Source organism: Pseudorhizobium flavum, assembly GCF_044142885.1.
Classification (GTDB): domain Bacteria; phylum Pseudomonadota; class Alphaproteobacteria; order Rhizobiales; family Rhizobiaceae; genus Neorhizobium; species Neorhizobium flavum.
The window spans coordinates 452,807-676,516 of the sequence record NZ_JBIOKZ010000001.1; the positions used below are offsets into that span (position 1 = coordinate 452,807).

Here is a 223,710-nt window from a genome sequence, read left to right on the forward strand (position 1 = left end):
AGGCCGCCCGGTAGAGCAGCATCTGCGCCGCCTCCAGCTTGACGGCCATTTCGGAGAACTTCCATTGCAGCCCCTGGAATTCGCAGAGAGGACGGCCGAACTGGTTTCGGTCAAGGGCATACTGGCGCGCCACCTGGAACGCATACTGGCCGAGCGCCAGCGCCCGCGATGCGTTGCCGATGCGCTCGACATTGAAGCCCGAGATCTGCTTCTTGAAGCCACCGGGACCGAGCAGGATATTGGCTTTAGGGATACGGCAGTTCTCGAAATAGAGGGGGCACCACTCCTCACCACTCATGAAACTGGAACGTTCTCCGATCGTGAAGCCGGGCGTGTCGCGCTCGATAAGCACCGAGCCGATGCCGCCGGTGCCGGGTCCGAAGCGCACGTAGATGAGGAACAGCTTGGCCTCGGGGCTATGGGTCGAGAAGACCTTCGAGCCATTGATGACGACATGGTCGCCATCCTCGACGGCCTTCGTCTTCAGCTCGGTGACGGCCGACCCGGCATCCGGTTCTGACATGCCGAGCGAAATCAGTGCCTTGCCTTCCAGAAGATCCGCCAGGTAGCGCTTCTTCTGGTCCTCCGTCGCGTATTCGACAAACGTCCGTATAGGTCCGAAATTGCCCGCCTGGACGATGTCCGCACTCTTCGGACAGACCTTGGCGATCTCCTGGATGGCGATCACGGCATCCATCAAGGTGCCACCGACGCCGCCGTCCTCCTCCTTCATCGTGATGCCGAGGAGGCCCATGCCGGCAAGCTTATGCGCGACGTCCCATGGATATTCCCGCGCATGAGCGCGCTTGAGCGCGCCTTCAGCCAGTTCCTTTTCGGCGAACCGGCGGACGGTGCTGGCCAGTTCGGCCTGTTCCGAGGTGAGATGTGAATACAATGCGGCCTCCTGATCCAAACTCCTGCCGTTTTGACATGAGGCGGGGCGATGACAACTTCGCAGACCTCAGGCCGGCATGACCTAAGCTCATATCGCCCCGACGGATTGGCGGTGGAAGCCGTCACCGCCGTGTTTCATGGTGGCAATCGTTCGAACAGCTGCCGGAACCGTCAATGCCGAAAATGCCGCCCCTCAACCCCCTGCATGTCTTCCATGTCGCCGCCCGTTCGGGCAGCTTCAGTCGCGCCGCCCAGGAGATGGGGGTGACGCAGTCCGCCGTAAGCCGGCAGGTATCCACATTGGAGGAATACCTCGGAACTAAGCTCTTCCTCCGCGAAAGTCGCGGCATAGAGCTGACCCAGGATGGCCGGGACTACGCGGAGCGGATCGGCCCGGCCATGGACAATATTGCCACCGCGACGGATCTGCTTCTGGCGCGAAACAGGTCGACGGCTGTTCGCGTCGCGGCCTATCCCACCTTCGCGGGCAAGTGGCTTATCCCACGGCTCAAGGCGTTCGGTGAGGTTCACCGCAACACGCAGATCAAGATCAAGACCTGCATTTCGCCCGTCGATCCAGAGACCAGCGCGTTCGACGTCGCGATACAACTCAGGCCCATGTCGGAAGTCGATCCCGAGTTCTCCCTCCTCCTCTACCGGGACGTATTGCAGCCCTTTTGCAGCCCCGCCTATCTGAGGCAGAAGAGGCTGACATCCCCCGAGGACCTTCTCTCGGTAGCGCTGCTCACCTCCCACTACCGCAGGCTCGACTGGCATCACTGGTTCGAGGGAGCAGGCCTTTCTTCGCAATCCATTGAGGGGGACGAGTTTCCGAGTTCTATCCTCACCTATCGCGCTGCCCAGGAGGGTCTGGGCGTTGCAATCGGCCAGCCATTTCTCGTTGCGGAGGAAATCGCCGCCGGGCAGCTTGTGCCCATCTTCCAGCCGATCGAGCGCGACCTCGGGCTCTTCGTGATCTGGACGCGCTACGCCAACGCCCGCGTCCGCGGTTTCATCAAATGGCTCGCAGCAGAAGTGGAGCGCACCGATGGCGGCCGTCCCGCCAACGTGACGGAACCGCTCATCGAGCAAGCCTAACGGATATAGGTCGGGCCATCCATGAGCAGGCGAGCCGTCCGCCCAATCAGGGCCTTGCGTACCATGATCCCCTCTTCGCCTGCATGCACTTCGGCAGCCACTTCCAGCACGCCGCCCGGATGTCCCACGCGCAGGTCGTAGGGTCCGGCAGACTGGTCGAGATCACCAGCCGCCTGATGGACGAGCGTACCGGGTATGCCTGCAGCCACCGCCGTCCCAGCGGCGCCCGAACCGGGATAGGCCTTGGAGAATTCGAAGCGAGCGAGGGAGCGGGAGAAGAGGTGATAGTCGGACGCCTCAATACCGATCCGGTTGGTCGCCTGGTAATCCACCGCTGGGGCAACCGCGAAGATCAGCGGGTTCGTGCTGATGCGCAGCCGTTCGTCCGCGTCCGGCCCGGTGATGAAGCCAATCTCGGCCGATACTGCCTTGCGAACCGCTTCCAGCCGCCTCACCAGTCCCTCGTCGGCCTGCATGTCGTAGATGGAAGCATTCACGTCCATGCCGATGTCGCCTGCTCGCACGAAGAACAGCAAGTTGGCCATGTCCACGACGCTGACATCGATATCCCCGACGCCCGGGATGGCGAACCTGTCGACGGGCCTGCCGGTCGGCAGCACATGCCCGCCGAGTGCGGAGCCTGCAAAATCGCCGAAATCCAGATCGATCCGTGCGCCCGTGCCCGGCACGCCGCCGATGGCGAAGTCGCCTTCCACCGCCGGCGCCCCATCTTCGAGCGGTACATGTGCCACAAGCTTGCGGCCCGTGTTGACCTGGTGAATGTCGATCCGCGCGACGCCCTCGTCGACTTCGCATGCTCCTACCAGTGCTCCATAGAGTGCCGCGCCAGCGGAGAGGTTACCGCAGTTTGCTGCCCAGTCGACACGGGGGAGCTCCGTGTTGACCTGACCGAAGAGGTAGTCAATGTGACAGTCTGGCCGCGTCGGCTTGCCCATGACAGCGACTTTGCTGGTCAGCTTGTCGGCGCCTCCCAGCCCATCGATCTGGCGCCTGTCCGGTGAACCGAAGATCTTGAGGACGATCTCATCGAGGCCGGATTTCTCGCTCGGAAGATCATCGCGGTTGAGATAAATGCCCTTGGACGATCCACCACGTATGATCTTCGCCGATATGGTCCGCATGTTGTAAGCGTGAGAAATCGCCACTTCACCCTCCCCGGATGTAACATTGTCAGCAGGGCAAGGGGTAATGCGCTCGCGCTGCAAGGCACACTGACGATTGGTCGCGACGGACAGAGCGGAGGTTTAGCCCGTACTGAAAGGTCGGTCATCCAGAAAAAAACGCGCGGAACGAGGTCGTTCCGCGCATTCAGATGGTCTTTGCCGTGACGGGTCCCGGCAGCGATCTGAAGGTCAGCCGCCGAAGCCGAAGCCGACCGGCATGTCTTCGAGGGTGATGTCGAAGGTCTCGAGGCTCTTCAGGATCCATGTCTGGTTGTTGCCGATGCGGCGATTGTATTCGGCCCAGGCGGAGACAAAGCTCTTGAAGGTCTCGTCGCCACCATAGTTGAGAGCGATGACCGAAGGCGTGGAGAGAACCGGCGTCGGGACCTGCACCGCGCCGATGGTCGGAGCCTTCTTGGCAATGACCAGGCCGTTCAGCATGGTGTTGACCAGCGCATCGGCCTTGCCGGTGGTCACTGCAACGATTGCCTCGTCACGCGTCTTGAAGCGCAGCACGTTGGCCTTGGGCAGGTATTGCTGGGTGATCAGGTCCTGAGCCGAGCCGAGATCGACGGCAAAGGTGTACTGCGGATCGTTGAGTTCCTTCCAGGTCTTCCCGGCGATCTCTTCCTTGGCGGAGACGAGCACGAAGCTGTTGTAGTAGGTCGGGTCGGAGAAGGAGACCGACATGGCGCGGACCGGCGTCGCCGTCACGGCGAATGCCATGTCGACCTTGCCGCTCTGGACGTCGAGGATCGCGTTTGCCCAGCTGGACTCGACCACTTCAAGCTTGACGTCCAGCGTCTTGGCGATGTCGTTCGCCATGTCGATGACGAAGCCCTGCCATTCGCCGGTGCGCGGATCCTTGTTGAAATAGGGCGTTTCGTTGAGGATCGCCGGAATGCGAAGCACGCCGCGCGAGCGGATGTCGTCAATGGTGCCGGCCGAGGCCGCCGTGCCACCCAACAGCGACAGCGCCATCGCCGCTACCCCACAGATCTTGGAAATAATGTTCATGCTTCTTCTCCTAGTTCCCCGGAATCTTGTTGATGTCCGTCCCCCCACTCGGTTCAGATGCCTTGCGGGCTTGCCGGTGAAGATCAGCCTAGCGGCGAATTGGCCGGGAACAATGCTAGAGACGCCGAGGGACTTAGCGGGTTTTTTATATGTCCCGATCACAGCGGCGGGACTGAAATCTCGCTGCTGCGCGGGGGATCGAGCACCGGGCCGACCAGTTCGCGCCGGCAATCTTCCAGCAGTTGCTGGACCATCGGATGTTTCTGCAGGAAGCCTGCACTGCCGAAATAGACCCGCACCTCGGGCAGGTTCGTCAACTTCGTGCTGCGGATCGCGCCATCTTCCGGCCCGACGCACCAGGAGGGTATGATCGAGAAGCCCAGACCTTCTTCCACGCACCGCTTGACGCTGGAACTTCCGGAGGTTGAAATAGCAGGCTGGACGATCGCACCATCACGGCTCAGAAAGTCGACCGCAAGGTTCCTCAGGGTCTGCCCGGGCTCGTAGGTCACGAAGGGGCGCCCCTCGGCCCAGCCAGGAATATCCTCCTGCTTTGGCGGCTCCCCCCACACATGCGGATAGACCAGGCTCAGCCGATAGCTGCCTAGCAGGCGCTGCGGGACGACCGGGTCGCCGAAGTAGCGCTCCGAAATACAAACATCAAGGCTGCCGTTCTTGACGAGTTCCGCCAGCACCGTGTCTCGCTCGTAGACCGCGAACTCCATCTCCGGGAAGGCTTCGCGAAACCGCGACAGTACCCGGGGGAACAGGTAGAAGAAGATCGCCTGGGGCATCCCGACCCGCAGCGACGATCGCTGGTTCTCGATCAGCTTCGTCAGCCGCTCGAGCATGATGTCGAGCTCCGGATGAAGGAGGCTGTATAGCGCCCGTCCGCGCGGCGTGAGCGATATCCGCTTGGCGCCCTGCTCGGAGTCGATCAGCTTTCCCTGGAGGATCTGCTCCAGTCGCCGGACGTGGTTGGCGGCCGACTGGTAACTCAGATTGAGTTCCCGCGCCGCGCCGGAAAACGAGCCGTGACGAGCCACCTGGTAGAAGGTCTGGATGAGTGTGAGGCTGATCTTTGCCATGGGGTACCCGTTTCCTCCCACCTTGATAAGGCGCCCGCCCGTCGTACCGGATACAAATTTCGTGAACAAGCACGGGCGTCATCTTGTATCGACGCTGGCGCATCACCGCCCCCAATATTGGCCGACAACCAACAAGGCTCGGCCATTCGCACATGCAACCTCGTCCTCCGTCCAGCGCCATCGTCGTCGGCTCCGGCATCATCGGAGCGGCATGCGCCTATTTCCTGGCCAAGCGAGGCATCTCGGTCAGGCTTCTCGACGCCTCGGCTCCCGCCGCCGAAGCGACAGGGGCTGCGGACGGCGCCGTTTCCGTGGCGAGCAAACGCCCCGGACCAATGATGTCGGCAGCGCTCGAAGGCGTGCGCCTCTACGGTCAACTTGCCGATGAAGGACTTCTGGCCGGTGCGTTCAAGCGGCGTTCCACTTTCATCATAGCCGCTTCCGACGACGAGTGCACCGTTCTCGCCAGCCATTCGGCAGCTCTGGAGAGTGCGGGGGTCAAGGTTGAGACGCTTTCGGGAGACAGGCTCCGCCAGGCATTTCCGGTTCTTTCGAACCAGGCCAGGATGGCTGTCGAGGTGCATGGCGAGGGCCACGCCATCGGCTACCAGATCGTCCACAGGCTGTTGACGGCCTCGGGCATTACCGTCGACCGCGACACGCGGGTGGAGGGCCTCCGGCTCGATCGGAGCGGACAGCGCGTCACCGGCATCGACACCAACCGCGGGCGCCTCGCCGCAGACGTATTCTTGGTCGCGGCGGGCAGCGGCTCAGCCTCGCTTCTGGGCCTGTCCCAGGTCCTCACTCCGCGCAAGGGACAATTGCTGGTGACCGAACGGGCGCCTGCACTCAACGCCGCCATGCCCGGTGCCATCATGTCTGGCCGCTACCTGCTCAGCAAGGGAAGCCAGAAAGCTGGCTACAGCCCGCCGCCGCGGGGCCTCGGCCTCGTGATCGACCCGCTCGTTACCGGCCAGTTCCTGATTGGCGGCACTCGTGAGGACTTCGGCGACCGGCGTACAAACGATATCGAAGCGGTCTCGCGTATCCTTTGTGATGCTGTCGAACTGGTGCCGGGACTTGCCTCGGTCAGGCTGCTGCGCAGCTTCGCCGGCGTGCGCACCGCGGTCATCGACGGGTTGCCGCTGGTCGGCCGCGTGCCGGGTCTGGAAAACGCCTTCGTCGCGACGGGGTTCGAGGGCGATGGCATCTGTCTCGGCCCGATTACCGGCCAATCGATCGTTCAGCTGATCTGCGGCGAGAAGCCCTCGATCGACCTTTCCTTCTTCGATCCCGCCCGCTTCGGCAGCTACGGGGCTGCGGCATGAGCGACCGAACCTTCGACTGGATGGGACACAAAGTCAGCTTCCGCGAGGGCGAGAGCTTTGCGGCGGCACTCGATGCCGCGGGAATCCGCACCTTCGGGTCCGACACGGTCGGCAACCTGGGGCGCTACTTCTGTGGGATCGGCGCCTGCCAGTCCTGCCTGATCCGGGTGGACGGCGTGATCCGGGAAGCGTGCATCACTCCGGCCAGAACAGGAGCCCAGGTCGGCACCGTGGGAAAGATCGATGGTTGAGCCGGACGTCATCGTCGTTGGCGGCGGTCCTGCGGGTCTCGCCGCAGCAACGGAGGTCGCGGCCTCGGGATATCTCGTCGAGCTCGTCGAACAACGCAACAGCGTCGGCGGGGCTGTGCATCGGCAGCCTGTTGATGGGGTTGCGCACGTCCCCCAGGCCCGCGGCACCCGCGCGAGCTGGGAGCGAGTTTCCAGGGCATTCTCGGAGGCACAGATTCCTGTCCGCTATCAATCGGTGTTTTTCGGTGTCGATGGCGACGGCTTCACGCTAATAGAGAACCGCCAGACCGGGCAGGTCGAGTTGTTGCGCCCGAAGGCAATCATCATCGCGACCGGCGCCGTCGAAAAGGTCCTCCCAAGACCGGGCTGGCAGCTGCCGGGGGTTTCCACGGCCGGTGGACTGCAGGTGATGATGAAGGAAACCGGACAGGCGCCGCAAGGCCGCGTCCTGCTCGCCGGTACAGGTCCACTGCTGGTGGCCGTCGCCGCCCAGATGGCAAAGCTCGGAAATCCGCCCGTGGCGATCGTCGAAGCCGGCGATCCTCTGCGGCGGTTCAGAGCGGGTCTCAAGCTGCTTTCCGACCCGACGATCCTCGTGGAGGCTGCCGGCTATCTGGCCAGCGTCGCGCGCAGGCGGATAACCTGGCTGAGAGGCGCACGCATCGTCGCGATCGAAGACAGTGGCACACTCCTGGAAGTACGGGTCCGTGACAGTGGTGGTTCGGAGCGGTCCTTCACGGTAGATCGCATTGGCCTGCACGACGGCATCCGTCCCAATGACTTCGGCTTACCGGAGGACTCGACCGGGCCGCGAACCGGGCCCTTCATCTTCAGGGCGGGGGATTGTCGCGAAGCGCTTGGAGCCTATGCGGCGGAGACGGATGGTCGCCGCGTTGGACGCATGGTCTCCGAACTCCTTCTGGGCAATCTCGGCGCTGGCGATCTCACGAAGGAACTTGAGCGGTCACGGCGGACGCAGGCGAACCTCGCAGCGCTTTTTGCCCCCGTCCACCCCGCTTCGCCTTTCTGCGATCTGCCGGATGAAACCATCCTGTGCCGGTGCGAAAGCAAGACTGTCGGTGACCTGCGCAGCCTCTGCAGCCAGCCCGACCGGCTGACAGGCCGGGAGGTGAAGCACAATGGCCGCTTCGCCATGGGAGCGTGCCAGGGCCGCTTCTGCGCCGAAAACACGGCATCGCTGATGGCGCAACTTAATCCGGGAGAGCCCCAGCCACTCGCCGAGGACCTTACGGGCCGCCGCTGGCCGGTGCGCCCGGTCTCCATTGCGGCGCTGACCCGCGCCAATCCCACAAGAACTGAAAGCCAATGACGAGGTATCCGCACATGACGCAAGCACAGCGCCTGACGATCGAGACAACGAATGCGATCCTGGTCCGCAATCCTTTCGACGGCTCCCCGGTGGGAGAGGTGCCGACCAGCAGCGCAGGCGAGATCGCGGCGGTCGTCGCACGCGCCAAGGTGGCGCAATGGGATTTCAGGCGGTCAACGCCGGCCGTTCGCCGCGCCATGCTGAATGCGCTTGCAGCAGAAATTGCCGCCGATGCCGAAAACATCGCACGGATCATTTCGTCCGAGATGGGCAAGACCATCCGCGAGGCGCGAAACGAGGTGCGCCGCGCGCAGAACACGTTGAGGCTCTCGGGAGATGCCGCAACCTTTCTCGACGGCGAGGCACTGCACTGCGCCATCGTTGAAGGCGGGGCTGACAGGCTGGCCACGATCACCTACGAACCTGTTGGTGTCGTAGGCGCCATCACGCCGTTCAACTACCCGCTCAACCTGCTCTGCCACAAGCTCGGTCCCGCGATTGCTGCCGGCAATGCCCTGGTCGCGAAGCCCTCGCCCAAGGCGCCCCTCGCCGCCGCGCGGTTGCGCGAACTGGCGCTGAAGGCGGGCTGGCCGAAGGACCTGTTCCAGGTCGTGCACGGCGGAGCCGATGAGGCACTGGCGCTTGTCCGCGCTCCGATCGACCTCCTGTCGTTCACCGGCGGCCCGTCCGCAGGCCTTGCGCTCAAGAATGCGTCGGGCCTCGTGCGCTGCCTCATGGAGCTCGGCGGCAACGACCCGCTTTTCGTGCTGCCCGACGCCGATCTGGACAAGGCCGTCGCAACCACGATCGGACACCGTTTCGAGATTGCCGGCCAGAGCTGTGCCGCCGTGAAGAAGCTCTACCTGCACAAGGACATAGAGAAGACCTTCACCGAGAAGCTGCTCGCTGCCGTCGATGCGGTCGAGTTCGGCGACCCCTCAAGGGACGACACCGACATGGGAACGGTCATCGACATGGCCGCGGCGAGAACGGTGGCCGACCGTGTCGAAGCCACGATCGCCAACGGTAACGGAAAGCTGCTGACCGGCGGCACCCATGACGGAACCGTCTACGCACCGACCGTTATCTCCGAAGTCTCCGTGAATGCACCCGTCATTGCCGATGAGACCTTCGGCCCGATCATCGCGATCCGCTCGTTCTGGGATGCGCGCGAGGCAATCACCGAGGTCAATGCCGGCTCCTACGGACTGCAGGCGGGCGTCTTCACCAACGACCACGCGCTGATCAAGACCTTCTCCCGAGACCTGCAGGTCGGCGGCGTGATGATCAATGAAGGCCCCGACTTCCGGGCCGAGCATGTGCCGTTCGGCGGAATCAAGCGCTCGGGCCTCGGCCGCGAAGGTGTGCGGATCGCCCTGCGGGAGATGTCGGAGCCCAAGGTGGTCATCGACTAAGGAGGGTGGAATGCGCGTCGGTATCCTTGGAGCATCGGGGCGGGTTGGCGCCCGTCTCGTCGAACAGATCCTCACCAATCCGGGGCTGGAGCTTGCCGCGGCGCTGGTTTCGCCGCAGTCCCGGCTCATCGGGAGCCCCGTCGCCGGCGGCAGCCTCGAGTATCGTCCCGCGGACGCGGCAATGAAGAGCCATTGCGACGTGATGATCGACTTCTCGACACCGGCCGCAAGCCTCGCGTTCCAGGAAACCCTCGGGACGAAGACGATCCCGATGGTGATCGGAACGACCGGGTTTACCGGAGAGGAGGAAGAGCGCCTGACGGGTTTCGCCCGGCACCGGGCAATGCTGATCAGCGCCAATTTCGCCCACGGGTTCGAGGCATTCCGGTTGGCGGTCGTCGGCTTCTCCCAGCACATGCCCGAAGCGGAAGCCGCGGTGAGCGAGACATATCATGCCCGCAAGAAGGCTGAAGCGTCGGGAACCTCCCGGCTGCTGGCCTCGCAGCTGTTTCAGGCCCGCAGCGCTGCCATGGGCTTCGCCGCGCCGGAGCCCTCGATCACTGTCAACCGCGAAGGCGATACCGTCGGCATCAATGAAGTGCGCTTCGAGATGGGATCGGCCGAAGCGGTCTTCACCTACCGCGTCCATACGCTAGCGGCATACGCGGAAGGGGCGATTGCAGCCGCACAGTGGCTGGCTTCCAAGCCGAGGGCGGCCGGCCGCTATCAGCTTGCGGACAGTCTGAACGGAAACGATTGAGAGGAACAAGAACATGACCATGGATGAACTGGCCAGCCGCTTCGGGGGCGTCTTCACCGCCCTGATCACCCCCTTCAAGGATGGAGAAGTCGACACCGTCGCCTACGACGCACTCGTCGAACGCCAGCTCGAAGCCGGCGTCGCCGGACTTGTGCCGGTCGGCACGACCGGCGAGGCAGCGACCCTTGCCGACGACGAGGCCGATGCGCTGATTGCCCGCACCGCCCGGCTTGCCGGCGGCCGTGCATTGGTCATGGCAGGTGCTGGCGCCAACGACACGAAGAAGACGGTCGAGAAGGTCAAGCGGGCAGAAGCGGCAGGTGCGGATGCAGTCCTGATCGTCACGCCCTATTACAACAAGCCGACCCAAGCGGGGCTGATTGCCCATTACAGCATGGCCGCGGCGGCGACCTCACTGCCGGTCATGCTCTATTCGGTGCCGGGTCGCTGCGGGGTCGAGATCGCACCCGAGACCTGCGCGGTTCTGATGGAGAAGCATGCCAACATCATCGGCATCAAGGAAGCCGGTGGATCGGCGAGCAGGGTCACGCAGCTGCGCGCTGCCTGCGGCGACCAGTTCATCATTCACTCCGGTGATGATGGTCTGACGCTTCCCTTCCTGTCGCTCGGGGCGGTTGGCGTGACGAGCGTCGTCGCAAACGTCGCTCCGCGCGAAATGGTGCAGCTGGTCGAGGCCTGGAAGCGCGGGGACACGGCACGGGCGCTCAAGCTGCACGAGCTGATTTCCGAGCTGACGGACAGCATGTTCATCGAATCCAATCCGGGACCGGTCAAGGCGGCGCTGGCGCTCGCAAACCTGGCGGGGCCCGAGATGCGGCTGCCCATGGTGCCGGTGTCGGCGGACAACCGCGAGCGTCTTTCCGCGGTCCTTGGTCGGTTCACATCCGCCTCGGCCGCCTTCCAAGAAATGCGCTAAGCCGCGCCTGCAGCTTTGCATTGCCCGGTGCTGCCGAGCATAGGAGTATCGACCATGGCCGTCCGCGTCAGCGGACGTGCCGTCAAAGACAAGGGGAACGTGAATGAGGAACGGGACTGAGCCCAACGGCTGCCTGAGGGTGAGACATCACCTTCCTGGCCGGATCAAGACCGTCAGGAGCTGCCGATGAACTACACCTGGGATTTCCACTCCGTCTGGCAGTACTGGGACCTGTTCCTCTGGGGACTGTGGATCACAGTCGTCTACACCTTCGGATCGATCCTCTTCGGCATCGTCATAGGTTTCGCAACCTGCGCAGCGCGGCTTTCCGGCTCCAGGTTGCTTGGCGGCATCGCCCGCGTCTACCAGGAGATCTTCCGCTGCACGCCGCTGCTCGTCCAGCTACTGTGGTTCTATTATGCCTTCCCGCTCCTCATCGGCGGGTCGATCGACAACCGGGTCGCAGCAATGCTGACGCTGTCGCTCTATGTCGGCGCCTTCTATGCCGAAATCTTTCGCGGCGCGATCGTATCGATCGACCGGGGGCAGCGGGAGGCCGCGGCAGCGATCGGAATGAGCTCGTGGCAGTCGATGAACCGGATCATCCTTCCGCAGGCGATGAAGCGGGCCCTGCCGTCCTTCATCAACCAGTCGGTCATCCAGTTCAAGAACACGTCTCTGGTCTCGGTCATCTCGGTCGCCGACCTCGCCTATATGGCCGCGGTCGTGAACGGTCAGACCTACCGGCCGCTGGAATCCTACACGCTGATGGCCGGACTCTACATCGCGATGCTGCTGCCGCTCACGCAGGCCGCAGACTGGGTCGAGCGTCGTCTGAGAGTCAGCGACTGATGGAGCGGATGGAACAGATGAGCAAGAATACGAAGGCAGATTCGGCTGTGATCGAGGCCGTGGGACTGCGCAAGAGCTACGGGACGCTCGAAGTGCTCAAGGGGCTGGACCTCAGCCTGGATCGCGGCGAAGTCGTCGCCCTGATTGGACCCTCCGGGTCCGGCAAGTCGACGTTCATTCGCTGCCTCAACATGATGGAGGTTCCGACCGGCGGGACCATCCGCTTTCGCCAGAAGCCCGTGGGCAAGCAGTTCCGCGACAAGGGCGAGGAGATCGGAATCGGCACGCTGCGGCGCCATGTCGGCATGGTGTTCCAGCACTTCAACCTCTTCCCCCACAAGACGGTTCTGCAGAACGTCACCGAGGGACCTATCGTCGTGTGCAACCGCCCGAAGCGAGAGGCGGAGGAACTGGCAATGGACCTGCTTGCGCAGGTGGGGCTCGCGGAAAAACACGCCGCCTATCCAAATCACCTCTCGGGTGGTCAGAAGCAGCGCGTCGCCATTGCGCGAGCGCTCGCGATGCAGCCGGAAGTCCTGCTCCTCGACGAAGTGACGAGCGCACTCGATCCGGAACTGGTCGGCGAAGTGCTTGCGGTTATCCGGAAGCTGGCAGAGGAAGGAATGACGATGGCGATCGTGACGCACGAGATGGCTTTCGCCGCCGACGTGGCGAGCCGCGTGCTGTTCCTGGACCAAGGTGTCATCGCCGAGACGGGAAGTGCCGAGGAGGTCATCCTCAATCCGCAGAACCCCAGGCTGCAGGGCTTCGTTGCCCGCTTCAAAGGGTAAAGCGGCATGGCGAAGCTGAACGTTTGCATCTTCGGCGCAGGGGAGATCGGCACAGCGCTCGCGTCAACACTCAGCAGGAGCGATGGCTTCGCGGTAAAAGTCGTCGACCCGTCGGAAGATGCGCTCGATCGCATCCGCAAGCGAAACCTTGACGTGAAGCTTCAGCTCGTCAGTGGAGCAGACGGCGCGCGCGCGACGCTGAGCGCTCAGGATATTGCAGTCGCAGCCGTTCCCGAAGCGGCGGTCAAGGATGTGGCCCTGGCAGCACTTGCTGCCAACGTGCACTACCTCGACTTCACATGTCCCACGGACGCAGTCAGGGCAGCACTGGCGCAGCTGGCGGAGCGACGAGCCGTCTTCAGCGGCTGCGGCGTCTCGCCAGGCCTAGTGGGAAACATCGCCTGCAGCTTGCTGTCTGCCTTCTCACCGATCACCGACCTGACGATACGAGTCGGCGCCAATCCGATCGTACCGACCAATCGCCTGGGCTATGGCCAGATCTGGAACCTGGACGGCCTGATCAGCGAGTATACCAAGCCAAGTGCGGCAATACGGGACGGGCAGGTTACGTGGATCGAGTCGCTTGAGGGGCTGGAGCGACTCACGATCGACGGCGTGACCTACGAAGGTTTCACAACGGCCGGAGGCCTTGGCGACCTTTCCATTTTCGGGGAAGAGCTGCCCCGAAACGTGACGTTCAAGACGATACGCTATCCCGGTCATCTCGATTATATGCGGTTCCTGCTCGATGACCTCGGGCTCCGGCACCGGCGTGATATGCTCCGATCCTTGCTGGCCAATGGTCTACCGGTCATCGAAGACGATACGCTTCTTCTGGTCCTGACCGCGCGAGGTCTTCGCGGTCGACAACCGATCGAAAAGACGGTCCATCACCGATTTTCGGCGAGTTCCACCTTCGGTGCCTTCAACGCCCTGACATCGGTCGCCGTGGGCTACGCAGCCACCCTCATGTCGCTGCTTCTAAATGATCGCGTTCAAAGCACGGGCCTGATCGCACACCACCACCTCGACACAAGCGCGCTGATCAACAGCCCCTATCTCGGACCGCTCATGAGAACTTGAAGCCGCGTGCGCTGAGCTGAGGGGCCTCAGTCCAGTAGCTCGCGCAGCCGCTCGGCCAGTTCCCGGGCAGTATAGGGCTTCTTCAGCCAGCTTCCAGATGCAGCCAGCTCCCGCCCCGCGATCTCCGGCTCTGCATAGCCGGAGGTGAACAGGACCTTGATCTCCGGGCGTTCCCGGCGGACGATCTCGGCGAGTTCGTCCCCCGTCATTCCCCCCGGCATGACCACGTCGGTGAAGAGCAAGGCTATGTCGGAATGCTGCTTCAGGCGTTCGAGCGCAGCGGCGCCGTTTTCCGCCTCGATGACCTCGTATCCCAGATCGATCAGGCGCGACACTGCCACGCGCCGCACCCGCGCATCGTCCTCCACGGCCAGTATCTTTTCCGAACCGCCGGGCAGCGCCCTCTTGACCGCCACCTGCTCGGCCGGCGAGGCCATATCCGTCGCATACTGCACCGCTGGCAGGAAGACGCGGACACTGGTTCCCTGTCCTTCCTCGCTGTAGAGCTGGATGTGTCCACCGGACTGCTTGGCAAAGCCGTAAACCATGCTGAGACCTAGACCGGTCCCAGCTCCGACGCTCTTCGTGGTGAAGAAGGGCTCGAATGCCCGCTGCTTCACTTCCTGCGACATGCCGGCGCCATTGTCGGTCACGCTGACGAGAACATAATCCCCGGTGCGGACATGCGGATACATCTGTGCATAGTCGACATCGAGCTTCACGCGCGAAATCTCGATCGACAGGCGCCCGCCCCGCGGCATCGCATCGCGGGCGTTCAGGGTGAGGTTGAGGATCGCATTCTGCAGCTGGGACGCATCCACCAGCGCCTCGTTGCTGCCGCCGCTGATGATTGTCCGCAACTCGATCGTCTCGCCGACAGAGCGGCGAAGCAGATCGGAGAAGCCAGACACGAGCTGCCCGACATCGACGATCTTCGGATTGAGGGGCTGCTTGCGTCCGAAGGCCAGCAACTGGCCGGTCAGCTTTGCGCCGTCTTCCGCCGCTCCCTGCGCCTCCCGCAGCATCGTCAGCAGCTTTTCGTCGTTCAGCCGGCTTTCGATCATCTCGAGATTACCGCTGATCACCGTCAGCAGGTTGTTGAAGTCGTGGGCAAGGCCGCCGGTGAGTTGCCCGATCGCTTCCATCTTCTGGGCCTGCCGCAACTCCTCCTCGATCTTGTGCCGGCTCGTCAGGTCCCGCACGAAGCCTGTAAAGATGCGCTTGCCGTTGACGCGGGTTTCTCCGACCGCCAGTTCCATCGGAAAAAGGGTTCCGTCCTTGCGCTGCCCCGTCACCACCCGGCCATAACCGATGATCCTGCGCTCGCCGGTCGTGATGTAGCGATTGAGATAGCCATCATGCTTCTCGCGGTCGGGGGATGGCATCAGCATTTTGACGTTGCGGCCGCGAACCTCACCGGCCGAATAGCCGAAGAGACGCTCGGCCGCGGCGCTGAACGAAGTTATCGTGCCGTTCTCCTCGATGACGATCATGGAGTCGGGAACGGTATCGAGGATCGAGCGCAGATGCGCCTCTCTCTCAGCCAAGTTGATTTCGGTCGACTTCATGTTCGTCACGTCGTTGTTCGTCTGGATGATGATCGGTTCGGGCTCATCGGGAATGCGCAGCGCTACCCAGCGCGTTGCACTGACGACCGTATGACCCTCTTTGTGCTTGTGGAGGATTTCCCCTTCCCAGACACCGGCCGAAAGTACCTCGGCACAAATCTCTTCGCGCGGCTTTGGAAAGCGCGTCGAGAGCAGCTGGTGAATGACCTTTCCGACTGCTTCCTGCCTCGTCCATCCATACAGCGCTTCGCATCCGGCGGACCATCCAAAGATGGTTCCCTCCAGGCGGTGGACGATAAGGTTGGCATGGTTCAACAGTCGAAGTGCGGCGTCGAGATCTTCCCGACTTGTCCATTGGGGGGAGACTGCCAAATCCATGTCCTAATCAAGCCTTGGAGCTAGTGGCGGATCCGCTCCGGCTGTGGGGTCGCGGGACGCCAATCATCTTCGTATTCATCGCCGTCTCCAGCCATCTGCGCAAGCTTTCCGCGCTTCAGTATCTTCACCGAATGGCGGCCGGCGGTTTCAATCACGCCCTTGCTGCTCAGCTTGGTCAATGTCCGGGAGACGGTTTCGATAGTTAGCCCAAGGTAATCGGCAATGTCGAGACGGGTCATCGGCAGCTGGACTGCCGTCTGAAGAGCACCGGCGTTCAGAGTGCGCTGCAACTCCTTCAGCAGGAAGCTGCAAAGCCGCTCTTCGGCATTCTTGGTGGAAAGCAGCACCATCTGATCCTGCGCTGCCGCCATTTCGTCGGACATCTGGTGGAAGACGGCGGGGCCAAGGTCGGGGGAAACCGCGATCTCGTTTTCGAAGCTCTTGCGGGATAGGCGGCGAATGGTCACCGGCGTGATCGCCTCGGCCGTGTAGATATAGTGGCTCTTGAAGGACATGCCGAGAATGTCGCCGGCATGAAGGAAGCCGGTGATGACGCGGCGTCCGTCGCCAAGAATGCGGAATATCCGCAGCGAACCCGTAACCACATGGAAGACGGACGTGGCGACGTCGCCCTCGAGGATCAGGGTCTGGCCTGCCGAAAGGCTTTCGGCAGGAAGCTTGGAGAAAAGTGCCTGCAGGCTCGTAGGCTGCACGGCAAAGCTTCCGGGAATTGTTCTCAGGGAATTGCCTGCGCTTTCGATGAACATCGGCATCGCCTCCATTTGTTGATGATGCCAATAGACGCGATTAAAGTAACACGCTGATGCCCTGGGTGTGACAATCGGCGCTATCGTGTAACACTGTGTAACAATGCAGAATCGGCGGCGCATGAAACCGGACGTGAACAGCCCTCCCCACCTCCTCGTGATCGACGACGATCCGCGTATCCGCAACCTCCTCGCCCGATATTTCGAGGAGGAGGAATACTCGGTCACCTGCGTCGCCGACGGCATCGAAATGCGCGTGGAGATGCGGCAGAAGACGTTCGACGCCATCCTGCTGGATCTCTCCCTTCCCGGTGGGCAGGACGGACTGGATCTCGCCCGCGAAATTCGGAGCCAGTCCGACGTCCCGATCGTCATGCTGACCGGTCGCGACGACGTCGTCGATCGCATCGTTGGCCTTGAGATCGGAGCCGATGATTACATAGCTAAGCCCTTCCACCTCCGCGAGGTACACGCGAGATTGAAGTCGATCCTGCGGCGGCGGGTCACATCCACTCCCGCCAAGGTCAGCGCCGCGCCGGAAGAGGAAGTCTTCTCCTTTGATGGCTGGTCCCTCAATGTAAGCCGTCGAATGCTGTACGATCCGGAGGGCCGCGAGATCGGCCTGACGACCGGAGAGTTCGACATGCTCGTCTCGCTCGTGAAGAATTCGGGCCGGGTTCTGTCGCGCGACCAGCTGATGGACATGACCCGCGGGCGGCCAATGGAGGCCTTCGATCGGGCGGTCGATGCGCAGATCGTGCGCCTTCGACGAAAGATCGAGCGCGACCCCAAACGCCCTGAACTAGTTAAGTCGGTGCGCGGTATTGGTTACGTCTTCACTGGGCGGGTGTCGTAGGGCTCTGGCCACTGCCGATCTGTCCGAAGATCATAGAAAAGGCTGACGGGGGGATCGGTGGCTTCCGGCAATTCCAGCTGTTCCGGTGTCTCCGGCGCCGAGTTCCAGAACCGGATCGCCTCGCACCCCTCTTCCCAGGCGCATTTCTTGGCGAAGTCGAGGAGTTGACGGGAAATACCGTCGTGATCCAGAAGCGAGACGGTTGCGAAGATCGGCACGTCGAGGATTCGCGCCACCTGCCCCTGGCTCGTGGGCTGGATTCGAACCAGACCTCGAATGTAGCCCCTCCTATCCCGTGCAACAGCCCATTGACGTCGCAGTGAATCCGTCGCCAACAGGCGTTTCCACGTCTCGAAGGATAGCGACGGCATGACGACCTGCATCACCGCAAAAGCGCGTGCAACATCGTCCGCCTCCAGAAACCCGATCTCGCAATCTTTGGGCATTTATGCTGGCTCCACGGTCCGTCGTCTCTCGCAGCACTACGCAACTGTCTCAGCATGGGCCTTGCCCCCGATCCATGCATTGACGCGAGTCAAAGCACGGCATCGGCTAGATCGTTCCGGACCAGTCCGCATCTGGCGTTCCCGGATCCTGGCGCCTCTGAATTAATTTCGTCGCAATTGATCGTTAGGATCAGCTGGTGGAGGAAAAGCCATGGCAACCGATCTCACAGTAGCAGAAGTTCTCTCCGACCCGCTGATCGGCCTCATGCTCGAAGCCGACGGCATGGACAAGGCGGCGTTCGCAGATCTTCTCGACAGGGTGGCGCGGGAGCAGCTGCATCAAAAAATGTCCGGCCTGCAGGAAAGACGCGCGGACATGTTCTACACGCGCCTCGCGGCATCCGAGACCCGAGTCTCGTGCAGCGGGATCTGCTGAACGGTATCAGGCCGGCTGCCGCTTGCGGTCAGGCTGTCAAACCCACAGGCGGCTTGGCTTGGTCCAAGAGCGCGAGCAACTGCGACGCCGGGCCCGGCCGGCCAAAGTGATAGCCCTGCCCAAACTGGCAGCCCATCACCGACAGTAGCTGACGTTCCGTCTCTCCCTCGATACCTTCGCAAAGAACCTTCCTGCCCAGTTGCGCGGCAATGCCAGTGACAGCATGCACGATGGCCCTGGACGCGGCATCTTCCGCTAGCCTTCGTATGAACGACTGGTCGATCTTGATCAGGTCGAACGGGAAATCGGAAATATAGGACAGCGACGAATAGCCGGTCCCGAAATCGTCGAGAGCAATCGTCACTCCCAGCGCCTTCAGCCGCTTCATGTCTTCCAGAAGCTTCTTGGCATCGAGCGCGAATGTCGATTCCGTGATCTCGACATGGAGACGGCCCGGCGGGAGCCCTGTTACCTGCAATGCCCTCAAAACGTCTTCACGCACATCCGATCCGGCAAACTGGACCGCCGACACGTTGACCGCGACCGTCAGATCCGACGGCCAGTGGACGGCCTCTCTGCAGGCTTCTTCCAGCGCCCAGCGCCCAAGGTCGCAGATGAAGCCGTTCGCCTCGGCGATCCCGATGAAATCCATCGGTGAGACCAGGCCCAGTTCCGCGTGCTGCCAGCGGATGAGCGCTTCTGCCCCAACGATAGCGCCGGTCTTGAGATCTACCTGCGGCTGGTAGACGAGGAAGAACTCTCCTCTCTTGAGCGCCGGCCGCATGTCCTTTTCCAGTCGCCGTGTACGGGCTTCGGCTGCGGCCTCGACCGGCGTGTGGACAGCCCAGCCGGCGCCGCCGACCTTCTTTGCCTGATCGAGCGCAGCCTCGGCGGCGTCGATCCAGGAAGCTGGACCTCCAGCGACGTCGCTTGCCAGGGCGGCGCCGACGCGTACGGAGACGTCGATCCTGGAGGAGCCACAATTGATGCCCTTGGAGAACACGCCGACGATCTTGTCCGCGTAGAAGGAAAGGGGATTGTCGGCCGACACGGCCAGCACAACGCAGAACACATCCCCACCAAGCCTGCCGACAAGACCGACATCGGGAACTTCCGAGATCTTCCTCGCTGCCGCCATCAGGCGACGGGAGACCGCTTGCAGAACCTGATCGCCGGTATATCTGCCGAGCGTGGCGTTTACCGTGCTGAACCGATGCAGATCGATCGCGAAGACCGCCAGCGTCTTCTCTTCCTCGGCGCTTTCCCTGATGCGGTTGATCAGCTCACGGCGGTTCAAGGCACCGGTGAGATCGTCGAGTTGCGACAGACGACGGAGTTTCGCCTCGTAGACCTTTCTCGCGGTGATGTCTCTCATCGTGATGCAGGCTGCATAGGATCGGCCGTGGCCTTCATCGCTGCCACTGCCAGACTGCTCGAGCGAGGACAGCGTCAGGACTGCCTCGACGTGCTTCTTCTGGCCATCGCAAACAAGGTCGAATTCTTCCTGAATGGCCGGCGCGTTGCGAGTGCCTTCCGTGAAGGCTGCGATGCTCCGTCGAAGCGCCGCGACGAGTACGGCGGGTGCTCCGTCACAGAAATCGCTTCCACGTCTGGGCTCCCAGGAAGAACAGGAAAGCGAGCCTGCAGTGCGGCTGAGGTCGATGATCGTGCCCTGATCGTTGACGATGAAGACGGCATCAACACTGTCCTGAATGATACGCTTGAGTATCCGCCGAGAGTTCCGTTTCTCTGCGCTCGCCAATTCGGCAAGCAAGGTGGTGAGATCCAGCTTGGCGGCCAGCAGTGCCGTGAATCCGAGAGCCAGTATCAGGTGGATGGTCGCTGTTGGAAGGATGAACGACCATTGCTTCTGAAGGACGTAGGCAGCCAGTTCGGAGGCCACCGAAATCACCACGGCAATCGCAGCCACGACCGGGATCGATGTCAGCCGTCGCCAGATTGTCGCGGCGATAACGAGCAGCCCCGTTATCAGGTATATCGGCCAGCTTACGAGCGGCTGCGGGACACGATCCTGCAGCAGCGTCTCGGCTGCGAGAATGTGCAGCATTGGCCCGCTGAGTATACCGTAGATCGGGACAGGGAACTGATCCTTCAGTTCCGTCGAGTAGGCGCCCACGACGACCGAACGGCCGGCCAGCATGTCTGCGGGAACCTTGTTGCGCAACAGGTCCGCCACCGAGATAACCCGCACCGTATCAGGCCGTATCGAAAAATCGATTCCAATCTGTTCCGGTAGGCCCGCCTCCGGCAGTGCGGAGAGCACCACCGCAACCGACGTGAAGTTTTCACCGTCCATCCCTCTGAACGTGTCAAACGCCCGGAATTGCCCCGCCTCCGTCAGCGACGCATCCGCGGCAGCCAGCCAAGCATTCTCCGCAAACTCTGGGATCGGTCTCGTTATTGTCGCCGAGGAGGGATCATCAACGTTCTGGCGCTGCAGAAAGACCGGCAGGATCACTCCGCCGCCGGCCCGTACCAGGGCCTCAGACAGGGCCTGGTCTTCCGCCGGACGTGAGGGAGTACTGAAATCGATATCGAGGAGGATGTCGCCAGCGCCTGCTGCAACCAGCCTGTCGATGATCTCGGCATGGATCGAGCGGGGCCATGGCCACGTCCCGACGTGATCCAGACTCTCCTTGTCAATTGCCAGATAGACAAACCGGTTCGACGCAGTCCGCGGCGCGTTGGCGGCCCGGAAATCAATCAGTTGCGAATCGAGACGCTCCACTGTGCCAACGCCCGGCAGCCAGAGAGACAGTAACAACAGCAGGCTGACCGAGATTACTCGCGTCAGCCTGCCCAGTCGCATTCCCTGTTTCAGCGGTGAGAGCCGGTCCAGCATCGTGGAGGACAATCCTTGTTACCTTGCCTCAGCGTTCGACCCCGTCAGTCATCCGTTTCCGTTATTGCCGTTCCCGTTTCCGTTGCCGCCACCGTTTCCGTTGCCGTTCCCGTTGTTGCCGTTGCCGCCACCGTTCCCGTTGCCGTTCCCGTTGTTGCCGTTGCCGCCACCGTTCCCGTTGCCGTTCCCGTTGTTGCCGTTGCCGTTGCCGCCACCGTTGCCGTTGCCGTTGTTGCCGTTCCCGTTGTTGCCGTTGCCGCCACCGTTTCCGTTGCCGTTCCCGTTGTTGCCGTTGCCGTTGCCGACCGCAAACATCTTGCCGCTGTTTCCGCTGCCGGAACCACCAGAGCTTTCAAAGCCTCCGGAGGGTCCACCGTTGTCGCCACCCCGGCCATTGCCGCGCGATTGATCGGCACCGATGGGGGTAGGCGCGCCAACGGCCGGTACGCTTGCAGCACTCGGCGATGCCGCGGTCACCGAAGGAGCGCCGGAGACACCGGCGACGCTCATCGACTGCGATTGGTCGACACGCGCGCTTTGGCCGGGACCGAGGTCGGTGGTCTGCCCGCCGGTGAACGAGGACACCTGGACCAGGCCACGCTCGACGCTAACAGAGGCGTCCTTCTCCGTGACCGTGACATCGAAGCTCGTTCCCTTCACCACAGCGGCGAGGAACGGCGTATGGACGTAGGTGTGCGGGCTGCTGCGCTTTTCGATATCGAGCGCCAGCTTGCCGTGCTGCTGCACGACCTCCGTCTTGCGGTTGAAAAGGCTCTCCGTCGTGATGATGGCCGCCAGGGTCTGCGGCTGCACCGCGATGGTTTCAACACCGCGGGTCAGCACCGCCCGGCCTCGCGGGCCCGTGGAGATCCATGCCTTGTTGGGGATGTTCATCCCCGCCTTGACGGGCTGCCACGTCTGCTTGTCGGTCGTGTACTGAACCTGCTGGTTCGCTTTCTCGACAAGCCACTCCTCGGCGAGTGCCGACGTAACGCCGGTAAAGAAGATGGCCGCGAGGATGAGAAGGTTACGTATCAAGGTCGGCATATGGAAATCCCCCATTCGCCAACACCACAGCACCGCCTAATTAAGAAATCCTTCAACTAGCAGCTACATTTGGAGACAAGCAGCGTATTTTCGCCATTTCCGAGCGAATTCCACATCAAAAGGCGGCGGTAGCCAGACGCTGCCGCAGTTCCCGAAGATCACCGATCTTCCGCTCCATCAGGTGTCGTTCCCAGGCCAGTGCCGTCTGGACGATTACGTCCAGATCGTCGTGGCGAGGGGTCCAGTCGAGAAGACGTCGCGCCAGCGTGGCATTAGCGACCACGCTCGCCGCATCTCCGGGCCGCCGCGGCCCGTATCTGACGTCGAAGCTCTCGCCGCTCACCCGCATGACCGTTTGCAGCACTTCGAGCACGGAATAGCCCCGGCCGTAGCCGCAGTTGGCGATCAGCGCTTCTCCGCCGCGACGCAGATAGCTCAACGCCCGCAGATGCGCCTCCACCAGATCGCTGACGTGGATGTAGTCGCGGATACCGGTCCCGTCGGGAGTCGGGTAGTCGGTGCCGAAGATATCGACGCCGGACCTCTGGGCAAGAGCCGCCTCGACGGCGATCTTGATCAGGTGCGTGGCGCCTACCGTCGAAAGTCCGGTCCGGCCCTGGAGATCGGCGCCGGCGACGTTGAAGTAGCGCAACGCCACGAAACGGAAGTCATGGGCTGAGGCAGCGTCGCGCAGCATGATTTCCGCCATCAGCTTCGACTGCCCGTAGGGGTTCTTGGGCTGGAGAGGGGCGCTTTCCAGAACCGGCGTGTCGTCCGGCTGGTCGCCATAGACGGCAGCGGTTGACGAGAACACGAAATGCTTGATCCCCGCAGCAATGGTCGCTTCGGCCAGAAGCCGGGTCTTGCTGGTGTTGTTGTCGTAGTACTCCAGAGGATGTGCGACCGATTGCGGGACAACGATCGAGCCGGCGAAATGCATCACGGCATCGATTCGGTTTTCGGCGAACACCTGCGCCAGCAGATCCATGTTGCCGACATCGCCGAGGTAAAAGCGCGCGGCGGGAGGAACGGCCCAGCGGAAGCCGGTGGACAGGCGATCGAGAACCACGACCTCCTCCCCTGCATCCAGCAACGCCCACGCCATGTGGCTGCCAATATAGCCGGCACCACCAGTCACCAGAACGGCCATTTCGACGCTCCCTGCCTTTGTTGTTGGCGGGAAGCGAAACACCGTCCGTCTTCAATATTGCTTACTTGTGGAGCGCTGCGCCGGGTTTATCTCCGCCCATGGCTAAGCCTGTGCTGATCGTTTTCCTCAAACTTTATCGATCGCCCCTTACGGCATCAAAGCCCAAGGATGTAGTCCGCCAGCCGATCGGCCGCGACGCGCACCTTTTTCGGGTCCCGTAGGAAACAGGCTCTGAGGAATTCCGCGCCACCCGGCCCGAAGGCGGAGCCGGGGGCGAGCGCGACCTTGACCCGGTCGACAATGTCGAGGGCGGCTTGCCGGCTATCGGTGATACCGTCGACCTTCAGAAAGGCATAGAGAGCCCCCTGCGGCTTCAAGGTCTCCACCCTGTTCGTTGCAATCAGCGTATCGCACAGGATATCGCGCGATTGCCTCGCCCGGGCGAAGTTCTCCCTGACGAAGTCGTCCCCGTGGTCGAGAGCCGCCACGCAGCCGCGCTGCAGAAATTGCGCGACGCCCGAGTTGGAATACTGGACGAGGTTCTCAATAACCTGGCCCATTTCCGGTGGAGCCACCAGCCAGCCCACGCGCCAGCCGGTCATCGACCAGTTCTTGGAGAAGGAGTTGGCGAAGATCACACGCTCACCCGGCTCCATGACATCCAGGAAGGACGGTGCGCGTACTCCTTCCCCGTAGTGGTAGAGTGCATAGATCTCGTCGGCAATGATCCAGATGCCGTGCCTGCGGGCAATGGCCAGGATTGCTGCCAGTTCCTCCCGGCTTGCGGTCCAGCCTGTCGGGTTAGACGGCGTATTCACGAAGATTGCCCGGGTCTTGGGCGATACCAGCGATTCAAGCTTCTGGAGATCCAGCGACCAGGCGCCGTTCGCGAAGTCCAGTGGAAGAGCAACGGCCTTCGCCCCGCCAAGCTCGGTGGCGGCCACGATGTTCGGCCAGGCAGGAGAAAGATAAACAAGTTCGTCGCCCGGGGAGGTCAGCGCCTGCGCCGCCAGCATGATGGCATGCATCCCCGACCCGGTGACGTAGAAATGGTCGCTGGAAAGCGAAACCGAGAAATGCCTTGCGTAGTAGCGCGACAACGCTTCGCGCAGTTCCGGTATCCCCCGCTGCCAAGTGTAGAAGGTCTCGCCGGCGAGGAGCGCGTCGCTGGCCGCCCTGTTGATGAAATCCGGCGACGGCAGGTCGCCCTCCCCCGCCCAGAGCGGAATAAGCCCCTCCTGGCCCCGCGCATACGTGATGACTTCGACGATGCCGCTTTCCGGTGCGGCAAGTGCGCGGGGGCTGAGACTTTCCAAGACCGACATACGATCCCTCTCCGTTTGTCAGTCCCTCATAGCGCAGCCGGCCGAAGGAATCCCATGACAATCGGTGAGGCCGAGATCGATTTGCGTGATGATTATCAGCGGGCCTTGAGCAGGTCGCGGATCTCCGCCAGCAGCAGCACATCCGCCGGCGGCGGGGCTGGAGCCTCTTCCACCGGTTTCTTTTCCTCGGCAAGGCGGATGCGATTCACGACCCTAACCATCAGGAAGATGATCCAGGCGAGGATCAGGAAATTCAAGATGACCGTAACGAAGCTGCCATAGGCGAAGACTGCCCCCTGCTCCCGTGCTGCCGCCAGCGTCGGAGCAGTTACGGTGGAGGAGAGTGGAATGAAGTAGTCGGAGAAGTCGATACCGCCGATGATTGCGCCGACGATGGGCATGATGATGTCGTTGACGAGCGAATTGACGATCCCCGTGAAGGCACCGCCGATAATGATCCCGACGGCGAGATCGATGACATTCCCCTTGGCGATGAAAGAACGAAACTCGGAGACCACGGACATGACGACCCCTTCCTGTACTAATCAGGGCGAACCGCGGCACGATGCCCGGCATCAACCCTTGTGGAGGTGTTGTGTCGGCGAGAGCCGAACAAGTAGGACTTTATGCCAAGACCCGCGCGATTTCCAAGCATCCTGTTTTCACCTATCCTGCCCGACTTGAGCAAGCGTCCCGAGCGGAGGAGACATGCTTCCAGCCTGGCTGATCTTCCTGTCGGCATTCGTCTATATCCTGCTGCTTTTCGCGGTCGCGAGCTATGGTGATCGCCGGAGCCGGTTGATCGGCGTGCCCGATCGCGGCCGTCCGGTGGTCTATGCGCTCAGCCTCGCCATCTACTGCACGTCCTGGACCTATTTTGGCGGCGTCGGGCTCGCCTCCCAGCGGGGTCTGGAATTCACCGGCATCTACATCGGCCCGATCCTCGCCTTCACGATTGGCATGCCGATCATCCGACGGATCGTCGAACTGGCGAAGGCGGAGAAACTCACCTCAGTCGCCGACTTCATCGCCGCCCGCTACGGCAAGAACCCCGCGGTCGCCATGATCGTCGCTTTCATCTCGCTGATCGGAGCGATTCCCTATATTGCCCTTCAGCTAAAGGCTGTCTCAAGCTCCGTTGCCGCCATGGTGGACGCCTCTGCCTACGGCATTGGCAGCGGCAACCTCTATTTCATCGACCTCGCGCTGATCGTCACGATCCTGATGGCGTGTTTCGCCGTGGTGTTCGGGACCCGCCACACGGATGCCACGGAACACCAGGACGGCCTGATCCTTGCAGTGGCGATGGAGTCCGTCGTCAAGCTGCTGGCCTTCGCAACGGTCGGTATTGCCGTTGTATTCTTCCTCTTCGACGGGCCGGCGGATCTGTGGCAGCGCTCCACGGAGAACCTGCTCGTCGCCTCGGCCATGTCCTATGAGACGCCCGTCAGCCGCTGGATTCTGCTGATCGTGCTATCGGCCTTCGCCATCATCATGCTGCCGCGGCAATTCCACGTCACGGTCGTCGAGAATCGTACCGAGCGGGAACTGAAGACAGCGGGCTACTTCCTGCCGCTCTACCTCGTGGCGATCAACCTCTTCGTGCTGCCGATCGCAATGGCAGGCCTAATCCAGTTCGGCGGCACCGGCAATGCCGACCTCTACGTGCTGCTCCTGCCGCTCGCGAACGAAATGCCGGTCGTCTCGCTGATCGCCTTCATCGGTGGCTTCTCGGCCGCGACGGCGATGGTCATCGTCGCTTCGGTCGCGCTGTCGATCATGGTGTCGAACGACATCGTCATGCCGGTCCTTCTCCGCCGCAAGCTCATGCGGCGTTCGGTGCATCGGGCCGATTTCACCAAGACCCTGCTGCGGGTCCGGCGGACCTCGATCATCGCCGTCCTCATGCTCGGCTATGCCTATTATCGCGGCGCCGACAGCGAATCGGGGCTGGCCTCCATCGGCCTTCTCGCCTTCGCCGCCATTGCCCAGATGGCCCCGAGCCTTTTCGGGGGGCTCATCTGGCGGCGTGCGAACGCCCGCGGCGCCATCCTCGGAATGACCCTGGGCTTCCTCGTCTGGGCCTACCTGCTCTTCGTGCCAAGCCTCGGCGGTCCGAACAATTCCCATGTGGCTACAGCCATCCTCGATTTCCTGCTGCCGGGTACAGGGCTCTTTTCCGGCGCCGAGACCGATGCGCTGGTGACGGTGACACTGTTCAGCCTGATCATCAACACGGTCGCCTTCGTGCTCGGGTCGCTGTCGCGCAATCCGAGCCCCGTCGAACGCATCCAGTCCGGCATCTTCGTCCGCAGGCATCGCCGTACCCAGTTTGCGACCCGGGGCTGGAAGACGCGCGTCAGTGTCGGAGACCTGAAGACGACGATTGCCCGCTATCTCGGCGAGGAGCGGATGGAGCGCTCCTTTGCCAACTATGCGAATGCCGGCGGGCGTCGGCTCGAGGACAGCCAGCCTGCGGATATGGCGCTGATCCACTTCTCCGAACAATTGCTCGGAAGCGCGATCGGTTCATCATCGGCGCGCCTTGTTCTCTCCCTCATTCTGCAGAAGGCTGAGGACACCAATTCGGATACGGCCTGGCTGCTCGACCAGGCAAGCGAGGCGCTTCAATACAATCAGGACATGCTGCAGACCGCGCTCTCGCAGATGGACGAGGGCATTGCGGTCTTCGACAGCTCCTACTGCCTGACGATCTGGAACCGCCGCTTCAGGAACCTCCTCGACCTGCCGGAACAGGCCGGTCAGGTCGGATATCCGCTCACCGACATCATCGCCTACCTGTCCAATCGGGGCGATATCAAGCCCGAGAACCGGGCGGAGGTGATCCGCCAGTTCCAGACCCTCGATGCGCCCTTCTCTCTCGTGGTGGCGGGCGGCACACGGATCATCGAAGTGCGGTCGAATGCCATGCCCGACAAGGGCATCGTCGCGACGCTGACAGACATTACCGAGCGGGTCGCCGCTGACCGCGCCCTCAAGCTCGCCAACGAGACGCTCGAGCAGCGGGTCGAGGAGCGGACTGCGGAGCTCACGAGGGTGAACCGGGAGCTTGCGGAAGCGCGTGCCGCGGCCGAGGAGGCCAATATCGGCAAGACGCGCTTCTTCGCAGCCGCGGGCCACGACATCCTTCAGCCGTTGAATGCCGCGCGCCTCTATTCCTCGGCGCTCGTCGAGCGGCTGGGAAAGTCGGAGAACAGCGCACTCGTCCGCAATATCGATTCGGCGCTGGAGTCAGTCGAGGCAATCCTGGGAGCCGTTCTGGACATATCCCGTCTCGATACGGGTGCCATGAAGCCACGCGTTGCATCCGTGGCCCTCGACGAGCTCCTGAGGCGCATCGAGACCGATTTCGCGCCCATGGCCCGGGAAAAGAACCTGCGCTTCGTCGTGGTTCCGAGCTCGATCCGTGTCCGCTCGGACCCGAACCTCTTGCGACGCCTGGTCCAGAACCTCGTTTCGAACGCCATCAAATACACGATTGACGGGAAGATCCTGGTCGGTGCGCGCCGGCGCGGGAACGAGGTGGTAATCGAGGTGCTCGATTCAGGCATCGGCATTCCATCCGCCAAGTTCCGGACCGTCTTCAAGGAATTCGCCCGGCTGGACGAGGGAGCACGAACCGCATCGGGGCTTGGTCTCGGCCTTTCGATCGTCGATCGCATTTCGCGTGTCCTGAATCATCCGGTCGAGCTTTCCTCCGTGCCCGGCAAGGGCACCGTCTTCCGCGTCAGCATGCCGCGTGACCTGACGGTATCGCAATCAATGCGCAGCAGCGAACGTCCGGAGCGGCGCCGGCGAACGCAGCCACTGACAGACCTCAGGGTTCTGTGCATCGACAACGACCCGAAGATCCTCGAGGGCATGGCGCTGCTGATTTCCGGCTGGGGATGCACGGTCGGCCAGGCCGCCTCGCTCGCAGACGTCGAGGGTTTGATAGCAGGCCGTGAGCCACCTCCCGAGCTCATTGTCGCAGATTATCATCTTGGCGACGGAAACGGCGTCGAGGCAATTCTCCGTCTTAGGCAGGCGTACAAAGCCGATATTCCGGCACTGCTCGTGACGGCCGACCGTTCCCTCGAGGTGCGGGCGGAGGCGGAACGTCACGATATCGCGCTGCAACACAAGCCGGTGCGTCCGGCGGCCCTTCGGGCCTACCTGACACAGGTGGCCGGTATCAAGCGGATCGCCGCGGAATAGCACCGCTGTTCATCCGGCAGTCATCCACCCTCTCCTAGGAAGACGAGTGACTCGACTCGGCCGCGCGGAACTGACTGCGTGATTGCCGCGTTTGGGGCGCAGAAGATCCTGGCCCGCAGAGGCCTTACGGACCGGACGACCCAAGCGTCTTGGACCGGTAGAACGGAGACCGCGGCCGATGAAACGGTTCGATATTATTGATGGTATGCGAGGCTACTTCCTCGTCTTCATGCTGATCAACCACCTGATCTTCGCCGGCGGTTACTGGCTCGTGAAGGTGAACCACAACCAATTGGCCTTTGTCGAGGATGCACAGGGCTTCGTATTCCTCTCCGGCCTTCTCATCGGCATGGTTTACGCCCGCAAGATGCTGAAGAACGGCTATGCCGCTGGTCGCCAGGCGATCTATTCACGCGCGTTCGAACTCTACCGCTACGCCATGGGGATCGTGATCGCCGTGCTCGCCGCGCAGATGATCCTGCCGGAAGCCTACACGGTCTGGTACAACTGGCTTGGCTACACGACCTTCGACGATCCGCTTCGTCTCGCAGCGATTGCCACCTTCCTGTTCCAGCCGACATTCATGGACATCCTGCCGCAGTACATCGTCTACATGCTCTTTGCGCCGATGCTCGTGAAGCTCGTGCTCGAAGACAAGTGGCACTATGTGCTCGCCGCCTCCCTCGTCATGTGGATGGCCGCGCAGCTCGGCCTCCAGCGTATCGTTACGGAGCCCGTACATCAGCTGGTGATGGGCCCGGATGACCAGGGCATTCGCGCAAGCTTCAACATGCTCGGTTGGCAGATCGTCTTCTATTCAGGCCTGGTTCTGGGCGCCATGACTTCGGCCGGGAAGATCGACTGGGGCCGGATCCTGACGCCGGAGAACACGTTCATTCCGAAGATGGCGCTGATCGTCGTCCTGTTTTTCCTGCCGCTGAGGATCATGACCGCAAACGGCCTGATGCCGGACTTCATGATCGGCAAGTTCGCCGCCATGGAAGTGCGCGCCGATTTCGGGCCGGTCTACCTCCTGAACTTCATCGCCGTCGCGGCGCTCGTCACGTGGCTGCTCGTCGCTGGCCCGAGGCATCCCTCACCCTTCGTCCAGAAGGCAGCCGGCGTGCTGACCTGGGTCTTCTCGCTGAAGTTCCTGCAGCTGATCGGTCGCCATTCGCTCTACGTCTACGTATGGCACGTCGCAATCGTCTACGCGGTCTACTACTTCGACGGCCGCTCGCCGGAGCTCAGCCAGCTGACCAAGACTGCGATCGCCTTCGTAGGTATCGCGCTTCTGGCTCTGCCGGCGGTCTGGCGCGAACGCGAGAAGTTCTTCGGCAGCGCCACGGCACCAGTTATGAAGCCGCAGACGAAGTCGGTTCGGTAAGATGAGGTTGGGGCGGTGACCGTCAGGTCACTGCCCCGATCTGCCAAGGAACGAATTCGTTGTCGCCGTAGTCGTAGATCTCGCTCAGGGTCTTCTTGCCGGACGCAACGGCGATGATGTCTTCGAAAATCCGCTGGCCGGACTGCTCGATCGTTTCCTTACCCGTGACGATGCCGCCGCAGTTGATGTCCATGTCTTCCTTCATGTGCTCGTACATTTCGGAGTTCGTGGCGATCTTGATGCAGGGGGACGGCTTGAAACCGGAGACGGAGCCGCGGCCGGTGGTGAAACAGATGACATTGCATCCGCCGGCCACCTGTCCCGTCACCGCCACGGGATCATATCCGGGCGTGTCCATGAAGACGAAGCCCGGTTCCGTGACCGTTTCGGCGAACTCGTAGACGGCTTTCAGCGGCATGGACCCACCCTTGGCGACGGCGCCCAGGGATTTTTCGAGGATGGTCGTCAATCCTCCAAGCTTGTTGCCGTGCGAGGGGTTGTTGTTCAGCTCGTCGCCGTTGCGGGCGGTATAGTCCCGCCACCAGTCGATCCGTTGCAGGAGTTTTTCCGCCACTTCCGGCCTCACGGCACGCCGCGTCAGCAGATGCTCCGCACCGTAGATCTCCGGCGTTTCCGACAGCACCGTGGTGCCGCCGTTGCGAACGATGAGATCGGAGGCGTGACCAAGCGCCGGGTTTGCGGAGATGCCGGAATAGCCGTCCGAGCCGCCGCATTCCAAGGCAACCTTCAGCTTCGACAACGGCTGTGGCGTCCGCACTGCCGCGTTCACGCCCGGCAGCATCTCCTTGATGATCTCGATTGCAGCATCGATGGTCTTTTTCGTGCCACCATGCTGCTGGATCGTCATCGTTCGCAGCCGGTCGCCCTCTTCCATCTTGTAGTGCTCGAGGATCGGGCCGATCTGGTTCGTTTCACAGCCGAGGCCAATCATCAGGATGCCGCCGAAATTGGGGTGCTTGGCATAACCCTGGATCGTGCGAATGAGGACGCGATAGCCTTCGGATTTGTTGTTGAGGGCACAGCCACCGCCATGGGTCAGCGCCACGACGCCATCGACGTTGTCGAAACCGTCGAGCCCGCCCATGCGGTTGAAGTAGTCGGCGATGTAGCGGGAGACGGTGGCGGAACAGTTCACCGAGGAGATGATGCCGATATAGTTGCGGGTGCCGGCACCGCCGATGCCGCGGTCATAACCCATGAAGGTCCGCCGCTCGTTCTCCGGCAGCATGCCCTTCTCCTCTACATCGATGCTGAACTGGTGCTCGTGCTCGGAGGGCAGCATGGCGAGGTTGTGCAGATGGACGTGGCTGCCCGGCTCGATATCCTGCGTCGCAACGCCGATGACCTGACCATATTTTTTCACCTCGGCGCCCTTGGGAATAGGCCGGATCGCCACCTTGTGGCCGCGACCGATGAGTTCACGGGCGACGAGATCGCCATGGCCGACCGGATTTCCCGCCTGAACGGAACGGCGTACGACACCGACATCGTCGGCCGGATTGAGAATGATGATGGGGGTTACGATGGCATCCATGGCTGCTTCCTCCTCCCGGGAGGTCTTCCTGTTTTTCTGATTGGGTTGTTCAGCGGGGTTCGTTTTCCATCCACCGGCGTTTGGACTGCTCCAGATGCGCATGCATCATCGCCTGGACGAGCAGCGGGTCGCGCGCCTGCAAAGCCGTGAGGATCGCCTCATGCTCGCGAAGCGCGAGATGCCAGGTCTCCGGCGTCTCGAAGCGCGTCCGCAACTGGGCCGAGATCGGACTATGGCGCTCATCGAACAGATCGCCGACGATCTGAGCCAGCACCGAATTGCCACCCTCCGCCGCGATGGTCAGGTGGAAAAGCCGATCCTGGTCGAGCGGCTTCCTGCCGGCTTCGATCTCGGCACGCATTGCGTCGAGCGTCTGGCGAAGCAGCGTCAGCCCTTCCTGGGAAATTCGTGCGGCAGCGGCAAGCGCCACCGTTCCCTCGACAGCGGCCCGCGCTTCCATGAGCTCGATCGGGCTCTCGCCCATCGAGCCCGTCTGCAGCGGACGGCGCTCTGTTTCCGCGGTGATATAGATCCCGGACCCCATGCGGATTTCCACACTGCCCTCGATCTCCAGCGCAATCAAAGCCTCACGAAGGGAAGGCCGGGAGACGCCGAGTTGCTGCGCAAGGTCCCGCTCCGCCGGCAGCCGATCGCCCGCGGCGAAATGACCGCCCTGGATCAGGCCGCGAATCTGGTCCGCAATCTGCTGATAGAGGCGCCTTGGTTCCGTCGCCTTGATGGGTGCGTTCATGTTGCTGCCGCTGCTCTAATCTGGCCTTACCATAGGAGTGCTTTGCGTCGGTAGCAAGGCTGGTCAGGCCACTGCCACCGCCACTCCCCGTTCATTTCGTTGATCCTGCCAGTCGCTCCCTGCAATTGGCTTGACCAATTCCCGGAAACATCGTTAGCTTCATCGTCGTTCCGACCCGCTTCGGATCCGAAGAAGATCACACATCCATCGTCGGCTGCAATAGCGGCTTACAGGCAAGGCTTTCATGCTTACGATTACCTGCGATTCCCCCGGCACTCTCTCCCGTTCGGAGCGCGCGAAGCCCTTTCCGGGCGAGGGCGAGGTGCTCGTGAAGATCCGGCGCGTCGGGGTCTGCGGGACCGACCTGCATATCTTCACGGGAAACCAGCCCTACCTCTCCTATCCGCGCGTCATGGGACATGAGCTCGCGGCAACGGTCGAGGAGGCACCGGCCAGAAGCTCTCTCCAGGCCGGCGACACCGTCTCCATCATCCCCTACATCTCCTGCGGCCATTGCAATGCCTGCCGAAAGGGCAAGACCAATTGCTGCCGCAACATTGGCGTGCTTGGCGTTCATCGGGACGGCGGCATGACGGAATATCTCAGCCTGCCGGAGCAGTTCGTCCTCAAGGCGGAAGGCCTGACCCTCGACCAGGCGGCCATGGTTGAATTCCTGGCGATCGGCGCCCATGCCGTCGCACGCGCCACTGTTCAGCCTGGCCAGAAGGTGCTGGTGGTCGGCGCCGGTCCGATCGGCATGGCAGTGGCGATCTTCGCCCGGCTTGATGGCGCCGAGGTGACGTTCCTCGACGCCCGCGCCGATCGGCTGGCCTTCGCTGCCAAGCATCTCGGCGCCTCCCATACGGTCCAGCTTGGCGAAGCCGATCACGAAGCACTGTCGGACATCACCGGCGGCGACTTCTTCGACGTCGTGTTCGATGCCACGGGCAATCCGAAGGCAATGGAACGCGGCTTCGGCTTCGTCGGCCACGGCGGCGCCTATGTGCTGGTGTCGATCGTCGCCAGCGACATCACCTTCTCCGATCCGGAATTCCACAAGCGTGAGACCTCGCTGCTCGGCAGCCGCAACGCAACGGTGGCAGACTTCGAACGGGTCATGGAGGCGATGCGGGTCGGCGAAGTGCCGGAGGCGCTGATCACGCACCGGATGACCCTTTCCGAGGTGCCGGAGCGTTTCGCGGCCCTTACAGATCCTGCCGCCGGCGTCGTGAAGGCGATGATCGAGGTGTGAGGACGGAGCGGCTACCCAAGGGACTGCACAGGCCGTAGAAGAGAATTGAGGGCGGGGGAAGAGCCGTCTATCGCCTTCACTGCCGCGACATTTGAGGAATGACATGACGAAGACGCTTCAAGGAAAGACCGTTCTCATCACCGCCGCCGGCCAGGGCATTGGCCGGGCCTCCGCAATTGCCTTTGCCGAGGCCGGAGCAGTGGTGCACGCCACAGACATCAACGAACAGGCCCTTGCCGAACTGCCAAAGCTTGAGAACCTGAAGGCATCCCGGCTCGACGTCCTCGACGAGGCCGCCGTGAAGGCCGCCGTGGAGCAGATCGGCAAGGTCGACATTCTCTTCAATTGCGCCGGTGTCGTCCATGGCGGATCCATCCTGGAGATGAAGGACAGCGATCTCGACTTCGCCTTCGACCTCAACGTCAAGGCGATGATCCGCACGATCCGCGCCGTGCTGCCTGGCATGCTGGAGCGCAAGGACGGGGCGATCATCAACATGTCGTCCGTCGCCTCCAGCATCAAGGGCGTGCCCAACCGCTTTGCCTACGGCACGACGAAGGCAGCCGTGATCGGCCTGACGAAGCATGTGGCCGCCGACTATGTGACACAGGGCATCCGCTGCAACTGCATCTGCCCGGGCACCGTTGAAAGCCCGTCGCTGCAGGAGCGCATGCGCGCGCAGGGCGACTACGAGACTGCTCGCGCGGCCTTCATCGCACGCCAGCCGATGGGCCGCCTCGGCTCGCCCGAAGAGATCGGGGACCTCGCCGTCTATATCGCCGGCGCCACCTACACGTCCGGCCAGGCCTTCTGCATCGACGGCGGCTGGACCATCTGACCCTTCACCGACGACAGAGACTGCCATGACCCGCATTACCGATCTTCGCGTCTTCGACCTGCGCTTCCCGACATCCCAGAGCCTCGACGGCTCCGACGCTATGAACCCGGATCCAGATTACTCGGCAGCCTATGTCATCCTCGATACCGACAGCGAAGGGCTGGCCGGCCATGGCCTGACCTTCACCATCGGCCGCGGCAACGACATCTGCTGCACTGCAATCAAGGCCATGCGGCATCTCGTGGTGGGGCAGGAGCTCGACGCCTTCCGCCAGAACCCGGGCAAGTTCTGGCGACACCTGACCAGCGATAGCCAGCTGCGCTGGATCGGGCCCGACAAGGGCGCCATGCACCTTGCCACCGGGGCAGTCGTCAACGCCTTCTGGGATCTGCTTGCCAAGCAGCAGGGCAAGCCGGTCTGGCAGCTGGTGTCCGAGCTCTCGGCGGAAGAGATCGCCGACATCGTGGATTTCCGCTATCTCACCGACGTGCTGACGCGCGACGAGGCCGTCGCCATCCTGAAAAAGGCCGAGGGCGGCAAGGCGGAACGCATCGCCACCCTCAAGCAGGAAGGTTATGCCTGTTACACGACCTCGGCCGGCTGGCTCGGCTATCCCGAGGAAAAGCTCCGCCGCCTCTGCCAGGAGGCTGTCGATGCCGGCTTCAACCATGTCAAGATGAAGGTCGGCCGCGATCTCGAGGACGACATCCGCCGCCTCACCATCGCCCGCGAGGTGATCGGTCCCGACCGTTACCTGATGATCGACGCCAACCAGGTCTGGGAAGTCGACCAGGCGATCGACTGGGTGAAGAAACTCGCCTTTGCCAATCCCTTCTTCATCGAGGAGCCCACAAGCCCGGACGACGTCGCCGGACACCGCAAGATCCGCCAGGCCATCGGCCCCGTGAAGGTCGCCACCGGCGAGATGTGCCAGAACCGCATCATGTTCAAGCAGTTCATCGCCGAAGGCGCGATCGACATCGTGCAGATCGATTCCTGCCGCATGGGCGGCCTGAACGAGGTGCTGGCGGTGCTGCTGATCGCCGCCAAGTACAACCTGCCCGTCTGGCCGCATGCCGGCGGCGTGGGCCTGTGCGAATACGTCCAGCACCTGTCGATGATCGACTACATCGCCGTCTCGGGCACGAAGGAAGGCCGGGTGATCGAATATGTCGACCACCTGCACGAGCACTTCGTCGATCCCTGCGTCGTCGAGGACGCCGCCTACATGCCTCCCTCACGGCCGGGCTTCTCGATCGAGATGAAGCCGGAGTCGATCGCGGAGTATACGTTCAGGGGGTGACAAGCCTCCGCCAACGAAAAAGCCCCTCGGTCCGATTGGAGCGAGGGGCTTTTGTTGGTCGTCCGGCGATGGATTTAGATACGCCCCGCCTCGATCTCCGCCAGCTTCGCATTCACCAGGTTCCGCCAGCCACGATTGTCGATCAGCACCTGCGGGAAGAGCCCCGGCAGCGCGAAGAACGGCGCCGAGGCATCATCGCCCGCGGGTTCAGCTGCCGCACGGCGAAGTTCCTCCCGCCGCGGATCGTCGATGTCCGGCGTCAGCTTGGCATAGGCGATCCAGAGTGCCGTCGCGAGTGCCGCCGTGTCGGCGTCGTCGCCTTCGGCAAGGGCCTCGGCCGTACCCGCGAACAGCCGCTGCGGCAGCTTCTGGCTGCCGTCCATGGCGATCTGCTTCGTCCGGTGGGCGATCGTCGGGTTCTCGAAGCGCTCGATCAGCTGGTCGATGTATTTGTCGAGATCAATACCCGGCACCGGGTCCAGCGTCTTGCGGGCCGCCTGCATGTGCCGGCGTGCGAGGTCGCGATACTCCGGAACGGCCATGACGTCACGCACATACTCCAGCCCCTTCAGCTGACCGAGGTAGGCGATCATGGAGTGGGCCCCGTTGAGGAGCCGCAGCTTCATCTTCTCGTAGGGCTCGACGTCATCGACGAAGAGAGCGCCGGCCTTGTCCCAGGCGGGATGGCCGGAGATGAAGTGATCCTCGATCACCCACTGCATGAAAGGCTCGGTTTCCAGCGACAGCGCATCCTCGGCGCCCAGCATCGCGGCTGCCCGTGCCCGACCCTCGTCAGTCGCGGCCGGAACGATGCGATCGACCATGCTCGACGGGAAAGCGCCATGGCCGGAGATCCAGTTGGCAAGTGCCGGATCGCGGGCACCGGCCATTTCGATCACCAGGCGGCGGACGATCCTGCCGTTGGTCGGCAGGTTATCGCAGCAGAGTACGGTGAAGGGCTCCTGGCCGGCTGCATGACGGCGCGCAAGGCCCTCGACGATATAGCCGATGACGCCGACGGGCGCGGTCGGATTGGCGAGATCAGCCGCCACTGCCGGATGGTTGCGATCCAGACCCCCCGTTCTCGGGTCGAGTCCGTAGGCTTTTTCGGTCACCGTGATCGTGACGATCTTGATCGCGGGATCGACGAGCAGCGCCAGAAGCTCCTCGCGGTCCTCCACCGCCGAAATGCCATGGATGATGGAGCCAACCACCTGCACGCTTTCACCCGCACCGCTGCGGGTCACGACGGAATAGAGATGGTCCTGCGCCTTGAGATCGCGAACGATATCGAGGGACCGTAGGCTGACGCCGACAATGCCCCAATCTCCTGGCTCCTTGGCCAGCGCCAGGTCGTTGTAAACCGCCTGGTGCGCGCGATGAAATGCACCGAGGCCGATATGCAGGATGCCGGGCTTCAGCGTCTTCGGGTCGAAGGCGGGCTTGACGACGGGTCCGGCGAGCGTGGTCGAGGCTGACAGTCTTTCCATGATCAGGACAATCCGTATCTGGAGTGGCTAAGCGCGCGTTCGATACCGCGCAGTTCGGCAAGGCCCTTCAGCCGGCCAATGGCCGGATAGCCGGGCTGGGCGCCGCGGGTGAGGTCGTCCAGAATTTCCTGGCCGTGGTCTGGACGCATCGGAATCTCGTGATCAGCGCGGCCTTCCGCCTGCCGGCGCTTTTCCTCCGCGAGCAGTTCGGCAATCACGGCCACCATATCGGTGTGGCCTTCGAGATGCTCGTCCTCGAAGAAGGAGCAAGGGGTAATCTCCTCGTCCCGGTGAACGTTGCGCAGGTGGACGAAGTGGATACGCGGGGCCAGCCGCTTCACCATCGCTGGCAGGTCGTTGTCGCCACGCGCCCCGAGCGACCCGGTGCAGAAGGTCACGCCGCTCGCGGGGCTGTCGACGGCTCGCAGCATGTGGAGGTAGTCTGACTCGGTGGAGAGGATACGCGGCAGGCCGAGTAGCGCCCATGGAGGATCGTCCGGATGGGCGCAGATGTTGATGCCGACCTTCTCGGCAACGGGCGTCACTTCCGACAGGAAGTCCACCAGATGCTGCTGCAGCCTTTCGCGGCTGATGCCGTCATAGGTCGCGAGATGGTCGCGCAGCTGCGGCAGCGTGTATCCGTCAGCCGAGCCCGGCAAGCCGGCTCCGACATTCTTCGAGAGCGCCTCCCGACGATCTTCCGGCATTTCTGCAAAGCGTCTTGCCGCTTGCTCGCGCAGGCCCTCATCATAATCCTCCGCCGCACCCGGACGCTCCAGCAGGTGGATGTCGAAGGCAACGAAGTCGATCAGGTCGAAACGCATGGCCCGAGCCCCATGGCGCGTCGGCCAGCGAAGGTCGGTGCGGGTCCAGTCAAGCACCGGCATGAAATTGTAGCAGACGGTGCGGATGCCGCTGGATGAAAGGCGGCGGAGCGTCTCCTGCCAGTTGGAAACATGCTCGCGCCAGTCGCCGGTCTGGGTCTTGATGCTTTCGGAAACCGGCACGCTCTCGACCACGTCCCAGAACAGGCCGCCCGCCTTGATCGCCTCATGGCGCTTGGCGATTTCCTCCACCGGCCAGACGTCCCCGGTGGGGATATGATGCAGAGCGCTGACGATGCCCTTGGCACCGGCCTGGGCCGCATCCTCCACGCTCACCTTGTCGACCGGGCCGAACCAACGCCACGTATGCCGCATGAAATATCCTCAGAGAAACGTCAGTTGAACCTTGCAGGCGGTGGCGCGGTCGCCAGCCTGCTCAAACGCCTTTACCGCATCCGTGACGGGAAAGCTGTGGGAGATGATCGGCCGCACGTCGATTTCGCGACGGCCGATGAGATCCACGGCCTGCACGAACTCCTGGTCGAACCGCTGCGTGCCGATCCAGTGCAGCTCCTTGCCGACCAGCGCATTGAGCGGCACCGTCACGTCGCCCGTCACGCCGACCTGGACAATGAGGCCGCGCGGCCGGACAGTCGCAATCGCTGTGCGGATCGCAGGCGCCGCGGCCGAGCACTCGAAGGCGACATCAAACTGCCCCTTGTCGCCTTCGAAGGCAGAAAGGGCACCGGCATCCGTCGCAGCGTTGATCGTCTGGCTGGCGCCCATTGCGGTCGCACGCTCCAGGGCGGCATCCGTCAAATCGGTCGCCACGATCTCGGCAGCACCCGCATGCCGCGCCGCAGCGATCGTCAGGACGCCGATCGGACCCGCACCAGTCACCAGCACCCGTTTGCCCTTGAGGTCACCGGCGCGCGCCACCGCATGCAGGCAGACCGCCAGCGGCTCGGCACAAGCCGCCTCGCCCGCCGTCACCGTCTCGCCGACCGGCACGCACTGCCTCGCCGGTACTACCAACCAGTCACGGAACATGCCTTGCGCATGCGGCAGGCGCATCGCGCTGCCCATGAATTGCATATCGAGGCAATGGATCGGCAGGCCTTCGCGGCAAAAGCGGCAGTGCCCGCAGGGCTGGCTAGGATTGACGGCAACCAGTTGGCCGACCGTCAAACCAGATACTCCCGCGCCCAGTGCCTCCACATAACCCGCCGCTTCGTGCCCTGGAATGATCGGCTCGCGTACCCGCACCGGCCCAAAGCCACCATCCTGGTAGTAATGCAGATCGGAGCCGCAGATGCCGCCGGCGGCCATTTTGAGCAGAACCTGACCTTCGCGAAGGTCAGGCACCAAATCCTCCTCGATCTTAAGATCGCGCTGGCCGTAGAGACGTGCGAACCGGGTCTGCATCGTGGAGGCTCCTTACCGCAGCAGGCCAAGCTGGGTCGGCAGCCAGAGAGTGATAGCCGGTATGAAGGTGATCAGCAGCAGGGCGACGAAGAGCGGGATCATCCACGGCAGGATCGCCATAGTGGTTCTCTCCACTGAAAGCTTCGATATCCGCGATAGCACGAAGAGCACCATGCCGACCGGCGGCGTCAGGAGGCCGATCATCAGGTTCAGCGTGAAGATCAGCCCCATATGCACTGGATCGATGCCGTAACGGGCAGCGATCGGCATCAGGATCGGCACGAGGATACTGATTGCCGCGATGGTATCGAGGAAGGCCCCGACGATCAGCAGCAGGATGTTGACGATGATGAGGAAGGTCCACCAGTTGTTCGTCAGGGAGAACATGAAGTCGGAGAACAGCTGGGCCGCCTGGCTGACCGTCAGAAGCCATGCGAAGATCGAGGCGGTGGTGACGATGAACAGCACGGAGGCCGTTGTCTCGATCGTGTCGAAGCTCGCCTTGGCGAGTGTTCGCAGCGTCATGGTGCGGTAGCGCACAAGGCCGAGGAAGAGCGACCACAGGACGGCGGCAACCGCCGCTTCCGTCGGCGTGAACCAGCCCATGGTCATGCCACCGATCAGGAGAACTGGCGTCAGCAGCGCCATGACGGCCGAGAAATCGAAGTACCAGTCGAGAGCAATGAGCGCGACGAGCGCGATCAGCACGGCGATGTTGATGGATAGACCGGCCAGCACCAGCAGGTAAACGGCGAGTGGGAAGCAGAAGACGATGACGATTTCAAGCGAGGCGGAAGCGAGCTTGCGCAGCTCGAACGGCGTGTCCGACCCCCAGCCCTTGCGGTAGGCAAAGATGAACACGGTCAGCATCATCAGCGCCGTCATCACGATGCCCGGCAGGATGCCCGCCATGAACAGGGCTCCGATGGAGACATTCGCCATCATGCCGTAGATGACGAAGGGCAGCGACGGCGGGAAGATCGGACCGAGGGTTGCGGAGGCGGCAGTCACGCCGACGGCGGCCTCGACCGGGTAGCCGTGATCCTTCATCGCCTTGATTTCGATGGTGCCGATGCCGGCAGCATCCGCGAGCGCTGTACCCGACATGCCGGAGAAGACGACGGAGCCGATGATGTTAACCTGCGCCAGCCCGCCCTTCATCCAGCCGACCAGTGCCAGTGCAAAGGTGTAGATGCGGCCCGTGACGCCGGCGATGTTCATCAGGTTGCCGACGAGGATGAAGAAGGGGACGGCGATCAGCGGGAAGCTCTCGACGCCGGCGATCATCCGCTGGGCGGCGATAATGTCGGGCGCGACACCGTAGATGACAAGGTAAAGGAGAGAGGAGACGCCGAGCGAGACCGCAATCGGCGCGCCGACGATCATGAGGGCGAGAAAGGACCCGATGAGAAGCAGCACTGGTCAGACCCCCTGAATGCCGGTTTCGTTCGCCTTTTCGCGAACCGTCTTGTCGTTGATCATGTCCTTGACGAAGTTCTGGACCGCACGCGCCAGCATCAGCGCGAAGGCGGCGAATACCGTGTAGAAGACATAGCCGCGCGGCAGGTTGACCGTCACCATGCGTTCATTGCCGACAATGGCGATATAGCGCCACATCAGCCAGGTCGTGTAGGCGAAGAAGCCGATGACGATGAGGTCGACCAGGAGCTCCAGCGCGCGGCCGGCCTTTCGCGGCAGGAAGCGGTAGAGAATGTCCACGGAGATGTGCCTGCACATGCGAACGCACATTACCGAGCCCAGAAAAACAAGGACGACGAGGCAGTTGGCAGCGATTTCCTCGGTCCAGGCCAGGCTGTTGTTCAGGGCATAGCGGGTGAAGAACTGCAGGAAGACGGAGGCGGCCATGACCCAGAAGATGGCCATATTGAACCAGTCCTCCAGTGCGTAAGGCGACAGGTCCACCGGACCCACCTCCTCCTCGAAGGCATGGGCCATTTCCTCGACGCTGATGGGAGCGTGCTTTTGTTCGTGCATCGGAGAACTCCGCCAATCTGGGATGCGGCGAGCGCCCGGCAGCGTGGCCGGGCGCTCCAGTTGCGTCGATTACTGGACTGCGCGGATGGCTTCCCAGTCGGCCTTGTCGTAGCCGAACTCCTCGAAGGTCACCTTTTCCATGACCGTCTTCTCGAAGTCGGACTTGTCGACTTCGGTCACCGTGATGCCGTCGGCCTTGAACTTCTCGACCAGCGCATTTTCACGCTCCTCGATGATCTTGGTGCTGCGCTCGGCGGCTTCCTGCATGACTTCGGTGAAGATCTGCTTGTCTTCGTCCGAGAGCTTCGACCACAGCATGCCGGAGACGACCGTGTTCAGGTGGTCGACGATATGGCCGGTGAGGACGATGTTCTTCTGGACTTCGTAGAACTTCTTCGCCTCGATCGTCGTCAGCGGGTTTTCCTGGGCCTCGACCGTGCCGTTCTGGAGAGCCAGGTAGACTTCCGCGAAGGCGATCGGGGTGGTGTTGGCGCCGCAGGCGCGCGGCATGGCGAGATAAGCCGGAACGTCAGGAACGCGGATCTTCAGGCCCTGCATGTCGGCGCACTTCTCGATCGGCTTGTTCGACGTCGTATGGCGTGTGCCGTAATAGGTGACGGCGGTGATGTGGTTGCCGCCGGATGCTTCCTCATACCCCTGAGCCAGCTTCTTGAAGACGTCGCTCTTGGTGTAGGCGATCAGGTGGCTCGGATCGCGGAAGATGTAGGGGAAGTAGGTGACGCCGATCGGCGGGTGCTCGCGCGACGCGAAGCTGGAGCCCGAGATGATGATATCGACGGTGCCGAGCTTGAGGCCCTGGTTGATATCGGCTTCCTTGCCGAGCTGCGAGGCCGGGAAGACGTCAATCTTGTAGCGGCCGTCGGTGCGCTTGGCGATCTCTTCCGCCGCCCAGACCGATTCCGTGTGGAACGGTTCGGAGGTTTCGTAGACATGCGCCCACTTGAGCGCGGTCTGGGCATGGGCTCCAAGCGCCGATACCAGGACCGCGGCAGTGGCGCCGAGGATGGTGGAGAGTTTCAATTTCATTTCATTTCCTCCCGGTTGAAGTCAAAGGTTGCTATTGGCCGCCCGCACGTCTCCATGCGGCGGGTATGACGCTGTCGGCCGGCTCCTCGCCGAAACTTTCCGACAGGCGGATCTGGGACTGGTCGAGATGGGCGCGCATGGCGGAACGCGCGGCTTGCGGGTCGCCGGCTGCGATAGCGTCGCGGATGGCGCGATGCTCTTCCATGGCCGCCTGCCAGGTCTTGGGGTTTTCGAAATAGCTCGCCAGCTTCTCGAAATAGGGCGTCAGGCGCAGGTCGTGGATGCTGCCGACGAAACGGTTGAGGGTGCCGTTGCCAATGATGCCGGCCACGGCGATGTGAAATTCGCGGTCGAGCTTCAGCGCCAGCGGGCGGTCGTCCAGGGCTGCGGCCATGGTGCCGAGGTTTTCGTCGAGAATCTCGATCTGGTCAGGCCGGGCCACGCGCGCCGCCTCCTCGGCAATGGCGCATTCGAGGATGGCGCGGGCGCGCAGCAGCTCGAAAGGACCTTCCGCTTCGCCGGCCGGATGGGGTTCGGCCGCCTGGCGGGGCGTGGCGACATAGACGCCGGAGCCCATGCGGATATGGACGAAACCTTCGACCTCCAGCACGATCAGGGCTTCACGGACGGTGGGGCGGGAGACGGCAAGCAGTTCCGCGAGCTCGCGCTCGGCAGGCAGCTTGGAGCCGGGGGCGAACTTGCCCTGCTCGATCAGGCTGCGCATCTGGTCCGCGACCTGGCGATACAGCCGGCGCGATTCAATGACCGAAAACATCCATCCTCCCGACGCACCCTCCTCGGCGCGTGACTGGTAAGCTGGCCTTACCAGTTCTGGAAGTCATATCTTGATGTCTGACAACCTGTCAATGGTATACCGTGGACGGAGCGGTGCGCAACGCATTTCCGGCTGGACCCGTACCAGGCACCCGCTCTACTCCGGCGCGAGGCGGGTGATTACGATGTGGGTGTCGCGGCGGAACGGGCCGGCGACAAGCCTGGCGTCGAAGGTGATCTCGCGCATCAGCCCCGGCGTCAGGTCGTAGATCGCCACGCCCCCTTCCAGCGCCTCGACACCCTGGGCCAGCGCTTCCGTGATCTGCCTGCCCAGATCCGCCTGCCCGGCACCACTGGCGAGCATCCTTACGATCCCTTGGATCTCCCGGCCAAGGCTTTCCGACGCCGCCTTCGGATCGGAGGTGATCTTCCAGACGAACATCAGGTCTTCGGAACCTTCGAGACGGGCGCCATAGGATTGCAGCACGGCCCCCTTGACCGGATAGAAGGCGGGCAGGTCGAGGCCGGTGGCGGTGGTGGTCGAGCCGTCCCTGGCGAAGGCGCGCAGATAAGCAATGCCGGTGACCCAGAGCGGCCGCATCACCGCGGTGACGCCATCCGGATCGAACATCGGCAGGATCTGCGGCATGGCCGCCGCCGTGCGGCCACCCAGGCCGGCGGAGCGTTCGCCGACGCGCTGCTTGATGCCGGCCCAGTCGACCACCACCGGCGGACCGGCCTCCAGCATCTGCAGATCGAAGCTCTCGCCCTCGATCGCGCTTGCGATCAGGTAATAGGGGTCCTCGCCCGACCCCTGGTGATCGACGACGTTGCGGAGGGTAAAGCGGCCCGCCAGAAGATCCGGCGGCCGCTTGCCGGTGAGGTGGATGACGACGTCGTGCGACCAGCTGCGGCGATCGGTCCGCCCGTCGAACACCTGCTCCTGCGAGAACTCGATGCGGTAGACGAGGTCTTCGCCGAGCGGCGGGAAGAAGCCGAGGCGCAATGTATCCCCTGCCGCCGCCTGCGCGAAAGCTGCGCCGACCGATGCGACGAGAATGAAGAAGGCAATCAGCAATCGGCGCGACATGGGGCCACCTCACCTGCTTCCGCCCCGCAGCCTAGGGGAAGCGCGGGTTTTCGGCAAGCAGGCGGCGGCCGTCACGAGGCCTCCCCATCCCCCGCCGGCCGATTGGAGGCGCGGCCGTTGTATTTCGGGCCGTCATCCTCTTCCGGCGGGTAGCCGAGAGCAGCGGGAAAGGCGGCGAGCACTTCCGGCTGGCGGGCACCGCGCGGGCCGACGCAGGGTGGAAAGGCAGCGTGCCAGCGCGGGTCGCCGCTGTACTGCTTTTCCGACAGGAAGCCGCGGCAGGCGCGGGCCCGGCGGCAGGCGGGGACGTCGCAGGTTTTCCAGTAGCCGAGATAGCTCGTGACGCGCTGGGTGAGCTTCTGCAATTCCCGGGACTTCTTTCGCGGAGGGAGCCTGTTGAACTCGCCGCGGGTATAGCCGGGCAGGTAAGGCTCGTTCTGGTACTCCCGCCAGAGGCGGAGCTTTTCTTCCTTGCTTTCTGCCATGGCTGGTCCCCCTTTCCGGGCACGGGTTCGCGTTCACGCGGGTTGCATGTCTTCTGGATTGACTGGAGAGCCCACACGGATGCGGAACCTCACTTTGGTTTTAGTCTGTGGCTCCGCATCCGCGTGGCCTTCGGCGTTCTTTCGGGGTGTCCAGCCCCTACAGGTGATCGCCTCGTCTCTCTGCGCACCCGGATCTCTCCCGGTGCTTGCACGGCTTTCCCGAACCGGACATGGCTGCCCGGGGGAGACTTGATAGGAGCGCGGCCTCATCAGCCCGCTCCATGGCTTGCACCTCTTCCACCCTCCCTGCACGTTACGGCTTGGATGGAAGCGCCGGCCCCCGCCTGCCCGCGACCGTCTCGCGAAACACTCCGGCGACGGAGGCGGGGGTATTATGGGAGGAGGTTTTGGGTGCGGGGATGATGGCGGTGATATTTTCCCCTCACCTGCAAAATCCAGCACTTAGCCGTTGGCTAAGATGCTGATTTTGCTTCCTCTCCCACAAGGGGCGAGGAAGGGTGCCACGATTTTTGGCTGCGGGACGCTCACGTTTCGGGAGGGCGGCGCATCGGGCGCTTTCTCTCCCCTTTGGGAGAGAAAGCAGTTTCGAAGCTTTAGCGCAGCTAAACCTCAGAAACTGCAAGTGAGGGGGCGGGCCTCTGCTCTCCCTCAGTCACTCCCCGAGCGCACCTCTTCCACACGGAGCGACCCCGCCGGCAAAGGGCGGAGGAGGTCGGCTTCCGGCCTGGTGAGATGGAGCCAGTGGCGCCAGTCTTCAGGTCTCAGCACCACGACCTGACGGTTATGGATGGAGGCCACGTCGGGGCCGGGGGCGGTGGTGAGCATGGTGAAGGCGGGGGGCTGGTTGGTGTTGCCCGCCCCCTCGCCCGCAGCTTCGCGCCCCACATCCCGCCAAAGCCCGGCGATGCACAGGAAGGGCGCGTCCCCCAGCGTGAAGCGGTGCTTGGCCTTGAGGTATTTGGTGCCGGTGAACTCGAAGAAGGCGGAGGCCGGGATGAGGCAGCGGCGGCTTGCCGCAAAGCTCCGGCCTTCCGAGCGGAAGTTGAACACCGGCCCACCCTTTTTGCCGGGTGGTGGCGGGAAACCGAAGCGCATAGGCGACAGCGCCACCCCGCCCTCGCCTTGTGCCAGCATCACCGGGGCGAGATCGCCGACGCGGATGTCATCTGCCTGCGGCAGATCCGCCTCGCTCTCATGCGCGGGCGCGGCAAGGCCCTGCTCCTCCAGCGCGCGCAGATATTCGGCATAGCGGATGTGTTGTTCGTAGTCGTTGCACATGGGGGTGAGGTAGGGCGGGAGGTGGCGACTTCATACCGAGAATGGAAGATTTGCCCGTTCTAGTAATCGCTTAACAAGGGGCGGCTTGATTCCGTAGATGGATTGCTGAGGATTTCCGACTACTACACCGAGACTCCGGAGCTCCTCTAAACCTATTGCGGGGTCGATATACGAGACTAAGAGATAGTTTATCACTTTCACCGGTCGCGAGGACGAGGCCTTCCAATCATTGAGCTGCCTCTCACTGTAGACCGATCTGCCGCCGGTCAGATGCATCAAGTCTCTGGTGGACCGTGCTAGGGTGATGCTTTCCAAGATGCCTAGCGCGGTTATCGCCTGAGAAGGCTGCTCTCTTGACGCACTTTTATAGAAGAATAGCAACGATCCGGGCGCGCCTAGATTAGACGGCGCCCGACAAAGATAGACTTTGCGGATTGTATTGCCGGGCCGGGTTGGCCGCTCTGCTTGCGACCGCCCACTGAATAGATCCCTCTGTCGCGGATTCCACAGATCCGGATAGAGAGTATCATGGTACGATTCTTGGATGGGAATCCCGAATCCTTTGATCTCTGAGTTCACTAGAAACCGGGGATAGTTCATGCGAGCAGCGTCGTACGCCGTCACAGACGGCTCGACTTCCAGTTGCCCCGAGGCGAACCGACGCTCGTATATCAGTTCGCCATCCGGCTTCGTTCCGGCGTGCTGAAAGCCATAGAACTCCAGCAGGTTTATCAACGCGGCTTGGTTCGGATAGGTGGTGAGATATGCTACTGCGTATCCGTTAACCTGTGCATACCAAAGCACCTGCTTTAGCAGCAGTTCTCCCAGCTTTACCCCCCGCTTCTCCGGCGCCACCTTGAATGTACAGATTTTCAGAATTTTCGCCGCCTTCCTTACGGCATCCGTGTCGTCGGCTGTCTCATCTTTTCTGACTATCAGCCCAGCAAGTTCATCGTCATCGTAGACGACCCAGCAAGGCCGATGTTCAGGAACGCATTTTTCTCGCCACCAAGCATCGAACTCCGGGTAACCGTCGCGAAGACTGTTGAAAAACGTAGATTGGTGATTGATCATATGCGCATGTACTTCCGCAACATGGCGGATCGGCACCTGCTTTGGCTCGTAAGTTTGCGTGAGCAGGTCTGCAGCATCACCGACAAACAGGACACGCCGTCCTAGCTCAGGAGAGTTGCGGAGTGCGCGCTCATGCAAACCCTTGTCTTGGGTGACAAGAAAGTCGACCGCATCGCTCTTTAGCGCATGGAGAAGTGTCGCGTCGACAATGTCGTTTGGCTTTCGGAGAGGCCCAAACTCAGCTTCAAGCTGCGCGTCACTTAACCCACGTTGTTTTCTCAGAATACGGTATTTCGCGATTTTGCTCAGCGATATCCGACGCCGTTCGGAGTCCTTATCGCGTGCTATGTCGTCGTGAGCAGCTTCATGAACGAAGATGTCCACCTTGTGGGCCGACGCGAGATTGTAGAATTTGGCATACGCCGTCTCCACGGCGCGATAGTCTTCCAGACCTATCAAGATGTTCGTATCAATGAGATACGACTGCTGCCTCATCTCTTAGCGCCTTTCGCAATTCGCGGCTCGCATATAGATAAGACTGAGGTGGCTCAAAACTGAACCGGTCACGAAGCTCTTGAAGAGGGATCGGGCGCGACAGCGGTCTTACCTCCTCAAAAAGGAGCGCAAATCCGAAATCCAAGCCTTGAAAGTAGTTCTCAAAGTCCACGCGGTCGATCAGCGCACAGTTTTCGAACTCGGACCATATCTGTTCAATAGGCAGCTTAAGGACGTTCTTGATCTCGGCCACGCCGACCATCGCTCTAACTGGAGAGGTAGAATAGATGTATGCTACCGTTCCACCTGGGGCTGATACCGGGAAGCGGCGGCGTAGCTCGACCGTCTTTCGCCCCTCCATTATTTTGCTGGAGTACTGCGGACGAATTGACAATACGACGTCCCTTTGTGGCCGGAACGGTTCATCGCTCAGAAGCGGCAGAACAAGTTGATCATCGCTCCCATACTCGGCTTCGAACGCGTCTTTGAGACGCAACATCAAAGGTGCATCCGCGGGAAAGACAGCGTCAACTCGGAGCGAAGCTCCTAGCGCCTCCACGTACCTTTGAACCGTCGAAAGATGGACTTCTCCACCCTTCTCAATTTTGGAGACTGCTGCCTGCTGAACATTCAGGAGCTTCGCCATTTCGGACTGAGTGAGGCCGGACATTAGGCGAAGCCGACGCAAGTCTAACCCGTTGGCGTGATCCTCGCGGGAGCCGCGGCCCGCTGACGCCTCGATGATTCTACCCGCGAGTTTTCCCACTTTTTGATGCTCCGTTTTCCACTTCGTAACGCAGCACACAATTCCATTCAAGGAATACTATAGCGCCTTATCGGCAGAGTAAGGCGGCCTAAGCCGCCTTCTCCACGTCGCCGTATGGATCAAACCGCCCATAGAAGGTCTCGCCGTTCGCCGCCATCTCCTTCAAGAGCGGCGTCGGCTTGAAGTGGTCGCCGTACTGGGCGGCGAGTTTCTCGGCCAGGTCCACGAAGGTCTTCACGCCCATGCCGTCGATGTAGGAGAGCGTGCCGCCGGTGTAAGGGGCGAAGCCGAAGCCGAGGATGGAGCCGACGTCGGCTTCGCGCGGGTCCGTGACGATGCCTTCTTCCACCGTGCGGGCGGCTTCGAGCGCGATGGTGACCAGGAAGCGCTGCTTCAGGACGTTGACCTCGACTTCCGAGGCCGGCTTCTGCGGATAGAGGTCCTTCAGGCCCGGCCAGAGGAACTTCTTGGCGGGCTTGGCAGGGTACTCGTAGAAGCCCTTGCCGTTCTTGCGGCCGCGGCGGTCGAGCACGTCGACCATCTTGTCGATGAGCGCCATATGCTCCGGCTTGACAGCGTTGGGGCCGAGATCGGCGATCGAGGCCTTCATGATCTTCTGGGAGAGATCGACGGCGACCTCGTCGTTGAGCGACAGCGGGCCGACCGGCATGCCAGCCATCTTGGCGGCATTCTCGATCATTGTCGCCGGCACGCCCTCGGCCAGCATGTCATAGGCCTCGTTGATGTAGCGGAAGACGCAGCGGTTGACGAAGAAGCCGCGGGTGTCGTTGACGACGATCGGCGTCTTCTTGATCTTGCCGACGAAATCCAGCGCTATGGCGAGCGCCTTCCCGCCCGACTTCTCGCCGAGGATGACTTCAGTGAGCATCATTTTCTCGACCGGCGAGAAGAAGTGTACGCCGATGAACTGCTCCGGGCGCTTCGAATTTTCGGCCAGGCCGGTGATCGGCAGCGTCGAGGTGTTGGAGGCGAAGATCGCGGTTTCCGGGATGACGGCTTCGACCTGCTCGATGACGGCCTTCTTGACGGCGCGGTCCTCGAAGACGGCCTCGACCACGAGGTCGACGTCGGAGAGGGTGGAATAGTCAGGGGTCGGGGTGACGAGGGCAAGCAGCTTCTCGCCGTCTTCCTTCGTCATGCGGCCCCTGCCGACCTGGTCGGAGACCAGCTTCTCGGAATGCGCCTTGCCCTTGTCGGCGGCCTCCTGGTCGCGGTCGATAAGGACCACGGGAATGCCGGCGGCGGCCGTGACATAGGCGATCGAGGCGCCCATGAAGCCCGCGCCGACGACGCCGACCTTCCTGATCTCCGTTTTCGGGACGCCGGCGGGGCGGCGGGCGCCCTTGCCGAGTTCCTGCATGGAGACGAAGAGCGAGCGGATCATCGAGAAGGCCTCGGTGGTCTGCAGGATCTGCGTGAAATAGCGCTGCTCGACCTTCAAGGCGGTGTCGAAGGGCAGTTGCAGGCCCTCGTAGACGCATTTGAGGATGGCGAGCGCGCCCGGATAATTGCCGGCGGTCTCGCGGCGCAGGATGGCAGGCGCTGCGGGGAAGAGCTGGGCGGCTGCCGGCGTCCAGACGCCGCCGCCCGGCACCTTGAAGCCCTTCTCGTCCCAGGGGGCAACGGGCTTCAGGCCGTCCTTGATCATCTGCTTGGCCGCCGCGATCAGTTGGTCGGGCTCGACGACCTGGTGGACGAGACCCATGGCCTTGGCGCGCTGGGCGGTCAAGGACTGGCCGGTCGTCATCATCTGCAGGGCGTCCTGGGCGTTCGCCAGGCGCGGCACGCGCTGGGTGCCGCCGGCACCCGGGAAGATGCCGACCTTGACCTCGGGAAGCGCGATCTTGACGGACTTGGAATTGGCGGCGACGCGGCCGTGGCAGGCGAGCGACAGCTCAAAGGCGCCGCCCATGCAGGTGCCGTTGATGGCCGAGACCCAGGGCTTGCCGTTGGTCTCGATCTTGCGCCACAGCCAGGACATGCGGCCGGCGGCATCGAAGAGCTTCTGGACGGCCGACTGCGGATCCTTCGCCTTTTCCTCGGCGAGCATGGAGAACATCGACTTGATCATGGTGAGATCGGCGCCGCCGGAGAAGGAAGACTTGCCGGAGGTGAAGACCACGCCCTTGACGGCCTCGTCGGCCACGGTCGCGTCGACGATCTTCTCGATCTCGTCCATCACCTCGACGGTAAAGACGTTCATGGATTTTTCCGGCATGTCCCAGGTGACGAGGGCGATGCCGTCTGCGTCGGTCTCGACGGTGAAGTTCGTGTAGGTCATCGTCAATCCTCCCTTAGACGCGTTCGATGATGGTGGCGGTGCCCATGCCGGCGCCGATGCAGAGCGTGACCAGGGCGGTGTTCAGGTCACGCCGCTCCAGTTCGTCGAGCACGGTGCCGAGGATCATGGCGCCGGTGGCGCCGAGCGGGTGGCCCATGGCAATCGCGCCGCCGTTGACGTTGATCTTGTCGTGGGGAATGTCGAAGGCCTGCATGTAGCGCAAAACGACGGCGGCGAAGGCCTCGTTGAGTTCGAAGAGGTCGATGTCGGCAAGCGACATGCCGGAGCGCTTCAGGAGCTTTTCCGTGACGTCGACCGGGCCGGTCAGCATCAGCGCCGGATCGGAACCGATATTGGTGAAGGCGCGGATGCGGGCGCGCGGCTTGACGCCGAGCGTTTCGCCGCCGGCCTTGGAGCCGAGGAGGACGGCTGCGGCGCCATCGACGATGCCCGACGAATTGCCGGCATGGTGGACATAGGTGATCTTCTCGACTTCCGGATGGGCCTGAACGCCGACGGCCTCGAAGCCGCCCATCTCGCCCGGCATCTGGAAGGAGGGGTTGAGGGAGGCCAGCGACTGCATGTCGGTCGACGGGCGCATGTGCTCGTCCCGGTCGAGGATGACGAGGCCGTTCTGGTCCTTCACCGGGATGACGGACTTGTTGAAGTAGCCCTTTTCCCAGGCATTCGCCGCGCGCTTCTGGCTCTCGACCGCGTAGCCATCGACGTCGTCGCGGGAGAAGCCGTACTTGGTGGCGATCAGGTCGGCGGAGACGCCCTGCGGCATGAAATAGGCCGGGAAGTTCACCGACGGGTCCATGTACCAGGCACCGCCGGACATGCCCATGCCGACGCGCGACATGCTCTCCACGCCACCTGCGATGACGATGTCGTCGGAGCCTGCGGCGACCTTGCCGGCGGCGAAGTTGACGGCGTCGAGGCCGGAGGCGCAGAAGCGGGAGATCTGCATGCCGGGGGCGGCGAAGGAATAGCCAGCTTCGAAGGCGGCAGCCTTGGGGATGACGGCGCCGGCATCCATGACCGGATCGACGCAGCCCATGATGATGTCGTCGACGGTGGACGTGTCGAGGCCATTCCTGTCGCGGATGGCTTCCAGCGTCTTCGCCGCAAGGCGGACGGAGGGAACCTCGTGCAAGGATCCATCCTTCTTGCCGCGGCCGCGCGGCGTGCGGACGTGGTCGTAAATGAAGACTTCGGTCATGGTGTCATCTCCCTGGGTGGCAACCGGGTTGCCAGAAACGTGGTGCAATGGGGAGGGCTTCACCCCTCCCCCTCTCCCGCATGGGGAGCTTTAGGATCAGAACGCTTCCGCGGCCAGTTCCATCATGGTGTCGGCGCCGGTTTCAATGCGAGCCTTGCGCAGAGCTGTTTCCGGCATGATGCGCTCCATGTAGAATTTCGCGGTGACAAGCTTGTTCTTCAGGTAGTCCTCGCGTGGATCGCCGGCGGCGATACCCGCCTGGGCGGCCTTTGCCATCTTCGCCCACATGTAGCCGAGGGTGACGAGGCCGAAGAGGTGCATGTAGTCGGTCGAGCCGGCGCCGGCATTGTCGGGCTTGGCCATGGCGTTCTGCATGAACCACATGGTGGACGCCTGCAGGTCGTTCAAGCCCTTCTTGAGCGCCTTGGTGAACGGCGCCATAGCCTCGTCTGCACGGTTTTCCTCGCAGAAGTCGCCGATCTCCTTGAACATGGCCATGACCGCGCGACCGCCGTTCAGCGCCAGCTTGCGGCCGACGAGATCGAGCGCCTGGATGCCGTTGGCGCCCTCGTAGATCATCGCGATGCGGGCATCGCGGACATACTGGCTCATGCCCCATTCTTCGATATAGCCGTGGCCGCCGTAAACCTGCTGGGCCATGACCGCATGGTCGAAGCCCTTGTCGGTCAGGACGCCCTTGAGGATCGGCGTCGCGAGGCCGAGCAGGTCGTCGGCGTTCTGGCGTTCGGCAGCATCTTCCGACCGGTGGGCGATGTCGGACTTCAGCGCCGTCCACAGCATGAAGGCGCGTCCGGCTTCGTTGAAGGCCTTGATGGTCATCAGCGTGCGGCGGATATCCGGATGCACGATGATCGGGTCGGCCTTCTTTTCCGGCGCCTTGGGGCCGGAGAGCGAACGGCCCTGGATGCGCTCGCGAGCATAGGCGACGGCATTCTGGTAGGCGGTCTCGGCAATAGAGAGACCCTGAAGGCCGACGCCGAGGCGGGCCTCGTTCATCATGACGAACATGGCCGCGAGGCCCTTGTTCTCGGCGCCGATCAGATAGCCGGTCGCCTCGTCATAGTTCATCACGCAGGTGGAATTGCCGTGGATGCCCATCTTGTGCTCGATGGCGCCGCAGGTGACGGAGTTGCGATCGCCGACAGAACCATCCTCGTTCACCATGAACTTCGGCACGATGAAGAGCGAGATGCCCTTGGTGCCTTCCGGCGCACCCTCGATGCGGGCGAGCACCAGGTGGATGATGTTGTCGGTCATGCCGTGCTCGCCGGCGGAAATGAAGATCTTCTGGCCGGAGATCTTGTAGCTGCCGTCGCCATTCGGCACGGCCTTGGTGCGCAGGAGCCCGAGGTCGGTGCCGCAATGGGGCTCGGTCAGGTTCATGGTGCCAGACCAGGTACCCTCGACCATCTTCGGCAGGTAGGTCTGCTTCTGCTCGTCGGAGCCGTGGACGAGGATCGCCGCAATCGCGCCCTGGGTCAGGCCCGGATACATCATCAGCGACATGTTGGCGGAGGACATGTACTCGCCGACGGCGGCGTGCAGCGTGTAGGGCAGGCCCTGGCCGCCGAACTCTTCCGGCACGGCAAGTCCGATCCACCCACCCTGGCAATATTGGTCATAGGCTTCTTTGAAACCCTTAGGCACAGTGACCGTACCATCGTCATGACGCGTGCAGCCTTCCTGGTCGCCGGAGAGGTTGAGCGGGAAGAGTGCTTCCTCCGCAACCTTCGCAGCTTCACCCAGGATCGCCTCGACCATGTCGGGAGAGGCATCGGCGAAGCCCGGCAGGTTGCCGTAGCGCTCCAGGCCGAGAACGTCGTTCAGTACGAAAAGGGTATCGTTTACCGGAGCCTTGTAGACAGGCATGGTCGAGCTTCCTCCATAAACCTCGCACGGACATGAGGGTCCGCCATCATGTCTCCCACAAATAATTGACGTTTGCGTAAACGTCAAACAGCGCTCATCGGTTTTTTTTGATGCTCCGTCGCGCGGCCCTACACTGCCGGTCTTCCCGCGGCGAAGGCAAACGTAGCGCAAAGGTTAAAAAAGTCTGCCGGATTTAACGGCTTGTTTACCACGTTTGGCGAAATTGCACCTGGAGAAGGCCCGTTGGCAGCACCTGCGGCCGATCCATCAGAATTCCCGTCGCCAAGCCGGACAACCTGGAACGAGCAGCGAAATGAATGGTTCACGATCGACACATCCCCTTCACGGAGACAGATCGTCGCTAGACGCGCTGAACAGGACCATTGAAGGGCTGGAGGCGCGGCTGGAAGGGCTCATGCAGACCCGGGACAAACCGCGTCAGTCGAGCGGCGACAAGGGCCATCCCGCCAGGGCGCCGCAGTTGCCGCAGACAACGGCCCATCGCGATCCCCTGCAGGAAATCCGCGAGCGGCAGCGAAGCCTTGCCGGCACGCGAATCCCGGAAAGTGACCGCCGCCCGGCACCGGAGCGCACATCACCGTCATTTCGCCCTCCGCTCGAGCCGCGCAGGCCCGCGGCGCGACCGGGCGTAGCCGAAGCGGGCGCCACGCCGCGCTCCACCCACATGCCCCAATCCGACGGTCATTCAATGCATGAGGTGGTGGAAGCGATGGCCGCCCTCCGCAAGGAGATCAGGCAGGATGTCGCCCAGGAGATCGCGCGCGAGATCGGCGGGCTGCGATCGGAGATCGGCAGCCTTCGCACGAGTTCGGGCCGGCCCCACATTGACGATGATGTCAGGGCGGACCTTGCGCGCCTCGCGGACGGAATAGATGCGCTGGGTCACCGTGGCGGACCTGCAGCAGATGCGCTTCGCGACGAATACGAGCAGTTGCTGGCGGCGGTCGATGGACTGGCGCGAGAGGAGACGGTGCAGCGGCTGGACAGCCGGTGGGACGGGCTGGAGGAGCGTCTTCTCGACCTCGATACCCATGCTCTGCGCGAAGAGCTTGTGGGCCTCGCCTATCGCATCGACGACATCAAGGGGCAGCTCGGCACCATGAGCGACAGCCCCGCCATCCGGGCGCTGGAGCAGAAGCTCGTCGCCGTTGCGACCGCAATGGAGCAACTCGGTTCGCGGATGCAGCCGAAGGACGAGGCGTTGAACGAGCAGTTCGCCATTCTGGACGAGCGGCTCGACGAAATCAGCCGCGCAATTGCTGCAAGTGGCCGGGCTGCCTCCGCGCCGGCCATGGATCATGCGCTTCTCGAGCGGCTGGAAAACCGGCTCGGCTCGCTGGCACAGCAGATCGATGCCATGGCCGTCGGTGCGAGACCCGATGCGACACGGCTCCTGTCCGAGCGGATCGAGGGATTGTCCGAACGGGTCGAACAACTGGCCGGTGACCAGGTCCTGCGCCTGGAGGAACGGCTGGACCAGCTTTCGCAGATGCTAACCCAGACTTCCAGGGGGCAGGATGCCGACCTGGCCGACTTCCTGGGCGAGATCTCGAGCAAGGTGGACCGTCTGGGGCAAGGGGTAGGAAGCCACGACCTTGTCGAGCGGCTGGACCGCCTGACGCAGCAGATCGAGGAGATCGACTACCACCGGGCACACGCCCAGCAGTCGGGGGACCCGGCGGCATTCGACCGGATCGAGGACAGGTTGAGTGGCATCGCCGCCAGACTGGACGAGGCGACGCTTGCGCCGGCGGGTGACAGCGCCGCGCTGCAAAACCTGGAGGCGCAAATCGCGCATCTGTCGACGCTGATCAGCCAGCCCGGAAGCCACGCGGGTGCGATGCCCGAGATGGACAATCGGGTGACCCAGCTCGAGAACTATCTGGCGACGAACGACGAATATATCCTCGAAGCAGCAAGGCAGGCCGCAGAGGCCGTACTCGATAACTTTTCCCGGCAGGGCCATGGCTCGGCCAATCCCGTCGACATGAGTGCCGTGGCCGCCCTTGCCGAGGATCTTCGCCATCTGGAAGAACTGACCCGCAGCAGCGAGGAGCGCTCCCAGCACACGCTCAACGCACTTCACAGCACCCTGGTGCAGATCGCCGACCGGCTCGATACGATGGAGGATCGCTTCGCGCAGCCTCTTCCGCAACACCCGGCAACAGAGAAATGGCAGCAGGGGCCGAATGCGGCGCCCCGCATGCAATTTGCAGCTCCCGAGGCGACATCCCGTGCAGAGGCGCCGCGCGAAGCGGACCGGTTTCACGCCGACCTGTTGAACTCGCTGACCAGCAGCACGGCCCATGCTGCCCCTGCCGCCTCCCGGCCGCCGGTCCTCGATGAAGACGCAGCGGCAGCCGACGCAATGGTGGATGAGTCGACCATTTCGCCCGAGGCGCCCGTCGCCGTGGGAGAGCCGGGTGAGGAAAAGGGCGGGCTCCTGAACAAGATCACCAAACGGCTGCGGCCCGGCCAGAAAACGGCTGCCGCCACGCCCGGACGAACCGTTGTCGATCCCACACCCCCGCTCGCGCCGGTAGACCTATTGCCGGCCGAACAGCAGAACGAGCCTCTGGAGCCAGGCTCCGGTGCGCCGGACGTCCGCAAGATCCTCGAGCGGGTTCGCGCCAGCCAGGCGGCAGCCGCCGGACGGGGTCCGGTGACGGAGTCGGATCGCGCCGATTTCATTGCTGCGGCCCGCCGTGCCGCCAAGGCTGCAGCCCTGGAGACCGACCCGGCCACGGGCGGCGCCGACAGGGTCTCGTCCTCCGGAAAGAGCGGGGCCGGCAAGGCCTCTGCAAGCGCACTGGCCCGGCATCGCCGGCCGATCATGATGGCGGTGGGCGCGGTCCTGCTGGTGCTGATGACCGTGCCGCTGGTCAGAACGTTGACCGGCGGGGGCGAGGTTCTCCCGCCGCCGCCCGCACCGATGGAAGCACCCGCCACCGACGCTGCGCCCGCAGCGACCGAGGGCGCGGCGGAGACGGCCGCTGTGGCCGAAGCAGAGCCGGAGCTGAACGCCGCCGCTGCCGTTCCGCTTGCTGCTGTTGAGGAACCGCCGGCCGAGGACGCGGCTGCTGACATGGGCACGGCCGCGGACACGACAGAGGAGGTAGCTTCCGATGCGGCCGCGGAACCAGAGGCGACCGCCACTGACCCGGTGGAGATTGTAGCGGCTGAAGAGGCAGCGCCTCGTATCGTGGTACCTGCCTCGATCGGCCCGAAGCCGCTGGCGGAGGCGGCCGAGTCGGGCGATCCGCTCGCCCTTTTCGAAATCGGCGCTCGCTACACCGATGGCCGCGGCGTCGCAACGGATCTCTCCGAGGCTGCGAACTGGTACAAGCTGGCGTCCGACAAGGGCTTTGCTCCGGCACAGTACCGGCTGGCAAACCTCTTCGAAAAAGGGACGGGCGTCACCCGCGACGTCGACAAGGCGATCACCTACTACCGGCAGGCAGCCGAGGCAGGCAATGCCAGCGCCATGCACAATCTTGCTGTTCTCCATGCCTCGGGCGCAACGGGCGAGCCTGACTATGTGAAGGCCGTGGACTGGTTCAAGAAGGCTGCCGACCTCGGCGTTTCCGATAGCCAGTTCAACCTTGCCATTCTTTATGCCCGTGGCAATGGCGCACCGCAGGATCTGGTCCAGTCCTACAAGTGGTTCGCGATAGCCGCGAAGGGCGGCGATCAGGATGCCGCCCAGAAGCGCGACGAGGTGGCCAAGGCGATGCGTCAGGACCAGGTCCAGGCCGCGCGTGCTGCTGCCGACAGCTGGAAGGCGCAGCCCCTGAAGGCGGAGGCCAACGAGGTTACGCTTCCCGACGGCTGGACCAACGGAACGCCGTTGACCACCGGCTCCGTCGATGTGGAAAAGGCGATCCTCAACATCCAGGCCATCCTCAACAAGAGCGGCTTCGACGCCGGGACGCCGGACGGCAAGATGGGGCCGAAGACGACGGAAGCGATCAAGGCATTCCAGACGTCCGTGGGACAGGAGCCGACGGGCAAGGTGAATGACGCGCTGGTGAAGGAACTTCTGAAGCGCAACGCATGAGCTGCCGGCGCTCCCCGCGCCGCCAGTGTTAATCACGATGCCACAAAAAGGCGGGAATGGCGGCATATCCCGCCCGCCTTCCGTTGACTAGGCACGGTATCGGGCGCAAGACAGAAGCTTCCGGAACCTGCCTTCGAGCAGGGCCAATTTCCCGGCACTGGCGCGGAATTGCATCCGTCTGGCGGAACCGCTCCCTTGCCGCGGCGCCATCGTGTTTGAGGTTCGGCCGTGACCGTCTATCTGCCGATCGCAGAGCTTTCTGTGAACATCTTCATCATCCTGGGGATGGGTGCGGCCGTCGGCTTCCTTTCGGGCATGTTCGGCGTCGGCGGCGGCTTCCTCATCACGCCGCTCCTGATCTTCTACAACATCCCTCCCGTGGTCGCGGTCGCGACCGGCGCCAACCAGGTGGTCGCATCCTCGATATCGGGCGCGATCACCCACTTCCGGCGCGGCACGCTGGACGTCAAGCTCGGCACAGTGCTGCTGGTGGGTGGCCTTGCCGGGGCAACGATCGGGATATCCATCTTCTCGTGGCTCAGGCGCCTGGGCCAGCTGGACCTGTTCGTCTCGCTTCTCTACGTGATCCTGCTCGGCACCGTCGGCAGCCTGATGCTCAGCGAGAGCGTGCGCGCGATGCGGCGGACGGCGCGCAACGAGCCACCGCTCGCAAAGCGGCCCGGCCAGCACATCTGGGTGCATCGCCTGCCCTTCAAGATGCGCTTCAAGAAGTCGAAGATCTATCTCAGCGCCATCCCGGTGCTCGCGCTCGGCTTCGCGATCGGCGTACTGACCTCGATCATGGGTGTCGGCGGCGGCTTCATCATGGTGCCGGCGATGATTTACCTCTTGCGCATCCCCACAAACGTGGTTGTCGGGACGTCGCTGTTCCAGATCATCTTCGTCACCGCCTACACGACCATGGTGCAGGCGGCGACCAACTATTCCGTCGACATCGTGCTGGCGACGATCCTGATGGTTGCCGGGGTCATCGGGGCGCAATACGGGGTGCGGGTCGGGCAAAAACTGCGCGGCGAGCAATTGCGCGCCCTGCTTGCGCTCCTCGTGCTCGCCGTCGGCATCCGCCTGGCTGTCGCCCTCGTCGTTCCGCCTGACGATGTCTACTCGGTCGCGGTGGGGAGCTTCGCCTACTGATGCTGACCTTCCTGCGCATGCTTGCCGTCTCCAGCCTGATCCTCGCCGCTGCGCCGGCAGTCGCGCAGGTCCCCTTCGGGGAGGCCTCCGCCGTCAAGGAGGGGCTGGAGATCGGGACGTCGACAAATGAGATCGCCATTACCTCCGACTTCCGGGGTGCGGACCTCACCGTCTTCGGGGCGCTGACCAATGCCGACGAACTGTTCCTGGCGATCGGCCAGTACGACGTGATCGTCACGCTGGAAGGCCCACGGGACTACGCCACGGTGCGGAGGAAGGAGCGCGTGCTCGGGATCTGGATGAACACCGAGTCCATGACCTTCGAGCAGGTGCCGGAATCCTATTCGCTTGCCAGCACGCGCGAGATCGACGCGATCGACGAGGCGCCCTCGCTCAACAGCATCGGCGTGGGGATCAACCACCTGGCGTTGACGCCGACCGGCTATCTGGGAAATGCGGTCAATCTTTCCGAATTTCGCGAGGCCTACCGGCGGCTCAAGCTTTCCAGCGGGCTTTACCAAAGGGACACGAGCGGCGTGCGCTTCGTCAGTTCCAGCCTGTTCCGCGCCTCGCTGCGGCTGCCCGCCAACATTCCGGATGGCGTCCACACTGTCCGGGCCTACCTCTTCAAGGGCGGCGAACTGATCTTTGATCGGGAACTGCCACTAAGGGTCGTCAAGACGGGCATCGAACAGGCGATCACGGACGCGGCGCGCAATCGCCCGATCGCCTACGGCTTCCTCTGCGTGTTGATCGCCGTCATCACCGGCTGGGGCGCCAGCCTGGTGTTCCGGAAGGAGTGAGCGGCTCACGAACCGCGCTTCTGGAGGAAGGCCGGGTGCGAGCTGCCCGGCCTCCCTCGTCGCGTTACATCGCCTGCAGAACGGCAATGTCGCGGATGTCGCCGTCGGCGCCGGTGATGTCGGCGGTCTTCGTCGCCTTGCCGCTTTCCAGATCGACGGTATGAAGCGCGCCGCCGGCAACCAGCCATGCGGTGTTCTTGCCATCAGCCGTGGTCTGCACGTCGAAGGCGTAGGTTGAAGGCATGCCTTCGCCACCGAGCTTGCCGATCGCCTTCAAGGTGCCGTCGTTGGGCTTCGTCTGCTGGATAAGTCCGCCGATGTTGGCATCGATGTTGTACATCGCCGTTTTTTCCGGCTTGCCGTAGGAGTTTATGTAGGCGGCGGCGACGATGTTCGGCTCCTCGCCCTTGTGCATGTCTCCGTCCTCGAAGGCGAGGCTGCCGTCTACCGTCACCTCGCCGGTGTCGGGATGAACGCGGTGGTTGGTGGTGCCGGTCATGTAGCGGAGCCGGTCGGCCATCGGGTTGAAGTCGACGACGACCGGCGCATCGCCGATTGTCAGCGGCTTGTCCATCTTGGCGACCTCGGTCGCAGCACCGGTTTCCATATCGATGGTGACAATGGTGCTGTCAGGGGTGACGCCGACCAGCGTGTTGTTGGACGGGCGAAGGTCGATGCCGACGAGGCGGTCGACGCCAGTAACGTCCATGGTTTCGGAAACGGCCGGGTTGTCGGTATCGAACATCACCAGCGTCTTGTCGCCGACGAGGCCGACGACCGGCGCGGCGGATGCGGCAGCCGAAGTGGCGGCGAGGACGCTGGAGGCGATCAGAACCGTGCGCAGTTTCATCATGTCTTTTCTCCCGTTGAATCTAGCGTTGTGAGGCAATCGGCGCTTGATGACGTCCTGCCTCACAGGGAAGACCCGCCAGCGGGTGCGTTTGGATGCAGTCAGAAAAAATAAAATCGGCGGCGCATCCGGAAGCCGTCACGGCGTGTATTAGTTACGTGACGAAAACAGTGGATGCGGGAGACGTGACTTGAGCCTGGCGGAACTGCCGACCGACGATCTGGCCGTGCTGCTGGTTGCCTGTGGCCGCGGCGAGCGCAGCGCGTTGAAGCGGATCTTCGATACGGAAGCGGGGCGGCTCATTGCCTTGGCCGAACGGATCCTGCGCCGGCGCGAACTGGCCGAGGAGGTTGTGCAGGAAGCCTTCCTTCGCATCTGGACCAGCGCCCGGCAGTTCGATGGGACCCGCGGATCGGCACGCGGCTGGATTTACGCCATCGTCCGCAACCGGGCCCTCAATGTTCTCAGGGACGGGCGCAGGGAAGACACTGTTGAAGAGGATCGGTTGGAGGCGCTGCGCGAGGGTGAGCAGATGGGTCATATCCTGTCCGCCTGGCAGGCGCTTGATCGCAACAGCCGACTTCACGAGTGCCTTGCGGCACTGGACGACAGGAAGCGCCGCGGGATTCTGCTCGCCTATGTCGGCGGTTATACGCATGGCGAGATCGCCGGACGGCTGAAGCTGCCGCTCGGCACGACGAAATCGTGGATCCGCCGGGGGCTCTCCGCGCTGCGGGAGTGCATGGCATGAGGTTCGACAATACCACCATACCCGAGATTGCCGACGAGTATGTGCTTGGTCTGCTCGACCCGGCGGAGCAGCAGGCGGTGGAGCAAGAGGCGGACAAAAATCAGACCTTGCGGACAGCAATCGCCGCAAGCCGGGAGCGCTACCTGCCGCTCGACCTGACCGTTGAACCAGCCGCCGTACCGGCTGGACTCTGGGGACAGATCGAAGCAGGGTTGGCGGATGGCGATACAGCCGTGCCGCTTGGAGGCGCGACGCTTGCACCGGAAGCTGTGCTCATGCCTTCCGCCAATGACAACCGTCGCTTCGGCTGGCGGGCGGCGGCTCTCTCTTCCATGGCTGCATCGCTGGTGCTGGCCGTCACCCTGATCTGGAGCCTCGGGCGCCAGGTGGATCCCGTCGTGATCGCCGTGCTCCTGAACGAGGCGGGCGAAGTGCAGGCGGTGGTCGAGGACTTCGGCAACGACACTGCCCAGATCCGCCTTCTCGCCGACATCAGCGTGCCGGAGAACAAGGCGGTGGAGGTCTGGACGCTGCCGTCCCGCGATATGGGCCCCGTCTCGCTCGGCCTTCTCGAGGATGGTGGCTCATCTCGTCTGAAAGGCCCGCCACTTCCCCTGCCGCAGGCTTCGCAACTCTACGAGATCACGCTCGAGAACGCCGGAGGTTCGCCGACGGGCCGTCCGACCGGACCGGTTCTCGCCAAGGGCTTCGCACAGCCGCCCCGATAGTTTAGCCGAGAAGGTTGGCATAGCGGACGGAATAGATGCGGTCGCGGCCGAGCAGGTGGGCGACGAGCGCCTGGCGGTCGAACAGGCCGTGCATGGCCTTGTGGTTGAGATCGAGGCCACCGGCCAGCACGCCGAAGGCTGGCATCAGCAGCCGCGTTCCGTCGGTGGCGAAACAGGGGCGACGAACGTATTTTTCGCGGCGGCGGACAGTGGCCGACGGGTGCAGGTGACCGGCGATCTCGCCCTTGCCGACCGTGAGGCTCGGTTCGTGGCGGAATACGAGACCGCCGTAGAGCAATTCGTCGACGGAGGTGCCGGGAAGAGCGGTCGTGCCGTCCGGGTCGTGGTTGCCGTTAATCCAGATCCAGTCGCGGCCTCGGGCCATCGCGCTGACCAGCGCCCTGAGGTCATCCGGCAGGTGGGCTGATCCCTTGCGATCGTGGAAATTGTCGCCGAGTGAAATTACCGTTTTCGGATCATAGCGTGCGATAACAGCGGCCAGGATGTTGAGCGTCGCGATCGTGTCGTAAGGCGGCAGCATCATGCCGCGGCGCGCGAAGGCCGCGCCCTTCTCGAGATGGAGGTCCGAAACAACCAGCGCACCGGCGTCCGGGAGGTAAAGCGCGCCCAGCGGATCGCAGACCGCTGCCACGCCGTGGACAGCGGTTTCTTCCGATCCAGCCTGGCGGCCCGTCAAGGTTGCTGTACGGGCGGCAAGCCCGAGGCGGTTCATCAAGCGTCTGTCTTTCCATGGCGCGAAGGGCATCAGGAAAGCGCCTCCGCAATCAACTCCTCGGCGGCTTCCTCCAGCACCGCATCCTGCGCCTCTCCCGGAACCGACTCCCGGCCGATCTCCAGCATGATGGGAACGGCGAGCGGCGAGACGTGGTCGAGATCGCGATGGGTGATGTGCCCCTTGATTCGCGCCAGCATATCGCCAAGCCGGCCGATGTCCAAAAGACCGGATGCCGCATCCCGCCGCGTCGCTTCGAGAAGGATATGATCCGGCTCATGGCTGCGCAGCACGTCGTAGATGAGGTCAGTCGATACCGTCACCTGCCGGCCCGTCTTTTCCTTCCCCGGGTGGCGCCGCTCGATCAATCCGGAAATCACGGCGCAATTGCGGAAGGTGCGCTTGAGCATGTAGCTCTCGTCGAGCCAGGCCTCGAGGTCATCGCCCAGCATGTCCTCGTCGAAGAGGTCGGTGAGGCTGATGCGCCCGTCGTCGATCATGCCGCCGATGTCGTTCAGCGCCCATACGGCGAGCGAATAGTCGGTGGCGACGAAGCCGAGCGGGCGGGCACCGAGACGTTCCAGCCTGCGGGTGAGCAGCATGCCGAGCGTCTGGTGCGCCAGCCGGCCCTCGAAGCAGTAGGCGATCATGAAGAAGCGCTTGCCACGGGGAAAGGTCTCGATCAGCAGTTCGTCCTTGCTCGGCAGCATGGACCTATCCTGCTGGATCTCGAGCCACTCACGCACCTGGTCGGGCAGGACTTTCCAGCGTCCCGGATCGGCCAACATGCCGCGCACCTGATCGGCGAGATAAGTGGAGAGAGGAAACTTCCCGCCAGCATAGGCGGGGATCTTCGGGTCCATGGAGAAGGCGTTGGAGACGAGGCACTCGTTCTCCCGGATGCCTTCGAAGCGCAGCACCTTGCCTGCAAAGAGGAAGGTGTCGCCCTGTACGAGCTGCTCCAGGAAATACTCCTCGACCTTGCCGAGCGACAGGCCGCCGCGGCCGAGCGTGCCCTTGGCGTTGCGCTTGACCAGGCGAACGTTGAGTTCGGTCGCTTCGACGATCGTGCCGAGGTTCAGCCGGTACTGCTGGGCGACCTGCGGGTTGGAGACACGCCAGCGTCCTTCCTGCGTCTTGCGTATCTTGGCGTAGCGTTCGTAGGAGCGGAGTGCATAACCACCGGTCGCAACGAAATCGACGGCACGCTCGAACATTTCCCAGGAAAGTCCGGCGTAAGGCGAGGCCGAGGTGATCTCTGCGTAGAGCTCCAGCGGATCGAAGGGCTCGGCGCAGGCCATGCCGAGGATGTGCTGGGCGAGCACGTCGAGCGCCCCCTCCCCCACCGGCGGCGTATCCTGAGCGCCGAGATAGTTGGCGTCGAGCGCGGCCTGGCATTCCATCACCTCAAAGCGGTTGGCGGGCACCAGGATCGCCTTCGACGGCTCGTCCATCCGGTGATTGGATCGGCCGATGCGCTGGGCAAGGCGGGAGGCCCCCTTCGGCGCACCGACATGGACGACGAGATCGACATCACCCCAGTCCAGGCCGAGATCGAGGGTGGAGGTCGCCACCACGGCGCGCAACTTGTTGGCGGCCATGGCAGCTTCGACCCGACGACGCTGTCCCGCGTCCAGCGAACCGTGATGGAGCGCAATCGGCAGGTTGTCTTCGTTGATCGTCCAGAGCTCCTGGAACAGGAGTTCCGCCTGGAAGCGGGTGTTGACGAAGATCAGCGTCGTCTTGTGGCGCTTGATCTCCTCGTAGACCTCCGGAATGGCGTAGGTGGAGACGTGGCCCGACCAGGGGATGCGCTTGTCGGTGTCCAGGATCGTGATGTCGGGGGCAGCGCCGCCCTGGACATGCACGAGACCGGCCGGTGGCGAAGGGCGTTCCCCCTGCGGTACCAGCCAGCGCTGCAGGTCCATGGGGTCGGCGACGGTCGCCGAGAGGCCAATCGTCTGCATCTGCGGCGCATGCCGGCGGATGCGGGCAAGCCCGAGCGAAAGCAGATGGCCGCGCTTCGACGTCACCAGCGAATGTAGCTCGTCGAGAACCACGTATTTCAGGTCCTTGAAGAAGCGCTCCGCCTCCTTGTTAGCGAGCAGCAGCGCCACCTGTTCCGGTGTTGTCAGCAGGATATCCGGCGGAGTCAGCTTCTGGCGCTGCCGCTTGGCCTGCGGCGTATCTCCGGTGCGGTTCTCGATGCTGACCGGCAGGCCCATCTCCGAGACGGGCTTCATCAGGTTGCGTTCTATATCGACGGCTAGCGCCTTCAACGGCGAGATATAGAGCGTATGGATGCCGGTGAAGGCGGAGCCGGGCGGAATCTCGCCACGGTTCGTCAGATCGGTGAGCGACGGTAGAAAGCCTGCGAGCGTCTTCCCGGCGCCGGTGGGCGCGATCAGCAGCATGTTCTCACCGGCCTGCGCCCTTGCCAGCAGCTCGAGCTGATGCGCACGCGGTGACCAGCCCTTCTCGGCGAACCATTTCAGGAAAGGCCGGGGCAGAGTTACGGCGTCACGGCCGGCGGATGGGGTTTCGACGAGGTCCACGGCGCTAGAAGATAAGCGCTGCCGCCGCGAAAAGAAGCCCCTTGACCACGGTCGGAATATCATGGATTTATTTTATCCACGATTAGGAGCGAGCATGAAACTGAGTGACGGGGTCGAACAGGCAATTCATTGCGCGACGATGCTGTCCGGCCTTTCGGAAGGCGGGGTACTCTCGGCCGCGGCGCTTGCCGAATTCCACGGGGTCTCGGTCAGCTATCTGCTGAAGCACATGCAGGCGCTGTCCGCCGCCGGAATCGTCGCAACCATGCCCGGCCCGAAGGGCGGTTACCGGCTGGCAAGACGACCGGAGGAAGTAACCCTGCTCGACATCGTGCTGGCCGTGGAGGGACCGGCACCGGCTTTCCGCTGTGCCGAAATCCGCCAACGCGGGCCGAACCCGCTGCCGGGGCGCTATTTCCGCAAGCCATGCGGCATAAACGCCGCCATGCTGAAGGCGGAAAAGGCCTATCGCGCCGAACTCGCCAAGGTGTCCATCGCCGACATCATGGCCGATCTTGAGGCAGGAGACGACGGGGGAATCGCCGCCCGTGGCTGTGCCTTTCTTGAACTGCACGAACGCAAACCGGCCCGCTGAATGCGGCCACACCGATGGAGATGACGATGAAGCCTCGCATGAATTTCGCCAAGGCCTCGCAGGAGGCATACAAGGCTGTGCTGGAACTCGAGAACTATGTCCAGAAATCCGGGCTCGAGCGCCGCTTCATCCATCTGATCAAGCTTCGCGCCTCGATCGTCAATCACTGCGCCTATTGCATCGACATGCACGTCAAGGAAAGCCGCCACGACGGGCTTTCCGAACAATGGATCAACCTGATGAGCGCCTGGGAGGAATCGCCGGTCTACGACGAGAAGGAGCGGGCCCTGCTGACCTGGGTGGATGCGGTGACACGAGTGGCCGACACCCATGTTCCGGAAAGCGCCTATAACGCCGTCAGGGACCATTTCACGGATGAGGAAATGATGAAGATCACGGTGGCGATCGGCGCAATCAATGTCTGGAACCGGCTCTGCGTCGGCTTCCGGGCGATGCATCCACTCGATCAGCCAGCCAAGGCTGCATAGGCAGCTCCGCCGACTATCGGCGCGAGAGTGCGGATCCGGCAGGCGCGATGGCGGTCGACTGCGTCTTGTGCCTGTCGGCCTCGTTGTGCCACTTGATGGCTTCCCGCGCCTCGACGCGAGCCTGCCGGCGATACTTGCCCTGTGTCCACCAGGTCGCGAGTGAGCCAATGAGCATGCCGAGGATCAGTGAAAGCATCAAAAAGAGAAAGAAGGGGGCCGTCAGCGACAGAACAGCGTCTTCAGGGCGAAACGGGTTCAGAGCGAGCGTGACGCTCTGACGATTGGCGACGGAAAGGACGATGAGAAGGATGCCGAGCGGCACCAGGATCACCAGCGTGACAATCTTCTTCAGCCTCGTCATGTCGTCCTGCCTCGTCTATGTCTGATAGTTTATGCCTCCGGAGGCAGAATAGGCGCCTTGCGGCGCCTTTCAAGTGCAGTCCCCGGAGCGAAGGCCGCGTCAATCCGCCTCTTCGCCCATGCCCGGGTTGAGGCGCTCACGCAGTTCCTTGCCGGTCTTGAAGAAAGGCACCCACTTCTCCTCGACGAAAACGGATTCGCCGGTGCGCGGATTGCGGCCGGAGCGCGAGGGGCGGTTCTTGACGGAAAAGGCGCCGAAGCCGCGCAGCTCTACGCGGTTTCCGGCGGCCAGCGCGTCGGTGATCTCGTCGAGGACCGCGTTCACGATGTTCTCGACATCGCGATGGTAGAGGTGCGGGTTACGCGCCGCAACGATCTGGACCAGTTCCGACTTGATCACGTTTGCCCCCTGAAAAATCTAGATTTAATCGTGGCCAACCTGCCAAACGGAGACAAGACCGTCAAGGAACAACTTCTCGCCCATCCAGGGCCGCATGCTGTCGAGGCCCAGCATCTTTCCGAGCCCCGTCAGCCGGACGAACTCGCTCATCGCCCGGGCGAACCAGAGGGAGGAACTGCTCCCGTCGTCCTTCCACTCGACCATCGGCAGGTCTTCGCTGACGCCCTTGCCGGCGAGATAGGCGCGGATCTCATCCTCGCCGCCGAGGGTATCGATCAGCTTGGCCTGCAGCGCCTGCCGGCCAGTGAAGATGGAACCGTCCGAAAGCCGCAGCGCCTCGTCGCGCGGAAGGTTGCGGCGCTCCGCAACCAGATCCACGAACCAGTCGTAGCTGTCCATGATCATCGAGCGGATCATCTGCCGCGCTTCCTCGCTCGGAGGATGGAAGGGCGAAGGTTCTGCCTTCAGCGGCGAGGACTTGATCTCCTCCAGCGAGATGCCGAGGTTGTCCATCATCTCGGCAATCTGCGGATACTGGAAGATGACGCCGATCGAGCCGGTGATCGAGCTTTCGCCTGCGACGATCGCGTCGCCAGCAGTGGCGATCATGTAGCCGGCGGAGGCGGCAAGCGTGCGGATGTCGGAGACGACCGGCTTCTTTTCGGCCACCGCGCGGATCGCCTTGAAGATCCGCTCTCCGCCATAGGTCGTTCCGCCCGGCGACGAAATGGAAACCACGAGTGCCTTGACGCTGTCACTTTCGGCGATCCTGTCCAGCCGCTCCAGGAGTTCCGTGTCGTCCTGGATCATGCCGGTGATCTTGACCTGGGCGACGTGCGGCGTGGCACGGCCGCCCTCGCCGGCGCTCATGCGGTAGACCGCGAATCCGAGCCCGATGATGACCAGAAGAGTGAGGACCCGCCAGAAGGTGAGCTTCCGCCTCAGCCGCCGACGATCTGCAATTGCCGATTGATCCATTGGATTTCCCTGCTGCCGATGCACGCTCGATACGTAAGCGCTGCGCCACCGACTATCACGATTTAATGTTGGCTGTTATTGTTTGTTGATCCATAAAAACCATATTGGCGCGAAATACGAAATCCGTGCTGGCCGCAAGCGCGACTCTGAAAACATGCGGAATGTGAGGAACAGACCCAGCCAATGCTGCAGAGAATGCTCAAAGCACCAGGACCGGCCAGCATGGGCCGGGCGGAGGTCGACGCCTACCAGGCGGCAGTCGCCCATTCCGCACGCGTGCGCAAGCTCCGCATCTGGCTTCCGATCGGCGCGGTTGTCATCTCGGCGATCTTCATCTCCGTCTCGGTGATCCGGGCCTACCTTCCCGAGAACCTCTCGGTCGAGAGCGCCCGCATCGAAGACGGCAAGATCGTCATGGAACGGCCGGCGATTGCTGGGCGCAACGACGACGGCATCAGCTATTCGATGACGGCGGTGCGGGCGCTGCAGGATATCGCCAACCCGAACATGATTACGCTCGAGGACGTGAAGGCCGCGGTTCCGTTGAACGTCAATACGATCGCGCGTGTCGTCGCGACGGAAGGCATCTTCGACCGCGGGACCGACCGCATGGAACTGACGGCCCCATTCGACGTCAATCTCAGCAACGGGACCACGGCGAAGTTCCAGTCGGCGCAACTCGACGTTGTCGCGGGGACGCTGAATACCGACGACCCGGTGTCAATCGACACCGAGCAGGCGTCCATTGTTGCACAGTCGCTCAAGATAACGGATAAGGGGCGAACCATCACATTCGCGGGACAGGTTCGGGTCAAGATCGAAGCCGCCGCCATCCGCAACCGAGGCAGTTAGAGCCGGCACCATGACCGTTCGTCGACGTTCCCAGACATCCGTTTCCATGATCGTGGGTGGCTTGCTTGCGCTTGCGGCCGTCTGTCCGGCCTTCGCCCAGGCGACGACCAGCCAGATGGATGGGATGCGGCTTTCCAATGACGAACCCATCCAGATCGAGAGCGACCAGCTCGAGATCAAGGAGCAGGAGAAGAAGGCCTACTTCACCGGCAACGTGAAGGTCGTCCAAGGGGCAACGACGATGCGCGCCGGCAAGATGACCGTGCTCTATACCGGTGATGGCGCCTCCATGACCGGTGGCAATGCGGATATCGAGAAGATCTATCTGGACAACAAGGTCCTGCTCAACTCCGGGACACAGCAGGCGACCGCCGACAAGGGCGAGTTCGACATGCCCTCCCAGACCTTCATCCTGACAGGCGACCAAGTCGTGCTCTCCGAGGGACCGAACGTCTTCAAGGGCTGCAAGCTCACCGTCTACATGGAGACCGGCGAAGCACGGCTGGATGCCTGCGGCGGACGCGTCGAGATCCTGCTCGATCCGAAGTCGCGGCAGCAGCAGTAACGACGGAAGCAGTGTGAAACTTCCCCTCCTATCAAGACTGGCGGCGCGCAGGCCGTCCCCTCGCCAGCCGTTCGCGGTGAAGGACAAGACGCGCTACGAAGGCACGCTGGTCGCCCACGGGCTTTCCAAGACCTATGATACGCGCCGGGTCGTCAACGGAGTATCACTCGTGGTTCGGCGCGGCGAGGCCGTGGGGCTGCTGGGCCCGAACGGTGCCGGCAAGACGACATGCTTCTACATGATCACCGGCCTCGTGCCGGTCGACGAGGGCATGATCGCAATCGATGGCAACGAGGTGACCACGATGCCCATGTATCGGCGCGCGCGCCTGGGCGTCGGCTATCTGCCGCAGGAGGCGTCGATCTTCCGGGGCCTGACGGTCGAGCAGAATATTCGCGCGGTCCTCGAGGTTCACGAGCCGAGCAAGGAGAAGCGCGAGCGAAAGCTGGACGAGTTGCTGGAGGAGTTCCATATCGGCCACCTGCGGAAATCGGCCGCCGTTGCGCTCTCCGGCGGCGAAAGACGGCGCCTCGAGATCGCACGGGCGCTTGCGACCGATCCAGCCTTCATGCTGCTGGACGAACCCTTCGCCGGCGTCGACCCGATTTCCGTCTCCGATATCCAGAACCTCGTTCGCCACCTGACCGCCCGCGGCATCGGGGTCCTGATCACCGACCACAACGTCCGGGAAACACTCGGCCTCATCGACCGTGCCTATATCATCCATGCGGGCGAGGTGCTGACGCACGGCCGGGCCGAGGATATCGTTAACAATCCCGATGTCCGCCGCCTCTACCTGGGCGACAAGTTCACGCTCTGAGGCGCAAACTGTCGCGGTCGATGCGGACCGCTTGACCAAATCATTCAAAAAAGCAATTTTTGGGCCAAGTCGATATCCGGACGCCGGAATGTTGACCGCTAGGGAGTTTGCGTCCGCATGGCCTTGTCCGCCAGCCTTCTTCTGCGCCAGAGCCAGTCACTGGTCATGACGCCGCAATTGCTGCAGTCCATTCAACTGCTGCAGATGACGCATCTGGAACTCAACCAGTTCATCGCGGCTGAAATCGAAAAGAACCCGCTTCTCGATCTCGCTTCTCCGGAGACGGATGACGCCAGCGAACCGCGATCGGCGGAACAGTCGGCGCCGCGCGGCGAGCAGGATGGAGCGGACGACGGCAGGTCGTCAAACTTAGACGCCTCCGATGACTGGTACGAAAGCCGGCCCGAGGTCGCTGCGGCGCGATTGCAGGAAATCGATCAGGGCTTCGAGAACGTCTTCCCGGATGACAGACCTGCGGCGAAGGCCGATGTACCCGAACTGCTCGGCCAGTGGAAATCAATGACGGGAGCGCAGTCCGGCGACGACTACGACCTGGAGGATTTCGCCGCCGCTCCGATGACGCTTGCTGAGCACCTGGGTCAGCAGGTTCCGTTCCTGCTGAAGAGCGCGACCGAGCTCCTGATTGCGGAACATCTCATCGACGCCGTCGATCAGGCGGGATATTTTGCCGGGTCCACCGCGGACATTGCCGAGCGCCTGGGCGTGGACCGGCAACAGGCGGAAGCCGTGCTGACGGCGCTGCAGACGCTCGATCCGCCCGGCGTGATGGCGCGGTCACTGCGCGAATGCTTGGCGATCCAGTTGAAGCAGCGCGATCGTCTCGATCCTGCCATGAAGCTGCTTGTCGACAATCTCGATTTGCTCGCCCGCCGAGATTTCACCTCGCTCCGCCGGCTTTGCGGTGTCAGTGAGGAAGACCTTCTCGACATGCTGGCGGAGATCCGCACGCTGAACCCGAAGCCCGGCGACAGCTTCGAGCGACACGCCGCCGAACCCGTTGCACCCGACGTTGTCGTTCGACCCGGCTCGACCGGAGGCTGGATGGTCGAACTTAATCCGGACACCCTACCCCGCGTACTGGTCAACCGGCAGTACTTCCAGTCGGTCTCGAAATCTTGCGCCAAGCACGGACAAGAGCAGGACTTCCTCGCCGAATGCCTGCAGAGTGCGAACTGGCTGACCCGTAGCCTCGACCAGCGAGCAAAGACCATCCTGAAGGTGGCAACGGAAATCGTGCGGCAGCAGGACGCCTTCCTCGTGCATGGCGTGGACCACCTGCGACCGCTCACCCTCAAGGCGGTCGCAGAGGCGATCAAGATGCACGAGTCCACAGTCAGCCGGGTGACCTCGAACAAATACATGCTGACGCCGAGAGGCATGTTCGAGCTGAAGTATTTCTTCTCCGTATCGATAGGCTCCAGCGAGGATGGCGGTGATGCCCATTCCGCGGAGGCTGTGCGCCACCGCATCCGGGCGCTGATCGATCAGGAGAGCGCCGATGCCATTCTCTCGGACGACGACATCGTGATTTCCCTCAAGAAGGGTGGCGTCGACCTCGCACGGCGCACCGTCGCCAAGTACAGGGAGGCGATGAACATTCCCTCCTCAGTACAGCGGCGGCGCGAAAAGCGGGCAATGGCGAGGCTGGCTGCCGTCTAGGCAGATCACCGGACGATGTAGCGGTCCGTGCGATGGTTGATCGCCAGCGTAAGATTCAGGGTCGCAGCTGCCACGATGGAGCAGACGATCACGAAGGGTGTGGCGACGAAGAAGGAGAGCGCCAGAACCAGAAGGTCGAGCGCCAGTTGCACGAACCCTGCCCTCCACCCGGCACGCTCCTGCAGGTAGAGAGCGAGTATGCCGAAGCCGCCGAGCGACGCCCGATGGCGAAACAGCGCCAGCATCCCCGTCCCGATCAGAAGACCGCCGAACAAGGCCGCGACCACGGGATGCAGGGTCTCGAAGGTGATGAAGGCCGGCAGCACTTCCGTGAGAACCGAGGTGAGGGCAACCGCCGAGAACGTCTTGACCGTGAAGGCGAGGCCCAGCCGACGATAGGCAAGCCAGTAGAAGGGAAGGTTGAGTGCGAAGAAGACGAGGCCGAAGCTCAGGCCCGTGGAATAGCGCATGAGGAAGCCGAGCCCGGCCGTGCCGCCGATCAGCAGTTGCGCCGACGCGAGCATGGTGACGCCGAGGGCCGCCAGCATCGAACCGGCTGCGATCCCCTGAATGTCTTCCGCTATCGAGTGGCGATCGGAGGCCGATGCCCAGAACCCCACCGGTGTCTTCTGCCCGTCAGCATTTGCCATCAGCGCACCACGATATACCGGTCGGAGCGATGGTTGATCGCCAGGAAGACGTTGAGCACCACCGCACCAAGGATCGACCATGCCACGGTTGCAGGGGAAACGACAGCAAAGGCACAGATCATGACGCAGAGATCGAAGGCGAGTTGCACCAGCCCGGCCTGAATGCCGAAACGATCCTGAATGTAGATCGCCAGGATCCCGACCCCACCGAGCGAGGCCCGGTGCCTGTAAAGGGCGAGCAGTCCGTATCCCAGGAGGAGCCCGCCTAGCATGGCTGCCCAGCCGGGATGGAGGTATTCGATCAGCAGGAAGCGATGTTCGATCTCCGTGACCACCGAGGCGAGGCCGATGGCGATGAAGGTCTTCAGCGAGAAGCCGAGGCCGAGACGCCGGAAGGAGAGATAATAGAACGGCAGGTTCACGATGAAGAACAGCAGTCCGAAGGAGATGCCGAACGCATAGTGAAGCAGGAAGGCTACCCCCGCCGTACCTCCCGTCAGCAGGCCGACGTGATTGAGCAGATAGAAGCCGAGGCCGGCGACGAGGGCGCCGGTGGCCAAGCCCTGGCTATCCTCCAGCAGCGTATGCTGCGAAGGGTCTGCGCTGTAGAAGCCGAGGCTTCGCCTCTGTGCCTGCTTCCCCTGAGCCAATCCTGAACCTCTGAACGTATATATACTGCAATGCAATAAATCGTCAGCGCACCTTGTTCAACGGCTGCCGCGGTGAACACCGCAAAACGAAAGAATATGTTGGCTCTTCACTGCTTCTGCGACAGAAACAGCATGCCACCCACCGGCTTGCCGCGGTCGTGACGAAGGTCGATCCGCTGGACGTCAAGCAGGCGGAGATGATGGAGGTCCAGAAGCTGCCGGATGTAGTCTTTCGAATGCGCATAGCGAAGCGAGTCGCGCAGCACGAACCCTTCATCGACGCCGGCATCTTCGATCGAGAAGGCAAAGAGGCCGGCCGGAGCAAGCAGATCCGTCACGAGCGGAAAGACCGTCTGGAGCGAGCCCAGATAGATGAGGACATCGGCCGCCATGACGAGATCGGCGCGGTGACGGGCGAGAACATCCGAAAAGAGTGTCGTCCGGTCCGACGGGAGGCTGATATCCGCCTGGGCGAGGTGGTCGTAAATGTCCTTCTGCCGCGCCTTCTCGATCATGTTGAGGGACAAATCGAAGCCCTCCAGACGCTTGGTCATCGGGCGAGCCTCAAGGCCCATCAGGCCGGTGCCGCAGCCAAGGTCCACGGCCAGCCGATAGGGCGCCGCAGGCATCAACATCTCCGCAAGCCTGGCCGGGACGCTGTAACCGAGCTTTTCCACGAGAGCGGTCTCAAAGCGATCCGCATACCCATCGAACAGGCTTTCGACATAGCGGCTGGGCGGATGTTCAGGAACCTCCTCGGCCCCCAGAAGTGCCAGCTTCAGGCGTGCGCCGAAGATATCCTGCGGCTCGATCGCGAGGACCTTCCGGAAGGCCTCCACCGCATGTTCGACGAGGCTCGCCTTCTCCCGGTACTCACCAAGACGAAACCAGCCAGCAGCCCAGGCAGGTACCAGTTCGACAGCCTGCTCCACCAGTTCGAGCGCTGCCTGCAGATCGCCACCGTCGAATAGCATCCGGGCATAGTCCATGCGCCGATCTGCGATGGCATCACCGGAAGAAAACTGGACGGGGGGCATGGGTGCTCCTGGAGGGGTGCGGGTTATTGGCCGAAGTCACAAAAAAACTCAAGTTCTATTTGAAGGGGCGGCATCGGGCGGTGGAGAACGGGCTTGCGACGGGCGTCAATGCCGCCTATTCCTGCCGCCAAACGGAGACTGAAAGCATGTCGGACGGGGTCAACCGGCTTCTCGGCGATACGCCGGGGCGCACGATCGTTAAACTCATCGTCGTATCGCTCATCGTGGGTTTCGTGATGGCCATATTCGGCGTCGACCCGTGGGATATCGTCTACGGAATCCGCAATTTCGTCCTCGACCTCTGGTATCAGGGCTTCCATGCGCTCGGGCGCGTCGGCGACTATCTGATCCTCGGCGCCACGATCGTCATCCCGGCCTTCATCATCCTGCGGCTCCTCAGCTACAGGCGCTGACATGACACTGGAAAATTCCCTTCCGAGACGGGGCTTCCTAGTGCTGGCGGGCTGCGGCCTCCTCGCAACCGGATGCTCCAGCGTTCTGAAACCCGACTCAGTCGCCGGCGTCGAGGACGAGACGGATGCGGCCCTGCCGCTGGTCAACCGCGTGCGCGGCCAGCAGGGGCTTCCGGCACTGTCGGCCAAGGCGCCTGCGCGCGCCGCCGCCGCCGAGCAGGCCGCGCGAATGGCGAAGGCCGAGCAGATGACGCACCTGATCGGCATGGGCGACAGCTTCGCCACCCGGATGAAGCGCCGCAACGTGCCGCTTCCTGCTGCAGAGAACATCGCGAGCGGCCAGAGGTCGGTGGATGACGCTGTGCAGGCCTGGATCGACTCCCAGCGTCACCTGAAGAACATGCTGGGCTCCTTCAGCGGCGTCGGCGTCGCCGTCGCACAATCCCCCGCATCCCGGCCCTATTGGGCGATGGTGTTGTCGGCCTGATGGAGCCGGCCTCCAAGTCCCAGCATGTCGTGTCTCGGCCCTTCGAAGTCACGCATGGGCTGGTGCTTTCGATCGCAGTGCCGATGACGCTCGGTTTCCTGACCACGCCGCTGCTCGGGCTGACCGATACCGCAGTCGTCGGCCGCCTTGGCCAGGCTGAAGCGCTGGCCGGCCTCGCGATCGGCGCGATCCTCTTCGATCTCATCTATGGCAGCCTCAGCTTCTTCCGGACCGCGACGACGGGACTGGCCGCACAGGCGTTCGGACGCGCCGACGAGCGCGAACTGCAGGCGGTGTTCTGGCGGGCCACACTCAGCGCGCTTGGGCTCGGCGCCCTGATGCTGGCGTTTGCGCCGGTTATCCTCTGGGCAGCGCCCGACCTGATGACGGACGATCGGTCGGTTCAAGCGGTCGTCCGGGACTATTTCGCCATCCGCGTCATCTCCAGCCCGGCGACCTTTCTCAACTACGCCATCCTCGGCTTCGTCTTCGGCCGGGGGCAGCCGAAGTTCGGCCTGGCGCTGCAGATCCTGTTGAACGGTACGAACATCCTGCTTTCGATCATCCTGGGCCTGTGGCTTGGCTGGGGCGTTGCGGGGGTGGCATGGGGAACGGCTGCGGCCGAAGTGCTGGCGGCCGCCGTCGGCCTGGCGCTGGTGGTACCCCGGTTTTCGCCTGGTTCGCGGCCGACCAGGGCAGACCTCCTCGACCGGTACAAGCTGAAGCAGCTCTTCCAGCTCAATGCCGACATCCTGATCCGCTCGCTGGTCCTCAACGGCGCGTTCGCGCTCCTGACGAAGGTCGGTTCAAGCTTCGGGGCGGTGACGCTCGCCGCCAACGCCGTGCTGATGAACATCTTCATGCTCTCGTCATTCTTCCTGGACGGGCTCGCGGGCGCTGCAGAGCAACTGTCCGGGCGGGCCGTCGGCGCTAATTATCGCCCGTCGTTCAACCGTGCCATCAAGCTCACGGCCGTCTGGTCCTTCGCCATGGCAGGCGTCCTTGCTGCCTTCTTCCTGCTGTTCGGCCAGCCGATCATCCAGCTGCTGACGACATCGCCGGAGGTGCGGGAAATCGCAATCGCCTATCTTCCCTGGGCCGCGATGACCGGCCTTGCCGGAGCACTCGCCTTCCAGATGGACGGGGTCTTCATCGGTGCCACCTGGTCGCGGGAGATGCGCAACATGATGCTGATGTCATTCGCCGCCTATTGTGTGGCCCTGCTGACGCTGGTGCCGGCCTATGCCAATCACGGCCTGTGGGCGGCACTCAACCTGTTCCTGCTGATGCGAGGGGTGTTTCTCGCCGCCATGGTGCCGCGCAAGACGGCTCAGAGCTTCATCGCCGCCCAGTGATCCACGCGCCTATCGCGCAGGTCGCGGATGGAGCCGGCCCCGTCACGATCGAGCAGGTCGGACAGGCCGCGCAGGATGCGAGCCGGCAGGGCGGGACCTTCGTAGATCATGCAGGAATAGAGCTGCACAAGGTCCGCACCGGCACGGATTTTCTCCATGGCATCTTCGGCACTTCCGACGCCCCCGACCCCTACCAGCGGGAGTGCTGCTCCGACGCGCTGCCGCATCTTGGCGAGGACCGCCGTGGACAGGCGAAAGAGCGGGGCGCCCGACAGCCCGCCTGATTCCGCAGCATGGCGACGGTCGGTCAGGCCGTCGCGGGAAAGGGTCGTGTTGGAGATGATCAGCCCGTCAAGATCGTGAGCGAGGGCTTCGGCCGCAACATCATCGAGCCCTTCCTCGGTCAGATCGGGAGCGATCTTCAGGAATACGGGCAGCGAGCGACCGACCCTGGATGCTTCTTCCCCGCGGGCCGCAAGCACGGCTTCCAGCAGCGCCTTCAGGCTGTCGCGGGCCTGCAGGTCGCGCAGGCCGGGCGTGTTGGGCGAGGAAATGTTGACCGTGAAATAGCTTGCGACCGGATAGAAGCGCCTGATGCCGGCGACATAGTCCGCCACGCGATCGGCACTGTCCTTGTTGGCGCCGATATTAACGCCGACAATGCCGGCTGAGCCCTTGCGTGCGGACAAGCGCGCAAAGGCCGCCTCATGCCCCTCGTTGTTGAAGCCGAGCCGGTTGATCACCGCCCGGTCGCCAGCGAGGCGGAAGATACGCGGCTTGTCGTTGCCGGCCTGGGGCTTCGGCGTCACGGTCCCGACTTCCGCAAAACCGAAGCCGAGCTTCAACAGCGCGTCCGGCACTTCGGCATTCTTGTCGTAGCCGGCGGCCATGCCAAGCGGATTGGGGAGGCCTATTCCGGCAACCGTCACGGCAAGGCGCGGGTCATCCGGAACGCGACAGGAGGGCACGACACCGCTTTTCAGCGCCGCGATCGACATGCCGTGGGCCGTTTCCGGATCAAGAAGGAAGAGAGCCTGACGCGCCAGGTCGGTAACGGGGCCGAACATCAGGCGACCTCCTCCGGAAAGATATGCAGCCCATCGTCGCCGACCGGCAGGGAGCGTTCCCACAGTACGGCATCCATCGGAAGCCGGGCGTAGAGGTGCGGGAAAAGATCACCACCGCGGGAGGGCTCGAACTTCAGCGCGTCCCCTAGAGCTTCGCCATCGATGGCGACGAGCAGGAGGTCGCTCATGCCGGCAAAATGACGCCGGGCGGTTTCGCGGCATTGCGAGGCCGTGGAGAAATGGATGAAGCCGTCCTGCAGATCGACGGGTGCGCCTTCAAAAACGCCTGTTTGCCTGGCTTGCTGCCAAAGCGCTCGCGGAACGATCTTATAGACGATAGTGTTCATGGGCGGCTTTCGGAAACGCGTCGATTGCTGACCGGCGGTTTGCCGCAAAGAGACCGGCTTGTCCACCGCAGGAAAGGGAAGCGAAATGAAAAGACTATTCTGGATCCTTCTGCCCCTGGCCCTGCCCGCATACACCTATGCCCAGGACGCGGACCCATCGCGCTTCGAGCTGGAGCGAACCGAGAGCGGCTTCATCCGGCTCGACAGGGAAACCGGTGCGGTCTCGCTCTGCCGCGAGGCGGAGGGTAACCTCGTCTGCCGGATGGCGGCGGACGAGCGGGCCGCTTACGAAAAGGAACTCGACCTGCTCGGCGATCGGGTTACCGCGCTGGAGAAGCGGCTTGACGCCCAGCCCTCACAGAACGCCCTGCCGGGAGAGGCCGAGATCGAGCAGAGCCTTTCCATCATGGAGCGCTTCATGCGGCGCTTCATGGAGATCATCGAGGAGTTCACGACGGAGCGGGACAATGCCGAGTCGGCGCCCCAGAGGACCTGAGCCCCGCACCCAGATTCTCCACCACAAGAAGAGGGCTATTGTTTCCGGAGCCCGGCCCGCGTAAACTCTATGCAAATATGCGACTATGCTCTTGGGAGGGGGCGTGGAATGCAGACACTGACGATCCTCATAGCCGACGACCATCCGCTCTTCCGGGGCGCGCTGAAGCAGGCGGTCCACGACCTCGGCGAGGAGCGCCTGATCATCGAGGCCGGGGACTTCGAGGCAGCCCGCAAGGCCGCACGCGACAATCCCGAGGCGGATGTGATGCTTCTCGACCTCGCCATGCCGGGCGTGAGCGGCTTTTCCGGGCTGATGTCGCTGCGGGCAGAGTTTCCGGCACTGCCGATCGTCATCGTATCGGCGACCGACGATGGAAACACGATCCGGCGGGCGCTCGAACTGGGCGCCTCGGGCTTCATCTCCAAGTCCTCCGGCCTCGACGACATTCGTGCCGGCATCAATGCGGTGCTGGAGGGCGACATATGGGCACCCGACGTTCCGCTCCCGGTCTCGGACGAGGATCCGGGCGTGAGCGAACTGCTCGAGCGGTTAAGGACGCTGACCCCGCAGCAGAGCCGCGTGCTGGCCATGCTGGGAGAAGGCCTCCTCAACAAGCAGATCGCCTATGAACTCGGCGTGTCGGAGGCGACGATCAAGGCGCATGTCTCCGCCATTCTCCTGAAGCTCAATGTCGACAGCCGGACCCAGGCAGTGATCAAGCTCAGCAGGATCAACATGCCGATGGTGGCATAGGGCAGGATTTTATTCCTTCCTTCCCTTTACCCGCGACTTCCGTTTCGCTAATCTGTTTCGAGTGGCCGTATGGCTGCCTGCGCCGTGATGTGCTCCGAAAAGGCATCCCGGTGCGCCATGCCTTTGGATGGCGAGACGGTTCGGGGGCGCAAGGCCCACGACGATCCGCCGGAGTATGTATCGTCATGCTGTCACACGACACGATCTGGGGTGCGATCGATGCACTCGCCGCCCGTCACAAGCTGACGCCTTCGGGGCTGGCGCGCCGGGCAGGCCTGGATCCGACATCGTTCAACAAGTCCAAACGACTGGGGCCTGACGGGCGGCTGCGCTGGCCTTCGACCGAGTCGATCGCCAAGGTGCTGGAGGCCACGGGCGCCACGATCGATCAGTTTCTCAGTTCACTGCCGGGCCAGACACGATCCGACGTGCCGACAGGAAGCTTTCCGCCGCAGGCCGGTTCGATCCCTCTGCTCGGCTTCGCGCAGGCTGGCGCCGGCGGCTTCTTCGACGATGGCGGCTTCCCGGCCGGCCAGGGCTGGGACGTGGTGGATTTTCCTGCCTCCCCTTCGCGGAAGGCCGGCGTCTACGCTCTGGAGGTCCAGGGCGATTCCATGGTGCCGCTCTACCGCGACGGGGACGTGCTGATCGTCGAACCCGGCGCGCAGGTTCGCCGCGGAGACCGCGTCGTGGTGAAGACCCGGGATGGCGAGGTGATGGCCAAGGTGCTGCTGCGGCAGACCCCGCGCAGCATCGAGCTTACCTCGCTCAATCCCGACCATCCGAACCGGACCTTCGACATGGCGGAGATCGAATGGGTGGCCAGGATCACTTGGGCAAGCCAGTAGGAATATACTCCGGCAGTCAATAAAGCCCGTGCGGGAAGTAGCGCAGGTAGATGTCCTGCAGGCGGCCGTTGCGGGAGAGCGTTGCCAGCGCGTGATCGAAGGCATCCCGCAGGGTGTCGTCGTCCTTCTTCAGCATCACCGTCACTCCTTCCCCCAGGAAGGTCTCCGAGAAGTAGGGTCCGCCATAGAGGCGGCAGCAGTTTGCGGAGGCCTCGCCGGCAATCCAGAAGGGCAGCCTCAGACCGTCGGAGAAGACGGCGGCGACCTTGTTATCCTTCAAGGCGTCGAGCAGCGCATTCTGGTCGGTGAACAGCACGGGAATAGCGCGCGGGAAGAAGGCCTTGAGCATGGCTTCATGGGCCGATCCGTTCACCACGCCGACGGTCCGCGCGGCCAGCGCGTTCTCGTCCAGTTCCCCCAGATCGCGGTCAGCATGGCGGGCGAAGCGCGCCGGGATCATCAGATAGGGACGCGAGAAGGAGAATGACTCGCGGCGTTCCGCCGTCACCGCCACCCCCGCCATGACCGCATCGCCGTTACCGTTCGCCAACGCCTCTTCCAGTTCCTCGAAGGGCAGCGCCTGAATCTGGCAGCGGCTTTCGATCTTCAGTTCGAGACAGATTTCACGAGCAAGATCGATGTTGAAGCCGGTAAGGCGGCCGGTCTGATCGGCAAAATTGAAGGGCGGAAAATCCGCGGTCGTCAGGATTCTCAGCCGCAGCAGGTTAGAGAGATCCGGGCGCGGCAGGCGTTCGCGCGCATCGAAGAGCACCGGAAGCTCCGTATCCTGCGCCGCCGCCTCGTGCGCGGGGGCAGGGGCGAGGCCACACCCCAGGACAACCCAAAGGAGAAATATCCCCTGCCTTCTGAGGGATGTAAGCAATGCGGGCATGTCTATGATCCATTTCGGGACAGGGCGGCAGGACGGTGTAACAGAGTCATGCGTCTGGGGGAATATTCGCAAGCGCCTTCGCTTCGGGGCGGAGACGCCGGCCATGACGGCCGGGTGCCGGAGACGGCGGCGCAACAGGATCTTGACGCGGCGCCGGCGCCAGCCGGTGAAGCGGCAGCACTGCAGTCCCTCGGGTTCTCCAAGCCACTGGTGGAAGCCATTGCCGCCAAGGCCCGACACCACGGCACCAGCCTTGAGCAGGAACTCCTCCACCATCCGGGCATAGAGGAACACGCCTATTATGGCGCGATGGCGCGGTTCCTGCGTCTCCCCTTCCTCGAGAGGATCGACAGCGCGATCGTCGTCGACAGCGAGCATGCCGACACCCAATTGCGTCGCCCGACGATGATCCGCCTGCAGCATCAACGGCAGGCCCCGCAGATGGCGGTGATCCCCCGAGCGGCACGCCTCGGCGATCTCGCAGCGACCCTCGCGAACCGGCCATCGCTGCGAGATGGGCTGGTCGTGACCACACCAACTGCCCTGCGCACGGCGGTATGGGAGGCGGGAGCGCTCAGGAGGGTTCGTCACACGATCGGAGAGCTGTTCGACCAGCGGCAGGACCTTTCGGCGCGGATCGTCCTGATGGGAGGACAGGGTTTTGTCGCCGGACTGCTGACCGCGACGCTGGTCGCCTGCGCCCTCGCAGTGCCGGGATTGTTCTTCTCGCTCCTCCATCCGGCGCTTTCCTATCTCTACCTCTTGGGGCTCATCCTGAGGATCATGGCGCTTCTGCACCACAGGCAGAGACACGAAACTCAGGTGCACGACGTCACCGGTCCCCTGCCCTGCTACACCATCCTGGTCGCCCTCTACCGGGAGGCGGCCATCGCCCGGCAGTTGGTGGACGGCCTGAAGCGGATCGACTGGCCGTCTCCGCTGCTCGACATCAAGCTCGTCTGTGAGGCCGATGATCGGGAAACGATCGACGCGTTACGAGCCCAGATGCTTCCGGCGAACTTCGAGATCGTTGAGGTTCCACCGGCTGCACCACGCACCAAGCCGAAGGCGCTCACCTATGCTCTGAACGGTGTCCGTGGCGATTACCTGGTGATCTACGACGCTGAGGACCGCCCGCACCCTGGCCAGTTGCGCGAAGCCTATTGTCGCTTCTGCGAGCTTCCCGCAGAAGTCGCCTGCCTGCAGGCACCGCTCGTGATCAGCAATGCGAAAGCGTCGTGGATCAGTGCGCTTTTCGCGCTCGAATACTCGGCCCTCTTTCGCGCCCTCCTGCCATGGCTTGCCAATCACCGCATGCCCATTCCGCTCGGTGGGACTTCCAATCACTTCCGGGTCGCGGCATTGCGAGAGGTCGGCGGATGGGACCCGTTCAATGTGACCGAGGATGCCGATCTCGGGCTGCGGCTGTTTCGCCTGGGCTATCGCGCCGATGTGCTTCAACGACCGACGCAGGAGGATGCGCCGACCACGCGTGCGGTGTGGATGGGGCAGCGGACGCGCTGGTTCAAGGGCTGGGTGCAGACCTGGCTGGTGTTGATGCGCCAGCCGGGCAGGCTCGCTGCACAGATGGGCCTGCGCAACGTCCTCATCTTCCAGCTGCTGATCGGCGGCATGCTCCTGTCATCCCTCCTTCATCCGCTGATCTTCGTCTTCCTGGTCGAGGGAGTGTTTGCCATGCTGGCGGCGCCCGCAGATGCCATCCCCGCCCGGGTGCTGATGCTCTTCGTGGTCGATGCGGTCAACATCTTCGGCAGCTACCTGATCTTCGTCACGCTCGGCATCAAGGCGATGACCGATGACGAGCAGCGACAGATCGGAATGCGCTGGACAGGGGTTCCGCTCTACTGGCTGCTGACCTCCATCGCCTCGTGGAAAGCGGTCATGGAATTGCGGGCGAAACCCTTCTTCTGGCAGAAGACACCACACCAGCCGAGCAGTTGAGACCCTCGGAGAAGCCGCGTCAGTTGCAGATGTCCTACGTCGTGCACGCCACCCCAGGCATTACACAGTCTCCGGCTAACGCCTTGAGACACGCGCCGGTCCTATTGGAAAAGCGTTCGGCAAGCCTCGCCTGCATCCCGTGTGAGGGCGAGAATGGTGAGGAAGTCCCCGGCCAGCGGTGAAGGCGACTTGTCGATGTCCAGCACATCGGCCTGACCTGCCTCCGTGGTGACATAGGCGCCTCGCCGCCCGGCCTTTTCGTTCAGTGCGTAGAAGGTCCCATCGATGTAGGCAAGAAGCGGCCCGGACAGGCCAATGCAAAAGAGCTCGATTTCCTTGACCTCGGGGTAACGCTCCGCCATGCGAAGGGCGGTCGCTTCGCCGATTTCCGCGTCCGTGACGTCCGTGAACCTTTCGAAGCGTCCATTGGCATAGGGAAAGCCAAAGCTTTCAACCACTACGGCTCCAGCGCTGGCAGCGCCACTGGCGAGGAGCAAATAAGCCGCCAGGGTGACGCCGGCACGCGTTCTGTTCATTTGCACTCCTATTCAACCCGGCATGCGGCCACGCTTACACATCAGGGTGGAAGTAGTGGTCATGGCGCCCATTATCAATGGAGCCCAGTCTGCACGTATCCGCAGGACACCAAGCCGACATCGGGCCAACGCCCTTGAACTGCCGGCGCTCTCGCCTTGCCGAGCGCCGCGGGATATCGGCGGTCAATGGACGGTGAAATCCCGCCGCTTGACGGGCGTGAGGCAAAGGGAAAAATGAAAGGTGATCGCGTTCTGCCAAGCGTTGCGACAGGACATCGAATGACCACTGCCTCCCTAGCGAGATCCTCGATCTAGGTTTCTTCGCTGCACGAAAACGAAAAGGTGTGGCAGCAGGAATGGTGGCACGAGGTAATTATAGGCCCTGATAATTCGCGCCAGCGTCATCGACCTTCCGAAATATCCCGGCCCGGGATCGTAGTAGTAGCTGTGGTGAGAGAAGTCAGGTGCGGGAAAATGTCGTTCCAACGCCGCCAGCGTGTTGAGCTTGTAGACTGTTTCAAAGCCATCCTCGGCCTTCTTATGCGGCACCAGCCACCTGAGAAAAGTCCCATGAAGCCGCTCCGGGATCAGCCGGGCACCAACGGAGAAGTAGCCCCACTTGTTGGGCGTCACTGCACAGAGCCACCCACCCGGCTTGAGAACTCGGCCCAGCTCCCTGGCGTAGAAGTCGGGGGCGGTAATGTGCTCCAGGACCATCCAGGCGACGACGATATCGAAACTACCATCTTCGAAAGGCAGGCTCTCGCCCACGGCTGCAACATGTCGATCCTCGCTTGTCGGGTTCTCAAGCACAACGGGATCGACGTCAAATAGTGCGTACCGTGCTGGGATCCGGCTGATGTCCGTAATCCGCTTGATAGGGTCGTTTTCAAGATAATGGAACTTGCCACGACCCGCACCAAATTCAAGAACATGGTGATCGGGCTCCAGCAATGCCCGCACGCGAGAATAGAACTGGATCCTCGGCTCCATGCGAGTAAATCCGCCCGCGCCCACCTCGGGAAACAAGCCTTCCAGGACCGACACTCGCTGTCCTCCAAGTAAAGGACAGAGTATCACGCAGTTTATAGTGCGCAATCCACCCTGCATGCCTGCGCACTGTCATGCTCGTCTGTGCCGGTCCATTTCTGACACCCGCTTTGCCTCGCAATTCTGAAAAGCATCGGCAAAGGTGATGAGGGCTCATCGAGGATTGCATGCGTCGACCGAAGTGAGGCCGGACGATCAACCGGCGTGGTAGACCTTCGCCAAACGTTGCTGAACCGAAGGATGTTCGACGCTCCGCCGGAGCGCGCTGGAGCGGGTGAAGGGAATCGAACCCTCGTCGTCAGCTTGGGAAGCTGCTGCTCTACCATTGAGCTACACCCGCGACGGGGGCAGAGTTCGCCCAGTTCGCGGCGTCTGTCAAGCATGGATCGCGGGCGGATGCGTCAGCCGATCCGGAAGTGCTTCGACAGCTTCAGACCCTGCGCCTGGTAATTGGAGCCAAGGCCGAGGCCATAGAGGGCATCGGGTCGTTCCAGCATGTGCTCGTAGACGAGGCGGCCGACGATCTGGCCGTCTTCGAGAATGAACGGCACCTCGTGGCTGCGCACTTCCAGAACGGCGCGGCTGCCGCGGCCGCCCGCCTCGGCATGCCCGAAGCCGGGGTCGAAGAAGCCGGCATAATGGACGCGGAACTCGCCCACCAGCGGGTCGAAAGGCGTCATCTCCGCCGCGTAAAGCGGCGGCACGTGGACCGCTTCCCGCGACACGAGGATGTAGAATTCGTCGGGATCGAGGATCAGTTCGTTGCGGCCGCGGCTGTAGAGCGGCTCCCAGAAGTCGAAGATGTCGTGCTGGGCCTTCTTGTCGACGTCGACGACAGCCGTGTGGTGCTTGCCGCGATAGCCGATCAGGCCTTCCTTGTCGCCCGTGAGGTCGATCGACAGCGCAATGCCGCCTCCGCTGATATTGGGCTCGCGGGCCGCCACCAGCGTTTCGGCGCCATGCAATTGCAGAAGCTCCGGCTCGTTCAGGAGGGCATTGCCGATGCGGAAGCGGATCTGCGACAGGCGCGAGCCGCGCCGGACGACGATCGGGAAAGTGCGCGGGCTGATCTCCAGATAGAGCGGGCCGGAATAGCCGGCAGGGATCTTGTCGAACTCCTGGGCATAGTCGGTGATGACGCGGGTAAAGATGTCGAGGCGACCGGTGGAACTTTTCGGGTTGGCCGAGGCCGACATTTCTGCCGGCAGGTCCAACCTTTCCATCAGCGGCACGATATAGACGCAGCCGGTTTCGAGGACCGCCCCTTCCGAAAGGTCGACCACGTGCAGCTTCAGCCGGTCGAGCTTGTCGGCGACCCGGCTGTTCGGGCCCGGCATGAAACTCGCGCGGACGCGGAAGGCCTTGGCGCCGAGGCGCAGATCGAGGCTGGCAGGCTGGACCTGGTCGCTGTCCAGCGGCTTTTCGGATGTGAGGCGCCCGCTGTCAAACAGCGCTGCGATGGCCCGATCGGCCAGGATCCCGGTGGTTCTTTTCATCGTCGTTCTTTCCCGTCCTGCCGGACAAAACCAAATGCCTGCCATTGACGCAAGCGAGGACCGGCGCTATGGCAGCTTTATCCCGTGGTGATTTGGCCGGTCGGCTTGCAGCCACGTTAAACAAGTGGCTAAAAAGACCGGGGCGAAACCGGTCTGCTGACGCGACCGGTTTTTTTGTGTCTGAAAGGTGCAAGCGCATGACCACGAAATGGCGCCCCGCAACCCAGCTCGTCCATGGCGGAACGATCCGCTCCCAATATGGCGAGACTTCCGAGGCCATCTACCTGACGCAGGGCTTCGTCTACGAGACGGCGGAGGCGGCCGAGGCACGCTTCAAGGGCGAGAGCGAAGGCTATATCTATGCCCGCTACGGCAGCCCGACCAACGACATGTTCGAGAAGCGCATGTGCTTGCTGGAAGGCGCGGAGGAAGCTCGCGCCATGGCCTCGGGCATGGCCGCGGTCGCGGCAGCGATCCTGTGCCAGGTCAAGGCGGGCGACCATATCGTTGCGGCGCGCGCCCTGTTCGGCTCCTGCCGCTGGGTGGTGGAGACGCTGGCGCCGAAGTACGGCGTGGAATGTACGCTCGTGGACGGGCGCGATCTCGTCAACTGGGAACAGGCGGTCCGGAAGAACACCAAGGTCTTCTTCCTGGAAAGCCCGACCAATCCGACACTCGAGGTAATCGACATCGCCGGCGTCGCGAAGCTCGCAAACCAGATCGGCGCCAAGGTGGTGGTGGACAATGTGTTTGCGACGCCGCTCTTCCAGAAGCCGCTGGAGCTCGGTGCCCATGTCGTCGTTTATTCCGCGACGAAGCACATCGACGGACAGGGCCGCTGCCTCGGCGGCGTCGTCCTTTCCGACAGCGAGTGGATCAAGGAAAGCCTGCAGGATTACTTCCGCCACACTGGTCCTGCCATGTCGCCCTTTAATGCCTGGACGCTCCTGAAGGGGATCGAGACCCTTCCGCTTCGGGTGCGCCAGCAGACGGAAAATGCCGGGCGGATCGCCGATCTCCTGGCGAACCATCCGAAGGTGGCAAGGGTCATCTATCCGGGTCGCGCGGACCATCCGCAGGCCGACATCATCGCCAAGCAGATGACTGGCGGCTCGACGCTCGTCTGCCTCGAACTCAAGGGTGGCAAGGCCGCAGCCTTCGGATTGCAGAATGCGCTGGAGGTGGTGAAAATCTCCAACAATCTGGGCGACGCCAAAAGCCTCATCACCCATCCGGGGACGACGACGCACAAGAACCTGACTGACGAGGCGCGGGCCGAGCTCGGCATCTCACCGGGAACGCTCCGGCTATCGGCGGGTATAGAGGATACTGACGACCTGCTTGAAGATTTCGCAAGGGCTCTGGACAAGCTTCCGGGTTGACCGAGGCTTCCGCCGGGCGCGTTGCAGGTTCCGCCTGTCGGCGCCCCGGTTATCCTTAACCGGCGAAACTTCGCGCGAGAGGCCACGGAGCTCTCCTCCAAACCGCGGGGTTTCTTGACGTTCCCGCGGAGCTGCAGCATATCGGATGGGATGTGGTAGAAGGTGTCGCGCATGTACCGCGCCAGGACATGTGACATAGAGGTCGTCGTCGAGCCCTATTATCTGGAGGAGCAATCCAGTCCGGAGGATAGCCGTTATGTCTGGGCTTACCACATCGTCATCGAGAACCATTCGGACCAGGCGGTGCGACTGACGCATCGCTACTGGCACATCACTGACCAGAACGGCCTTGTCGACGAGGTCGAAGGTCCCGGAGTGGTGGGCGAGCAGCCACGGCTCCTGCCAGGCGATTCCTACGAGTATTCCTCCGGCTGCCCGCTCGACACGCCCTCCGGCATCATGTTCGGTCATTACCGGATGGAGGACGACGAGGGGAAGGCATTCAACGTCGAAATCCCGGCGTTCTCGCTGGATTCACCGGGACTTCTGAGAGTGCTGAACTGAGACGAAGGCTGGCTGTCAGGCCGCGGTGAACTCTTCCGGCGAGAAGCGGTATGTGGTCGAGCAGAACTCACAGGTGACGGCAATCTCGCCGTCCTGCTCGCTCGCCTCGATCTCCTCGGCGCTGAAGCTGTCCAGAATGCCCTTGAGCCTCTCGCGCGAACAGCTGCAGCGATCGAGGACCGACTGGGGCTTGTAGACCCTCACGCCCCGCTCGTGAAACAGACGGAACAGCAGGCGTTCGATCGGCACCTGCGGATCGGTCAGTTCGTCCGTATCGATCGTCTCGACCATGACGCGAGCCTCGGACCATGCATCATCCTCGCTGTGGTCATGCTCGCGCTCGTCGCCATCGCCACCATGGAGATCGGGCTGGCGCATGCGCTCGGGCGCCTGCGGCAGGAACTGCGCCACCAGTCCGCCCGCCCGCCAGTTGTGGCGCGGCTTGCCGGCTTCATCCCGATCCAGCAACTCTGCCACACCCAGCCTCACCTTGGTGGGGATCTGCTCCGACTGGCGGAAATAGACGCCGGCGATCTCCTCGAGCGACGAGCCGTCGAGCGGGACGATGCCCTGGTAGGGCTGCATGCCATGGCCATGGTCTATGGTGAAGGCAAGGACGCCGGCGCCCAGCAGTTCGGGCGGCGACGTCTTGCCGTCTGCAACTGCCGCGGCAAGTGCGTCCTCGTCATACCTTGCGTAGGCGCGCAGGCTGTCGGGCGACGTAAAATCCGCCACCAGAAGATCGACGGGTCCGTCTCCCTTCGTTTGAACGGTAAACTTGCCGTCGAACTTCAGGGATGTGCCCAGAAGCGCCGTCAGCACGATCGCCTCCGCCAGAAGGCGGGCCACAGGCGCGGGATATTCATGGCGCCCGAGGATCGCGTTCAGAAGCGGGCCAAGCTGGACCGCACGACCACGAACGTCCAAGCCTTCCACCTGGAAGGGGACAACCCGGTCATCGCCGGCGAAGTTGAAATCACTCAGTTCAACAGTGGCTTCCGCCATGGTCTGCTCCCTGGCGCCTAACGGGCCAATTTGTGCACGCGCGCCTGGCGACGGAACCGCCGGGGCGTGAAAGTTGTCGGCAATATAATGGAATGCCCTTCCGTCAACGGGAAAAGCTCGATAGCCGACAGGTGGTATCGGGGCCGCCCGAAGTCAAGAACGGCTCAAAGAGCGCCGAGACACCAGGCGAGAATGGACTTCTGGGCGTGCAACCGGTTCTCCGCCTCATCGAACACGACCGATTGCGGTCCGTCGATGACCTCGTCGGTCACTTCCTCACCACGGTGAGCCGGAAGGCAATGCATGAAGAGCGCTTCCGGCTTGGCCTGCTTCATCAGCGCGCCGTTGACCTGGTAAGGCTGGAAGATGTTGTGACCGCGTGCCTTGTGCTCCTGGTTCATGGAAACCCAGGTATCCGTCACGACGCAGTCCGCGCCGGAGACGGCGCGCTCTGCGTCATGGCAGAGCATGATGTCGCCGCCGTTGTTGCGCGCCCAGTTCAGGAACTTGTCCGACGGCTCCGATCCCATCGGCACGGCCATGTTCATGCGGTAACCGAAGCGGGCGGCGCCCTCGACGAAGGAATGGAGGACATTGTTGCCATCACCCGTCCAGGCGATCGTCTTGCCTTTCACCGGTCCGCGATGCTCTTCGAAGGTCATGATGTCCGCCATGATCTGGCAGGGATGCGTGTCATCCGTCAGCGCATTGATGACCGGAACGGTCGCATGCTCGGCAAGTTCCAAGAGGCGCGAATGGTCGGTCGTGCGGATCATGATCGCGTCGACGTAGCGGGAGAGGACCTTTGCGGTGTCGCCAATCGTTTCCGCGCGGCCGAGCTGCATCTCGGTACCCGAGAGAAAGAGCGTCTCCCCGCCGAGCTGGCGCATGCCGACGTCGAAGGACACGCGGGTACGCGTAGAAGGCTTCTCGAAGATCATCGCCAGCATCTTGCCGGCGAGCGGCTTGTCGGCCGTGCCGGCCTTGGTCGCCAGCTTCCGTGTGAGCGCGTCATCGAGGATCACCCGCAGGTCATCGGCGGCGACGGCTGAAAGATCGAGAAAATGCTTGGGTGATGCCATGTCTTCAATGAGGGCTCCGGCGCCCCGCACTCCTTACGCTGATTTCTTCAAGCCCGACTGGTGCAGGCGCTCCGCGGCACGCTCGATACGTGCAAGACCATCGCGAGCCTCCTCGGCGGTGACGATCAGAGGCGGCAGGAGCCGCAGCACGTTATCGCCCGCAGGCACGGCGAGAATACGTTCCTCGCGCATGGCCATCAGCAGCTCGGTATTCGGCACCTTTGCCTTGATGCCGAGCATCAGGCCCTCGCCGCGAATCTCGTCGATGACATCAGGGAACCGATCCTTCAAGCTCTCCAGGCCCTGCCGGAAGACAAGCGCGACATCACGCACGTGGTCGAGGAAGCCCTCGGCCAGCACAACGTCGAGAACGGCATTGCCGACTGCCATGGCCAGCGGGTTGCCGCCATAGGTGGTGCCGTGCGTGCCGGCCTTCATACCGCTTGCCGCCTCTTCCGTCGCAAGACAGGCGCCGAGCGGGAAACCACCGCCGATGCCCTTCGCCACTGCCATGATGTCGGGCGCGATGCCGGACCACTCGTGCGCGAACAACTTGCCGGTCCGACCGACGCCGGACTGTACCTCGTCAAGGATGAGAAGGAGACCGTGCTCATCACAGAGGTCCCGCAGGGACCGCATGAACTCCCGGGAGACCAGGCGCAGGCCGCCCTCGCCCTGCACCGGCTCGATCAGGATGGCAGCGGTGGCGTCGGTGATCGCAGCCTTCAGCGCGTCCAGATCGCCGAAAGGCACCTGATCGAAGCCGCTGACCTTGGGACCAAAACCTTCGAGGTACTTCGCCTGTCCGCCGGCGGCGATCGTTGCCAAGGTTCGACCGTGGAAGGCACCTTCGAAGGTGATGATATGGAAACGCTCCGGATGCCCCTTGCTGAACTGGTAGCGCCGCGCCGTCTTGATCGCGCATTCAAGCGCCTCGGCGCCGGAGTTGGTAAAGAAGACCCTGTCGGCGAAGGTCGCTTCCGTCAGCCGGCGCGCCAGTTGCTCCTGACCAGGGATGTCATAGAGATTCGACAGGTGCCACAGCTTGTCAGCCTGAGCCTTCAAAGCCTCCACCAGATGCGGGTGGGCGTGGCCGAGGGAATTGACTGCGATCCCTGCGGCGAAATCGAGATAGCGCTCACCACTCTCCGTCACCAGCCAGACACCCTCGCCGCGCGCAAAGCGCAGTGGAGCACGGTTATAGGTTTCGAACAGCGCGGCCTCGGCCATGGGGAGCGGCTCCTCTAGGAGATGCAAGGGGCGTGGCCCCGATCAATCAAAAATGCCGCCCTGTCGGGCGGCGCCGGCACTATCGGCATTTCGCCCCGCGATGTCAACAAAAGCCCCCTTTCCTGCAACCTTCGCGGCTGTGACAAAAATGACTCGCTTGAAAAGCAAGTTGGGGAAAACCCGGAAATCGATTCGTGCCGATTCCGCTGACTCTTGCCACGGAGTCACCGGCCCAGTAGTTTACCAATCAACAACTAGACTGCATGCGGCGGAACTAGTCACCTAACAAGCTATATCTAGTAGCTGGCGCGAATTGTCGTTCGCGCCAAGGGCGGGGGATTCTGCATGCCGGACACGTTCAAATGCGGAGAACGGGCATGAACTGGACAGACGAGCGCGTCGAAAAGCTGAAGAGACTGTGGGCGGAGGGCCTGAGCGCCAGCCAGATCGCGGCCCAATTGGGCGGGGTCAGCCGGAATGCGGTCATCGGCAAGGTTCACCGGCTGAACCTTCCCGGACGCGCCAAGGCAGGCGGATCGACCGGTGCTAGCCGCTCGGCCAAACGCCCGGCAGCGCCGGCCCGTCCGGCCAACTACCCGGCACGCGTTGCAACCCGGCCCGTAGCCCGCACGGTCGGCGCGACGGCTTTGAAGGATGACGTTGAGGTTGCCCTGCCCGAGATGTCCTATGTTCCTTCCAACAACGTGGTGGTGCCGATCTCGCGCAAGCTTGCACTGACGGATCTGACCGAACGCACCTGCAAGTGGCCGATGGGAGACCCGCTGAAGGACGACTTCCACTTCTGCGGCGTCGACGCCTCGGAAGCCTCTCCCTATTGCGGCTATCATGCCCGCCTTGCTTATCAGCCAGTGGCGGACCGGCGGAAGGCTGCAGCACGGGCCTGATCCAAAATGCCGATGGTGGAAGCGGGCCTTGAGGGCCCGCTTTTTCGTTGCGCGTGCCAGATCAAGATCTCCCAGCCCAATGGACGAATTCGGGCTCAGAAGCGGACGGTGAACTGGCTGCCCTTGCCCATCTCGGACGTGACCACCAGCCTTGCCCGATGGCGGGTAAGGATGTGCTTCACGATTGCCAGCCCGAGACCGGTTCCCTTCTTGGAGCGGCTATCGGCAACGCTGACGCGGTAGAAGCGCTCCGTCAGGCGAGGGACGTGCTCCGAGGGAATACCGGGGCCGTGATCGACAACGGTGACCTCCACGGGCCCGGCTTCCGGAGACTTCAGGAAGACATCGACGGTCTTGCCGTCCTGGCCGTACTTGCAGGCATTCTCCACCAGGTTCTCGAACACCTGCACCAGTTCGTCGCGGTCACCCGTCACTTCGACCGCACGTTCCGGCAGATGAAGGTTGATCTCCACGCCGAGTTCTTCTGCCAGAGGCGAGAGTGCGTCACGGACGTGGGAAAGCAGGGGCACGAGATCCACCTTGCCCTCCGGCGCCACATTCGACCTCAACTCGAGCCTGGAAAGGGAAAGAAGGTCATCGATCAGCCGGCTCATGCGCGTCGACTGGTCCAGCATGATCGACAGGAACCGCTCCTGGGCCTTCGGATCGGACTTAGCCGCCCCCTGCAGGGTTTCGATGAAACCACGCAGCGACGCAAGCGGTGTGCGCAGTTCGTGACTCGCATTGGCCACGAAATCGCTACGCATTCGGTCGAGCCGATGCAGTTCGGACACATCGCGAAACGAGAGCAGGTACAGCCGGTCCCGCTGGTCCCGCCCGGGCAGGTCAACCGGCGCGATCCGGACGACGTAGACCTGTTGCGAGGGCAGACGCTCGACATGCTCGATCTGGTTCGGCCTGCCGGTGGCCAGTGTCTCCCGGATGATGTCCAGCACCGCGGGGGAGCGCAGCCGTCCAGCGACATGAGCGCCAAGCGGCAGCGAGCCCAAGAGGCGGTCGGCCGCGGCATTTTGGGATAACACGTTGGCCTCCCCGTCGAGCAGGAGGGTGGGTATGTCGAGCGCATTGAGCGAGGCAGAGATTACCTCTGCGACATCGTGTGGCGCCTGCTCCTCTGCGGTCGCCGGTCGCTCTGGCGCTGGCTCGGGTTTATGATCGGCGACGAGGACGAGGCCGGCGAGCACGAACCAGGCAAGGCCTGCCTGCCAGACCGGAACGCCGGCGAAGACGCTCAATGCTCCGGCGAGCGACAGGGCAAGCAGCAGCAGCCAGGAGCCGCCGAACCGCTTGTTCAACCATGTCCCCGACTGCGAACCCATGCGCGACTCACCTCCCCATCCAGATTTTCTGGCTCTTAGACCGCCCTGATGACAGATATACATCGACGCCCGGCGGATGAACGATAAATTACGAGGAAGCGTCCCGTCGTCTTGCCGGCGTTGTCCAACGAGAGGAGAAGAGATTGAGCAGCTCAAAACAGAACCGTTCGGTGGACATCGAGATCGGCGGGCGTCGGCGCGTCTTCGATATTGACGATCCGAAGCTGCCGGACTGGATCGACAAGAACGCGCTCGGTTCAGAGGGCTATCCCTATGACGACAAGATGGACAAGCGGGACTACGCCGATACGCTGGAGCGACTGCAGATCGAACTGGTCAAGCTGCAGTTCTGGCTGAACGCCAGCGGCAAGCGGGTGATCTCCGTATTCGAGGGCCGTGACGCCGCCGGCAAGGGCGGCACGATCTTCTCCATACGCGCCTACCTCAATCCGCGCTCGGCGCGTATCGTGGCGTTGCCGAAGCCGACTGAAACGGAGGCCGGCCAATGGTATTTCCAGCGCTATGTCACTCACTTCCCGACCGCTGGCGAGATCGTGCTCTTCGACCGCTCCTGGTATAACCGCGGCGTGGTGGAGCCGGTCATGGGCTTCTGCACCGCCGAACAATGCAAGAAGTTCCTCGACGAAGTGCCGCGGTTCGAGGAACTCATCGTCGATGAGGGAATCCACTTCTTCAAGTTCTGGCTGAACATCGGCCAGGAGATGCAGTTGAAGCGCTTTCACGACCGGCGCCACGATCCGCTGAAGATTTGGAAGCTCTCGCCAATGGACATTGCGGCACTGACGAAGTGGGACCAGTTCACCGATGCGCGCGACCGTATGCTGAAGAAGACACACACCAAGCATGCACCGTGGACGGTGGTGAAGGCGAACGACAAGCGACGGGCTAGGATCAACGTGATCCGACATATTCTGCTATCGATCGACTACGAGGGTCGAGACGAGAAGGCGATCGGCGAGATCGATCACAACACCCTCAGCGAAGGTCCCGAGTTCCTGGGCTGAGGCTACTGCCCCGGAAGCACCCGAACCGAATGCATAAGGATAGCCGCCTCCGCGCCGTCGAGGCCGGTATTGACCACCAGCCGGCCGGGGGCGTTCGGAGCAATCGAACGTTCGAAGGTCACGCGCAGCAGCACGTCCGCCCGCTCCTGCCGCGCCGTGAAGCGATGGCGGGGACAGGCGCCGAGGCTTCCGAAGTCGCAGCGGACCGAGAATTGCACCGGCGCTTCCCCTGCCGACTGCACGGTCAGGGCGATCGTGGAAGACTTGCCCGCCAGCTCCTGCAGGATTTCCGCACGCACGGGAATGGAAACATCGCCTTCGGAGGTAGACGCGCCGGACATCACGCGCGCCGCAGTCGTGCCTTGGACGGATACCGGCTCCAGCCGAGCGGCAGCACCACCTTCAAGCGTGTTCGCATTGCCGCCGGAGAAAACCTCCGTCCACGCTTCGGAGAAACCGTTTTGTGGTCCTCGGCTTCCGAGGTCGGACGATGGGCTGCCCGCCGTCCGTTCGGCAGCATCAAGCGCCTGCTGCAGCGACTGCTGGACGAGGCCGGACGAATAGGCCCACCAGGCCGCAAGACCGACCAGGATAAAGAAGACGAGCCATGCAAGGAGCACGGACAGGAAACCGCGGCGCCGGCGCGGCTTTGCCGTGCGTTCGGGTCGGGTTTCAAGCAGGGTCTCGTCGCGTGGCCGTCTCGCTTCGCGCGCTTCGCCTACCGGAAGCGGGGCCGCCTGCGGCTCCTGCCCGCCCTCGAAATGAATATCCCGAGCGGCGCGCAGGGAATCGAGGCCGGAAGCACTGGCCACACCTGGCGCGCTGAAGATGTCCCGAGCGGCATCGCGCGTCGCCCCTCCCAGAAGGGGCGCGTCATCCTGCGGGCGAGACGCGGGGGAAGGCGGCGCCTCCCGCGAAACACCCGAAGAGACCGGTGGGGCAATCGGGGAGGCAGCTGGAGACACTGCAGGTGAGGTCGCGGCAGGCGCCACCCCCGGCGCTACCCGAGGCGCAGCGGGTGGTGTCGCGGCAGCGGGGGTCGACGCGGCAGCTGCGATGGCCTTCCGCTCCTCGAACTCGATCTCCCGTATCTTCTGTTCGAGCCGCTGGTGCTGCGCCAGAACCACCTGCTCATCGGAAACGCCCTGCTTCTTCAGCCCGGCATCCAAGGCCTGCCGCGCGGACTGATAGATGCGGGCCCGGACATCGGGATTGGTGCGCTCGGACTTTTCCAACGCGTTCCTGATCGCTGTTTCCAAACCGCTCAATGCCAATCCTGCCCTGTCATCGCCTCGCGTCCGGCGCATGCCTTTACGTTTCGGTAATCTTTCCGCTCACGAACTGCAAGCACCGGCATTCTGTCGAATCTGCGGCCGGCGTTGTTGCCGGCGCTCCCATGACCCTTTTCGAACGCGTCCGCCTCTGCTAGGGAAGCTTACGTTTGCGTAAACGTAAGCCGAGGAGGATTTGATGCTGCCGCCCATCCTGAAGGACAAACTGCGCCTGCCGGTTGTCGCCTCTCCGCTCTTCATAATCTCACATCCGGCGCTGACGCTGGCCCAATGCAAGGCCGGGGTGGTGGGCGCTTTTCCGGCGCTCAATGCGCGGCCGGAGAGCCAGCTCGACGAATGGCTGGCGATGATCACGGAAGAGCTTGCCGCGCATGACGCCGCCAATCCCGATAAACCGGCCGCCCCCTTCGCCGTCAATCAGATCGTGCACACCTCCAACAAGCGGCTGGAGCACGACCTGATGATGTGCGTGAAATACAAGGTGCCGATCGTCATCTCTTCGCTGGGCGCCGTCCCCGAGGTCAATGCCGCCGTTCATTCCTATGGAGGCATCGTGCTGCACGACGTGATAAACAACCGGCACGCCAATTCGGCGATCCGCAAGGGGGCAGACGGGCTGATCGCGGTGGCTGCCGGCGCGGGCGGCCATGCCGGCACACTCTCACCGTTCGCACTGGTGCAGGAGATCCGTGAATGGTTCGATGGCCCGCTGCTGCTTGCCGGCGCCATCGGCACGGGCGGCGGGATCCTGGCCGCTCAGGCCATGGGCGCCGACATGGCCTATATCGGCACGCCCTTCATCGCCACCGAAGAGGCGCGCGCGGCAGACGCCTACAAGCAGATGATCGCCCAGTCCCAGGCTGCCGACATCGTCTACTCGAACTATTTCACCGGGATCCACGGCAACTACCTGAAGGGTTCGATCCTTGCGTCAGGCATGGATCCGGAGAATCTGCCCGTCGCCGATCCCTCTAAAATGGATTTCGACAAGGCGACCACCGGCGCGAAGGCCTGGAAGGACATCTGGGGCGCGGGCCAGGGAGTTGGGTCCGTCAAGGCTGTCGTTCCGGTGGCGGAATTGGTCGACAGGCTGGAACGGGAATATCGCACCACACGCGAGCGGCTCTGCGGTTGAGACCGACAGCGCCCATCCGGTAAAATTCCGGTACGGAAAATTCCCGGCTTGAAATCGGCGTTCTTTGCCTGTATCAGCCGCATCACATCGCAGCCGGCGCGCCGGCCTGTCATGCCGCTTTAGCTCAGTCGGTAGAGCACATCATTCGTAATGATGGGGTCACGTGTTCGAGTCACGTAAGCGGCACCATTTACCACACACTCTTGCCTAAAGCCTTTTCGGGCCGTAGCGTGTCATCATGCGTGGCCGTATTCCCTCCGATGTTCTTCTTCGTCCCGAGGACCTTGCCTTGCTCGAACGGGTGTTCGCACAGGTGATACCCGAGCACGACACCCATCCCGACGAACTGGCGATGCTGCTGGTGCGACTGTTCCAGGACGGCGTGAGGTCCGAGGAGGAGCTTCTCGCGGCGGCGGAGCGGTGGTTTCGTTAGCGACGGGGTTTCGACAGATTAGGTTTAATCGGTGCCAGACCACGGTCGCTGAACGATACGCTTTCGTCCTTATGCGAACAAACCCTACTTTCGCTCGTTCTCATTGAGAACCAGGAGGCAGACGATGAACCATACTGACAAGCAAGAGACCAAGCAGGAAGCCCAGCAGAAGACCGACGAGCAGGCAAAGGTCTCCGCGAATTCGCCGATCTCGCCCGTGGAAGAGTTCGACGTCGGCGCGGCCGATGACGACCGACGGATCTTCCAGAACGGCGATACCGACCGGACGTCGGGCAAGGACTAAGCGTGCGAACCGAAAGCGTCATCCGTTTGCTTGACGCATCTTGTCGGGCAACAGAATATCCGCGACCGTGACGGAACGTTCCGTCGCCCGAGTGCCGAGGAAATTACATGCTTGATCCGAAGATCGTCGAGACGCTGAAGGGTGTCTCCACCGCTACGCTGACCACCGTGCTGCTGAAGAAGGGCCTGCGCAATGTCTGGATGCGGGGCACCAAGCCCCTGAAGGCTGGGCAGGGACGCGTCGTCGGCCCCGCTTTCACGCTTCGTTTCGTGCCGGCGCGGGAAGACCTCGCAACGCCGGAAAGCTGGGCGTCACCGATCTCCACCCGCGCCGCAATCGAGGCGATGCCGGAAGGTTGCGTGGCCGTCGCCGACGCAATGGGCGTGCTCGATGCGGGCATCTTCGGCGACATCCTCTGCTCGCGCATGGTCAAGAAGGGCGTTGCCGGGCTGGTGACGGATGGCGTGGTAAGGGATGCGGAAGGCGTGCTGGGCACCAGCCTCGATGTCTGGTGCAACGGCGTCGCTGCGCCACCGTCCGTTGCAGGCCTTACTTTTGTCGGCTGGCAGGAGCCGATCGCCTGCGGCGGCGTCGCCGTTTACCCGGACGACATCGTCGTCGTGGACGAAGACGGCGCGGTGCTGATCCCAGCGAAACTGCTCGATGCGGTACTGGCCGAGGCGCCGGAGCAGGAGCGCATGGAAGCCTGGATCATGACCGAGGTCGACCGCGGCGTGCCGCTTCCCGGCCTCTATCCGATGAATGCCGAGACCAAGGCGCGCTACCAGGCATGGAAGGACGCCCAGTGAGCTTTTCCGCGCAATCGAAAGGCGTCTACGCCATCGCCACCACGCCGTTCCTGCCGGACGGCTCGCTCGATACGCCGTCGGTCGACCGGCTGACGGATTTCTACCAGGACAGCGGCTGTACCGGGATCACCATCCTCGGCATCATGGGGGAAGCCCCGAAGCTCGAGCCGTCGGAGAGCCGGGCGATCATCCGGCAGGTGGTCGGCCGCTCGCGAGTGCCCGTGATTGTCGGCGTCTCGGCTCCCGGATTTGCTGCGATGCGCTCGCTCGCCCGCGATGCGATGGACATGGGGGCGGCCGGCGTGATGATCGCGCCGACGCCCGCGCTGCGGACAGACGAGCAGATCATCAACTACTTTGGGCAGGCCGTGGAGGCGGTCGGCGACGACGTGCCTTGGGTGTTGCAGGACTACCCGCTGACGCTGAACGTCGTCATGTCAGTGAGCGTGGTGGCGAAGGTCATTTCTAACCATTCCTCCTGCCTGATGCTGAAGCATGAGGACTGGCCGGGGCTGGAAAAGATCTCCAGGCTGCGCGCCCTGCAGAAGGCGGGCGAGCTTCGGCCGTTCTCGATCCTCTGCGGCAATGGCGGCATGTTCCTGGATTTTGAACCGGAACGTGGCGCCGATGGCGCAATGACGGGATATGGCTTCCCGGACATGCTGACAGAGCTGATCGGCTTGTTCGCCGCGGGAAAGCGAGACGAGGCGCACGACCTTTTCGATGCACACCTGCCGCTGATCCGCTACGAGCAGCAGCTCGGCATCGGGCTTGCCGTGCGCAAGCACGTGCTGAAGCGGCGTGGCGTGATCACATCGGATGCGCAGCGCAAGCCGGGGCTTGCCCTTTCGGAGACGGCGCGGGCCGAGGTGGACTATCTGTTGCAGCGGCTCGGCCGCCGCGACAAGCGGGCTGCCCTCTGACCCATTGCCGGCGCGGACCTTCTCATCCGTGCCGGCTCCTCACTCATCCAGAAGTGTAACCCATACCGGCGCGTGGTCGCTGGCATGGTCCCAGCCGCGCACGTGGCGGTCGACGCCGGCCGCGTCCAGACGGCCCGCAACGGACGGGCTGAGCAGCAGGTGGTCGAGGCGGAGGCCGGCATTGCGACCCCAGGCGTTCCGGAAATAGTCCCAGAAGGTGTAGATCCGTTCATCGGGATGAAGCTGGCGCAGGGCGTCCATCCAGCCCTGCGCGATGAGGTTGCGGAAGACCTCGCGCACCTCGGGTCGGAACAGCGCATCGTCCTGCCAGCGCTCCGGCGCATAGACGTCGAGGTCCGTCGGCATGATATTGTAGTCGCCTGCGAGCACCACCGGAGCGCCCGTCTTCAAGAGGTGTTGCGTGTGAGCAAGAAAGCGCTCGTACCAGGAGAGCTTGTAGTCGAACTTGGAGCCCGGCGCCGGATTTCCGTTCGGCGCATAGAGGCAGCCGATCAGCACGCCGTTGACGGCCGCTTCGATATACCGACTGTGGCTGTCGTCCGGATCACCGCCCAGGCCGCGGCGCGTCTCGATCGGCTCAACATCGCGTGCCAGGATGGCCACCCCGTTCCAGCGCTGCTGCCCGTGCCAGACCGCCCCATAACCCGCCTTGTCCAGGGCACGGTGGGGAAACTTCTCCTGCGGCGCCTTCAACTCCTGTAGGCAGACCACGTCAGGACGCGCCTCGTCGAGCCAGCGGAGAAGGGTGTCGATCCGGCCGTTGACACCGTTGACGTTGAAGGTCGCAATCTTCATGCCGGCACAGATTTCATGACCGCGAAGGATGAAGCGTTGTCCGTCGGGCCACTCGATCGCATCGCGCCACCATTGTCGAACATTACAACCTCTGCATGTTTTGCGAAGTCTTTACGATGCCATTTAGCGAAAGATTCAGGTGACGGTGTCATGGTGAATTCTCGTTGAGACATGCCGCAAATCCATACGCGACGGCATTGCAGATAGAGATATACCTCGGAGCGACCAGTCATGAGCCAGAGATTCCGACCCGCGGTGCGCGAGTTCATTGCCGAAAACTTCCTTTTTCGCGCGGATGCGGAGATCGCCGATGACCAGTCTCTGCTGGAAAGCGGCGTAATGGATTCAACCGGAGTCCTCGAGTTGATCGCTTTTCTGGAGACCAGTTACGGCATCAGCATCGCGGATGAAGAGATTATCCCGCAAAACCTCGACAGCGTCGATGCCATGACCAATTACCTGGCGCGCAAGCTGCCGGTTGCCGCCTGAAACCCCGATGCGGCTCGAGGCAAGGCTCCGCGAAAGCGCCCGCCGCTATCCCGACAAGGTCGCTCTTGTCGCCGGTGGATGCCGCCTGAGCTATGCCGAGTTCGATACCCGATCCGATCACCTGGCCGCCGCGCTCCGCAAAGCCGGGGTCCAGCCGGGAGACCGGGTGGCGCTGCTGCTGGAGAACGGGATTGAGGCTCCGCTAAGCTTCTTTGCAGCCTGGAAGGCCGGTGCCGTAGCCTGTCCGCTTTATCCCTCGATGAAATCGGAGAAGCTCGCAGCCATATTTTCAAGCATCCGGCCCGCAGCAGTCGTGACCCAGGCGCGGCAGATCCTGTCCGTCCAGGCGGCGATCGGGGCAAGCGGCTGCCAGCCCATCGTCATCACCACGGAAGGGGCGAATAATGCCGTCGGGGATGCGCTGTCGTTCGCGTCTATGACATTCGGCGGGCCAACGGCTCGGCCCGAGCTGCGCGCGAACGAGTCGGAACTCGCCCTCCTCATTCATACTTCCGGCTCCACGGGACGCCCGAAGGGCGTGATGCTGACGCATGCAAATGTCGATGCCGCCTGCCAGTCGATCGCAGGCTATCTCGGCAATACCGAGGACGACGTCGTCCTGAGCGTTCTGCCGCTTTCCTTCGGCTACGGCATCACGCAGATGGTGACGATGGCCTCGGTTGGTGGAAGGCTGGTGCTGGAGAAGAGCTTTGCCTTTCCTCGCACGATCCTCGACCGGCTTGCCGCGGAGAAGGCGACAGGGTTGCCCCTGGTGCCGGCCATGGCCGCGCTGATTGCCGGCATGAAGGACCTTCCTGACGACCAGTTCGCCTCCCTTCGCTACGTCACGAGCGCCGCAGCGGCGCTGCCGCCCGCCTTGTCCGGACGGCTCAGGGGAATGATGCCGGGCACTCTGATCTTCATCATGTATGGCCAGACCGAGTGTCTGCGGGTGAGCTATCTGGAGCCGACTGAAATCGCACGCCGCCCGACATCCGTCGGCAAGGCCATTCCAGGCACGCGCGCCTATGTCGTGGGGGACGACGGCCAACCCTGCAATCCCGGGGAGGTGGGCGAGTTGGTGGTCGAGGGGCCGCATGTCATGGCCGGCTACTGGGGCGACGAGGCGGGCCCGAGGCAACGCCCGACGGAAATCGAGGGCGGACGACGCCTGCGAACGGGCGACCTTTTCAGAACTGATGCCGACGGTTTTCTCTATTTCGTCAGCCGCAAGGACGACATCATCAAGACGCGCGGCGAGAAGGTGAGCCCGCAGGAGGTCGAGCGGGTGCTCTACGCCCTGCCCGGCATCCGGGAGGCGGCGGTGACGGGAATGGAGGATCCGGTCTTCGGCCAGGTCGTCCGCGCCCATGTGGCGCTGGAACCCGGCTCTACCCTGTCGGAGCGTGACGTCATGCGTCACTGCGCCAGCCAGCTTGAGGATTACATGGTGCCGAAGATTGTTGAGTTCCGCGATATGCTGCCGCGAACGACGACCGGCAAGATCAGGATGAGCGCCGAGGGCGACCTCGTCGAGGGGAAACTGGAGACTGCAATATGAACCAGACGATGAAGATCGCCCGCCAGGATGCGGCCTTTTCCGCCGTCAGCCTCCGTCTCGATGCCGAGGCCGAGATCGCGCGCATCTGCGCCTGGATCCGGGAGACCGTCCTGAAGGACCTGCGCAAGCGCGGCGTCGTGCTCGGCCTGTCCGGCGGCATTGACTCCAGCGTCACGGCAGCCCTTTGCGCCCGGGCCCTCGGCCCTTCCAGGGTGACTGGCATCTTCATGCCCGAGCACGATTCCGACCCGGAAAGCCTGCGGCTGGGACAGGCGCTGGCCGCAGCAACCGGTGTCGAGACGGTATTGGAAGACATCGGCCCGGCCCTCGCCGCGGCGGGCTGCTATACCCGGCGCGACGGCTTCATCCGACAGATCGTACCGGAATTCGGCGAAGGCTGGGGCTGCAAGGTGGTGCTGGAGAATGCCCTCTCGAACCGCGGCTACAATATCTCCTGGCTTGTCGTCGCCTCGCCGGCCGGCGAGCAGAGTAGGCACCGGATGCCGCTCGACGTCTATCTCGGCATGATCGCGGCGGCCAACATGAAGCAGCGCACCCGAAAGCAGATCGAGTACTACCATGGCGACCGCCTGAACTATGCGGTCGCAGGGACGCCGAACCGGCTGGAGTACGACCAGGGCTTCTTCGTGAAGAACGGCGACGGCGCAGCAGACTTCAAGCCGATCGCGCACCTCTACAAGACGCAGGTCTATCAGCTCGCAGAGGCTCTGGGCGTGCCGGAAGAGATCCGTCGCCGACCGCCGACAACCGATACCTGGTCGCTGCCCCAGGGCCAGGACGAATATTACTTCTCGCTTCCCTACGACCGGATGGACATCTGCCTCTTCGGGCTCGACCATGGTGTTTCATCGGATGCCGTCGCCGATGCGGCTGGCCTGACGCCGGAGCAGGTGGATGCGGTGTGGCGCAATATCGCGTCCAAGCGCAAGGTAGCCGAGTATCTGCACGCCGCACCGGCGACCATGCTTTGATGGGGTGGCATCCGGTCAGTCGAAACGGTCGCCGATCAAGCGGGTCCAGTTCTCTCCGGCAAGGCCGCTGATCAGTGCCTGTCCCGACTTGATGGGCTGCAGGAGGCTCTCATCCTTCGAATGGGCAACGAAGAAGGCCCGCCCATAGAAGACTGCCTTCCGGGTGATCAGTTCGTGGGTCAACCACGGGTGCCCACCACCCCGCAGCCCGGCGCAACCGCTTCCGTCCGCATGGGCGAAAAGGTCATCGACGAGATCACCGGCGATCGTCGGCGCGCAGAGCGCCTGCAGCAGCCAGCCGATATGGCCGGCTCCGCCGAAATAGGCATAGCAGGCGGCGATGTCGCCGTTCCTCGATTCCGCTATACGCCAGACGGGTGCCCCTAATGCCCGTTTCTGGCGCGCATGCCCGATAAACCAGTCGAGCATGGCACGATCCCAGAGCGGGCGAAGAGGAAAGCTCTTGCTCAATAAAAGCACCGCTTCGGCGAACTCGTTCTCGCTCGCGTCCCGGAAGCTGATGCGGCGCGCGGTTGCACCTTTCCACACACGCAGCGAGGAGACGCCGGTCTTCTCGACTACCGCATCCGCGGCTCTGCCCAGGGGCCGAAGTATACGCGCACTCGGGAGACGGCGTTCAGCAGCGTTGACTGCGGCGGAAACCGGCCGAAAGACCCGCAGCCAGTTGAGGCTATACGCTGTATCGAGCGGCAATGCGAGCTTCTGCCACATGCCAAGCGCGGTGGCGTTTGCCGTCTCGGTCAAGGAAATATCCTGGGGGCCGGCGAGGAATGCGCGCAGGAGGCGCGCACCGGCTAGCGGATTTCGCTCGGGCTCCTGCACCATCATGGAACCCGCGAACGCGGCTCGAATCGGCCTGCCTTCGAGCTGCAGGCGCGATGGAAAGACGCCGATGAAGCCCGTGAGCTCGCCCTTTTCCCCCACAAAGACCTTCGAGCGCAGATCCTCTTCATCCCAAGGGTGATCGAGGAAGACCTCCCGAATGTACTCTACGAGCGATCCGGGAACATCCTGGCCGTTGCGAAACGTGTTCTGGAACAGGCGGGCGACCGTGGAGATATCGTCGCGCTCAAGATCGCGCACGCTCCCCTGCCCTGCTGACTGAGACATGTTTCCCGCTTGCTCCGGCTCTGCGACGGCTGATCGCATGATTGGCACGCAGCTATTAAGCAAACGGAAAGAGGCCCCGCGTGCGGGGGCGTCTCGTGGTCCTTCGACGCTGGAAATGTCACATCCAGTACGGCGGGACACCGTAGTAGTCGTAAATCGTACGGCCCTTGTCCTGGTACCAGCTGTCGTCCTCCAGATCATTGTAGCGGGGCGCGCCGGTGATTTGGTCCTTTGTCAGGTCGATGCGGTAGCCGTCGAGTTCCTCATCGTAGTTCAGCTTTTCCCACGGCAACGGGTAGTAGTCATCGCCGATGCCGAGGAAGCCGCCGAAGCTGAGGACTGCATAGGCTACGCGGCCGCCACGCTTCTCCAGAAGAACGCGCTCGATCGAGCCGATATGCTGTCCGTCGGCGCCATAGACGCGGGTACCTTCCACCTTGTCGCTTGCGATCAGCGACGGGGTGTCCTTCACATAGGGGTCCTGCCCTGCGCGCGGTTCCTGATGCAACATCACGTGCCTCCTTATGGTTCGGTGAGTGCCTCCTTCGAAACTCATGGTCCAGGCGTTCGTTCCCTGAAGGGCCGCGGCTCGGGCCGTTGACGTTTACGTGCAGGTTATATAGCAATCGGCTTATGGCCCGGTGGGACAGAGCATGGCATAGTGGGAGTCTTGCCGCAGAGTGGAGGACTTTGCGCCATGAAACGCCGCCAAGAGAAAAGGGAAGAGGAGGCCCATATGAACGAAGCGCCTGCGCAGGTAAGTAACAATTCCGAGAAATTCTGGCTTGCCTCCTATCCCTCTTCGGTTCCCCCCGAAATCCCGGCCCTTTCCTATCGTTCGCTCGGCGAACTCTTCGAGAGCTGCTGCGTAGAATATCTGCCGCGCGTGGCCTTCTCGAGCATGGGCCGCGAGATGACCTATCGCGAGCTGGAAGTGGAAACGCGCAAAGTGGGCGCCTGGCTTCAGGCACAGGGGCTGGAGAAGGGCGACCGCGTCGCCGTCATGATGCCGAACGTGCTCCAGAACCCGGTCGTCACCTACGCGATCCTTCGGGCCGGCTTCGTCGTGGTTAACGTCAATCCACTCTATACGCCCCGCGAGCTCGAGCATCAGCTGAAGGATGCGGGTGCGAAGGCGATCTTCGTTCTGGAGAACTTCGCTCACACCGTCCAGCAGGTGGCAGCCGAAGTCGGCTTGCGCCACATCGTCGTGACGGCAATGGGCGACATGCTGGGCATGAAGGGCCATGTCGTCAATCTGGTGGTCCGGAAGGTCAAGAAGCTGGTTCCGGCTTGGTCGATCCCCTCGGCTATTCCGTTCAAGAAGGTCCTTACGGAAGGCTCGCATCTTCCATTGAAGCCGGTCGATATCGACAGCAACGATGTCGCCTTCCTGCAATATACCGGCGGCACGACGGGCGTCTCAAAGGGGGCGGCTCTCACGCATGCCAACCTGATCGCCAACAAGATGCAGATCAGCATGTGGCTGGAGGCGGCATTCGAGAACAGGCCAAGGCCCGAGGTCCTGACCTTTGTCTGCGCACTGCCGCTGTACCATATCTTCGCACTGACGGTGAATTCGCTGATGGGCGTCGCCATGGGCGGGCACAATATCCTCATCGCCAATCCGCGCGACATTCCCGCCTTCGTCAAGGAACTGCAGAAGCACAAGGTGCATGTCTTCCCGGGCCTCAACACGCTCTTCAACGCGATGATGAACAATGCAGACTTCGGAAAGATCGACTTCTCCTCGCTGATCCTGGCGCTTGGCGGCGGCATGGCCGTGCAGCGGCCGGTTGCCGAACGCTGGCAGGCGCTGACCGGCACTGCGATCACCGAGGGCTACGGCCTGTCGGAAACCTCTCCGGTTGCCACCGCCAACCGCTTCGACACGCAGGAATTCACCGGCATGATCGGACTGCCGCTGCCGTCGACAGAGATTTCCATTCGCGACGAAGACGGCAAGCCGCTCCCGCTCGGCGAAGTCGGCGAGATCTGCATCCGCGGACCGCAGGTGATGGCCGGCTATTGGCAGCGGCCGGACGAGACAGCCAAGGTCATGACCGATGACGGTTTCTTCCGCTCCGGGGACATGGGCTACATGGATGAGCGCGGCTACACGAAGATCGTCGACCGCAAGAAGGACATGATCCTAGTCTCCGGCTTCAACGTCTATCCGAACGAGGTGGAGGAAGTCGCGGCCATGCATCCGGGCGTGCTGGAATGCGCGGCGGTCGGTGTGCCGGACCCGCATTCGGGCGAGGCGGTGAAGCTCTTTGTCGTCAAGAAGGATCCGGCGCTGACGGAGCATGACGTGCGGGAGCACTGCGCCGCCAACCTTACCGGCTACAAGCGCCCGCGACTGATCGAATTCCGCAACGAACTGCCGAAGTCCAATGTCGGCAAGATCCTTCGCCGCGAACTGCGCGGCTGAGGACGGCCATCGCAGGCGCAGCCGCTTCAGGCGGCGCTTGATTTGACATGGAAGTCTTATAGGTTCCCGTGCATCCCTCCCCCGGATCACGAGGACATTCCATGCGGGCCATCATCGACGAGCTGAAGACCACCGCCGCCGCCACGGCTGCGACCGACCTGCGGGCGGCATTTTCTGCCGATCCGCAACGCTTTAGGCGGTACAGTGTCTCGTTGGACGACCTGCTGATGGACTTCTCCAAGACGGCCGTCAACGATCGGGTCATCACTCTCCTGGAGACGCTGGCGGAAGAGGCAGGGGTTGCGCAGAAGCGCGATGCGATGTTTTCCGGCGAGGCCATCAACTTCACGGAGGGCCGCGCCGTCCTGCACACGGCGCTTCGCAATCGATCCAACCAGCCTGTCCTGGTGGACGGCAAGGATGTGATGCCGGACGTCAATGGCGTGCTCGCCGCCATGGCTGGCTTCGCGAATGGTATTCGATCCGGGAGCCTCAAGGGTGCAACTGGGCGCAGGATCACCGATGTGGTCAATATCGGCATCGGCGGCTCGGACCTCGGCCCGGCCATGGCGACGCTCGCGCTTTCGCCCTTCCACGACGGCCCCCGCGCGCATTTCGTCTCCAATGTCGACGGTGCCCACATCGCCGACACGCTGAAGGGCCTTGATGCCGAGACGACGCTCTTCATCATCGCCTCCAAGACGTTCACGACCATTGAAACAATGACGAATGCCGCCTCCGCGCGGGCGTTCATCGCCGAGAAGCTCGGCGATGATGCGGTGAAGCATCACTTTGCGGCCGTTTCCACCGCCCTCGACAAGGTGGCTGCCTTCGGGATCGCGAGCGAACGCGTCTTCGGCTTCTGGGACTGGGTCGGCGGGCGCTATTCGATCTGGTCGGCGATCGGCCTGCCGCTGATGATCGCAGTCGGCCCGGAAAACTTCGGCCGCTTCCTGGACGGTGCGCACGCGATGGACCGGCATTTCCGCGAGGCGCCGGTCCGTGAGAACCTGCCGATGCTGCTGGGGCTGATCGGATTCTACCACCGCAATGTGCTGGGCTATCCCTCGCGGGCGATCCTGCCCTATGACCAGCGTCTGGCGCGTTTCCCCGCATACCTGCAGCAGCTCGACATGGAATCGAACGGCAAGGGTGTGACGGTGGACGGGACGCCGGTGGAGGGGGATTCCGGACCCGTGGTCTGGGGCGAGCCCGGCACCAACGGCCAGCATGCCTTCTACCAGCTCATCCATCAGGGCACGAGCATCGTTCCGGCTGAGTTCATGATCGCGACAATCGGGTTCGAGCCGCATCTGCGCCACCAGCACGAGCTGCTGATTGCCAACTGCCTGGCGCAGTCGGAAGCGCTGATGAAGGGCCGGACGCTGGAGGAGGCGAAGGCACAGCTGACGTCGAAGGGGATGGACGAAGGCCAGGCGGACGCGATCGCGCCTCATCGCGTCTTCCCCGGCAATCGTCCCTCGATCACCTTCGTCTATGACCAGCTCACGCCCTTTGCACTCGGCCGCCTCATCGCCCTCTACGAGCATCGCGTCTTCGTCGAGGGCGTGCTGTTCCGGATCAACTCATTCGACCAGTGGGGCGTCGAACTGGGCAAGGAACTAGCGACCGGCCTGCTGCCGATCGTCGAAGGCAAGGAAACCGCCGACGACCACGACAGCTCGACGGCGGGGCTCGTGGCGCGGCTGCTGAAGGCCAGAAGCTGACGCGTCCGGCCTGGACGGGGTTCTCCCTACTGGGCCGCGTATGCGCCGTTTACGAGATGGCAGCTGCCGGTGACGCTCACCAGGACGGTTAGGCGTGAGGGGCCGGCAAACCAATCTCATGCGCATATGGCGGATTAGCACCTGCCCGCGAAACCGTTACCGCTGCCGCCTTCGAACCCAGCGAAAGGGCGTTGCGGATCTCTGCCTCGGTAAGCTTCGCCACATGAGCCTTCGTCAGGAGCCCTTGCAGCTTCAGCGAAGCGAGTACGCCTGCGTCGAAGGTATCTCCGGCACCGACGGTGTCCACCACCGTTACCTTCTCGCTCGGCACCGTAACCCGATGATCTGCTGTGTAGCCTGTCGCGCCTTCTGCTCCGCGCGTGACAACGACTAGCTTGGCGCCATGATGAAGCCAGTGGCGTGCAAGTGCGTCCGTATCGCCGTCCAGGCCGAACCAGGCGAGATCCTCGTCGGAGAACTTCAGGATGTCGGACATGGCGGCCATCCGCCGAATGCGCAGCATGTGCGAAGCCTTGTCCGTGATGAAGCCGGGACGGATATTGGGATCGAGCGAGATCACGCGCCGCTGATGCTCGCGTTTCAAGAGCGCCTCATAGGTCGAGCCGCATGGTTCCGGGATCAGGCTGATCGCGCCGAAGTGGAGCGCCTCGCACTCGTCGGCCAGGTCCGGCAGATGATCTTCCGTGATCATCCTTCCGGCCGTGTTCTCGTCGTAAAACGCGTAGGATGCCTGCCCCTGCACGAGCTTCACGAAGGCGATGGTGGTGGGCCGCGAGAGGGTGGCGCAGTAGCTGAAATCGACATTGCTGGCGCGCAGGGTGTCGCGCAGGATGTCCCCCATCATGTCGTCCGAGAGGCCGGTGAAGAAGCCGGTCGGCTGGCCAAGCCGACCAAGCGCGACCGCCGTATTAAAGACGGCACCGCCGGCATAGGGCGCGAAGCCCTTTTCGCCGAGCGTCGTCTCACGCGGTAGCATGTCGATCAGCGCCTCGCCGCAACACAGGATCATATCGGTCCCTCCCAGAACTGCTGCGTCATTCGATACGTAAGCTTTTGTCACTTGGCTAGAGCGAAAGCTCACTCACGCCGCCGTTGCGGCCTGACCAGGCGAGCGGCGAATCGAGAAAGGCCTCGACTTCCGAAAGTGTCTTGTCGTCGAAGAGCCGCTCGGCCCGTGCCACCGCCAAGACGTTGCGCCAGGTGGCGATGTGGTGAAGCTGCACCTGACCATTGGAGAAGCGCGCCTCGGCCTCCGGAAAGATGCCATAGAAGAAGAGGGCAATACCGTGGTCGACGGTGCCGCCGGCCGCGCGGATGGCATCGATGAACTTGAACATGGAACCACCGGCCGTGGTCAGGTCCTCTATCACCAGCACCCGAGCCCCTTCCGGCATGTGACCCTCTATTTGGGCGTTGCGGCCGTGGCCCTTGGGAGCCTTGCGGACATAGATCATCGGCAGGCCGAGACGCTCTGCAAGAAAGGCTGCAAACGGAATGCCCGCGGTCTCGCCACCCGCAACGCAATCGAATTTCTCGAAGCCGGCGTCGCGCATGACCGTGGCGGCTGCGAAATCCATGATGGTGGAGCGGATGCGGGGATAAGAGATGAGCTTGCGGCAATCGATGTAGACGGGGCTCATCATGCCTGAAGACAGCTTGTAAGGCTTGTCGGCGCTGAAGTGGACGGCACCGATCTCCCACAGCATCTTCGCCATCAGTTCCGCCATGACGCTGCGGTCCGTAAAGGTGGTCTGGATCATGCTGGCGCTCCTTCCTGTCGCTCGGTTCCAAGCGCCATAGCAGCATGCCGCCCGACGCGCCAGATGTCCCGCCGGCGGATCAAAGGCTCAGGGATCCACTCGCCAGTGCAGCGGGAACATCGGATCGAATACGGTGATCGCTCCCGCCTCCGTCTCGCGTTTGGCCGGGTAGACCACCGGCTGCTCCTGCCTGGACAACGTGATCGTCTCGGGGTTCGGCGCGAGCCCGTACCAGGCCGGACCATTGAGGCAGGCAAAGGCCTCAAGCCGGTCAAGGGCATCCTCCTGCTCGAAGACATGCGCAAGGCAGCTCATGGTGTTCGGCGCCGTATAGATGCCGGCGCAGCCGCAGGCGCATTCCTTCAAGGGGTCGACATGCGGCGCGGAGTCAGTGCCTAGGAAAAAGCGTGCGTCGCCGGACGTCGCCGCAGCCCGCAGCGCCAGCCGATGATGCTCGCGCTTTGCAACCGGCAGGCAGTAGTAATGCGGGCGGATGCCGCCGACGAGAATGGCGTTGCGGTTGATGATCAGGTGATGGGTGGTGATCGTGCCGGCAAGATTGCCGGAGGAGCCGCGGATGTAGTCGATGCCGTCCTTGGTGGTGACATGCTCCATCGTCACCTTCAGCTCCGGCAGGCGCTTGCGCAGCGGGTCGAGGACCGTCTCGATGAAGACGGCCTCGCGGTCGAAGATGTCGATCTCGGGCGTCGTCACCTCACCATGGACGCAGAGCGGCAAGCCGATCTCCGCCATCCGCTCCAGAACCGGCATCGCATTCTCGATATCGCGCACCCCGCTGCTGGAGTTGGTGGTGGCGCCGGCAGGATAGAGCTTCACGGCGGTGATGAGGCCGCTCTGCTTGCCGGCTGCGACATCGTCTGGATCGGTCCCCTCCGTCAGATAAAGCGTCATCAGCGGCTCGAAACGATCGCCTTCCGGCAGGGCTGCGACTATCCGCTCCCGGTAGGCTGCCGCGTCGGCCGTTGTTACGACCGGCGGCACGAGGTTCGGCATGATGATGGCGCGGGCGAAATGGCGGGTGGTATCGCCAATGACCCCTTCCAGAACGGCGCCATCGCGCAGGTGGAGATGCCAGTCATCAGGACGGCGGATGGTGAGCGTCTTCATAGGGGAGCCTCGCAGTCATCAGTGAGGCGGCATAGCACCAACGGGTGCTCGGAAACAACGTCCAAGGGCAACCGCAACCCCCTGTCGGGCCAGTTGTCTCGCGAAATGGTGATCAGAAATGCCTGAGGCAGCGCCGCCGGATCCTAGCATTAAAGGAACCGCTCACGGACTTGGGCGTTCGTTAAGCAAAATGAAGAAGAAATGAATCGGAGCGCACAATGAAATCCCCGGTCTCTAAAGTCAACAAGGGATTTGCACTTGCAACAGGAACCGCAGTCGCGCTGCTGGCGCTGTCAGTGTCTCCCGGTGCGCAGGAGAATGGCCTTGCTGCCACTTCGCTCAACCTTCAGAACGAGTGCGACCGGCTTGCCGGCAGCCCCAGCGACAACCAGCGCAACAAGGCGTTCGGCGCCGTCGAGACTTCCGAAATAGCTGCCAGCGCAATCGATTCGTGCCGGCTCGCATTCGAGGCCACCGGCAATCCGCGCTTTGCCTATCAGCTGGGCCGCGCGCTGAACAAGGCCAACGAAATCGATCAGGCGATGTCGGCCTATCAGACTGCCGCGCAGGCAGACTATCCGGCAGCCAAGGTCAACTTCGGCATTCTTCTCGGCCGTCTCGGCGACCACCGCGCGGAGTTTGAGATGTATCGCGAAGCGGCCCAGGGTGGGAGCGTGCTAGCCGCCTACAACCTCGGCGTATCCTATCGCGACGGGATCGGAACCGACGCTGACGTTTCCAAGGCGCTGGCTTGGTTCGAGACTGCTGCCGCGGGCGGCGACGACACGGCAGCTTTCAACATCGCCGTCATCCATGATGAAGGAAACCTTGTTCCCGAGGACGACCAAACGGCTATTGCCTGGTACGATCTCGCCGTTGCACGCGGTAACGTGGATGCCATGGTGAACCTCGGCATTATGCTCGAAACCGGCGAAGGTATCGAGCCGGATGCCGCTCAGGCCGCGGAACTGTATGCCCAGGCCGCGGAGCGCGGTGACATGTTCGCCGCCAACAAGGTTGTCGAACTGCATGCCTCGGGCCGTCTGGCGCCACCGGAGGTCAGCGGGTTCGATGAAGGGGTAACCACCCTCATCCTCAAGGAAGGCGATATGGAGACCCCCTCCATCCTCACGAAGAGCATCTGATAGACGCCGAACCGGATGCTACACGCGTCCTGATCCCGCTCAGGCAAAATCTCAGACGTGACGCGTGAGGCCGCCATCCACCCTAATGTTCTGCCCGGTGATATAGCCCGCGCCATCGGAGAGTAGGAAGGCAGCCGTCTTAGCTATCTCCTCCACAAGCCCGATGCGCTTCATTGGTACCTTGTCGGCAGTCTCGGGCTTGTGGTCCAGGCTGTCGATGTAGCCTGGGAGAATGCAGTTCGGTGTGATTGACCACCGCATCGATCCGGCCATAGGTCGTCATCGCCAGATCGAAAATTGCCTGGATGTCCGCTGCCTCTTCTGCAACGCCGCGGACCGCGACGCCTCCGAGTTCAGCGGCCAGAGCTTCGCAGCTTCTCGAAGGCGACATGAGTGCCAGACGGTAGCCCCGCTCATGCAGCTCCCGCGCGATCGCCGCCCCCATGCCACGTCCACCACCAGTGATCAACGCAACCGGCTTTTCCGAATCGTCCTGCATTGTAGCTCCCTGGCGCTGCACATCCGCCGGATGTGCTCTCGCTGAAGCTATAGCACCACCAACTCGCGCTTGCCTATGGCGGCTTCAGGACCGGAATTTACAGGAACGGAATGACATGGCCTGCGCCTCGACAGGCTGGCCGCAAGACACGCAGAAGAACGGGACATCAAAAGGAAGAATGGCGCACCCGAAGAGATTCGAACTCCTGACCCCCAGATTCGTAGTCTGGTGCTCTATCCAGCTGAGCTACGGGTGCGCACTGCGAAACGACCGTGTCGCTTGCGTGGGCGATCCTCTAAAACGTCCTCCGATGGATTGCAAGCGCTTTTCCGATGTCGATCCGTTTTTTGCCAACCGACGTACCGGGGTCGTCGCTGGTCAGGGAGTTTCAAGCGCCGGCGCGGACGCGGTAGTCGTCGAGGGCGACCGGACGATCGGGGATCTCGATCCTGAACTGCGTGCCCGGCCCGGGCTTCTCCACCAGGGCGATGGTGCCGCCATGGGCAAGCACCAGTTCGCGCGCAATGGCAAGTCCCAGCCCGGTACCACCAGAGCGGGCCGAGCCCCGGAAAGCGGCGAAGAGATTTTCCTTGGCCTTGCGCGGCATTCCCGGCCCCGTATCGTCTATGGTGATGCTGACGACGCTGCCGACGCGCTGCGCCGTGAGGGTTATGCGCCTGATGGTCGCCGGATCGTCAGGATGGAAGATCACCAGGGCCTGTACCGCGTTCCGGCAGATGTTGTGGATCACGCGGAAGAGCTGATCGCTGTCGGCATCGATCTCGAGGTCGACCGGGATCTGATCCTGAAACTCTATGCCTGTCTCGGCATCAAGCGCGAGCATGTCGCGCACGTCCTGGCACAGCTCCGCCAGACGCAGCACGCGTCGTTTCGGCGCGGATTCACTCGCCTGGCCGTAGGACAGCACTTCGCTGGTGTAGCCGACGGCCCGGTCTATGGTGCGCAGCAGCTTTGGCGCGAAGCTGCGCACCATCGGGTCGTCGACGTCCACGAGGCGGTCTGACATGAGCTGCGCAGAGGCAAGAATATTGCGCATGTCGTGGTTGATCTTGGACACCGCCAGCCCGAGGTCGGCGAGGTTCTTCTGCTGCTTGAGGGTTCGCTGCAGCTCGACCTGCATTTCCAGGAGATGACGCCCGGCCACGGCAAGCTCGCCCCTGGCGGCATCGGGGCGGAACAACCGGCCCGGATCCTCGGGACGCTCCGAGAAGATCTGCATGCTGCGCGCGAGGTGACGGATCGGCCGGATCATCATGCGGTTGATGGCGAGGAAGATCAGCACGGCGGTTATCAGCGAGATCACAAGCGACAGAACGAACATCATCTGCGCGTAGTCGAGCATGTCCTTGCGCAGGGCGTCGTCGGTCATCACCACTTCGATGATCATGTCCGTCTCGCCGATCGGTCCCAGAACGCGCATGACCCGCCCACCGCCGAAGAACAGGGTTTGCATGGCGTCGCGGATCGATACGAGAAGCGACACATCCGACAGGTCGTACTGGTCGTCGATCTGGGGTGGGGCATCGACTGCGGCCAGCAAGCTCGAGGTGCCATCCTTTCGCAGCGCCACAACCTTTGCGCCCGTCGCCAGCAGCGTGTCGTCCTGAACGCTTCTGGGCAATTCGGAGGGCCGCAGACCGTCGATGACCACACCGGCCGCCGCCGCCGTATCGAGCCGGTCCCGCAGCCAGTTCATGCGCATTCCCGCCACCGAGGGCGCAAAGATGAGAATTTCGGCGAGCATGACGAAGGCGACGGTCAGCCAGAGCAACCGCCCCGAAAGGCCCTGGAAAAGGGGCGGCATCCGCGCTGGGGCTTCGCGCTCCGGCGATGCGTCAGTCTCTGTCTCGGCGTCTCCGCTCATGCGGATCTCCAGTCGTTGCCGCCAAACCCCCTCTGGCGGCCGCATCCAACTATCGTGCGCCCCGAGTCCTTTTTAACAGGTTTTGCACCCCGCACAAACAGAAGCAGGCCGAGGGGAATCCTCGGCCTGCGCAGGTTTCAGCGATGCATTGATGTTCAGAATTCTTCCCAGTCTGCATCAGGCGCGGCGGCTGCCGCCGTCGCGGCTCCGCCAATACCAAGAGCCTTGGCGATCGCACCCGTCATTGCCCGTGCAGGCGAAGCACGCGGTCGATCGATCTCGGATGCGGCACGTGCCGGTTTCGCGATGCTCCTGGAGGCCGGTGGTTTCGAGGCCGTAGCCGACACTGTTGCTGTGTGGCCCTGGGCGGCGCCTGCCTCTCCCAGGTGGAACTGCGAGACCATCGAGAACAATCCGCCGGCTTCAGAGGACAGCTTCTGCGTTGCTGCCGAAGTCTCCTCGACCATGGCGGCGTTCTGCTGTGTCACCTGATCCATCTGGTTGATGGCTGTATTGACCTCCTGCAGACCGGTCGCCTGCTCCTTCGCGGCGACCGCGATCGAATGGATGTGGTCGTTGATCCGCAGGACGCGCGCCTCGATCTCGGACAGGGCCTCGCCCGTCTTCTGGACCAGACGGACGCCACCGGCAACCTCCTCGCCCGACTTCGTGATGAGGCCCTTGATGTCCTTGGCGGCCGCGGCAGAACGTTGTGCGAGCTCGCGAACCTCCTGGGCGACGACGGCAAAGCCCTTGCCGGCCTCTCCGGCGCGCGCAGCTTCCACACCGGCGTTGAGCGCCAGCAGGTTCGTCTGGAAGGCTATCTCGTCGATCACGTTGGTGATCTGGGCGATCTCGTGCGACGCCTGCTCGATGCGGCCCATGGCTTCCACCGCGCTGCGGACGACGGCGCCGGACTGGACGGCGCTTTCCTTCGCCTCGCCCACCATGACCGTAGCCTCCTGAGCGCGCTCGGTCGAGGTGCGGACTACGGCGGTGATCTCGTCGAGTGCTGCCGAGGTTTCCTCGAGGGCGGCAGCCTGCTGTTCGGTGCGCTTCGAGAGGTCGTTCGTTGCACTGCTCAACTCATTGGAACTGCTGTTGATCGTGCCGGAGCTGACCCGCACGTTCTGCATGGCCTCACGCAGGCTGGCGACAGCCGCATTCACGTTCGCCTGGAGTTCCGCAAAGGCACCGCGGAAATTGCCCGACATCGTCTGGGTAAGATCGCCCTGGGCGAGAGACTTGACCACGCGTCCGGTCTCGGAGACGCCAGCCTCGACAGTGTCCATCAGGCTGTCGACGTTGCGGGCAAAGTTGTCGAGGCTCTCCTCGCCGAAGCGCTTGTCGATCCGTTTGCTGAAGTCGCCCTCGGCAGCGGCACCGACGACCGCTTCCATCCGCGAACGAAGTTCGTCGCTGCGCGCCCGACTTCCGCTTTCCTGCTCGTTCATGCGGGCAACCTGAATGCCGTTCTGCTTGAAGATCTCCACGGCATCTGCCATCTCGCCGATCTCGTCGACGCGGCCGCGACCGGGAATATCCGTTTCGAACTGGCCATCGGCGACGCTCTTCATTGCGGCAGTGAGATCCAGGATCGGGCCGCTCAGCTGGCGGCGGCCGATATAGAGGCCAAACCCGGCACCGGCGACGACACCAAAGAGAGTGATCCCGGACAGAGTGAGAACGACCATTCGCCCGAATTGCGTGACCTGCGCATCCACGGCCTCAAGCTCGGCGAGATCGGCTTGTACGACGGCATCGATCTCTGCCTGGAAAGCCTTGCGGTTAGCACGGTTCGCCTCGTTGTTGCCCTGCTCATTGCCTGCTTCCGGACCGATTTCGGTGCCGAGCCGGACCGTCTCCGAACGGAACGCCTTGAACTCAGCAGCTCTCGTAAGAAGGTTCTCGAAAGAAGCCCGCTGATGATCCGGAACCTCGGTCTTCCAGTCGGCCAGCAGTTCGTCCATCTTCTGCAGGCTCGTCAGAAGGCCATCACCGAACTTGGCGGCTTGTTCCTTCGTATCGGATGCATAGATACCGCGGGCATCCATGACGACCGCCGTCACCAGCCTGTTCAGGCTCTCACCCATATGGGCCCGATGTGCCGCCGCCTCGTAGCTCTGCATGAGAGAACGGGATTCCGTCTGCGCAAAAATAGATATGCCGCCAATTATCAGCGTTACAGCGCTCATGAGGCCCACGAGCAGGTTGATCTTACCTCGGATTCTCATCGCATTCCCTTTTCCAGCCACAGCTACCAATCAGGCCCGTACCGAGTACCCTGACGATTGAGGGCCAGAAATGACAGGCAGCTATTAAGAAATGCTTGAGGCTATGGACTGGTCAGGCCGATTTTTCCGGCCCTCAATTCCTCCAAGTGACTGTTCAGACGGAGATTTTTCCCTCGAAGCCCTACATTTCGCGGCGGACTGCGAATTTTCATCCCTCACTTTAGGGAAAGCGAGATTGCGAGCAGTGCCCGGTGGAACAATTGGTCGACCACCTTTCCATCTCACCGCCTGGTCTCTTTGATCGCCCGACGATTGACTCCTGTCGCCCAGTTCTCTTATAAGCCGCGCACGTTCAGCCTCCCCGGCTCGCGCGAGCGTGAGCTATTGGCGGACGTTTTTACGAAACGCTGTTGCCGCAAGGCAATCAAGAAGGGCCGCACACCGCGGTATTTAAATAAATGTCGAAGCGTACCTATCAACCGTCCAAGCTTGTCCGCAAGCGCCGCCATGGCTTTCGTGCCCGCATGGCGACCAATGGTGGCCGCAAGGTTCTTGCAGCTCGTCGCGCACGCGGTCGCAAGCGTCTCTCGGCCTAAGGGCCGGACGTGCCCGACAACCGGGCAATGACGACCGAGAAGAAAATGAAATCGACTGTCGGGCGGCTGAAAAGCCGGCCGCAGTTTCTTGCCGTGCGCAAGGGCGAGAGCCGCCGGGGCCGCACCTTCCTTCTGGAGGTCCTGGACCGGCAGGAGCCCGATACGCCACCCCGGGCCGGCTTCACGGTGACGAAAAAGCACGGCAACGCCGTCGAGCGAAACCGCATGCGCCGACGCCTCAAGGAGGCCGTGCGGCAGAGCGCCGGGTTTGCAATGAAAGCCGGACACGACTATGTCATTGTCGCGCGACGGGAGGTCCTGACGGTACCGTTCGCAGAACTGGCTGCACAACTCGCCGAACGCATAGAAGACCGGTCGAGACCGAGGCGGTCCGAGGAGACCCGTTCCAGGAAAGCATGATGGAAAAAAACCGCAATTACTTCATCGCGATCGCCCTTTCGGTAGTGATCGTCCTTGCCTGGCAATTCCTCTACATGAACCCGAGGATGGAAGCGCAACAGCGCGCCCTGGAGGCGCAGCGGGCCCTGCAGGGTGAAAGCGCGCAGCCGGTGACGCCGGAAAGCCCCGGGGCGACTGCCACCGGCCCCCTTCCCGGCGCAAACCAGGCGGAGGCGACGCAGAACCGCGAGCAGGCGGTGGCGGCAAGTCCTCGCGTCGCCATCGATACGCCCGCGCTTTCCGGATCGATCAACCTCGTCGGCGCCCGCTTCGACGACCTGAAGCTGCGCGAGTACCACGAGACCGTCGACGACGAGAGCCCGATCATCACGCTCTTCTCACCGGCCAACACCAGTGGCGGCTACTTCACCGAACTCGGCTACGTCCAGAGCGAGACGTCAGGTCCGGTGCCCGGGCCCGGCACGCAATGGACGCTTGCCAGCGGCGAGACGCTCTCGGTCGACAGCCCGGTCGTGCTGAGCTTCACCAACGACAGGGGCGTAGTCTTCAACCGGACTATCTCCATCGACGAGCACTACCTGATCACCGTTACCGACCAGATCCAGAATCCGACCGGCGAGGCGGTGGCAGTTGCCCCATACGGCCGCGTCACCCGCTACAACAAGCCCGCGACCCCTTCCGTCTACGTCATCCATGAAGGCTTTATCGGCGTGCTCGGCGAAAACGGCCTCATCGAGGAAAGCTACGGCGACGTCGAAGAGGAGGCGATCACCAACGCGAAGACGACCGGCGGCTGGCTCGGCATCACCGACAAGTACTGGGCGGCCACGCTCGTTCCGCCACAGTCGCTGCCCTTCGAGTCCCGCTTCACCCATTTCACCGACGGACAGCCACGCTTCCAGGCGGATTTCCGCAGCGATACGGTGACGGTGGAGCCTGGCCAGTCAGCAGAAGTGAAGAACCTGGTCTTCGCCGGCGCCAAGGAAGTGCCACTGGTCGACCAATATGAGGAGCAGTATTCGATCCCGCGCTTCGAGCTCTTGATCGACTGGGGCTGGTTCTACTTCATCACCAAGCCAATGTTCCACCTGATGGACTTCTTCTTCCGCTATTTCGGAAACTTCGGCGTGGCGATCCTGATGACGACGATCGTCGTCAAGGCGATCTTCTTCCCGCTGGCCAGCAAGCAGTATGCCTCCATGGCCAACATGAAGCGCGTGCAGCCGAAGATGGAAGAGCTGAAAGCCAAGCATGGCGACGACCGCATGGCCATGCAGCAGGCGATGATGCAGCTCTACAAGGAGGAGAAGATCAACCCGATCGCGGGTTGCTGGCCAATCCTCCTGCAGATCCCGGTCTTCTTCGCGCTCTACAAGGTGATCTACGTCACGATCGAGATGCGGCATGCGCCGTTCTTCGGCTGGATCCAGGACCTCTCGGCTCCCGATCCGACGTCGCTGTTCAACCTGTTCGGCCTGTTGCCCTACGATGTCCCATCCTTCCTGATGATCGGCGTATGGCCGCTTATCATGGGTATCACCATGTGGCTGCAGATGCGCATGAATCCGACCCCGCCGGATCCGACCCAGGCGATGATCTTCAACTGGATGCCGCTGATCTTCACCTTCATGCTGGCGACGTTCCCGGCAGGCCTCGTGATCTACTGGGCGTGGAATAACACGCTGTCCATCATGCAGCAGGCGCTGATCATGAAACGGCACGGAGCGAAGATCGAGCTCTTCGACAACATCAAGGGCCTCTTCCGGCGAAAGCCGGCGACCAATAAGTAACCTCGAAAAGCCCCGGCCAAACCGGGGCTTTTCTTTTGGCAGGTGTCCATCGTGCGGTCGCAACTTGACAAGCAGGGCCAAAAAACCGAAGCCCTGCCTTCCACATCGACAGGACGAGACCAATGCCCGCGACCACGACCCCGGACGAGAAGCCGCTCTTCGGCCGCCCCTGGATCTTCATCCGCGGCGTACCTTCGCTGAAATTCCTGCCGCCGGAAGGCCCGCTGGAAGTAGCATTCGCTGGACGCTCCAATGTCGGGAAGTCGTCGCTTATCAACGCCCTCGTCGGCCACAAGGGCCTTGCGCGAACGTCGAACACGCCCGGCCGCACGCAGGAGCTCAATTATTTCGTACCTGAAGGCTACTCCGGCGAAGGCGGCGACCTGCCGCCAATGGCGCTCGTCGACATGCCGGGTTATGGCTATGCCCAGGCGCCGAAGGACCAGGTGGATGCCTGGACGAAGCTCGTCTTCGACTACCTGCGCGGACGTGCGACGCTGAAGCGGGTCTACGTGCTGATCGACAGCCGCCACGGCATCAAGAAGAACGACGAGGAGGTCCTGGATCTCCTCGACAAGGCTGCCGTGTCCTACCAGATCGTCCTCACCAAGACCGACAAGATCAAGGAGGCAGGCGTCCCGCGGCTCGTCTCGGAGACCGCGGAGAAGATCCGCAAGCGGCCGGCCGCCTATCCCGAGATCATCGCCACCTCCTCGGAGAAGGGAAAAGGGCTGGACGAGTTGCGCCATACCATTGCAAGGACGATTGGCTACTCCACCGTCTGACGACGTGTTCCATCTGCTCCAAACCTGCGCTAGAACGCGCCGAACCAAATCACAGGGATTCCCATGAGCGCGACCGACAGCGAACTCCAGGCGAAACTTCTGGCCCAGGCGCTGCCCTACATGCAGCGCTACGAGAACAAGACAATCGTGGTGAAGTATGGCGGCCATGCCATGGGCGACACCGAACTCGGCAAAGCGTTCGCGGCCGACATCGCACTTCTGAAGCAATCCGGCGTCAATCCGATCGTTGTCCATGGCGGTGGGCCGCAGATCGGTGCGATGCTCAACAAGATGGGCATCGAATCCAAGTTCGAAGGCGGGCTGCGGGTCACCGACGCAAAGACTGTCGAGATAGTCGAGATGGTCCTGGCCGGCTCGATCAACAAGGAGATCGTCGCGCTCATCAACCAGACGGGCGAATGGGCAATCGGACTTTGCGGCAAGGACGGCAACATGGTCTTCGCCGAGAAGGCCAAGAAGACCATTGTCGATCCGGACTCCAATATCGAGCGGGTGCTGGATCTCGGATTTGTTGGCGAAGTGGTCGAGGTGGACCGCACCTTGCTCGACCTGCTGGCAAAGTCGGAGATGATTCCGGTCATCGCGCCCGTTGCTCCAGGCCGAGACGGCGCGACCTACAACATCAACGCCGACACCTTTGCAGGTGCCATCGCCGGCGCGTTGCGCGCGACGCGCCTGCTGTTCCTCACGGACGTCCCGGGCGTCCTCGACAAGGACAAGCAACTCATCAAGGAACTCTCGGTCGCCCAGGCACAGGCGCTGATCAAGGACGGGACAATCTCCGGCGGGATGATCCCGAAGGTCGAAACCTGCATCGATGCCATCAAGGCAGGTGTCCAGGGCGTCGTCATCCTCAATGGAAAGACCTCCCACTCCGTGCTGCTCGAGATCTTCACCGAGCACGGCGCGGGCACGCTGATCGTTCCCTGATCAGATCAGGACCAGCGCGAGTATCCCGAGGACGATCAGCAGGCAGCCGGCAATCTCCAGCCGGTTGATGTGCTCCTTGAAGATGAAGACGGACGACGCGAAGGTGAAGAGCATTTCCACCTGGGCGAGCGCCTTGATGACGGCTGCCGGCTGAAGCGTCATGGCCGTAAACCAGCCGAAGGAGGCGGTTGCGCCCACGAAACCGACCAGCACGGCCGGTCGCCAGGCCCCGACGACCCTGCCGAGTTCCTGTCGCTCCCGCAGGACGATCCAGACGAGCATGGCGATCGCCTGCATGATGATCACCACCATCAGGGTATAGCCGGCCTGAACGACAGGATCGGGTACGGGCAGACTCGGCGCCAGCGACAGGGATGCATAGCGGTAGGAGACACCGGAGATGCCGAAGAGGAAGCCCGACATCAGGCCGATGATGGCCGTGCGGCTTCCGACGGAGGTGATGAGCGACTTCGCGGTAAGCTCTGTCCTTGCCACCGAAATCAGCATGACGCCGACAACCGAGATCGCAATCGCGATCACCGTGCCGACAGTCACCGTCTCGCCGACCAGCACGAGCGCCACAAGCGCGGCCTGGGCCGGTTCCGTCCGCGAATAGGCCGTGCCTACAGCGAAATTCCGAAAGGCGAAGATATAGACGAGAAGGAAGGTAGCACCGATCTGCGCCAGGCCGCCGGTGATCGACCAGAGCCAGAAGGACAGGTTCGGAGAAGGCATCGGCCGGCCGAGGCCATAGTGCAGAATTGCCATGTAGGCGAGCGCAAACGGGACGCCGTAGCCGAAGCGCACGAAGGTCGCGCCGGTCGTGTTCAGGCGGCCACGCAGGTGCTTCTGAAGGGTCGAGCGCATGTTCTGCAGAAAGGCTGCGCCAATGGTGATCGGTATCCAGAGTTCCATGCCATTGGCCGCTACCACTCCCGCAGCGCTTCGCCAAGATCACTTTCCGGCGGCACGGGAGTTTGCCGTTTTCTTTCGCTGCCGGACGGTGCATAAGGCGGCATGACCAAGCCGAAGACCATGCCTGTCGCCGCCGATTTCGCCCATGTCCGGGACTGGGTATTCGACCTCGACAACACGCTGTACCCGCATCACGTCAACCTGTTTGCCCAGATCGACCAGAACATGAGCGCCTTCGTGGCTGAGCTCTTGCAGCTTGAGCCGGATGAAGCCCGTGCGTTGCAGAAGCGTTACTACCACGAGCATGGAACAACCCTGCAGGGTCTGATGCTGAACCACAACATCGATCCCGACGACTTCCTGGAGAGGGCGCATGCGATCGACTATTCGGCGCTGCTGCCCCATCCGGAACTCGGAGAGGCAATCAAGGCACTGCCCGGCCGCAAGTTCATCTTCACGAACGGAAGTGTTCCTCATGCCGAGGCGGCTGCGCGGGCGCTCGGAATTCTCGACCACTTCGACGACATCTTCGACATCGTCGCCGCGGACTACGTGCCAAAGCCGGCCGGCGAGACCTATGACAAGTTCGCAAATCTCCATCGCGTGGATACACGCCATGCCGCCATGTTTGAGGACCTGCCGCGCAACCTCAAGGCCCCAAAGGCGCTCGGCATGCGCACCGTGCTTTTGACGCCACGCAACCTGGACGACATCCTGATCGAGCGCTGGGAGGTGTTTTCGGAGGAGGACGACCACATCGACTACCTCACGGATGACCTCCAGGCCTTCCTAGCCGCTCTCACCGCGGGCTGACGACCTTACCGAAAGTTCATCCAGATTACCGATGTTTAAGTGGTTCTTCCAGCGGGCTGGCCATAGCTTAAGGCTATAGAGCAACCGAGGAAGGAGCCTCTCCATGAAGACCCGCAAGATCGTACTGGCATCGCTCGCCGCAGTCCTGGTCGCCGGCACCGCCCTGCCGAGCTTCGCAGGCCCTGGGCGGGATGGCCCCGGCCGGCAAGCCGGCAGAGGCGGCATGATGCAGGAGATGATGTTCGTCCGCCTGCTGAAGACGGCAGATGCCAACAAGGATGCGAAGATCACCAAGGAGGAGGTTGCGGCAAGGCAGGATGCCCTGTTCAGCGAGATTGACGCCGACAACGACGGCAACCTGATCCCTGGTGAACTACGCACTTATCGCGACGCCAAGATGGAAGACGTCCGCAAGGAAAGGGCCGAACGGCGTGAAGAGCGCCGCAAGGAGATGGCCGAGAGCCGTCAGGATAACGATGACATGCGCCAAGGCCTGCGCGGAGAGCGCGGCGAGCGTCGCCATGACGGCGGACGGTGGGGGATGCACCACGGCCGAATGGGAGGCCAGATGGGTGGCTTCCACCTGGTTCGCCAGGCCGACACCGACGAAAACGGCCAGTTCAGCAAGGCCGAGGTCACTGCCGCCGTGGACAAGCTGTTTACCCGCATGGACCGCAATGGCGACGGCGTGATCACCATCGACGACATGCCGGACCGCCCCTTCTAATCGCCCCGATTAGAACGGCACGTCGTTGAACCCGCCCCACCGCCAGGGGCGGGTTTCTTTTCCTCTAGTGTTCGTAGAAGTCGCCGATGATCTTCCAGGCCTCGTCCGCTGTCTCGACGAAGCTGATGAGGTCGATATCCTCCGGGGCAATGGTCCCGAAATCGGCCAGCGCCTGCCAGTTGACGATCCGGTGCCAGAACTCCTTGCCGAAAAGGATGAAGGGGATGCGCTCCATGCGGCCGGTCTGGATGAGCGTCAGCCCCTCGAACATCTCGTCCAGCGTGCCGAAACCGCCGGGAAAGATGGCGATTGCCTTGGCGCGCATCATCAGGTGCATCTTGCGGATCGCAAAGTAATGGAAGTTGAGGCTGAGATCGGGCGTGACGTAACGGTTCGGCGCCTGCTCGTGTGGTAGCACTACGTTGAAGCCGACCGTAGGCGCTCCGGCCTCGGATGCTCCGCGATTTCCGGCCTCCATCACGCCCGGGCCGCCGCCGGTCACCACGACGTATTCCTGATGGTCATATTTCTCACCGTGCAGGGCGCAGAGATGGGCGAACTTTCGCGCCTCCTCGTAATAGGCGGAGGCCGCCTCGAGGTTCTGGCGCTGGGTCTCGTTGCGGGCGGCCCAGGCAGCCTGCCCCGGCGCCGGAATACGTGCTCCGCCGAACAGGACGACGGTTGACCTTATGCGCCGCTCGGCGAGAATCATTTCAGCCTTCAGGAGCTCCAGTTGAAGGCGAACGGGCCGTAGTTCCTCGCGCAACATGAAGTCGTCGTCGGCATAGGCTAGGCGATAGGAGGGCGACATGGACTGCGGCGTCTGGGGCACGCCGGCGGCGCTCCGCCGGTCGGTCGAACTGTCCTTCAACGGATCCCAGACGCCATCCTTGCGCCGCGGGCCATCCTTCTTCATCTTCGCCATGTCCTGCCTTTCAAGTCCGACGCGAGGCGCCAATTCACGTTGACGGTGCGGTGGCGGTCGCTTAGATCAATTACCATCATTTGGCCAGCCGCCGACCATCCCGACCATCCTACGCAAGCGACGTTAAGGACTTCCCATGAGCAGCACGGATCTCGCCTCCCTGGAAACCTCGATCGAGACCGCCTTCGAACAACGAGACGGCGTATCTGTTTCCACGAAGGGAGAAATCCGCGACGCCGTCGATACGGCACTCGACCTGCTCGATTCAGGCAAGGCCCGCGTCGCCGAGCGCCAGGCGGACGGCTCGTGGAAGGTCAACCAGTGGCTTAAGAAAGCAGTGCTCCTGTCGTTCCGCCTCAACGACATGGAGGTGGTCAAGGGTGGACCGGGCCAGTCCACATGGTGGGACAAGGTGCCCTCGAAGTTCGAGGGCTGGGGTGAGATTGAGTTCCGAGCCGCCGCGTTCCGGGCCGTGCCCAATGCCGTGGTCCGCCGCTCCGCCTTCATCGCACCAAACGTCGTGCTGATGCCCTCCTTCGTGAACCTTGGCGCCTATGTCGGCGAAGGCACGATGGTCGACACCTGGGCAACGGTCGGCTCCTGCGCCCAGATCGGCAAGAACGTGCACCTCTCCGGCGGCGTCGGCATTGGCGGCGTGTTGGAGCCGATGCAGGCCGGACCTACTATCATCGAGGACAACTGCTTCATCGGTGCGCGCTCGGAGGTTGTCGAAGGCTGCATCATTCGCGAAGGATCGGTCCTTGGCATGGGCGTCTTCATCGGCAAGTCCACCAAGATCGTCGATCGCGCCACGGGTGAGATCACCTATGGCGAAGTGCCTCCCTATTCGGTGGTAGTCGCCGGCACGATGCCGGGCAAGCCGTTCCCCAACGGCGAGCCCGGTCCGAGCCTCTACTGCGCCGTCATCGTGAAGCGCGTCGACGAGAAGACCCGCTCCAAGACCGGCATCAACGAACTCCTGCGGGACTGATCGGAACCCATGTCCGCCACCAATCCCGTAGACAATCTCCAGGCGCTCATTCGCTGCCCTTCGGTCACTCCGGCGGAAGGCGGTGCGCTTTCGGCCCTCGAGGGGATGCTTGCGCCCCTCGGTTTCAAGGTGGAACGGGTCGTGGCGCGGGCGGAAGGGACGCCGGACGTCGAGAACCTGTATGCCCGTGTCGGTTCCGGCGGACCGCACCTCATGTTTGCTGGTCACACGGATGTGGTTCCCCCCGGCAACGAGGCAGACTGGTCCCATCCGCCGTTCGCGGCAGAGATCTCCGACGGAATGCTGTTTGGCCGCGGCGCGGTTGACATGAAGGGCGGGATCGCCTGCTTCGTGGCGGCGGTGGCGCGTCACATCGAGAAATATGGCGCACCGGACGGCTCCATCTCCTTCCTGATCACCGGTGACGAGGAAGGACCGGCGATCAACGGTACCGATAAGCTCCTGCAATGGGCGGTGGACAAGGGCGAGAAATGGGATGCCTGCCTCGTCGGCGAGCCGACCAATCCCGACGTGCTGGGGGACATGATCAAGATCGGCCGGCGAGGGTCTCTGTCGGGTCGCATCACGGTGCAGGGCGTTCAGGGTCATTCCGCCTATCCGCATCTCGCGGACAATCCGATCCGCGGTCTGCTGCAACTCACGCACGCGCTGATGGACGAGCCGTTCGACCACGGGACCACGGATTTTCCGCCGTCCAATCTCGAGGTCACGACGATCGACACCGGCAACCCGGCCGTGAACGTCATCCCGGCCAAGGCCACGGCTGCCTTCAACATCCGCTTCAACGACACCTGGACCGCGGACAGCCTTCAGGACGAGATCATCCGCAGGCTGGAAACGGCGGCAACCGAAGGCAGCCTTCGGCCGGGGCGTGACCCGGTGCGCTACGAGATCGTATGGAACGAGCGGCCGAGCCATGTCTTCCTGACGCGAAACGACGCCCTGATCGAATCCCTGTCGCTGGCCGTGGAGAAGATCACCGGTCGGCGTCCTGCCCTCTCCACCACGGGAGGAACCTCCGACGCCCGCTTCATCAAGGACTATTGCCCAGTCGTCGAGTTCGGCCTCGTCGGGCAGACAATGCACATGGTCGATGAGCGCGTGTCGGTCGAGGACCTCGAGACGCTCACGAATATCTACGGCAGTTTCATCGCCAACTGGTTTACGCATGCCCGGAGCGCTTGAGGTCAGGTTCTACCTCGGCGGCCTCTGGCAGGTCATCCGCGGGGATGCCGCCGGCCTGCGCCGTCTCGACATTTCCGACCGCGGCCTGATGCGTTCATTCTGGGCGATCATCTGGTGCCTGCCGGCGATGGCCATATCATGGTTCTGGTGGCGCGCCCTCTTCCTGCGCGGCATGCCCAGCGACACGGAAGTCGGCGGCATGTTCTTCCTGCGCCTGGCCATGCTGGAACTTGCCAACTGGGTCGTGCCGCTGGTGCTAATCGGGCTCATGGCCTGGGCACTCGGGCTCGGCCGGAAGTATTACACAATGGTCGTGGCGGTGAACTGGCTGTCCGTGCCCTTTGCCTACGCCTATGCGGTGCTCAGCCTTCTGCTGTTGTTCGCGCCGGGACTGACGGGCTTGCTGTCGCTGATCTGGCTCGCCCTGATGATCGGTCTGGTCTTCTCCATATCGCGCATCTTCAGGATCATCTGCGGACCCAGCCCGCTGATGGTAGCAACGCTGACCATGGTGCTGATCGTGCCCACCATGCTGCTGTCGGATACGCTGGAGCGCTTTCTAGGCATTTATCCGGGCTGAAGCTCACGCTTCGTCGCCGGGATAGTCGACCTTCATGAAGTAGAGACCTTCGGGTGGCGCCACCGGCCCGCATTCCTTCCGATCCCTTGCCTCCAGCGCTGCGCGTACATCGGCAGGCGACATCTTCCCCTCGCCCGCGAGCTTCAGCGTTCCGGCAAAGGAGCGGATCTGGTTGTGCAGGAAGCTCTGCGCAGACGCCCGGATCTCGACCAGGTCCCCCTGCCTCGTCACGTCCAGCCGATCGAGGGTGCGGACCGGACTGGTCGCCTGGCAGTGGGCGGAGCGGAAGGTGGTGAAGTCATGGTGGCCGACCAGCATCTGGGCGGCGGCATGCATGGCATCGTGATCGAGAGGCTTGGGCACCCACCAGGCACGATTGGCTTCAAGTGCCAATGGTGCCGGGCGATTGATGATGCGGTAGAGATAGTGCCGCCTGACTGCGGAGAAGCGGGCGTCGAAGCTCTCGTCCACCGCCGCGACGTCGATGACGGCAACCTTCTCGCCGGCCATGCCGAGATGCGCATTCAAGGCGTTGCGAAGCGTATAGGGCTTCCAGTCGCGCGAAAGGTCCGCGTGGATCACCTGGCCTATGGCGTGCACGCCCGAATCCGTCCGTCCGGCACCGCGGATAGAGACTGCCTCGCCGGTCAGCGACAGGATGCCGTTCTGGAGTGCAGCCTGGACCGAGTGGCCGTTCTCCTGCATCTGCCAGCCGACATAGGTCGTACCGTCATATTCCACGGTCATGCGGAAACGCGGCATCAGCCAAGCCTCGTGCCGGCGGGAAGCGGTGTTCCGCGCAGGAAGTCTGCGGCCGCCAGCGGCCTTCCGCCGGCCTTCTGCAGCCGCGTCAGTCGGATTGCGCCGCTGCCGCAGGCAATGGCGAGCCTCTCGTCAAGAACCGCGCCAGCAGCACCCTGCCCCTCGGCAAGTTCCGAGGAGAGCACCTTGATGCGCTCGGGACGGCCAGTGAACTCGACCTCGAACCATGCCCCCGGAAAGGGGGAAAGGCCCCGAATGTGATTGTGCACCTCGCGAGCCGGTCGAGAGAAGTCGATGCGCGTCTCGTTCTTGTCGATCTTGGAGGCATAGAGGACGCCCTCTTCCGGCTGCGACGTCAGCGGCAGGTCGCCCTCTTCCAGTCGCTGCATCGCCTCCACCATGGCGCGGGCGCCAACCAGCATCAACTGATCGTGGAGTTCGCCAGCCGTGGTGTTCTCGCCGATCTCCACCTCGCGGGTGAGCGCAACGGGGCCGGTGTCCAGCCCCTTCTCCATCTTCATGACCATCATGCCGGTCTTCCTGTCGCCGGCCATGATCGCGCGCTGGATCGGTGCGGCGCCGCGCCAGCGCGGCAGCAGAGAGGCGTGGCCGTTGTAGCATCCAAGCCTCGTGCCGTTGAGGATTGCCTCCGGCAGCAGCAGGCCGTAGGCGACGACCACCGCCACATCAGCCGTGAAGCTGCGGAACTGCTCGCGGTCAGCCTCATCCTTGAAGTTCAAAGGTGTAAAGACCGGGATACCCAGAAGCTCTGCCGCCTGGTGGACGGGGGACTTCTGCAGGTCCAGTCCACGGCGTCCACCGGGACGCGGCGGCTGGCTGTAGACCGCCACGATGTCGTGGCCGGCGTCCTTCAGCGCGCGGAGCGTCGGAACCGAAAACTCTGGCGTTCCCATGAAGATGATGCGTAGCGCCATGCTGCGTGCGCTCCTTGCCGGCGGCTGCTGCCGCCATGTTCGTTGACCCCGCGTGGCCCGCTTTTACGCGCGGGCGCGGGCAGCCTTGGTGAACTTCTTGATCACCATCTCCCTCTTGAGGCGCGAGATGTGATCGATGAAGAGGACGCCGTTCAGGTGATCGATCTCGTGCTGAAGGCAGGTCGCCAGGAGGCCATCAGCCTGGAGCGTCTGCTGCTTTCCCTCGCGATCGATATAGTCCACCGTCACCGCAGCCGGTCGCTCCACTTCCGCATAATAGTCAGGAATGGAAAGACACCCCTCCTCGTAGACCGAACGCTCGTCGGACGACGCGACGATCTGCGGGTTGATGAATACGAGCGGCGAGTTGTCCTCATCCTCCTTGGAGACGTCGATCACCAGCAGGCGGCGGGGCACACCGATCTGGATCGCCGCAAGCCCTATGCCCGGCGCGTCATACATCGTCTCCAGCATGTCGTCGGCGAGACGCGTGATTTCGGAATCGACCTGCTCCACCGGCTGGGAAACCTGGCGCAGGATCGGGTCGGGAAGGATGATGAGGGGCTTGATGGTCATGGCCTCCCATAGCGCATCTTTTTGCCGGATGGAACAGGATTGCCGCTGACCAGCGGCAACAGCAGAAGGAAGCATGTTCACGATTTGATCTTTCCGCGCAAATCATTTCTGCTAGTGTGTCGGCATGAACAGCCTCACCCCAATCCTCCAGGATCTTGCAGCCGATTCCTCCAACGCCGTCTGGCTCCTCGCAGTTTTCTTCGCAGCACTCTGCGTAACAGCCGTCGGACTTGCTCTCGGTTCGCGCCGCAGGAGTGCAGAGCAGGCACGACAGGCCGCCCAGTCGGAGGCCCGCCTCGCAGAGCTGATGCGGGCACAGGCGGAGATGCAGGGGCGGCTTGTGACCATGGCAGAGACGCTCTCCCAGAAGCAGGCGGAACTCAATCATGCGGTGAACCAGCGACTGGACGGCATGACCCACCGGCTGGGGAGCACGATCACCGAACAGACGAAATCGACGCATGAAAACCTTCGCCTGCTGCAGGAACGGCTCGCGGTCATCGACGCGGCACAGAGCAATATCCAGACCCTGGCGAAGGATGTGGTCGGATTGCAGGCGATCCTGTCGAACAAGCAGACGCGCGGTGCCTTCGGGCAAGGGCGGATGGAAGCAATCATCGCGGACGGATTGCCGATGGGCGCCTTCGAATTCCAGGCTACGCTTTCCAACGGCAAGCGGCCTGACTGTCTCGTGCGAATGCCAAATGGCGCATCGCCGCTGGTGATCGACGCGAAGTTCCCGCTGGAGGCGTGGAATACGTTTCGCGATACAGCGGCGCCCGAGGCGCGCAAGGCAGCTGCAGTACAGTTCCGTCGTGACCTCGAGGTTCATGTCCGGGATATTGCCGAGAAATACCTGATCACCGGCGAGACACAGGACATGGCCTTCCTGTTTGTACCGTCGGAGTCCATCTTCGCGGAGATCCACGAGCATTTCGACGGCGTGGTGCAGAAGGCCCAGCGGCTGAAGGTGGTGATCGTCTCACCCTCGCTGCTGATGCTTTCTATCCAGGTCATCCAGGCGGTGCTCAAGGATCAGAGGATGCGCGAGCAGGCGCACCTGATACAGGCCGAAGTGGCACTCCTGATGGAGGACCTGTCACGGCTCGACGACAGGACCCGCAAGCTGCAGGGGCATTTCCTGGCGGCGCAGCGGGATGTCGACCAGATCCTCACCTCGTCGGACAAACTCGTCCGGCGCGGAGCGAAGATTGGTGCGCTCGAACTCGAGCAGGCGGTCGAGGCGACAGGCGAACCCGACGAGCCTCGCGCGGTGGAAAGCCGGACCGGGCTCCTGAAGCTGCGGGTGGTTGACGAGGAGTAAGCGGCTCGGGCAGTGTCGCCAGCAAATTCTGACGATGCAGAAAGAGCACCCATGATCACCGTCTTCGGATCCATCAACATGGACCTGATCGCCAACACCGAACGCCTGCCGGAACCGGGTGAGACGGTGGCCGGAACCAGCTTCGCCACAGCCGCCGGTGGCAAGGGCGCAAATCAGGCGCTGGCTGCACGGCGGGCCGGGAGCTTCGTGCGCATGGTAGGGGCCGTCGGCAAGGACGGGTTTTCCAAGCCGGCGCTTTCACTTCTCGATCAGGCGGGTGTCGACCTGGCCGCCGTCGATCATGTTGACGGTCCAACAGGTACGGCACTCATTCTGGTGGGTGGCACTGGTGAGAACATGATTGCCGTCGTTGCGGCGGCGAACGGAACTGTTAACGAGCGACAGGCCCGCGCGGCGGTCAAGGCGATGTCGGCGGAAGACGTGTTGATGCTCCAGCTGGAAGTTCCGGCGGCTGCCGTCGAGGCGGCACTGCAGGCGGCGAAGGCGAAAGGCATCCGGTCGATCCTCAACACCGCCCCGATCACTGCGGATGCTGCAAGACTGGCGAAGCTCGCCGACTTGGTCATCACCAACGAGACCGAGTTCGAGCTCCTGACGGGCCAGGCGAATCTGCGGCCCAACGAGCGCGAAGACCTGCTGCGGAAGATGCATGCCGAAACGGGGCAAACCGTGATCGTGACGCTCGGGGCCGAAGGCGTGGTCGCGGTGCAGGACGGCCAGCTGTTTCATGCGCACGGTCTCGACATCCAGCCGGTAGACACCGTGGGCGCGGGCGACACATTCTGCGGCTATCTCGCCGCCGGCATTGATAGCGGCCTCACGTTTGCGGAAGCCTTGCGGCGCGCGGCCGTTGCCGGCTCGCTCGCCTGTCTCAAACCCGGGGCACAGCCGTCCATACCGCTCGCAGAGGAAGTCACCAGCCGCCTCTAGAGCCGGCCGACCCGCTCCGTCAGCAGATCAAAGAAGCCGTCGGCATCGACGTGTCGCATGACCATGGCGTTCGGCTTGCGCCCGGAAACCCGCCACCAGTCGACGACGGTCATGCCGACCGTCAACTGGGACTGCGTCTCGATCTCGACATTGCAGTGGCGACCCGAGAAGAGCTCCGGCTTCAGCAGGTAGGCGATAACGGTCGGGTCGTGCAGCGGACCGCCATCGGAACCGTACTTCTCCTCGTCGAAGCGCTCGAAGAAGGCGAGCCAGTCCACCAGTACCTGTGCCGGGCGTGTCCCGAGCGCGGCGATCCTCGCAACGCGGTCCTTGCGGGTCAGCAGTTGATGGGTGACGTCGAGCGGCATCATCACGATCGGGATTTCGGAGGCGAAGACGGCCGCGGCCGCTTCCGGATCGACATAGATGTTGAATTCGGCAGCCGGCGTGATGTTACCACCCTCGAAGAAGCCGCCGCCCATCATCACCAGTTCCCGGACGCGGCCGGCAATTGCCGGCTCCATCTGCAGTGCGAGCGCAACATTGGTCAGCGGACCGAGCGTGCACAGCGTGACGCTACCGGCTGGCTCGCGCATCACCGTTTCGACGATGAAGTCGACCGCATGCTGCGAGCGCGCCGCCATGGTGGGTTCCGGCAGTTCCGCACCATCCAGGCCGGTGCGGCCATGAACGTGCTCGGCTGTGACCTGCTTGCGCAGGATCGGGTGCATTGCGCCTTCGAAGACCGGCATGTCGGATTGCCCGCAGAGTTCGCAGACGATCCGCACATTCCGGCTGGTCAGTGAGAGCGGCACGTTTCCCGCTACCGCGCAGAGGCCTAGTACATCCAGTTCATCGGGGCTGGCGAAGGCTAGCATGAGCGCGGCGGCATCATCCTGTCCCGGATCGGTGTCGATGATGATCTTCCTACGCTGTGCCATGCCGGAGCCCCGTTTCTGTCCGGCGTCTAGCTACACCGCCAAAACGCCTGAGGCAATGGATCGGCCTTCTGTCCAGGCTTGCGTTTAAGGCGCGCCGTTCCCATATTCCGGCCGTGGCCGGCGCCATTGAGGGCCGGAGTCGCGGTCGCTTCAAAAGGACTGAGAAATGAGCCGAATCACACCGTTCGCCAGCCCACTTCTTCTGGGCTTCGACGCGATGGAGAAGACGCTGGAGCGGTTGGTCAAGGCGAATGACGGATATCCGCCCTACAATATCGAGCGGGTATTTCCGGACTCATCCGGCGCTCCCGATCGCCTCCGCATCACGATTGCGGTCGCGGGTTTCTCGCGGGACGAACTCGACATCACGGTCGAGGAAAACCAGCTGGTCATACGCGGACGTCAGGCAGAACAGCCCGAGCGGGATTACCTTTACCGAGGCATTGCCGCACGCCAGTTCCAGCGGATGTTCGTTCTTGCGGACGGGATGCAGGTCAATGGAGCAGCTTTGAAAAACGGCCTGCTTTCCGTGGACCTGGTCCGACCCGAACCTGCCCGGATGGTGCGAAAAATTAACATTTCCCTCCCAGAGTAGAGCAACGACATCATCGTCGTGATGCCCTCAATGCTGGAGGCTGGAATGCTCCTGAAAGAAGCGAATACGCGGCTGACCGAATCGGAACTTGCCCATCTGGGTGCCGGCGAAGTCGGCTACATTCGCAAGATCAGATACGAAGACGTGTCGCGTTGTTTCCCCGAAGCGCCGTCCATGGACCCCAATCTTGATCTCTGGGCACTTTTCGGTGCCGACGGCACTCCCATCCTGCTGACCGACAACCGCTCAAGCACCTTCTTCAAGGCGGCTGAGGACGACCTGAAGACGGTCAGCCTCCACTAGAACCTCTGGATTAGACGCTTCGAAACGTAAGGTAGGCGGACGATCGCCCCTCTCTGCGCGCCTTGGCTTCGTATCGCGTGCCGGGCCAGCCGGCGAAGGGCGTCAGCCAGTCCGATGCGTCCTGGGCAAGCCATTCGAAACCCCCGTGGTTTCGGCAGTGGATCAACGTCCAGTTGACATAGGTATCGATGTCGGAGGCGAAGAGAAACAGTCCGCCCGGCTTGAGGACGCGGTGGAACCGCTCCAGGTTCACCTGCGACACGAAGCGGCGCTTCCAGTGCTTCCGCTTAGGCCAGGGGTCCGGATAAAGAAGATCGATACGATCGACTGACGCCGGCGGAAGCCAATCCAGAACCTGCGTCGCATCATCGTCGTAGAGACGGATATTGCGCAGGTCGAGGTCAATGACCCTTCCCACGAGTTTTGCCATGGAATTGACGAAGGGTTCAACGCCGATGAAGCCGGTGACGGGGCTCTCCTGGGCCCGATGCACCAGATGCTCCCCTCCCCCGAAGCCGATTTCCAGCCGGACCTCGTCGACAGGAACCGAAAACAGATCCGCGAGCCTCGCCGGCGCAGGCGCCGCCAGATCCAGCTTCAGCGCCGGCAGCACCATTGCCAGACTTTCCGCCTGGCGGTCGCGTAGCGGCTTTCCCTTGCGCCGGCCAAAGAAGGCTTCGGTGGCACGGCCAGGGTAGTGTCGATCGGTCATCGTGGGTCTTTCAACAACAGAAAAGCGGACGGCTTGAGAGCCATCCGCTCTACAGTCTTCACAACGGATCCGTAAAGGCCGGTCAGGCAGCCTTCAGCGCTTCCTTGAGCGGCTTCACCAGATCAACCTTCTCCCACGCAAAGGAACCATCACGTCCGGGCTTGCGGCCGAAATGGCCGTAGGCCGCGGTCTTCGCGTAGATCGGCTTGTTCAGGTCGAGATGGCGGCGGATGCCGGATGGCGACAGATCGATGACCTTGCGGATAGCCGCCTCCACCTGATCCTCGGTGACGCCCTTTCCGGTCCCCCCGAGGTCCACGTAGATGGACAGGGGCTGGGCGATACCGATCGCATAGGCAATCTGGATCGTGCAACGATCAGCCAGGCCGGCTGCAACGACATTCTTTGCGAGGTAACGAGCGGCGTAGGCAGCCGACCGGTCAACCTTGGTGGTGTCCTTGCCGGAGAACGCGCCGCCGCCATGGGGAGCAGCACCGCCATAGGTGTCCACGATGATCTTGCGGCCGGTCAGGCCGGCGTCTCCATCCGGACCGCCGATGACGAATTTGCCGGTCGGATTGATGTACCACTTGCAATCATCCGAGATCTTCAGATCGCCGAGCGCCTCGCGGATATAGGGCTCGACGACGGCGCGCACCTTCTTGGAATCCCAGCTTTCGTCCAGATGCTGAGTGGAGAGGACGATGGAGTCGACGCAAGCCGGCTTGCCGTTCTCGTAGCGTACGGTCACCTGGCTCTTGGCGTCAGGACCGAGCTTGGCGGCATCGCCTTCGCCCTTCTTGCGTGCCGCAGCGAGTAGCTGGAGAATGCGGTGCGAGTAATAGATCGGCGCCGGCATCAGATCCGGTGTCTCGCGGCAGGCATAGCCGAACATGATACCCTGGTCGCCCGCCCCTTCATGACCCTGCTTGTCTGCAGCGCTGTCAACGCCCTGGGCAATGTCGGCCGATTGTGAATGCAGGAGGACGTCGACCTTCACCGTGCGCCAGTTGAAGCCATCCTGCTCGTAACCGATGTCGCGAATTGCCTTGCGCGCCGCGGAGCGGAACTTCGACGGATTGATGACGTCGCGGCCGTCCTTGTCCTTCTTCATCAGGCTCGGCGGAAGCCGTACTTCACCGGCGATGACCACCCTATTGGTGGTCGCGAGGGTTTCGCATGCCACCCGCACCGTCCAGGGGTCGATTCCCGTCTTCGCCGCCTCACGGTAGATAAGGTCGACGATCTCGTCCGAGATCCGGTCGCATACTTTGTCAGGGTGACCTTCCGAAACCGATTCACTGGTAAAGAGATAGCTCTCACGCATGCGGGATTCCCCTCAAGAAAAGAAACAGCCAACCTCTTAGTGGCTCACCCTGCCAAAGACAAGGACATAAATATATCTTTATATCTGAAATCGCGCCTTGCCGCGCCTGTCGGCATAAAAAAAGCGGCCCAGCGGCCGCTCTTCAAGACATTCAGAATATTACTCGTCAGCGTCGGCGGCCAGCGCCTTTACCAGATCGACAATCCGCCGCCTGACCTTAGCGTCCGAAATCTTCACGAAAGCCCGGTTGAGTTGAAGACCTTCAGATGAGGAGAGGAAATCGACCACGAAGTTCGAGCTCGATGCCTCTTCCATCCCCGCAGGGGAAGCACGGTTTTCACCGGGGGCGTCTTCGAAGAAGAAGGACACAGGCACGTTCAGGATGCTGGAGATGTTCTGCAGACGGCTTGCACCGACCCGGTTCGTGCCCTTTTCATACTTCTGGATCTGCTGGAAGGTAATGCCGAGGCTCTCCCCCAGTTTCTCCTGGCTCATACCGAGCATGGTACGGCGAAGACGAATCCGACTTCCAACATGGATGTCGATGGGATTCGGCTTCTTCTTGTTTTCAATCATCACTCTGTCCTGACGTAGGTCTGCAAACCGCTCCGAGACTGCCGCCGAACCTTGCGGTGGCAGGAACGCATATCACTTCTAAACCTTGGAGAACAGAAGCGCAGCCTCACTATGCAATTTTGGGGGTTTTCGGTCAATTCCGTCGGAAATTAAAACCATTGCGCGAAGTGACTGCAATCAAGAACATGATCATTTCAATCAACCAGAAATGGGTCTGGCGGTCAGCGTCGCTCCACGACGGCATCGAGACTTCCTTGAGCCCAACATCCCGGAAGGCTTTCTGGTTGAAGCTCAGACTGTCGACGACCGTTCCCGCAGGCGTGATCACTGCGGAAATCCCGCTATTGGCGCTGCGAATAAGAGGAAGGCCGGTCTCCACTGCGCGCAGGCGAGCCTGCTGAAAGTGCTGATAGGGGCCGGGTGTGTCGCCGAACCAGGCATCGTTGGTGATGTTCAGGATCGCGGTGGACAATCCCACATCGTCGCCGATCTCGTGCGGGAAGATCGCTTCGTAGCAGATCAGTGGATAGAGGGTACGGCCATCAGGCAGAGACAGGAGAGAGCGTGTGGCGGCGGCCGAAAAGCCCCCCGGCAGGGCGACCAGGTTCTCAACCCCCCAATCCCGCAGCCAGTCTTCGAAAGGAACGTATTCTCCGAACGGGGTGAGGTGCACCTTGTCGGCGGCACCACGGATCTCTCCCCGGTCGTCGATGACATAGACGGAATTATAGTAGCGCGGAGGTGATCCGGGGCTGGAATACTCTACGCGGACTGCCCCCGCCACCAGAACCTGTCCCTCCTCAAGCACCTCCGCGATCCGGACAAGCGCATCCTGGTTCTCGGTCAGGATGAAAGGCACCGAAGTCTCGGGCCAGACGATAATGTCGGGCCGTCTGTCGCCTTCTGCCGGTGCAGCGGATGACAGCGCCAGATGCTCCTCGAAGATCGCCGCCCGGTCGGAGTTCTGAAGCTTCCGGGACTGGTCCAGCACCGGCTGGACAAGCCGCACGATCTTCTGCGGGTCGTCGCCGGCATCATCTGTCGTGGTGGAAAGACGATAGGCGCCGTAACCGAAATGTGCGCACAAGAGGACGATGCCACAGGCCATTCCCGCAGCCAGTCCACGACGCGTGCCGAAGAGTGCAGGAAGCGAGAAGATGAAGACTGCCAATGTCGTCACGCCGAAGAGTCCGATGACTGCGGAGGACTGCATCATGATCGGCGTCTGCATGGCGCCATAGCCGATCGCGTTCCAGGGAAACCCGGTTGCCACGAAGCTTCTGAGCCATTCCGCAAGGCCGAACCCGAAGGCCAGTGCAGCCAGCCGAGCCAGCCCGTCCGACCAGAGCAGTCCGGCAACCATCGTCGCCAGGCCGAAGAAGAGGGCCAGAAAGGCAGGCAGGCCGAGCACCGCAAGCGGCAGGGCCCAAGCAAACTGGTCCGCTTCGACCAGAAGGGCGTTGCCAAGCCACCAGAGACCAGCGAGGAAGTAGCCGAAGCCGAAGGACCATCCGAGAAGGAACACGGATCGCAGGCGCACTACCCATCCGCTTTCCGGATGCGACGCCTGCCCGTCCATCAGCCAGACCAGCAGCGTGAAGGAGACAAAGAGAGCGCCGAATATCCCGAAGGGTGGCAAGGCAAGGGCGCCAACCGCACCGGCGGTAAGGGCGAGCGCATGACGGCGCGCGCCCCATAGAAGCATTATCCTGCCCGCCAGCCGCTCCATCCGCAATCCTTCCCCTGCCCCGAATCAGGATCGCAGTGTTTCAAAATTCCCGCCGCCTGTCCCGCCAAGGGTACTAGGAGGCATTCCGAACATCGGATGCTGTATCGTCGGCGACAGTCACCGCATCGGCAACAGGGGCGGTGGCGCTGGAATCGGCTTCGGCAGCAGTGTCCGGCTCGCCCTTGTTGTGTCGCCGGCGGGCAAGCACGCGCTTGCGGACAATACGCACCCGCTTGATCCGTCGAGGATCGGCGTCGAGTATGTGAAACTCAAAGCCCGGAAGAGCCTGGACCACCTCGCCGCGAACCGGAATCCTGCCCAACGCCGAGAAGATCAGTCCACCCAGCGTGTCGACATCCTCGACACGGTCGCGGATGTCGAAGTCGGGGCCGATCGCCTCGGCAATCTCTTCCAGCTCAACCCGCGCGTCGGCCACGAAGATGTCATCGGCCGAACGCGAGAACATGACCTCGTCGTCGTCGTGTTCATCTTCGACATCACCGATCACCATTTCCACGATGTCCTCGTGGGAGACGAGACCGTCGGTGCCGCCATACTCGTCAATGACCAGCGCCATCTGCGTTCGCGCCGCCTGCATGCTCTGGAGCAGGTCGGAGGCAAGCATGGACGGAGGCACGAATAGGATATTGCGAATCAGCCCCGCCTCCGCGACCGTCTTGCTGAGATCCACCCGACCGAGATCGAAGGAGGGTTTCGGCGTTCGCGCCGGCTTCTCGGTCTTCTCGCTGGCGAGCGGCATGGGCTGGGCCGGAGCCGCGCGCGGGACCGAGCGTCGCTTGTTGCGAGCCTGCTTCGCGAGGTAGGAGAGAAGATCGCGGATGTGGACGAAGCCGCGCGGATCATCCAGTGCATCGCAATAGACAGGCATTCGCGACCGGCCTGTCGCCTCGAAGTGGATCATGAGATCGCCGAGCGTGATCGTCATGTCGACCGCCTCGATATCGGCCCGCGGAACCATGATGTCTTCGACACGAACCTCACGGAACCGCAGGATATTGTGCAGCATGGCCCGTTCTTCGGGCGAGAAGGCACTGCTGATTCCGGCGTCGGTCATCAGCGCATCCGCAAGATCCTCCCGCAGGCGCTCGCCCTGTGCGGGTCGCACGAGGCGCATCATCCGCGCCCAAAAGGAACTCTGGCTTCGGGTAAGGTTGTCGCGTCGGAGCGGACTACTGTCTTCTTCCGAGGAAGTGTCCGAACCGGACTTGCCCTCATGGGCAGCAATGGTCGATATGTCGTTCATCGTTCCAGGTCATTGATCGGGTCTTGTCCCGCATAGGGATCAGATAGGCCAAGCTTGGCCAAAATGCGAGTCTCCGTCGCCTCCATCCGTTCGGCTTCGTCATTTTCCATGTGGTCATAGCCGAACAGGTGCAGGAAGCCATGCGCCAGCAGATGCGTCAAATGCGCGTGGAAGCTCTTGTCGAGCTCCGCGGCTTCCCTCTCGACTGTCTCCCGGGCCAGTACAATGTCACCCAGCATCGGGCCCGGCATCTTGCCCGGCGCGATCGGGAAAGCAGGGAACGAGAGGACATTGGTCGGCTTGTCCTTGCCTCGCCACTCGGCATTGATGGCGCGGATCTCTTCATCGCTCGTGAAGACGATCGAGACTTCAACAGGGTAAGCGGGAAAGGGCTGCCCTTCCGCATCGGCCAGATAATCTGCTGCAACCGAGAGGACGGTGGCGGCCTGCTTCGCCAGTTCCTCTTCCGAGGACCACCCGGTCTCCTCGACGCTAACCTGTATATCCAATTGCGGCATCAGACTGCGATCGGCACCTTACCGGTCGACTTCCTCGCTTTCCTCGTGAACAGCGTACTGGGCGTCATAGGCCTGGACGATCCGCCCGACGAGCGGGTGGCGCACCACGTCGATGTCCTTGAAGCGGGTCACGGATATCCCCTCCACCCCCTTCAAGACATGCAAGGCTTCCACGAGACCGGACTTGACGCCGCGCGGAAGGTCCACCTGGCTCGGATCACCGGTAATGATCATCCGCGCATTCTCGCCGAGGCGGGTCAGGAACATCTTCATCTGCATCGATGTCGTGTTCTGGGCTTCGTCGAGGATAACAGCCGCATTGGAGAGCGTGCGCCCGCGCATGAAGGCGAGCGGGGCGATTTCGATGACGCCGGCGGTGATCGCACGCTCCACCTTGTCGCCCGGTATCATGTCGTAAAGCGCGTCGTAGAGCGGCCGCAGGTAGGGATCGACCTTCTCCTTCATGTCGCCGGGCAGGAAGCCCAGTCGTTCCCCCGCTTCAACAGCCGGACGGGAAAGGATGATTCGATCCACGGCGCCGCGCTCGAGCAACTGGGCCGCGTGCGCTACGGCGAGATAGGTTTTGCCCGTGCCGGCCGGGCCGACGCCGAAGACGAGTTCCGCCCGCTCGAGCGCCCGAATGTATGTATCCTGGGTAGGGGTACGTGCAACGATCGTCTTCTTGCGCGTAGAAATCTGCGCCATGGACAGCTTCGCCTTGCGCTCCATGGTCGGCAACTGCAGCTGGTCGTCCGCCGCAACAGCCATGCGGATCGCCCCTTCGACATCCGAAGCCTCGACGCTGTCGCCCTTCTGGAGCCGCTCGTAGAGGTAGTCGAGGGCGCGACGCGCCTGGTTGGTCGCCGTGACATCGCCGGAGATCGATACGGAATTGCCCCTGGCGCGGGCATCGACATGCAGCCGCTCCTCGAGCAATTTCAGATTCTGGTCGAATTGTCCGAAGAGTTCGCTCGCCAACCTGTTGTTCTCGAATGTCAGCACGAAGTGGTTGGCATCGGGCGCAGCGGTTCGGGTTTGACGCGCGGGTGAAGAAACCAGTTCGTGTCCGTTCAAGTAGGCAAGCTCCTCGCCAGTGGGTTCAGGCTATGATTACATCCCGTACGGGCTCGGCAAACAAGCTGTTCGGCCCCGTTCCGATGATTCGTACCGGAATAATGTCACCTATCTGCGATGTTTTTGCATCAACATTCACAGACTGCAGCCAGGGCGATCTTCCGATCACCTGACCCTCGTTCCGGCCAGGCTTTTCCAGCAACAGGTCGATGACCTTTCCAACGCAGGATTTGGCGAACTCCGCCTGCTGTTTCAAGAGGAGGGTCTGCAATCTTTCAAGCCGTTCCGACTTCACGTCCTCGGGAACCTGATCGGGAAGGTCGGCGCCGGGCGTGCCGGGACGGGTGGAATACTTGAACGAGAAGGCCTGGGCATAGCCGACCGCCTGAACGATCCGCAGCGTATCCTCGAAGTCGACATCGGTCTCTCCGGGGAAGCCAACGATGAAATCGCCGGACATGGCAATATCCGGCCGCGCCGTGCGGATTCGGTCGATCAGGCGCAGGTATTCCGACGCCGTGTGACGCCGGTTCATCGCCTTGAGGATGCGATCCGAGCCGGACTGAACGGGAAGATGCAGATAGGGCATCAGCGCGCGCAGATCCCTGTGAGCATCGATCAAGCGATCGTCCATGTCGCGCGGATGGCTGGTGGTGTAGCGCAAGCGGGCAAGGCCCGGAACCTCGGCCAGGCGATAGAGCAGGTCACCCAATCCCCATTCCCGGCCATCCGGACCCTCGCCGTGCCATGCATTGACGTTCTGGCCGAGGAGCGTGATCTCGCGCACCCCGGCATCTGCCAGACGGCGGGCCTCGTCGATGATCTGGTGCAAGGGTCGCGAGACCTCCGCACCACGCGTGTAGGGCACTACGCAGAAGGTGCAGAACTTGTCACAGCCTTCCTGAACGGTGAGAAATGCCGTAACGCCGCGGGCGCGAATCCGCGCCTTCTCGGTCGCCGGCAGGTGCTCGAACTTGTCCTCGACCGCGTAGTCGGTATCGACGACCCGCGTGCCCTCTCTTGCACGCCGCAGCGCCTCGGGAAGCCGATGATAGGTTTGCGGCCCGACAACCACGTCGACTGCGGGAGCACGCCTGAGGATTTCTTCCCCTTCCGCCTGCGCGACACAGCCGGTGACGCCGATCATCAATTCCTGCCCGTCCGCCTTGCGGGCCTGTTTCATGTCCCGCAGCCGTCCCAGCGCGGAGTAGACCTTCTCCGCAGCCTTCTCCCGGATATGGCAGGTGTTCAGCAGGATCAGGTCCGCTTCTTCCATGGCATCGGTCGGAACATAGCCGTCACCGGCAAGCGCGTCGCCCATGCGCACGGAATCGTAGACGTTCATCTGGCAGCCATAGGTCTTGATGAATACCTTGCGGGTATTGGCGGCGCCTGCCTTGTCTGCGGCCGGAGGAGTTGTTGCGGTGTCGTTGCTCATGGGCGGGCTCTTTACCGCAAGACGGCCCGCAATAGAAGGGTTTATCCGGCCTCGCGACCGCGAAGTCGAGTAAGCAGCATGCGCCGGATCTGCGCGGCGACCGCTGCACTCAACAGCTTGCGGTTGTCGCCGGCTCGAAACTCGACTGTCTGTCCGAAGGAGATGTCGACATCAATCGCCTGCGCCTTGAGCACGCCGATCAGGTGTGGCACCAGCTCAATGTCGCCCGGCCAAGCTGCAATGGGCCTGTGATACCGTCCCATTGCCATGCCGTGCACCCGCGTATAGGCGATGGCGACCGGTTGGACATGGACGACATTGCCCGGCACCTGCGGCACGGCCGCCGCGGCAGCGCCGAAAAGCGACGACTTTATCTCCAGCACCCGATTGCCGTCTGACGTCGTGCCTTCCGGGAAGAGCACGACGACTTCACCCGCCTTCATACGCTCGGCGATCTCGTTCACCTGGCGGCCGGCCTGGCGCTTCTGCTCCCGCGCCACGAAGATCGTCTTCTGCAGCTTGGCGAGAAGCCCGAAAACTGGCCAGTCGGCGACTTCAGACTTGGCGATGAAGGCAACGTCGGCGATCGCGCCGAGAACCAGGATGTCCTTCCACGAGGCATGGTTGGCGGCGAGCATCAGCGGCCGGCGCGGCTCCGGCTTGCCGTGAACGTGGATGCGGATGCCGAGCAGGCGGCAGGCGGCGCGGTGCCAGTATCGCGGGACGTAGCGGCGGAGCCTCAGGTCGAATGCCAGCCCGACGACTTGGAGAGGCAGGAGCACCAGCGTGACTGCCGCAAGCGAGACGACGACGAAGCCGATCCGCAACCAGGTGATCAAGCGTCGCCCTTGTCGAGCGGCACACCGTAGAGCTCCAGCCGATGCCCGACGAGGCGGAAGCCATGCTCGCGGGCAATACGCTCCTGCAGCGCCTCGATTTCAGGCGAATGAAACTCGATGACGGACCCGGTTTCGACGTCGATCATGTGATCGTGATGTTCCTCGGGCACGGTCTCATAACGCGCGCGACCATCCCGGAAATCATGCTTCTCGATGATGCCCTCGTCCTCGAACAGCTTCACAGTCCGATAGACCGTTGAGAGCGATATACGAGGATCTACGGTCGAGGAGCGGCGATAGAGTTCCTCAACATCGGGATGGTCATCGGATTCCTGGAGGATGCGCGCAATGACCCGGCGCTGCTCCGTCATGCGCATGCCCTTGTCGGCGCACAGTTCTTCCAGTGTCTTGGAAAGATCTGTCATGACGTTGCCGCCTCTCGTTATCTAACTGATGGAACTAGCGAAGATCGCGCTTCATGACAAGCGCCGACGACCGCTCCCCACCGGCGCTTTCGTAGTAAGCGGGACGTTCGGCGACGGTCACGAAGTCGAGCTTCCGATACAGCCGGACCGCCGGCTCGTTGGCAGCCTCGACCTCCAGGAAGATTTCTTCCGCGCCTCGCTGCTCGGCCTCGCGCAGGGCCGCCTGCATGAGGCGCCAACCCAAGCCCGCCCCTGCAAATCGCTCGGCGACCGCTATCGTCAATATCTCCGCTTCGCCGGCAGTCTCTCGCGCCAACACGAAGCCCGCCGCCGGACGGGAGAAGAACGCATTGGTCTGGCGGGCGATGAAGCCGAAGACGTTCGGCTGCAGCAACAGGCCGAGAAATTCGCCGTCGTTCCACTGACGTGGAAACCGCTGACCGTGGAGCTCGGATATCTCACGGCAGTCCTGGTTCTCGAGCGGAACAATCTCGAAAAAGGGCTTCCACTGGAGATATTCTTCCAGCATCGCAATCAAGCCCTGGCAAGCGCGTAGCCGGTCTGCGGCTTGGCATCCGGCCCACGCAGGTAAAGCGGCTTCGGACGCGCCGCGTCCAGGGGCTTTGCCGCCCCCAGTCGCGCGATGATCGAGATATCGAAGCGATCGGCACCAGCGGATGCTTCCCCACCCATGGCAAGATCACGTCCCGATCCCGTCAGATCGGCGGAAAGCGAAGCTGCCAGATCTCTCGCGGCCTGCGGCGGAAGCGCCTGCGGCTCCCCCAGCGAGTTCCCATCGGCAGCGAAAGCCTGGACATAAAGTTCGCCGCGCTTGGCATCCATCGCAGCGACCACCGGGCCGGAATGTCCTCCATCGAGGAAGGCGTGGGCAAGCACCTCAAGGGTCGTTACCCCGACTGCCTGCACACCTAGGGAAAGCGCGAGCCCGCGCGCCGCCGCGACGCCGACCCGAATTCCCGTGAAGGAGCCGGGTCCAACGACAACCGCGATCCGTCCGACATCGGAAAGGGGCCGACCGGCCTGGGCTAGCGCCTCGTCGATCGCGGCCATCAGCCGTTCCGCATGCCCTTTGCCGATGTTGTCGACGACGGAACCGAGGATCTTGCAGGAGGATGTGTCATAGACCGCCGCGGAACAATCGGCCCCGGCGGTATCAATGGCCAGGAGGAGCATCGACAGCCGACAGCCTTAGAGAGCTTCGACCGACTGGACTTCCGGGACGAAGTGACGAAGCAGGTTGTGCACGCCGTGCTTCAGGGTCGCGGTGGACGACGGGCAGCCAGAGCATGCTCCCTTCATGTTCAGGTAGACAGTACCGTCCTTGAAGCCCTTGAAGGTGATGTCGCCACCATCCTGGGCAACAGCAGGCCGGACGCGAGTTTCGAGCAGCTCCTTGATCGTAGCGACGATCGTCTCGTCTCCTTCGTCATAGAACTCGCCCTCTTCGTCGAAGGCTTCGGCTGTGCTTGTGCCACCGCCCATGACCGGCTGACCGGACATGAAGTGCTCCATGATCGAGCCGAGGATGGCGGGCTTCAAGTGCTGCCACTCACCACTCTCCTTCGTCACGGTGATGAAGTCGTAGCCGAAATAGACGCCGGTCACTCCAGGAACTGCGAAAAGGCGCGAGGCGAGGGGCGATGCTTCCGCCTCGCCAGCATTGCGGAAGTCCGCAGTGCCCTTTTCCATGACCACCTTGCCGGGCAGGAACTTCAGGGTTGCCGGGTTCGGCGTTGCCTCGGTCTGAATGAACATTTCGCTTCTCCGAAGTGCGCACGGCACTTAGTTTAGAATTCTTCCAAAGAAGATAATCCCGATCACCTTTCGGTTCAAGTGCGCTTTTCGATCCCTGCCGTCAAGCGCCTCAGCACAGTGCGTCGATCTCCTCGTCGGACAGACTGTCGGGCAGAACGGTGACGGGAATGGGAAACACGGCGCCTCTGCCCGCAATGGCGGACACGAGGGGGCCGGGACCTTCCTTGGCCGAGGCTGCCGCAAGAACAAGGATGGCGATATCCCGGTCCTCTTCGACCAGATCATTGATCTCATCCGTGGCATTGCCTTCCCGGATCACCACTTCCGGGTCGATGCCGATCGATTCGCGCACCTTCTGGGCAGCCTTGGCCATGATGGCCTCGGCCTCCTCGCGGGCTTCGGCGCGCATGATCGCCTCGACGCCCAGCCACTGCTGAAAGTCCCCTTCCGGGATGACGAACAGCAAGACAAGCCCGCCATTGGAATTCTTGGCGCGGCGCCCGGCGTAGTGCACAGCCCTTTCGCATTCCGGCGTGCCGTCGATGATCGCCATGAACTTGCGGCGGTGTCCCTCAAGTCGAGATAGGCGTTTTGAAACCATGGCAGCCCCCTTCCTCCCGAAGCTCGACGCGGACGGTCGAGCCGCGGAATTTATACGAACGCGACGAAATTAAAACCGGGGCGATTGCGACGAAGCCGCACGCTCAGCGCAGGAAGCCTATGATGTCGAAGACGTCGCCCATCACCTTCGATGCCCGCGCCCGGGCCCGTTCACCACCGTCGCGAAGGATAGCATCAATGTGCGTGGTGTCGTCCATCAGCCGCCGCATCTCGCCGGTGATCGGCGAGAGGACATGGACCGCGAGATCGGCAAGGGCCGGCTTGAACGCCGAGAACTGCTGTCCGCCAAACTCCTTCAGCACATCTTCCTTCTTTCGGTCCGCCAGTGCCGCATAGATCCCGACAAGATTGTCCGCTTCAGGGCGACCTTTAAGGCCGTCAACCTCCGAGGGCAGCGAATCGGGATCGGTCTTCGCCTTGCGGATCTTTTTCAGGATCGCGTCGGCGTCGTCCATGAGGTTGATGCGCGAAAGGTCCGACGGATCGGACTTGGACATCTTCTTCGTACCGTCCTTCAGCGACATGACGCGGGGCGCCGGACCTTCGATCAGGGGCTCCACCAGCGGGAAATATCCATGGATAGGCTCCTCGCCGACGACCGTGTCGACGCCGGTGCCGGCTGCGCGGATCTTGTCCTGAAAATCGATGTTGAACTTCTGAGCGATATCCCGCGCCAGTTCGAGATGCTGCTTCTGGTCATCGCCCACCGGCACGTGCGTGGCACGGTAGACAAGGATGTCGGCCGCCATCAGGCTCGGATAGGCAAGGAGGCCAAGGGAGGCATTCTCACGGTCCTTGCCGGCCTTGTCCTTGAACTGCGTCATGCGGTTCATCCAGCCGATGCGGGCGACGCAGTTGAATATCCATGCCAGTTCCGCATGCTGCGGCACTGCCGACTGGTTGAAGACAATATGCTTCACGGGATCGACACCGGATGCGATGAACGCGGCCGCGATAGAGCGAATCTGATTGCGCAGATCATCATGAACCAACTGCGCGGTGATCGCGTGCAAATCGACGACGCAATAAATGCAGTCGTTGTTCTCTTGGAGAGCCACGAATTTCCGGATGGCCCCGAGGTAATTGCCGAGATGCAGGTTGCCTGTTGGCTGCACGCCGGAAAACACGAGCGGCTGGAAGGTATTCATCTTGTCCTCAATAGGCTGGTGGAGGGCCCCAGGCCCAGTGGGCCATGTTGCTAACGGTCGGGCTTATGCACTCCCCTGCCGCACCGATCAAGTAGATCGCGAAGAGCCAGCGGGACAAGTTTCTGCCTCATTTTTGCCACATACTCGCCTCTCCGCCTCGTCATGAGTTACTCAAAAACCGGCGACCTCGTCGAATGCCGCCGCATTTTTTGGCATATTCTGTCTTGCGTGCGTCGATTTTGCATAGCTTCCAATGCGTCGCCTTGAGCACTGATTCCTTTTGCCTTTCGAAAATTTCTTCCGCTATCGAAGCCGCGCGGTGCACGAACACCCGAGCCAACAAACAACGCCATCAACGCCCGCAGAATATTCCTTCATATTTGCGACACTTTCTGGAACCATTTTCCGGCCCACCTAAGAAGGCTCAAGATGATTTTGAGCCAACCATAGGGGGATACCATGCGCATTGTTCTTCGTGTCGCGCTTGCCTCTCTACTCTCGGTCGGCCTGAGCGGTGTTGCTGAAGCCGACAACTCACAGAAGCGCCGCGGCAATATCTTCAAGCACGATTATACAGCTGCCTATACGGTCCAGCGGGTCAGCGTCAGGACCAGTTGCTTCCCATCCAAGCTGAAGGCCATCCTGGCCCATATCGCGGTCCACACGGGCAAGAGGCCGGTCGTTACGTCCGGCCACCGCCCACGCTCCGGCCGCTCGCAGCATAGCAACTGCTACGCCGCCGATATCCGCGTCCCGGGTGTGTCCGAGAAGAAGATTCTGGCGGTCGCTGCCAGCGCCCCAGGTATCGGCGGCATCGGCCGATATTGCAATGGACTAGTGCACGTGGATATCGGGCCAAAGCGCCGTTGGGCTCACTGCGGACGTCGGAAGTGACCGCTAGCCCTTCGGGCGCGTTCGCCTGAGGTTCCTGCGGATCATGCCGATTTCGGCACCGCCGATGAGGAAGGCAACCGGGAAATAGACCGCGACCGCTAGCCCGATCAGTGCGGCAAGTGCTGCGATCTGCTGCAGAAGCGGCACCTGCGGCAAGAGCCAAGGCGACGCATATGGCAGCGCATAGATCAGTGTTGCAGCCATCACGCCCGCGGACACGATGAGCAACAGCGTTCGACGCAGGAGCGCCCATTCCCAAACGAGATCCCCTCGCCAGAGCAGGGTGGAGAAAAGCAGGATCGTGTTGATCCAGCCTGCGGCCGCCTCGGCAGTAGCAATGCCGCGCTCCGCCAGGATCGGGAAAAGCGTGATTGCCAGCCCCGAATTGACAATCACCGAGATGATTGTGAACCGCATGGGCGTGCGCGTATCTTCCCGCGCATAAAATCCCGGCTGCAGCGCCTTGATCATAACAAAGCCCGGAAGCCCGATGCCGTAGATGGCCAGGATCGAGGCCACCACTGTCGTGTTCTCCGCAGAAAATGCTCCGCGCTCATAGAGGACGCGGATGATCGGTTCGGACAGAACCCAGAGCCCCGCAGCCGCCGGCAGGGTCATGAACAGAACGAACTCGAGCGACCGGTTCTGAATGCCGGCTGCCTCCTTCATGTGGCCCGCCTTCAACGCCCGGGACAGTTCCGGCAGCAGGACCACGCCCACCGCCACGCCGACCACACCCAACGGCAACTGATAGATGCGGTCGGCGTATTGAAGCGCGGCGATCGCCCCTTCCTTGCCGGATGCGATTGCCTGGCCGATGATCTGGTTGATCTGCGTGATCCCGCCGGTGATCGCCGCGGGCACGGCAAGAACCAGAAGGCGCTTGACGTTGGGCGTCATACGCGGGCGACGAAATCCGATGCTGATGCCCGCGTGACGAACACCGAAGTAGACCACGGAAAGCTGGAGCACGCCGGCGACGAGGACACTCCAGGAGAGATACCAGGCAGTCGCCAGGGGATCGGCTCCGCTCCACCACGCATAGGCGAGCGCTGCGATCATCACCACGTTGAGGAAGACCGGCGCGATCGCGGCGGCAAAGAAATGATGAAGCGAATTCAGCATGCCGCTCATCATCGCCGTCAGCGACATGCACATGAGATAGGGGAACATCACGACTGCCAGCCGGACCGTGAGCGCGGATTTCTCCGCGTCACCGGCAAAGCCCGGAGCGATAATCCAATCCACCAGCCAGGGCATGGCCAGTTCCATGGCAATGGTGATCAGCAGCAGGGCCGAGAACAGGACGCCGAAGACCTCCTCGGAGAACCGCTTGGCACCTTCCACCCCGTGCGTCTCGATCTCCTTGGAAAAGAGCGGGACAAAGGCGGCGTTGAACGCTCCCTCGGCAAACAACCGCCGGAAGAGGTTGGGAAAACGAAATGCCGCGTAGAAGACGTCCGCCATCGGGCCGGTGCCGAGCGCGGCCGCCATCATCGTTTCGCGGGCAAAGCCGAAGATACGGCTGCCGAGGGTTGCACCACCGACCGTTGCGAACTTGCGGACGAGGCTCATGCGTCGGCCTTTGGTCGACGCGGAGCGGCTTGAACCCGCCGGGCGGGCATGGGAGCCGGCGCGATGATTCCGGAGGGCATGCCGCTCCGCAGCTCGTCCTCCTGCTCGGCCATCACTGCCTTCAAGCGTGCTGAAATATTGCCCTGCCGGTTCTCGTTGGTGATTTTCGTACCAAGCAGATCGGTCACGTAGAAGGTATCAATCACCTTCTCGCCAAAGGTGGTGATACGCGCCGAGTGGATGTCGAGCGACAGGTCCGCGAGAACAGCGGTGATTTCCGCCAGAAGTCCCGGACGGTCGAGGCACTCGACCTCGACGACGGTGAACTTGTTCGACAGGCCGTTGGAGATGATCACCGAGGGCGGGATGTCGAACATCTTGTTGCGTCGCCTTGCCTTCGCGCGCGTAGCGATCACCTCCGGCAAACGCTTCTTCCCCGAAAGCACGTCCTCGATCATCCGCCCGATCGTGGCCGCCCGGCGAAGCTCGTCTTCATCGACCGGGAACTCGCGATTGATGAGGATCGTGTCGAGCGCGCGCCCATCGGACGTCGTAAAGATTTGCGCGTCGGCGATATTGGCTCCGGCTGCGGAGCAGGCCCCTGCGATGACGGAAAGCAGCCGGGGATGGTCCGGTGCGAGGACGGTGATCTCGGTGATGGCGTGGAATGAATGGGTCCTGACCGTGGTCGCAAGTGCCTGCCGCTTCTGATCGGCCTCACGTATGAAGCGGGTATGGCGAACCTGGTCTTCCAGCGGCACCGACAGAAGGTAGGGCGGATAATGCAGCCGCGAATAGACCCGCCGGTCCTTCTGGTTCCAGTCAGCAAGTGCGTCGTAGAGCTCCTGCTCGGCCTGCTGGGCGCGCTCCTTGCGCGAAAGTTCCGAGAAGCCGCCGGAAAGGAGAAGCTCGGTTTCGTAGTAGAGCGTGCGCAGCAATTGCCCCTTCCAGCCGTTCCAGACACCCGGGCCGACCGCACGGATGTCGCAGATCGTCAGGATCAGTAGAAGCTTCAGCCGGTCCATGGACTGGACCTTCTCGGCGAAGTCCGTGATCGTCTTGCGATCGTGGAGGTCGCGGGTCTGGGCTGTCATCGACATCAGCAGATGTTCCTCGATCAGCCAGGCGACCAGTTCCGTCTGCTTGGTGTTGAGGCCGAAGCGGGGGCAGAGCTTACGGGCGATGCGCGCGCCTGCAACGGAATGATCCTCCTGCCGCCCCTTGGCGATGTCGTGAAGCAGGACAGCGACGTAGAGAGCCTCCCGCTCCTCGACCGAGGGCATCAGCTTGTTGGCAAGCGGATGGATATCCGCCGCCCTGCCATTGTCTACCTCCGACAGAGCATCGACAGAACGGATCAGATGCTCATCCACCGTATAGTGGTGATACATGTTGAACTGCATCATCGAGACGATCCGACCAAAATCGGGGATGAACCGCCCCAGCACGCCGGCCTCGTTCATGCGGCGCAGCATCAGCGCAGGTTGCCGGCGAGATGTCAGCATCGACAGAAAGAGGCGATTGGCCTCCTCATCCTCCCTCACCTCGTTGCCGATGAGGGAGAGCGAACGGGTGACGCGTTTCAGTGCATCCGGATGAAACTCAAGCCCATGGATGTCAGCAACGTGGAAAAAGCGGATGATGTTGACGGGATCGCGCTTGAAGACATCGGGATCAACCAGGGTGATCCTGCCGCGATCCTGGACGAACTCCACGGTTCCGGGAATCTTGTGCACACGCTTGGTGAAGCGCGAGATCACCCGCTTCAGGCCTGGTGCTTCCTTTGCCTGCTCGTCCTCAAGCGCCGCGCAGAAAATCCGGGTCAGGTCGCCGACGTCCTTTGCCACCAGGAAGTAGTGCTTCATGAAGCGCTCGACGGCAGAAAGGCCTGGCCGCGAATGATAGCCGAGACTTTCGGCGATCTCGCGCTGGATGTCGAAGGAAAGCCGCTCCTCCGCCTTGCCTGTCAAAAAGTGCATGTGGCAGCGAACAGCCCAAAGGAAATCTTCCGACTTCCGGAAGACCTTCCATTCATGGCGAGAGAGGACGCCCAGCTTGATCAGTTCCTGCGCGTTGCGGATTCGGTAGTAGTACTTGGCGATCCAGAAGAGCGTATGAAGGTCTCGCAGGCCGCCCTTGCCTTCCTTGACGTTCGGCTCCACCAGATAGCGGGTGTCGCCAGATTTCTGGTGGCGCAGATCACGTTCCGCCAGCTTGGCGGCGACGAACTCCTCACCCGTTCCGGCGACGATCTCCGCATCGAACCGCTTCTCCAGCTCCGCCACCAGCGCCGCGGCGCCGCAGACATAGCGACTTTCGAGGATCGCCGTGCGGATCGTCATGTCCGTCTTGGAAAGACGGATGCACTCCTCCACCGTGCGGGTTGCATGGCCGACCTTGAAGCCCATGTCCCAGAGGACATAGAGCAAGAATTCGATCGCCTTCCGCATGGCGTCGGAATTCTTTGCAGGCAGCAGGAAGAGCAGGTCGATATCCGAACCGGGTGCCAGGGTGTCACGGCCATATCCACCAACAGCCGCGACCGCGATGCTGCTTGCCTCCGGTTGGAGGGTCTCTGCCACCGCCACATGCAGGACCTGGATCACCTGGTCCTGCAGCCATGAAAGGCGCTGGGCGCAGGCGAGACCACCGCCATCCTCGTCCAGCAGCCGGCGGATCTTCTTCCGGCCCTCGGTGCTGGCACTCCTCAACACCGCAAGCACCGCAGCGCGCCGATCCAGTGCCGACTTGCCTTCGTCCTGCAGAGCCGCAAGACAATCTGCCCGCAGCGCTTCCACGTCGAGGATGTCGGAGAGATCGATCGCGTCCTGAACCATTTTATCCCGCTGATGCCGGCCTGAATGGAGCCTATATCCGCTCCGCTACGGACTGGCCAATACTAATCATCATTCCCCGTTCACACTTCGTGTGCCGGAGAGTTTCCGGTATTTTCAGTGACGAGGCAGTTGCTTGCGCAGCAGATAAAGCGCCTCGAGCGCCTCGCGCGGTGTCATGTCGTCCGGATTGATCGCCTTCAAGGCTTCTTCCACCCTGGATGGCCCTACCCTCCGCTGCTCCTCGCGCCGGACGGCCACCTGAAACAGCGGCAGGTCATCGATTAGCTGGCTCGCCGGGTTCTTTCGGTCGGAATCCTCCAGCTTCGTCAGCACGTCCCTTGCCCGCGCGACCACAGAGGCAGGCAGGCCGGCAAGACGGGCAACCTGAATGCCATAGGAGCGGTCTGCGGCACCCGGTCCGACTTCATGGAGGAAGACCACTTCTCCATCCCATTCCTTGACCCGCATCGTGGCATTGGAAAGCCGGTTCAGCTTCTCCGACAGAACCGTCAGCTCGTGGAAATGGGTAGCGAAGAGCCCGCGGCAGCGGTTGACCTCATGCAGATGCTCGACCGCCGCCCATGCAATGGAGAGACCGTCAAAGGTGGCCGTTCCCCGGCCGATCTCATCGAGAATGACCAGCGAGCGATCGGTCGCCTGGTTGAGGATGGCAGCCGTCTCGACCATCTCCACCATGAAGGTGGACCGGCCCCGGGCGAGATCATCGGAGGCTCCGACGCGTGAAAACAGCCTGTCGACCACCCCGATATGCGCGGACGACGCCGGAACAAAGGACCCCATCTGGGCGAGGATGGCGATCAGCGCATTCTGCCGAAGGAATGTCGACTTGCCCCCCATGTTGGGGCCTGTCAGCAGCCAGAGAGCCCCGAACTCCCCTTCCTGCGACGGCGAGAGATCGCAGTCATTGGCAATGAAGGGACCTTCCGACTGCCGCCGCAGCGCCTGCTCCACGACCGGATGGCGGCCGCCTTCGATCGCAAACATACGGGACGCATCCACTGTCGGACGGCGATAGCTCCATTCTTCCGCGAGTATGGCCAGAGCCGCTGCCACGTCGATGACGGCGATTGCACGCGCGCCCTTCTTGATGGCCTCGGCCTCACCGGTCACCGCCTCGACCATACGATCGAAGGCCGCCAGCTCGATAGCCAGCGCGCGGTCGGCGGCGTTGGCAATCCGGCTCTCCAGATCGGCCAGCTCGGTGGTGGTGAAGCGCATGGCGTTCGCCATCGTTTGGCGATGGATAAAGCGCGCCTTCGCCTCCGGGCTGTCGGTCATCGGCGCGGCGTTCCCTGCCGTCACCTCTATGAAGTAGCCGAGTACGTTGTTGTGCTTGATCTTGAGCGATCGGATGCCGGTTTCCTCGGCATATTGCAGCTGTAGGCCGGCGATAACCCGTCGCGACTGATCGCGCAATGCACGCGCCTCGTCGAGTTCCGCATCGGCGCCTTCGCGCAGGAAGCCGCCGTCGCGCTTCAGGAGCGGCAGGTCCTCGGCCAGCGTCTCTGCGAGCCGCTGCTCCAGGTTTGGCGGGAGGGAACGGATATCCTCCAGCGCTGTTCCCAGTTCCTCCGGCAGCATCGATTTCTCGAGGAACGATGCGACGGCGCGGGCCACCTCGAGGCCGCGACGTATCGCGCCCAGGTCACGCGGGCCGCCCCGATCGAGCGCAAGGCGCGAAAGGGCCCGCGGCATGTCCGGAACATGCTTTAAGGTCGTCCGGAGCTCCGAGCAGAGTGACGGCTCATCTATCAGGAAGGAGATCGAATCCAGCCTTCGGTTGATCTGCACCGAGTCGGTCAACGGTGACATCAGTCGCTCGACGAGCAGGCGGGCGCCGCCACCGGTCACGGTCCGGTCGATGGCCTTTAGCAGGGTGCCGTCCCGGTCTCCGGACAGGGTCCGCGTCAGTTCCAGATTGCCGCGGGTGGCCGGGTCTATGAAGAGCGTCGAGGCGGCGCTCTCGCGCTCGGGGATGCCAAGTGGTGGCCGCTCGGATATCTGCGTCTTCTCCACATAAGCGACCGCGGCCGCAGCCGCCGCCATTTCTGCCCGGGAAAAGCTGCCGAAACCGTCAAGGGTGCCGACACTGAAATAGCGGGCAATGCGCCCTTCGGCGCTGGCGCTGTCGAAGAGAACGCTCGGCTGCGGGACCGCAACCTTGCCCAGAACGTCGAACACCGGCTTCAGTTCGGCATCGTGGAACATGGTGTCCGGCACGATCAGTTCGCGTGGATCGATCCGCAGGATGTCGGCGAGAAGTCGCGACTGATCGGTCTCGGCGAGCCGGAAGACGCCGGTCGAGATGTCGATCCAGGCTAGCGCCAGCTGAGGATCGGCTCCGCCACGAATACGTGCGAGCGCCATCAGGTAGTTTGGTTCCGAGGGAGAAAGCAGCTTTTCCTCGGTCAGCGTTCCCGGCGTCACGAGCCGGACGACGTCGCGCTTCACCACCGATTTCGAACCGCGCTTCTTCGCCTCTGCCGGATCCTCGACCTGCTCGCACACCGCCACCCGGAAGCCGAGCGAAATGAGCTTTTGCAGGTAGTCGTCGGCGGCGTGGATGGGAACGCCGCACATGGGGATGTCCTGGCCCATGTGCTGTCCGCGTCGGGTCAGGGTGATCCCCAGCGCCCGGGACGCCTCCACCGCATCTTCGAAAAAGAGCTCGTAGAAGTCTCCCATCCGGTAGAAGAGGAGCGAATCCGGGTTGTTCGCCTTGATCTCGATATACTGCTCCATCATCGGCGTTGCCGATGCGCGGCTTTCTGCCGTCGCCAGCTCAGCCGTGGTCAGCGCGTCGATGGAGAATCTTTCGAATTGCGTCACGGAACCGGTTTTTTGTTGCGCAGGGGAATTGCCGACACTATCGATGTTGGCCCCGGAAAGACAACAGCCGCCGCAGCCAGAAGAACGGCTGCCCACAGGAAGCTGGGAGGAGGAATGCCAGTGAATGAGAAGGCCGCCCGAACGCGCACATCCGTAACGGAAAGCGAAGCGCTCGCCTTCCATGCCGAGGGCAGGCCCGGCAAGCTGGAGATCAACCCAACCAAGCCGATGGCGACGCAGCGGGATCTGTCTCTGGCCTACTCCCCCGGTGTCGCGGTGCCGGTCAAGGCAATCGCCGCCGATCCTGCCACCGCCTACGACTATACCACCCGTGGCAACATGGTGGCAGTGATCTCCAACGGCACGGCGATCCTGGGTCTTGGCAATCTCGGCGCTCTGGCGTCGAAGCCGGTCATGGAGGGCAAGGCCGTTCTCTTCAAGCGCTTCGCCGATGTCGACTCCATCGACCTGGAAGTGGACACGGAAAATGTCGACGAGTTCGTCAACTGCGTCCGCTTCCTCGGCCCCTCCTTCGGCGGCATCAATCTCGAGGACATCAAGGCGCCCGAATGCTTCATCATCGAGAGCCGCCTGCGCGAGATGATGGACATTCCCGTCTTCCACGACGACCAGCACGGGACCGCGATCATTGCTGCCGCCGGCCTGGTCAATGCCCTGGAACTGACTGGGCGGGACCTCAAAAATACCCGGCTCATCTGCAACGGCGCCGGCGCTGCCGCGATCGCCTGCGTCGAACTCATCAAGGCCATGGGCTTCAACGCGGACAACATCATCCTCTGCGACACCAAGGGGGTCATCTACCAGGGCCGCGCCGAGGGAATGAACCAGTGGAAATCCGCTCATGCCGCCAAGACGGACAAGCGGACGCTGGCGGAGGCGATGGACGGTGCGGATGTCGTGTTCGGACTGTCGCAGAAGGGTGCCTTCTCGGAGGAGATGATCCGTTCGATGGCCGACAGGCCGATCATCTTCGCCATGGCCAATCCCGACCCGGAGATCACGCCGGAGGAAGTGGCCCGCATCCGCGACGACGCCATCATGGCGACCGGCCGTTCCGACTATCCGAACCAGGTCAACAACGTCCTCGGGTTCCCCTATATCTTCCGTGGTGCGCTGGACGTGCGGGCGACACAAATCAACGATGCGATGAAGATCGCCGCCGTGCGAGCGCTGGCAAGTCTGGCGCGCGAGGACGTGCCGGACGATGTCGCGGCCGCCTACCAGGGCAACCGCCCGATATTCGGATCCCAGTACATCATCCCCGTGCCGTTCGATCCGCGGCTGATTTCAGCCATTCCGGTCGCGGTTGCGGAAGCCGCGATGGAGAGCGGCGTGGCACAGCGGAATATTCCTGACCTTGCCGCCTATGCGCGGGAACTATCGGCACGGCGCGACCCGATCGCGGCGACGACGCAAGGCATCTACGAGCGCGTGCGCCGCTTCCCCAAACGTGTCGTCTTCGCCGAGGCCGAGGAGGAGCAGGTGATGCGGGCGGCCGTCTCCTTTGCCCATCACCAACTCGGTACTGCCATCCTGCTCGGGCGCGATGACGTAATAAGAACGACGGCGGAGAAGGCAGGAATCGACCTCGAACGGCCGAACATCGAAATCGTCAACGCACGCATCTCGACGCGCGTGGACGCCTATATCGATCATCTTTACGAGCGCCTGCAGCGAAAAGGCTTCCTGTTGCGGGACGTGCAGCGCCTGATCCACAACGACCGCAATCACTTCGCCGCGACGATGGTGGCCGTCGGTGACGCGGATGCAATGGTCACAGGCACGACCCGAAACTATGCGACGGCGCTGCAGGACATTCGCCGCTGCATCAACACCAAGCCGGGCCATCGCGTCATCGGCGTGTCGCTCGCCCTGTCGCGCGGCCGGACGGTGTTCGTCGCAGATACGGCAGTTCACGACATGCCGACGGCGGAGGAGCTTGCGGATATCGCCGTCGAAGCTGCCCGGGTTGCGCGCCGCATGGGCTACGAGCCGCGCGTCGCCCTGCTCGCCTATTCGACCTTCGGCCAACCCACCGGGGAACGCTCCGAGCGTGTACGGGAGGCGGTCAAGATCCTCGACCGTCGCCGTGTCGACTTCGAGTATGATGGTGAGATGGCCGCCGACATCGCACTCAATCCGCAGCGGATGGAGCAGTACCCCTTCTGCCGCCTCTCCGGCACGGCCAATGTCCTGGTGATGCCGGCCATCCATTCGGCCTCCATCTCGACACGCATGCTGGCGGAACTGGGCGCGGCGACCGTGATCGGGCCGCTTCTGGTTGGGCTCGACAAATCGGTGCAGATCACCTCGATGGGCGCCAAGGATTCCGACATCGTGAACATGGCGGCGATCGCCGCCTACAACGCGGGAAGCTAGCGGTCAGCTGGCGAACCGTCCCGCATCGGCACCGTAGTAGTTGATGTAGCGGTTGGAGATCGCGGAAATTGGCAACACGACCAGCACATCAGTCGTGTTGAAGGCCGCGTCCACCACCGCACCGTCGCCAATCATGGCCCCGAGGCGGAGATAGCCCTTGATCAGCGGCGGCATGGCCGCCAGCGCCTTGCGCGTGTCTATCCCTTCCGGCGGCACGAGGTCCATCTCCCGGCGCAGGTCCGGGCGGGCTGCAACGGCCCATTCGCCCTTCGCACTAACATTGTGCTGGAGGAAGGACAGCGCCAGGGCATGCTCCTCCGGATGGATCCCCGGAAAGGAGGCACAGCCAAACATGGCCGCCATGCCGTGCTTCAGCGCATAGGCCCAGTTGCCCTGCCAGAGAAGTTCCACTGTCCGCTTCGTCCGATAGGCCGGCAGGACGCAGGAGCGACCCAGTTCCATGAACTGCTTGTCGGGATGACGCGCAAGCAACGGCTCGATCTCGAACTCCGAGGCGCTGTAGAAGCCGCCATGGGACATGGCCACCTGATGGCGCAACAGTCGATAGGTGCCGACGATCTGGTCCTCGATCTCACCCTCGATGGCACGATCGATGACGAGGAGATGGTCGCAGATGGCATCGAAGGTATCGATGTCACGGCGAAGGCGCATCGCCTCCGGCGGCAGTTGCGCCTTCATCTCTTCCACGAAGACGCGGTAGCGGACGGCCTGCGCCGCATCCACTTCACGCGAAGTCCGCGCAAGCCGCGTTTCCAGGCTGCCGATCCGTCCAAGGATCTCGTCGGACGGCTGCTGAACCAGAGTCTGATTGGGGTTCGCGTTCACGTCATGCTTCAGAAGGTCTAGCGCCATGGTGATTTGCCCCACAGGTTCAACTCACCGCCGTATAATCATCTTCCCGCTACAGAAAAATGACAATGGGTGTCACAATAGGTTGGGGCAGCGCCGCCGGTCAATGTAGTTCCGTTGAAGCAACCTTGCGCGAGGCCAGCTGTTCGACCAGTTGCAGCAGATGCTGAGGGTCCGCCGGCTTCCCGAGCCGCGCGCTTATGCCGAGTGCTTCCGAACCGACCAGCGACTGTCCTGAAGCATCTCCGGAAAGCACGATGACCGGCGTGGCTGAAAGAGCGTTCAAAGCTTCATGCCGCCGCAGTTCAGCCAGTGCCTCCATGGTGGCCATGCCCGGCATGTGCAGGTCGGTAACAATGACATCGGGGCGACCGTCCGGTATTGCGGCATGATCGAGAATCGATCTTGCATTGTCGACGACATCCACGCGGTGGCCCCTTTTCCTCAGAGCAGCGCTGACCAGTTTCGCCCCTACGGGATCATCCTCTGCGACAAGAACATGTAGCCTCGACACTGCAGGTGGGCTCACCGCTTCCGTTGTCGATCCGGCCGAAAGACTTCCTTCGCCGCGGCTCCGAGAGCCTCTTAGGCGGCCGGACAGGACATCGATCAGCGACTTTTCACGCAGCGGCCGTATCAGCCATGCGTCATACAGCTCCTGCGGCTGCGAGGCCCGCTCTTCCGGGTTGACGAGGAGGATGCGGTGCAGCGGAATGGCACCTTGACCGTCTATCGGCTGGGCCGCCAGTCGATGATCGACAATCAGATCGGTAAAGGGCGGCTGTGCTGAATCGCCCGCAAGCAGCTCGGCTGCTTCCACTGCGCTCTCGACATGTCGGCAGGTTCCCCCGAGCGTTTCAATCGTCGCGACGGTCGCCGTGGCCGCCGGCCCGGCTGGTGCCAGCAACAGGACCCGATTGCGCTCCAGCAGGCTACCTCGCCGGGTAGCGCCCGCCGGCGCATCCTCGGCAAGCCTCAGCGGGAAACGGATCGTGAAGGTGGTGCCCAGGCCAGGCTCGCTCGCTGCCGAGAGACTGCCGCCGAGTTCCCGCAATATGTGAAGGGCTATCGCAAGCCCAAGACCCGTTCCGCCACTGCGCTGGGCCGCATTACCCATCTGCTCGAACTCGCGGAACAGCCGTTTCCGGGCATCGGCATCCATTCCGGGACCAGTGTCGGCGACGGCGATGACGACGTCCGAACCGTCCGCGCGGACGCTGATCAGGACGCCGCCGCGTTCGGTGAACTTCACGGCATTGCCAATCACGTTGAAAAGCACCTGCCGAAGACGAGCGGGATCGAACTCAAGCAGTTCCGGTACGTCTGCTGCAACCGTCGCGGCGAGCTCTATGCCCTTCTCATGCGCGCGGGGGGCGAGCATTTCGACGACTGTTTCGATCTGCTGACGGATGCTGGCTGTCCGGTTGTTGAGGCGAAAGCGTCCCGCTTCGAGCGTGGAAAAGTCGAGAAGGTCCTCTACAAGCTGCGCCAGCGCATGTCCCGACTGGCGGATGCCACTCAGGTAGTTCTGCTGTTCCGCCGTAAGCCGGGTCTGTCCGAGAAGATGGGTCATGCCGAGAATGCCGTTCAGCGGCGTTCTCAGTTCATGCACGACCGTCGCTAGCTGGCGCGATTTCGCGGCGCTCTCCGCTTCTGCCTCACGAAGCCGCCTCCCGGAAACGCGGTCCATAAAGATCGAGCAGCTATCACGCAGCCGCGGCAGTTGATCTTTCAAGGTGGCAAAGGGGAAACGCATCGGAAATGGCCCGGCACAGTTTCCCCGAACATTGCACTTGCAATGCTAACAAATCTCTACTCGCTCTCGCTGGCGCGGGCAGCCTTCCGCGACCCCAGCAGCTCATCCAGGATCACAAGGGCGGCTCCGATCGAAATGAAACTGTCGGCAAGGTTGAAGACGGCGAAGGACCAGGTCTGCGTATAGAAGAGGATGTAATCGATCACGTGGCCATAGACGAACCCATCGATCAGGTTGCCGATCGCGCCTGCGACGATGAGGGTGAATCCGAGATGGGCGAAACCACGTTCCCCGGGCGTGCGGCGCCAGAGCCAGAGCACGAACGCCACAATCACGACCCGCATGCCGATGATGAACTCCCTCTCCATTCCCGACAGGAGAGAGAAGGCGACGCCGAGATTGTAGGTCCGGTAGAGCGCCAGCATCGGCAGGACGGTAACCGCCTCTTCCAGCGGCAGATAGGCTTCGACCGCAAGCTTGATCGCCTGATCCAGCACGACGGCAATGACGATAAGCACTACCGCGACGAGCGGACGTGAGAACCTGGAAGCAGTCGCTACGATCATCCGGCGTCCTCCAGCTTCAGGAGATGACGGCGGGCCTCAAAGAGCATGACCGCCGTCGCGACCGCAAGATTGAGGCTGTCTGCCCTGCCCTGCTGTGGAATGCGCACCAGTCGATCGGCGGACTTCGCCAGTGCCTCGGGAAGACCTGATTGTTCATTACCCATCAGCAGGACCGTCGGTTTCTTTTCATAATTGACTGTCCGATAGTCAACCGCACCGGCGAGATGGGTTGCGACGACCTGGGCACCCGAACGCTTCTGCCACGCAAAGAATTCCTCGGTCGTCGCTCTGGCGAGGGGGACCGCGAAAACGGATCCCATCGTGGCGCGGACGGTTTCCAGCGAGAAGGGATCGGTACATTCCCCGACCAAGATCACGCCAGAGGCACCGGCCGCGTCCGCGGTACGGATGATCGTGCCCAGATTGCCCGGATCGCGGACGCGATCGAGGGCTACATAGGTCATCCCTTGGCTCGGCCGGAGGTCCTCAAGCGGTGTCCAACGCTGCTCGAAAATGCCGACCACCATTTGCGGATTGTCTCGACGCGTGATGGAGGAGAGGACCTTCTCGCTGACTTCCAGCACGAGCCCCCCCTTGGCGACTGTGCGGGCAGCTACCTGTTCCACCAGAGGCTTTCCCTTGGCGGCCTTCGCATAGACGAGGGTCCGGATAGCCCAGCCCAGTTCCAGCGCATCGATGACCAGCTTCAGCCCTTCTGCCATGAAGGTCCCGCTCTGCTCGCGATCCTTCTTGTTGCTGAGCGCCTTGATATCCTTGACGATCGGATTTGAGAGGCTGGTCACCTCCTTTACCTGACCGACGCGCCGAGGAACCGCGTTGTGGTGATCATTGGTCATTCGCGCACCCAGCGGCTGAATAGCGAGGTTGACAGGGCACGACCGACAGCACTGCCCTCGATTCCCGTTTCGCGAATGACCAGTTCTCCCGATTCCACGACACCGCCCGCGCCGCGCATGTTCTCGCGCATCAGTTCGTGCATCGAATAGAAGCTCGCCCGGATCGAATAGGCGGTCAGCACGAGACCGACAGCGTTAGGAGACAGCAGTTCTCGGCACACGTCCAGCATCAGGGGAAGATGCTCGAACAGATGCCAGACTTCGCCATTGGGACCGCGGCCAAACTTCGGCGGATCGGTCAGGATAATATCGTAGTGGTTGCCTCGCCGTTCCTCCCTCTGGATGAACTTCATGGCGTCTTCGCAAATCCACCGGATCGGCGCCCGCTCCAGGCGCGACAGGGCCTGGTTCTCGCGAGCCCATCCGATCGCCTTCTTCGACGCGTCCACATGGGTGACCTCGGCGCCGGCAGCGGCGGCGACAAGCGAGGCAACTCCCGTATAACCGAAGAGGTTCAGCACCTTGAGCGGGCGGTCAGCACTCTCGACCTGCTGCTTCATCCACTCCCAGTGTACGATCTGCTCCGGGAACACGCCGACATGGCGAAAAGAGGTGAAGCGGCCAAGGAAATCGACGCCAAGCAGCGACAGGGGCCAGGTTTCTCCCAGCGCCTCTTTCGGAAAGCGCCAGCGTCCAATGCCGTCCTCGTCCGTATCTCCGGTGAATACGGCATCGACCTTCTCCCAGACTGAAGGGGGGAGCGACGGCTGCCAGAGTGCCTGTGCTTCCGGCCGGACGATCCGATAGGGTCCGTATTGCTCAAGCTTCAATCCGTTGCCGCTGTCGATCAGGTGAAAGTCCCCGGCGCCGCGCGACTCGAGGATGACCGGCACGCGCTCCGACGGGCGTTCGCCGACCCGCTGGATTAGAGGCCGCTGTGGCGCAGGCTCGGCCGCCGCTCGGCCGCCAGCGACAGATACTCCCTCGCGCTCGCCCTTTGCCGGCCCGCCGGGACGGGGGCGCGCGGAACGCGGGCTGCCGCTCGTGCCGGGTCTCCGCTCCGTGCGTTTTTCCCTGTTTTTCACTGCACATCCGATCGGTTGACGTTTCGCTGCAAATAGCAATTGCCCCGGCAGTTGGCAAAGGGCTTTAGAGCCGGCGAGGGTCACCGGGGACCTTCTACTCTGGGGCGTCCATTAGGGATGCGTTGACTTTGGAGGTTCACAGGCGTAGAAGCCCGCCGCAATTGCAACGGACAAAAGCAAGCACCCTTACCCACTCGCCATGCCTCCTAAAAACGTCCCGGTGCCGCGTGAAGCGCTTGGATGAGGTGGATGGTTGGCGTAGACTGAAACACGCAAGTCACGATAAGAAGGAACCAATCCATGAGTGTGCGTGTATCTGGTAAACAGATGGAGATCGGTGAATCGTTCCGCCAGCGGATCGAGGACCAGATCGGCGAGGCTGTCGCCAAGTACTTCGACGGGGGGTACGCAGGTCAGGTGATCGTGGAGAAATCCGGATCGCGTTTCTCGGCCGATTGCAAGATACATCTCGATACCGGCATTGTCCTGCATGCAGCAGGCCAGGCTAACGATCCGCAGCTAAGCTTCGATGCCGCCGCCGAGCGCATCGAGAAGCGTCTTCGGCGCTACAAGCGCAAGCTGAAGGACCATCATGGCGGTTCCCACGGCAACGGCCAGGAAATCGCTTACACCGTCATGGATGCCATTCCGGAAGAAGACGAGGAACTGCCAGAGGATTTCGCGCCCACGATCGTGGCGGAAAGTTCCAAGCAGTTGCGCACGATGTCGGTCGCTACCGCTGTCATGGCCCTGGACATGACCGACGAGCCGGTCCTGCTTTTCCGGAGCCCCGGCAAGGAAGACCTGAACATCGTCTATCGCCGCAACGACGGCAATATCGGCTGGATCGACTCCACCAATATCAAAGGCTAACGATTCTGGGAGAGCGTTGGCGACGACGCTCCCTCCACCTTGCGGTGGTAAAAAGGAAGAAGAGAATGGCTTTGGCAGATTTGCTGCAGCAAGATGCGATTATTCCCGCCCTGAAAGTAAATTCCAAGAAGCAGCTGTTGCAGGAGTTGGCCTCCAGGGCCTCCAAGCTCACTGGGGTTGCGGAGCGGGAGATCTTCGACGTCATCCTGCAGCGGGAACGGTTGGGTTCGACCGGCGTCGGTCACGGCGTGGCCATTCCGCATGGCAAGCTTAACAGTATTTCGTCCATTAGCGGTGTCTTCGCGCGACTTGAAACGCCCGTTGACTTCGAGGCGTTGGACGATGAACCCGTCGATCTCGTATTCCTTCTGCTTGCTCCCGAAGGGGCAGGAGCGGACCACCTCAAGGCGCTTTCGCGGATCGCCCGCGTGTTGCGCGACCAGGAACTTGTCGCGAAGCTTCGCCAGACGGATTCGGCATCGGCGATCTACGCCTTCCTGAACCAGGAACAGGCGACCGCCGCCTGACAACAGGGCTGAGAACGAAATAGCCGCCCGGCGCCTATGGCAGCGGGCGGCTATTTTGCGTTTACGGAGAGGTTGTCAGCCGTTCGTCGTTTCGCTCTCGCCGGGGGCGGTAATTGCTTCGACCTTCGGGCCTCCCTTGGAAACGCCCACCATGGCCGGCCTCAGGACACGCTCACCAATCGTGTATCCCGCCTGAACCACCTGGAGAATGGTGTTGTTCGGCACGTCGGGATTGGGGATCTCGAACATGGCCTGGTGGAAGTTGGGATCGAACTTCTGGCCCTCGGCGTCCATCTTCTTCACGCCGTGGCGCTCGAGCGCAGACAGCATCGAACGTTCGGTCATTTCCACGCCTTCGAGCAGCGAGGTCAGGCTCTGGTCGGCCGCGGCACGAATTTCGGCCGGGACGGCATCGATCGCCCGACGGAGATTGTCGGAGACGGCCAGCATGTCGCGCGCGAAGGCGGCGACTGAATAGGACTTCGCGTCCTTCACATCGCGTTCCGTGCGACGACGCAGGTTTTCCATCTCGGCGGCCATACGCAGGAAACGATCGCGAAGATCGGCATTTTCGGCCTTGATCGCTTCGATGGGATCAGGCTCGGCGTTTTGGGGTTCGCCACCCTCAACCGTCTCCTGATCCTGCTGCCCCGATGCTACGGCCTCGGCAGCGTTTTCCGCGGCGGTTTCGTGCTTTCCCGCGTCAGGTCCGGTTTTCTTTGTCTCGTCGGTCATGACCTTCTCCGGTATCTTCGTTCACAAAGTCGTGCCCGATATCGAGGTTTGAACCTCAAAAATCAAGGCTGGTCCGAGAATGGGATGTTATCTGGGCTGCCGCGTCAGGCGTGCCAGAAGCTGGGCGGTATAGTCGACCATCGGGACGACCCGCGAATAATTAAGCCGTGTCGGACCGATCACGCCGACGGCCCCCACGATGCGCTCTTCCTGATCCCTGTAAGGCGCGACGATCAGGGACGAGCCCGAGAGCGAGAAGAGCTTGTTCTCCGACCCGATGAAGATCCTGACGCCCGGCCCACTTTCGGCAAGGTTCAGTATCTCGATGAGGCTGTCCTTCTTCTCCAGATCGTCGAAGAGCAGGCGCAGCCTGTCCAGGTCGTCGAGACCCGTCATTCCTTCGAGCAGGTTCGCGCGCCCGCGCACGATCAGCTGGTTGGGTTTGCCGTCTTCGCGCGTCCCGGACCAGACGGCCAGGCCGCGCTGCACCAAGTCCTGCGACAGCGCCGTCAGTTCGGTCTGAACCTGCGTCTTCAGCCTCTCAAGTTCTGCGCGAAGCTCGAGGAGCGTCTGGCCCGTCAGATGAGCGTTCAGGAAGTTTGCGGCTTCTGTCAGCTGCGAGGAAGTTACTCCCGCAGGCAGGTCGATGATCCGGTTTTCCACCTGGTTATGTTCGCCGACGAGGACCGCTAGCGCCTTGGTCGGCTCCAGCCGGATGAACTCGACATGCTTGAGGATAGGATCGCTCTTGGTGGTGACGACGATGCCGGCGCCGCGCGAGACACCGGAGAGCATCCGGCTGGCATCGTGCATCAGGCTCTCAAGCGGTCGGTCACGGTCCTCCGGGCGGATCTGTCGCTCGATGCTCGTCCGCTCCTCCTCCGAGAGGTCACCCACCTGCATGAAGGCATCGACGAAAAAGCGCAGGCCGGACTGGGTCGGCAATCGACCTGCGCTGACGTGTGGAGAATAAATGAGGCCGAGCTCTTCCAGATCGCTCATGACATTGCGAACGGATGCCGGCGATAGCGACATGGGCAGGAGACGGGAGAGATTTCGAGAGCCCAGTGGTTCTCCGGTTTCAAGGTAGCTTTCGACGATGCGTCTGAAGATCTCACGCGAACGGTCGTCAAGCACCGCGCCGCTTTCCCTTCGTTCCATCAATCCCATCGTTCCCTTGGAGCCCTCGGTTCGTCTTGATCAAATATAGTCATCCGGCACGGTCTTCGCCACACGGAAAGTTATGCGCGCGTTTGGCCTGCTTCCGATACACGCCCCGCCCCTTTTCCTTTGCAAATGCCGGGCGACGTCCGTAGAACGCCTAGGAAATTCTCAGGAGCATGACATGCGGCCTTCAGGCAGAAAAACCGACCAGATGCGCAAGGTTTCCTTCGAGCGCAACTTCTCGAAACATGCGGAAGGGTCCTGCCTCGTCCGCTTCGGAGACACTCACGTTCTCTGCACCGCAAGCCTTGAGGAGAAGCCTCCGGCATGGCTTCGCAACAGCGGCAAGGGCTGGGTGACGGCGGAATACGGCATGCTGCCGCGCGCGACCGGTGATCGGATGAAGCGCGAAGCTGCGTCCGGCAAGCAAGGCGGGCGTACCCAGGAAATCCAGCGCCTGATCGGCCGCTCGCTTCGCGCCGTGGTGGACCTGAGCGCGCTTGGGGAAAAGCAGATCACCATCGACTGCGACGTCATTCAGGCGGACGGCGGAACGCGTACCGCAGCCATCACCGGGGGTTGGATCGCCCTGCACGACTGCCTGAAATGGATGGAAGCCCGTTCGATGACGAAGCTCGACAAGGTCCTGAAGGACCACGTCGCGGCGATCTCCTGCGGTATCTTCGCTGGACAGTCGGTCATCGACCTCGACTATCTCGAAGATTCCGCCGCCGAAACGGATGCCAATTTTGTCATGACCGGCACGGGCGGTATCGTGGAGGTACAGGGAACCGCCGAGGGTGCACCGTTCAGCCAGGAAGAGTTCCTTTCACTGCTGGCGCTGGCGAAGGCGGGAACCGAGGAACTGGTGGCACTTCAGAAGCAGGCCATCGCTGCCTGACCGGAGAGAGCGATGCTGATCGAAGGGATGCTTGAGACTGCTCTCTATGCCGAAGATCTCGATGCGGCAGAGGCCTTCTACGGCGGCATCCTGAGGCTAGAGCGGATCGTCCGGGCCAGCAACCGCCATGTCTTCTTCCGGTGCGGGCAAGGCGTCTTGCTTGTCTTCAATCCGGACGAGACGGTGAAGCCGCCTGCCGAGAACGGACCGCAAGTCCCGCCACATGGCGCGACAGGCGCAGGCCATGCCTGCTTCCGGGTTGCCCGCAGCAATCTCGACGCTGTCACCGACACGCTGAAGAAGGCAGGCGTCGCGATCGAGAGCGACGTGATATGGCCGAACGGCGCCCGGTCGATCTACTTCCGCGATCCGGCGGGCAACAGTCTCGAATGCGCCGAACCGGGCCTCTGGTCCATCGGCTGAGGAAATCAGGAACATGCGCAAACTCCACACCAGGACGATCGTCGTCGCCAGCCACAATGCCGGCAAGATCCGCGAGATCGCCGAGCTCATTGCTCCGTTCGGCTTCAGCGCGAAATCTGCGGCTGAACTGGCGCTGGAGGAGCCGGCCGAGACCGGTACGACCTTCGAGGAGAACGCGGCTATCAAGGCACTGGCCTCCGCCACGGCATCCGGCCTTCCGGCGCTCTCCGACGATTCCGGCCTCATGGTCGACGCTCTCGATGGGCAACCGGGCGTCTACACTGCCAACTGGGCAGAGCGCGAGGACGGCAGCCGCGATTTCACCATGGCTATGGAGAAGGTCGAGAAGGCGCTTTCAGAGCGCGGGGCGACCACCGCCGAGCAGCGCACCGCCCGCTTCGTGAGCGTGCTTTGCCTTGCCTGGCCGGATGGCCATACGGAGTTCTTCCGTGGCGAAGTCGAGGGCAGCGTCGTCTGGCCGCCCCGGGGAGGCAAGGGCTTCGGTTACGACCCGGTCTTCCAGCCGAAGGGCTATGATACGACCTTCGGCGAGATGAGTTCGGAAGAAAAGCACGGCTGGAAGCACGGGGAGCCGGAGGCGCTTTCGCACCGCGCCCGCGCGTTCAAGCGCTTCGTGGAAACCTGCCTGGAGAGCTGAGCCGTTGAACCCGGACGCGCCCCTTCTGCCCGATACCGGAGAACCCGGCTTCGGCATCTATGTGCATTGGCCGTTCTGCGCGGCCAAGTGTCCCTACTGCGATTTCAATAGCCACGTCCGGCACCAGCCCGTGGACCAGCCTCGCTTTACGGCCGCCTTCCTGCGGGAGATGGCCACCATGCGCCAGATGAGCGGCCCGAAGACCGTCACCAGTATTTTCCTCGGCGGCGGAACGCCATCGCTGATGGAGCCGGGTACGGTCGCCGCAGTCCTCGACGGCATTGCCCGATACTGGCATGTGCCGGATGGTATCGAGATCACCATGGAAGCCAATCCGTCTAGCGTCGAGGCGGAACGGTTCCGCGGCTATCGGGCGGCAGGCGTGAACCGCGTGTCCCTCGGCGTGCAGGCCCTTAACGATGCCGACCTGAAATTTCTGGGCAGGCTCCATGACGTGACCGATGCGCTGAAGGCGATCCGCCTGGCGCGGGAGATCTTTCCCCGCATGAGCTTCGACCTCATCTATGCCCGTCCACGACAGACGGTCGAGGCATGGGAGGCAGAGCTCGAGCAGGCGATCTCCTATGCCGTCGACCACCTCTCGCTCTACCAACTCACCATCGAGGAAGGCACGCCGTTCTACGGCCTTCACAAGGCCGGCAAGCTCGTCGTGCCGGACGGCGATCAGTCTGCGGACCTCTACGAGGCGACGCAGGAGATCACCGCCCGTCACGGATTGCCGGCGTATGAGGTTTCAAACCATGCCCGACCGGGCGCCGAAAGCCGCCATAACCTCACCTACTGGCGCTATGGCGACTATGGGGGGATAGGACCGGGAGCCCACGGCCGCCTCACACGCGGCGCGGCCAAGATCGCGACAGCGACCGAACGACGTCCCGAGACATGGCTGGAGCTCGTAGAGCAACAGGGACATGGCCTTGTAGACCAGGAGGACCTCGGCCGCGACGAGCAGGCCGACGAACTGCTGTTGATGGGGCTGAGATTGACCGAGGGCGTCGACCTTGCCCGCTGGCAGCAACTGTCCGGCCGGGATCCCAATCCCGCACGGGAGGGGACCTTACTGGAACACGGCTTTATCGAACGGCTTGGCAATTCGAGACTGCGCTGCACTCCTAAGGGAATGCTCATCCTGGATGCCGTGGTCGCGGATCTGGCCTGCTAGGGATTTGGGCAGCAACCGGCCCCTGCCCGGATAGTCGAGAAGGCCGGCAACTCTGCCGGCCTTTCTTTATTAAGCATTGTTCTCGTTGATCAGCCGCTTCAGAAGCTCGACCTCGTGGCAGAGCTTGCTGTCGCCCGAGATCAGGTCTTCGATCTTTCGTACAGCATGAAGTACCGTCGTATGGTCGCGTCCGCCGAAGCGGCGACCGATCTCCGGGAACGACCGGGGCGTCAGAGTCTTCGCCAGATACATGGCGATCTGGCGCGGCTTCACGACGACTCGTGTCCGGCGATTGGAAACGAGCTCCTGTCGCGAGACGTTATAGTGACGGGCGACGATCCGCTGGATGTCCTCGATGCGGACGCGCTTTGCCTCTCCAGTGCCGACTAGATGGGCGAGCAGTTCATCGACGCGCTCGATCGACAGCGAAGGCTCGAACGAGCGGCGAAAGAGCAACTGGTTGAAGGCACCTTCCAGTTCGCGACCGCTATTGGCGACATTGCGGGCCACATGCGAGAGGATTTCGACCGGGATGTCCAGCGAGGCGTCTTCCTGCTGAGCCGCCTCCAGGCGACGCTTCAGCATTTCGAAGCGCATCTCATAGTCGGGGCTTTCCATCTCGATCGCCACGCCGCCCTGCAGGCGCGAACGGACGCGTGGGTCCAGAGACTCCAGTTCCCAAGGCGCACGGTCTGCGGCCACGACCACCTGCTTGGCGCTGTCGAGCAAGGTATTGAGGAGGTGGCAGAACTCGTTCTGGATCATCTTGCCCTGCAGGAACTGCATGTCGTCGATGATCAGGAGGTCAATATTGCGCAGGGAATCCTTGAGCGTCAGGGCATTGTTGTCACGGATCGCCGTTGCGAAGCGCCACATGAAATATTCGGCGGTCAGGTAGACGACGCGCGGCGCGCGGGCGCTGGAGACGGCGGCATTGGCAATGGCCTGGAGCAGGTGCGTCTTTCCGAGCCCGACACCGGAATGGATGAACAGCGGGTTGAACCGCACGGCGCCTGCGCCGGCCTCGGCAATCGTTCGGGCCGCAGCCAGTGCTACCCGATTGGACGGACCCTCCACATAGGTATCGAAGGTGAAGCGGGAATCGAGCGGCGAGCCGAACAGCGGCGCGGCAGCACTCGGTCGCGGGCCCGCCGCGGCTGTCGGAAAGGTGGCGATCTTGCCGATTTCGCGGGATACCGGCTGCCGCGAGGCAGAGGGCGTAGCGACGGGGGCGGCCTCTGTGGCCTGAAGGCTAGTCTCTGCGGAAACCGGACGCGGATTTCGGCTTGCGCTGCGGACCAGGATCTCCACCTTCAGGATGCCCGGCTCCTCCGCCTGGAAGATGCTGGTGATCAGATCAAGATAGCGGTTGGTGATCCACGATTTCAAAAAGGTGGTCGGAACGCTCAGCCGAACGACGCTCTTGGAGAAGGAATGTAGCTTCAGGCGACCAAACCAGCTTGTGTATACATCGGCACCAACCTGGGCCTTCAACCGCTGCTTTACGCGACCGAAGAGAGCTTCATCCGTCATGTCCGAGCTTACCTCTTTTGTCTGCGCCGATGCCGTCTCGAATGCCTGTCGTACATGGTCCGCCTCGCCCAATGCACGTGCCGCCGTATTCGTCTGCATTTATTCTGCCGCCTTCTAGTTCCTGTACCAGCGGCACCGCTGCCGCCAGACCATCCTCGATCTCGCAAGCTCGACCTGCTGCTGCATCATCGTCGAGCCGTCCCTGCTTCCTTTGTCGTCGTTGCGGTACAGTCAAAGATACCGCTCCTCGGACCTAACGCCGCGTCTCCGCGATCATCTACCCGGGCTCCCATCCTCGTCCTGACGAGACCCGTCCCCACTTCCTCCTTGTCTCCGGCCGAAGCCAGTCGTCACACACCGGTCCCGTTCGCATTCCCGATAGGAATCCGGTGCACAACCTTTGGTTACATGGAAAGCGGACATCGCAGTCCGCAACAAGAGCGAAAAAGCTGCTGCTCCGCGCCGGTAAAAACGCGAATGGCGCCGGCTTTCTTGAAGTCGTCCCCGTGCCCTTGCTGAAGCCATTTAGGCAGGATCGGAGGTGGAGATCAATGCTGATTTTTACCCAAAATTAATTGGCGGGCGTTGACTCTTCCGACCCCGTTTGCATCGCCTGAAAGGGGCTCCGGAGAATCCCTGTCGAATCAATAGGATTCGAAAACGGCGCGGGAATGGAGCAGGTATACAGAGAAAAAATAAAAAACTGCTTGACTCGTTTCCAGCCTAGCCGCGGAAGGCGACAGAGGCTCCGCTTTTCCAAGAGCTTTTCCAAGCCATTGTTATTAATTGATTTTTTTTGTCATGCCGCCGACACATCCGCGCGGGCGACCGTCACAGAAAAGAGACAGACGAGCCGGAATCAGAAAAGCCCAGCACGCGTGCCAGGCTTATCACAGAATTTTGAATTGCTAATATTAGGCAGACAGAGCCTTCACGCGAGCCGCCAGACGCGACACCTTGCGCGATGCAGTGTTGCGGTGGAGGACACCCTTGGTCGCTGCGCGATGGATCTCCGGCTGCGCCGCCTTCAAAGCTTCGGCGGCAACTGCGACATCACCCGTAGCAATCGCTTCTTCCACCTTGCGAATAAAGCCGCGAACGCGCGAACGGCGAGCCTTGTTGACTGCGGTACGGCGAGCGATCTTGCGGGTCGCCTTTTTCGCCGAAGTTGTATTGGCCATTTATGCCTCTCTACGAATTCGAACCAAACTCCACCGTTGCCGCGGCCGTCAGCGACCAGATCTTCAGCAATTGGGGAGCATTAGAGGAAGCCTTGATCAGGCTTTCCCAACTGTGGCGCGGCATATAACTTGAATGGCGCCCGCCGTCAACGCGCATTTTGCCTTCACCGGTTGTTGAAATCCGGCTTCCGCTTCTCCATGAAAGCAGCCATGCCTTCCTTCTGGTCGGCAGTAGCGAAGAGGGACTGGAACAAGCGCCGTTCCAGGCGCAATCCTTCGGCCAGGGTCAGTTCGTCGGCGCGATTGACCGCGTCCTTCGCCATGAGCACGGCGACACGCGAGAAGGAGGCAATTTTCGCGGCCGCCTCCAGCGCCTCGTCGAGCAGGCGCTCCGTCGAGACGATGCGGGCGACGAGTCCAGCCCGCTCCGCCTCGGCCGCGTCCATCATCCTGCCCGTCAGCACGAGGTCCATGGCCTTTGCCTTGCCCACGGCCCGCGTCAGCCGTTGCGACCCGCCCATGCCTGGGATAACGCCAAGCGTGATTTCCGGCTGCCCGAACTTCGCATTCTCCGCTGCGATGATGAAGTCACACATCATCGCCAATTCGCAGCCTCCTCCCAGTGCATAACCCGAGACTGCGGCAATGATGGGCTTGCGTGTCGCAGCAATCGCCTCCCAGCCGCCCAGCAGGTCGTCTAGGTATGCGTCCACGAAATTCACCGGCTGCATTTCCTTTATGTCCGCGCCGGCGGCAAACGCCTTCTCAGAACCGGTCAGCACGATCGCACCCACTTGCGGATCGGCATCGAAGGACCGGAGCGCCTGCGTGAGCTCGCGCATCACGGTCGAGTTCAATGCGTTCAGCGCCTTCGGCCGGTTCAGCGTGATCAGCCCGACATCGCCGCGTGTCTCAATCAGCAGCGTTTCGAAATCCTGCATGGTGTTCCTCCCTATTTCTGGCAACTGGCACAATAGAACGACGAGCGGCCAGCCTGGACGATGCGCGAGACCGTACCGTTGCAGCCCGGCGTTCTGCAAGCCTCCCCTTCGCGGTCATAGACGGAGAAGGAATGCTGGAAATAGCCAAGCGAGCCGTCCGTCTGGATGTGGTCACGCAGGGAGGAACCACCAGCCGCGATCGCATCGGCGATGACGGCACGGATCGCTTCCGTCAGAAGCAGAAGCTGCTTCTTTGGCCCTCCCGTCGGCGTCACCAACGAGCCTGACTTTCGAAGCGGCGAGAGGTGTGCGCGCCAGAGCGCCTCGCAGACATAGATGTTGCCGAGCCCGGCCACCACGCTCTGGTCGAGCAGGGCACCCTTGAGCGGCTGGGTCCTGCCGCCAAGCCTGCGTGCCAGATAGTCCGCATCGAGCAGGTTGCCGGTCGGTTCGGGCCCCAGCCCGACGAAAGGCGGATAGGCATCGAGCTGGCTGCGTTTCCACAGATGCATGAAACCGAACCGCCGCGGATCGTTGTAGACCACGCGCGACCAGCCCTGCGGCGTGCGCAGATGGAACAGGACATGGTCATGCTTCCCGTCCTTCGAGCGCGGAAGGGCGAAGCCGCCCGGCGTCTGGGAGGCCGCTTCTTCCTCGACCCTGAAGGATCCGGACATTCCGAGGTGGGAGATGATGGTCATGTCGTCGTCGAGGTCGATCAGCAGATACTTCGCGCGCCGCCCCAGCGAAACGATCCGCTTGCCTTGCGAGGCATCGGCAAAGTTCTCTGGGAGAGGGAAGCGCAGATCCTGCCGGCGCAGTTCCAGCCTCTCGATGATGGAACCTTCCATGGCCGGCGCAAGTCCCCGCCGTACCGTCTCCACCTCTGGCAATTCCGGCATGACTATCTAACTTCCTGTTCCAAGCCCCGCCCGCCTCGTCTATAGACCAAGGCCAGCGGTCGCATTGTCATCGACATGCGGCACAGATAGCGAGGCTGGAGCAATTTCGCCATGGCCAGCGACCGGACGAGCAAGGAGTTCCGATGAGTGAAGCACGCACCTCCGCAGAAGGCGGCATGGAGACGTCCTACGGCTTCCGCCAAGTTGCCGAGGGCGAGAAGCAGCACCTCGTCAACGACGTGTTCCACAAGGTCGCCAAACGCTACGACATCATGAACGATGTCATGTCGGGGGGCTTGCACCGGCTCTGGAAGGACGCCCTGGTCACCGCGCTCAATCCCCGCAAGGATCCTTCTTACAAGGTACTGGACGTTGCCGGCGGCACGGGCGATATCGCCTTCCGGATCGTCGAGGCGTCCGGGCGGAAGGGCCATGCGACGGTGCTCGACATCAACGGTTCGATGCTCGCGGTTGGCGCTGAACGTGCGCGAAAGAAGGGCCTGTCCGACAACCTCACCTTCGTCGAGGCGAACGCCGAAGAACTGCCGTTCCAGCCGAACAGCTTCGACGCCTACACGATCGCCTTCGGCATCCGCAATGTGCCACACATCGATGTCGCGCTATCGGAGGCCTACCGCGTCCTGAAGCGCGGAGGGCGGTTGCTGGTGCTGGAGTTTTCCGAGGTCGGACTGCCGCTCCTCGACCGTTTCTACGATGAGTGGTCGTTCAAGGCGATCCCTCAGTTCGGCAAGATGATCACCGGCGACAGCGAACCCTATCAGTATCTGGTGGAATCCATCCGGAAGTTTCCCAACCAGGAGAATTTCGCGGCGATGATCCGCCAAGCCGGCTTCTCCCGCGTAGCCTATACCGATTACACCGGCGGCATTGCTGCCCTGCATTCCGGCTGGAAGCTTTGACGCCGATGACAGGAATGGAAATGCGACGCGGCGGGGGCTGCCCATGAGCACGATCGGCGCCTATTTCAGGCTTGTGCGCGTGGGCTGGGTGCTTGTCCGCGAAGGCGTCGTCTCAGCGCTGCCGACGCAGGACATGCCGCCGTCCATTGGCCTGCTCAAATCACTGGCAGAACCTTTCGCCCGTATCCGTGCCAAGCGGCAGGCCCGCAGCACCCGCCTGTCACGTGCCGTCGACCGGCTTGGCCCCTCCTATGTCAAGATCGGCCAGTTTCTCGCCACGCGCCCCGATGTCGTGGGGGTGGACTGGGCGCTCGACCTCTCGATGCTGCAGGACCGGATGTCCTTCTTCCCGACCGACACGGCGAAGACGGCGGTGGAGCTTTCGCTGGGGCGAACGATCGCGGATCTCTATTCGGAATTCGGCGAGCCGATCGCCGCGGCCTCGATAGCACAGGTCCATCCTGCGTATGTCGATGGGCGAAAGGTGGCGGTCAAGGTTGTGCGGCCCGGCGTGAGGCAGCGTTTCGCCCATGACATCGAGAGCATGTACCTGCTTGCGCGGATGCAGGAGCGGTTCATGCCGTCGAGCCGCCGGCTGCGCCCCGTCGAGGTGACGCGGACGCTCGAACAGACGACGAAGGTGGAGATGGACCTTCGCCTCGAGGCGGCCGCCCTGTCCGAAATCGCCGAGAACACGAAGAACGACCCCGGCTTCCGGGTACCGATCGTCGACTGGGAGAGAACCGGCCGCGACGTGATCACCATGGAATGGATCGACGGCATCAAGCTGTCGGACATGGAAGCGCTGCGCGCTGCCGGTCACGACCTCGATCGCCTCGCAGAGACTCTGATCCAGTCCTTCCTGCGGCACACGTTGCGCGACGGCTTCTTCCATGCCGACATGCACCCCGGCAACCTGTTCGTGGATGCCGCCGGCACCATCGTCGCCGTCGACATGGGCATCGTCGGGCGCCTGGGAAAGAAGGAACGGCGCTTCCTGGCTGAAATCCTCTACGGCTTCATCATCCGTGACTACAGGCGCGTCGCCGAGGTACATTTCGAGGCGGGCTATGTCCCCGCCCACCATGACGTCGCAAGTTTTGCCCAAGCGATCCGGGCCATTGGCGAGCCTATCCATGGTCAACCAGCCGAAACGATATCCATGGCGCGGCTTCTGGCGCTGCTGTTCGAAGTCACCGATCTCTTCGAGATGCAGACGCGGCCCGAACTGATCCTCCTCCAGAAGACCATGGTCGTCGTCGAAGGCGTCTCGCGGATGCTCAATCCACGCTTCAACATGTGGAAGGCGGCAGAGCCGGTGGTGGGGGACTGGATTCGCGATAACCTCGGACCGAAGCGTATCGCCACAGACCTGAAGGATGGCGTCAAGGCCGCGGTGAAGCTGGCCGAGGCCCTTCCCGAAATCGCCGCCAAGACCGAAAAGCTCCATCACGAGGTGGTTCACATGAGCGAGCACGGCCTGCGGTTCGACCCGCAGACCGCCGAGGCCATTGGCCGCTCCGAGGCCCGCCACACCCGCTCCGGACGCGTCGCGCTCTGGATCATTGCGCTCAGTCTGGTCTATCTGGCGGTCGCGATCTCCTAGGACATCCTGCCAACCGCACCGCAGGCACGTGTGGGACGTTTGCCGAAAATGTGTCCGCACTCCAGCATCGCTGTGCGGGCCGAGGCCTTCATTTCGCCGGTTTCTTCACCATCTCTTAAGGAATTCAATCCTCTGGAGTAGCTTCATGGCGCTTGGCGCATCGCACCGACTGCAGGACGGGGTCGTCGCCGTCGAAACGATGACCCGCTTCGCCCTCGCAGTTCTGGCCCTTGCCTCGGGTGTCTACACCTATCTCGGAGTGAGAAGCCTGCTCGACGGCTCCCCGACCGCGGTCTTCTTTGCCGCGATCATCTATTCCGCCTCGGTATCCGTGGCGATCTATGCCTTCTGGTCGTATATGGGCCGCTTCTATCCGCATGTGACAGGCGCCGCCGCCCGCGGCGCGATGCTGGGTGTCATGGCACTTGGCTGCGCCATGATTATTGCCATGTCCAGCTGGCTGAACGCGGCAGCACTCGCCGGGTCGGCAGCGCTCGAACAGCATCTGGCGGAAACCGTCGAGGACTATACGGCCGATCTCGACAAGGCGCACCAGAACGCACTTGCCGCCCAGAGCCTGCTTCCTGACATTCAGCGGACGTCGGAGAGATTTGCCCGGCTCGCCGAGGATGAGCGGGAGTCGGGTGCGCTGACCGGCACGACCGGCTCCGGCAGCGTGGTACAGCTTCTATCACAGATGTCGGCGCAGCTTGGAGAGCTGGAGTCCGGCATCATTGCCTCCCGCGAGCGAGTGACCAATCTCTTCGATCAGGGCCGCACCCATCTCGAGACGATGCGAACCCTTGTATCGGCGCCCGGCGCCATTGCGCCCCGCAGTGACCAGTTCTCCGCCGAGGTGGTGGCGCTGTCCGGCGTCATCACATCGCTACAGCAGACATCCATCGCGCCTTCGGTCAAGCGTGCGGCCGAGGATCTCTCGCTCGGCTTCATCGCCCCGGTCGCGGATGGCCGGGCTGCGGATCTCGCCAACCGGCAGGATCAGGTCATGGCGACCATCCGGGCGTCGGTTGCGGCCCAATCGACGGTCCTGTCGCAGGCGGCGGACGACATCCTTGCCCGCGAGCCGGTTGCCGAACGCCGGTTCGTACCGCTCTCTTCCGCCGAGGCGGTCTTGCGCTATGCGGATGATTTCATTCCCGCGTGGGCCGGCGCGATCTCGATCGACCTTCTGCCTGCCGTGCTGGTCTTCATGCTGGCTGTCGTCCATGGCGTCATACGCAGGCAGGACGAGCGGCTGCCCTTTGCGCATCGGATCACGGCCGCGGAGCTTCTCGAGGCACTTGAGGTGCGGCGAGCGGTGGAGCGGAGCGGGCTTGATCCCGAAAATGCTATCCGGCAGGCGGAGACGCAGGATCCTGCCTCCGACCATCCGACCAACATAACCAACCTCGACATGCCGCCAAAACTGCCGCGAAAGGGGCCGCAGGCATGAGGCCATCACGCCTTGCCTCCCGGCTCAAGGACCTTTTCCTGCGGACCGACGATGGCTCGCTGATGCGTTATGCGTTCTTCGGCTTGTTGCTCGCTTCGGGTGCCTTCGTCTTCATCGACATGCGCGAGCTGACCCTGGCGAATGCCTCGCTTCCCGGTCATGACCCATTGCGAACGGAGGCGCCGGTCCTGCCGCCCGCGCTGACGGACGGTGTGCCGCAAGGTCCGCCGGTACAGCCGGCCAGCCCTCCGGAGGTCCTCCGCCAACCAATCCGGTTCGAACTCGCAGCAGGCGGAGAACTGAAGGCAGAAGGCTCCATTGATGTCGGTGCCGCGGCGCGTTTCGCAGAGGAGATCGAGGCTCGCGGCGAATACGTGAAATCCGTTGCGCTGAACTCCCCGGGCGGTTCGGTCGACGACGCGCTGGAGATCTCGCGCCTCATTCGGGAGCGTGGACTGAACACCAAGGTGGAGGCCAAGGCGCTCTGCGCGTCCTCCTGTCCTCTGGTTTTTGCCGGAGGCGTGGTGCGCGAGGCGGAAGCCGATGCCGTCGTCGGCGTCCATCAGGTCTTCAACGGAGGGCAAGCCCGGCCGACGGCAGAAGAGGCGATGTCCGGCGCCCAGAACACCACGGCGAGGATTGTCCGGCATCTGGAAGAGATGGGAATTGGCGCCGGTCTCTGGCTCAACGCGCTGGAGACCCCACCGGACAGGCTCTACTACCTGACGCCCCAAGAGATGGCCGAGTTCAAGCTGACGACGCCGAGCGCCGCCACCGCACAAGCTGCCAATTAGCTGGACCGCCTGGTCCAGCCGGCTTGCCCCAAGTTGCAACTTCTGGGGTAAACGCTTAGCTTCCGCCGCATTCTCATGGCGGGTCTCTTCATGGAACTTGGCGGCAAGCGTATTCTTCTGATCATCTCGGGCGGCATCGCCGCCTACAAGAGCCTCGACCTGATCCGGCGGCTCAGGGAACGCGGCGCGGACGTACGGCCGGTGATGACGGCCGCCGCGCAGGAGTTCGTGACGCCGCTCGCGGTCGGGGCACTTTCGGCCTCGCATGTCTATAGCGACCTGTTTTCACGCGAGGACGAGCAGGATGTCGGCCATATCCGCCTCGCCCGTGACTGCGATCTGGTGCTGATTGCGCCTGCGAGCGCCGATCTTCTGGCAAAGATGGCCCATGGCCTCGCCAACGACCTTGCCAGCACAATTCTGCTCGCTACCGACAAGCCGGTGCTGGCAGCGCCCGCCATGAACCCGAAGATGTGGTCGGCACCCGCAACGCAGCGGAATGTCGACATGCTGCGCGCGGACGGAATACGCTTCGTCGGCCCGATGCGCGGCGAGATGGCCGAGTTCGGCGAGGCAGGTCTCGGCCGGATGGCCGAACCGGTCGAGATCGCCGAGGCGGCAGCAGCCCTGCTTCGCGGCGGTGATCGGCCGCTGGAAGGCCGCACAGCGCTCGTCACATCCGGACCGACCCATGAGCCCATTGATCCCGTCCGTTACATTGCGAACCGCTCCTCAGGCCGCCAGGGCCATGCCATAGCAGCGGCTCTCGCCCGTCTTGGCGCCGACGTCACCCTCGTCTCGGGGCCGGTCACCATTCCGGACCCTGCCGGCGTGACGACGATTCATGTCGAGCGTGCGGAAGAGATGCATGACGCCGTGCTGTCGCGGCTGCCCGTCGACATCGCGGTAATGGTTGCGGCCGTTGCGGACTGGCGCGTTGCCACTTCTTCCGAGCAGAAGATCAAGAAGCAGGCAGGAGAGGCCCCTGCCCCGCTGACCCTGATGGAGAATCCGGACATCCTGAAGACCGTCGGCCATCACGAAAAGCGCCCGCGGGTGGTCGTGGGCTTTGCAGCCGAAACGCAGGACATCGAGGAAAACGCGCTCCGCAAGCTCCAGCGGAAAGGTGCCGACCTCATCGTCGCCAATGACGTTTCCCCAGAGACGGGGATCATGGGAGGAAGTCGCAACCGGGTGAAGATCCTCTCATCCAAGGGCGTGAAAGCCTGGCCGGATCTCACCAAGGATGAAGTGGCTGACAGGCTCGCCCGCCTGATCGCCGAGCGGCTTGGGGAGCGCTAGGCCGTTCGCGCCGTCGCCTCCGGCAGGAAGGGCTCGGCATCGAGGCCGCGGTCGTTCACCACGATCATCGATCCATTGGGGATTTCCGCCCAGGAATCCGTGTCGTCGTTCAGCGGCTCGGACACGAGGCAGTAGCTCAACGTATTACCGAGCGGTGCGGCATAGAGCGTAGGGGGCTTGTCGTCCGTTGCATAGCGCACGGCATAAAGCGCCTCGCCGTCGGAGAAGGCGGCGGTGAAGCGGACGAGGACGTCGCCGCAGACTTCTTCAGAAAGGCTCTCCACGGTGGCAATGGCGCGGGCGATGGCGGCATGAGGGTCGATTTCCAGCCCGAATTCCAGCGCCAGGAGGAAAAGCAGTTCCGAGTCGGTGGTGCCTGTCCGGGCATGGAAGAGGTCGTCGGAAAGGAGGCTTTCCATACGCCGGCGAATGCGGTCGAAGCCCGAGATCTGGCCATTGTGCATGAAGGACCAGCGCCCATGCACGAAGGGATGACAGTTGTCCCGGCGGGTCGCCCCATGGGTTGCGGCTCGGACATGGGCGAGGAAAAGCGGCGAACGGATCTGGCGCGCGATGCTGCGCAGGTTGCAGTCGGACCAGGCGGGCAGGATGTCGCGGTAGCGCCCAGGCTCCGGCCTGTCTCCGTACCAGGCTATCCCGAAACCGTCGCCATTCGTCGCAGTCTTCGCTCGGGTCGCGCAATGCGACTGCTCGATCAGAGAATGGGCGGGGGAAGAGACGAGCTCCTCGAGATAGATCGGATCACCGCGATAGGCTGCCCAGCGGCACATGTTCCCTCTGACTTCGGTCACGGGCAGCGCATGCTGCCGGTTAAACAAGTTCCAACGCCGATCGTTAATCGGGCGTAGATCGGTCACCGAGCATGGCGGATTTATGACCGCCCGGCGCGTCTTCCATGGCAGCCGGACCCTGCCTCGACCTTGTCACGTCGGTTCAACGATATAGATAAAGACGCATGCAACACTCAGATCCGTCGCAATCCGGGACACCGGAACGGCCGCCTCAACAGATCGAATGGTTGGTCGATGCGCTGACGCGGGAACCGGAGGCTTGGGCCCTCTTCCTCGACATCGACGGCACCCTCGTCGATATCGCCCCCTCGCCGGACGCCATCGTGGTACCGCCTGACCTTCCTGGCAATCTTGTGGCGCTTTCCAAGCGCCTGAACGGAGCGCTGGCACTGGTGACGGGTCGGGCTCTTCCTTATGCCGACAAGCTTTTCCAACCCTACGAGCTTCCCGTCGCCGGACTGCATGGTGCCGAACGCCGTATGGTTGACGGCTCGGTGGACGCGGTGGCGGCCACATCGGCGTTCGAGGAGGTGAAGACTGCGCTTGCGGCAGCGGCCGGGCAATGGCCTGGCGTTCTCGTCGAAGATAAGGGAGCGGCGGTTGCGGCGCACTATCGCCAGGCACCGGAGTGGCGCGACGAGGTCGAAAAGGCGATGGAATTCTACCTGCTCCAGGCCGGCTCCGATTTCACCCTGCAGCGGGGCAAAATGGTCTTCGAGATCCGGCCAGCGCGCGCCAACAAGGGAAGCGCAGTCCAGTCCTATCTTGAAGAGGCGCCGTTTCGTGGACGGCGGCCGATCGCCATCGGCGACGACGTGACCGATGAGGAAATGTTCCGGATCGTCAACCAAATGGGTGGCCACTCGATCCGCATCGCTGATGCCCCGGGGGGCACAGAGGCCCGTGGCATCATCGCATCGGCGGAGGACCTTCGCCAGGCCCTCGCACGTGCAGCGACAGCGGGCGATGGTTCCGAATTTCCATCCTCAACATCATTGCCATCATCCTTGAAAGGAAGAACCGCTTGAGCCGTCTTGTGGTCGTTTCGAACCGTGTGACACTGCCGGCAAAGGGCGGGGCTGCGCCAGCCGGTGGACTGGCTGTCGCCTTGCAGGCGGCTCTACAGGAGCGGGGCGGTATCTGGATGGGCTGGTCTGGAAAGTCCAGCGGTTCCCGTGAGCCTGAGCCACTCGCCCAACAGCAGCATGGCAATATCACCTATGCGCTAACGGACCTGACGAAGACGGACGTGGAGGAATATTACGAGGGCTTCGCAAATCGCGTTCTCTGGCCGATCTGCCATTACCGTCTCGACCTTGCCGAATACGGTCGCAAGGAAATGGCCGGTTACTTCCGCGTGAACCGCTTTTTTGCGCATCGTCTTGCCCCCCTGTTGCAAGAGGACGACGTCATCTGGGTGCATGACTATCACCTGATCCCGCTCGCGGCGGAACTGCGGCAGATGGGCTTCAAGAACAAGATCGGCTTCTTCTTGCATATCCCCTGGCCTCCCGCCGACGTGCTGTTCACCATGCCGGTGCATGAGGAAATCATGCGCGGCCTGTCGCACTATGACCTCGTCGGTTTCCAGACCGACCACGATCTTTCGAACTTCGGGGGCGGTCTCGTGCGCGAGGGGATTGGCGAGGCGCTCGGCGATGGACGGTTCACCTCCTATGGCAGGACATTCAGAGGCGGCCACTACGGAATCGGCATCGAGACGGCCGCGTTCGCCGACTTCGCCCGCAAGGCGGCAAGCAACATCATGGTGCGAAAGGCGCGACAGAGCATCGAAGGGCGCGACCTGATCATCGGCGTGGACCGGCTGGACTATTCGAAGGGGATCACCCAGCGGATCGACGCCTTCGAACAATTCGTGAAAGCCAATCCCGGTTACCACAACAAGGTGACCTATCTGCAGATCACGCCGAAATCGCGCTCCGAAGTGCCGGAGTATGAAGCGATGCAGCGCACCGTGGCCGAACAGGCGGGCCGGGTGAACGGTGCCATGGGCACGGTGGACTGGGTGCCGATCCGCTACATCAATCGATCGATCGGCCGCCCGGTGCTTGCCGGCTTGTACCGACTTGCCAAGATCGGACTGGTCACTCCGTTGCGCGACGGCATGAACCTTGTTGCCAAGGAATATGTCGCGGCGCAGGACCCGGAAGATCCCGGTGTTCTCGTGCTTTCCCGTTTCGCCGGCGCCGCCCGGGAACTTCGAGGGGCGCTGCTGGTCAATCCCTATGACATCGAGGGTACGGCCAATGCCATCGCCCGTGGCCTCAGCATGTCGCTGGAGGAACGGCAGGAGCGGTGGCGCGGGATGATGGACCACCTTCTCGAACGCGATGTCATGCGCTGGTGCGACGATTTCCTGAAGGATCTGCAGGCTTGAGAGCCGGCGAGACCTGCCTCAGGCTTCGCTTTGCCGGCGTTCGCTGAGGCTCGGCCGCCGTGATCACGCCGCCTTGGCGACGTGATACTCCTTGATCGCGACCATCTTTATGGCGGGATAGCGCTCCGCCTCGTAGCGCAGCGAGAATGCGTCCTGGGCCATGAAGACGGGATCACCGTCGAGATCACGGCAGATGTCGCCGCGGCGCTGGCTGATGAACTTCTCCAGTTCCGCCGGCTGGTCCGCAGAGATCCAGCGGCAGACGGAGAATCGCGCCATCTCGAACGAGACCGGCAGGCCGTATTCGGCCGACAGGCGCTCCTTCAGCACGTCCAACTGCAGGGCCCCGACGACACCAACGATTGCGGGCGAGCCATCCTCCGGCTGGAAGAGCTGGACGACCCCCTCTTCCGCCATCTGCTGCAATGCCTCCTTCAGCTTCTTTGCCTTCATGGCATCTTCCAGCCGCACGCGGCGCAGGATTTCCGGCGAGAAGTTCGGCACGCCCTGGAAGACCAGTGCCTCGCCCTCTGTCAGCGTGTCACCGATGCGCAGCGTGCCGTGGTTCGGGATGCCGACGACATCGCCGGCATAGGCCGTATCGGCAAGCTGGCGCTGCGACGCGAAGAAGAACTGCGGTGCAGTCAGTCCGAGCTGCTTGCCGGTGCGCGCCAGCCGCGCTTTCATGCCGCGTTCGAGCTTTCCCGAGCAGATTCGGGCAAAGGCGATGCGGTCGCGATGGTTGGGGTCCATGTTCGCCTGGATCTTGAAGACGAAGGCGGTCATCCTGTCTTCATTGGCGTGGACGGTGCGTACATCCGCCACCTGGTCGCGCGGGGGCGGGGCAAAGGCGCCAAGCGCGTTGATGAGATCGCGAACGCCGAAATTGCGCAAGGCCGAGCCGAAGAAGACCGGCGTCAGGTGGCCTTCCAGGAAAGACTGCCTGTCGAAGGGGCGGCAGGCCTCGATCGCCAGCTCGGTTTCCTCGATGAAGGCGCTTCTCTCGTTTTCCGGCAGCCGGTCGGCCACGCTCTGCGGACCATTCACCGGCATCGGCTCGACCTGGGTGTCGGAGCCCCGGAAGGTGTTGTCGGCAAGGTTGTAGGAGCCGCAGAAGGTCTTCGAGCGGCCGACCGGCCAGGTCAGCGGCGCGGTATCGAGCGCCAGCTTCTCCTCGACCTCGTCGAGGATCTCGAAGGGATCGCGGCTTTCGCGGTCCATCTTGTTGATGAAGGTGATGATCGGGATGTCGCGCATGCGGCAGACCTCGAACAGCTTCAGCGTCCGCGGCTCGATGCCCTTCGCAGCGTCGATGACCATGACCGCCGCATCCACCGCGGTCAGCGTCCGATAGGTGTCGTCGGCAAAGTCCTCATGGCCCGGCGTGTCGAGAATGTTGAAGACATTGCCTTCGTATTCGAAGGTCATCACGGAGGTGACGACCGATATGCCGCGCTCGCGTTCGATCTTCATCCAGTCGGAACGGGTCTGGATGCGATCCTTCTTCGCCTTCACCTCGCCGGCAAGCTGGATTGCGCCGCCGAACAGGAGCAGCTTTTCGGTGAGCGTGGTCTTACCCGCGTCCGGGTGCGCGATGATCGCGAAGGTGCGGCGGCGGGATACCGCCTCTGCGAGACTTTCAGCCATGTCTGGTAAATCCTGTCGGTTGGCGCCTATCTAGCGATTTGACCGGCTTTATGCAATTCACCTCCGGAACAAAGGAGACTTCGCATGCGCGACATCATCGGTCCGGTCCTCGGTCTTGTACGGCTGCCCCACGCCGCCGGACTCCCGCTGCCAGGCTACGAAACGCACGGAGCAGCCGGGATGGACCTGCGGGCCGCCATTCCCGAGGGCGAGAGCCTCGTGCTGAAGCCCGGACGGCGCGGGCTGGTGCCGACGGGCTTCGTGTTCGAGATCCCCGAGGGGTTCGAGGCGCAGGTCCGGCCGCGCTCCGGCCTGGCCTTCAAGCACGGGATCACCTGCCTCAACACGCCCGGCACGATCGACAGCGACTATCGCGGCGAGGTCAAGGTCCTGCTGGTGAACTTCGGTGAGGACGATTTTGCGATCACCCGCGGAATGCGCATCGCACAGGTGATCGTGGCGCCGGTGACGCAGGTGCAGGTGCGCGAGGTGCGCGAGGCCGGAGAGACCGCGCGCGGCGCCGGCGGCTTCGGATCGACCGGCGTCTGACGGCGCAACGTGCTGCCCCGGCGGGCGCCGTGGATGGAACAAAATTCCGCGCATGCGGCCAGAAGCAAAGGCTGATCGCTGGCCTTCCGGCGAAACTGGCCCTAACTTGTCGGCATCCTAGGGAGAGCAAGATGACAGACAGCAAGAAGCCCGGCCGTGGCCGAATCTATTCCTCCATCACCGAGACGATCGGCGACACCCCCATCGTCCGCCTCGACAAGCTGGCGAAGGAGAAGGGCGTCAAGGCGAACCTGCTCGCCAAGCTCGAGTTCTTCAATCCGATCGCTTCGGTCAAGGACCGTATTGGCGTCGCGATGATCGAGAGCCTGGAAGCTCAGGGCAAGATCACTCCCGGCAAGACCACGCTGGTGGAGCCGACCTCCGGAAATACCGGCATTGCGCTCGCCTTCGCGGCCGCCGCCAAGGGGTACAAGCTGATCCTGACCATGCCCGAAACGATGTCGATCGAGCGCCGCAAGATGCTCGCGCTTCTCGGCGCCGAACTGGTGCTGACGGAGGGACCGAAGGGAATGAAGGGCGCCATCGCCAAGGCCGAGGAGCTCGCCTCCACCCTGCCCGACGCTATCATCCCGCAGCAATTCGAGAATCCCGCCAACCCGGAAATCCATCGCAAGACCACAGCAGAGGAAATCTGGAACGATACGGATGGACAGGTCGACATCCTCGTCTCGGGGATCGGCACCGGCGGGACGATCACCGGCGCCGGACAGGTGCTCAAGGAGCGCAAGCCCGAGATCAAGGTCATTGCCGTCGAGCCTACCGACAGCCCGGTTCTCTCGGGCGGCAATCCCGGACCTCACAAGATCCAGGGCATCGGCGCAGGGTTTGCGCCGCAGATCCTCGACACCGGCATCTATGACGAGGTCGTGACCGTCTCCAATGACGAGGCATTCGAAACGGCGCGACTTGTCGCCCGGCTGGAAGGCGTTCCGGTGGGCATTTCCTCCGGCGCTGCGCTGACAGCGGCGATCAAGGTCGGCAGCCGCGAGGAGAATGCCGGCAAGAACATCGTCGTCATCATCCCCTCCTTCGCCGAACGCTATCTGTCGACCGCGCTGTTCGAAGGCCTGGGTGGGTGATCGTAGTGAGTAGTGAGTAGTGAGTAGTGAGTAGTGAGTAGTGAGTAGGAACCGATTCTCGAACCGGATCCAAGCTGCAACGCGTCATTCGAAACTACCCACTACCCACTACCCACTATTCGCCGCTCTTCTCCAATTCACGCCGCCGCGGAGAGACGCTCGCCCGCCATGCGGTAGGAGATTGCCTCGGCCAGATGGATGCGTCCGACGGTATCGCTTCCGTCGAGATCCGCCAGCGTTCGCGCCACCTTCAGGACCCGATGGTAGCCGCGCGCGGAAAATTTCAGCTTCTCCGCCGCATCGCGCAACAGTGCCAGGCCACCCGCATCCGGCTCCGCGATCTTCTCGATAAGCGCGGTGGAGCAACGGGCATTCGTCATCACCTGCGGCATCCCCGCCCATTCGAAACGCTCCTGCTGCCGCTCGCGGGCGGCGGCAACGCGCCTGGCGACGTCGGCGCTCGCCTCGGCGGGACGAGGCCTGATGAGATCGGCCGCAGAGACCGCCGGCACATCGATGCGGATGTCTATCCTGTCCATCAGCGGCCCGGAAATTCGCCCCTGATAGTCGGACAGGCATTTCGGCCCCCGCGCGCAGGTGTGGCCGGGTTCGCCCGCCATCCCGCAGCGGCATGGGTTCATTGCGGCGACAAGCTGGATGCTGGCCGGATATGAGACGCGATGGTTGGCGCGGGCGATGACGCATTCGCCCGTCTCGAGCGGCTGGCGAAGGGCATCGAGCGCCTGCGGCGAGAACTCGGGAAACTCGTCGAGAAAGAGAATTCCATGATGGGCAAGCGAAGCCTCGCCGGGCTTCGCCCGCAGGCCTCCCCCCACCAGCGCCGCCATGGTCGCGGAGTGATGCGGTGTGCGGAACGGCCGGCGGTCCGAAAGCTTGCCGCCGGAGAGCTGGCCGGCGATGGAGTGGATCATCGAGACTTCCAGCAGCTCCGCGGCCGACAACGGCGGCAGGATCGACGGAAGCCGGGCGGCGAGCATGGATTTCCCGGACCCCGGAGGGCCGACCATCAGCAGATTGTGACCGCCCGCCGCGGCGACCTCCAGCGCCCGCTTGGCACTCTCCTGCCCCTTTATGTCGATCAGGTCCGGCAGGTTTGCCGGCAGCGCGCGTACGGCCGGCTGCGGCCGGGAGAGAACCTGCGTACCGCGGAAATGATTGGCGAGCGCGATCAGGCTTCGGGGCGCCAGGATGTCGATGTCGGATCCGGCCCAGGCGGCCTCGGCCCCACTGTCTGCCGGGCAGATCAGCCCCTTGCCGAGCGCATTCGCGCTGATCGCCGCCGGAAGCGCGCCGGCCACCGGCGCCAAGGTGCCATCGAGGTTCAGTTCGCCAATGACGACATAGCCCGACAGGGCATCGGCCGGAATGGCGCCAAGGGCCGCCATGAGACCGAGCGCGATGGCCAGATCAAAGTGCGAGCCTTCCTTGGGAAGATCGGCCGGCGCGAGGTTCACCGTCACCTTCTTGGGCGGAAGCGAAAGTCCGGAGGCATGGAGGGCGGCCTGAACCCTTTCGCGGCTTTCCGCCACCGCCTTGTCGGGAAGCCCGACGATCGGCATCAGCAGCTTGCCAGGCGAGACCATAACCTGGACTTCGACAGGAACGCCTTCTATGCCCTGAAATGCAACCGTAGAGACACGCGCCACCATAAACCGCCTCCAAGCTCATGCCAGAAGCGCCAAGCGATCCACGCTTTCCGCGCCAGCGATTGCAATCTGGCATGGAAATGAGAATATAACAAGAACATCGCAGGAACTATTTCCCGTCTCTGTTGCTCTCAGGTTGCAGGAGGTTGTGGCGCGAGAACAAACGGCTCTGCAGCCGCAGTTTCAACGGCGCTTGGCTTCGATCGCGTCCCAAAGCAGGGCAGCAACATCGGCGCCGCCGAACTTCTTCACCTCGCGAATGCCGGTCGGCGACGTAACGTTGATCTCCGTCATATAATCGCCGATGACGTCGATGCCGACGAAGATGAAGCCACGCTCTCGAAGCGCGGGTCCGATCCGTTGGCATATCTCCCGATCACGCCGCGTCAGTTCCACGGCCTCGGCGCGGCCGCCGACATGCATGTTGGAACGGCTGTCGGTCTCCGCCGGCACGCGGTTGATGGCGCCGACAGGCTCTCCATCCACCAGCAGGATGCGCTTGTCGCCCTTGCGCACGGCCGGCAGATAGGCCTGGGCGATATAAGGCTCGCCGCGATAGACCTGTTCGAACATTTCCAGGAGCGACGTGAAGTTGCGATCGTCGCGCGCCGAGTGGAAAACGCCCGCACCGCCATTGCCGTAGAGCGGCTTCAGGATGATGTCGCCCATCTCCTGGCGGAAGGCGGCGATCTCCTGCACGTCGCGACTGATCAGCGTTGCCGGCATCAGGTCGGCAAATTCGGTGACGAAAATTTTCTCCGGCGAATTGCGGACCCAGGCGGGGTCGTTGACCACCAGTGTCTTCGGATGGATGCGCTCGAGCAGATGCGTCGAGGTGATGTAGCCCATGTGGAAGGGCGGGTCCTGGCGCAGGTGGATCACGTCCATGGTAGAAAGATCGACGCGCTCGCGCTCGCCAAGGCTGTAGTGGTCGCCCTTGACGTCCCGGACCTGCATCGGCTCCACGGCCGCAAAGATCTTGCCGTCGCGCATGGTCAGCCGATCCGGGGTGTAGTGGAACAGTTCGTAGCCGCGAGCCTGCGCCTCCAACGCCATGGCGAAAGTGGAATCTCCAGCAATGTTGATGCTGGATATATGATCCATCTGGAATGCGACCTTGCGGATGTTCGCCATCGTCCCTGCCCCTTCAAAATGCCCGCCTGATGTAGGACGACGGCTCGTCAAAGGCAACGGCCTCAACTGGTGCAGGTTCAGGCCATATCCAAAGCCTGTTGAGGAGCGACCGCCGGAGCGTCACGCAGCTCGATGCGCTTGCCCGTGCCCCTCGAAAAGAAGTGCAGCCGTCGCGGATCAGCTGCTAGCCTCATCTCGTCGTGCAGCTGCACGTCAAGCGGCATCGCCGCCGTCACCACCTGATCCCCCAAATGGCCGTGCACCAGACGCTGCGACCCAAGTTCCTCGACATAATCCAGGCGGAACAGCAGACCTTCCTCGTCCTGCGAAGCGATCCGCAGGTCTTCGGCGCGCAGACCAACAGTGACCTCTCCGGACGTCGGTGCGTGCCCGCCCAGTGTCAGAAGCGACGGACCAACCGCAAGCCGGTCGCCGTCTAGTTCGCCCTGCAGGAGGTTCATCGCGGGCGAGCCGATGAAGCTTGCGACGAAGGTTGAGGCCGGCTGGTGATAGACCTCGAGTGGTGCACCGATCTGCTCGATGCGCCCGCCGTTCAGGACCACCAGGCGGTCGGCAAGCGTCATCGCCTCCAGCTGGTCGTGGGTGACGTAGATGGACGTCGTTCCGAGGCGCCGTTGCAGGCGCTTGATCTCGCCGCGCATGGAGACACGCAGCTTGGCATCGAGGTTGGAAAGCGGCTCGTCGAACAGGAAGGCCGAGGGCTTGCGGACAATGGCACGGCCCATGGCGACGCGCTGGCGCTGACCGCCCGACAGCGCACGCGGCTTGCGGTCGAGATAGGGGGCGATCTCCAGCATACGCGCCGCCTCGGCGACCCGCCGGTCGATCTCGGTGCGCGGCGTCTTGCGGTTCTTCAGCCCGTATTCGAGGTTCTGGCGCACCGTCATGTGCGGATAGAGCGCGTAATTCTGGAAGACCATGGCAATGTCGCGTTCGGCCGGCTCCTTGCTGTTCACCACGGTCCCGCCGATGGCGACGGTACCCTCGGTGATCGTCTCGAGGCCCGCCACCATGCGCAGCAGCGTGGACTTCCCGCAGCCGGACGGCCCGACGAGGACGATGAACTCCCCGTCGGCGATATCGAGACTGATGCCGCTCACGGCACGCGCGCCGCCCGCATACACCTTGCCGACGTTTTCGACCTGGATGGACGCCATAGTTACTTCTCCGTTTCGACCAAGCCCTTGACGAACAGGCGCTGAATGCAAATGACGATGAGGACGGGTGGCAGCATGGCCATCATCACGGCGGCCATGGCGAAGTGCCACAGCGGTTCGGCATCGGCGCTCGCCGACAGCCGCTTGATGCCCATGACGATGGTGTAGAAATTGCTGTCGGTGGTGACCAGCAAGGGCCACAGGTACTGCACCCATCCGTAGATGAAGAGGATGACGAAAAGCGCCGCGATATTGGTGCGGCTAAGCGGCAGAAGTATATCGCGGAAGAATTTCAGCGGGCCTGCGCCATCCACACGCGCCGCCTCCATCAATTCCTCCGGGATGGTGAGGAAGAACTGGCGGAACAGGAAGGTCGCCGTCGCCGAGGCGATCAGCGGCAGCGTCAGCCCGGCATAGGAATTCAGCATGCCGAGATCCGCCACCACCTTGAAGGTCGGCAGGATGCGCACCTCCACCGGCAGCATGAGGGTGATGAAGATGATCCAGAACGCCAGCGCCCGGAACGGAAATCGGAAGTAGACGATCGCATAGGCGGAAAGGATCGAGATGACGATCTTGCCCATGGCGATGATCAGCGCCATCCAAAGCGAGTTGAACATCATCACCCAGAGCGGCGGCGCGCCGGAAGAAGTCAGGCCCTCGTTCCACATCAGCGTATAGTTCTCGATCATGTGCCCGCCCGGCAGGAGTGGCATTGCACCGCTGACGAAGGCACCGGTCCCATGGGTCGATGCGATGAAGGCCACATAGACGGGGAAGGCGACGATAGCGACGCCGACGATCAGGACCATGTGGGTCAGGAAATCGAGGAAGGGTCTGTTTTCAACCATGTCCGGGCACCTCAGTACTGCACGCGGCGTTCGACGTAGCGGAACTGCACCACGGTCAGCACGATGACGATCAGCATCAGGATGACCGACTGGGCGGAGGACGAGCCGAGGTTCAGCCCGATGAAGCCATCGGTGTAGACCTTGTAGACGAGCGTGTTGGTCGCCTGAGCCGGTCCACCCGCCGTCGTCGCGTCGATGATGCCGAACGTGTCGAACATCGCGTAGTTGATGTTGATGATGAGCAGGAAAAACGTGGTCGGAGAGAGCAGCGGAAACACGATCGTCCAGAACCGCTTGAACGGTCCGGCACCGTCAATTGCGGCCGCCTCGATCAGCGAACGGGGCACCGATTGCAGCCCTGCGAGGAAGAAGAGGAAATTGTAGGAGATCTGCTTCCACGACGCCGCGACGATAATGAGTATCATCGCCTGCTCGCCGTTCACCCGATGGTTCCAGGTCACGCCGATGCCATCGAGGATATAGGGGAGAAGGCCGATCGACGGGTTGAAGAGAAACCACCATAGAATACCCACGACGACCGGAGCCACCGCGTACGGCCAGACGAGCAGCGTCGTATAAACCCTGCTCGACCGCATGACCCTGTTCACGCAGACGGCGAGCAGCAGCGACAGGCTCATCGACAGGGCCGTCACCGCGACGGCGAAGACAGCCGTATTGGCGAGGGAATTGATATAGTTCGGATCAGCGGAAATGCGGCGGTAGTTTTCGAACCAGATGAATGTCGTGCGGAAGCCGAAAGGGTCCTCTCGTTCGAACGAGGACCTGCCAGCCTGGATTGCCGGCCAGATGAAGAAGACAAGCGTGATGGCAAGCTGAGGTGCGAGCAACAGATATGGCAGCAGCTTGTTGGAAAAGATGACGCGTTTGGTTTGCATGTATTCTCTGCCCACGAGGCAAGCCGCGCCGTGCCGGCGGTTGCCCGGAAAGGTGGCGAGGCCGGCCGAGCCGGCCTCTCAAGGTCTCACTTGTTAGCGGCTTCGAAGTCGCGGAGGATTTGGTTGCCGCCGGCGACGGCGTCGTCGAGTGCCTGCTGCGCATCCTTCTGGCCGGCCAGAAGCGCTTCGAACTGCTCGTCCACGACATTGCGGACCTGGGTGAGGTTACCGAAACGGATGCCCTTGGAATTGCGCGTCGGCGTACCGCGGGTGATCTGCTTGATCGCGACATCCGAACCCGGGTTCTGTTCGTAATATCCCTGTTCCTGGCCGAGATCGAAGGCAGCATTGGTGATCGGCAGGTAGCCGGTTGCCTGATGCCAGTCGGCCTGTACTTCCGGCTGCGAGAGGTAGGTGAAGAACTTGGCGATGCCCTTGTAGACGTCGTCGCTGTGACCAGCGAGAGCCCAGAGGGTGGCGCCGCCGATGATCGAGTTCTTCGGCTCCGCGATGACATCCTCATAGTAGGGCAGCGGTGCGAAGCCGACTTCGAAATCCTTGGCATTGGCGATGACGCCGGCACGGGAGGCCGACGAATTCATGTAGATCGCGCATTCGCCCGAATAAAACTTCGCAGGAGCGTCAGCACCGCCAACGGGACCGCCGTACTGGAAGATGCCCGCATCGGCCCACTTTTTCAGATTGCTCCAGTGCTTGACCTGCACGTCGCCGTTGAAGGTGAACTCAGTGTCGAGGCCACCGAAACCGTTTTCCATCGTGCCATAAGGCTGATCATGGATGGCCGACAGATTTTCCAGTTGCACCCAGGAGATCCAGCCGCTGGTGAACCCGCATTTGGCCGCGCCGGAGTCCATGATCTTCTTTGAGAACTCCTCAACCTCTGCCCACGTTTTCGGAGCGGTTTCGGGATCCAGGGCGGCCTTTTCGAAGGCGTCCTTGTTGTAGTACATGATCGGAGTGGACGAGTTGAACGGCAGCGACAGGATATTGCCTTCGGTATCGGAATAGTAGCCCGTCACGGGGGCGAGAAACGCTGAAGCGTCCCAAGGTTCGCCAGCCTCCGTCATGAGTTCGTAGACCGGCTTTATTGCGCCCTTCGCCGCCATCATCGTGCCGGTGCCAACCTCGAAGACCTGTACGATCGCCGGCTGCTCCTTGGCGCGGAACGCAGCGATGGCGCTCGTCAGCGTCTCAGGATAGCTGCCCTTGTAGGTCGGAACGACCTTGTACTCGCTTTGGCTGCTGTTGAAGGCCTCAGCGATGGCTTCCAGCTTCTGGCCGAGCTGGGCATCCATTGCGTGCCACCAACTGATCTCTGTCGCGGCGAGGGCCGAAGAAGCGGACATGGCTGCCGCGAACGTGGCGAATGAAAGCGTCTTGAACATTGTTGTGATCCCTTACTCCGTTGTCGGAACGGGACCGCAATAGGGTCGCAGCATGACGCTGACGTAACAGTAATGTGTCGGGATCATTACAATCCGCGGCGCCGCCCAACGGCCGGCAGCACTGGTCAGAATGCGTCCGGGAAGTGCCTTGGAAGACGGCCGGGAAGCACGGCAACCACATCGTAGCGTTGCGAGAGGCGTGCGGCATCCGAACGGCGTGAAAGCCATATGTCGCTTGCTGCACGAATGCGTCGTTGGGCCTTCGCGCTCACTGCATCCACCGCCTCCCGCTCTCCGACCCTCGCCTTGACCTCGACGAAGACGGCCAGATCACCCTTACGCGCCACCAGGTCGATCTCTCCGGCTTTGGTACGGAAGCGGATGGCGAGGATCCGATAGCCTTTCGCCAGCAGAAAGAGTGCGGCGGCATATTCGGCGAAATGGCCGCGCCGTTCCGCCCGGCGCCTCTCCCTAGCTTGCTTCGCCACCGTCTCCGTCCTTCAGCGCCAGCAGCCGCTGGTAGAGGTCCTTCTTCGACAGCCCTGTGAGGCGCGCGCCCTCGGCGGCCGCCTTCGAAGTCGGCATGGTGGCCGCCAGTTCCTTCAGCAGGACATCGACCTCCATCGCCCCCGGCACATCATCGATTTCAGGAGGAGCTATCAGGAGTACGATCTCGCCTTTCACGGCCCGCTCCGCATAGAAGTCAGCCAGTTCCGCCAGCGTGCCCCGCCGGAACTCCTCAAAGGCCTTCGTCAGTTCGCGACACACTGCCGCTTCGCGAGCCGTTCCCAGGACATCGGCTGCGGCGGCAAGGCTTGTCCCGATACGGTGGGGCGATTCGAAGAAGATCAGCGTCGCCGGCACGCGCGACAGTTCTGCCAGCCGATCCCGCCTGCCCTTGTCCTTGACCGGCAGAAAACCGGCAAACAAAAAGCTGTCCGAGGGCAGGCCTGAACCCACCAGGGCCGCCAGGGGCGCCGAGGCGCCGGGGATGGGGATGACGCGGTGTCCAGCGTCGATTGCCATGCGTCCCAGCCGGTAGCCCGGGTCCGAGACGAGGGGGGTGCCCGCATCCGAAACGAGCGCCACCGACCGTCCCTCGTCGAGCGCGGCAAGCAGCTTCGGCCCTGCCTCGGCGGCGTTGTGCTCGTGATAGGCGAAGGGGCGGTTGACGATGCCGTAGCGGTCAAGAAGCACGCGGGTCACACGCGTGTCTTCGCAGGCAAGCACGTCGGCTCCCGCCAGCGTCTCGAGCGCACGCAGGGTGATATCGCCGAGATTACCGATCGGAGTGGCGACGAGATAGAGCCCCGGCTCCAGTGGGCGTGCGGGGATCGCCGTATTGCCGATCCTGTAGCTGCGGCCCATGGTCTTCTGTTCGTCGCTCACGAAGGTATCCGGCTGATCTGCTTGCTCTCGCCTTCTTATGGGCGAGGTGCGGCAAGCGGGCAAGCGGAGCGTCGCGAAGTTTTCCCTGTGAATCATGGCGACAAGTTTCCATTCGGGCGAATGGCGGCCCTTCCGGCTCTTGCTTTCTAGGGGGATGTTCTGCCATTTTGCGCCTCCACATCTCCCGGCCCTGCGGCCGGCAAACATGCGGACGCCCCGTTCCTGCCGGCGTCCCGGTCAGAAGCGGTAGCGTCATGCGTATTACTCTTGAGCGGTCCAATCTCCTGAAGTCGCTGAACCATGTCCATCGTGTCGTGGAACGTCGCAACACGATCCCGATCCTGTCGAACGTGCTCCTGCGCGCTTCCGGCGCCGACCTGGAGCTCAAGGCGACGGACCTCGACCTCGAGATCACCGAGGCGGTTGCAGCCATGGTCGAACAGCCGGGTGCCACGACCGTGCCGGCGCATCTCCTCTATGAAATCGTCCGCAAATTGCCGGAGGGATCGGAGGTCCGTCTGGCGACCAATCCGGACGGCGGTTCGATGACGGTGCAGTCGGGACGCTCGAAGTTCTCGCTGCAGTGCCTTCCGGAGGCGGACTTCCCCGATCTCACCGCCGGCAGCTTCAGCCATACGTTCAAGCTGAAGGCGACCGATCTGAAGATGCTGATCGACCGCACCCAGTTCGCCATCTCGACGGAAGAGACACGATACTACCTGAACGGCATCTTCTTCCACACGATCGAGGCCGGCGGCGACCTGAAGCTGCGCGCCGTGGCAACCGACGGACACCGGTTGGCCCGCGCCGATGTGGAGGCACCTTCGGGATCGGAAGGCATGCCGGGCATCATCATTCCACGCAAGACCGTGGGTGAGCTTCAGAAGCTGGTTGACAATCCCGACCTGATGGTCACGGTCGAGGTCTCCGACGCGAAGATCCGCCTGACAATCGGCTCCATCATCATGACGTCGAAGCTGATCGACGGCACGTTCCCCGATTACCAGCGCGTCATTCCGACGAACAACGACAAGGAGATGCGCGTCGACTGCCAGAGCTTCACCCGCGCCGTCGACCGCGTATCGACAATCTCGTCGGAGCGAGGCCGTGCCGTGAAGCTGTCGCTGGCCGATGGGCAACTGACGCTTACCGTAAACAATCCCGATTCCGGCAGCGCGACGGAAGAAGTCGCAGTAGGCTATGAACACGATCCGCTGGAGATCGGCTTCAACGCCAAGTACCTGCTCGACATCACGGCGCAGCTTTCAGGCGAGGATGCGGTGTTCATGCTGGCGGACGCGGGCTCCCCTACCTTGGTGCGGGACACAGCGGGCGATGACGCGCTCTATGTCCTGATGCCGATGCGCGTCTGACACAGAAAAAGCGGCTGGGAAACCTGCCGCTTTTTTGCTGTCGTTTTCCAGATGCGACATTCTGCCTTGTTTTTGCGTCATTGACCCCACATAAGCCCTTATGGATCAAGGAGGAGAGACCTGATGGAATTGCGACTGAAGGAAAGGCTGGGCCGGAAGTTCGACGAGGAGATCAGGTTCTTCAAGGGCTGGATCGACGGCCCCAAGAGCGTCGGGGCCATATTGCCGACTTCAGCCGTTACCGCGCGTCGCATGGCGAGCGTCATCAATCCGGCCTCGGGCCTGCCGGTTCTTGAACTCGGACCCGGCACCGGCATCATCACCAAGGCGATCATTGACCGCGGCGTGGCGACGGAGAATATCGTCTCGATCGAGTATTCGACCGATTTCTACCAGCACCTCAAGCGGACGATCCCCGGCGTCAACTTCATCAACGGCGACGCCTTCGACCTGGACACGACACTTGGTGACTGGAAGGACCGCAAGTTCGATGCAGTGATTTCGGCGATCCCGATGCTGAGCTTTCCGATGGAGAAGCGCATCGCGTTGCTGGAGGACCTGCTCGACCGAATGCCGCCCGGCCGGCCCGTCGTCCAGATCACCTATAGCCCGGTATCTCCCATCGACGCCCGCCCGGACCGGTTCCATATCCGCCACCTCGACTTCGTCGTCCGCAACATCCCGCCGGCGCAGCTCTGGGTCTACAGCCGGGGCTAGCTCGCCATGTTCGGCGTCTATGTTACCCATCCGCAAGTGAACATCGACCCCCAGGTTCCCGTTCCGCAATGGGGGCTGTCGGAAACCGGCAGGGCACGGGCGAACGAGGCTGCGCAGAGCGCTTGGGCTGCCACTCTTCAACGCATCGTATCGAGCGACGAGAGGAAGGCCGTGGAGACGGCCGAACTGCTGGCCCGTGTCTCGGGGGCTGCGGTGGAGGTCGCCGTCGACATGCACGAGAACGACCGCAGCAGTACCGGCTTCCTGCCTCCTGCCGAGTTCGAGAAGGCGGCTGACTGGTTCTTCGCCCACCCAGACGAGAGTTTCCATGGGTGGGAACGCGCAATCGATGCGCAGGCACGGATCGTCAAAGCGGTCGATCGGATCCTGGCGGACCATGACACGGCAATCCCGATTGCCTTTGTCGGGCATGGCGGAGTGGGGACGCTCCTGAAATGTCATCTCCAGGGCGTGTGGATCTCCCGCGACCAGGACCAACCCGCCGGCGGCGGCAATCTCTTCGCCTTCTCCCTTGCGGACAGAATCGTGACATGCGACTGGACGGCTATGGAAGAATGGAAGGGGTTCGAACATGCACGCGCGTAACCGCCTGATCGTGGGCCTCGATATCCCGACCGTCGGTGAAGCGGAAAAGATGGTCGCCACGCTGGGCGACACGGTTTCCTTCTACAAGATCGGATACCAGCTCGCGTTTGCAGGTGGCATCGAGTTCGCCCGCGACCTCGCGAAGGACGGCAAGAACGTCTTTCTCGACATGAAGCTTCTCGACATCGACAACACTGTTGCGAAGGGCGTCGAAAACATTGCCACCATGGGAATGACGATGCTGACAGTGCATGCCTATCCGAAGGCCATGCGCGCCGCAGTCAAGGCCGCCGAAGGTTCAGGCCTCTGCCTTCTCGCGGTGACCGTGCTGACGTCCATGGACGACGCCGACCTGCTTGAGGTGGGTTACCAGGCGGATGCGCGCACGCTGGTCACGCGTCGCGCCGAACAGGCGCTCGCAGCCGGGATGGGGGGGATCGTCTGCTCGGCGGAGGAATCGGCGGCGGTGCGCAAGATCGCCGGATCGGACATGGCGATCGTAACGCCGGGGATACGTCCGGCCGGCAGCGATGCCGGCGACCAGAAGCGGGTGATGACCCCGGGCGACGCACTGCGTGCCGGCTCAAGCCATCTTGTCGTCGGCCGTCCGATCGTCAAGGCAGCGGATCCGCGCGCGGCCGCCCGTGCGATACTCGCCGAGATGACATCCGCGCTCTAGATTTCAAACCGCAAGGAGGAACCCGCATGCCCAAGGCCTATTGGATTGCCAGAGTCGATGTACGCGACCCGGAGCGCTACAAGGACTACGTCAGCACGGCGAAGCCGGCATTCGAACGGTTCGGCGCCAAATTCCTGGCGCGTGGTGGACAGTTCGTGGAACTGGAAGGCAAGGCGCGGGGCCGAAATGTGGTGATCGAGTTTCCCTCGATCCAGGCGGCGGTGGACTGCTACAACTCGCCGGAATACCAGGTGGCGGCCAAGATCAGGCAGGAATGTGCAGACGCCGAAATGGTCGTCGTGGAAAGCGTCTGACACTCGTCAACTGCAGCACTTCTTCCGCTTCCCGTTTAAGAACATTTGGTCTAAGAGACCGCTGACAACCCGACCATCATAGTTCCCGGAGCCACCCATGTCCGTGTCCAACTTGCCGCCCCTCGTCACCGTGTTCGGAGGCTCGGGCTTTGTCGGACGACATGTGGTTCGCAGCCTCGTGAAGCGGGGCTACCGTATCCGGGTGGCGGTGCGGCGTCCGGATCTCGCCGGCTTCCTTCTGCCCTATGGTTACGTGGGGCAGATCGCGCTGGTGCAGGCGAACCTGCGATACAGGTATTCGGTGGACCGTGCGGTCGAGGGAGCATCCTTCGTGGTCAATTGCGTCGGCATCCTCTTCGAAAGCGGGCGCAACTCCTTCAATGCGGTGCAGGACTTCGGCGGAAGGGCCGTGGCCGAAGCGGCACGCGCCGCCGGTGCTAAGCTGGTGCATGTCTCGGCCATCGGCGCTGACAGGGATTCGGATTCGAGCTACGCGCAGAGCAAGGGTCGTGCAGAAGCCGCAATCCTCGAAACGGTTCCGGACGCGGTAATCCTGCGCCCCTCCATCGTTTTCGGGCCTGAGGACAGCTTCTTCAACAAGTTTGCCGGGATGGCCAAGATGTTTCCGGCGCTGCCCCTGATCGGCGGCGGCAAGACGAAGTTCCAGCCGGTCTATGTGGAGGATGTCGCAAAGGCGGTGGCGCTCGGCGTCGACGGCGTCATCCCCGGCGGCCGCATCTATGAACTCGGTGGGCCGGAGGTGCTGACGTTCCGCGAATGCATGGAAATCGTTCTGCGGACGACCGCGCGCAAGCGGCCGCTGGTCTCTCTCCCCTTCCCCATCGCCTCCATGATCGGCAGCATCGCCTCGCTGATCCCCCTCATCAAGCCGCCGATCACCAGCGATCAGGTTGGGCTGCTGAAGAAGGACAACATCGTCTCGGAAGAGGCGATTCGCGATGGCCGGACACTGGAAGGCATGGGTATCCGTCCGACGCATCTCGCGTCCGTCGTGCCCTCCTATCTCGTCCAGTATCGTCCGCAAGGCCAGTTCACCAACAGCGGCAAAGCGGCCTGAGGCAAGCTCGTGCCGGTTCGGCGGGCCTGCTTGACACCGTCTGTGGCACGAACGCCCCACTCCGTCTCCCGTTGAGCATTAACGCGGGATTCAGCAAGTTCCTCTATTGAAAATCCTGCAGCCGGGTCATACACGGCTGCAGCGAAATTACGCTTCAATCACATTGGTCTGAAAGGCATTTCTCCATGGGCAAGCCCATCGCACTGTTTTTTGCGTGTGCGGCACTGACGATCCTCGTCGGCTCCTTCATCGCCCCGGAAACGGGCGCGGCAGGCGGCGGCAAGTGCGCTCCGGCCTATGGAGTAGATCCTTGCGCAACGGGCTCCATACCTGGCGCCTCGACGCACTGAGCGTCAAACAATTCTCCGACATCCTGTCCAACCGGCACGTCAATTTGAAGCTGACGTGTCCGTAGCGTATTGCTGTTCGAAAGTTTTTCCTCAATACTGATCGTGGGAGAAGGGCAAAAGCCCGCCCAATTGGGAGGAGAAATCAATGGATAAGCCTGAGAAGAAGGCGCATACGCGCCGTTCGTTTCTGAAGATCAGCGCAACCGCAGGCGGAGCAGCCGCAGGCACTCTCGCGGCACCAGCCGTACTCGCACAATCACCGATCGTGATGAAGATGCAGACGTCGTGGCCGGCGTCCGACATCTGGATGGATTTTGCCCGGCAGTTCACCGAACGCGTCGACGCAATGTCCGGAGGACGGCTGACGGTCGACCTGCTGCCAGCGGGCGCAGTCGTGGGCGCCTTTCAGGTTCTGGACGCTGTCCATGACGGCGTCATCGACGCGGCCCACTCGGTTCCGGTATACTGGTACGGCAAGCACAAGGGCGCGTCTCTGTTCGGCACCGGTCCGGTCTTCGGGGGTTCGGCGACAACCATGCTGTCCTGGTTCTATGCCGGCGGCGGCGCAGAGTTCTATCGGGAACTGCAGCAGGACATCCTCGGTCTTGAGGTCGTGGGCTACCTGGGCTTTCCGATGTTCGCTCAGCCGTTCGGGTGGTTCAAGAATGAAGTCAACGCCGTCAGCGACATCAACGGCTTGAAGTACCGTACCGTCGGCCTTGCCGCGGACCTGATGCAGGCGATGGGCATGTCCGTTGCACAGCTTCCGGGTGGCGAAATCGTCCCGGCGATGGAACGAGGCGTCATTGATGCCTTCGAGTTCAACAATCCGTCGTCCGACTTGCGCTTCGGTGCCCAGGATGTCGCGAAGAACTACTACCTCTCCTCGTACCACCAGGCGTCGGAATCCTTCGAGTTCCTGTTCAATAGAGGCTTCTATGAAGATCTCGAGCCGGACCTCCAGGCCATCGTGAAGTATGCTGTCGAGGCGGCGTCCACTGCCAACACCGCGTCGGCGATGGACAACTATTCGGCCGACCTCAAGAAGTTGCAGGAGGAATCAGGCGTCAACGTGCACCGGACGTCCACGGAGATCCTGGATGCGCAGATCAAGGCCTGGGACGACCTGATTGTCGAACTCGAAAAGGACGCCTTCATGAAGAAGGTGCTCGACAGCCAGCGCGCCTGGGTGGAACGGGTCACCTATTTCGAACTGATGGCATCCCCGGACTACCAGCTCGCCTACAACCACTACTTCCCGAACAAGCTCAAGCTCTGAGCCGTTCTTGACCGCAAGTGGTAATGCCGGCAGGCGCAGGTCGCGCCTGCCGGCCCCTCTCCCATCAGGAAGACGTTCACGTCGATGATCGCATTCATCCGGTTCGCCGACGGGCTGTCGGCATGGTTCGGCAAGGCCTTCGCCTGGCTCATCCTACTGATGACCTTCGGCACGAGCTATGAGGTCTTTGTCCGCTATATTGTCGGCCGTCCCACGCCTTGGGCGCTCGACGTCTCGTTCATCATGTACGGTACGCTGTTCATGATGGGGGGCGCCTATACGCTCTCACGCGGCGGGCACGTGCGGGGCGACTTTCTCTACCGCCTATGGCGGCCGAGGACGCAGGCGACGGTCGACCTGGTTCTCTATATCTTCTTCTTTTTTCCGGGTGTCACGGCACTGATCTTCGCGGGCTGGAAGTATGCCTCGCGATCCTGGGGCTATGGCGAAGTAAGCGTCAACAGCCCGGCCGGCATCCCAATTTACCAGTTCAAGACCGCCATTGTCGCGGCGGGGATTCTCCTGTTCATCCAGGGAATCGCCCAGGTCTTCCGCTGCATCCAGTGCATACGGGACGGCTTCTGGATCGAGGCAGAAGAGGACGTGGAAGAGACCGAAACGCTCCTGATCAAGGAAAAGCAAGCCGAGCTTTCGGGAGATCAGGCATGACGGATCCCCAAGTCGCGCTCCTGATGCTCGGGCTCTTCATCTTCGTGGTGTTTCTCGGGTTTCCGATTGCCTTCACGCTCATGGCGATGGGCATCGGCTTCGGCTACTATGCCTATTTCGAACCGAACCGCATGTGGCGCTCCTTCAACCGGCTGGACGAAACGGCAGGGTGGTGGGACAGCACCAGCCTGTGGATCGAGGGCTTCTTCAATAACCGGGTCTTCGATCTCTTCATCAACCAGACCTACACGGTGATGGCGAACGACGTCCTGACAGCCGTGCCATTGTTCCTGTTCATGGGCTACATCGTCGAACGGGCGAACATCGTCGACCGCCTGTTCAGCACCTTGAATATCGCCTCGAAGAATATTCCAGGATCGATGGGCGTCGCCGCCCTCGTCACCTGCGCGCTCTTCGCGACGGCGACAGGGATCGTGGGTGCAGTGGTGACCCTGATGGGCCTGCTGGCGCTGCCGGCAATGCTGAAGGCGCGCTACGACCACTCGTTCGCGACCGGCATCATCTGCGCCGGGGGAACGCTCGGGATCCTGATCCCGCCGTCGATCATGCTAATCGTCTATGCGGCAGCGTCAGGGACATCGATCGTGCGCCTCTACTCGGCGGCCCTGCTGCCGGGCCTTACCCTCGTGGGACTCTACCTGATCTATATTGTCGGGCGCTCGATCCTGCAGCCGAGCGTGGCGCCCAAGCCGACGGCCGAAGAAGTGCCGGATGTCCCGTTCTTGAAGCTCACCTTGATGATCGTGACCTCGTTCCTGCCGCTGGCCGTCCTCATCCTGGCAGTGCTGGGTTCGATTCTCTTCGGGCTGGCGACGCCCACCGAAGCGGCCGCGATCGGAGCACTCGGCGGCATGGTTCTCGCTGTGCTCTATAGAGCGATGAGTTGGGACCGTCTCAGGCAAAGTGTCTATCTCACAGTTCGAACCACGGCGATGGTCTGCTGGCTCTTCGTCGGCTCCTACACCTTCTCCTCCGTCTTCTCCTACCTCGGTGGAGAGCACGTGATTTCCGAGTTCGTGCGAGGCCTGGATCTGACGCCGTTCCAGTTCCTGCTGCTGGCGCAGCTGATCATCTTCCTCCTGGGCTGGCCGCTGGAGTGGTCGGAGATCATCATCATCTTCGTACCGATCTTCCTGCCGCTCCTCGACATGTTCGGCATCGATCCACTGTTCTTCGGTATATTGGTGGCGCTCAACCTGCAGACCTCGTTCCTGACACCGCCGATGGCGATGTCAGCCTACTACCTGAAGGGGATCGCGCCGCCGGAGGTGCGGCTGACACAGATCTTCAAGGGTGTGCTGCCCTTCGTGTTCATGGTCTTCATCAGCATGGCGCTGATGTACATGTTCCCGCAGATCGTGTTCTACCTGCCAGAACAATTCTATGGCCGATGACATCGCTCTCCACCGGCGCTTCTCCCGGTGGAGTCAGGTCCAATAAGGTCCGTAAGGGGACCGATCGATGAAAGGAGTGGCAGATGCTAGACCGCCTTCTCGCCTTGCTGGGGTTCTCCGTGTTCTGCGGGTTCCTTGCCATCCTCGTCTGGAAGGTGCCTCGCGCAGACCTTATCGTGCTGGTGGCCATCACCATTGCCATGGCCGGCTACGACCTCTTCTTCTACCACGGGCGCGACGACCACGGCTGAGTCATCAGCCAAAGATCAGCAGCCCTATCAGGCCTGCCGTTCCGACGGCAATCCGCCACCAGGCAAACGGCGCATAGCCGCGGCTTGACACGAAATCCAGGAGCGAGCGGACCACCGCCAGCGCCATGACGAAGGCCGCGGTGAAGCCGATGGCGATGACGATGCCATCATCAAAGCGGATGAGCTCCCGGTTCTTGTAGAGATCGAGGGTGAACGCACCGAGCATTGTCGGCATGGCGAGGAAGAAGGAAAATTCCGCCGCCGACCGTTTGTCGGTCCCCATCAGCAGTGAGCCGACGATGGTAGCACCGGACCGCGAGGTTCCCGGAACCATGGCAAGGCACTGGAACAGGCCGATCTTGAAGGCAAGCGACGGCGGATAATCCATGATGTCCGTGTATTTCGGATGGATCGCCATGCGATCCACCGCAAGCAGCACGAAGCCGCCCAGGATGAGCACGATGCAGATGAGCATCGGCGTCTCGAACAGGATCGTCTTGATGAAGTCATGGGCGAGCGCCCCGATGACTGCAGCCGGCAGGAAGGCGAGCAGGACCGTCAGTACGAATCGCCGTGCCTTCCCGGAGGTCGGCAAGGCCGTGGCGATCTCCCAGAGCTTGCGGAAGTAGACGAGCAGGATCGCCAGGATGGCGCCCAACTGGATAAGCACCGCAAATGTGTTGCCGGGCGATTCGAAGCCGAGGAAGTGACCAGCCAGAAGAACATGTGCCGTCGACGACACGGGGATGAACTCCGTCAGGCCCTCGATTATGCCCAGTACGAGAGCGCTGATGATCGATTGTTCCGGCATTCTTCACCCTTTGTTTGATGGTCGGTCGGCAGGATCCGGAACCCATGGTGGCTGTCTGCTTGCCATGCCCCTTACCAAAACCGTATAGCTGGGCTATTGCGGCGCCTCGAGAAACGGCCAGCCCCTCCTATACAAAAATTGTAAAGCTCACGTATCGATGCCTACGCTCTTCCATCACCCGATGTCTTCCAGCTCGCGCTTCGTCCGGCTTATCCTGTCGGAGTACGGTTTTCCAGTGGAGCTGATCGAAGAGCAGCCATGGGAGAAGCGTCGGGAATTCCTGGCGCTCAATCCGGCCGCGACGCTCCCCGTCTATGTCGACGACAGCATGCGCGCCCTCTGTGGACCCGCCGTGCTGATGGAATTCCTGGACGAAACGCACGGCGTCCTGAAGCGTGACCGGAGGCTCTTTGCGGAAGACCCTTTCCAGCGGGCCGAGATCCGGCGGCTGACGGAGTGGTTCCTCGCCAAGATGGAGCAGGATGTGACCCGCCCTCTGGTACGCGAGCGTGTCTACAAGCTGCAGATGACCGCGGCGCAGGGCGGAGGAGCCCCGGACTCGAAAGCGCTTCGAACAGCGCGTTCCAATATCCGACAGCACATGAAGTACCTTTCCTGGCTGGCCGGCTCGCGCCCTTGGCTTGCAGGCGACCGGTTGACATATGCCGATCTCGCTGCGGCCGCATGCATTTCGGTCCTGGACTATCTCGGCGAGATCGACTGGGCCGAAACGCCGATTGGCAAGGAATGGTATCAACGCCTGAAATCCCGCCCCTCCTTCCGACCGCTGCTGGCCGAGAGAGTGCGCGGCCTGACACCGGTTTCCCACTATGCGGACCTCGACTTCTGAGATCACGGCAGGCCGTCCCGATGCCCAAGTTCGGCGTCGGGAGAAGCTGACCGCCTTCATCAAGGCGGAAGCCATGGCGCACGGTTTCGACCTCTGCCGCATCACCCATGCCGGCAGCATTCCGGAAGCTCCCAAACGTCTGGATGTCTATCTGTCCGACGGCCATCACGGCACGATGGAGTGGATGGAGGAAACGCGCGACCGACGCAGTGATCCGCGAACGCTCTGGCCTGACGTCCGCTCGGTCGTCATGTTCGGACTGAACTACGGCCCTGATGAAGACCCTCGCGCGCTGCAGGAACAGAAGGACCGCGGCGCGATATCGGTCTATGCCCGCAATCGCGATTACCACGATGTCATCAAAGGCCGCTTGAAAGAGATCGCCACGCGCTTCGCTGCTCGGGCCGGTGAGGACGTCAAGGTCTTCGTCGACACTGCGCCGGTCATGGAAAAGCCGCTTGCCGCCGCAGCCGGTCTTGGATGGCAGGGCAAGCACACCAATCTGGTCAGCCGCAGTCATGGTTCCTGGCTCTTCCTCGGCAGCCTGTTCACGACCGCCGATCTCGATATCGATGAGCCGCAGATTGACCATTGCGGCTCCTGCCGCGCCTGCGTCGACGCTTGTCCGACAGCCGCCTTCCCTGCTCCTTACCGGCTCGATGCACGCCGCTGCATCTCCTATCTGACGATTGAGCACAAGGGACCGATCGATCCTGAGCTTCGGCCACTGATCGGCAACCGCATCTATGGCTGTGATGACTGCCTGGCCGCCTGCCCCTGGAACAAGTTTGCTGTTAGTGCATCGGAAATGAAGCTGAAGGCCAGGGAGGACCTGAAGGCACCTACGCTTTCCTTCCTGCTCACGCTCGACGACCCGCAGTTCCGCAGCTTCTTCAGCGGCTCCCCGGTCAAGCGCATCGGACGGGACCGCTTCGTCCGCAATGCTCTGATAGCGGCGGGAAATTCCGGTGATGGGGCACTGATCCAACCGTGCCTGAATCTGGCGGAGGATTCGTCGCCGGTGGTTCGCGGTATGGCCGTGTGGGCGCTCAAGCGGCTGATGCCGCCGCAGGAGTTTAAGCAGCTCGCTCTTTTGCGAAAAGATGAGCAGGACCCCTATGTCCTGGATGAGTGGCAGTTGGCAGGAGCGGCATGATGCGAATGATGGTCTTCGGGTGCGGCTATTCGGGTAGGGCCATCGCGCGGGCAGCCATGGAGACCGGTGCGAAGGTCTTCGGCACGAGCCGGACTGGCGAGAAGGCGGAAGCACTGGCTGCGCAAGGTGTCGAAGCTTTCGTCTTCGATGGCACGGCCATTGATCAACCCTTGGAGCATGCGCTGTCGCAGGTCACGCATCTCGTCCAATCGATACCGCCGGGTGCGGGCGGGGACCCTGTGCTTAGCCTTGCAAGCGACCGTCTGGCCGCGCTCTGCCCCAGGCTCACATGGGTGGGTTATCTCTCAACCATCGGCGTCTATGGCGACCAGGCGGGCGGCTGGGTCGATGAGGAAACGCCCTGCAACCCCGCCCCCGGCCGTTCCCGGGAAAGGGTCGAGGCCGAGAAAGCCTGGCTCGCCGCGGGCGAGGCGATCGGCGTGCCTGTCGCGGTGCTGCGGCTATCCGGCATCTACGGGCCAGGCCGCAATGCCTTCGTCAATCTCAAGCGCGGTACCGCGCGCCGGATCGTCAAGAAGGATCAGGTGTTCAATCGCATCCGTGTCGAGGACATAGCGCGTGCCGCCCTTTTTCTGGCTCAGTCCGGCCACGGCGGCACTTTCAACGTCACGGATGACGAGCCGGCGGCACCCCAGGACGTCATTGCCGAAGCTGCGCGGCTGATGGGGGTCGAGCCGCCTACCGAACAACCGTTCGAGACCGCCGAGATGACCGCAATGGCACGCTCCTTCTACGGCTCGAACAAGCGCGTCTCCAATAAGCGGATCAGCGATCTGGGCTTTCAGTTCCTATACCCGGACTACCGCATGTCTCTCAATCACCTGTGGGTGAGCCGCACATGGGATGGCGAGCTTCCGCTTCGAAAGGGATGAAATATTCATCCGGTGGGCGTTCGAGGGGCGAAAAGGGAGGCCTCACACCCATTTCCGTGCAAAGATTTCGTCTTAATTGATGTACGGGGGCATCCTCAGCAAAAAAATTTCAAGCAATTTCGTGAAGTTCTTCCCCAGCGCCCGGGCCCGAAACTCGGTTTCAATTTGAGCTTGTTTTACAGGGTTTTTACCACTCCTCCTCCTAAACCCGCCTGTTTCATAGCCACAAATGCAATCCGGATTGTTTCATGATGTAACATTCCGTGATCGTATTGCGCACTTTTTCGCCAATTTTCACCCCGCTTAACCGTTCCCGCACGCCATGTGCCGACATCCATCGACGGGGACAAAGACTTGACGACAATTCGAAACTCGATTTTCGCCGCGGCTGCCTTTGCTGCCTTCGCAACCTTCGGCACTGCATCCGCTCACGCTGCGCCCGGTTGCGGCCACGCCTCCTGGTATGCTTTGACGTCGAAGACGGCCTCCGGGGAGCGTATGAACCCGGCCAAGCTGACTGCGGCACACCGTTCGCTGCCTTTCGGCACGAAGGTGAAGGTGACCAACAAGCGAAACGGCAAGAGCGTGATCGTACGCATCAACGACCGCGGACCGTTCATCAAGGGCCGCGTTATCGACGTGTCCAAGGCCGCCGCCCAGAACATTGGCATGGTCCGCTCCGGCACCGCGCAGGTCTGTTTCCAGATTGTCGACGCCGGCAATGGAAAGGCCTCCGGCAAGGGCGTCAAGGGCAGCTGAAGCTACTGGTACTTGCTCTTGCCGTCGATGATGGTTAGGACCCGCGCAGACGGGTTCAACCGGAGCGGAGACTGACATGCGATTGGGCGGACGGCTCAGTGGAGCCATCGATGTGCTGAGGGACATCGAAGACAGAAGGCGCCCTGTCGCGGATGCGCTGAAGGACTGGGGCCTGGCTCATCGTTTCGCCGGTTCCGGCGATCGTGCCGCAATCGGCAACATTGTCTACGACGCGCTGCGCATGCGCCTCTCGCATGCGTTCCTGATGGACGACGATGGGCCGGCGGCCCTCGCCTATGCGGTCCTCATCCGGCAGTGGGGGTTGACGCCTGAAGCCCTCTCCGCCGAGTTCGCCGATGACCGCTTCGCTCCGCCACTCCTCACCGAGGCGAACCTCGCGGCCCTTTCCTCCCGTAATCTCGACGATGCCCCCCTGCATGTGCAGGGCGACATTCCGGACTGGACTCAGCCGTCCTTCGAAGCGGCATTCGGCGGGGACTGGCTGGCGGAGGCCAGGGCATTGGCGGAACGTCCGACCCTCGATTTGCGCGCCAATACGCTGAAGGCATCGCGCGAGAAGGTCGGGAAGGCGCTTGACCGCTCCGGAGCCATCCCGGCGCCGATTGCCCGCAACGGGATCAGGATACCCGCCGGAGAAGGAGCGTCGCGGCTGCCGAACGTCACCGCCGAACTTTCGTTCCAGAAGGGCTGGTTCGAGGTGCAGGATGAGGGGTCCCAGATCGTCTCCGAGCTGGTTCAGCCGCCCGAGCACGCCCAGGTGCTCGATTTCTGCGCCGGCGGCGGTGGCAAGACGCTGGCCATGGCAGCGGCGATGAACAACAAGGGCCAGGTCCACGCCTATGATGCCGACCGCAAGCGGTTGGCGCCGATCATCGAGCGGCTCCGCCGCGCCGGGACTCGCAATGTCCAGGTTCATGACGATGCTCGCCAGCTCGATCAGTTCAGGGAGAAGCTGGATGTTGTCCTGGTGGATGCGCCCTGCACCGGCACGGGCACCTGGCGCCGGCGCCCGGATACGAAATGGCGGCTGACGCCGCGTAATCTCGAGGAACGCGTCGCGCAACAGCAGGAAGCGCTTGGTGAGGCGGCTGCCTTCGTCAAGCCTGGTGGCAGCCTCGTATACGTCACCTGCTCAGTCCTGCCCGAAGAGAATGATGGTCAGATCGAGCGCTTCTGCGAGACACACCCCGAATTTTCTCCCGAACCCGTCTTGCAGAACTGGAACGGCCTGTTCGGCGGCGACACACGGCGTCCCCGCAGCCGTGACGGAAAGATGTTGACGCTGACCCCGGCCAGCACCGGCACGGATGGTTTCTTCTTCTGCCGGATGCGCCGGCAGCCCTCCACGGTTTGACAGCCGTCAAGGGAATGACAGCATTTCAAATCGTTCTAAACTAGATGATTTGACACCAGTTTTCATTTGCGCCATGCACGTCCCGCGCAGCCGAGGGAAGAGGCTGCCGAAGGAGGGACCATGATCCGCAAGAAATTCTTCAGCGCGGCCTTCGCGCTTCTGGCCGCCTCAGCGGCCTTTCCGGTGGCGTCGGCTGCCGCTGCAACGGAGCCGGCTGCTGTCGTGCAGCATTATGCAGAGCTGGCGCACGCTAAGTACCAAGACTCCTTGATGACAGCCAAGGCGCTTGATGTGGCCATCGACGCACTGATCGCGCAGCCGAGCGAGGAAACGTTGAAGGCCGCACGCGAGGCCTGGATTGCTGCACGGGTTCCCTACCAGCAGAGCGAAGTCTACCGCTTCGGCAATCCGATCGTGGACGAATGGGAAGGCAAGGTGAATGCCTGGCCCCTCGACGAGGGCTTGATCGACTACGTCGATGCTTCCTACGGCACCGAAAGCGACAGCAATGCCCTCTATGTCGCCAACGTGGTTGCCAACCCGAAGCTCAGCGTGAACGGCGAGGAAATCGACGCCAGCAGCATCACGCCTGAGCTGCTCCGCAGCCTGCATGAGGCCGGCGAGATCGAAGCCAATGTCGCGACCGGCTACCATGCGGTCGAATTCCTGCTCTGGGGTCAGGACCTCAACGGCACCGATGCCGGAGCCGGCAACCGGTCCCACACCGATTTCGACACAGCAAAGTGCACCAACGGCAATTGCGACCGGCGCGCAGCCTATCTGAAGGCTGCATCCGAACTGCTGATCTCCGACCTGGAGGAGATGGTTGCCGCCTGGGCGCCGGAAGGTGAGGCTGCCAAGGCCGTAACCGCCGATCCGCAGGCCGGCATCCGCGCCATGCTGACCGGCATGGGCTCGCTGTCCTATGGGGAACTTGCCGGCGAGCGCATGAAGCTCGGGCTGCTGCTCCACGACCCCGAAGAAGAGCATGACTGCTTCTCCGACAACACGCATGCCTCACATCTCAACGACGCCATCGGCATCGCTTCGGCATACACGGGCGAGTACAGCCGTGCCGACGGCACGAAGATGACCGGTCCATCGCTGTCGGACCTGGTTGCTGCCAAGGATGCGGCGCTCGATGCGGAAGTGAAGGCAAAGCTTGACACAACGCTTGCCGCCATGAATGCCATGGCCGAGCGGGCAGAAGGTGGCGAAGCCTATGACCAGATGATCGGCGAGGGCAATGCGGAGGGCAACGCCATCGTCCAGGCGGCGATCGACGGACTGATCGACCAAACCCGCTCGATCGAACGCGTCATTGCGTCGCTGGACCTCGGCGCTATCACGCTTGAAGGTTCCGACAGCCTTGATAATCCTGACGCCGTTTTCCAATAAGACATGAGGAAGGCCGTTCCGACCGGACGGCCTGTACCACCAATGAGAGCGCTCAAAGCCAGCCTTTTTCTGTTGCCGATCCTGTCGAGCGCTCTCCTTCTGACTCCACTGGTGGCGATTTCTGAAGACACGCGCTTTCCGAATGAACGCACCGATCTTTCGCCAAAGGACAGGAAGCGCGTCGCCAGCGTGACGCGCGTCACCGGAGATTTCTCCAAGGCCGAGAATTTTGAGACCATGCAGGGCGGTGCGGCGACCACCAAGGCGATCGTCAACGGGGATGCCTTCTCGCATTTCTCGGCCAATCTCACCTTCGCGGAGGAGGAGGAATTCAAACTCGGCAACGCGCTCTTTCGCAAGCTGTGGGTCTCCTCACCCTCTTCGACCCAGGCCTCCGATGGGCTGGGTCCGCTGTTCAACGCCCGGGCTTGCCAGAGCTGCCATCTGAAGGACGGCCGTGGGCATCCTCCTGAAGGTGCGGCCGACGCAACCTCCATGTTCCTCCGGCTCGCCCGCCCGGCCCGAACGGAAGAGGAAAAGACGCTCATTGCCCGCCACGAGGCGCTGAACTTCCCCGACCTAACTTACGGCAAGCAGTTACAGGACCTTGCCGTCCCCGGGCTGAAATCCGAAGGGTCGATGGCGATCTCCTATGAGGAGGTCCAGATGACGCTTGCGGACGGCGAGGTCGTGTCGCTGCGCAAGCCGACCTATTCGGTGAAGGACCTGAGCTACGGTCCGCTGGACCCGGACGTGACCCTGTCGCCGCGGATTGCTCCGCCGATGATCGGCATGGGTCTGATCCAGGCGATCCACGAGGCCGATATCCTCGCTAATGCAGATCCGGATGATGAGGACGGCGACGGCATCTCCGGCAAGCCTGCCCTGGTCCGCGACCATCGTACACGGGAACTGAAGCTCGGGCGCTTCGGATTCAAGGCGCAGAACGCTTCTGTCCGCGACCAGTCCGCTTCCGCCTTCGTCGGCGATCTCGGCATTTCCAATCCGGATGCTCCGTTTCATCACGGCGACTGCACGAGCGCCCAGACCGACTGCTTTGCGCGCGCCTCGGGCGTGCAGGAGCGGCTGGGTGATACGGAGGCGCCCGATCCGGTTCTGGAACTCGTAACTTTCTACTCCGAGAACCTCGCTGTCCCCGCCCGTCGTGAACCGGGAGATACCAAGGTTCTCAAGGGCAAGGAACTGTTCTACCAATCGGGCTGCGTCTCCTGCCACACACCGAAATTCGTGACCCGCCGCGACGCGGAGAACAAGGCGCATGCCTTCCAACTGATCTGGCCCTATTCCGACTTCCTGCTGCACGACATGGGCGAAGGCCTGGCCGACGGGCAGCAGGTCGGGGTCGCCGATGGGCGGGAATGGCGCACGCAGCCGCTCTGGGGCATCGGCTTGACGAAAACCGTCAACGAGCACACGTTCTTCCTCCATGACGGCCGGGCCCGCAACCTCACCGAGGCGATCCTCTGGCATGGTGGCGAGGCTGAGGCTGCCCGCGATGCCTTTGCCTCCCTCGACAAGGACGACCGCACGGCGCTGCTTGCCTTCCTGGAGTCGCTTTGATGCTGAACGCCCTTTCCACCGCCGCCCTGGGAGCTCTCGCATTCGCATCCGTGGCCGTGGCGCAGGAAGAGGCCATCAGTCCCACCTTTCCGGAACCGGAAGCCATCCGGCAGGTCATTGAAAAGGCCGTCGACGGCTTCATCCGGGAGGGCTACCGTGTCTTCCAGCTTGCAGCGGGTGATCTCGCCGAAGATATGGCATCGCTATGCAGCGCGCCTTCGCCGGCTTCACTTGCTGCCGCGAAAAATGGTTTTGCGAAGGCTGCTCGAAGCTGGGCGAGGATCGAGATCGTCCGGACCGGTCCGGCCATCGAGGAAAACCGCCTGGAGCGCATCCTCTTCTATCCGGACCGCAAGAGCACCGGCCTGAAGCAGGTTCAGGCGTTGCTGGCGAAGCCGGACGATGCGGCCACGGAGGTCGCGAGCCTGAAAGGCAAGAGCGTCGCAATGCAGGGCTTCGGCGCCCTGGAGTTCGTGCTCGCCGGCACGGGTTCCGAGAGCCTGACCGGCCCTGAGGGAAATTTCCGCTGCCGCTATGGCCGTGCGGTAGCGCAGAACATTAAGCAGATCGCTTCCGAGCTGGCGGCGAAGTGGGATGCAGCGGACGGGATCCAGCACCACTGGAAGAACCCGGGGCCAGACAATCCCCTGTTCCGCACGGAACAGGAGGCGATGACGGCACTGCTCGGCATTCTGGTCCATGGTGCCGAGATGGTGCGAGACCAGCGGATCGAGACCTTCTACCGAGGCGAGGACAAGCCGGTTTTTCCGAAGCAGGCGATCTTCTGGCGCTCACAGAACACCTGGACGATGGTGGCAGGCAACCTAGAGGGCCTGCGGGACCTCATCCGGGTATCTGAACTTGTCGACCTGCTTCCTTCCGACCAGTACTCCCTCGTCGGCTCCATCGATTTCGTCCTCAAGTCGATGATGGGGGTGGTCGAGGAGATGAACCCCGACATCGAAGCCGCCGTCGCCGACACTGCGGAGCGGCAGAAGCTCGATTTCCTGCTGGTGAACGGCCGCGACCTGATCGACCGGCTGAACGACCAGTATGGCGGCGCGATCGGCCTGACGTCCGGCTTCTCTTTCTCGGACGGAGACTGAGGATGGCCTGGCGCAGCGACCTCATCGACCGCCGCAGTTTCCTGAGAGCCGCCGGCGTCGGTTTTGCGGCAGCGCTTGGGCCGCGCTCGCTGATGGCGCTCGAGCGATGCGATGCCGTCTATGCCTCAGGCTTTCGTGCGCCGGATGGCTCCTTCGGCCTCGCGACCGTCTCCGAACGCGGGGAGATCATCGACCGCACCCTCCTCCCCGCCCGCTCCCACGGCATGGCCTTCAGCCCGACAACCCGCCGGCTGGTTGCCTTTGCCCGCAGGCCCGGCACCTTCGCCGTGGTGACCGATCCGTTCGGCAGGATGGAACCCATCGTCCTGTCCGCGCCCGAGGGGCGGCACTACTATGGCCACGGCGCCTTTTCTCCAGACGGGCGCCTGCTCTATGCCAGCGAGAACGACTTCGATGGCAATCGCGGCATGATCGGCATCTATGATGCGGCAGACGGCTTCCGCCGTATCGGCGAGTTCGACGCGCACGGCATAGGTACCCATGACATGACCGTCTCGGACGACGGTACAATGCTGGTGATCGCCAATGGCGGCATCGAGACTCATCCGGATTTCGGTCGAACGAAGCTCAATCTCGACCACATGGAGCCGTCGCTGGTGCTGCTTGGGGCGAGCGACGGCCGGCTCATCCAGAAGCACGCACTGCCGCCGGCGCTGCGTCAATTGTCCACCCGCCACATCGCCTTGGGAGACGGTGGGCAGATCTGGTTTGCCTGCCAGTGGGAGGGTCCGCGCGATGCCCGGCCGCCGCTTGTCGGGCACCTTGGCCGGGGTGAGGATCTGACATTCACACCATTGCCGGCGAACGTGACCGACGGCCTTGCCAATTACGTGGGAGCGATCGCCGTGAATCGACGCGATGGCATCGTCGGGGTGACCTCACCCAAGGGTGGCCGGGCAGTCAGCCTCGATGCGAGGACCGGCGAAGTCGTGCGGGAGCAGGCGGTCGTCGACGCTGCAGGCATCGCGCCGTCGAGCACAGGTTTTGCCGTCTCCTCCTATCGCGGCAGTTTCGACGACAGCCGCAGCCCCGTCGCCTGGGACCAGCACATCGTGCGGCTCGCGTGAAGGGACTGGCGCAAGGAACCGTGCGCCCTATGTTCCCGCCCATGAAGAAATCGCTCACCTACATCCTGTTCATCGCCGTCATTGTCGGGCTCGGCGCCCTCAGCGGCGTCAGCAATATGCCCGGCGAGTGGTACCAGTCACTGGAGAAGCCGTTCTTCCAGCCACCGCCATGGATCTTCGGCCCGGTCTGGACCACGCTCTACGTGTTGATCGCGATTGCCGGAGCGCGCACCTGGCTTCAGGCACCGGCCTCGGGACGCATGCAGGTCTGGTTCATGCAGATGATCCTGAACTTTCTCTGGTCACCTGCCTTCTTCGGCTACCAGAGCCCGATCCTCGGCTTGGTCGTGATCATCCCGCTCCTCGTCGCCATCCTTGCCTTCATCCGCCTCAGTTGGAACGCCGACCGGGTCTCCGCCTGGCTCTTCGTGCCCTATGCGGCGTGGGTCACCTTTGCGACACTGCTCAATCTCTCCATCGCCGTGCTGAACTGAGCGGAAACCTGCTCCTGCTTGCTTGGCGGTCGGCGGCATGCCAATTTCGCAATCGCGAAGAGGGTACGAGATGGATGACACCGACGATTTCCGCGAGCGGATCAGGCAGAGCTTCGGTCGCCAGCCGGCGATGGAGACGATAGGTGCGACACTCACCCGTATCGAGCAGGCGATGGTCGAGATCGAGTTGCCGTTCGACCCTAAGCTGACGCAACAGCACGGTCTCCTGCACGGCGGCATCATTTCCACTGCCCTCGACACGGCATGTACGTATGCGGCCTTCTCCGTGATCCCGGTCGACGCTTCGCTGCTGACGATCGAGTTCAAGGTCAATCTCATGTCGCCCGGTCGCGGCGAACGCTTCCTCTTCCACGGGGAGATCACCAAGCCCGGCTCGACCATCATCGTCGCGGACGGGCGTGCCTATGCGATCAGCGACGGGCCGGCGAAGCTGATTGCTTCGATGACGGCAACGATGATGGTGGTGCGCGGCCGGGAGGACATCGTCGGATGAAAGTTCACCTGACCCGGGCGGGCGGCAAGACCTTGCTGTTCGTGATGGCGGTGGACGCGGAGTATGGCGTGCATCTGCGCCAGCGGATCGTTCCACTGATGACGGGCGTCGGTCCGGTCGAGGCGGCCGTCGTCCTGACTCATGCCCTCACGCGGCTGGAGGCATCGGGTGACCGCCCCGATCTGGTTGTCTCCCTTGGATCTGCCGGTTCGCGTAGCCTGGAGCAGACAGGCATCTATCAGGTCGCCTCCGTTGCCTACCGCGACATGGATGCTTCGCCGCTCGGCTTCGAGAAGGGCAGGACACCGTTTCTCGATCACCCCGCAACGATCGAACTCCCTCACCGTATCCCCGGCATTCCCACGGCCGCGCTCTCCACCGGAGGCAAGATCATTTCGGGTCCTGCCTATGACGGGATCGAAGCGGACATGGTGGACATGGAAACCTTCGCCCTGCTGCGAAGCTGCCACCGGTTCGGCCTCCCACTGATCGGCCTTCGCGGCATCTCCGACGGCAAGGAGGACCTCAAGCATGTCGGTGACTGGACGGAATACCTGCATGTGATCGACGAGAAGCTCGCCGTGGCCGTCGATCGCCTTCTCGATGCCCTGGAGAGCGGCGAATTGAACCCCTGACGCAGTTGCGCCGACGCCAAAGTTTCTCTAAAGGCTCGCCATGACCCAGATCGCCCATCCCGACAGCATCCTCATCATCGATTTCGGCAGCCAGGTGACGCAGTTGATTGCGCGCCGCATCCGCGAGGCCGGGGTCTATTGCGAGATCCACCCGTTCCAGAACGCCGCTACGGCCTTCGAGAAGATGCAGCCGAAGGGCGTGATCTTCTCCGGCGGTCCGGCCTCGGTGACGGCGGAAGGCAGCCCGCGGGCGCCACAGGCGGTCTTCGACTCCGGAGTCCCGATCCTCGGCATCTGCTACGGTCAGCAGACGCTCTGCACCCAGCTCGGCGGCGTCGTCGAGGGCGGCCATGCGGCGGAGTTCGGCCGTGCCGATCTCGAGGTGAAGGCGGCGAGCCCGCTGTTCGAGGGCTTCTGGGAAGTCGGCGGACGCTATCCCGTCTGGATGAGCCACGGTGACCGGGTCACCAAACTCCCCGAGGGTTTTGAAGTCATCGCGACGTCGGAAAATGCGCCCTTCGCCATCGCCGCCGACGAGAGCCGCCGCTACTACACCACCATGTTCCACCCGGAAGTGGTGCATACGCCGGACGGCGCTAAGCTGCTCTCCAACTTCGTGCACAAGATCGTCGGCCTGAAGTCGGACTGGACCATGGCTGCCTATCGCGCCGAGATGATCCGCAAGATCAAGGAGCAGGTCGGCTCCGAGCGGGTCATCTGCGGCCTCTCCGGCGGCGTCGATTCATCCGTAGCGGCGGTGCTGATCCACGAGGCAATTGGCGACCAGCTGACCTGCATCTATGTCGACCACGGCCTGATGCGCCAAGGCGAGAGCGAGCAGGTGGTCGGCATGTTCCGCGACCACTACAACATCCCGCTCGTCCATGTGGACGCATCCGACCTCTTCCTGACGGAGCTCGCCGGCGTCACCGACCCGGAAGTCAAGCGCAAGACGATCGGCCGCCTGTTCATAGAAGTCTTCGACGCCGAAGCGACGAAGATCGCCGAGGACGGCAAGGGTGTCCCGAAATTCCTGGCCCAGGGCACGCTCTATCCGGACGTGATCGAAAGCGTCTCCTTCTCCGGCGGCCCTTCCGTCACCATCAAGAGCCACCATAATGTCGGCGGTCTGCCGGAGCGAATGAACATGCAGCTCGTAGAGCCGCTGCGCGAGCTCTTCAAGGACGAGGTTCGCGCGCTGGGCCGCGAACTCGGGCTGCCGGATTCGTTCATCGGCCGCCATCCCTTCCCGGGCCCGGGCCTCGCGATCCGCTGCCCCGGCGCCGTGACGCGCGAAAAGCTCGACATCCTGCGCAAGGCAGATGCCATCTATCTCGACGAGATCCGCAAGGCCGGTCTCTACGATACGATTTGGCAGGCGTTTGCGGTACTGCTGCCGGTACAGACGGTCGGGGTCATGGGCGACTACCGCACCTATGACTTCGTCTGCGCACTGCGCGCCGTTACCTCCGTGGACGGCATGACCGCCGACTTCTACCCCTACGACATGAACTTCCTCGGCCGCACCGCCACCCGCATCATCAACGAAGTGCGCGGCATCAACCGAGTGGTCTACGACGTAACGTCGAAGCCGCCCGGCACGATCGAGTGGGAATAGGCCGGCGTAGACAACATGCATCTCGTCCAGATCCTGCTGCCGACGACCGACGCATCTACCTCGCCATTCCCGCCCGAACTCTTCGTTTCCGTTCGCGATGAACTGACCCGCAAGTTCGGGGGGATGACCTTTCACCGCAGCGCTCCGGCTGAAGGCCTCTGGCTCAGTGACGATGGCGTCGAAAAGGATGCCATCGTTACGGCCGAGGTCATGGTGGATGCGATCGACCGCGAGTGGTGGGCACATTTCCGCGCGGATCTGGAGCGGCGCTTCGATCAGGACGAAATCGTCATCCGCGCCCTTCCGATCACCCGCATCTAAGCCGCTAGAAGGCGAAGGCCTGTTGGGATGAATCCCTGGCGCCGAGCCGTACCCCCTCCAGTTCCAGCATGCGCACCTTCGTGTCGGAGCCGCCGGGAGCCGAAAAGCCACCAAGCCTGCCACCGGCAGCCAGCACGCGATGGCATGGTATGATCAGCGGCAGCGGATTGTTCGCCATGGCCTGCCCGACCCTTCGCGCCGCCTCCGACCCCGCTCCGATTGCCTTCGCCAGAGCGCCGTAGCTCGTGGTCTCACCCCAGCCGACCCTTCGAAGAGCAAGATAGATCTCGCGGAAGAAGGCATCCTGTTCGGCCAGATCGAGGCGCAGCGCGGAAAACTCGACGGGTGCACCAGCGAAATAACGGCGGACAGTTTCGATGACAGCCTTGATCCCGGCCGATGGAATGTCCGGCGCCCCTTGGGGCAGGCGAAGCAGGATCATCCGCTCCACTGCGTCGGCACTTGTCATCGGCAGCTGGAAGCGGCTGATCCCCGCCTCGCTCCAGGCGATCGCGCAGAAGCCCGCCGATGTTTCGAAGACATAATAGTGATGGAGCCGCACGATGTTCATCCTCCGTTCTTCCGGAAGATCGTCCCGTTTCCCTCGAAATTCAACCCGCTTCTTGCCTGGACCTCGTCCTAGACGCGGATTGCCAGCCTCAAGCCGCCCCAGTGGCGTCCATTGACGAAGATGGGTGCCGAAATATCCTTCATCAGCACGAACTGGCCGCCGCCCATGTCGCGACGATAGGTCTGCAGCAGGAAGGGCTCGGTGTTGCGGCCAGCAGCAAGGCCGACCCGGTCGTTGAACATACGGCGGTTGCGGCAGTTCGCCGTGTTCCACTCCACGTCTCCGGGACGCTGCGGATGGGAGAACTTGCGATTGTGGGTCGGCAGGTAACCGTTTTCATCAACACAGGCGCAGAATGCCACGCGATCGTCGCTCGCTGCGGCTTTCTCCTGTATCGCCGGCAGGATAGCATCGGTCAGCTCGGTGAACCGCGTCATATATTGCACCGGTTCCGATCCGCGGATCGGCTGGTACTGTCGGTCGAAGAGCGCCGCCATATCGATGCGACCAGAGCGGACGGCTGCGTCGAACGCCGCCGAGACCTCGGCGGCCACGGACATGGCTGCCCGGATAAAGGGCGTATCGGGCGTTTCCGTACCCGCGCTCGCCGTCGCCTGGATGATGCGCTCGGAAATGGCGACCACCTCGCCCACCCGGCCTGACGTATCCTGCAGCTTGTCGTTCGACTTCAGGATGGCCGCTGCGGCCGTCGCGATCGAACCCGCGAATTCGTTGCATTGCCGGTCGACGGCCTCTGTCGTTCCCGCCAGCGAGGAAGCGCTGTCGAGGATCTGGGACATGACGTCTTCGACGCCCTTGAAGGAGCCCTGGACTTCCGTGGCCGTGGATTTCACGCCTTCGGCAGAGACACGCGCCTGATCCCCCGCCGCAACGAGCGCATCGATACGGGCTCCCAACTGCTCGAGGGTGGACTGGATGGACGCTGTGGTTTGCGACGTCTGCAGGGAAAGCGCCCGGACCTCGGCAGCAACGACGGCGAAGCCCTTGCCCGCGTCGCCGGCCCTGGCCGCTTCGATTGCCGCGTTCAGCGCAAGGAGGTTTGTCTGCCGCGCAATGGTGCCGATCGCATCGGCCAGTCGGCCGACATCGGCAAGAGCGATGGAAAAGGATTTGATCTCCTGGCCGATTTCCTGGGAGGCCGTCACCATGTGGTCTATGGCAGCGACCGAGCCGGTCAGCTGCTGCGCTTGTTCGCCAAGCACCTTCCGGGCGCTGGCAGCCAGCTTGTCCGTTTCGCCAAGAGACCGGGCAATATCTGCATTCGCCTCGGCAATCGCCCCGGCGGCCTGCGTCAGGCGCGAAAGCAGACTTGCATGTTCCGACGATTGGGCCGCCGTGTCTTGGATCGTGCCGGCAATATCGACGAGATGGAGGCCGAGGTCAGACGCTTCGAGCGCCAGTCTTGCCACAACGGCCTGAAGCTGGTCGGCATCAATAACCGCCTCGGCTGGCGGTTCATTCTCATCAAGAATCTGCGCAATAGCACCCACCGTCACCTCCCGGATATCGGGAGATAATCGCGCGGCAGGATTAACAAAGCGTGTAGATGCCTAATTGATGAGCGGCTGGCGCCAATTGCTCATCAGAGCTGGTCAAAGGCCTTCGGGTCGATGCCGAGGATAGCCAGGTCACGCTTGGCCGGCTTGCGATGGTTCTCGACGGCGTTCGATGCATTGACAGCCGCACCGAAGACAGCGAAGGCACGACCGAGGAAGCCGCCCGGGACATTCTTGCGTTGGTTCAACATGATGTGCTCCTTGTGTTGCCCAGAATGTGGGGCCATCGCCGTGATTGTGCAACGCACAAGAGAACATCTGAGCCATGCAGGCGGAGCATGGCTTTAGGCGAACCGGCAAGCTTGCACCTCCACCGGGTGGCTTGCTATCGCTTCTTCTTCACTGGAGATATCGTCTTGAGCATCACCATTTACGGTATCAAGAACTGCGACACGATGAAGAAGGCCCGCGGCTGGCTCGATGGCAAAAACGTGGCCTACCGGTTTCACGACTACAAGGCGGAGGGCATCGATCGCGGCAAGCTGGAGCATTGGATCGATGCGGTCGGCTGGGAGACGGTGCTGAACCGCGCCGGCACAACGTTCCGCAAGCTGGACGAGGCGGCGAAGGCCGGACTGGACGGGGACAAGGCGATCACGCTGATGCTGGATCAACCATCAATGATCAAGCGGCCGGTGCTCGAGATTGACGACAGGATCATCGTCGGCTTCAAGCCCGAGGTCTATGAGGCGCAGATCTGACTACTCCGCCTTGAGGGGCTGCCGAGAGACGAAGCGGCTTCAAATTTCGCGTCGTAGGCCCTATCTGTGGGCGACCTCCCGAAGACAGGATAGTGAACCGATGACCATTCATTCCGAGATCAGCAGCAGCGTCGACCCGGTCAGGCTCGAAAAGCTGGCGGAGGTGGCCGTCAAGGTCGGCCTGCAATTGCAGCGCGACCAGGATCTCGTCATGACGGCCCCGCTCGCCGCTCTGCCGCTGGTGCGGCTCATCACCAAGCATGCTTATTTGGCCGGCGCCGGTCTCGTGACCACCTTCTATTCGGATGAGGAGACGACGCTCGCCCGCTACGCGCACGCCCCGGATGCAAGCTTCGACAAGGCCTCCGGCTGGCTCTACGAAGGCATGGCGAAGGCCTATGCCAATGGTGCCGCGCGGCTGGCCATCGCCGGCGACAACCCGCTGCTGCTAGCGAGCCAGGATCCCGCCAAGGTTGCACGGGCAAACAAGGCCAATTCGATGGCCTACAAGCCGGCACTCGAGAAGATCTCGAACTTCGACATCAACTGGAACATCGTCTCCTATCCCAACCCGTCCTGGGCGACGATCGTCTTCCCAGGCGTTCCCGAGGAGGAAGCGGTGAGAAGGCTTGCCGACGCAATCTTCGCCGCATCGCGCGTCGATGTCGCCGATCCGATCGCCGCTTGGGCGGAGCACAACGCCAACCTGAAGAAGCGCTCGGGCTGGTTGAACGGCGAACGCTTCTCCGCCCTCCACTTCACCGGTCCCGGCACCGATCTGACCGTAGGTCTCGCAGACGGTCACGAATGGCATGGCGGCGCGTCGGTGGCCAGGAACGGCGTTACCTGCAACCCGAACATCCCGACCGAGGAGGTCTTTACCACCCCGCACGCCCTGAACGTCGAAGGACATGTGTCCTCGACGAAGCCGCTATCCCACCAGGGCACGCTGATCGACAATATTCAGGTCAGGTTCGAGGGGGGGCGTATAGTCGAAGCCAAGGCTTCGAAGGGCGAGGAAGTGTTGAACAAGGTGCTCGACACCGATGAAGGTGCCAGGCGCCTTGGCGAAGTGGCGCTGGTGCCGCACTCCTCGCCAATCTCGGCGAGCGGCATCCTCTTCTACAACACGTTGTTCGACGAGAATGCGTCCTG

214 protein-coding genes, 3 tRNA genes, 1 pseudogene and 1 riboswitch (2 of these 219 only partly in view) are annotated in these 223,710 nt (G+C 62.6%); of the genes and pseudogenes, 109 read left to right on the plus strand and 109 right to left on the minus strand.

Annotated elements, in window-relative coordinates; all coding sequences use genetic code 11:
- Window positions 1–895, minus strand: partial view of an acyl-CoA dehydrogenase family protein gene (locus ACEPP2_RS02115; protein WP_395515642.1) — the 5' portion only. The gene continues 254 nt to the left of window position 1, outside the view; the window shows 895 of its 1,149 coding nt (coding positions 1–895); it begins with the start codon at window positions 893–895; its stop codon lies beyond the left edge, outside the window.
- Between the two features lie 173 nt (window positions 896–1,068).
- Here ACEPP2_RS02115 and ACEPP2_RS02120 point away from each other — a divergent pair, with 173 nt between their 5' ends.
- Window positions 1,069–1,992, plus strand: a complete 924-nt coding sequence (locus ACEPP2_RS02120; protein ID WP_395515643.1) for a LysR substrate-binding domain-containing protein — start codon at window positions 1,069–1,071, stop codon at window positions 1,990–1,992.
- Here the strand turns inward: ACEPP2_RS02120 and ACEPP2_RS02125 are convergent.
- From ACEPP2_RS02125 to ACEPP2_RS02135, 3 genes are all read right to left on the minus strand, one after another.
- Window positions 1,989–3,158 carry a PrpF domain-containing protein gene (locus ACEPP2_RS02125; RefSeq protein ID WP_395515644.1) on the minus strand — a complete coding sequence of 390 codons (1,170 nt, stop codon included), beginning with the start codon at window positions 3,156–3,158 and terminating at the stop codon, window positions 1,989–1,991. The genes ACEPP2_RS02120 and ACEPP2_RS02125 overlap by 4 nt on opposite strands.
- Before the next feature lie 207 nt (window positions 3,159–3,365).
- Window positions 3,366–4,193, minus strand: a complete 828-nt coding sequence (locus tag ACEPP2_RS02130) for a transporter substrate-binding domain-containing protein (RefSeq protein WP_077547562.1) — start codon at window positions 4,191–4,193, stop codon at window positions 3,366–3,368.
- Window positions 4,194–4,351: 158 nt separating this feature from the next.
- Complete coding sequence (locus tag ACEPP2_RS02135; RefSeq protein WP_395515645.1) at window positions 4,352–5,281, minus strand: LysR family transcriptional regulator; 930 nt, start codon at window positions 5,279–5,281, stop codon at window positions 4,352–4,354.
- A gap of 152 nt (window positions 5,282–5,433) precedes the next feature.
- On the opposite strand from ACEPP2_RS02135, the gene ACEPP2_RS02140 reads away from it, so the two are divergent.
- From ACEPP2_RS02140 to ACEPP2_RS02180, 9 genes are all read left to right on the plus strand, one after another.
- Entirely contained in the window at window positions 5,434–6,609 is a 1,176-nt protein-coding gene (locus tag ACEPP2_RS02140; protein WP_077547560.1) for an NAD(P)/FAD-dependent oxidoreductase, read from the plus strand.
- On the plus strand, window positions 6,606–6,860 hold the full coding sequence (locus ACEPP2_RS02145; RefSeq protein WP_395515646.1) for a 2Fe-2S iron-sulfur cluster-binding protein: 255 nt from the start codon (window positions 6,606–6,608) through the stop codon (window positions 6,858–6,860). The genes ACEPP2_RS02140 and ACEPP2_RS02145 overlap by 4 nt, the downstream gene beginning before the upstream one ends.
- A complete protein-coding gene (locus ACEPP2_RS02150; RefSeq protein ID WP_395515647.1) occupies window positions 6,853–8,190 on the plus strand; it encodes an FAD-dependent oxidoreductase in 1,338 nt (445 codons plus the stop codon). Before ACEPP2_RS02145 ends, ACEPP2_RS02150 begins: the two co-directional genes overlap by 8 nt.
- A gap of 14 nt (window positions 8,191–8,204) precedes the next feature.
- Window positions 8,205–9,605, plus strand: coding sequence for an aldehyde dehydrogenase family protein (locus ACEPP2_RS02155; RefSeq protein WP_395515648.1), 1,401 nt, complete (start codon window positions 8,205–8,207; stop codon window positions 9,603–9,605).
- 10 nt (window positions 9,606–9,615) lie between these two features.
- Window positions 9,616–10,365 carry a dihydrodipicolinate reductase C-terminal domain-containing protein gene (locus ACEPP2_RS02160; RefSeq protein WP_152341085.1) on the plus strand — a complete coding sequence of 250 codons (750 nt, stop codon included), beginning with the start codon at window positions 9,616–9,618 and terminating at the stop codon, window positions 10,363–10,365.
- Window positions 10,366–10,378: 13 nt separating this feature from the next.
- Window positions 10,379–11,302, plus strand: a complete 924-nt coding sequence (dapA, locus tag ACEPP2_RS02165; protein WP_395515649.1) for a 4-hydroxy-tetrahydrodipicolinate synthase — start codon at window positions 10,379–10,381, stop codon at window positions 11,300–11,302.
- A gap of 186 nt (window positions 11,303–11,488) precedes the next feature.
- A complete protein-coding gene (locus tag ACEPP2_RS02170) occupies window positions 11,489–12,154 on the plus strand; it encodes an amino acid ABC transporter permease (RefSeq protein WP_152341086.1) in 666 nt (221 codons plus the stop codon).
- 17 nt (window positions 12,155–12,171) lie between these two features.
- Complete coding sequence (locus ACEPP2_RS02175) at window positions 12,172–12,945, plus strand: amino acid ABC transporter ATP-binding protein (protein WP_395515650.1); 774 nt, start codon at window positions 12,172–12,174, stop codon at window positions 12,943–12,945.
- A gap of 6 nt (window positions 12,946–12,951) precedes the next feature.
- Window positions 12,952–14,028 (plus strand): saccharopine dehydrogenase family protein, encoded by a 1,077-nt coding sequence (locus ACEPP2_RS02180; RefSeq protein WP_281978710.1) that lies wholly within the window; start codon window positions 12,952–12,954, stop codon window positions 14,026–14,028.
- A 26-nt stretch (window positions 14,029–14,054) separates the two neighbouring features.
- On the opposite strand, the gene ACEPP2_RS02185 is transcribed toward ACEPP2_RS02180, so the two are convergent.
- Together ACEPP2_RS02185 and ACEPP2_RS02190 are read right to left on the minus strand one after the other, a co-directional pair.
- On the minus strand, window positions 14,055–15,968 hold the full coding sequence (locus tag ACEPP2_RS02185) for a hybrid sensor histidine kinase/response regulator (RefSeq protein ID WP_395515651.1): 1,914 nt from the start codon (window positions 15,966–15,968) through the stop codon (window positions 14,055–14,057).
- Window positions 15,969–15,994: 26 nt separating this feature from the next.
- Window positions 15,995–16,741, minus strand: coding sequence for a Crp/Fnr family transcriptional regulator (locus ACEPP2_RS02190; RefSeq protein WP_235864226.1), 747 nt, complete (start codon window positions 16,739–16,741; stop codon window positions 15,995–15,997).
- Between the two features lie 121 nt (window positions 16,742–16,862).
- Between ACEPP2_RS02190 and ACEPP2_RS02195 the strand changes: the two genes are divergently transcribed.
- Window positions 16,863–17,597 (plus strand): response regulator, encoded by a 735-nt coding sequence (locus tag ACEPP2_RS02195; protein WP_395515652.1) that lies wholly within the window; start codon window positions 16,863–16,865, stop codon window positions 17,595–17,597.
- Here the strand turns inward: ACEPP2_RS02195 and ACEPP2_RS02200 are convergent.
- A complete protein-coding gene (locus ACEPP2_RS02200) occupies window positions 17,570–18,043 on the minus strand; it encodes a hypothetical protein (RefSeq protein WP_077547551.1) in 474 nt (157 codons plus the stop codon). The genes ACEPP2_RS02195 and ACEPP2_RS02200 overlap by 28 nt on opposite strands.
- 211 nt (window positions 18,044–18,254) lie before the next feature.
- On the opposite strand from ACEPP2_RS02200, the gene ACEPP2_RS02205 reads away from it, so the two are divergent.
- A complete protein-coding gene (locus tag ACEPP2_RS02205) occupies window positions 18,255–18,479 on the plus strand; it encodes a hypothetical protein (protein ID WP_152341089.1) in 225 nt (74 codons plus the stop codon).
- A gap of 28 nt (window positions 18,480–18,507) precedes the next feature.
- Here the strand turns inward: ACEPP2_RS02205 and ACEPP2_RS02210 are convergent, their stop codons facing one another.
- The 5 genes from ACEPP2_RS02210 to mscL all read right to left on the minus strand — a co-directional run bounded on the left by ACEPP2_RS02210 (window position 18,508) and on the right by mscL (window position 25,388).
- Window positions 18,508–21,342, minus strand: a complete 2,835-nt coding sequence (locus ACEPP2_RS02210) for an EAL domain-containing protein (protein WP_152341090.1) — start codon at window positions 21,340–21,342, stop codon at window positions 18,508–18,510.
- A 48-nt stretch (window positions 21,343–21,390) separates the two neighbouring features.
- Window positions 21,391–22,389: a FecR domain-containing protein gene (locus ACEPP2_RS02215; protein WP_395515653.1), complete on the minus strand. Its 999-nt coding sequence runs from the start codon at window positions 22,387–22,389 to the stop codon at window positions 21,391–21,393.
- Between the two features lie 115 nt (window positions 22,390–22,504).
- Window positions 22,505–23,539, minus strand: a complete 1,035-nt coding sequence (gene galE / locus ACEPP2_RS02220; protein WP_395515654.1) for a UDP-glucose 4-epimerase GalE — start codon at window positions 23,537–23,539, stop codon at window positions 22,505–22,507.
- Between the two features lie 155 nt (window positions 23,540–23,694).
- Complete coding sequence (locus ACEPP2_RS02225) at window positions 23,695–24,864, minus strand: pyridoxal phosphate-dependent aminotransferase (RefSeq protein ID WP_395515655.1); 1,170 nt, start codon at window positions 24,862–24,864, stop codon at window positions 23,695–23,697.
- Between the two features lie 95 nt (window positions 24,865–24,959).
- Window positions 24,960–25,388 carry a large conductance mechanosensitive channel protein MscL gene (mscL, locus tag ACEPP2_RS02230; RefSeq protein WP_142588213.1) on the minus strand — a complete coding sequence of 143 codons (429 nt, stop codon included), beginning with the start codon at window positions 25,386–25,388 and terminating at the stop codon, window positions 24,960–24,962.
- A 184-nt stretch (window positions 25,389–25,572) separates the two neighbouring features.
- On the opposite strand from mscL, the gene ACEPP2_RS02235 reads away from it, so the two are divergent.
- Both ACEPP2_RS02235 and ACEPP2_RS02240 read left to right on the plus strand, forming a co-directional pair.
- The gene (locus ACEPP2_RS02235) at window positions 25,573–29,082 is read left to right on the plus strand and encodes a PAS domain-containing hybrid sensor histidine kinase/response regulator (RefSeq protein ID WP_395515656.1); all 3,510 of its coding nucleotides are present in this window, start codon (window positions 25,573–25,575) and stop codon (window positions 29,080–29,082) included.
- A gap of 178 nt (window positions 29,083–29,260) precedes the next feature.
- Complete coding sequence (locus ACEPP2_RS02240; protein ID WP_395515657.1) at window positions 29,261–30,469, plus strand: OpgC family protein; 1,209 nt, start codon at window positions 29,261–29,263, stop codon at window positions 30,467–30,469.
- A gap of 22 nt (window positions 30,470–30,491) precedes the next feature.
- Here ACEPP2_RS02240 and ACEPP2_RS02245 read toward each other — a convergent pair whose 3' ends face one another.
- A complete protein-coding gene (locus tag ACEPP2_RS02245; RefSeq protein ID WP_395515658.1) occupies window positions 30,492–32,024 on the minus strand; it encodes a UxaA family hydrolase in 1,533 nt (510 codons plus the stop codon).
- A 49-nt stretch (window positions 32,025–32,073) separates the two neighbouring features.
- On the minus strand, window positions 32,074–32,775 hold the full coding sequence (locus ACEPP2_RS02250; RefSeq protein WP_052636824.1) for a FadR/GntR family transcriptional regulator: 702 nt from the start codon (window positions 32,773–32,775) through the stop codon (window positions 32,074–32,076).
- Window positions 32,776–33,019: 244 nt separating this feature from the next.
- Between ACEPP2_RS02250 and ACEPP2_RS02255 the strand changes: the two genes are divergently transcribed.
- From ACEPP2_RS02255 to ACEPP2_RS02265, 3 genes are all read left to right on the plus strand, one after another.
- Window positions 33,020–34,027, plus strand: coding sequence for a zinc-binding alcohol dehydrogenase family protein (locus tag ACEPP2_RS02255; protein WP_395515659.1), 1,008 nt, complete (start codon window positions 33,020–33,022; stop codon window positions 34,025–34,027).
- Window positions 34,028–34,130: 103 nt separating this feature from the next.
- A complete protein-coding gene (locus ACEPP2_RS02260; protein WP_152341098.1) occupies window positions 34,131–34,865 on the plus strand; it encodes an SDR family oxidoreductase in 735 nt (244 codons plus the stop codon).
- A 25-nt stretch (window positions 34,866–34,890) separates the two neighbouring features.
- On the plus strand, window positions 34,891–36,168 hold the full coding sequence (locus tag ACEPP2_RS02265) for an L-fuconate dehydratase (protein WP_395515660.1): 1,278 nt from the start codon (window positions 34,891–34,893) through the stop codon (window positions 36,166–36,168).
- A 74-nt stretch (window positions 36,169–36,242) separates the two neighbouring features.
- On the opposite strand, the gene ACEPP2_RS02270 is transcribed toward ACEPP2_RS02265, so the two are convergent.
- The 15 genes from ACEPP2_RS02270 to ACEPP2_RS02340 all read right to left on the minus strand — a co-directional run bounded on the left by ACEPP2_RS02270 (window position 36,243) and on the right by ACEPP2_RS02340 (window position 54,346).
- Window positions 36,243–37,661 carry a mannitol dehydrogenase family protein gene (locus tag ACEPP2_RS02270; RefSeq protein ID WP_395515798.1) on the minus strand — a complete coding sequence of 473 codons (1,419 nt, stop codon included), beginning with the start codon at window positions 37,659–37,661 and terminating at the stop codon, window positions 36,243–36,245.
- On the minus strand, window positions 37,661–38,857 hold the full coding sequence (gene uxuA, locus ACEPP2_RS02275) for a mannonate dehydratase (RefSeq protein WP_395515661.1): 1,197 nt from the start codon (window positions 38,855–38,857) through the stop codon (window positions 37,661–37,663). Before uxuA ends, ACEPP2_RS02270 begins: the two co-directional genes overlap by 1 nt.
- A 9-nt stretch (window positions 38,858–38,866) precedes the next feature.
- Complete coding sequence (locus ACEPP2_RS02280; RefSeq protein WP_395515662.1) at window positions 38,867–39,907, minus strand: L-idonate 5-dehydrogenase; 1,041 nt, start codon at window positions 39,905–39,907, stop codon at window positions 38,867–38,869.
- Between the two features lie 12 nt (window positions 39,908–39,919).
- Window positions 39,920–41,326, minus strand: a complete 1,407-nt coding sequence (locus ACEPP2_RS02285; RefSeq protein ID WP_077547537.1) for a TRAP transporter large permease — start codon at window positions 41,324–41,326, stop codon at window positions 39,920–39,922.
- A gap of 3 nt (window positions 41,327–41,329) precedes the next feature.
- Window positions 41,330–41,902 (minus strand): TRAP transporter small permease, encoded by a 573-nt coding sequence (locus ACEPP2_RS02290; protein WP_395515663.1) that lies wholly within the window; start codon window positions 41,900–41,902, stop codon window positions 41,330–41,332.
- 69 nt (window positions 41,903–41,971) lie between these two features.
- The gene (locus ACEPP2_RS02295; RefSeq protein WP_142588202.1) at window positions 41,972–42,949 is read right to left on the minus strand and encodes a sialic acid TRAP transporter substrate-binding protein SiaP; all 978 of its coding nucleotides are present in this window, start codon (window positions 42,947–42,949) and stop codon (window positions 41,972–41,974) included.
- A gap of 31 nt (window positions 42,950–42,980) precedes the next feature.
- On the minus strand, window positions 42,981–43,724 hold the full coding sequence (locus tag ACEPP2_RS02300; protein WP_142588201.1) for a FadR/GntR family transcriptional regulator: 744 nt from the start codon (window positions 43,722–43,724) through the stop codon (window positions 42,981–42,983).
- A 156-nt stretch (window positions 43,725–43,880) separates the two neighbouring features.
- Window positions 43,881–44,813, minus strand: coding sequence for a hypothetical protein (locus tag ACEPP2_RS02305; protein WP_395515664.1), 933 nt, complete (start codon window positions 44,811–44,813; stop codon window positions 43,881–43,883).
- 71 nt (window positions 44,814–44,884) lie between these two features.
- Window positions 44,885–45,298, minus strand: coding sequence for a hypothetical protein (locus ACEPP2_RS02310; RefSeq protein WP_395515665.1), 414 nt, complete (start codon window positions 45,296–45,298; stop codon window positions 44,885–44,887).
- Window positions 45,299–45,967: 669 nt separating this feature from the next.
- Window positions 45,968–46,597: an SOS response-associated peptidase gene (locus tag ACEPP2_RS02315; RefSeq protein ID WP_395515666.1), complete on the minus strand. Its 630-nt coding sequence runs from the start codon at window positions 46,595–46,597 to the stop codon at window positions 45,968–45,970.
- 30 nt (window positions 46,598–46,627) lie between these two features.
- Window positions 46,628–48,166, minus strand: a complete 1,539-nt coding sequence (locus ACEPP2_RS02320) for a GNAT family N-acetyltransferase (RefSeq protein ID WP_395515667.1) — start codon at window positions 48,164–48,166, stop codon at window positions 46,628–46,630.
- On the minus strand, window positions 48,141–48,932 hold the full coding sequence (locus ACEPP2_RS02325) for a helix-turn-helix domain-containing protein (RefSeq protein WP_395515668.1): 792 nt from the start codon (window positions 48,930–48,932) through the stop codon (window positions 48,141–48,143). Before ACEPP2_RS02325 ends, ACEPP2_RS02320 begins: the two co-directional genes overlap by 26 nt.
- A gap of 88 nt (window positions 48,933–49,020) precedes the next feature.
- Window positions 49,021–51,234: an FAD-dependent oxidoreductase gene (locus ACEPP2_RS02330; protein WP_395515669.1), complete on the minus strand. Its 2,214-nt coding sequence runs from the start codon at window positions 51,232–51,234 to the stop codon at window positions 49,021–49,023.
- Between the two features lie 13 nt (window positions 51,235–51,247).
- Window positions 51,248–52,456: an acetyl-CoA C-acetyltransferase gene (locus ACEPP2_RS02335; protein WP_142588195.1), complete on the minus strand. Its 1,209-nt coding sequence runs from the start codon at window positions 52,454–52,456 to the stop codon at window positions 51,248–51,250.
- 96 nt (window positions 52,457–52,552) lie between these two features.
- Window positions 52,553–54,346 carry an acyl-CoA dehydrogenase C-terminal domain-containing protein gene (locus ACEPP2_RS02340; RefSeq protein ID WP_395515670.1) on the minus strand — a complete coding sequence of 598 codons (1,794 nt, stop codon included), beginning with the start codon at window positions 54,344–54,346 and terminating at the stop codon, window positions 52,553–52,555.
- 415 nt (window positions 54,347–54,761) lie between these two features.
- On the opposite strand from ACEPP2_RS02340, the gene ACEPP2_RS02345 reads away from it, so the two are divergent.
- From ACEPP2_RS02345 to ACEPP2_RS02355, 3 genes are all read left to right on the plus strand, one after another.
- Window positions 54,762–58,424 (plus strand): peptidoglycan-binding protein, encoded by a 3,663-nt coding sequence (locus ACEPP2_RS02345; protein ID WP_395515671.1) that lies wholly within the window; start codon window positions 54,762–54,764, stop codon window positions 58,422–58,424.
- A 228-nt stretch (window positions 58,425–58,652) separates the two neighbouring features.
- Window positions 58,653–59,579 (plus strand): sulfite exporter TauE/SafE family protein, encoded by a 927-nt coding sequence (locus ACEPP2_RS02350; protein WP_395515672.1) that lies wholly within the window; start codon window positions 58,653–58,655, stop codon window positions 59,577–59,579.
- Window positions 59,579–60,382: a TIGR02186 family protein gene (locus ACEPP2_RS02355; RefSeq protein ID WP_077547522.1), complete on the plus strand. Its 804-nt coding sequence runs from the start codon at window positions 59,579–59,581 to the stop codon at window positions 60,380–60,382. The genes ACEPP2_RS02350 and ACEPP2_RS02355 overlap by 1 nt, the downstream gene beginning before the upstream one ends.
- A gap of 64 nt (window positions 60,383–60,446) precedes the next feature.
- Here the strand turns inward: ACEPP2_RS02355 and ACEPP2_RS02360 are convergent, their stop codons facing one another.
- Window positions 60,447–61,235 (minus strand): DUF4394 domain-containing protein, encoded by a 789-nt coding sequence (locus ACEPP2_RS02360; RefSeq protein WP_281978099.1) that lies wholly within the window; start codon window positions 61,233–61,235, stop codon window positions 60,447–60,449.
- 193 nt (window positions 61,236–61,428) lie between these two features.
- On the opposite strand from ACEPP2_RS02360, the gene ACEPP2_RS02365 reads away from it, so the two are divergent.
- Together ACEPP2_RS02365 and ACEPP2_RS02370 are read left to right on the plus strand one after the other, a co-directional pair.
- Window positions 61,429–61,983, plus strand: a complete 555-nt coding sequence (locus ACEPP2_RS02365; RefSeq protein WP_395515799.1) for a sigma-70 family RNA polymerase sigma factor — start codon at window positions 61,429–61,431, stop codon at window positions 61,981–61,983.
- On the plus strand, window positions 61,980–62,711 hold the full coding sequence (locus ACEPP2_RS02370) for an anti-sigma factor (protein WP_395515673.1): 732 nt from the start codon (window positions 61,980–61,982) through the stop codon (window positions 62,709–62,711). Before ACEPP2_RS02365 ends, ACEPP2_RS02370 begins: the two co-directional genes overlap by 4 nt.
- Before the next feature lies 1 nt (window position 62,712).
- Here ACEPP2_RS02370 and pdeM read toward each other — a convergent pair whose 3' ends face one another.
- Entirely contained in the window at window positions 62,713–63,444 is a 732-nt protein-coding gene (pdeM, locus tag ACEPP2_RS02375; RefSeq protein ID WP_281978225.1) for a ligase-associated DNA damage response endonuclease PdeM, read from the minus strand.
- Between the two features lie 32 nt (window positions 63,445–63,476).
- The gene (locus ACEPP2_RS02380) at window positions 63,477–65,999 is read right to left on the minus strand and encodes a ligase-associated DNA damage response DEXH box helicase (protein WP_395515674.1); all 2,523 of its coding nucleotides are present in this window, start codon (window positions 65,997–65,999) and stop codon (window positions 63,477–63,479) included.
- 94 nt (window positions 66,000–66,093) lie between these two features.
- Here ACEPP2_RS02380 and ACEPP2_RS02385 point away from each other — a divergent pair, with 94 nt between their 5' ends.
- Entirely contained in the window at window positions 66,094–66,594 is a 501-nt protein-coding gene (locus ACEPP2_RS02385) for an RrF2 family transcriptional regulator (RefSeq protein ID WP_281978102.1), read from the plus strand.
- Window positions 66,595–66,620: 26 nt separating this feature from the next.
- Window positions 66,621–67,082: a carboxymuconolactone decarboxylase family protein gene (locus tag ACEPP2_RS02390; RefSeq protein WP_152341118.1), complete on the plus strand. Its 462-nt coding sequence runs from the start codon at window positions 66,621–66,623 to the stop codon at window positions 67,080–67,082.
- Window positions 67,083–67,095: 13 nt separating this feature from the next.
- Here ACEPP2_RS02390 and ACEPP2_RS02395 read toward each other — a convergent pair whose 3' ends face one another.
- From ACEPP2_RS02395 to sppA, 3 genes are all read right to left on the minus strand, one after another.
- Window positions 67,096–67,443: a LapA family protein gene (locus ACEPP2_RS02395; RefSeq protein WP_395515675.1), complete on the minus strand. Its 348-nt coding sequence runs from the start codon at window positions 67,441–67,443 to the stop codon at window positions 67,096–67,098.
- A 99-nt stretch (window positions 67,444–67,542) separates the two neighbouring features.
- The gene (locus ACEPP2_RS02400) at window positions 67,543–67,842 is read right to left on the minus strand and encodes an integration host factor subunit beta (RefSeq protein ID WP_281978103.1); all 300 of its coding nucleotides are present in this window, start codon (window positions 67,840–67,842) and stop codon (window positions 67,543–67,545) included.
- A 24-nt stretch (window positions 67,843–67,866) separates the two neighbouring features.
- Entirely contained in the window at window positions 67,867–68,820 is a 954-nt protein-coding gene (sppA, locus tag ACEPP2_RS02405) for a signal peptide peptidase SppA (protein ID WP_395515676.1), read from the minus strand.
- 183 nt (window positions 68,821–69,003) lie between these two features.
- Here sppA and lptC point away from each other — a divergent pair, with 183 nt between their 5' ends.
- From lptC to rpoN, 4 genes are all read left to right on the plus strand, one after another.
- Window positions 69,004–69,672, plus strand: coding sequence for an LPS export ABC transporter periplasmic protein LptC (gene lptC, locus ACEPP2_RS02410; RefSeq protein WP_281978105.1), 669 nt, complete (start codon window positions 69,004–69,006; stop codon window positions 69,670–69,672).
- Window positions 69,673–69,718: 46 nt separating this feature from the next.
- Window positions 69,719–70,237 (plus strand): LptA/OstA family protein, encoded by a 519-nt coding sequence (locus ACEPP2_RS02415; RefSeq protein WP_281978226.1) that lies wholly within the window; start codon window positions 69,719–69,721, stop codon window positions 70,235–70,237.
- Between the two features lie 37 nt (window positions 70,238–70,274).
- Window positions 70,275–71,057, plus strand: coding sequence for an LPS export ABC transporter ATP-binding protein (gene lptB, locus ACEPP2_RS02420; RefSeq protein ID WP_281978227.1), 783 nt, complete (start codon window positions 70,275–70,277; stop codon window positions 71,055–71,057).
- 117 nt (window positions 71,058–71,174) lie between these two features.
- The gene (gene rpoN, locus ACEPP2_RS02425; RefSeq protein WP_281978106.1) at window positions 71,175–72,737 is read left to right on the plus strand and encodes an RNA polymerase factor sigma-54; all 1,563 of its coding nucleotides are present in this window, start codon (window positions 71,175–71,177) and stop codon (window positions 72,735–72,737) included.
- 5 nt (window positions 72,738–72,742) lie between these two features.
- Here rpoN and ACEPP2_RS02430 read toward each other — a convergent pair whose 3' ends face one another.
- The 3 genes from ACEPP2_RS02430 to ACEPP2_RS02440 form a co-directional block, all read right to left on the minus strand.
- Window positions 72,743–73,387 carry a YitT family protein gene (locus tag ACEPP2_RS02430; RefSeq protein ID WP_395515677.1) on the minus strand — a complete coding sequence of 215 codons (645 nt, stop codon included), beginning with the start codon at window positions 73,385–73,387 and terminating at the stop codon, window positions 72,743–72,745.
- Complete coding sequence (locus tag ACEPP2_RS02435) at window positions 73,387–74,037, minus strand: YitT family protein (RefSeq protein WP_395515678.1); 651 nt, start codon at window positions 74,035–74,037, stop codon at window positions 73,387–73,389. The genes ACEPP2_RS02430 and ACEPP2_RS02435 overlap by 1 nt, the downstream gene beginning before the upstream one ends.
- 107 nt (window positions 74,038–74,144) lie before the next feature.
- Entirely contained in the window at window positions 74,145–75,074 is a 930-nt protein-coding gene (locus ACEPP2_RS02440) for a class I SAM-dependent DNA methyltransferase (protein ID WP_395515679.1), read from the minus strand.
- 146 nt (window positions 75,075–75,220) lie between these two features.
- Here ACEPP2_RS02440 and ACEPP2_RS02445 point away from each other — a divergent pair, with 146 nt between their 5' ends.
- Genes ACEPP2_RS02445 through ACEPP2_RS02455 form a run of 3 tightly spaced genes read left to right on the plus strand, consistent with a single transcriptional unit; the run spans window position 75,221 to window position 77,329 of the window.
- The gene (locus ACEPP2_RS02445; RefSeq protein WP_052641623.1) at window positions 75,221–75,487 is read left to right on the plus strand and encodes a DUF6460 domain-containing protein; all 267 of its coding nucleotides are present in this window, start codon (window positions 75,221–75,223) and stop codon (window positions 75,485–75,487) included.
- 1 nt (window position 75,488) lies between these two features.
- Window positions 75,489–75,974, plus strand: a complete 486-nt coding sequence (locus ACEPP2_RS02450) for a CAP domain-containing protein (protein ID WP_395515680.1) — start codon at window positions 75,489–75,491, stop codon at window positions 75,972–75,974.
- Window positions 75,974–77,329 (plus strand): MATE family efflux transporter, encoded by a 1,356-nt coding sequence (locus ACEPP2_RS02455; protein ID WP_395515681.1) that lies wholly within the window; start codon window positions 75,974–75,976, stop codon window positions 77,327–77,329. The genes ACEPP2_RS02450 and ACEPP2_RS02455 overlap by 1 nt, the downstream gene beginning before the upstream one ends.
- On the opposite strand, the gene ACEPP2_RS02460 is transcribed toward ACEPP2_RS02455, so the two are convergent.
- Window positions 77,305–78,396 (minus strand): quinone-dependent dihydroorotate dehydrogenase, encoded by a 1,092-nt coding sequence (locus ACEPP2_RS02460; RefSeq protein ID WP_395515682.1) that lies wholly within the window; start codon window positions 78,394–78,396, stop codon window positions 77,305–77,307. The genes ACEPP2_RS02455 and ACEPP2_RS02460 overlap by 25 nt on opposite strands.
- Window positions 78,396–78,809 (minus strand): DUF952 domain-containing protein, encoded by a 414-nt coding sequence (locus ACEPP2_RS02465; protein WP_395515683.1) that lies wholly within the window; start codon window positions 78,807–78,809, stop codon window positions 78,396–78,398. Before ACEPP2_RS02465 ends, ACEPP2_RS02460 begins: the two co-directional genes overlap by 1 nt.
- 19 nt (window positions 78,810–78,828) lie before the next feature.
- On the opposite strand from ACEPP2_RS02465, the gene ACEPP2_RS02470 reads away from it, so the two are divergent.
- The 3 genes from ACEPP2_RS02470 (at window position 78,829) to ACEPP2_RS02480 (ending at window position 80,843) form a co-directional block, all read left to right on the plus strand.
- A complete protein-coding gene (locus tag ACEPP2_RS02470; RefSeq protein ID WP_395515684.1) occupies window positions 78,829–79,239 on the plus strand; it encodes a hypothetical protein in 411 nt (136 codons plus the stop codon).
- Window positions 79,240–79,347: 108 nt separating this feature from the next.
- Complete coding sequence (locus ACEPP2_RS02475; RefSeq protein WP_395515685.1) at window positions 79,348–79,995, plus strand: response regulator transcription factor; 648 nt, start codon at window positions 79,348–79,350, stop codon at window positions 79,993–79,995.
- A 185-nt stretch (window positions 79,996–80,180) separates the two neighbouring features.
- On the plus strand, window positions 80,181–80,843 hold the full coding sequence (locus tag ACEPP2_RS02480; RefSeq protein WP_395515686.1) for a S24 family peptidase: 663 nt from the start codon (window positions 80,181–80,183) through the stop codon (window positions 80,841–80,843).
- Between the two features lie 16 nt (window positions 80,844–80,859).
- On the opposite strand, the gene ACEPP2_RS02485 is transcribed toward ACEPP2_RS02480, so the two are convergent.
- Entirely contained in the window at window positions 80,860–81,735 is an 876-nt protein-coding gene (locus tag ACEPP2_RS02485; RefSeq protein ID WP_395515687.1) for a transporter substrate-binding domain-containing protein, read from the minus strand.
- A gap of 48 nt (window positions 81,736–81,783) precedes the next feature.
- Between ACEPP2_RS02485 and ACEPP2_RS02490 the strand changes: the two genes are divergently transcribed.
- Entirely contained in the window at window positions 81,784–83,697 is a 1,914-nt protein-coding gene (locus ACEPP2_RS02490; protein WP_395515688.1) for a glycosyltransferase family 2 protein, read from the plus strand.
- A 101-nt stretch (window positions 83,698–83,798) separates the two neighbouring features.
- On the opposite strand, the gene ACEPP2_RS02495 is transcribed toward ACEPP2_RS02490, so the two are convergent.
- From ACEPP2_RS02495 to ACEPP2_RS02510, 4 genes are all read right to left on the minus strand, one after another.
- Window positions 83,799–84,233 (minus strand): hypothetical protein, encoded by a 435-nt coding sequence (locus tag ACEPP2_RS02495; protein ID WP_152341132.1) that lies wholly within the window; start codon window positions 84,231–84,233, stop codon window positions 83,799–83,801.
- 294 nt (window positions 84,234–84,527) lie between these two features.
- On the minus strand, window positions 84,528–85,280 hold the full coding sequence (locus ACEPP2_RS02500; RefSeq protein WP_172973650.1) for a class I SAM-dependent methyltransferase: 753 nt from the start codon (window positions 85,278–85,280) through the stop codon (window positions 84,528–84,530).
- Between the two features lie 269 nt (window positions 85,281–85,549).
- Window positions 85,550–85,623 (minus strand) — tRNA-Gly (locus ACEPP2_RS02505).
- A 61-nt stretch (window positions 85,624–85,684) separates the two neighbouring features.
- On the minus strand, window positions 85,685–86,779 hold the full coding sequence (locus ACEPP2_RS02510) for a 2'-deoxycytidine 5'-triphosphate deaminase (RefSeq protein WP_077547499.1): 1,095 nt from the start codon (window positions 86,777–86,779) through the stop codon (window positions 85,685–85,687).
- Window positions 86,780–86,853: 74 nt separating this feature from the next.
- Window positions 86,854–86,932: riboswitch (SAM riboswitch) on the plus strand.
- A 44-nt stretch (window positions 86,933–86,976) separates the two neighbouring features.
- Between ACEPP2_RS02510 and ACEPP2_RS02515 the strand changes: the two genes are divergently transcribed.
- Both ACEPP2_RS02515 and apaG read left to right on the plus strand, forming a co-directional pair.
- Window positions 86,977–88,161: an O-succinylhomoserine sulfhydrylase gene (locus ACEPP2_RS02515; protein ID WP_395515689.1), complete on the plus strand. Its 1,185-nt coding sequence runs from the start codon at window positions 86,977–86,979 to the stop codon at window positions 88,159–88,161.
- A gap of 171 nt (window positions 88,162–88,332) precedes the next feature.
- Complete coding sequence (gene apaG / locus ACEPP2_RS02520) at window positions 88,333–88,725, plus strand: Co2+/Mg2+ efflux protein ApaG (protein WP_077547498.1); 393 nt, start codon at window positions 88,333–88,335, stop codon at window positions 88,723–88,725.
- 15 nt (window positions 88,726–88,740) lie between these two features.
- Here the strand turns inward: apaG and ACEPP2_RS02525 are convergent, their stop codons facing one another.
- From ACEPP2_RS02525 to ACEPP2_RS02535, 3 genes are all read right to left on the minus strand, one after another.
- On the minus strand, window positions 88,741–89,730 hold the full coding sequence (locus ACEPP2_RS02525) for an Hsp33 family molecular chaperone (RefSeq protein ID WP_395515690.1): 990 nt from the start codon (window positions 89,728–89,730) through the stop codon (window positions 88,741–88,743).
- Between the two features lie 164 nt (window positions 89,731–89,894).
- Entirely contained in the window at window positions 89,895–90,812 is a 918-nt protein-coding gene (gene argF, locus ACEPP2_RS02530) for an ornithine carbamoyltransferase (protein ID WP_142588498.1), read from the minus strand.
- Window positions 90,813–90,845: 33 nt separating this feature from the next.
- A complete protein-coding gene (locus ACEPP2_RS02535) occupies window positions 90,846–92,042 on the minus strand; it encodes an aspartate aminotransferase family protein (protein ID WP_077547495.1) in 1,197 nt (398 codons plus the stop codon).
- 377 nt (window positions 92,043–92,419) lie between these two features.
- Between ACEPP2_RS02535 and ACEPP2_RS02540 the strand changes: the two genes are divergently transcribed.
- Window positions 92,420–92,947, plus strand: coding sequence for a GcrA family cell cycle regulator (locus tag ACEPP2_RS02540; RefSeq protein WP_395515691.1), 528 nt, complete (start codon window positions 92,420–92,422; stop codon window positions 92,945–92,947).
- A 95-nt stretch (window positions 92,948–93,042) separates the two neighbouring features.
- On the opposite strand, the gene phoR is transcribed toward ACEPP2_RS02540, so the two are convergent.
- On the minus strand, window positions 93,043–94,287 hold the full coding sequence (phoR, locus tag ACEPP2_RS02545) for a phosphate regulon sensor histidine kinase PhoR (RefSeq protein ID WP_395515692.1): 1,245 nt from the start codon (window positions 94,285–94,287) through the stop codon (window positions 93,043–93,045).
- A 143-nt stretch (window positions 94,288–94,430) separates the two neighbouring features.
- On the opposite strand from phoR, the gene ppk2 reads away from it, so the two are divergent.
- Window positions 94,431–95,312 carry a polyphosphate kinase 2 gene (gene ppk2 / locus ACEPP2_RS02550; RefSeq protein ID WP_395515693.1) on the plus strand — a complete coding sequence of 294 codons (882 nt, stop codon included), beginning with the start codon at window positions 94,431–94,433 and terminating at the stop codon, window positions 95,310–95,312.
- Between the two features lie 2 nt (window positions 95,313–95,314).
- Here the strand turns inward: ppk2 and ACEPP2_RS02555 are convergent, their stop codons facing one another.
- On the minus strand, window positions 95,315–96,580 hold the full coding sequence (locus ACEPP2_RS02555) for a regulator (RefSeq protein ID WP_395515694.1): 1,266 nt from the start codon (window positions 96,578–96,580) through the stop codon (window positions 95,315–95,317).
- 199 nt (window positions 96,581–96,779) lie between these two features.
- Between ACEPP2_RS02555 and ACEPP2_RS02560 the strand changes: the two genes are divergently transcribed.
- The 6 genes from ACEPP2_RS02560 (at window position 96,780) to ACEPP2_RS02585 (ending at window position 100,208) form a co-directional block, all read left to right on the plus strand.
- Window positions 96,780–97,739, plus strand: coding sequence for an NAD(P)H-dependent flavin oxidoreductase (locus ACEPP2_RS02560; RefSeq protein WP_395515695.1), 960 nt, complete (start codon window positions 96,780–96,782; stop codon window positions 97,737–97,739).
- 113 nt (window positions 97,740–97,852) lie between these two features.
- Window positions 97,853–97,928: transfer RNA gene (locus ACEPP2_RS02565), tRNA-Thr, on the plus strand.
- A gap of 49 nt (window positions 97,929–97,977) precedes the next feature.
- Complete coding sequence (locus tag ACEPP2_RS02570) at window positions 97,978–98,172, plus strand: hypothetical protein (protein ID WP_077547489.1); 195 nt, start codon at window positions 97,978–97,980, stop codon at window positions 98,170–98,172.
- Between the two features lie 124 nt (window positions 98,173–98,296).
- A complete protein-coding gene (locus tag ACEPP2_RS02575) occupies window positions 98,297–98,476 on the plus strand; it encodes a hypothetical protein (RefSeq protein ID WP_281978123.1) in 180 nt (59 codons plus the stop codon).
- 107 nt (window positions 98,477–98,583) lie between these two features.
- Window positions 98,584–99,285 carry a ribonuclease activity regulator RraA gene (locus tag ACEPP2_RS02580; RefSeq protein WP_395515696.1) on the plus strand — a complete coding sequence of 234 codons (702 nt, stop codon included), beginning with the start codon at window positions 98,584–98,586 and terminating at the stop codon, window positions 99,283–99,285.
- Window positions 99,282–100,208, plus strand: coding sequence for a dihydrodipicolinate synthase family protein (locus ACEPP2_RS02585; RefSeq protein WP_198467625.1), 927 nt, complete (start codon window positions 99,282–99,284; stop codon window positions 100,206–100,208). Before ACEPP2_RS02580 ends, ACEPP2_RS02585 begins: the two co-directional genes overlap by 4 nt.
- Before the next feature lie 39 nt (window positions 100,209–100,247).
- Here the strand turns inward: ACEPP2_RS02585 and xth are convergent, their stop codons facing one another.
- Entirely contained in the window at window positions 100,248–101,024 is a 777-nt protein-coding gene (xth, locus tag ACEPP2_RS02590) for an exodeoxyribonuclease III (RefSeq protein WP_281978229.1), read from the minus strand.
- 255 nt (window positions 101,025–101,279) lie between these two features.
- Here xth and ACEPP2_RS02595 point away from each other — a divergent pair, with 255 nt between their 5' ends.
- The 3 genes from ACEPP2_RS02595 to nadE are packed head-to-tail and all read left to right on the plus strand — an operon-like array spanning window position 101,280 to window position 104,066.
- Window positions 101,280–101,513 carry an acyl carrier protein gene (locus ACEPP2_RS02595; protein WP_235864224.1) on the plus strand — a complete coding sequence of 78 codons (234 nt, stop codon included), beginning with the start codon at window positions 101,280–101,282 and terminating at the stop codon, window positions 101,511–101,513.
- Between the two features lie 7 nt (window positions 101,514–101,520).
- Complete coding sequence (locus tag ACEPP2_RS02600; protein WP_395515697.1) at window positions 101,521–103,074, plus strand: class I adenylate-forming enzyme family protein; 1,554 nt, start codon at window positions 101,521–101,523, stop codon at window positions 103,072–103,074.
- Window positions 103,071–104,066 carry an NAD(+) synthase gene (nadE, locus tag ACEPP2_RS02605; RefSeq protein WP_395515698.1) on the plus strand — a complete coding sequence of 332 codons (996 nt, stop codon included), beginning with the start codon at window positions 103,071–103,073 and terminating at the stop codon, window positions 104,064–104,066. The genes ACEPP2_RS02600 and nadE overlap by 4 nt, the downstream gene beginning before the upstream one ends.
- Window positions 104,067–104,081: 15 nt before the next feature.
- On the opposite strand, the gene ACEPP2_RS02610 is transcribed toward nadE, so the two are convergent.
- On the minus strand, window positions 104,082–105,197 hold the full coding sequence (locus tag ACEPP2_RS02610; RefSeq protein ID WP_395515699.1) for a hypothetical protein: 1,116 nt from the start codon (window positions 105,195–105,197) through the stop codon (window positions 104,082–104,084).
- A 118-nt stretch (window positions 105,198–105,315) separates the two neighbouring features.
- On the minus strand, window positions 105,316–105,708 hold the full coding sequence (locus tag ACEPP2_RS02615) for a PRC-barrel domain-containing protein (RefSeq protein WP_395515700.1): 393 nt from the start codon (window positions 105,706–105,708) through the stop codon (window positions 105,316–105,318).
- 225 nt (window positions 105,709–105,933) lie between these two features.
- On the opposite strand from ACEPP2_RS02615, the gene ACEPP2_RS02620 reads away from it, so the two are divergent.
- Together ACEPP2_RS02620 and pgi are read left to right on the plus strand one after the other, a co-directional pair.
- A complete protein-coding gene (locus ACEPP2_RS02620; protein WP_395515701.1) occupies window positions 105,934–107,631 on the plus strand; it encodes a long-chain fatty acid--CoA ligase in 1,698 nt (565 codons plus the stop codon).
- 101 nt (window positions 107,632–107,732) lie between these two features.
- Window positions 107,733–109,358: a glucose-6-phosphate isomerase gene (pgi, locus tag ACEPP2_RS02625; RefSeq protein WP_395515702.1), complete on the plus strand. Its 1,626-nt coding sequence runs from the start codon at window positions 107,733–107,735 to the stop codon at window positions 109,356–109,358.
- Between the two features lie 88 nt (window positions 109,359–109,446).
- Here the strand turns inward: pgi and ACEPP2_RS02630 are convergent, their stop codons facing one another.
- From ACEPP2_RS02630 to pyrC, 3 genes are all read right to left on the minus strand, one after another.
- The gene (locus ACEPP2_RS02630) at window positions 109,447–110,388 is read right to left on the minus strand and encodes a carbohydrate kinase family protein (RefSeq protein ID WP_077547479.1); all 942 of its coding nucleotides are present in this window, start codon (window positions 110,386–110,388) and stop codon (window positions 109,447–109,449) included.
- Between the two features lie 55 nt (window positions 110,389–110,443).
- Window positions 110,444–111,139, minus strand: a complete 696-nt coding sequence (locus ACEPP2_RS02635) for an orotate phosphoribosyltransferase (protein ID WP_077547478.1) — start codon at window positions 111,137–111,139, stop codon at window positions 110,444–110,446.
- Window positions 111,140–111,226: 87 nt separating this feature from the next.
- Entirely contained in the window at window positions 111,227–112,267 is a 1,041-nt protein-coding gene (gene pyrC / locus ACEPP2_RS02640; protein WP_152341154.1) for a dihydroorotase, read from the minus strand.
- Between the two features lie 218 nt (window positions 112,268–112,485).
- Here pyrC and ACEPP2_RS02645 point away from each other — a divergent pair, with 218 nt between their 5' ends.
- Window positions 112,486–113,412, plus strand: a complete 927-nt coding sequence (locus tag ACEPP2_RS02645) for a tetratricopeptide repeat protein (protein WP_395515703.1) — start codon at window positions 112,486–112,488, stop codon at window positions 113,410–113,412.
- A 51-nt stretch (window positions 113,413–113,463) separates the two neighbouring features.
- Here the strand turns inward: ACEPP2_RS02645 and ACEPP2_RS02650 are convergent.
- The 4 genes and pseudogenes from ACEPP2_RS02650 to ACEPP2_RS02665 form a co-directional block, all read right to left on the minus strand.
- Window positions 113,464–113,911 (minus strand): annotated as a pseudogene (locus tag ACEPP2_RS02650) (SDR family oxidoreductase).
- Between the two features lie 179 nt (window positions 113,912–114,090).
- Window positions 114,091–114,167: transfer RNA gene (locus ACEPP2_RS02655), tRNA-Arg, on the minus strand.
- 132 nt (window positions 114,168–114,299) lie between these two features.
- Window positions 114,300–115,796 (minus strand): ATP-binding protein, encoded by a 1,497-nt coding sequence (locus tag ACEPP2_RS02660; RefSeq protein ID WP_395515704.1) that lies wholly within the window; start codon window positions 115,794–115,796, stop codon window positions 114,300–114,302.
- A gap of 155 nt (window positions 115,797–115,951) precedes the next feature.
- Window positions 115,952–118,030: a HAMP domain-containing methyl-accepting chemotaxis protein gene (locus ACEPP2_RS02665; protein ID WP_077547474.1), complete on the minus strand. Its 2,079-nt coding sequence runs from the start codon at window positions 118,028–118,030 to the stop codon at window positions 115,952–115,954.
- 458 nt (window positions 118,031–118,488) lie between these two features.
- Here ACEPP2_RS02665 and rpmH point away from each other — a divergent pair, with 458 nt between their 5' ends.
- The 5 genes from rpmH to argB all read left to right on the plus strand — a co-directional run bounded on the left by rpmH (window position 118,489) and on the right by argB (window position 122,572).
- Window positions 118,489–118,626 carry a 50S ribosomal protein L34 gene (gene rpmH / locus ACEPP2_RS02670; RefSeq protein WP_052636689.1) on the plus strand — a complete coding sequence of 46 codons (138 nt, stop codon included), beginning with the start codon at window positions 118,489–118,491 and terminating at the stop codon, window positions 118,624–118,626.
- 27 nt (window positions 118,627–118,653) lie between these two features.
- Window positions 118,654–119,046 (plus strand): ribonuclease P protein component, encoded by a 393-nt coding sequence (rnpA, locus tag ACEPP2_RS02675; protein ID WP_077547473.1) that lies wholly within the window; start codon window positions 118,654–118,656, stop codon window positions 119,044–119,046.
- Complete coding sequence (gene yidC / locus ACEPP2_RS02680; protein WP_395515705.1) at window positions 119,043–120,836, plus strand: membrane protein insertase YidC; 1,794 nt, start codon at window positions 119,043–119,045, stop codon at window positions 120,834–120,836. The genes rnpA and yidC overlap by 4 nt, the downstream gene beginning before the upstream one ends.
- A gap of 122 nt (window positions 120,837–120,958) precedes the next feature.
- Window positions 120,959–121,621: a ribosome biogenesis GTP-binding protein YihA/YsxC gene (gene yihA / locus ACEPP2_RS02685; protein ID WP_395515706.1), complete on the plus strand. Its 663-nt coding sequence runs from the start codon at window positions 120,959–120,961 to the stop codon at window positions 121,619–121,621.
- Window positions 121,622–121,684: 63 nt separating this feature from the next.
- A complete protein-coding gene (gene argB, locus ACEPP2_RS02690; protein WP_281978139.1) occupies window positions 121,685–122,572 on the plus strand; it encodes an acetylglutamate kinase in 888 nt (295 codons plus the stop codon).
- On the opposite strand, the gene ACEPP2_RS02695 is transcribed toward argB, so the two are convergent.
- A complete protein-coding gene (locus ACEPP2_RS02695; RefSeq protein WP_395515707.1) occupies window positions 122,573–123,487 on the minus strand; it encodes an EamA family transporter in 915 nt (304 codons plus the stop codon).
- 102 nt (window positions 123,488–123,589) lie between these two features.
- On the opposite strand from ACEPP2_RS02695, the gene ACEPP2_RS02700 reads away from it, so the two are divergent.
- Both ACEPP2_RS02700 and ACEPP2_RS02705 read left to right on the plus strand, forming a co-directional pair.
- Window positions 123,590–124,300 carry a pyrimidine 5'-nucleotidase gene (locus tag ACEPP2_RS02700; RefSeq protein ID WP_395515708.1) on the plus strand — a complete coding sequence of 237 codons (711 nt, stop codon included), beginning with the start codon at window positions 123,590–123,592 and terminating at the stop codon, window positions 124,298–124,300.
- Window positions 124,301–124,403: 103 nt separating this feature from the next.
- A complete protein-coding gene (locus ACEPP2_RS02705) occupies window positions 124,404–125,027 on the plus strand; it encodes an EF-hand domain-containing protein (RefSeq protein WP_395515709.1) in 624 nt (207 codons plus the stop codon).
- Between the two features lie 64 nt (window positions 125,028–125,091).
- On the opposite strand, the gene ACEPP2_RS02710 is transcribed toward ACEPP2_RS02705, so the two are convergent.
- A complete protein-coding gene (locus ACEPP2_RS02710; protein ID WP_052636675.1) occupies window positions 125,092–125,952 on the minus strand; it encodes an LOG family protein in 861 nt (286 codons plus the stop codon).
- A gap of 136 nt (window positions 125,953–126,088) precedes the next feature.
- Between ACEPP2_RS02710 and dapD the strand changes: the two genes are divergently transcribed.
- Genes dapD through ACEPP2_RS02725 form a run of 3 tightly spaced genes read left to right on the plus strand, consistent with a single transcriptional unit; the run spans window position 126,089 to window position 128,729 of the window.
- Window positions 126,089–126,943: a 2,3,4,5-tetrahydropyridine-2,6-dicarboxylate N-succinyltransferase gene (dapD, locus tag ACEPP2_RS02715; protein WP_395515710.1), complete on the plus strand. Its 855-nt coding sequence runs from the start codon at window positions 126,089–126,091 to the stop codon at window positions 126,941–126,943.
- A 9-nt stretch (window positions 126,944–126,952) separates the two neighbouring features.
- Entirely contained in the window at window positions 126,953–128,149 is a 1,197-nt protein-coding gene (gene dapE, locus ACEPP2_RS02720) for a succinyl-diaminopimelate desuccinylase (protein ID WP_395515711.1), read from the plus strand.
- Complete coding sequence (locus tag ACEPP2_RS02725) at window positions 128,133–128,729, plus strand: hypothetical protein (RefSeq protein ID WP_395515712.1); 597 nt, start codon at window positions 128,133–128,135, stop codon at window positions 128,727–128,729. Before dapE ends, ACEPP2_RS02725 begins: the two co-directional genes overlap by 17 nt.
- Window positions 128,730–128,732: 3 nt before the next feature.
- On the opposite strand, the gene truA is transcribed toward ACEPP2_RS02725, so the two are convergent.
- The 3 genes from truA to def form a co-directional block, all read right to left on the minus strand.
- Window positions 128,733–129,491: a tRNA pseudouridine(38-40) synthase TruA gene (truA, locus tag ACEPP2_RS02730; protein ID WP_395515713.1), complete on the minus strand. Its 759-nt coding sequence runs from the start codon at window positions 129,489–129,491 to the stop codon at window positions 128,733–128,735.
- Window positions 129,491–130,426, minus strand: coding sequence for a methionyl-tRNA formyltransferase (gene fmt / locus ACEPP2_RS02735; RefSeq protein ID WP_077547462.1), 936 nt, complete (start codon window positions 130,424–130,426; stop codon window positions 129,491–129,493). Before fmt ends, truA begins: the two co-directional genes overlap by 1 nt.
- 63 nt (window positions 130,427–130,489) lie before the next feature.
- Complete coding sequence (gene def / locus ACEPP2_RS02740) at window positions 130,490–131,002, minus strand: peptide deformylase (protein ID WP_142588529.1); 513 nt, start codon at window positions 131,000–131,002, stop codon at window positions 130,490–130,492.
- Window positions 131,003–131,126: 124 nt separating this feature from the next.
- Between def and ACEPP2_RS02745 the strand changes: the two genes are divergently transcribed.
- Window positions 131,127–132,326, plus strand: coding sequence for a DNA recombination protein RmuC (locus ACEPP2_RS02745; RefSeq protein ID WP_395515714.1), 1,200 nt, complete (start codon window positions 131,127–131,129; stop codon window positions 132,324–132,326).
- Window positions 132,327–132,377: 51 nt separating this feature from the next.
- Window positions 132,378–133,277 carry a ribokinase gene (locus ACEPP2_RS02750; protein WP_152341170.1) on the plus strand — a complete coding sequence of 300 codons (900 nt, stop codon included), beginning with the start codon at window positions 132,378–132,380 and terminating at the stop codon, window positions 133,275–133,277.
- On the opposite strand, the gene ACEPP2_RS02755 is transcribed toward ACEPP2_RS02750, so the two are convergent.
- Entirely contained in the window at window positions 133,274–134,218 is a 945-nt protein-coding gene (locus ACEPP2_RS02755; RefSeq protein ID WP_395515715.1) for a nucleoside hydrolase, read from the minus strand. The genes ACEPP2_RS02750 and ACEPP2_RS02755 overlap by 4 nt on opposite strands.
- A 166-nt stretch (window positions 134,219–134,384) precedes the next feature.
- On the opposite strand from ACEPP2_RS02755, the gene ACEPP2_RS02760 reads away from it, so the two are divergent.
- Window positions 134,385–134,813 (plus strand): Hsp20 family protein, encoded by a 429-nt coding sequence (locus tag ACEPP2_RS02760; protein ID WP_395515716.1) that lies wholly within the window; start codon window positions 134,385–134,387, stop codon window positions 134,811–134,813.
- A gap of 45 nt (window positions 134,814–134,858) precedes the next feature.
- The gene (locus ACEPP2_RS02765; protein WP_077547457.1) at window positions 134,859–135,116 is read left to right on the plus strand and encodes a BQ00720 family protein; all 258 of its coding nucleotides are present in this window, start codon (window positions 134,859–134,861) and stop codon (window positions 135,114–135,116) included.
- A 10-nt stretch (window positions 135,117–135,126) separates the two neighbouring features.
- Here ACEPP2_RS02765 and trmB read toward each other — a convergent pair whose 3' ends face one another.
- The 15 genes from trmB to trpS all read right to left on the minus strand — a co-directional run bounded on the left by trmB (window position 135,127) and on the right by trpS (window position 148,563).
- On the minus strand, window positions 135,127–135,828 hold the full coding sequence (gene trmB, locus ACEPP2_RS02770; RefSeq protein WP_395515717.1) for a tRNA (guanosine(46)-N7)-methyltransferase TrmB: 702 nt from the start codon (window positions 135,826–135,828) through the stop codon (window positions 135,127–135,129).
- Between the two features lie 82 nt (window positions 135,829–135,910).
- On the minus strand, window positions 135,911–137,155 hold the full coding sequence (metK, locus tag ACEPP2_RS02775) for a methionine adenosyltransferase (protein ID WP_395515718.1): 1,245 nt from the start codon (window positions 137,153–137,155) through the stop codon (window positions 135,911–135,913).
- 159 nt (window positions 137,156–137,314) lie between these two features.
- On the minus strand, window positions 137,315–137,731 hold the full coding sequence (locus ACEPP2_RS02780; RefSeq protein ID WP_077547455.1) for a helix-turn-helix domain-containing protein: 417 nt from the start codon (window positions 137,729–137,731) through the stop codon (window positions 137,315–137,317).
- Window positions 137,732–137,864: 133 nt separating this feature from the next.
- Window positions 137,865–139,460: an apolipoprotein N-acyltransferase gene (gene lnt / locus ACEPP2_RS02785; RefSeq protein ID WP_395515719.1), complete on the minus strand. Its 1,596-nt coding sequence runs from the start codon at window positions 139,458–139,460 to the stop codon at window positions 137,865–137,867.
- A gap of 73 nt (window positions 139,461–139,533) precedes the next feature.
- A complete protein-coding gene (locus ACEPP2_RS02790; RefSeq protein WP_395515720.1) occupies window positions 139,534–140,724 on the minus strand; it encodes a transporter associated domain-containing protein in 1,191 nt (396 codons plus the stop codon).
- Complete coding sequence (gene ybeY, locus ACEPP2_RS02795) at window positions 140,721–141,242, minus strand: rRNA maturation RNase YbeY (protein ID WP_395515721.1); 522 nt, start codon at window positions 141,240–141,242, stop codon at window positions 140,721–140,723. Before ybeY ends, ACEPP2_RS02790 begins: the two co-directional genes overlap by 4 nt.
- 18 nt (window positions 141,243–141,260) lie before the next feature.
- The gene (locus tag ACEPP2_RS02800) at window positions 141,261–142,316 is read right to left on the minus strand and encodes a PhoH family protein (RefSeq protein WP_395515722.1); all 1,056 of its coding nucleotides are present in this window, start codon (window positions 142,314–142,316) and stop codon (window positions 141,261–141,263) included.
- Window positions 142,317–142,341: 25 nt separating this feature from the next.
- Window positions 142,342–143,754, minus strand: coding sequence for a tRNA (N6-isopentenyl adenosine(37)-C2)-methylthiotransferase MiaB (miaB, locus tag ACEPP2_RS02805; RefSeq protein WP_395515723.1), 1,413 nt, complete (start codon window positions 143,752–143,754; stop codon window positions 142,342–142,344).
- Window positions 143,755–143,795: 41 nt separating this feature from the next.
- Window positions 143,796–144,590 (minus strand): lysophospholipid acyltransferase family protein, encoded by a 795-nt coding sequence (locus tag ACEPP2_RS02810; protein ID WP_395515800.1) that lies wholly within the window; start codon window positions 144,588–144,590, stop codon window positions 143,796–143,798.
- Window positions 144,590–145,018, minus strand: coding sequence for a Fur family transcriptional regulator (locus ACEPP2_RS02815; protein ID WP_152341180.1), 429 nt, complete (start codon window positions 145,016–145,018; stop codon window positions 144,590–144,592). The genes ACEPP2_RS02810 and ACEPP2_RS02815 overlap by 1 nt, the downstream gene beginning before the upstream one ends.
- 34 nt (window positions 145,019–145,052) lie before the next feature.
- The gene (locus ACEPP2_RS02820; RefSeq protein WP_052636636.1) at window positions 145,053–145,547 is read right to left on the minus strand and encodes a GNAT family N-acetyltransferase; all 495 of its coding nucleotides are present in this window, start codon (window positions 145,545–145,547) and stop codon (window positions 145,053–145,055) included.
- 5 nt (window positions 145,548–145,552) lie between these two features.
- A complete protein-coding gene (gene tsaB, locus ACEPP2_RS02825) occupies window positions 145,553–146,212 on the minus strand; it encodes a tRNA (adenosine(37)-N6)-threonylcarbamoyltransferase complex dimerization subunit type 1 TsaB (protein WP_395515724.1) in 660 nt (219 codons plus the stop codon).
- 15 nt (window positions 146,213–146,227) lie between these two features.
- On the minus strand, window positions 146,228–146,794 hold the full coding sequence (locus ACEPP2_RS02830; RefSeq protein WP_052636631.1) for a NifU family protein: 567 nt from the start codon (window positions 146,792–146,794) through the stop codon (window positions 146,228–146,230).
- A gap of 109 nt (window positions 146,795–146,903) precedes the next feature.
- Window positions 146,904–147,395, minus strand: coding sequence for a universal stress protein (locus tag ACEPP2_RS02835; RefSeq protein WP_052636628.1), 492 nt, complete (start codon window positions 147,393–147,395; stop codon window positions 146,904–146,906).
- Between the two features lie 103 nt (window positions 147,396–147,498).
- The gene (trpS, locus tag ACEPP2_RS02840) at window positions 147,499–148,563 is read right to left on the minus strand and encodes a tryptophan--tRNA ligase (protein ID WP_395515725.1); all 1,065 of its coding nucleotides are present in this window, start codon (window positions 148,561–148,563) and stop codon (window positions 147,499–147,501) included.
- 459 nt (window positions 148,564–149,022) lie between these two features.
- Between trpS and ACEPP2_RS02845 the strand changes: the two genes are divergently transcribed.
- Window positions 149,023–149,457, plus strand: coding sequence for a YcbK family protein (locus ACEPP2_RS02845; protein WP_077547446.1), 435 nt, complete (start codon window positions 149,023–149,025; stop codon window positions 149,455–149,457).
- Window positions 149,458–149,460: 3 nt separating this feature from the next.
- On the opposite strand, the gene murJ is transcribed toward ACEPP2_RS02845, so the two are convergent.
- The 3 genes from murJ to mutS all read right to left on the minus strand — a co-directional run bounded on the left by murJ (window position 149,461) and on the right by mutS (window position 156,635).
- The gene (gene murJ / locus ACEPP2_RS02850; RefSeq protein WP_395515726.1) at window positions 149,461–151,032 is read right to left on the minus strand and encodes a murein biosynthesis integral membrane protein MurJ; all 1,572 of its coding nucleotides are present in this window, start codon (window positions 151,030–151,032) and stop codon (window positions 149,461–149,463) included.
- A complete protein-coding gene (locus ACEPP2_RS02855; protein ID WP_395515727.1) occupies window positions 151,029–153,869 on the minus strand; it encodes a [protein-PII] uridylyltransferase in 2,841 nt (946 codons plus the stop codon). Before ACEPP2_RS02855 ends, murJ begins: the two co-directional genes overlap by 4 nt.
- Before the next feature lie 114 nt (window positions 153,870–153,983).
- Entirely contained in the window at window positions 153,984–156,635 is a 2,652-nt protein-coding gene (gene mutS, locus ACEPP2_RS02860; protein ID WP_395515801.1) for a DNA mismatch repair protein MutS, read from the minus strand.
- 198 nt (window positions 156,636–156,833) lie between these two features.
- On the opposite strand from mutS, the gene ACEPP2_RS02865 reads away from it, so the two are divergent.
- The gene (locus ACEPP2_RS02865; protein ID WP_395515728.1) at window positions 156,834–159,119 is read left to right on the plus strand and encodes an NADP-dependent malic enzyme; all 2,286 of its coding nucleotides are present in this window, start codon (window positions 156,834–156,836) and stop codon (window positions 159,117–159,119) included.
- 3 nt (window positions 159,120–159,122) lie between these two features.
- Here the strand turns inward: ACEPP2_RS02865 and ACEPP2_RS02870 are convergent, their stop codons facing one another.
- From ACEPP2_RS02870 to ACEPP2_RS02890, 5 genes are all read right to left on the minus strand, one after another.
- Window positions 159,123–159,992, minus strand: coding sequence for a GNAT family N-acetyltransferase (locus ACEPP2_RS02870; RefSeq protein ID WP_281978160.1), 870 nt, complete (start codon window positions 159,990–159,992; stop codon window positions 159,123–159,125).
- Between the two features lie 100 nt (window positions 159,993–160,092).
- The gene (locus ACEPP2_RS02875) at window positions 160,093–161,679 is read right to left on the minus strand and encodes a hybrid sensor histidine kinase/response regulator (RefSeq protein ID WP_395515729.1); all 1,587 of its coding nucleotides are present in this window, start codon (window positions 161,677–161,679) and stop codon (window positions 160,093–160,095) included.
- A 122-nt stretch (window positions 161,680–161,801) separates the two neighbouring features.
- Complete coding sequence (gene lspA / locus ACEPP2_RS02880; RefSeq protein WP_281978162.1) at window positions 161,802–162,311, minus strand: signal peptidase II; 510 nt, start codon at window positions 162,309–162,311, stop codon at window positions 161,802–161,804.
- Entirely contained in the window at window positions 162,308–163,168 is an 861-nt protein-coding gene (locus tag ACEPP2_RS02885) for a TrmH family RNA methyltransferase (protein WP_281978163.1), read from the minus strand. The genes lspA and ACEPP2_RS02885 overlap by 4 nt, the downstream gene beginning before the upstream one ends.
- Window positions 163,165–164,253, minus strand: a complete 1,089-nt coding sequence (locus ACEPP2_RS02890; protein ID WP_281978164.1) for a class I SAM-dependent methyltransferase — start codon at window positions 164,251–164,253, stop codon at window positions 163,165–163,167. The genes ACEPP2_RS02885 and ACEPP2_RS02890 overlap by 4 nt, the downstream gene beginning before the upstream one ends.
- Before the next feature lie 300 nt (window positions 164,254–164,553).
- Between ACEPP2_RS02890 and hpf the strand changes: the two genes are divergently transcribed.
- Window positions 164,554–165,126, plus strand: a complete 573-nt coding sequence (hpf, locus tag ACEPP2_RS02895) for a ribosome hibernation-promoting factor, HPF/YfiA family (protein ID WP_052636606.1) — start codon at window positions 164,554–164,556, stop codon at window positions 165,124–165,126.
- Between the two features lie 65 nt (window positions 165,127–165,191).
- The gene (gene ptsN / locus ACEPP2_RS02900) at window positions 165,192–165,653 is read left to right on the plus strand and encodes a PTS IIA-like nitrogen regulatory protein PtsN (protein ID WP_052636604.1); all 462 of its coding nucleotides are present in this window, start codon (window positions 165,192–165,194) and stop codon (window positions 165,651–165,653) included.
- Window positions 165,654–165,728: 75 nt separating this feature from the next.
- Here the strand turns inward: ptsN and grpE are convergent, their stop codons facing one another.
- Window positions 165,729–166,388, minus strand: a complete 660-nt coding sequence (grpE, locus tag ACEPP2_RS02905) for a nucleotide exchange factor GrpE (RefSeq protein WP_281978165.1) — start codon at window positions 166,386–166,388, stop codon at window positions 165,729–165,731.
- A gap of 87 nt (window positions 166,389–166,475) precedes the next feature.
- Entirely contained in the window at window positions 166,476–167,558 is a 1,083-nt protein-coding gene (gene hrcA / locus ACEPP2_RS02910) for a heat-inducible transcriptional repressor HrcA (protein WP_142588653.1), read from the minus strand.
- Window positions 167,559–167,733: 175 nt separating this feature from the next.
- On the opposite strand from hrcA, the gene rph reads away from it, so the two are divergent.
- Genes rph through hemW form a run of 4 tightly spaced genes read left to right on the plus strand, consistent with a single transcriptional unit; the run spans window position 167,734 to window position 170,717 of the window.
- Window positions 167,734–168,453: a ribonuclease PH gene (gene rph / locus ACEPP2_RS02915; RefSeq protein ID WP_152341194.1), complete on the plus strand. Its 720-nt coding sequence runs from the start codon at window positions 167,734–167,736 to the stop codon at window positions 168,451–168,453.
- A 12-nt stretch (window positions 168,454–168,465) separates the two neighbouring features.
- Window positions 168,466–168,876, plus strand: a complete 411-nt coding sequence (locus ACEPP2_RS02920) for a VOC family protein (protein ID WP_152341195.1) — start codon at window positions 168,466–168,468, stop codon at window positions 168,874–168,876.
- A 13-nt stretch (window positions 168,877–168,889) separates the two neighbouring features.
- Entirely contained in the window at window positions 168,890–169,534 is a 645-nt protein-coding gene (gene rdgB, locus ACEPP2_RS02925) for an RdgB/HAM1 family non-canonical purine NTP pyrophosphatase (RefSeq protein ID WP_395515730.1), read from the plus strand.
- Window positions 169,535–169,538: 4 nt separating this feature from the next.
- The gene (hemW, locus tag ACEPP2_RS02930) at window positions 169,539–170,717 is read left to right on the plus strand and encodes a radical SAM family heme chaperone HemW (protein ID WP_395515731.1); all 1,179 of its coding nucleotides are present in this window, start codon (window positions 169,539–169,541) and stop codon (window positions 170,715–170,717) included.
- 69 nt (window positions 170,718–170,786) lie between these two features.
- On the opposite strand, the gene dnaA is transcribed toward hemW, so the two are convergent.
- From dnaA to mutM, 4 genes are all read right to left on the minus strand, one after another.
- Window positions 170,787–172,250, minus strand: coding sequence for a chromosomal replication initiator protein DnaA (gene dnaA, locus ACEPP2_RS02935; protein WP_395515802.1), 1,464 nt, complete (start codon window positions 172,248–172,250; stop codon window positions 170,787–170,789).
- 914 nt (window positions 172,251–173,164) lie between these two features.
- A complete protein-coding gene (rpsT, locus tag ACEPP2_RS02940) occupies window positions 173,165–173,431 on the minus strand; it encodes a 30S ribosomal protein S20 (RefSeq protein WP_052641590.1) in 267 nt (88 codons plus the stop codon).
- Between the two features lie 164 nt (window positions 173,432–173,595).
- Window positions 173,596–174,372, minus strand: coding sequence for an enoyl-CoA hydratase (locus ACEPP2_RS02945; protein WP_077547429.1), 777 nt, complete (start codon window positions 174,370–174,372; stop codon window positions 173,596–173,598).
- Window positions 174,373–174,383: 11 nt separating this feature from the next.
- Entirely contained in the window at window positions 174,384–175,274 is an 891-nt protein-coding gene (gene mutM / locus ACEPP2_RS02950; RefSeq protein ID WP_395515732.1) for a bifunctional DNA-formamidopyrimidine glycosylase/DNA-(apurinic or apyrimidinic site) lyase, read from the minus strand.
- 143 nt (window positions 175,275–175,417) lie between these two features.
- On the opposite strand from mutM, the gene ubiE reads away from it, so the two are divergent.
- The 5 genes from ubiE to coaBC all read left to right on the plus strand — a co-directional run bounded on the left by ubiE (window position 175,418) and on the right by coaBC (window position 181,349).
- Window positions 175,418–176,194: a bifunctional demethylmenaquinone methyltransferase/2-methoxy-6-polyprenyl-1,4-benzoquinol methylase UbiE gene (ubiE, locus tag ACEPP2_RS02955; protein ID WP_395515733.1), complete on the plus strand. Its 777-nt coding sequence runs from the start codon at window positions 175,418–175,420 to the stop codon at window positions 176,192–176,194.
- Window positions 176,195–176,237: 43 nt separating this feature from the next.
- Window positions 176,238–177,800 (plus strand): 2-polyprenylphenol 6-hydroxylase, encoded by a 1,563-nt coding sequence (gene ubiB, locus ACEPP2_RS02960; protein WP_052641581.1) that lies wholly within the window; start codon window positions 176,238–176,240, stop codon window positions 177,798–177,800.
- Window positions 177,801–177,945: 145 nt separating this feature from the next.
- Window positions 177,946–179,253: a hypothetical protein gene (locus tag ACEPP2_RS02965; RefSeq protein WP_142588555.1), complete on the plus strand. Its 1,308-nt coding sequence runs from the start codon at window positions 177,946–177,948 to the stop codon at window positions 179,251–179,253.
- Window positions 179,250–180,047: a COG3904 family protein gene (locus tag ACEPP2_RS02970; protein ID WP_395515734.1), complete on the plus strand. Its 798-nt coding sequence runs from the start codon at window positions 179,250–179,252 to the stop codon at window positions 180,045–180,047. Before ACEPP2_RS02965 ends, ACEPP2_RS02970 begins: the two co-directional genes overlap by 4 nt.
- A 90-nt stretch (window positions 180,048–180,137) precedes the next feature.
- Entirely contained in the window at window positions 180,138–181,349 is a 1,212-nt protein-coding gene (gene coaBC, locus ACEPP2_RS02975; RefSeq protein WP_395515803.1) for a bifunctional phosphopantothenoylcysteine decarboxylase/phosphopantothenate--cysteine ligase CoaBC, read from the plus strand.
- On the opposite strand, the gene ACEPP2_RS02980 is transcribed toward coaBC, so the two are convergent.
- Entirely contained in the window at window positions 181,346–182,140 is a 795-nt protein-coding gene (locus tag ACEPP2_RS02980) for a class II glutamine amidotransferase (protein WP_395515804.1), read from the minus strand. The two genes, coaBC and ACEPP2_RS02980, sit on opposite strands and share 4 nt — an antisense overlap.
- A 185-nt stretch (window positions 182,141–182,325) precedes the next feature.
- Here ACEPP2_RS02980 and otsB point away from each other — a divergent pair, with 185 nt between their 5' ends.
- Both otsB and otsA read left to right on the plus strand, forming a co-directional pair.
- On the plus strand, window positions 182,326–183,189 hold the full coding sequence (gene otsB, locus ACEPP2_RS02985) for a trehalose-phosphatase (protein WP_395515735.1): 864 nt from the start codon (window positions 182,326–182,328) through the stop codon (window positions 183,187–183,189).
- Entirely contained in the window at window positions 183,186–184,559 is a 1,374-nt protein-coding gene (gene otsA / locus ACEPP2_RS02990) for an alpha,alpha-trehalose-phosphate synthase (UDP-forming) (protein ID WP_395515736.1), read from the plus strand. The genes otsB and otsA overlap by 4 nt, the downstream gene beginning before the upstream one ends.
- Before the next feature lie 63 nt (window positions 184,560–184,622).
- On the opposite strand, the gene ACEPP2_RS02995 is transcribed toward otsA, so the two are convergent.
- The gene (locus ACEPP2_RS02995; RefSeq protein WP_395515737.1) at window positions 184,623–186,206 is read right to left on the minus strand and encodes a peptide chain release factor 3; all 1,584 of its coding nucleotides are present in this window, start codon (window positions 186,204–186,206) and stop codon (window positions 184,623–184,625) included.
- Between the two features lie 84 nt (window positions 186,207–186,290).
- Here ACEPP2_RS02995 and dut point away from each other — a divergent pair, with 84 nt between their 5' ends.
- On the plus strand, window positions 186,291–186,755 hold the full coding sequence (gene dut, locus ACEPP2_RS03000; RefSeq protein ID WP_395515738.1) for a dUTP diphosphatase: 465 nt from the start codon (window positions 186,291–186,293) through the stop codon (window positions 186,753–186,755).
- Between the two features lie 131 nt (window positions 186,756–186,886).
- The gene (gene cysK, locus ACEPP2_RS03005) at window positions 186,887–187,855 is read left to right on the plus strand and encodes a cysteine synthase A (protein WP_395515739.1); all 969 of its coding nucleotides are present in this window, start codon (window positions 186,887–186,889) and stop codon (window positions 187,853–187,855) included.
- A gap of 137 nt (window positions 187,856–187,992) precedes the next feature.
- Here cysK and ACEPP2_RS03010 read toward each other — a convergent pair whose 3' ends face one another.
- The 8 genes from ACEPP2_RS03010 to rsmI form a co-directional block, all read right to left on the minus strand.
- Window positions 187,993–189,525, minus strand: a complete 1,533-nt coding sequence (locus ACEPP2_RS03010; RefSeq protein WP_395515740.1) for a YifB family Mg chelatase-like AAA ATPase — start codon at window positions 189,523–189,525, stop codon at window positions 187,993–187,995.
- Window positions 189,526–189,705: 180 nt separating this feature from the next.
- Window positions 189,706–190,656, minus strand: a complete 951-nt coding sequence (gene gshB, locus ACEPP2_RS03015; RefSeq protein WP_281978176.1) for a glutathione synthase — start codon at window positions 190,654–190,656, stop codon at window positions 189,706–189,708.
- A gap of 77 nt (window positions 190,657–190,733) precedes the next feature.
- Window positions 190,734–191,834 carry a sn-glycerol-3-phosphate import ATP-binding protein UgpC gene (locus tag ACEPP2_RS03020; protein ID WP_395515741.1) on the minus strand — a complete coding sequence of 367 codons (1,101 nt, stop codon included), beginning with the start codon at window positions 191,832–191,834 and terminating at the stop codon, window positions 190,734–190,736.
- Window positions 191,835–191,836: 2 nt separating this feature from the next.
- The gene (ugpE, locus tag ACEPP2_RS03025) at window positions 191,837–192,685 is read right to left on the minus strand and encodes a sn-glycerol-3-phosphate ABC transporter permease UgpE (protein WP_395515742.1); all 849 of its coding nucleotides are present in this window, start codon (window positions 192,683–192,685) and stop codon (window positions 191,837–191,839) included.
- 11 nt (window positions 192,686–192,696) lie between these two features.
- Window positions 192,697–193,581, minus strand: a complete 885-nt coding sequence (gene ugpA / locus ACEPP2_RS03030; protein ID WP_152341210.1) for a sn-glycerol-3-phosphate ABC transporter permease UgpA — start codon at window positions 193,579–193,581, stop codon at window positions 192,697–192,699.
- An 86-nt stretch (window positions 193,582–193,667) separates the two neighbouring features.
- Window positions 193,668–194,987 carry a sn-glycerol-3-phosphate ABC transporter substrate-binding protein UgpB gene (ugpB, locus tag ACEPP2_RS03035; RefSeq protein ID WP_395515743.1) on the minus strand — a complete coding sequence of 440 codons (1,320 nt, stop codon included), beginning with the start codon at window positions 194,985–194,987 and terminating at the stop codon, window positions 193,668–193,670.
- Between the two features lie 125 nt (window positions 194,988–195,112).
- Window positions 195,113–195,475 (minus strand): YraN family protein, encoded by a 363-nt coding sequence (locus tag ACEPP2_RS03040; RefSeq protein ID WP_077547413.1) that lies wholly within the window; start codon window positions 195,473–195,475, stop codon window positions 195,113–195,115.
- Window positions 195,459–196,355: a 16S rRNA (cytidine(1402)-2'-O)-methyltransferase gene (rsmI, locus tag ACEPP2_RS03045; RefSeq protein WP_077547944.1), complete on the minus strand. Its 897-nt coding sequence runs from the start codon at window positions 196,353–196,355 to the stop codon at window positions 195,459–195,461. The genes ACEPP2_RS03040 and rsmI overlap by 17 nt, the downstream gene beginning before the upstream one ends.
- Before the next feature lie 275 nt (window positions 196,356–196,630).
- Here rsmI and dnaN point away from each other — a divergent pair, with 275 nt between their 5' ends.
- The 11 genes from dnaN to ACEPP2_RS03100 all read left to right on the plus strand — a co-directional run bounded on the left by dnaN (window position 196,631) and on the right by ACEPP2_RS03100 (window position 205,107).
- Window positions 196,631–197,749 (plus strand): DNA polymerase III subunit beta, encoded by a 1,119-nt coding sequence (gene dnaN / locus ACEPP2_RS03050; RefSeq protein ID WP_052641545.1) that lies wholly within the window; start codon window positions 196,631–196,633, stop codon window positions 197,747–197,749.
- A 123-nt stretch (window positions 197,750–197,872) separates the two neighbouring features.
- Window positions 197,873–198,466 carry a phospholipid N-methyltransferase PmtA gene (pmtA, locus tag ACEPP2_RS03055; protein WP_077547412.1) on the plus strand — a complete coding sequence of 198 codons (594 nt, stop codon included), beginning with the start codon at window positions 197,873–197,875 and terminating at the stop codon, window positions 198,464–198,466.
- Window positions 198,467–198,472: 6 nt separating this feature from the next.
- Complete coding sequence (locus ACEPP2_RS03060; protein WP_395515744.1) at window positions 198,473–199,072, plus strand: histidine phosphatase family protein; 600 nt, start codon at window positions 198,473–198,475, stop codon at window positions 199,070–199,072.
- Complete coding sequence (gene pyrF / locus ACEPP2_RS03065) at window positions 199,059–199,751, plus strand: orotidine-5'-phosphate decarboxylase (RefSeq protein WP_395515745.1); 693 nt, start codon at window positions 199,059–199,061, stop codon at window positions 199,749–199,751. The genes ACEPP2_RS03060 and pyrF overlap by 14 nt, the downstream gene beginning before the upstream one ends.
- Before the next feature lie 26 nt (window positions 199,752–199,777).
- Window positions 199,778–200,065: a DUF1330 domain-containing protein gene (locus ACEPP2_RS03070; RefSeq protein ID WP_395515746.1), complete on the plus strand. Its 288-nt coding sequence runs from the start codon at window positions 199,778–199,780 to the stop codon at window positions 200,063–200,065.
- Between the two features lie 97 nt (window positions 200,066–200,162).
- On the plus strand, window positions 200,163–201,143 hold the full coding sequence (locus ACEPP2_RS03075; RefSeq protein WP_395515747.1) for a complex I NDUFA9 subunit family protein: 981 nt from the start codon (window positions 200,163–200,165) through the stop codon (window positions 201,141–201,143).
- Window positions 201,144–201,328: 185 nt separating this feature from the next.
- Complete coding sequence (locus ACEPP2_RS03080; protein ID WP_395515748.1) at window positions 201,329–201,493, plus strand: hypothetical protein; 165 nt, start codon at window positions 201,329–201,331, stop codon at window positions 201,491–201,493.
- 145 nt (window positions 201,494–201,638) lie between these two features.
- Window positions 201,639–202,772: a TRAP transporter substrate-binding protein gene (locus tag ACEPP2_RS03085; RefSeq protein WP_077547407.1), complete on the plus strand. Its 1,134-nt coding sequence runs from the start codon at window positions 201,639–201,641 to the stop codon at window positions 202,770–202,772.
- Between the two features lie 84 nt (window positions 202,773–202,856).
- Complete coding sequence (locus ACEPP2_RS03090; protein WP_077547406.1) at window positions 202,857–203,441, plus strand: TRAP transporter small permease subunit; 585 nt, start codon at window positions 202,857–202,859, stop codon at window positions 203,439–203,441.
- Window positions 203,438–204,856 carry a TRAP transporter large permease gene (locus ACEPP2_RS03095; protein WP_395515749.1) on the plus strand — a complete coding sequence of 473 codons (1,419 nt, stop codon included), beginning with the start codon at window positions 203,438–203,440 and terminating at the stop codon, window positions 204,854–204,856. Before ACEPP2_RS03090 ends, ACEPP2_RS03095 begins: the two co-directional genes overlap by 4 nt.
- A gap of 83 nt (window positions 204,857–204,939) precedes the next feature.
- Window positions 204,940–205,107: a hypothetical protein gene (locus ACEPP2_RS03100; protein ID WP_172972382.1), complete on the plus strand. Its 168-nt coding sequence runs from the start codon at window positions 204,940–204,942 to the stop codon at window positions 205,105–205,107.
- Between the two features lie 4 nt (window positions 205,108–205,111).
- Here the strand turns inward: ACEPP2_RS03100 and ACEPP2_RS03105 are convergent, their stop codons facing one another.
- Complete coding sequence (locus tag ACEPP2_RS03105) at window positions 205,112–205,918, minus strand: undecaprenyl-diphosphate phosphatase (RefSeq protein ID WP_395515750.1); 807 nt, start codon at window positions 205,916–205,918, stop codon at window positions 205,112–205,114.
- Window positions 205,919–206,075: 157 nt separating this feature from the next.
- Here ACEPP2_RS03105 and ACEPP2_RS03110 point away from each other — a divergent pair, with 157 nt between their 5' ends.
- The 14 genes from ACEPP2_RS03110 (at window position 206,076) to ACEPP2_RS03175 (ending at window position 219,706) form a co-directional block, all read left to right on the plus strand.
- Window positions 206,076–206,768, plus strand: a complete 693-nt coding sequence (locus ACEPP2_RS03110) for a glutathione S-transferase family protein (protein WP_281978185.1) — start codon at window positions 206,076–206,078, stop codon at window positions 206,766–206,768.
- Window positions 206,749–207,924, plus strand: coding sequence for a tRNA epoxyqueuosine(34) reductase QueG (gene queG / locus ACEPP2_RS03115; protein WP_142588576.1), 1,176 nt, complete (start codon window positions 206,749–206,751; stop codon window positions 207,922–207,924). The genes ACEPP2_RS03110 and queG overlap by 20 nt, the downstream gene beginning before the upstream one ends.
- The gene (locus tag ACEPP2_RS03120) at window positions 207,924–208,817 is read left to right on the plus strand and encodes an SDR family oxidoreductase (protein WP_077547401.1); all 894 of its coding nucleotides are present in this window, start codon (window positions 207,924–207,926) and stop codon (window positions 208,815–208,817) included. Before queG ends, ACEPP2_RS03120 begins: the two co-directional genes overlap by 1 nt.
- A 354-nt stretch (window positions 208,818–209,171) precedes the next feature.
- A complete protein-coding gene (locus tag ACEPP2_RS03125) occupies window positions 209,172–209,576 on the plus strand; it encodes a septal ring lytic transglycosylase RlpA family protein (RefSeq protein WP_139346172.1) in 405 nt (134 codons plus the stop codon).
- 76 nt (window positions 209,577–209,652) lie between these two features.
- Window positions 209,653–210,951 carry an RsmB/NOP family class I SAM-dependent RNA methyltransferase gene (locus tag ACEPP2_RS03130; RefSeq protein WP_281978187.1) on the plus strand — a complete coding sequence of 433 codons (1,299 nt, stop codon included), beginning with the start codon at window positions 209,653–209,655 and terminating at the stop codon, window positions 210,949–210,951.
- Window positions 210,952–211,071: 120 nt separating this feature from the next.
- Window positions 211,072–212,349: an imelysin family protein gene (locus tag ACEPP2_RS03135; protein WP_395515751.1), complete on the plus strand. Its 1,278-nt coding sequence runs from the start codon at window positions 211,072–211,074 to the stop codon at window positions 212,347–212,349.
- Between the two features lie 42 nt (window positions 212,350–212,391).
- Window positions 212,392–213,930: a di-heme oxidoreductase family protein gene (locus tag ACEPP2_RS03140; RefSeq protein ID WP_395515752.1), complete on the plus strand. Its 1,539-nt coding sequence runs from the start codon at window positions 212,392–212,394 to the stop codon at window positions 213,928–213,930.
- Window positions 213,930–215,036, plus strand: a complete 1,107-nt coding sequence (locus tag ACEPP2_RS03145; RefSeq protein WP_395515753.1) for an imelysin family protein — start codon at window positions 213,930–213,932, stop codon at window positions 215,034–215,036. The genes ACEPP2_RS03140 and ACEPP2_RS03145 overlap by 1 nt, the downstream gene beginning before the upstream one ends.
- Window positions 215,037–215,038: 2 nt before the next feature.
- Window positions 215,039–216,124 carry a DUF1513 domain-containing protein gene (locus ACEPP2_RS03150; protein ID WP_077547396.1) on the plus strand — a complete coding sequence of 362 codons (1,086 nt, stop codon included), beginning with the start codon at window positions 215,039–215,041 and terminating at the stop codon, window positions 216,122–216,124.
- A 41-nt stretch (window positions 216,125–216,165) separates the two neighbouring features.
- Complete coding sequence (locus ACEPP2_RS03155; protein ID WP_395515754.1) at window positions 216,166–216,618, plus strand: TspO/MBR family protein; 453 nt, start codon at window positions 216,166–216,168, stop codon at window positions 216,616–216,618.
- 70 nt (window positions 216,619–216,688) lie between these two features.
- Complete coding sequence (locus ACEPP2_RS03160) at window positions 216,689–217,132, plus strand: PaaI family thioesterase (protein ID WP_077547395.1); 444 nt, start codon at window positions 216,689–216,691, stop codon at window positions 217,130–217,132.
- Complete coding sequence (locus ACEPP2_RS03165) at window positions 217,129–217,767, plus strand: 5'-methylthioadenosine/S-adenosylhomocysteine nucleosidase (RefSeq protein ID WP_077547394.1); 639 nt, start codon at window positions 217,129–217,131, stop codon at window positions 217,765–217,767. Before ACEPP2_RS03160 ends, ACEPP2_RS03165 begins: the two co-directional genes overlap by 4 nt.
- 40 nt (window positions 217,768–217,807) lie before the next feature.
- Window positions 217,808–219,385, plus strand: a complete 1,578-nt coding sequence (guaA, locus tag ACEPP2_RS03170) for a glutamine-hydrolyzing GMP synthase (protein WP_281978195.1) — start codon at window positions 217,808–217,810, stop codon at window positions 219,383–219,385.
- 15 nt (window positions 219,386–219,400) lie between these two features.
- Window positions 219,401–219,706, plus strand: a complete 306-nt coding sequence (locus ACEPP2_RS03175; protein ID WP_395515755.1) for a hypothetical protein — start codon at window positions 219,401–219,403, stop codon at window positions 219,704–219,706.
- Window positions 219,707–219,710: 4 nt separating this feature from the next.
- On the opposite strand, the gene ACEPP2_RS03180 is transcribed toward ACEPP2_RS03175, so the two are convergent.
- The 3 genes from ACEPP2_RS03180 to ACEPP2_RS03190 all read right to left on the minus strand — a co-directional run bounded on the left by ACEPP2_RS03180 (window position 219,711) and on the right by ACEPP2_RS03190 (window position 222,045).
- On the minus strand, window positions 219,711–220,277 hold the full coding sequence (locus tag ACEPP2_RS03180; protein WP_281978197.1) for a methylated-DNA--[protein]-cysteine S-methyltransferase: 567 nt from the start codon (window positions 220,275–220,277) through the stop codon (window positions 219,711–219,713).
- A 68-nt stretch (window positions 220,278–220,345) separates the two neighbouring features.
- Window positions 220,346–221,788 carry a methyl-accepting chemotaxis protein gene (locus ACEPP2_RS03185; RefSeq protein ID WP_395515756.1) on the minus strand — a complete coding sequence of 481 codons (1,443 nt, stop codon included), beginning with the start codon at window positions 221,786–221,788 and terminating at the stop codon, window positions 220,346–220,348.
- Window positions 221,789–221,880: 92 nt separating this feature from the next.
- Window positions 221,881–222,045 carry a hypothetical protein gene (locus ACEPP2_RS03190; RefSeq protein ID WP_183949992.1) on the minus strand — a complete coding sequence of 55 codons (165 nt, stop codon included), beginning with the start codon at window positions 222,043–222,045 and terminating at the stop codon, window positions 221,881–221,883.
- Window positions 222,046–222,210: 165 nt separating this feature from the next.
- Between ACEPP2_RS03190 and ACEPP2_RS03195 the strand changes: the two genes are divergently transcribed.
- Both ACEPP2_RS03195 and ACEPP2_RS03200 read left to right on the plus strand, forming a co-directional pair.
- Window positions 222,211–222,555 (plus strand): ArsC family reductase, encoded by a 345-nt coding sequence (locus ACEPP2_RS03195; RefSeq protein ID WP_142588590.1) that lies wholly within the window; start codon window positions 222,211–222,213, stop codon window positions 222,553–222,555.
- Between the two features lie 100 nt (window positions 222,556–222,655).
- Window positions 222,656–223,710 carry the 5' portion of an aminopeptidase gene (locus tag ACEPP2_RS03200; protein ID WP_395515757.1) on the plus strand. The gene runs 199 nt beyond the window's last position, so only the first 1,055 of its 1,254 coding nucleotides appear in the window; its start codon is at window positions 222,656–222,658; its stop codon lies off the right edge, out of view.

Excerpts from the sequence above, each read along its gene's own strand:
- ACEPP2_RS02580 (WP_395515696.1), top strand. The coding sequence starts at position 98,584 with ATGCTTGATCCGAAGATCGTCGAGACGCTGAAGGGTGTCTCCACCGCT.
- ACEPP2_RS02330 (WP_395515669.1), bottom strand. The coding sequence starts at position 51,234 with ATGACCTACACGAACTTCACCGTCGAGACCGACGCAGACGGCATCGCC.
- ACEPP2_RS02765 (WP_077547457.1), top strand. The coding sequence starts at position 134,859 with ATGCTCCTGAAAGAAGCGAATACGCGGCTGACCGAATCGGAACTTGCC.
- ugpB (WP_395515743.1), bottom strand. The coding sequence starts at position 194,987 with ATGTTCAAGACGCTTTCATTCGCCACGTTCGCGGCAGCCATGTCCGCT.
- ACEPP2_RS02315 (WP_395515666.1), bottom strand. The coding sequence starts at position 46,597 with ATGTGCAACGACTACGAACAACACATCCGCTATGCCGAATATCTGCGC.
- ACEPP2_RS02945 (WP_077547429.1), bottom strand. The coding sequence starts at position 174,372 with ATGCAGGATTTCGAAACGCTGCTGATTGAGACACGCGGCGATGTCGGG.
- ACEPP2_RS02965 (WP_142588555.1), top strand. The coding sequence starts at position 177,946 with ATGGCGCTTGGCGCATCGCACCGACTGCAGGACGGGGTCGTCGCCGTC.
- dapE (WP_395515711.1), top strand. The coding sequence starts at position 126,953 with ATGTCCGCCACCAATCCCGTAGACAATCTCCAGGCGCTCATTCGCTGC.
- otsB (WP_395515735.1), top strand. The coding sequence starts at position 182,326 with ATGCAACACTCAGATCCGTCGCAATCCGGGACACCGGAACGGCCGCCT.
- ACEPP2_RS02355 (WP_077547522.1), top strand. The coding sequence starts at position 59,579 with ATGCTGACCTTCCTGCGCATGCTTGCCGTCTCCAGCCTGATCCTCGCC.
- ACEPP2_RS02145 (WP_395515646.1), top strand. The coding sequence starts at position 6,606 with ATGAGCGACCGAACCTTCGACTGGATGGGACACAAAGTCAGCTTCCGC.
- ACEPP2_RS02515 (WP_395515689.1), top strand. The coding sequence starts at position 86,977 with ATGACCACGAAATGGCGCCCCGCAACCCAGCTCGTCCATGGCGGAACG.
- ybeY (WP_395515721.1), bottom strand. The coding sequence starts at position 141,242 with ATGCCGCAATTGGATATACAGGTTAGCGTCGAGGAGACCGGGTGGTCC.
- ACEPP2_RS02470 (WP_395515684.1), top strand. The coding sequence starts at position 78,829 with ATGAAAAGACTATTCTGGATCCTTCTGCCCCTGGCCCTGCCCGCATAC.
- rph (WP_152341194.1), top strand. The coding sequence starts at position 167,734 with ATGCGGCCTTCAGGCAGAAAAACCGACCAGATGCGCAAGGTTTCCTTC.
- rnpA (WP_077547473.1), top strand. The coding sequence starts at position 118,654 with ATGACGACCGAGAAGAAAATGAAATCGACTGTCGGGCGGCTGAAAAGC.
- pgi (WP_395515702.1), top strand. The coding sequence starts at position 107,733 with ATGCGGGCCATCATCGACGAGCTGAAGACCACCGCCGCCGCCACGGCT.
- ACEPP2_RS02700 (WP_395515708.1), top strand. The coding sequence starts at position 123,590 with ATGACCAAGCCGAAGACCATGCCTGTCGCCGCCGATTTCGCCCATGTC.
- ACEPP2_RS03080 (WP_395515748.1), top strand. The coding sequence starts at position 201,329 with ATGGGCAAGCCCATCGCACTGTTTTTTGCGTGTGCGGCACTGACGATC.
- ACEPP2_RS03155 (WP_395515754.1), top strand. The coding sequence starts at position 216,166 with ATGAAGAAATCGCTCACCTACATCCTGTTCATCGCCGTCATTGTCGGG.
- ACEPP2_RS02780 (WP_077547455.1), bottom strand. The coding sequence starts at position 137,731 with ATGATTGAAAACAAGAAGAAGCCGAATCCCATCGACATCCATGTTGGA.
- rpsT (WP_052641590.1), bottom strand. The coding sequence starts at position 173,431 with ATGGCCAATACAACTTCGGCGAAAAAGGCGACCCGCAAGATCGCTCGC.
- ACEPP2_RS02210 (WP_152341090.1), bottom strand. The coding sequence starts at position 21,342 with ATGCTGGACCGGCTCTCACCGCTGAAACAGGGAATGCGACTGGGCAGG.
- ACEPP2_RS02440 (WP_395515679.1), bottom strand. The coding sequence starts at position 75,074 with ATGCCCCCCGTCCAGTTTTCTTCCGGTGATGCCATCGCAGATCGGCGC.
- rpoN (WP_281978106.1), top strand. The coding sequence starts at position 71,175 with ATGGCCTTGTCCGCCAGCCTTCTTCTGCGCCAGAGCCAGTCACTGGTC.
- dut (WP_395515738.1), top strand. The coding sequence starts at position 186,291 with ATGCGCGACATCATCGGTCCGGTCCTCGGTCTTGTACGGCTGCCCCAC.
- ACEPP2_RS02615 (WP_395515700.1), bottom strand. The coding sequence starts at position 105,708 with ATGTTGCATCAGGAACCGCGCGCAGGGCAGGACCCCTATGTGAAGGAC.
- ptsN (WP_052636604.1), top strand. The coding sequence starts at position 165,192 with ATGGCTTTGGCAGATTTGCTGCAGCAAGATGCGATTATTCCCGCCCTG.
- ACEPP2_RS02750 (WP_152341170.1), top strand. The coding sequence starts at position 132,378 with ATGATCACCGTCTTCGGATCCATCAACATGGACCTGATCGCCAACACC.
- ACEPP2_RS02475 (WP_395515685.1), top strand. The coding sequence starts at position 79,348 with ATGCAGACACTGACGATCCTCATAGCCGACGACCATCCGCTCTTCCGG.
- ACEPP2_RS02415 (WP_281978226.1), top strand. The coding sequence starts at position 69,719 with ATGATCGTGGGTGGCTTGCTTGCGCTTGCGGCCGTCTGTCCGGCCTTC.
- ACEPP2_RS02870 (WP_281978160.1), bottom strand. The coding sequence starts at position 159,992 with ATGGCGCTAGACCTTCTGAAGCATGACGTGAACGCGAACCCCAATCAG.
- ACEPP2_RS03075 (WP_395515747.1), top strand. The coding sequence starts at position 200,163 with ATGTCCGTGTCCAACTTGCCGCCCCTCGTCACCGTGTTCGGAGGCTCG.
- ACEPP2_RS02130 (WP_077547562.1), bottom strand. The coding sequence starts at position 4,193 with ATGAACATTATTTCCAAGATCTGTGGGGTAGCGGCGATGGCGCTGTCG.
- ACEPP2_RS03130 (WP_281978187.1), top strand. The coding sequence starts at position 209,653 with ATGCGATTGGGCGGACGGCTCAGTGGAGCCATCGATGTGCTGAGGGAC.
- ACEPP2_RS02820 (WP_052636636.1), bottom strand. The coding sequence starts at position 145,547 with ATGCTGGAAGAATATCTCCAGTGGAAGCCCTTTTTCGAGATTGTTCCG.
- ACEPP2_RS03165 (WP_077547394.1), top strand. The coding sequence starts at position 217,129 with ATGAAAGTTCACCTGACCCGGGCGGGCGGCAAGACCTTGCTGTTCGTG.
- ACEPP2_RS02320 (WP_395515667.1), bottom strand. The coding sequence starts at position 48,166 with ATGAGGCAGCAGTCGTATCTCATTGATACGAACATCTTGATAGGTCTG.
- ACEPP2_RS02300 (WP_142588201.1), bottom strand. The coding sequence starts at position 43,724 with ATGTTTTCGGTCATTGAATCGCGCCGGCTGTATCGCCAGGTCGCGGAC.
- mutS (WP_395515801.1), bottom strand. The coding sequence starts at position 156,635 with ATGATGGAGCAGTATATCGAGATCAAGGCGAACAACCCGGATTCGCTC.
- ACEPP2_RS02705 (WP_395515709.1), top strand. The coding sequence starts at position 124,404 with ATGAAGACCCGCAAGATCGTACTGGCATCGCTCGCCGCAGTCCTGGTC.
- ACEPP2_RS02845 (WP_077547446.1), top strand. The coding sequence starts at position 149,023 with ATGCGCATTGTTCTTCGTGTCGCGCTTGCCTCTCTACTCTCGGTCGGC.
- miaB (WP_395515723.1), bottom strand. The coding sequence starts at position 143,754 with ATGAGCAACGACACCGCAACAACTCCTCCGGCCGCAGACAAGGCAGGC.
- ACEPP2_RS03090 (WP_077547406.1), top strand. The coding sequence starts at position 202,857 with ATGATCGCATTCATCCGGTTCGCCGACGGGCTGTCGGCATGGTTCGGC.
- def (WP_142588529.1), bottom strand. The coding sequence starts at position 131,002 with ATGACCATCAAGCCCCTCATCATCCTTCCCGACCCGATCCTGCGCCAG.
- ACEPP2_RS02855 (WP_395515727.1), bottom strand. The coding sequence starts at position 153,869 with ATGGTTCAGGACGCGATCGATCTCTCCGACATCCTCGACGTGGAAGCG.
- ACEPP2_RS02385 (WP_281978102.1), top strand. The coding sequence starts at position 66,094 with ATGAAACTGAGTGACGGGGTCGAACAGGCAATTCATTGCGCGACGATG.
- ACEPP2_RS02995 (WP_395515737.1), bottom strand. The coding sequence starts at position 186,206 with ATGGCTGAAAGTCTCGCAGAGGCGGTATCCCGCCGCCGCACCTTCGCG.
- metK (WP_395515718.1), bottom strand. The coding sequence starts at position 137,155 with ATGCGTGAGAGCTATCTCTTTACCAGTGAATCGGTTTCGGAAGGTCAC.
- yihA (WP_395515706.1), top strand. The coding sequence starts at position 120,959 with ATGCCCGCGACCACGACCCCGGACGAGAAGCCGCTCTTCGGCCGCCCC.
- ACEPP2_RS03060 (WP_395515744.1), top strand. The coding sequence starts at position 198,473 with ATGTTCGGCGTCTATGTTACCCATCCGCAAGTGAACATCGACCCCCAG.
- ACEPP2_RS02865 (WP_395515728.1), top strand. The coding sequence starts at position 156,834 with ATGCCAGTGAATGAGAAGGCCGCCCGAACGCGCACATCCGTAACGGAA.
- coaBC (WP_395515803.1), top strand. The coding sequence starts at position 180,138 with ATGGAACTTGGCGGCAAGCGTATTCTTCTGATCATCTCGGGCGGCATC.
- ACEPP2_RS02755 (WP_395515715.1), bottom strand. The coding sequence starts at position 134,218 with ATGGCACAGCGTAGGAAGATCATCATCGACACCGATCCGGGACAGGAT.
- ACEPP2_RS03175 (WP_395515755.1), top strand. The coding sequence starts at position 219,401 with ATGCATCTCGTCCAGATCCTGCTGCCGACGACCGACGCATCTACCTCG.
- ACEPP2_RS03150 (WP_077547396.1), top strand. The coding sequence starts at position 215,039 with ATGGCCTGGCGCAGCGACCTCATCGACCGCCGCAGTTTCCTGAGAGCC.
- ACEPP2_RS02510 (WP_077547499.1), bottom strand. The coding sequence starts at position 86,779 with ATGAAAAGAACCACCGGGATCCTGGCCGATCGGGCCATCGCAGCGCTG.
- ACEPP2_RS02725 (WP_395515712.1), top strand. The coding sequence starts at position 128,133 with ATGCCCGGAGCGCTTGAGGTCAGGTTCTACCTCGGCGGCCTCTGGCAG.
- ACEPP2_RS02445 (WP_052641623.1), top strand. The coding sequence starts at position 75,221 with ATGTCGGACGGGGTCAACCGGCTTCTCGGCGATACGCCGGGGCGCACG.
- ACEPP2_RS02815 (WP_152341180.1), bottom strand. The coding sequence starts at position 145,018 with ATGACAGATCTTTCCAAGACACTGGAAGAACTGTGCGCCGACAAGGGC.
- ubiB (WP_052641581.1), top strand. The coding sequence starts at position 176,238 with ATGAGCACGATCGGCGCCTATTTCAGGCTTGTGCGCGTGGGCTGGGTG.
- pyrC (WP_152341154.1), bottom strand. The coding sequence starts at position 112,267 with ATGAAGACGCTCACCATCCGCCGTCCTGATGACTGGCATCTCCACCTG.
- ACEPP2_RS03105 (WP_395515750.1), bottom strand. The coding sequence starts at position 205,918 with ATGCCGGAACAATCGATCATCAGCGCTCTCGTACTGGGCATAATCGAG.
- murJ (WP_395515726.1), bottom strand. The coding sequence starts at position 151,032 with ATGAGCCTCGTCCGCAAGTTCGCAACGGTCGGTGGTGCAACCCTCGGC.
- ACEPP2_RS03085 (WP_077547407.1), top strand. The coding sequence starts at position 201,639 with ATGGATAAGCCTGAGAAGAAGGCGCATACGCGCCGTTCGTTTCTGAAG.
- ACEPP2_RS02265 (WP_395515660.1), top strand. The coding sequence starts at position 34,891 with ATGACCCGCATTACCGATCTTCGCGTCTTCGACCTGCGCTTCCCGACA.
- guaA (WP_281978195.1), top strand. The coding sequence starts at position 217,808 with ATGACCCAGATCGCCCATCCCGACAGCATCCTCATCATCGATTTCGGC.
- ACEPP2_RS02970 (WP_395515734.1), top strand. The coding sequence starts at position 179,250 with ATGAGGCCATCACGCCTTGCCTCCCGGCTCAAGGACCTTTTCCTGCGG.
- ACEPP2_RS02830 (WP_052636631.1), bottom strand. The coding sequence starts at position 146,794 with ATGTTCATTCAGACCGAGGCAACGCCGAACCCGGCAACCCTGAAGTTC.
- ACEPP2_RS02450 (WP_395515680.1), top strand. The coding sequence starts at position 75,489 with ATGACACTGGAAAATTCCCTTCCGAGACGGGGCTTCCTAGTGCTGGCG.
- mutM (WP_395515732.1), bottom strand. The coding sequence starts at position 175,274 with ATGCCGGAATTGCCAGAGGTGGAGACGGTACGGCGGGGACTTGCGCCG.
- ACEPP2_RS02875 (WP_395515729.1), bottom strand. The coding sequence starts at position 161,679 with ATGGACCGCGTTTCCGGGAGGCGGCTTCGTGAGGCAGAAGCGGAGAGC.
- lspA (WP_281978162.1), bottom strand. The coding sequence starts at position 162,311 with ATGATCGTAGCGACTGCTTCCAGGTTCTCACGTCCGCTCGTCGCGGTA.
- ACEPP2_RS02455 (WP_395515681.1), top strand. The coding sequence starts at position 75,974 with ATGGAGCCGGCCTCCAAGTCCCAGCATGTCGTGTCTCGGCCCTTCGAA.
- dapA (WP_395515649.1), top strand. The coding sequence starts at position 10,379 with ATGACCATGGATGAACTGGCCAGCCGCTTCGGGGGCGTCTTCACCGCC.
- ACEPP2_RS03190 (WP_183949992.1), bottom strand. The coding sequence starts at position 222,045 with ATGTTGAACCAACGCAAGAATGTCCCGGGCGGCTTCCTCGGTCGTGCC.
- ACEPP2_RS02150 (WP_395515647.1), top strand. The coding sequence starts at position 6,853 with ATGGTTGAGCCGGACGTCATCGTCGTTGGCGGCGGTCCTGCGGGTCTC.
- galE (WP_395515654.1), bottom strand. The coding sequence starts at position 23,539 with ATGGCCGTTCTGGTGACTGGTGGTGCCGGCTATATTGGCAGCCACATG.
- pdeM (WP_281978225.1), bottom strand. The coding sequence starts at position 63,444 with ATGAACCGCCTCGGGCTTGCCGCCCGTACAGCAACCTTGACGGGCCGC.
- ACEPP2_RS03160 (WP_077547395.1), top strand. The coding sequence starts at position 216,689 with ATGGATGACACCGACGATTTCCGCGAGCGGATCAGGCAGAGCTTCGGT.
- ACEPP2_RS03180 (WP_281978197.1), bottom strand. The coding sequence starts at position 220,277 with ATGAACATCGTGCGGCTCCATCACTATTATGTCTTCGAAACATCGGCG.
- lnt (WP_395515719.1), bottom strand. The coding sequence starts at position 139,460 with ATGGAGCGGCTGGCGGGCAGGATAATGCTTCTATGGGGCGCGCGCCGT.
- ACEPP2_RS02635 (WP_077547478.1), bottom strand. The coding sequence starts at position 111,139 with ATGATCCAGACCACCTTTACGGACCGCAGCGTCATGGCGGAACTGATG.
- ACEPP2_RS02430 (WP_395515677.1), bottom strand. The coding sequence starts at position 73,387 with ATGGCAAATGCTGACGGGCAGAAGACACCGGTGGGGTTCTGGGCATCG.
- ACEPP2_RS03100 (WP_172972382.1), top strand. The coding sequence starts at position 204,940 with ATGCTAGACCGCCTTCTCGCCTTGCTGGGGTTCTCCGTGTTCTGCGGG.
- ACEPP2_RS02200 (WP_077547551.1), bottom strand. The coding sequence starts at position 18,043 with ATGCCCAAAGATTGCGAGATCGGGTTTCTGGAGGCGGACGATGTTGCA.
- rdgB (WP_395515730.1), top strand. The coding sequence starts at position 168,890 with ATGCGCAAACTCCACACCAGGACGATCGTCGTCGCCAGCCACAATGCC.
- ACEPP2_RS02305 (WP_395515664.1), bottom strand. The coding sequence starts at position 44,813 with ATGTCGCGCCGATTGCTGATTGCCTTCTTCATTCTCGTCGCATCGGTC.
- ACEPP2_RS02920 (WP_152341195.1), top strand. The coding sequence starts at position 168,466 with ATGCTGATCGAAGGGATGCTTGAGACTGCTCTCTATGCCGAAGATCTC.
- ACEPP2_RS02600 (WP_395515697.1), top strand. The coding sequence starts at position 101,521 with ATGCGGCTCGAGGCAAGGCTCCGCGAAAGCGCCCGCCGCTATCCCGAC.
- ACEPP2_RS02485 (WP_395515687.1), bottom strand. The coding sequence starts at position 81,735 with ATGCCCGCATTGCTTACATCCCTCAGAAGGCAGGGGATATTTCTCCTT.
- ACEPP2_RS02370 (WP_395515673.1), top strand. The coding sequence starts at position 61,980 with ATGAGGTTCGACAATACCACCATACCCGAGATTGCCGACGAGTATGTG.
- ACEPP2_RS02245 (WP_395515658.1), bottom strand. The coding sequence starts at position 32,024 with ATGGATGCCATCGTAACCCCCATCATCATTCTCAATCCGGCCGACGAT.
- ACEPP2_RS02180 (WP_281978710.1), top strand. The coding sequence starts at position 12,952 with ATGGCGAAGCTGAACGTTTGCATCTTCGGCGCAGGGGAGATCGGCACA.
- lptC (WP_281978105.1), top strand. The coding sequence starts at position 69,004 with ATGCTGCAGAGAATGCTCAAAGCACCAGGACCGGCCAGCATGGGCCGG.
- ACEPP2_RS02610 (WP_395515699.1), bottom strand. The coding sequence starts at position 105,197 with ATGTCTCAGTCAGCAGGGCAGGGGAGCGTGCGCGATCTTGAGCGCGAC.
- ugpE (WP_395515742.1), bottom strand. The coding sequence starts at position 192,685 with ATGGTTGAAAACAGACCCTTCCTCGATTTCCTGACCCACATGGTCCTG.
- hrcA (WP_142588653.1), bottom strand. The coding sequence starts at position 167,558 with ATGGGATTGATGGAACGAAGGGAAAGCGGCGCGGTGCTTGACGACCGT.
- ACEPP2_RS02290 (WP_395515663.1), bottom strand. The coding sequence starts at position 41,902 with ATGCACGAACAAAAGCACGCTCCCATCAGCGTCGAGGAAATGGCCCAT.
- ACEPP2_RS03140 (WP_395515752.1), top strand. The coding sequence starts at position 212,392 with ATGAGAGCGCTCAAAGCCAGCCTTTTTCTGTTGCCGATCCTGTCGAGC.
- ACEPP2_RS02250 (WP_052636824.1), bottom strand. The coding sequence starts at position 32,775 with ATGAACGCACCCATCAAGGCGACGGAACCAAGGCGCCTCTATCAGCAG.
- grpE (WP_281978165.1), bottom strand. The coding sequence starts at position 166,388 with ATGACCGACGAGACAAAGAAAACCGGACCTGACGCGGGAAAGCACGAA.
- ACEPP2_RS02280 (WP_395515662.1), bottom strand. The coding sequence starts at position 39,907 with ATGCAGACCCGGTTCGCACGTCTCTACGGCCAGCGCGATCTTAAGATC.
- ACEPP2_RS02645 (WP_395515703.1), top strand. The coding sequence starts at position 112,486 with ATGAAATCCCCGGTCTCTAAAGTCAACAAGGGATTTGCACTTGCAACA.
- ACEPP2_RS02695 (WP_395515707.1), bottom strand. The coding sequence starts at position 123,487 with ATGGAACTCTGGATACCGATCACCATTGGCGCAGCCTTTCTGCAGAAC.
- ACEPP2_RS02835 (WP_052636628.1), bottom strand. The coding sequence starts at position 147,395 with ATGGTTTCAAAACGCCTATCTCGACTTGAGGGACACCGCCGCAAGTTC.
- ACEPP2_RS02195 (WP_395515652.1), top strand. The coding sequence starts at position 16,863 with ATGAAACCGGACGTGAACAGCCCTCCCCACCTCCTCGTGATCGACGAC.
- ACEPP2_RS02120 (WP_395515643.1), top strand. The coding sequence starts at position 1,069 with ATGCCGAAAATGCCGCCCCTCAACCCCCTGCATGTCTTCCATGTCGCC.
- trmB (WP_395515717.1), bottom strand. The coding sequence starts at position 135,828 with ATGACCGATCGACACTACCCTGGCCGTGCCACCGAAGCCTTCTTTGGC.
- ACEPP2_RS02760 (WP_395515716.1), top strand. The coding sequence starts at position 134,385 with ATGAGCCGAATCACACCGTTCGCCAGCCCACTTCTTCTGGGCTTCGAC.
- hpf (WP_052636606.1), top strand. The coding sequence starts at position 164,554 with ATGAGTGTGCGTGTATCTGGTAAACAGATGGAGATCGGTGAATCGTTC.
- nadE (WP_395515698.1), top strand. The coding sequence starts at position 103,071 with ATGAACCAGACGATGAAGATCGCCCGCCAGGATGCGGCCTTTTCCGCC.
- argB (WP_281978139.1), top strand. The coding sequence starts at position 121,685 with ATGAGCGCGACCGACAGCGAACTCCAGGCGAAACTTCTGGCCCAGGCG.
- ACEPP2_RS02980 (WP_395515804.1), bottom strand. The coding sequence starts at position 182,140 with ATGTGCCGCTGGGCAGCCTATCGCGGTGATCCGATCTATCTCGAGGAG.
- ACEPP2_RS02390 (WP_152341118.1), top strand. The coding sequence starts at position 66,621 with ATGAAGCCTCGCATGAATTTCGCCAAGGCCTCGCAGGAGGCATACAAG.
- xth (WP_281978229.1), bottom strand. The coding sequence starts at position 101,024 with ATGAAGATTGCGACCTTCAACGTCAACGGTGTCAACGGCCGGATCGAC.
- ACEPP2_RS03110 (WP_281978185.1), top strand. The coding sequence starts at position 206,076 with ATGCCTACGCTCTTCCATCACCCGATGTCTTCCAGCTCGCGCTTCGTC.
- dapD (WP_395515710.1), top strand. The coding sequence starts at position 126,089 with ATGAGCAGCACGGATCTCGCCTCCCTGGAAACCTCGATCGAGACCGCC.
- ubiE (WP_395515733.1), top strand. The coding sequence starts at position 175,418 with ATGAGTGAAGCACGCACCTCCGCAGAAGGCGGCATGGAGACGTCCTAC.
- ACEPP2_RS02240 (WP_395515657.1), top strand. The coding sequence starts at position 29,261 with ATGAAACGGTTCGATATTATTGATGGTATGCGAGGCTACTTCCTCGTC.
- ACEPP2_RS02575 (WP_281978123.1), top strand. The coding sequence starts at position 98,297 with ATGAACCATACTGACAAGCAAGAGACCAAGCAGGAAGCCCAGCAGAAG.
- argF (WP_142588498.1), bottom strand. The coding sequence starts at position 90,812 with ATGGCATCACCCAAGCATTTTCTCGATCTTTCAGCCGTCGCCGCCGAT.
- ACEPP2_RS02310 (WP_395515665.1), bottom strand. The coding sequence starts at position 45,298 with ATGGCAGAAAGCAAGGAAGAAAAGCTCCGCCTCTGGCGGGAGTACCAG.
- ACEPP2_RS03095 (WP_395515749.1), top strand. The coding sequence starts at position 203,438 with ATGACGGATCCCCAAGTCGCGCTCCTGATGCTCGGGCTCTTCATCTTC.
- ACEPP2_RS02215 (WP_395515653.1), bottom strand. The coding sequence starts at position 22,389 with ATGCCGACCTTGATACGTAACCTTCTCATCCTCGCGGCCATCTTCTTT.
- ACEPP2_RS03145 (WP_395515753.1), top strand. The coding sequence starts at position 213,930 with ATGCTGAACGCCCTTTCCACCGCCGCCCTGGGAGCTCTCGCATTCGCA.
- pmtA (WP_077547412.1), top strand. The coding sequence starts at position 197,873 with ATGGAATTGCGACTGAAGGAAAGGCTGGGCCGGAAGTTCGACGAGGAG.
- ACEPP2_RS02140 (WP_077547560.1), top strand. The coding sequence starts at position 5,434 with ATGCAACCTCGTCCTCCGTCCAGCGCCATCGTCGTCGGCTCCGGCATC.
- ACEPP2_RS02205 (WP_152341089.1), top strand. The coding sequence starts at position 18,255 with ATGGCAACCGATCTCACAGTAGCAGAAGTTCTCTCCGACCCGCTGATC.
- ACEPP2_RS02480 (WP_395515686.1), top strand. The coding sequence starts at position 80,181 with ATGCTGTCACACGACACGATCTGGGGTGCGATCGATGCACTCGCCGCC.
- ACEPP2_RS02160 (WP_152341085.1), top strand. The coding sequence starts at position 9,616 with ATGCGCGTCGGTATCCTTGGAGCATCGGGGCGGGTTGGCGCCCGTCTC.
- pyrF (WP_395515745.1), top strand. The coding sequence starts at position 199,059 with ATGCACGCGCGTAACCGCCTGATCGTGGGCCTCGATATCCCGACCGTC.
- ACEPP2_RS02535 (WP_077547495.1), bottom strand. The coding sequence starts at position 92,042 with ATGGCCGAGGCCGCGCTGTTCGAAACCTATAACCGTGCTCCACTGCGC.
- ugpA (WP_152341210.1), bottom strand. The coding sequence starts at position 193,581 with ATGCAAACCAAACGCGTCATCTTTTCCAACAAGCTGCTGCCATATCTG.
- rsmI (WP_077547944.1), bottom strand. The coding sequence starts at position 196,355 with ATGGGCCGCAGCTACAGGATCGGCAATACGGCGATCCCCGCACGCCCA.
- phoR (WP_395515692.1), bottom strand. The coding sequence starts at position 94,287 with ATGGGTTCGCAGTCGGGGACATGGTTGAACAAGCGGTTCGGCGGCTCC.
- apaG (WP_077547498.1), top strand. The coding sequence starts at position 88,333 with ATGTACCGCGCCAGGACATGTGACATAGAGGTCGTCGTCGAGCCCTAT.
- ACEPP2_RS02885 (WP_281978163.1), bottom strand. The coding sequence starts at position 163,168 with ATGACCAATGATCACCACAACGCGGTTCCTCGGCGCGTCGGTCAGGTA.
- ACEPP2_RS02620 (WP_395515701.1), top strand. The coding sequence starts at position 105,934 with ATGAACGAAGCGCCTGCGCAGGTAAGTAACAATTCCGAGAAATTCTGG.
- dnaA (WP_395515802.1), bottom strand. The coding sequence starts at position 172,250 with ATGACGGATGAAGCTCTCTTCGGTCGCGTAAAGCAGCGGTTGAAGGCC.
- queG (WP_142588576.1), top strand. The coding sequence starts at position 206,749 with ATGCGGACCTCGACTTCTGAGATCACGGCAGGCCGTCCCGATGCCCAA.
- fmt (WP_077547462.1), bottom strand. The coding sequence starts at position 130,426 with ATGGCGCTACGCATCATCTTCATGGGAACGCCAGAGTTTTCGGTTCCG.
- ACEPP2_RS02190 (WP_235864226.1), bottom strand. The coding sequence starts at position 16,741 with ATGTTCATCGAAAGCGCAGGCAATTCCCTGAGAACAATTCCCGGAAGC.
- yidC (WP_395515705.1), top strand. The coding sequence starts at position 119,043 with ATGATGGAAAAAAACCGCAATTACTTCATCGCGATCGCCCTTTCGGTA.
- ACEPP2_RS02540 (WP_395515691.1), top strand. The coding sequence starts at position 92,420 with ATGAACTGGACAGACGAGCGCGTCGAAAAGCTGAAGAGACTGTGGGCG.
- ACEPP2_RS02495 (WP_152341132.1), bottom strand. The coding sequence starts at position 84,233 with ATGAACAGAACGCGTGCCGGCGTCACCCTGGCGGCTTATTTGCTCCTC.
- gshB (WP_281978176.1), bottom strand. The coding sequence starts at position 190,656 with ATGGCGAACATCCGCAAGGTCGCATTCCAGATGGATCATATATCCAGC.
- ACEPP2_RS02335 (WP_142588195.1), bottom strand. The coding sequence starts at position 52,456 with ATGACCGAAGTCTTCATTTACGACCACGTCCGCACGCCGCGCGGCCGC.
- dnaN (WP_052641545.1), top strand. The coding sequence starts at position 196,631 with ATGCGTATTACTCTTGAGCGGTCCAATCTCCTGAAGTCGCTGAACCAT.
- ACEPP2_RS03135 (WP_395515751.1), top strand. The coding sequence starts at position 211,072 with ATGATCCGCAAGAAATTCTTCAGCGCGGCCTTCGCGCTTCTGGCCGCC.
- ACEPP2_RS03120 (WP_077547401.1), top strand. The coding sequence starts at position 207,924 with ATGCGAATGATGGTCTTCGGGTGCGGCTATTCGGGTAGGGCCATCGCG.
- ACEPP2_RS02360 (WP_281978099.1), bottom strand. The coding sequence starts at position 61,235 with ATGATGAAACTGCGCACGGTTCTGATCGCCTCCAGCGTCCTCGCCGCC.
- ACEPP2_RS02630 (WP_077547479.1), bottom strand. The coding sequence starts at position 110,388 with ATGATCCTGTGTTGCGGCGAGGCGCTGATCGACATGCTACCGCGTGAG.
- sppA (WP_395515676.1), bottom strand. The coding sequence starts at position 68,820 with ATGGATCAATCGGCAATTGCAGATCGTCGGCGGCTGAGGCGGAAGCTC.
- ACEPP2_RS03070 (WP_395515746.1), top strand. The coding sequence starts at position 199,778 with ATGCCCAAGGCCTATTGGATTGCCAGAGTCGATGTACGCGACCCGGAG.
- ACEPP2_RS02155 (WP_395515648.1), top strand. The coding sequence starts at position 8,205 with ATGACGCAAGCACAGCGCCTGACGATCGAGACAACGAATGCGATCCTG.
- ACEPP2_RS02490 (WP_395515688.1), top strand. The coding sequence starts at position 81,784 with ATGCGTCTGGGGGAATATTCGCAAGCGCCTTCGCTTCGGGGCGGAGAC.
- uxuA (WP_395515661.1), bottom strand. The coding sequence starts at position 38,857 with ATGCGGCATACGTGGCGTTGGTTCGGCCCGGTCGACAAGGTGAGCGTG.
- ACEPP2_RS02345 (WP_395515671.1), top strand. The coding sequence starts at position 54,762 with ATGCAGACCCGGGACAAACCGCGTCAGTCGAGCGGCGACAAGGGCCAT.
- ACEPP2_RS02710 (WP_052636675.1), bottom strand. The coding sequence starts at position 125,952 with ATGGCGAAGATGAAGAAGGATGGCCCGCGGCGCAAGGATGGCGTCTGG.
- ACEPP2_RS03010 (WP_395515740.1), bottom strand. The coding sequence starts at position 189,525 with ATGGTGGCGCGTGTCTCTACGGTTGCATTTCAGGGCATAGAAGGCGTT.
- trpS (WP_395515725.1), bottom strand. The coding sequence starts at position 148,563 with ATGAATACCTTCCAGCCGCTCGTGTTTTCCGGCGTGCAGCCAACAGGC.
- ACEPP2_RS02665 (WP_077547474.1), bottom strand. The coding sequence starts at position 118,030 with ATGAGAATCCGAGGTAAGATCAACCTGCTCGTGGGCCTCATGAGCGCT.
- ACEPP2_RS02260 (WP_152341098.1), top strand. The coding sequence starts at position 34,131 with ATGACGAAGACGCTTCAAGGAAAGACCGTTCTCATCACCGCCGCCGGC.
- ACEPP2_RS02745 (WP_395515714.1), top strand. The coding sequence starts at position 131,127 with ATGAACAGCCTCACCCCAATCCTCCAGGATCTTGCAGCCGATTCCTCC.
- cysK (WP_395515739.1), top strand. The coding sequence starts at position 186,887 with ATGACAGACAGCAAGAAGCCCGGCCGTGGCCGAATCTATTCCTCCATC.
- ACEPP2_RS02225 (WP_395515655.1), bottom strand. The coding sequence starts at position 24,864 with ATGTCGGTCTTGGAAAGTCTCAGCCCCCGCGCACTTGCCGCACCGGAA.
- ACEPP2_RS03020 (WP_395515741.1), bottom strand. The coding sequence starts at position 191,834 with ATGGCGTCCATCCAGGTCGAAAACGTCGGCAAGGTGTATGCGGGCGGC.
- mscL (WP_142588213.1), bottom strand. The coding sequence starts at position 25,388 with ATGTCCGTGGTCTCCGAGTTTCGTTCTTTCATCGCCAAGGGGAATGTC.
- ACEPP2_RS02170 (WP_152341086.1), top strand. The coding sequence starts at position 11,489 with ATGAACTACACCTGGGATTTCCACTCCGTCTGGCAGTACTGGGACCTG.
- ACEPP2_RS02255 (WP_395515659.1), top strand. The coding sequence starts at position 33,020 with ATGCTTACGATTACCTGCGATTCCCCCGGCACTCTCTCCCGTTCGGAG.
- ACEPP2_RS02235 (WP_395515656.1), top strand. The coding sequence starts at position 25,573 with ATGCTTCCAGCCTGGCTGATCTTCCTGTCGGCATTCGTCTATATCCTG.
- tsaB (WP_395515724.1), bottom strand. The coding sequence starts at position 146,212 with ATGCTCCTCCTGGCCATTGATACCGCCGGGGCCGATTGTTCCGCGGCG.
- ACEPP2_RS02135 (WP_395515645.1), bottom strand. The coding sequence starts at position 5,281 with ATGGCAAAGATCAGCCTCACACTCATCCAGACCTTCTACCAGGTGGCT.
- truA (WP_395515713.1), bottom strand. The coding sequence starts at position 129,491 with ATGCCGCGTTTCCGCATGACCGTGGAATATGACGGTACGACCTATGTC.
- ACEPP2_RS02295 (WP_142588202.1), bottom strand. The coding sequence starts at position 42,949 with ATGAAATTGAAACTCTCCACCATCCTCGGCGCCACTGCCGCGGTCCTG.
- ACEPP2_RS02460 (WP_395515682.1), bottom strand. The coding sequence starts at position 78,396 with ATGTTCGGCCCCGTTACCGACCTGGCGCGTCAGGCTCTCTTCCTTCTT.
- ACEPP2_RS02340 (WP_395515670.1), bottom strand. The coding sequence starts at position 54,346 with ATGCCTGTCTACAAGGCTCCGGTAAACGATACCCTTTTCGTACTGAAC.
- rpmH (WP_052636689.1), top strand. The coding sequence starts at position 118,489 with ATGTCGAAGCGTACCTATCAACCGTCCAAGCTTGTCCGCAAGCGCCGC.
- ACEPP2_RS02660 (WP_395515704.1), bottom strand. The coding sequence starts at position 115,796 with ATGAGCGGAGACGCCGAGACAGAGACTGACGCATCGCCGGAGCGCGAA.
- ACEPP2_RS02525 (WP_395515690.1), bottom strand. The coding sequence starts at position 89,730 with ATGGCGGAAGCCACTGTTGAACTGAGTGATTTCAACTTCGCCGGCGAT.
- ACEPP2_RS02395 (WP_395515675.1), bottom strand. The coding sequence starts at position 67,443 with ATGACGAGGCTGAAGAAGATTGTCACGCTGGTGATCCTGGTGCCGCTC.
- ACEPP2_RS02570 (WP_077547489.1), top strand. The coding sequence starts at position 97,978 with ATGCGTGGCCGTATTCCCTCCGATGTTCTTCTTCGTCCCGAGGACCTT.
- ACEPP2_RS02790 (WP_395515720.1), bottom strand. The coding sequence starts at position 140,724 with ATGAACGACATATCGACCATTGCTGCCCATGAGGGCAAGTCCGGTTCG.
- ACEPP2_RS02175 (WP_395515650.1), top strand. The coding sequence starts at position 12,172 with ATGAGCAAGAATACGAAGGCAGATTCGGCTGTGATCGAGGCCGTGGGA.